The 185577-nt window shown below is 70.5% G+C and carries 151 protein-coding genes, 3 tRNA genes and 7 pseudogenes (1 of these 161 cut by a window edge); 67 read left to right on the top strand and 94 right to left on the bottom strand.

Going from position 1 to position 185577, the window contains the following annotated elements:
• Positions 1 to 279 precede the first annotated feature (279 nt).
• Entirely contained in the window at positions 280 to 888 is a 609-nt protein-coding gene (locus tag ACFYX0_RS06490) for an alpha/beta hydrolase (protein WP_388967001.1), read from the top strand.
• Here the strand turns inward: ACFYX0_RS06490 and ACFYX0_RS06485 are convergent.
• The 3 genes from ACFYX0_RS06485 to ACFYX0_RS06475 all read right to left on the bottom strand — a co-directional run bounded on the left by ACFYX0_RS06485 (position 869) and on the right by ACFYX0_RS06475 (position 4263).
• Positions 869 to 2140: an MFS transporter gene (locus ACFYX0_RS06485; RefSeq protein ID WP_388966998.1), complete on the bottom strand. Its 1272-nt coding sequence runs from the start codon at positions 2138 to 2140 to the stop codon at positions 869 to 871. The two genes, ACFYX0_RS06490 and ACFYX0_RS06485, sit on opposite strands and share 20 nt — an antisense overlap.
• 198 nt (positions 2141 to 2338) lie before the next feature.
• Positions 2339 to 3139 (bottom strand): sugar phosphate isomerase/epimerase family protein, encoded by an 801-nt coding sequence (locus ACFYX0_RS06480; protein ID WP_388967026.1) that lies wholly within the window; start codon positions 3137 to 3139, stop codon positions 2339 to 2341.
• An 83-nt stretch (positions 3140 to 3222) separates the two neighbouring features.
• Complete coding sequence (locus ACFYX0_RS06475; protein WP_388966995.1) at positions 3223 to 4263, bottom strand: LacI family DNA-binding transcriptional regulator; 1041 nt, start codon at positions 4261 to 4263, stop codon at positions 3223 to 3225.
• A 323-nt stretch (positions 4264 to 4586) separates the two neighbouring features.
• Here ACFYX0_RS06475 and ACFYX0_RS06470 point away from each other — a divergent pair, with 323 nt between their 5' ends.
• Genes ACFYX0_RS06470 through ACFYX0_RS06460 form a run of 3 tightly spaced genes read left to right on the top strand, consistent with a single transcriptional unit; the run spans position 4587 to position 7755 of the window.
• On the top strand, positions 4587 to 5738 hold the full coding sequence (locus ACFYX0_RS06470; protein ID WP_388966992.1) for a Gfo/Idh/MocA family protein: 1152 nt from the start codon (positions 4587 to 4589) through the stop codon (positions 5736 to 5738).
• Positions 5735 to 6904 (top strand): dihydrodipicolinate synthase family protein, encoded by a 1170-nt coding sequence (locus ACFYX0_RS06465; RefSeq protein ID WP_388966990.1) that lies wholly within the window; start codon positions 5735 to 5737, stop codon positions 6902 to 6904. The genes ACFYX0_RS06470 and ACFYX0_RS06465 overlap by 4 nt, the downstream gene beginning before the upstream one ends.
• Positions 6901 to 7755, top strand: a complete 855-nt coding sequence (locus tag ACFYX0_RS06460) for a sugar phosphate isomerase/epimerase family protein (protein ID WP_388966988.1) — start codon at positions 6901 to 6903, stop codon at positions 7753 to 7755. Before ACFYX0_RS06465 ends, ACFYX0_RS06460 begins: the two co-directional genes overlap by 4 nt.
• A 27-nt stretch (positions 7756 to 7782) precedes the next feature.
• Here the strand turns inward: ACFYX0_RS06460 and ACFYX0_RS06455 are convergent, their stop codons facing one another.
• From ACFYX0_RS06455 to ACFYX0_RS06385, 15 genes are all read right to left on the bottom strand, one after another.
• Complete coding sequence (locus ACFYX0_RS06455; RefSeq protein ID WP_388966986.1) at positions 7783 to 8187, bottom strand: gas vesicle protein K; 405 nt, start codon at positions 8185 to 8187, stop codon at positions 7783 to 7785.
• Positions 8171 to 8488 (bottom strand): gas vesicle protein, encoded by a 318-nt coding sequence (locus ACFYX0_RS06450; RefSeq protein ID WP_388966984.1) that lies wholly within the window; start codon positions 8486 to 8488, stop codon positions 8171 to 8173. The genes ACFYX0_RS06455 and ACFYX0_RS06450 overlap by 17 nt, the downstream gene beginning before the upstream one ends.
• The gene (locus tag ACFYX0_RS06445) at positions 8485 to 9303 is read right to left on the bottom strand and encodes a GvpL/GvpF family gas vesicle protein (protein WP_388966982.1); all 819 of its coding nucleotides are present in this window, start codon (positions 9301 to 9303) and stop codon (positions 8485 to 8487) included. Before ACFYX0_RS06445 ends, ACFYX0_RS06450 begins: the two co-directional genes overlap by 4 nt.
• Positions 9304 to 9308: 5 nt before the next feature.
• Positions 9309 to 9854: a gas vesicle protein GvpJ gene (gene gvpJ, locus ACFYX0_RS06440; RefSeq protein WP_388966980.1), complete on the bottom strand. Its 546-nt coding sequence runs from the start codon at positions 9852 to 9854 to the stop codon at positions 9309 to 9311.
• 81 nt (positions 9855 to 9935) lie between these two features.
• A complete protein-coding gene (locus ACFYX0_RS06435; protein ID WP_388966978.1) occupies positions 9936 to 11069 on the bottom strand; it encodes an SRPBCC family protein in 1134 nt (377 codons plus the stop codon).
• A complete protein-coding gene (locus tag ACFYX0_RS06430) occupies positions 11062 to 11601 on the bottom strand; it encodes a hypothetical protein (protein WP_388966976.1) in 540 nt (179 codons plus the stop codon). The genes ACFYX0_RS06435 and ACFYX0_RS06430 overlap by 8 nt, the downstream gene beginning before the upstream one ends.
• 83 nt (positions 11602 to 11684) lie before the next feature.
• The gene (locus tag ACFYX0_RS06425; protein ID WP_388966973.1) at positions 11685 to 11948 is read right to left on the bottom strand and encodes a gas vesicle protein GvpG; all 264 of its coding nucleotides are present in this window, start codon (positions 11946 to 11948) and stop codon (positions 11685 to 11687) included.
• Between the two features lie 41 nt (positions 11949 to 11989).
• Entirely contained in the window at positions 11990 to 12715 is a 726-nt protein-coding gene (locus ACFYX0_RS06420) for a GvpL/GvpF family gas vesicle protein (protein WP_388966970.1), read from the bottom strand.
• Complete coding sequence (locus tag ACFYX0_RS06415; protein ID WP_388966968.1) at positions 12712 to 13155, bottom strand: gas vesicle structural protein GvpA; 444 nt, start codon at positions 13153 to 13155, stop codon at positions 12712 to 12714. Before ACFYX0_RS06415 ends, ACFYX0_RS06420 begins: the two co-directional genes overlap by 4 nt.
• 48 nt (positions 13156 to 13203) lie before the next feature.
• Positions 13204 to 13590, bottom strand: a complete 387-nt coding sequence (locus ACFYX0_RS06410) for a gas vesicle protein (RefSeq protein ID WP_355917780.1) — start codon at positions 13588 to 13590, stop codon at positions 13204 to 13206.
• Positions 13591 to 13860: 270 nt separating this feature from the next.
• Positions 13861 to 14250, bottom strand: a complete 390-nt coding sequence (gene rbsD / locus ACFYX0_RS06405; RefSeq protein WP_355917783.1) for a D-ribose pyranase — start codon at positions 14248 to 14250, stop codon at positions 13861 to 13863.
• Positions 14247 to 15146, bottom strand: coding sequence for a ribokinase (locus ACFYX0_RS06400; RefSeq protein ID WP_388966966.1), 900 nt, complete (start codon positions 15144 to 15146; stop codon positions 14247 to 14249). Before ACFYX0_RS06400 ends, rbsD begins: the two co-directional genes overlap by 4 nt.
• A gap of 116 nt (positions 15147 to 15262) precedes the next feature.
• Positions 15263 to 17212 (bottom strand): substrate-binding domain-containing protein, encoded by a 1950-nt coding sequence (locus ACFYX0_RS06395; RefSeq protein ID WP_355917789.1) that lies wholly within the window; start codon positions 17210 to 17212, stop codon positions 15263 to 15265.
• Complete coding sequence (locus ACFYX0_RS06390) at positions 17202 to 18731, bottom strand: sugar ABC transporter ATP-binding protein (protein ID WP_388966963.1); 1530 nt, start codon at positions 18729 to 18731, stop codon at positions 17202 to 17204. The genes ACFYX0_RS06395 and ACFYX0_RS06390 overlap by 11 nt, the downstream gene beginning before the upstream one ends.
• Positions 18728 to 19774 (bottom strand): LacI family DNA-binding transcriptional regulator, encoded by a 1047-nt coding sequence (locus ACFYX0_RS06385; protein ID WP_355917795.1) that lies wholly within the window; start codon positions 19772 to 19774, stop codon positions 18728 to 18730. The genes ACFYX0_RS06390 and ACFYX0_RS06385 overlap by 4 nt, the downstream gene beginning before the upstream one ends.
• 390 nt (positions 19775 to 20164) lie before the next feature.
• Between ACFYX0_RS06385 and ACFYX0_RS06380 the strand changes: the two genes are divergently transcribed.
• Together ACFYX0_RS06380 and ACFYX0_RS06375 are read left to right on the top strand one after the other, a co-directional pair.
• Positions 20165 to 22441, top strand: coding sequence for an ATP-dependent RecD-like DNA helicase (locus tag ACFYX0_RS06380; protein WP_388966960.1), 2277 nt, complete (start codon positions 20165 to 20167; stop codon positions 22439 to 22441).
• A 232-nt stretch (positions 22442 to 22673) separates the two neighbouring features.
• Complete coding sequence (locus ACFYX0_RS06375) at positions 22674 to 23963, top strand: citrate synthase (protein ID WP_355917801.1); 1290 nt, start codon at positions 22674 to 22676, stop codon at positions 23961 to 23963.
• A 575-nt stretch (positions 23964 to 24538) separates the two neighbouring features.
• On the opposite strand, the gene ACFYX0_RS06370 is transcribed toward ACFYX0_RS06375, so the two are convergent.
• The gene (locus ACFYX0_RS06370) at positions 24539 to 26797 is read right to left on the bottom strand and encodes a heavy metal translocating P-type ATPase (RefSeq protein ID WP_388966958.1); all 2259 of its coding nucleotides are present in this window, start codon (positions 26795 to 26797) and stop codon (positions 24539 to 24541) included.
• Between the two features lie 87 nt (positions 26798 to 26884).
• Positions 26885 to 27124: a heavy-metal-associated domain-containing protein gene (locus tag ACFYX0_RS06365; protein WP_388966955.1), complete on the bottom strand. Its 240-nt coding sequence runs from the start codon at positions 27122 to 27124 to the stop codon at positions 26885 to 26887.
• Between the two features lie 317 nt (positions 27125 to 27441).
• Between ACFYX0_RS06365 and ACFYX0_RS06360 the strand changes: the two genes are divergently transcribed.
• A complete protein-coding gene (locus tag ACFYX0_RS06360; protein WP_388966952.1) occupies positions 27442 to 28485 on the top strand; it encodes a zinc-dependent alcohol dehydrogenase family protein in 1044 nt (347 codons plus the stop codon).
• Positions 28486 to 28538: 53 nt separating this feature from the next.
• Here the strand turns inward: ACFYX0_RS06360 and ACFYX0_RS06355 are convergent, their stop codons facing one another.
• The 8 genes from ACFYX0_RS06355 to ACFYX0_RS06320 all read right to left on the bottom strand — a co-directional run bounded on the left by ACFYX0_RS06355 (position 28539) and on the right by ACFYX0_RS06320 (position 38569).
• Complete coding sequence (locus ACFYX0_RS06355; protein ID WP_311692677.1) at positions 28539 to 28739, bottom strand: MerR family transcriptional regulator; 201 nt, start codon at positions 28737 to 28739, stop codon at positions 28539 to 28541.
• Positions 28740 to 29074: 335 nt separating this feature from the next.
• A complete protein-coding gene (locus ACFYX0_RS06350; protein ID WP_388966949.1) occupies positions 29075 to 30151 on the bottom strand; it encodes a chaplin in 1077 nt (358 codons plus the stop codon).
• A 136-nt stretch (positions 30152 to 30287) separates the two neighbouring features.
• Complete coding sequence (locus ACFYX0_RS06345; RefSeq protein WP_355917887.1) at positions 30288 to 30479, bottom strand: chaplin; 192 nt, start codon at positions 30477 to 30479, stop codon at positions 30288 to 30290.
• Positions 30480 to 30726: 247 nt separating this feature from the next.
• Positions 30727 to 31044, bottom strand: coding sequence for a rodlin (locus tag ACFYX0_RS06340; protein WP_388966946.1), 318 nt, complete (start codon positions 31042 to 31044; stop codon positions 30727 to 30729).
• A 155-nt stretch (positions 31045 to 31199) separates the two neighbouring features.
• Complete coding sequence (locus tag ACFYX0_RS06335) at positions 31200 to 33119, bottom strand: AMP-dependent synthetase/ligase (protein ID WP_388967023.1); 1920 nt, start codon at positions 33117 to 33119, stop codon at positions 31200 to 31202.
• Positions 33120 to 33253: 134 nt separating this feature from the next.
• Positions 33254 to 34765 (bottom strand): von Willebrand factor type A domain-containing protein, encoded by a 1512-nt coding sequence (locus tag ACFYX0_RS06330; RefSeq protein WP_388966943.1) that lies wholly within the window; start codon positions 34763 to 34765, stop codon positions 33254 to 33256.
• A 157-nt stretch (positions 34766 to 34922) separates the two neighbouring features.
• Entirely contained in the window at positions 34923 to 35786 is an 864-nt protein-coding gene (locus ACFYX0_RS06325) for an ABC transporter permease (protein ID WP_388966940.1), read from the bottom strand.
• Entirely contained in the window at positions 35783 to 38569 is a 2787-nt protein-coding gene (locus ACFYX0_RS06320) for an alpha/beta fold hydrolase (protein ID WP_388966937.1), read from the bottom strand. Before ACFYX0_RS06320 ends, ACFYX0_RS06325 begins: the two co-directional genes overlap by 4 nt.
• 270 nt (positions 38570 to 38839) lie before the next feature.
• On the opposite strand from ACFYX0_RS06320, the gene ACFYX0_RS06315 reads away from it, so the two are divergent.
• Positions 38840 to 39673, top strand: a complete 834-nt coding sequence (locus ACFYX0_RS06315; RefSeq protein ID WP_388966934.1) for an aminoglycoside N(3)-acetyltransferase — start codon at positions 38840 to 38842, stop codon at positions 39671 to 39673.
• Positions 39674 to 39919: 246 nt separating this feature from the next.
• On the opposite strand, the gene ACFYX0_RS06310 is transcribed toward ACFYX0_RS06315, so the two are convergent.
• From ACFYX0_RS06310 to iolC, 6 genes are all read right to left on the bottom strand, one after another.
• Positions 39920 to 41320, bottom strand: a complete 1401-nt coding sequence (locus ACFYX0_RS06310) for an APC family permease (protein WP_388966931.1) — start codon at positions 41318 to 41320, stop codon at positions 39920 to 39922.
• A gap of 374 nt (positions 41321 to 41694) precedes the next feature.
• Positions 41695 to 43197: a CoA-acylating methylmalonate-semialdehyde dehydrogenase gene (gene mmsA / locus ACFYX0_RS06305; protein WP_388966928.1), complete on the bottom strand. Its 1503-nt coding sequence runs from the start codon at positions 43195 to 43197 to the stop codon at positions 41695 to 41697.
• Positions 43198 to 43211: 14 nt separating this feature from the next.
• Positions 43212 to 45095: a 3D-(3,5/4)-trihydroxycyclohexane-1,2-dione acylhydrolase (decyclizing) gene (gene iolD / locus ACFYX0_RS06300; RefSeq protein WP_388966925.1), complete on the bottom strand. Its 1884-nt coding sequence runs from the start codon at positions 45093 to 45095 to the stop codon at positions 43212 to 43214.
• Entirely contained in the window at positions 45092 to 45904 is an 813-nt protein-coding gene (gene iolB, locus ACFYX0_RS06295; RefSeq protein ID WP_355917845.1) for a 5-deoxy-glucuronate isomerase, read from the bottom strand. Before iolB ends, iolD begins: the two co-directional genes overlap by 4 nt.
• Before the next feature lie 7 nt (positions 45905 to 45911).
• Complete coding sequence (locus ACFYX0_RS06290; RefSeq protein ID WP_355917848.1) at positions 45912 to 46886, bottom strand: deoxyribose-phosphate aldolase; 975 nt, start codon at positions 46884 to 46886, stop codon at positions 45912 to 45914.
• Positions 46883 to 47872 (bottom strand): 5-dehydro-2-deoxygluconokinase, encoded by a 990-nt coding sequence (gene iolC / locus ACFYX0_RS06285; RefSeq protein WP_388966922.1) that lies wholly within the window; start codon positions 47870 to 47872, stop codon positions 46883 to 46885. Before iolC ends, ACFYX0_RS06290 begins: the two co-directional genes overlap by 4 nt.
• Positions 47873 to 48169: 297 nt before the next feature.
• Here iolC and ACFYX0_RS06280 point away from each other — a divergent pair, with 297 nt between their 5' ends.
• Together ACFYX0_RS06280 and ACFYX0_RS06275 are read left to right on the top strand one after the other, a co-directional pair.
• On the top strand, positions 48170 to 48409 hold the full coding sequence (locus ACFYX0_RS06280) for a chaplin (protein ID WP_388966919.1): 240 nt from the start codon (positions 48170 to 48172) through the stop codon (positions 48407 to 48409).
• Between the two features lie 249 nt (positions 48410 to 48658).
• Positions 48659 to 49270, top strand: coding sequence for a hypothetical protein (locus tag ACFYX0_RS06275; RefSeq protein ID WP_388966916.1), 612 nt, complete (start codon positions 48659 to 48661; stop codon positions 49268 to 49270).
• Between the two features lie 121 nt (positions 49271 to 49391).
• On the opposite strand, the gene ACFYX0_RS06270 is transcribed toward ACFYX0_RS06275, so the two are convergent.
• From ACFYX0_RS06270 to ACFYX0_RS06245, 6 genes are all read right to left on the bottom strand, one after another.
• Positions 49392 to 50351 carry a D-2-hydroxyacid dehydrogenase family protein gene (locus ACFYX0_RS06270; protein ID WP_388966913.1) on the bottom strand — a complete coding sequence of 320 codons (960 nt, stop codon included), beginning with the start codon at positions 50349 to 50351 and terminating at the stop codon, positions 49392 to 49394.
• A gap of 49 nt (positions 50352 to 50400) precedes the next feature.
• The gene (locus ACFYX0_RS06265; RefSeq protein ID WP_388966910.1) at positions 50401 to 51132 is read right to left on the bottom strand and encodes a L,D-transpeptidase; all 732 of its coding nucleotides are present in this window, start codon (positions 51130 to 51132) and stop codon (positions 50401 to 50403) included.
• 232 nt (positions 51133 to 51364) lie between these two features.
• Positions 51365 to 52711, bottom strand: a complete 1347-nt coding sequence (locus ACFYX0_RS06260; protein WP_388966907.1) for a DUF11 domain-containing protein — start codon at positions 52709 to 52711, stop codon at positions 51365 to 51367.
• A 514-nt stretch (positions 52712 to 53225) separates the two neighbouring features.
• Positions 53226 to 53816, bottom strand: coding sequence for a histidine phosphatase family protein (locus ACFYX0_RS06255; protein ID WP_388966904.1), 591 nt, complete (start codon positions 53814 to 53816; stop codon positions 53226 to 53228).
• Between the two features lie 111 nt (positions 53817 to 53927).
• Positions 53928 to 54629, bottom strand: coding sequence for a hypothetical protein (locus ACFYX0_RS06250; protein ID WP_388966902.1), 702 nt, complete (start codon positions 54627 to 54629; stop codon positions 53928 to 53930).
• 125 nt (positions 54630 to 54754) lie between these two features.
• Positions 54755 to 55372: an RNA polymerase sigma factor gene (locus tag ACFYX0_RS06245; RefSeq protein WP_388966899.1), complete on the bottom strand. Its 618-nt coding sequence runs from the start codon at positions 55370 to 55372 to the stop codon at positions 54755 to 54757.
• Positions 55373 to 55703: 331 nt separating this feature from the next.
• Between ACFYX0_RS06245 and ACFYX0_RS06240 the strand changes: the two genes are divergently transcribed.
• Entirely contained in the window at positions 55704 to 58016 is a 2313-nt protein-coding gene (locus ACFYX0_RS06240; protein ID WP_388967020.1) for a peptidoglycan recognition protein, read from the top strand.
• A 152-nt stretch (positions 58017 to 58168) separates the two neighbouring features.
• Here ACFYX0_RS06240 and ACFYX0_RS06235 read toward each other — a convergent pair whose 3' ends face one another.
• On the bottom strand, positions 58169 to 58654 hold the full coding sequence (locus ACFYX0_RS06235; RefSeq protein ID WP_388966896.1) for a lamin tail domain-containing protein: 486 nt from the start codon (positions 58652 to 58654) through the stop codon (positions 58169 to 58171).
• Positions 58655 to 59668: 1014 nt separating this feature from the next.
• Here ACFYX0_RS06235 and ACFYX0_RS06230 point away from each other — a divergent pair.
• The 7 genes from ACFYX0_RS06230 (at position 59669) to ACFYX0_RS06200 (ending at position 69099) form a co-directional block, all read left to right on the top strand.
• Positions 59669 to 59965: a GYD domain-containing protein gene (locus ACFYX0_RS06230; protein WP_355923274.1), complete on the top strand. Its 297-nt coding sequence runs from the start codon at positions 59669 to 59671 to the stop codon at positions 59963 to 59965.
• A 1461-nt stretch (positions 59966 to 61426) separates the two neighbouring features.
• Complete coding sequence (locus ACFYX0_RS06225; RefSeq protein ID WP_388966893.1) at positions 61427 to 61618, top strand: KOW motif-containing protein; 192 nt, start codon at positions 61427 to 61429, stop codon at positions 61616 to 61618.
• 826 nt (positions 61619 to 62444) lie between these two features.
• A complete protein-coding gene (locus ACFYX0_RS06220; RefSeq protein ID WP_388966890.1) occupies positions 62445 to 63704 on the top strand; it encodes a nucleotide sugar dehydrogenase in 1260 nt (419 codons plus the stop codon).
• 282 nt (positions 63705 to 63986) lie between these two features.
• The gene (locus ACFYX0_RS06215) at positions 63987 to 64160 is read left to right on the top strand and encodes a hypothetical protein (RefSeq protein WP_388966887.1); all 174 of its coding nucleotides are present in this window, start codon (positions 63987 to 63989) and stop codon (positions 64158 to 64160) included.
• A 29-nt stretch (positions 64161 to 64189) separates the two neighbouring features.
• Positions 64190 to 65476, top strand: a complete 1287-nt coding sequence (locus ACFYX0_RS06210; protein WP_388966884.1) for a glycosyltransferase — start codon at positions 64190 to 64192, stop codon at positions 65474 to 65476.
• A gap of 666 nt (positions 65477 to 66142) precedes the next feature.
• On the top strand, positions 66143 to 67414 hold the full coding sequence (locus ACFYX0_RS06205; protein ID WP_388966881.1) for a nucleotide sugar dehydrogenase: 1272 nt from the start codon (positions 66143 to 66145) through the stop codon (positions 67412 to 67414).
• On the top strand, positions 67411 to 69099 hold the full coding sequence (locus ACFYX0_RS06200) for a glycosyltransferase (protein ID WP_388966878.1): 1689 nt from the start codon (positions 67411 to 67413) through the stop codon (positions 69097 to 69099). Before ACFYX0_RS06205 ends, ACFYX0_RS06200 begins: the two co-directional genes overlap by 4 nt.
• 304 nt (positions 69100 to 69403) lie before the next feature.
• Here the strand turns inward: ACFYX0_RS06200 and ACFYX0_RS06195 are convergent.
• From ACFYX0_RS06195 to ACFYX0_RS06185, 3 genes and pseudogenes are all read right to left on the bottom strand, one after another.
• A pseudogene (locus tag ACFYX0_RS06195) lies at positions 69404 to 69484 on the bottom strand (GntR family transcriptional regulator); the annotation flags it as partial.
• A gap of 242 nt (positions 69485 to 69726) precedes the next feature.
• Complete coding sequence (locus ACFYX0_RS06190; RefSeq protein ID WP_388966875.1) at positions 69727 to 70905, bottom strand: flotillin family protein; 1179 nt, start codon at positions 70903 to 70905, stop codon at positions 69727 to 69729.
• A 10-nt stretch (positions 70906 to 70915) separates the two neighbouring features.
• Entirely contained in the window at positions 70916 to 71167 is a 252-nt protein-coding gene (locus ACFYX0_RS06185) for a hypothetical protein (RefSeq protein ID WP_311700470.1), read from the bottom strand.
• Between the two features lie 135 nt (positions 71168 to 71302).
• Here ACFYX0_RS06185 and ACFYX0_RS06180 point away from each other — a divergent pair, with 135 nt between their 5' ends.
• Together ACFYX0_RS06180 and ACFYX0_RS06175 are read left to right on the top strand one after the other, a co-directional pair.
• Positions 71303 to 72733, top strand: coding sequence for a GMC family oxidoreductase (locus ACFYX0_RS06180; RefSeq protein WP_388966872.1), 1431 nt, complete (start codon positions 71303 to 71305; stop codon positions 72731 to 72733).
• Between the two features lie 682 nt (positions 72734 to 73415).
• A pseudogene (locus ACFYX0_RS06175) lies at positions 73416 to 73565 on the top strand (transposase family protein); the annotation flags it as partial.
• Here ACFYX0_RS06175 and ACFYX0_RS06170 read toward each other — a convergent pair.
• Positions 73556 to 73672, bottom strand: a pseudogene (locus tag ACFYX0_RS06170) (NUDIX hydrolase); the annotation flags it as partial. The pseudogenes ACFYX0_RS06175 and ACFYX0_RS06170 overlap by 10 nt on opposite strands.
• A 24-nt stretch (positions 73673 to 73696) precedes the next feature.
• Here ACFYX0_RS06170 and ACFYX0_RS06165 point away from each other — a divergent pair.
• Both ACFYX0_RS06165 and ACFYX0_RS06160 read left to right on the top strand, forming a co-directional pair.
• Entirely contained in the window at positions 73697 to 73867 is a 171-nt protein-coding gene (locus ACFYX0_RS06165) for a hypothetical protein (protein ID WP_388967035.1), read from the top strand.
• Positions 73868 to 73933: 66 nt separating this feature from the next.
• Positions 73934 to 74173 (top strand): hypothetical protein, encoded by a 240-nt coding sequence (locus ACFYX0_RS06160; protein WP_388966869.1) that lies wholly within the window; start codon positions 73934 to 73936, stop codon positions 74171 to 74173.
• Between the two features lie 173 nt (positions 74174 to 74346).
• On the opposite strand, the gene ACFYX0_RS06155 is transcribed toward ACFYX0_RS06160, so the two are convergent.
• A tRNA-Arg gene (locus ACFYX0_RS06155) sits at positions 74347 to 74422 on the bottom strand.
• Between the two features lie 307 nt (positions 74423 to 74729).
• On the opposite strand from ACFYX0_RS06155, the gene ACFYX0_RS06150 reads away from it, so the two are divergent.
• The 4 genes from ACFYX0_RS06150 to ACFYX0_RS06135 all read left to right on the top strand — a co-directional run bounded on the left by ACFYX0_RS06150 (position 74730) and on the right by ACFYX0_RS06135 (position 80808).
• Positions 74730 to 76337, top strand: coding sequence for a dynamin family protein (locus tag ACFYX0_RS06150; RefSeq protein ID WP_388966866.1), 1608 nt, complete (start codon positions 74730 to 74732; stop codon positions 76335 to 76337).
• 5 nt (positions 76338 to 76342) lie between these two features.
• Entirely contained in the window at positions 76343 to 78385 is a 2043-nt protein-coding gene (locus ACFYX0_RS06145) for a GTPase (RefSeq protein WP_388966863.1), read from the top strand.
• Positions 78386 to 78639: 254 nt separating this feature from the next.
• A complete protein-coding gene (locus ACFYX0_RS06140; RefSeq protein WP_388966860.1) occupies positions 78640 to 79128 on the top strand; it encodes a single-stranded DNA-binding protein in 489 nt (162 codons plus the stop codon).
• Between the two features lie 300 nt (positions 79129 to 79428).
• Positions 79429 to 80808, top strand: coding sequence for a Cys-Gln thioester bond-forming surface protein (locus ACFYX0_RS06135; protein WP_388966858.1), 1380 nt, complete (start codon positions 79429 to 79431; stop codon positions 80806 to 80808).
• Positions 80809 to 80987: 179 nt separating this feature from the next.
• On the opposite strand, the gene ACFYX0_RS06130 is transcribed toward ACFYX0_RS06135, so the two are convergent.
• The 3 genes and pseudogenes from ACFYX0_RS06130 to ACFYX0_RS06120 form a co-directional block, all read right to left on the bottom strand.
• Positions 80988 to 82643 (bottom strand): FAD-binding oxidoreductase, encoded by a 1656-nt coding sequence (locus ACFYX0_RS06130; RefSeq protein ID WP_388966855.1) that lies wholly within the window; start codon positions 82641 to 82643, stop codon positions 80988 to 80990.
• A gap of 395 nt (positions 82644 to 83038) precedes the next feature.
• Positions 83039 to 84149: pseudogene (locus ACFYX0_RS06125) on the bottom strand (PP2C family protein-serine/threonine phosphatase).
• Positions 84150 to 84277: 128 nt separating this feature from the next.
• Positions 84278 to 84796 (bottom strand): HAD domain-containing protein, encoded by a 519-nt coding sequence (locus ACFYX0_RS06120; protein WP_388966853.1) that lies wholly within the window; start codon positions 84794 to 84796, stop codon positions 84278 to 84280.
• A 241-nt stretch (positions 84797 to 85037) separates the two neighbouring features.
• Here ACFYX0_RS06120 and ettA point away from each other — a divergent pair, with 241 nt between their 5' ends.
• Genes ettA through ACFYX0_RS06105 form a run of 3 tightly spaced genes read left to right on the top strand, consistent with a single transcriptional unit; the run spans position 85038 to position 87802 of the window.
• A complete protein-coding gene (ettA, locus tag ACFYX0_RS06115; protein WP_355912245.1) occupies positions 85038 to 86702 on the top strand; it encodes an energy-dependent translational throttle protein EttA in 1665 nt (554 codons plus the stop codon).
• A gap of 6 nt (positions 86703 to 86708) precedes the next feature.
• Complete coding sequence (locus ACFYX0_RS06110) at positions 86709 to 87119, top strand: thioesterase family protein (RefSeq protein ID WP_311697023.1); 411 nt, start codon at positions 86709 to 86711, stop codon at positions 87117 to 87119.
• Positions 87116 to 87802 (top strand): hypothetical protein, encoded by a 687-nt coding sequence (locus ACFYX0_RS06105; protein ID WP_388966850.1) that lies wholly within the window; start codon positions 87116 to 87118, stop codon positions 87800 to 87802. Before ACFYX0_RS06110 ends, ACFYX0_RS06105 begins: the two co-directional genes overlap by 4 nt.
• Before the next feature lie 59 nt (positions 87803 to 87861).
• On the opposite strand, the gene ACFYX0_RS06100 is transcribed toward ACFYX0_RS06105, so the two are convergent.
• Complete coding sequence (locus ACFYX0_RS06100; protein WP_388967017.1) at positions 87862 to 88275, bottom strand: globin; 414 nt, start codon at positions 88273 to 88275, stop codon at positions 87862 to 87864.
• A 120-nt stretch (positions 88276 to 88395) separates the two neighbouring features.
• Here ACFYX0_RS06100 and ACFYX0_RS06095 point away from each other — a divergent pair, with 120 nt between their 5' ends.
• The gene (locus ACFYX0_RS06095; protein WP_388966847.1) at positions 88396 to 89376 is read left to right on the top strand and encodes a methyltransferase domain-containing protein; all 981 of its coding nucleotides are present in this window, start codon (positions 88396 to 88398) and stop codon (positions 89374 to 89376) included.
• 132 nt (positions 89377 to 89508) lie between these two features.
• On the opposite strand, the gene ACFYX0_RS06090 is transcribed toward ACFYX0_RS06095, so the two are convergent.
• From ACFYX0_RS06090 to ACFYX0_RS06025, 14 genes are all read right to left on the bottom strand, one after another.
• Positions 89509 to 90915 (bottom strand): FHA domain-containing protein, encoded by a 1407-nt coding sequence (locus ACFYX0_RS06090; protein WP_388966844.1) that lies wholly within the window; start codon positions 90913 to 90915, stop codon positions 89509 to 89511.
• A gap of 88 nt (positions 90916 to 91003) precedes the next feature.
• Positions 91004 to 92353 (bottom strand): VWA domain-containing protein, encoded by a 1350-nt coding sequence (locus tag ACFYX0_RS06085; RefSeq protein ID WP_388966841.1) that lies wholly within the window; start codon positions 92351 to 92353, stop codon positions 91004 to 91006.
• 129 nt (positions 92354 to 92482) lie between these two features.
• Positions 92483 to 93829, bottom strand: a complete 1347-nt coding sequence (locus tag ACFYX0_RS06080) for a protein phosphatase 2C domain-containing protein (RefSeq protein WP_388966839.1) — start codon at positions 93827 to 93829, stop codon at positions 92483 to 92485.
• A 3-nt stretch (positions 93830 to 93832) separates the two neighbouring features.
• A complete protein-coding gene (locus tag ACFYX0_RS06075) occupies positions 93833 to 96475 on the bottom strand; it encodes a tetratricopeptide repeat protein (protein WP_388966836.1) in 2643 nt (880 codons plus the stop codon).
• A complete protein-coding gene (locus tag ACFYX0_RS06070) occupies positions 96472 to 97794 on the bottom strand; it encodes a hypothetical protein (protein WP_311697015.1) in 1323 nt (440 codons plus the stop codon). The genes ACFYX0_RS06075 and ACFYX0_RS06070 overlap by 4 nt, the downstream gene beginning before the upstream one ends.
• Before the next feature lie 87 nt (positions 97795 to 97881).
• Positions 97882 to 98886, bottom strand: a complete 1005-nt coding sequence (locus ACFYX0_RS06065; RefSeq protein WP_388966833.1) for a glutamate ABC transporter substrate-binding protein — start codon at positions 98884 to 98886, stop codon at positions 97882 to 97884.
• Positions 98887 to 98900: 14 nt separating this feature from the next.
• The gene (locus tag ACFYX0_RS06060; RefSeq protein ID WP_388966830.1) at positions 98901 to 100310 is read right to left on the bottom strand and encodes a hypothetical protein; all 1410 of its coding nucleotides are present in this window, start codon (positions 100308 to 100310) and stop codon (positions 98901 to 98903) included.
• A gap of 227 nt (positions 100311 to 100537) precedes the next feature.
• Positions 100538 to 101566 (bottom strand): N-acetylglucosamine kinase, encoded by a 1029-nt coding sequence (locus ACFYX0_RS06055; protein WP_388966828.1) that lies wholly within the window; start codon positions 101564 to 101566, stop codon positions 100538 to 100540.
• Positions 101557 to 102822 (bottom strand): 6-phospho-beta-glucosidase, encoded by a 1266-nt coding sequence (locus ACFYX0_RS06050; protein ID WP_388966825.1) that lies wholly within the window; start codon positions 102820 to 102822, stop codon positions 101557 to 101559. The genes ACFYX0_RS06055 and ACFYX0_RS06050 overlap by 10 nt, the downstream gene beginning before the upstream one ends.
• 4 nt (positions 102823 to 102826) lie before the next feature.
• Entirely contained in the window at positions 102827 to 103720 is an 894-nt protein-coding gene (locus tag ACFYX0_RS06045; RefSeq protein WP_388966822.1) for a carbohydrate ABC transporter permease, read from the bottom strand.
• A gap of 2 nt (positions 103721 to 103722) precedes the next feature.
• Positions 103723 to 104664 (bottom strand): carbohydrate ABC transporter permease, encoded by a 942-nt coding sequence (locus tag ACFYX0_RS06040; RefSeq protein WP_388966819.1) that lies wholly within the window; start codon positions 104662 to 104664, stop codon positions 103723 to 103725.
• Between the two features lie 2 nt (positions 104665 to 104666).
• Complete coding sequence (locus ACFYX0_RS06035) at positions 104667 to 105998, bottom strand: ABC transporter substrate-binding protein (RefSeq protein ID WP_388966816.1); 1332 nt, start codon at positions 105996 to 105998, stop codon at positions 104667 to 104669.
• 87 nt (positions 105999 to 106085) lie between these two features.
• Positions 106086 to 107297, bottom strand: a complete 1212-nt coding sequence (locus tag ACFYX0_RS06030; RefSeq protein ID WP_388966813.1) for an ROK family protein — start codon at positions 107295 to 107297, stop codon at positions 106086 to 106088.
• 266 nt (positions 107298 to 107563) lie between these two features.
• Complete coding sequence (locus ACFYX0_RS06025) at positions 107564 to 108625, bottom strand: mechanosensitive ion channel family protein (RefSeq protein WP_388966810.1); 1062 nt, start codon at positions 108623 to 108625, stop codon at positions 107564 to 107566.
• A gap of 341 nt (positions 108626 to 108966) precedes the next feature.
• On the opposite strand from ACFYX0_RS06025, the gene ACFYX0_RS06020 reads away from it, so the two are divergent.
• Positions 108967 to 109503 (top strand): HNH endonuclease, encoded by a 537-nt coding sequence (locus ACFYX0_RS06020; protein WP_234515622.1) that lies wholly within the window; start codon positions 108967 to 108969, stop codon positions 109501 to 109503.
• 601 nt (positions 109504 to 110104) lie between these two features.
• On the opposite strand, the pseudogene ACFYX0_RS06015 reads toward ACFYX0_RS06020, so the two are convergent.
• Both ACFYX0_RS06015 and ACFYX0_RS06010 read right to left on the bottom strand, forming a co-directional pair.
• Positions 110105 to 110590: pseudogene (locus ACFYX0_RS06015) on the bottom strand (ATP-binding cassette domain-containing protein); the annotation flags it as partial.
• Entirely contained in the window at positions 110587 to 111120 is a 534-nt protein-coding gene (locus tag ACFYX0_RS06010; protein ID WP_388966808.1) for a PadR family transcriptional regulator, read from the bottom strand. The pseudogene ACFYX0_RS06015 and the gene ACFYX0_RS06010, both read right to left, overlap by 4 nt.
• Before the next feature lie 202 nt (positions 111121 to 111322).
• Here ACFYX0_RS06010 and ACFYX0_RS06005 point away from each other — a divergent pair, with 202 nt between their 5' ends.
• From ACFYX0_RS06005 to ACFYX0_RS05990, 4 genes are all read left to right on the top strand, one after another.
• On the top strand, positions 111323 to 111559 hold the full coding sequence (locus tag ACFYX0_RS06005) for a hypothetical protein (RefSeq protein ID WP_311697031.1): 237 nt from the start codon (positions 111323 to 111325) through the stop codon (positions 111557 to 111559).
• Entirely contained in the window at positions 111560 to 113662 is a 2103-nt protein-coding gene (malQ, locus tag ACFYX0_RS06000; RefSeq protein WP_388966805.1) for a 4-alpha-glucanotransferase, read from the top strand. It begins immediately after the preceding gene.
• Between the two features lie 95 nt (positions 113663 to 113757).
• Positions 113758 to 113997 (top strand): hypothetical protein, encoded by a 240-nt coding sequence (locus ACFYX0_RS05995; RefSeq protein WP_388966802.1) that lies wholly within the window; start codon positions 113758 to 113760, stop codon positions 113995 to 113997.
• A gap of 215 nt (positions 113998 to 114212) precedes the next feature.
• Positions 114213 to 115691 (top strand): FAD-dependent monooxygenase, encoded by a 1479-nt coding sequence (locus tag ACFYX0_RS05990; protein ID WP_388966799.1) that lies wholly within the window; start codon positions 114213 to 114215, stop codon positions 115689 to 115691.
• Here the strand turns inward: ACFYX0_RS05990 and ACFYX0_RS05985 are convergent.
• Entirely contained in the window at positions 115663 to 116178 is a 516-nt protein-coding gene (locus tag ACFYX0_RS05985) for a MarR family winged helix-turn-helix transcriptional regulator (RefSeq protein ID WP_388966796.1), read from the bottom strand. The two genes, ACFYX0_RS05990 and ACFYX0_RS05985, sit on opposite strands and share 29 nt — an antisense overlap.
• Positions 116179 to 116342: 164 nt before the next feature.
• Here ACFYX0_RS05985 and ACFYX0_RS05980 point away from each other — a divergent pair, with 164 nt between their 5' ends.
• Positions 116343 to 117278, top strand: coding sequence for an EamA family transporter (locus ACFYX0_RS05980; protein WP_355912177.1), 936 nt, complete (start codon positions 116343 to 116345; stop codon positions 117276 to 117278).
• Positions 117279 to 117367: 89 nt separating this feature from the next.
• Here the strand turns inward: ACFYX0_RS05980 and pepN (ACFYX0_RS05975) are convergent, their stop codons facing one another.
• From pepN (ACFYX0_RS05975) to ACFYX0_RS05965, 3 genes are all read right to left on the bottom strand, one after another.
• Positions 117368 to 119953 (bottom strand): aminopeptidase N, encoded by a 2586-nt coding sequence (gene pepN / locus ACFYX0_RS05975; RefSeq protein ID WP_388966793.1) that lies wholly within the window; start codon positions 119951 to 119953, stop codon positions 117368 to 117370.
• A gap of 145 nt (positions 119954 to 120098) precedes the next feature.
• Positions 120099 to 121115 carry an aspartate-semialdehyde dehydrogenase gene (locus tag ACFYX0_RS05970; protein ID WP_355912171.1) on the bottom strand — a complete coding sequence of 339 codons (1017 nt, stop codon included), beginning with the start codon at positions 121113 to 121115 and terminating at the stop codon, positions 120099 to 120101.
• Positions 121116 to 121480: 365 nt separating this feature from the next.
• Positions 121481 to 124786: a S8 family serine peptidase gene (locus ACFYX0_RS05965; RefSeq protein ID WP_388967014.1), complete on the bottom strand. Its 3306-nt coding sequence runs from the start codon at positions 124784 to 124786 to the stop codon at positions 121481 to 121483.
• Positions 124787 to 125148: 362 nt separating this feature from the next.
• Here ACFYX0_RS05965 and ACFYX0_RS05960 point away from each other — a divergent pair, with 362 nt between their 5' ends.
• Both ACFYX0_RS05960 and ACFYX0_RS05955 read left to right on the top strand, forming a co-directional pair.
• Entirely contained in the window at positions 125149 to 125613 is a 465-nt protein-coding gene (locus tag ACFYX0_RS05960; RefSeq protein WP_388966790.1) for an NUDIX hydrolase, read from the top strand.
• A 247-nt stretch (positions 125614 to 125860) separates the two neighbouring features.
• A complete protein-coding gene (locus tag ACFYX0_RS05955; RefSeq protein WP_388966787.1) occupies positions 125861 to 127627 on the top strand; it encodes a TIGR03767 family metallophosphoesterase in 1767 nt (588 codons plus the stop codon).
• 49 nt (positions 127628 to 127676) lie between these two features.
• On the opposite strand, the gene ACFYX0_RS05950 is transcribed toward ACFYX0_RS05955, so the two are convergent.
• On the bottom strand, positions 127677 to 128246 hold the full coding sequence (locus tag ACFYX0_RS05950) for a GNAT family N-acetyltransferase (RefSeq protein ID WP_388966784.1): 570 nt from the start codon (positions 128244 to 128246) through the stop codon (positions 127677 to 127679).
• A 251-nt stretch (positions 128247 to 128497) separates the two neighbouring features.
• On the opposite strand from ACFYX0_RS05950, the gene ACFYX0_RS05945 reads away from it, so the two are divergent.
• Entirely contained in the window at positions 128498 to 129706 is a 1209-nt protein-coding gene (locus ACFYX0_RS05945; RefSeq protein WP_388967012.1) for a glycosyltransferase, read from the top strand.
• A gap of 74 nt (positions 129707 to 129780) precedes the next feature.
• Here ACFYX0_RS05945 and ACFYX0_RS05940 read toward each other — a convergent pair whose 3' ends face one another.
• Both ACFYX0_RS05940 and pepN (ACFYX0_RS05935) read right to left on the bottom strand, forming a co-directional pair.
• Positions 129781 to 130845, bottom strand: a complete 1065-nt coding sequence (locus ACFYX0_RS05940; protein WP_388966781.1) for a hypothetical protein — start codon at positions 130843 to 130845, stop codon at positions 129781 to 129783.
• Positions 130846 to 131044: 199 nt separating this feature from the next.
• Positions 131045 to 133630 (bottom strand): aminopeptidase N, encoded by a 2586-nt coding sequence (gene pepN, locus ACFYX0_RS05935; protein WP_388966779.1) that lies wholly within the window; start codon positions 133628 to 133630, stop codon positions 131045 to 131047.
• Positions 133631 to 133788: 158 nt separating this feature from the next.
• Here pepN (ACFYX0_RS05935) and ACFYX0_RS05930 point away from each other — a divergent pair, with 158 nt between their 5' ends.
• Entirely contained in the window at positions 133789 to 134451 is a 663-nt protein-coding gene (locus ACFYX0_RS05930) for a DsbA family protein (protein WP_388966776.1), read from the top strand.
• A 54-nt stretch (positions 134452 to 134505) separates the two neighbouring features.
• On the opposite strand, the gene ACFYX0_RS05925 is transcribed toward ACFYX0_RS05930, so the two are convergent.
• From ACFYX0_RS05925 to ACFYX0_RS05885, 9 genes are all read right to left on the bottom strand, one after another.
• Positions 134506 to 134730: a hypothetical protein gene (locus tag ACFYX0_RS05925; protein WP_355912150.1), complete on the bottom strand. Its 225-nt coding sequence runs from the start codon at positions 134728 to 134730 to the stop codon at positions 134506 to 134508.
• Between the two features lie 132 nt (positions 134731 to 134862).
• Positions 134863 to 135504 carry a superoxide dismutase gene (locus ACFYX0_RS05920; protein WP_388966774.1) on the bottom strand — a complete coding sequence of 214 codons (642 nt, stop codon included), beginning with the start codon at positions 135502 to 135504 and terminating at the stop codon, positions 134863 to 134865.
• 144 nt (positions 135505 to 135648) lie between these two features.
• Positions 135649 to 137025, bottom strand: coding sequence for an amino acid permease (locus ACFYX0_RS05915; protein WP_388966772.1), 1377 nt, complete (start codon positions 137023 to 137025; stop codon positions 135649 to 135651).
• Between the two features lie 120 nt (positions 137026 to 137145).
• Positions 137146 to 138039 carry a TauD/TfdA dioxygenase family protein gene (locus ACFYX0_RS05910; protein WP_388966770.1) on the bottom strand — a complete coding sequence of 298 codons (894 nt, stop codon included), beginning with the start codon at positions 138037 to 138039 and terminating at the stop codon, positions 137146 to 137148.
• 31 nt (positions 138040 to 138070) lie between these two features.
• On the bottom strand, positions 138071 to 139420 hold the full coding sequence (locus tag ACFYX0_RS05905) for an LLM class flavin-dependent oxidoreductase (protein WP_355912141.1): 1350 nt from the start codon (positions 139418 to 139420) through the stop codon (positions 138071 to 138073).
• Positions 139417 to 140151, bottom strand: a complete 735-nt coding sequence (locus ACFYX0_RS05900; protein WP_388966767.1) for an ABC transporter ATP-binding protein — start codon at positions 140149 to 140151, stop codon at positions 139417 to 139419. Before ACFYX0_RS05900 ends, ACFYX0_RS05905 begins: the two co-directional genes overlap by 4 nt.
• Positions 140127 to 140981, bottom strand: coding sequence for an ABC transporter permease (locus ACFYX0_RS05895; RefSeq protein WP_388966764.1), 855 nt, complete (start codon positions 140979 to 140981; stop codon positions 140127 to 140129). The genes ACFYX0_RS05900 and ACFYX0_RS05895 overlap by 25 nt, the downstream gene beginning before the upstream one ends.
• Complete coding sequence (locus tag ACFYX0_RS05890) at positions 140978 to 142051, bottom strand: ABC transporter substrate-binding protein (RefSeq protein ID WP_388966761.1); 1074 nt, start codon at positions 142049 to 142051, stop codon at positions 140978 to 140980. The genes ACFYX0_RS05895 and ACFYX0_RS05890 overlap by 4 nt, the downstream gene beginning before the upstream one ends.
• A gap of 277 nt (positions 142052 to 142328) precedes the next feature.
• Positions 142329 to 143519 carry an ROK family protein gene (locus tag ACFYX0_RS05885; RefSeq protein ID WP_388966758.1) on the bottom strand — a complete coding sequence of 397 codons (1191 nt, stop codon included), beginning with the start codon at positions 143517 to 143519 and terminating at the stop codon, positions 142329 to 142331.
• Positions 143520 to 143989: 470 nt separating this feature from the next.
• Here ACFYX0_RS05885 and ACFYX0_RS05880 point away from each other — a divergent pair, with 470 nt between their 5' ends.
• Positions 143990 to 144571, top strand: a complete 582-nt coding sequence (locus tag ACFYX0_RS05880; RefSeq protein ID WP_388966755.1) for a biotin transporter BioY — start codon at positions 143990 to 143992, stop codon at positions 144569 to 144571.
• A gap of 21 nt (positions 144572 to 144592) precedes the next feature.
• A complete protein-coding gene (locus tag ACFYX0_RS05875; RefSeq protein WP_388967009.1) occupies positions 144593 to 144898 on the top strand; it encodes a response regulator transcription factor in 306 nt (101 codons plus the stop codon).
• 54 nt (positions 144899 to 144952) lie between these two features.
• Here the strand turns inward: ACFYX0_RS05875 and ACFYX0_RS05870 are convergent, their stop codons facing one another.
• Positions 144953 to 146428 carry an amino acid permease gene (locus tag ACFYX0_RS05870; protein ID WP_355912123.1) on the bottom strand — a complete coding sequence of 492 codons (1476 nt, stop codon included), beginning with the start codon at positions 146426 to 146428 and terminating at the stop codon, positions 144953 to 144955.
• A gap of 273 nt (positions 146429 to 146701) precedes the next feature.
• Between ACFYX0_RS05870 and ACFYX0_RS05865 the strand changes: the two genes are divergently transcribed.
• Entirely contained in the window at positions 146702 to 147187 is a 486-nt protein-coding gene (locus tag ACFYX0_RS05865) for a ribose-5-phosphate isomerase (RefSeq protein WP_311696978.1), read from the top strand.
• 109 nt (positions 147188 to 147296) lie between these two features.
• On the top strand, positions 147297 to 148106 hold the full coding sequence (locus tag ACFYX0_RS05860) for an Fpg/Nei family DNA glycosylase (RefSeq protein ID WP_388966752.1): 810 nt from the start codon (positions 147297 to 147299) through the stop codon (positions 148104 to 148106).
• Positions 148107 to 148167: 61 nt separating this feature from the next.
• Here ACFYX0_RS05860 and ACFYX0_RS05855 read toward each other — a convergent pair whose 3' ends face one another.
• The gene (locus tag ACFYX0_RS05855) at positions 148168 to 149397 is read right to left on the bottom strand and encodes a GNAT family N-acetyltransferase (RefSeq protein WP_388966749.1); all 1230 of its coding nucleotides are present in this window, start codon (positions 149395 to 149397) and stop codon (positions 148168 to 148170) included.
• A gap of 150 nt (positions 149398 to 149547) precedes the next feature.
• Here ACFYX0_RS05855 and ACFYX0_RS05850 point away from each other — a divergent pair, with 150 nt between their 5' ends.
• Complete coding sequence (locus ACFYX0_RS05850; protein ID WP_355912113.1) at positions 149548 to 150729, top strand: PP2C family protein-serine/threonine phosphatase; 1182 nt, start codon at positions 149548 to 149550, stop codon at positions 150727 to 150729.
• Positions 150730 to 150901: 172 nt separating this feature from the next.
• Here ACFYX0_RS05850 and ACFYX0_RS05845 read toward each other — a convergent pair whose 3' ends face one another.
• Entirely contained in the window at positions 150902 to 152071 is a 1170-nt protein-coding gene (locus tag ACFYX0_RS05845) for an acyltransferase family protein (protein WP_388966746.1), read from the bottom strand.
• Positions 152072 to 152625: 554 nt separating this feature from the next.
• On the opposite strand from ACFYX0_RS05845, the gene ACFYX0_RS05840 reads away from it, so the two are divergent.
• Positions 152626 to 152820: a hypothetical protein gene (locus tag ACFYX0_RS05840; RefSeq protein WP_026178055.1), complete on the top strand. Its 195-nt coding sequence runs from the start codon at positions 152626 to 152628 to the stop codon at positions 152818 to 152820.
• 223 nt (positions 152821 to 153043) lie between these two features.
• Here ACFYX0_RS05840 and ACFYX0_RS05835 read toward each other — a convergent pair whose 3' ends face one another.
• The 5 genes and pseudogenes from ACFYX0_RS05835 to ACFYX0_RS05815 form a co-directional block, all read right to left on the bottom strand.
• Positions 153044 to 153373 carry a SpoIIE family protein phosphatase gene (locus ACFYX0_RS05835; protein ID WP_388966743.1) on the bottom strand — a complete coding sequence of 110 codons (330 nt, stop codon included), beginning with the start codon at positions 153371 to 153373 and terminating at the stop codon, positions 153044 to 153046.
• Between the two features lie 71 nt (positions 153374 to 153444).
• Positions 153445 to 154290 (bottom strand): annotated as a pseudogene (locus tag ACFYX0_RS05830) (PP2C family protein-serine/threonine phosphatase); the annotation flags it as partial.
• Positions 154291 to 154527: 237 nt separating this feature from the next.
• A complete protein-coding gene (locus ACFYX0_RS05825; protein WP_388967032.1) occupies positions 154528 to 154716 on the bottom strand; it encodes a hypothetical protein in 189 nt (62 codons plus the stop codon).
• Entirely contained in the window at positions 154653 to 155165 is a 513-nt protein-coding gene (locus ACFYX0_RS05820) for a PAS domain-containing protein (protein ID WP_388967006.1), read from the bottom strand. The genes ACFYX0_RS05825 and ACFYX0_RS05820 overlap by 64 nt, the downstream gene beginning before the upstream one ends.
• A gap of 108 nt (positions 155166 to 155273) precedes the next feature.
• Positions 155274 to 155344 (bottom strand) — tRNA-Gly (locus ACFYX0_RS05815).
• A gap of 151 nt (positions 155345 to 155495) precedes the next feature.
• On the opposite strand from ACFYX0_RS05815, the gene ACFYX0_RS05810 reads away from it, so the two are divergent.
• The 5 genes from ACFYX0_RS05810 (at position 155496) to clpX (ending at position 160482) form a co-directional block, all read left to right on the top strand.
• Positions 155496 to 155572: transfer RNA gene (locus ACFYX0_RS05810), tRNA-Pro, on the top strand.
• A gap of 202 nt (positions 155573 to 155774) precedes the next feature.
• On the top strand, positions 155775 to 157166 hold the full coding sequence (tig, locus tag ACFYX0_RS05805; protein ID WP_388966740.1) for a trigger factor: 1392 nt from the start codon (positions 155775 to 155777) through the stop codon (positions 157164 to 157166).
• A gap of 400 nt (positions 157167 to 157566) precedes the next feature.
• Positions 157567 to 158178 carry an ATP-dependent Clp protease proteolytic subunit gene (locus ACFYX0_RS05800; protein WP_311697028.1) on the top strand — a complete coding sequence of 204 codons (612 nt, stop codon included), beginning with the start codon at positions 157567 to 157569 and terminating at the stop codon, positions 158176 to 158178.
• A gap of 154 nt (positions 158179 to 158332) precedes the next feature.
• Complete coding sequence (locus tag ACFYX0_RS05795; protein ID WP_311696969.1) at positions 158333 to 159013, top strand: ATP-dependent Clp protease proteolytic subunit; 681 nt, start codon at positions 158333 to 158335, stop codon at positions 159011 to 159013.
• A 182-nt stretch (positions 159014 to 159195) separates the two neighbouring features.
• A complete protein-coding gene (gene clpX / locus ACFYX0_RS05790; protein ID WP_150478206.1) occupies positions 159196 to 160482 on the top strand; it encodes an ATP-dependent Clp protease ATP-binding subunit ClpX in 1287 nt (428 codons plus the stop codon).
• A gap of 94 nt (positions 160483 to 160576) precedes the next feature.
• Here the strand turns inward: clpX and ACFYX0_RS05785 are convergent, their stop codons facing one another.
• Positions 160577 to 161518, bottom strand: a complete 942-nt coding sequence (locus tag ACFYX0_RS05785; protein ID WP_388966737.1) for a hypothetical protein — start codon at positions 161516 to 161518, stop codon at positions 160577 to 160579.
• A gap of 138 nt (positions 161519 to 161656) precedes the next feature.
• On the opposite strand from ACFYX0_RS05785, the gene ACFYX0_RS05780 reads away from it, so the two are divergent.
• From ACFYX0_RS05780 to ACFYX0_RS05725, 12 genes and pseudogenes are all read left to right on the top strand, one after another.
• Positions 161657 to 164281, top strand: coding sequence for a valine--tRNA ligase (locus ACFYX0_RS05780; RefSeq protein ID WP_355912054.1), 2625 nt, complete (start codon positions 161657 to 161659; stop codon positions 164279 to 164281).
• 101 nt (positions 164282 to 164382) lie between these two features.
• Complete coding sequence (locus tag ACFYX0_RS05775; protein ID WP_388966734.1) at positions 164383 to 165891, top strand: bifunctional folylpolyglutamate synthase/dihydrofolate synthase; 1509 nt, start codon at positions 164383 to 164385, stop codon at positions 165889 to 165891.
• A 7-nt stretch (positions 165892 to 165898) separates the two neighbouring features.
• The gene (locus tag ACFYX0_RS05770) at positions 165899 to 166258 is read left to right on the top strand and encodes a DUF4233 domain-containing protein (RefSeq protein ID WP_355912049.1); all 360 of its coding nucleotides are present in this window, start codon (positions 165899 to 165901) and stop codon (positions 166256 to 166258) included.
• Between the two features lie 98 nt (positions 166259 to 166356).
• Positions 166357 to 166770, top strand: coding sequence for a nucleoside-diphosphate kinase (ndk, locus tag ACFYX0_RS05765; RefSeq protein ID WP_311696963.1), 414 nt, complete (start codon positions 166357 to 166359; stop codon positions 166768 to 166770).
• 364 nt (positions 166771 to 167134) lie between these two features.
• Complete coding sequence (locus tag ACFYX0_RS05760; RefSeq protein ID WP_234515679.1) at positions 167135 to 168154, top strand: rod shape-determining protein; 1020 nt, start codon at positions 167135 to 167137, stop codon at positions 168152 to 168154.
• 133 nt (positions 168155 to 168287) lie between these two features.
• Positions 168288 to 169247, top strand: coding sequence for a rod shape-determining protein MreC (gene mreC / locus ACFYX0_RS05755; protein ID WP_388966731.1), 960 nt, complete (start codon positions 168288 to 168290; stop codon positions 169245 to 169247).
• 24 nt (positions 169248 to 169271) lie between these two features.
• Complete coding sequence (mreD, locus tag ACFYX0_RS05750) at positions 169272 to 169940, top strand: rod shape-determining protein MreD (RefSeq protein ID WP_355912043.1); 669 nt, start codon at positions 169272 to 169274, stop codon at positions 169938 to 169940.
• Between the two features lie 139 nt (positions 169941 to 170079).
• Positions 170080 to 172335: a penicillin-binding protein 2 gene (gene mrdA, locus ACFYX0_RS05745; RefSeq protein WP_388966728.1), complete on the top strand. Its 2256-nt coding sequence runs from the start codon at positions 170080 to 170082 to the stop codon at positions 172333 to 172335.
• Positions 172332 to 173531: a rod shape-determining protein RodA gene (gene rodA, locus ACFYX0_RS05740; RefSeq protein WP_355912037.1), complete on the top strand. Its 1200-nt coding sequence runs from the start codon at positions 172332 to 172334 to the stop codon at positions 173529 to 173531. The genes mrdA and rodA overlap by 4 nt, the downstream gene beginning before the upstream one ends.
• A gap of 218 nt (positions 173532 to 173749) precedes the next feature.
• The gene (locus ACFYX0_RS05735; RefSeq protein WP_388966726.1) at positions 173750 to 175288 is read left to right on the top strand and encodes a CHAD domain-containing protein; all 1539 of its coding nucleotides are present in this window, start codon (positions 173750 to 173752) and stop codon (positions 175286 to 175288) included.
• Between the two features lie 129 nt (positions 175289 to 175417).
• Positions 175418 to 177379 carry a TIGR03960 family B12-binding radical SAM protein gene (locus ACFYX0_RS05730; RefSeq protein WP_388966723.1) on the top strand — a complete coding sequence of 654 codons (1962 nt, stop codon included), beginning with the start codon at positions 175418 to 175420 and terminating at the stop codon, positions 177377 to 177379.
• Positions 177380 to 177911: 532 nt separating this feature from the next.
• A pseudogene (locus ACFYX0_RS05725) lies at positions 177912 to 178297 on the top strand (VOC family protein).
• A 454-nt stretch (positions 178298 to 178751) separates the two neighbouring features.
• On the opposite strand, the gene ACFYX0_RS05720 reads toward ACFYX0_RS05725, so the two are convergent.
• Positions 178752 to 179663 carry a LysR family transcriptional regulator gene (locus tag ACFYX0_RS05720; RefSeq protein WP_388966720.1) on the bottom strand — a complete coding sequence of 304 codons (912 nt, stop codon included), beginning with the start codon at positions 179661 to 179663 and terminating at the stop codon, positions 178752 to 178754.
• Between the two features lie 356 nt (positions 179664 to 180019).
• On the opposite strand from ACFYX0_RS05720, the gene ACFYX0_RS05715 reads away from it, so the two are divergent.
• A complete protein-coding gene (locus ACFYX0_RS05715; protein ID WP_388966716.1) occupies positions 180020 to 180808 on the top strand; it encodes an SDR family NAD(P)-dependent oxidoreductase in 789 nt (262 codons plus the stop codon).
• A gap of 83 nt (positions 180809 to 180891) precedes the next feature.
• On the top strand, positions 180892 to 181239 hold the full coding sequence (locus ACFYX0_RS05710; protein ID WP_388966714.1) for a carboxymuconolactone decarboxylase family protein: 348 nt from the start codon (positions 180892 to 180894) through the stop codon (positions 181237 to 181239).
• Positions 181240 to 182074: 835 nt separating this feature from the next.
• Here ACFYX0_RS05710 and ACFYX0_RS05705 read toward each other — a convergent pair.
• Positions 182075 to 182341 (bottom strand): hypothetical protein, encoded by a 267-nt coding sequence (locus ACFYX0_RS05705; RefSeq protein ID WP_388966711.1) that lies wholly within the window; start codon positions 182339 to 182341, stop codon positions 182075 to 182077.
• On the opposite strand from ACFYX0_RS05705, the gene ACFYX0_RS05700 reads away from it, so the two are divergent.
• Together ACFYX0_RS05700 and ACFYX0_RS05695 are read left to right on the top strand one after the other, a co-directional pair.
• Positions 182302 to 182727: a hypothetical protein gene (locus tag ACFYX0_RS05700; protein WP_388967029.1), complete on the top strand. Its 426-nt coding sequence runs from the start codon at positions 182302 to 182304 to the stop codon at positions 182725 to 182727. The genes ACFYX0_RS05705 and ACFYX0_RS05700 overlap by 40 nt on opposite strands.
• A 451-nt stretch (positions 182728 to 183178) precedes the next feature.
• On the top strand, positions 183179 to 185233 hold the full coding sequence (locus ACFYX0_RS05695) for a restriction endonuclease (RefSeq protein ID WP_388966709.1): 2055 nt from the start codon (positions 183179 to 183181) through the stop codon (positions 185231 to 185233).
• Between the two features lie 133 nt (positions 185234 to 185366).
• On the opposite strand, the gene ACFYX0_RS05690 is transcribed toward ACFYX0_RS05695, so the two are convergent.
• Positions 185367 to 185577 carry the 3' portion of a hypothetical protein gene (locus ACFYX0_RS05690; protein ID WP_388966706.1) on the bottom strand. The gene runs 53 nt beyond the window's last position, so the window shows 211 of its 264 coding nt (coding positions 54-264); its start codon lies beyond the right edge, outside the window; the stop codon is at positions 185367 to 185369.

Raw genomic sequence — 185577 nt, 5'->3', positions numbered from 1 at the left:
GCAGCACCAGAGCGATGCTGCGGGGCATCGGACCGCCCAGGCCGGACCAGGCACACGAGGGCGTGAGGGAACCCGCCCACCCGTCACGGAACGTGCACACGATGCACGCAGCTGGACGGGGACACAGCGAACGCGGGATACCAGCGCATCCAACACCGTTCGGGATGCGCGCAGTTCCGGGAGCTGGCAGCAAATGCCACTCCTGGACACTGTTTAGGAACGGTTTGAGACCACGGCACTAGGTGGACCTTCGCCCGATGATCGGAAACCATGCGGGCCATGACCACGAACGATCACCCGGAAGCCCCGCGTGCCTACCTGATCCTCCACGGCTGGCAGAACCACCGTCCGAAGGACCACTGGGAGCACTGGCTCGCCGACCGGCTCACCGAGCTCGGTCACCATGTGACGTATCCCCAACTGCCCGACCCCGACGACCCGGACCTGGAGGTGTGGCTCGCGGAGCTGGTCCGCCACCTCGACGGACTGCCGCGCGGCGCGGAGCGGGTCGTCGTGGCCCACAGTCTGTCCACCGTGCTGTGGCTGCACGCAGTCGCGCGCGGGATGGAGGGCCTCGCCGTGGACCGGGTGCTGCTCGTGGCCCCGCCGTCCGGCTCCGTCCTCCTACGGCACCCGGAGGTGGCGGAGTTCGCCCCGCCGCCCCTGGACGGTCTCGCCCTGCCCGCGCCGACCCGTCTGGTCGCGGGCGACGACGACCCGTACTGCCCGGAGGGCGCGCGGACCGTCTTCGGCGACCCCCTCGGCATCCCGACCGAGATCCTTCCCGGCGCTGCCCACCTCGACCTGGACGCCGGCTACGGCTCCTGGCCCGCCGTACTGGACTGGTGCCTGAACGCCTCCGTACGGCTCACGGCACGTCCGGCGTAGCCTCGAGGGCGGGACCGCCGGGGGACCTGGCCCCCTGACGCAGTTCCGGCGTGCTCGTGCCCACGAACACCACCGCGAGCAGACACAGCAGACCCCCGCTGACCAGCGCGGCCGCGCCGGAGGTCCAGCCGGCGACCAGACCCCCGCGCAGGTTGCCGAGGTTGGGGCCCGCCTGGCCGACGATCTGCTCGGCGGCCGTGACCCGGCCGAGGAGGGCGTCCGGGGTGTGCGTCTGCACGATCGTGCTGCGCGAGATCACCGAGGCGGTGTCGGCGGCCCCGGCCACGAGCAGCAGCCCGAACCCCGCCCAGGGGTCGGTGAGCAGCCCGAACAGGGCGAGCGCAGCGCCCCAGGTGCCCGCGCCGTACAGCATCACCAGCCCCGGGCGGCGCAGCCGGGTGACTGGTCCGGACAGGGCGGAGGCGGTGATCCCGCCGACGGCGACGGCCGACTGGAACAGCCCGAGCGTGCGCGGATCGCCGCCGAAACGCTCGGCGTTGACGAGCGGGAACAGACTCATCGGCATCGACAGCACGGTGGCGGCCAGGTCGGTGACCAGCGCGCCGCGCACCACCCGGTGCCCGGTCAGGAAACGCAGCCCGTCCGCCACTCCGCGCAGCCCGGTCCGGGAGTGCTCGCCCTCGGGCGGCAGCGGGGGCAGTCCGTAGGCGCCGTAGAAGGCGACGCCGAAGCTCAGCGCGTCGAGCAGATAGCAGACGCCGATCCCGGCCCAGCCGAGGACCAGACCGCCGAGCGCGGGGCCGAGCAGCATCATCGCCTGGGAGGAGACCTGGTTGAGGGCCAGCCCGGCCGCCACCTGCTCCTTGGGCAGCAGCCGGGGCACGAACACCCCCGCCGCCGGTCCGCCGATCGCGCCGAAACAGGAGTGCACCGCCAGCAGCGCGAGCACTCCGGTCACCGGTACGTGCCCGAGGAAGCCCTGCACCGCGAGCAGCAGGGAGCAGACCCCCTGGCCGACGGTGGCGAAGAGGAAGATGCGCCGCCGGTCGCCCCGGTCGGCCCGCGCACCGGCGAACAGCCCGAACAGCACCGTCGGCAGCGCCTGCGCCAGACCGACCGCCCCGCTCCAGGCCGTGCTGTGCGTCATGTCCCAGACCTGGTACATGACGGTGACCATGGCCATGAAGCCGCCGAGCACGGACACGGTCCGCCCGATCAGCAGCCGCCGGAAGGCCGGGGACGTCCGCAGCGGTTCGACGTCGATGAACGGGCGTCGAAGGCCGAGGCTCACGAGGAGAGGGCGGGGTGGGTGTGGAGTGTCACGGCGTGGAGGCTAATCGAGTGTCGGCGCCGCCGGCGAGCGAATAGCAAAGGGCTGTCGCTCTCAGACGTGCAGGGGGACGCGCATGCTTCAGTCCGCCTTCGGTCCACGGGCGGTCCGAAGAGGGCGAGTCCGCTCATCCCGCGCTCTCGGTCCGATCGCACCGCGCTACGCCGACTCGCTGAGCAGTCGTGCCAGGTGGTTCCGGCCGGCGTCGAGCAGTTCCGGGAGGGGCGCCGCCGCCTCGTGCCACCGCTTCTCGTACTCCCAGCACAGCCAGCCGTCCCAGCCGTGGCGGGAGAGGACCTCCACGCACTCGGTGATCGGCAGGACGCCGGCGCCCAGCGGCAGCGGGGTTCTGTCGTCGGCGGAGGCGATGTCCTTGACCTGGACGTAGCCGAGGTAGGTGCACAGGGCCGCGTACGTCTCCTGCGGCTGCTCGCCACCCAGCCAGGTGTGCATCACATCCCACAGCGCGCCCACATGGCGGTGGCCGACCGCGCCGAGGACGCGCAGGACGTCCGCCCCGGTGCGATGCGAGTCGTGTGTCTCCAGCAGGATCCGTACGTCGAGGTCGGCGGCGTACTCGGCGGCGGTGCCCAGGCGCCGGGCGGCCGTGGCGTCGGCCTCCTCGGGGCGCTGTTCGGTGCCGCCGCCGGGGAAGACGCGCACGAAAGGGGCGCCCAGGTCGCCCGCGAGCTCCAGGAGCGCGCGGATCTCGGCGAGCACGGGTGCGTCGTCGCCGGGCGCGGCGACGCGCACGTACCCGGCGAGTCCCAGGATCTCGACGCCAAAGGCCCCGAACTCGGCGGCCACGGCGGCCCGTTCGGTGGGTCCGAGGCCCGGATGCACGGGTTCCTCGGGGTGGGTGCGCAGTTCGACACCGTGATAGCCGTGCGCAGCCGCGAGCCGGACGACGTCCGCTACGGGCAGACCGGGGACACCGAGGGTGGAGAACGCCAGCTTCATGGTCACGGAAACTACCCCGCCACCCGCCGGTAACGCCTGTCCTTGCGCCACGGCCGGTGTGGCGCGCCGCACGCCCCCAGGTCTCAGCCGCGGGGCGCCCCCGTGGTCCCCCGCACCATCAGCTCGCCCGGCACCATGGCGATCCCGCCCGGCGGCGGCTCCTCACGGCCCATCGCGATCCGCCCCGCCCGGGCCCCGGCCTCCGCGAGCGGCAGCCGTACCGTCGTCAGGGCCGGCACCGCGTCGATCGCGAAGGGGAGGTCGTCGAAGCCGACCACCGACACGTCCTCGGGGATGCGCAGGCCGAAGGCGCGCAGGGCCGCGCACGCGCCCAGCGCCACCGTGTCGTTCGCCGCCACGACCGCCGTCAGCGACGGCTCCCGGCGCAGCAGTTCGAGCGTCGCCTCGTAGCCCGCGCGGCGGTCGTAGCGCCCGTGCACCGTCAGCCGCCGGTCGTCCTCGATCCCGGCGGCGGCCAGGGCCGCCCGGTGACCCTCCAGACGGTGCCGGGTGGTCGTGCGCTCCTCGGGGCCCGCGACGTAGCCGAGCCGCCGGTGGCCGAGCCCGATCAGATGTTCGGTGAGCCGCTGTGCGCCGCCGCGGTTGTCGAAGGTCAGCGCGATCGCCTCGGGGGCGGGCGGCCGCCCGCACAGCACCACGCGCGTGCCCGCCGCCGCCAGCTTGCTCAGCTTCGCGCCCACCGCCTCCTTGTGCGCGCAGTCCTCCACCGCGCCGCCGGTCAGCACCACGGCGGCCGCCCGCTGCCGCTGGAGCAGCGTCAGATACGTCAGCTCCCGCTCGGGTGAGCCGCCGGTGTTGCAGACCACGGCGAGCCGTTCGCCGCCGGCCCGTCCTCCCGGGCCGCGGATCTCCGACTGGATAGCGCTCGCCATGATCCCGAAGAACGGGTCGGCGATGTCGTTCACCAGGATCCCGACCAGGTCGGAGGTGGCCGCCGCGAGCGCGCTCGCCGGACCGTTGAGGACGTAGTCCAACTCGTCGACCGCGCGCAGTACCCGCTCCCGGGTGGCGGTGGCGACCGGGTAGTTCCCGTTCAGCACACGTGACACGGTCGCGGGCGACACCTGCGCGCGCGCCGCCACGTCTGCCAGGGTCACCGTCATCGTCGTCCTCCGGTCGCGTGCTTTGTCAGGAATCCATCTACAGCTCTCCGGACACCCGTGTACAGGCCCGTGGTTCCCTTTTGTTCGACGGATCGGACAACTCAACGGCTTTCGTGACCGACGCGTCACGCCGGGTGAAGGATTGCGGGAAGATGGCGTCCGGCCGTACGGGGGCGCGCCGTCCGGCGACACCTCGATGCGCCCGTGACGCGCCCTTGTCCGGCCCGCCGGACGGGGGTTAGCGTCTCGCTACGTAGAAAGCGCTTGCCGTCACGCTCACCGGTGAGCGTACGCGGCGCCGGACGCGCACGGAGGGAACCGACGTGACACGCAAGACGGTGCGTATCGCCATGAACGGCGTCACGGGACGCATGGGCCACCACCAGCATCTGGTCCGCTCCATCCTGGCCATCCGCCGGCAGGGCGGCCTCGACCTGGGCGACGGCACCGTGCTGTGGCCCGAACCGGTCCTCGTCGGCCGCCGCGCGCACGCACTCGACGCGCTCGCCCGGCAGTACGACCTCGAACACCGGTCGACGGACCTGGACACGGTGCTCGCCGATCCCGCCGTCGAGATCTACTTCGACGCCCAGGTCACCTCGGCCCGCGAGGAGGCCCTGCGGAAGGCGATCGCGGCGGGCAAGCACGTCTACACCGAGAAGCCCACGGCCACCGGCCTGGCGGGGGCCCTGGAACTGGCCCGTCTCGCCCAGGAGAAGGGCATCCGGCACGGGGTCGTCCAGGACAAGCTCTTCCTGCCGGGCCTGCTCAAGCTGAAGCGGCTCGTCGACGGGGGCTTCTTCGGCCGGATCCTGTCCGTCCGCGGCGAGTTCGGCTACTGGGTCTTCGAGGGCGACTGGCAGCCCGCGCAGCGCCCCTCCTGGAACTACCGTGCCGAGGACGGCGGAGGCATCGTCGTCGACATGTTCCCCCACTGGGAGTACGTGCTGCACGAGCTGTTCGGCCGGGTGCGGTCCGTACAGGCGCTCGCCACCACCCATGTCCCGCAGCGCTGGGACGAGAGGGGCAAGCCCTACGCCGCCACGGCCGACGACGCCGCCTACGGCATCTTCGAGCTGGAGGGCGGTGCGATCGCCCAGATCAACTCCTCCTGGGCCGTGCGTGTGGGCCGCGACGAACTCGTCGAGTTCCAGGTGGACGGCACCGAGGGGTCCGCCGTCGCCGGTCTGCGCGGGTGCCGCGTCCAGCACCGCTCGGCCACCCCCAAACCCGTCTGGAACCCGGACCTGCCCGCCACGGAGGCCTTCCGCGACCAGTGGCAGGAGGTGCCGGACAACACCGAGTTCGACAACGGCTTCAAGGCGCAGTGGGAGCTGTTCCTGAGGCATGCGTACGTCGACGCGCCCTACCACTGGGACCTGCTCGCCGGCGCCCGCGGTGTGCAGCTCGCCGAACTCGGTCTGCGGTCCTCGGCCGAGGGCCGCCGTATCGACGTACCGGAGATCGCACTGTGACCCTCCGACTGCCGGACACCGAAGGCCGGTTGCGGACCTACACACCGCGCCGGACGCCCCTCGCCCTCACCCCGGGCACGCCCTTCACCTCCCGTACGGTCTTCGCGGCGGCCCATGTCGTGGCCGACCCTTACGCGGACGTGTCCCCCGACGCACCCGCCGCCCTCGACTGGGACGCGACCCTCGCCTTCCGGCGCCATCTGTGGGCCCACGGCCTGGCGGTCGCCGAGGCCATGGACACCGCCCAGCGCGGGATGGGCCTGGACTGGGCGGGCGCGGCGGAACTGATCCGCAGGTCCGCCGCCGAGGCCAGGGCGGTCGGCGGCCGGATCGCCTGCGGTGTGGGCACCGACCAGCTGCACCCCACCGAGATCGGGTATCCCTACGGCCTCGACGCGATCCGCGCCGCCTACGAGGAACAGCTGGCCGTGGTGGAGGACTCGGGCGCCCAGGCGATCCTGATGGCCTCCCGCGCGCTGGCCGCGGTCGCCCGGGGCCCCGAGGACTATCTCGACGTCTACGGCCGTCTGCTGCGCCAGGCCGCCGAACCGGTCGTCCTGCACTGGCTCGGCCCGATGTTCGACCCGGCCCTGGAGGGCTACTGGGGCAGCACCGACCTGGACGCGGCCACCCGCACCTTCCTGGACGTCGTCGCCGCGCACCCGGACAAGGTGGACGGCGTCAAGATCTCGCTGCTCGACGCCCGGCGCGAGACCGAACTGCGCCGGCGGCTGCCCGACGGGGTGCGCTGCTACACGGGCGACGACTTCCACTACCCCGAGCTGATCGCGGGTGACGACCACGGCTTCAGCCATGCCCTGCTCGGCGTCTTCGACCCGCTGGGCCCGCTCGCGGCCGAGGCGGTGCGGGTCCTGGACGCGGGCGATGTGAAGGGGTTCCGTGAACTCCTCGACCCCACCGTGCAGTTGTCCCGTCATCTGTTCCGGACGCCCACCCGTTTCTACAAGACGGGGGTGGTCCTGCTGGCCTGGCTCGCGGGCCACCAGGAGCACTTCGCGATGGTGGGCGGCCTTCAGTCGGCCCGTTCGCTGCCGCATCTCGCGACGGCGTACGAACTCGCCGACGGTCTCGGCCTGTTCCCCGACCCGGAGCGGGCGGAGACGCGGATGAGAACCCTGCTGACCCTGTACGGAGTGAGTCCATGAGCGGCACGAGCACGGCACCGGAGCGGCTCTCGCGGCTCTCCGTCAATCAGATGACGGTACGTCAACTCAAGCTGCCCGAACTGGTCGACGCCTGTCTCGCCCTGGGCGTGCGGGGCGTGGGCCTGTGGCGCGAGCCCGTCCGGGCGTACGGCGTGGACGCCACGGCCCGGCTGGTGCGCGGGGCGGGGCTGACGGTGACGACGCTGTGCCGGGGCGGTTTCCTCACGGCGACCGACCCCGGCGAGCGGGCGCGCGCCCTGGACGACAACCGCCGCGCGGTCGACGAGGCCGCCGCACTCGGCACGGACACGCTCGTGCTGGTGTCGGGCGGCCTGCCGGCCGGCTCCAAGGATCTGCGCGGCGCGCGCGAGCGGATCGCGGACGCGCTCGGGGAACTGGGCCCCTACGCGGCCGGGCGCGGGGTGCGGCTGGCCGTCGAACCGCTGCACCCGATGTACGCCGCCGACCGCTGTGTCGTCTCGACCCTGACCCAGGCGCTGGACCTCGCCGAGCGGTTCCCCGCCGGACAGGTCGGTGTCACCGTGGACACGTACCACGTCTGGTGGGACGACACGGCCCCCGAGCAGATCGCCCGCGCGGGCGCCGACGGCCGTCTCCACGCCTTCCAGCTCGCCGACTGGACCACCCCGCTGCCCGAGGGGGTCCTCAACGGCCGGGGCCGGCTCGGCGACGGCTCGGTCGATCTGCGGGAGTGGACGGCCCGGGTGGAGGCCGCGGGCTACACCGGGCCCATCGAGGTCGAGCTGTTCAACGACGAGCTGTGGGCGCGGGACGGCCGGGAGGTCCTCGTGGAGACGGTGGCGCGGTTCGTGGAGCATCTGGTGCGGTGAGCCTCGGGGGTGAGCCTCGGGGCCCTGTCAGGGCGGGAGCAGTGTGCCGAGCGGGCCCAGATCGAGGTTGAGATCGGCGAGGGTGAGGCCGTACTGATCGCACAGTTCGGCCATCCGGTCGTGCAGCAGCATCAGGGTCAGCCCGAGCCGCTCCTCCTGCTCCTCCGTCAGACCGCCCTCGTCCACGCGGCGCAGGGCCTGCCGCTCCATCAGCTGACGCAGCAGCTCCACCAGGGTCAGGACCAGTTTGACCAGGTCCCGTTCGACCGTGTCCGGGTCGGTGTGCAGACGGCGCGCGGCGACCCGGCCGCCGCCGGAGGGCGCCGGGGCCATCTCGTCGGGCCTGGCCGGCAGCACGGAGAACGCCCGGGTGGCGGCCTCGGCCACCTCCCGCAGACGGTCGGCGCCCGGGCCCTCAGTCGGGTTCGTCACCGGGTGCGCCCCCTCCCGCGAGCGCCCGCCCCGAGGGGAGCAGGCCCGCCCACCCCTCGCCCAATTCCTCGCGGACGGCGACCAGGACGGCACGCAGCGAGATCCGCACCAGATCGATGTCGGCGATGGACAGCACCAGATCGCCGGTGATCACCACGCCGCCGCTCAGCAGCCGGTCCAGCAGATCGATCAGCGCGACCTGGGGCTGGCTGACCGGGCGGTCCTCGTACGGGTCGTGGCGGTCGTCGTACGTGCCGCCGTACCGGTCGCCGTAGGAGTGCCGCGTGCCGTACTCGCTCACCGCTGCCCGGCCCCCTCCTGCGCGTCGGGTGCCAGGGGCGCGGTGAAGGAGTACGGCGCCCAGGGCCCGGTGACGTCCACGCGCACCCCGGGCAGGTCGTCCGCCGCGTGCAGCATCCGATTGCGGAACTCCTCGGAGAGCCGGTGCGGGACCAGATAGGCGTCGTTGGCGACGTTCTCACCCGGCACCCCCTGGGCCAGACCGCCCTGCTGCGGGCGGTGCCGGGTCCGCTCCACCGCCAGACCCCTGGCCTGCAACTCCGTCCGCCGTACGGCCTCCTCGGCCGTCCGCCACGCGTCCTCGCGCTCCTGCCGCTGATGCCGGCGGCGCCGCAGATACGCGCGTCCGGCGTCCGCCTCGCTCGCGGCGCCGGTGTCGGCGGCCGGAGGCGGGGCGGACGGCGCGGCCGGGGGCGGCACCTCGGCGTAGACCTTCACACCCCACTCCACCTGGTCCGCGAGCCGGTCCAGCAGTGCCGCGAGGTCCGCCTCGCGTTCGCCGAGCATCTGCCGGACGCTCGCCTCGTCGAGATACACGGTGGCCAGCCGCAGCGGGAGGACCGTGGTGCGCGCGGCGAGGGCCTCGATGACGGAGTGATGCGCGCGGGCCGTCGCCTCCAGCCACTCCAGATTCTCCAGGCCCGCCTTCAGGGCCGTCTCCGAGAACCCCTCCCGGGGCACCGCGCTGACCGCGGCGGCCACCGGGCCCGAGCGGACCAGGGTGACGGGGGCGCCCGCCACGCCCTGGACACCGGTGAGTTCCACGGCGGCGGACGACCCCACCACGGCGTATGCGTAGCACAGTTGCTCGTCCACCGGCCTCAGCTCCGGTCCTCGTCCCTACGCGCTCCACGGGTGCCCTCGGCCGACCGGGCCCTGCGGGGGCCCTCGGCCGCGCGGGCGTCGTCCTCGGCCTTCCGTCGCTTGCGCCGGGGTTCCGCGGGCGGCTCCCGCTCGGTGCCAGTGGCCTCGCGCGAGGGGCGGCGGGCCTCCGTGCCGTTCCCGGGCAACTCCGCCGGGGACTCGGCGATCTGCCGGCGCAGTGCCTCCACCTCGGCACGCAGCCGCTCGTTCTGCTCCTCCAGGCTGCGCCGGCCGTCGGCGCGGGAGGCGCGGGAGGACAGGGCGGGATCGTGCTCCCACCAGTCGATGCCGATCTCCCGGGCCTTGTCGACGGAGGCCACCAGCAGCCGGAGCTTGATGGTGAGCAACTCGATGTCGAGCAGGTTGATCTTGATGTCGCCGACGATGACGATGCCCTTGTCGAGCACGCGTTCAAGGATGTCGGCCAGGTTCGTGCTGGAGGACCCCTGACCGTACGGGTAAAGGCCCCGGGACGGCGTGGGGACCGGCTCGGACTGGGTCACGGCACACTCGACCTCGTTTCGCTGGGGCCCCGGCGTCGGCGACGCGGAAACCGGCGGGTTCGCGCACCTCAGCGCCCGGAACTAACCGCGACGCCGGCGCCCTTGGGTGCCTTCTTCCTCCGTCTCGTCGTAGCGGTCCTCGTCCTCGTCCTCCTCCCGCTCGCCTTCCTCGGATTCGTCGGAGGCGTAGTCGTCGTCCCCCTCTTCCTCCTCGTCCGCCTCTTCCTCCTCCTCGTCCGCGTAGCCCTCCTCGGGCTCCTCGCCCTCTTCTTCCTCTTCTTCCTCTTCCTCGGGGTAGCCCTCTTCCTCCTCGGGGTAGCCCTCTTCCTCTTCCTCTTCCTCGTCGCGGGCCGCCTCGCGTTCCTCGGCCTCCTCGGCCTCCTCGTGCGTGCGGACCACTTCGCCGTCGCGGATCTCGCCGCGCCAGGCGCCGCTGGCCTCGCCCCGGCTCATGATGAAGGCGCGGTAGAGCTTCAGATCGAGCCGCACCCGGCGGCCCTGGGCGCGCCACAGGCCGCCGGTCTTCTCGATAAGGCCATGGGGGTAGTACTGCATGACCAGCAGCACCTTGGTGAGGTTGTCCCCGAGCGGATGGAAGGTGACGACGCCCTTGTGGGTGCCCTTGGGGCCCTCGGTAGTCCAGGCGATCCGCTCGTCGGGCACCTCCTCGGTGACGGTGCCCCGCCAGTGCCGGCGCGACTTGGCGATCTTCACCTGCCAGTGGCTGGAGATCTCGTCGTCCTGCCGGACCTCCTCGACGCCCTTGGCGAACCGGTTGAAGTCCGTGAACTGCGTCCACTGGTTGTAGGCCTCGCGCACGGGCACGCCCACATCGACTTCCTCGATGATGGTCAGCGCCTTGCCCCGGCCGTCGGGTTTGTTCTTGCGGCCGCCGGCCCCCACCGCCTCCTTGGCCTTGTCCAGCACCATGTCCTTGGCGTGGGACAGCAGCCCGCCGCCTCCGTCCGCTCCGCCGCCGAGCACCCCGCCGCCGAGGAGCTTCTTGCCGCCCTTGAGGACGAGGCCGGTCAGCATGCCGGGATCGACGCGTGTCTCGGCCAGCCGGCGCGCCCCCTCGCCCAGCCGCTCGCCCACGTTCCCGATCGTCACCTCGAGCCGGGTCTGCAGATACTCCTCCAGCTCCTGTATCAGCCGGTCCGTGGCGGGGTTCTGCTTCGCCTGCTCACGAACCTTCGAGAGGGCGCCGTCAGCCATCGTCCGGCCTCCTCGATCGTGCGGAGCCGCTCTTCGCGCGGCCCTGGGCGGACGACGCCTTCTTGGCCGGCGCCTTCTTGCTGCGCGCCTCGCCGCCCTGGCCCGGTGCGCGGGTCTGCGTCTTCTTCTGACGTGCCGCGCTCCGGCTCGTCTGGCTCTTGCGGGCCCCGGTGCGACGCCCCTCGGTCCGGCTCTCCGCGCGCTCGCCCTCGTCCTCCTCGCGCTCCTCGTCCTCGCCGTACGCCCGCTCCTTCAGCCCGGTGGTGCGTTCGTGCAGCGCGTCGGCCAGGCTCTCGGCCTTCGCCGTCAGCAGGGTGGTCGCCGCCGTCTTGCCCGCGTCCGCCAGTTCGGTACGGACCTGCTCGCTGACGTTCCCGACCAGCGGGGAGTCCTGGAGGAGCTTGCCGAGCTGGTCGGGCTTCACCTTGGACCCGGCCAGCATCGCGCCGAGACTCAGGGCGAGCTTGGCCTTCCTGGTCCGGCCCAGCAGATATCCAGCGAGAACAGCCGCCGCGATCTTGGGATTGATCATGATTCGTCTTCTCTCCTTGCCGAGGCTTCACGGCCCGTGTGTCCACGGCCGGGGCACCACGCGCCGCGCGTCACGGCATGCGTTCACAGTCCGCTCTGTCCGCCGCGCCGCAGTTGGTAGGCCCTGATCTCCTCGAGGTGGTGCAGCAGTTCCTCCTCACGCCGGGCGAACTCCTCCTCGCCGATGCGGCCTTCGTTCCTCGCCCGCTCCAGCTTGACGAGCCCCTCCTGGACGCGCGCGGGGTCGTAGTACTCCTCCTCGGCGGTCCGCACGACCTTGTCGATCACCCAGCCGATGCCCCGCACGGGGGCGAACGGCAGCGTCAGAATCCCGGTGACCAGTCCCATTCCGCCTCCTCGGGCCATACGGACAGCGCCCGTCGCAACGGTCAGGTGAAGCTGTACGGCGGCAACGGCCCCCGTATCCGCAGCTCGACGCCCTCGCCCAGGCGCTCGGCCAGTTCCTCGCCGGTCCGGGTGAACTCCTCGCCGCGCTCGTCCTCCACCAGGAAGGAAGCGTTCACGAAGTACTGCTGGGACGGCGGGGCGACCTTCTCCGTCAGGGTGAGCGGCCGCAGCGCGGCGAGCACCTCGGCGGCCAGCGCCTCCTCATGGCTCTGCACCCCCTCGGCCACCAACTGGCCGAGCGCGAGCCGGTCCTGCTGTGTGCCGCCGCCCGCCCGGGTCGCCTCGTTCAGCGCGCGGACCTCCGGGGACTCCTCCAGGACGGAACGCAGCACCGCGTCCTCCTCCTGAAGGCCCTTGACATTGAACTCGGCCCGCCCGGCCAGCTCTTCGAGGCGCTGGGTGAACTGCTCGGCCCGCTCCTCGAGCACCGCACGCACCGTTTCCTCGTCCTGCGCGACGAATCCGAAGCTCAGCGGCAGGACGGTCCCCTCGGCCCACAGCCGTTCCTGGGCCTCGTGGTGCGCCTCCAGATCCCGGCGCGCGACCGACAGGTCCTCCGGCGCCTCACTGACGACGGCGCACAGGGAATCGCCCCGTACGGTGTGCAGCTCGGCGGGCGACGCGCCCACGCCCTTGATGCCGTCCAGGTCCAGGGGGTGCGAGTCGTCGGTGATCGCGTACACGTACAGCGCCATCGGTGCGCTCACTCCTCCCGGTCCTTGGCGGAGCGGCGGTGCGAGCCGCGTTCGGCGCGCTCGGGCTCCTTCTCGCGCTTGTCGCCACCGCGGCCCTGCAGCGATTCGGTGAACGCCTCGACCGCGCCGGTCAGCGCCCCCTTGCTCTTGCCGCGGGCGCCGCCCTCGGTGACGCCCTCCATGAGTTCGGGCAGTTGCATGGGTGCCTTGCGGCCCGACTCCAGATCCAGCCGGTTGCAGGCGTCCGCGAAGCGCAGATAGGTGTCGACGCTGGCCACGACCACGCGGGCGTCGACCTTCAGGATCTCGATGCCCACCAGGGACACCCGTGCGAACACATCGATGACCAGACCGCGGTCGAGAACGAGTTCCAGCACGTCGTACAGGGTTCCGGAGCCCCTGCCCCCGCCTCCGGCGAGGGCGCCACCGCCGCCTCCTGGCACCACAGTCACGATTTCTTCCCCTCGTAGACCTCCACGCGGAGGGGGAGCCGCCTTGCCCTAGCGGCCCTCACTGTCGACCTGTGCGCGGGTGTATCGGCGTGCACGCTCGTACGCCATCAGCTGACCCGCGGGATCCAGAACGACCTTGTAGCTGGCCATCACACTGCTCGTGTCCGGGATGCGCTCCAGCTCGACGACCTCCACCAAGGCCTCCCAGCCGTCGGCCGTCGGCTTCAGCGCGGAGACGGACTGAGGGGCGCGTCCCAGCAGTTCGGACAGCTGCTGAGCGGCGTTCCGCATGGCCTGGGGAGCGGGCACGCGCCCGGGACCGGAGGCCTCCGGCTCCTGGGATGACTGCTCCGGCTTGGAGGTCTTCCGCTCAGGAGAGGACGGCCTCCGCGACGCGGAACGCGCCTTCTTGTGCTCAGGGTCGCTCGTGATCATTCACCTTCTTGCTTCTCTGTCCATGATTGACCCTCTTCGTAGCGTATGCCAGTCGTATGCGCATTTATTCGGGATCGCTAAGACGCGAAAAAATTTTCCGCTCCGGCCGTGCAACCCTCCCCGCACCCCGCATGTCGTAGTGGACGTCGGAACTTCTGGAGGGGGATCTGGGGGGATCGCGGGGGTTCTGACGCGGAGGGGGAAGCCGAGGGGCCCGGCCTGTGGACCGGGCCCCTCGAAGTCTGTACGGCATGGGTCAGAACGTATGGATCAGAAGAAGACCCCGCAGCGCAGCAGCACGTTCGCGTACGGCCGGGCCTCGCCCGTGCGGACGACCAGACGGGCCTCGCGCGTCATCCGCTTCAGCTCCTCGTGCGGGACCAGCGCCAGCCCGGGGAAGCGCGCGTCCAGCAGCGCCGACGCCTGCGGGTTCGCGTCCCTGATCTCCCGCGCCGCCGTCGCGCCCTCCACCACCAGCTCGTCCAGCAGACCGGCCAGGACCTCCGCGAAGGACGGGACTCCGGCGCGGAACGCCAGGTCGACCACGCGCGGGCCGTCCGGTATCGGCATGCCTGCGTCACACACCAGGACCCCGTCCCCGTGGCCCAGCTCGGCCAGCGCCCCGGAGAGGTGTCGGTTCAGGATTCCGGCCTTCTTCACAGCGCCTCGACCTCCTCCGCGGTGGGGTACGACTCCTGCGCGCCGGGGCGGGTGACCGCCGCCGCGCCCACCCGTGCCGCGTAGGCCGCCGCGTCCGGCAGCGACGCACCCGTGCCCAGCCGCCAGGCCAGCGCCGCCGTGAACGCGTCGCCCGCACCGGTGGTGTCCACCGCCTCCACCTTCACCGAGGGGACCCGGGTCATGGACTCGGCGGTCGCCACCAGTGCGCCCCGCGCGCCGAGGGTCACCACGACGGACCGCGGGCCGAGCGCCAGCAGCGCGGCAGCCCAGTCCTCGGGCGAACCGTTCAGCTCCGCGCCTGTGATGACCCGTGCCTCGTGCTCGTTCACGATCAGCGGGTCACAGGCCGCCAGCACCTCGGCGGGCAGCGGCCGGGGCGGCGACGGGTTCAGTACGAACCGGGTGCCGGACGGCAGATTCCGTACGACCTCCACGACCGTCTCCAGCGGGACCTCCAGCTGCGTCGAGACCACGCGGGAGGCGGACAGCAGCTTCCCGGCGGCCTGTACGTCCTCGGGCGCGAGCCTGCCGTTGGCTCCGGGGGAGACCACGATGCTGTTGTCCCCGAACGGGTCCACCGTGATGAGCGCGACGCCGGTGGGCGCCCCGCCGACCAGAACCCCCTCGGTGTCGACGCCGGCCGCGCGCTGCGCGTCGAGCAGCAGCCGGCCGTGCGCGTCGTCGCCGACCCGGGCCAGCAGCGCCGTACGGGCGCCGAGACGGGCGGCGGCGACCGCCTGGTTCGCGCCCTTGCCGCCCGGGTGGACGACCAGGTCGGAACCGAGCACCGTCTCCCCGGCCGCGGGCCGCCGCTCCACCCCGATCACCAGATCGGCGTTGGCCGACCCGACGACCAGGAGGTCGTAGTCGTACATGAACTGTCTCCCAACGGATCCCCGTGGATCCACTACAGCGGTGACACCGGTGCCACGGCCGGGGGGCCGCGCGGTGTGCGCGGACCCGCCGCCGTGGCGACCGGCTGGGGCGGGGGTCAGCCCGTGAACCCCGCCACGTTGTCCTTCGTGACCACCTTCACCGGAACCTTGACCGTTTCCTCGACCTTCTTGCCCTGGATGGCCCGCAGCGCGTTGTCGATCGCGATCCGGCCCAGCTGCGAGGGCTGCTGTGCCACCGACGCGTACAGCGAGCCCGCCTTGACCGCGGCCAGACCGTCCGGTTCGCCGTCGAAGCCGACGACCTGGACGGACGTGCCGGCCTTGGCGCCGAGCGCCTTGATCGCACCGAGCGCCATCTCGTCGTTCTCGGCGAAGACGCCCTGGACGTCGGGGTGGGCCTGGAGCAGGTTCGTCATCACGTCGAGCCCCTTGGTGCGGTCGAAGTCCGCGGGCTGCTCGGCGACGACCTGGATCCCGGGGTAGGCCTTCAGGCCCTCCTCGAAGCCCGCGCCGCGCTCACGGCTCGCGGACGTACCGGCCAGACCCTGGAGGATCACGATCTTGCCCTTGCCGCCCAGCTTCTCGGCCAGCGCCTGGGCGCCCAGCTTGCCGCCCTCGATGTTGTCGGAGGCGACCAGCGCGGCCGTCTTCGCCTTGTTGACGCCTCGGTCGACGCCCACCACGGGGACGCCCGCCTTGTTCGCGGCACGCACCGCCGGGCCCGCGGCATCCGAGTCGACCGGGTTGACGACGATCGCGCCGAGACCCGAACTGGTGAAGTTCTGCAACTGGTTGGCCTGCTGCGAGGCGTCGTTCTGCGCGTCCGTGACGGTCAGGTCGACGCCCTGCTTCTTCGCCTCCGCCTGCGCGCCCTGCTTGATCTGAACGAAGAAGGGGTTGTTGAGGGTGGACAGCGACAGGCCCACCTTCGGCGTCTTGGAGGACGAGCCGCCGTGCAGGAACGACAGGGAGCCCACCACGGCCACCGCGACCGCGGCCGCGAGCACATAGGTCAACGCCTGCTTGCCCTTGCCGGCGCCGCCAGGGGTCCCGGCGGCCACCGGGGTGGCCCCGGCCTTGCGCCGCACGGTGTCGAGCAGCACCGCCAGGGCGATCACGACACCGATGACGACCTGCTGCCAGAAGGCGGACACCGACAGGAGGTTGAGGCCGTTGCGCAGCACCGCCAGGATCAGCGCGCCGATCAGGGTGCCGGAGGCCTTGCCGGTACCGCCGGCGAGGGAGGCGCCGCCGATGACGACCGCGGCGATCGCGTCCAGCTCGTAGCCGTTGGCGGCCTGCGGCTGCGCCGAGGACAGCCGTGAGGCGAGCACGATGCCCGCGGCAGCGGCGAACAGGCCCGACAGCGCGTAGATCGCGATCTTCTGCTTCTTCACCCGCAGACCCGACAGCCGGGCCGCTTCCTCGTTGCCGCCGATCGCGTACATGGAGCGGCCGATGTACGTACGGCCGAGGACGAACGCGGTGATCAGGCCCATGATCACCATCACCAGCACCGGCACGGGCAGCCAGCCGCCGAGCGTGTCACCGAGGTGCGAGACCGAGGAGGGGAACGCGATCGGGGAGCCCTGCGAGATGACCAGCGACAGACCGCGGCCCACCGACAGCATGGCGAGCGTCGCGATGAACGGCGGGAGCTTGCCGTACGAGATCAGGACGCCGTTGACGAGACCGGCGGCGAGGCCGGTCGCGATCGCGAGGAGGACCGCTATCGCGACGGGGACGCCCGCCGACGTGGCGCTCCAGGCGAGGACGGTGGCCGACAGCGCGGCGACCGAACCGACCGACAGGTCGATGCCCGCCGAGACGATCACGAAGGTCACGCCGAAGGCGAGGATCGCGGTGACGGCCGCCTGGACGCCGATGTTGAGAAGGTTGTCGGTCGTCAGGAAGTCGCCGGACAGCGCCGACATCACGATGACGAGGCCGATGAGCGCCGTGAGCGCGCCGTTGTCGAGCAGGAGGCGGCGGATACCGCCGGCGCCACCGGCGCCCGCCCGGGTCTTGAGCGTGTCAGTGGCCACGGGAGGCCTCCGTTTCGTTCTCGGTCGTGGTGGGGGAGGAGACGGCGAGTGCCATGACGGAGTCCTGGGTCGCATCGTCGGCGGAGAGTTCGCCCGCGATCCGGCCCTGGGCCATCACCAGGACCCGGTCGCTCATGCCGAGCACCTCGGGCAGATCGCTGGAGATCATCAGGACCGCGGCGCCCGCGGCCGTGAGTTCGTTGATCAGCTGGTAGATCTCGACCTTGGCGCCGACGTCGATGCCGCGCGTCGGCTCGTCGAGGATGAGCACCTTGGTGTTCGCCAGCAGCCACTTGCCGATGACGACCTTCTGCTGGTTGCCGCCGGAGAGGGTGCGCACCTGCTGGCCGAGTCCGGCCATCCGCACCCGGAGCTGGTCGGCGACCTTGGCCGCGGCGGTGTGCTGCCCCTTGCGGTCGACGATGCCGCCGTGGGTCGCCGCGCGCATGGTCACCAGCCCGAGGTTCTCCTCGATGGACGCGTCCAGGACGAGTCCCTGGCCCTTGCGGTCCTCGGGCACGAGCCCGATCCCGGCCGCCATCGCGGCGTTCACGTCGGCGCGGCGCACGGGCGCGCCGGCGACGTGCACGGCTCCGCTGTCGTACGGGTCGGCGCCGAACACGGCCCGGACGACCTCCGTACGGCCGGCTCCCACGAGCCCCGCGATGCCGACGACCTCACCGGCCCGCACCTCGAAGGACACATCGTGGAAGACGCCGTCCCGGGTGAGCCCCTCGACGGTGAGCAACGCGGCCCCGGCGTCCGGCCGTTCTCGCGGGTACTGCTGCTCGATCGACCGCCCCACCATGAGGCGCACGAGTTCGTTCTCGGGCGTGGAGGCGGGCACCTGCCCGACGCTCCTGCCGTCACGGATCACGGTGACCCGGTCCCCGAGCGCGGCGATCTCCTCCAGATGGTGGGTGATGAAGACGATGGCGACGCCGTCCTCGCGCAGCTTGCGCACGATGGCGAAGAGCTTGTCGACCTCTTCGGAGGTGAGCACGGCCGTCGGCTCGTCCATGATGAGCACGCGCGCGTTCAGGCTGAGGGCCTTGGCGATCTCGACCATCTGGAGCCGGGCGATGCCGAGTTCCCGCACGCGTGTCCTGGGCGACACCTGGACGCCGACGCGTTCGAGGAGCTCGGCCGCGTCCGCATCCATCTTCTTGCGGTCGATCATGCCGAGGCGGCGCGGCTGCCGCCCGAGGAAGATGTTCTCGGCGACGGTCAGATCGGGAACCAGGTTGAACTCCTGGTAGATGGTGGCGATCCCGAGGCGCTCGGAGTCCTGCGCTCCATGGATGCGCACCTCTTCGCCGCCGACCAGGATCCGGCCGCCGTCGGGGCGGTAGGCGCCGGAGAGCATCTTGATGAGGGTGCTCTTGCCCGCGCCGTTCTCACCGAGCAGCACATGCACCTCGCCCCGGCGCAGGTCGAAGTCGACGCCGTCGAGCGCGACCACGCCAGGGAAGGTCTTGCGTATGCCTTCGATGCGCAGCAACTCGTCCGGGTTGCTCACGGCATGCTCCTTTGCATGGGGGAGGGCTGCGCAGCGGGGGCCTGCGCAGAAGCCGGCTCGCCGCACGAGCGGCGTACGACGAGACGGGCGGGGAGGGTGACGGACTCGGGGGGCCGCCCCTCGATGCGGTCGACCAGCGCCCGCACGGCGGCACGTCCCAGCTCGCGGGTGGGCTGGGCGATCGCCGTGACCGGCGGATCGGTGTGCACGAACCACGGGATGTCGTCGAACGCGGCGAGCGCGATGTCGTCGGGGACCCGCAGCCCGCGGTCCCGGACGGCGTCCAGCGCGCCGAGCGCCATCAGGTTGTCGGCCGCGAACACGACCTCGGGCGGCTCGGCAAGGTCGAGGAACCGCTCGGTGGCCCGGCGCCCGCTGTCGGCCTGGAAGTCGCCCTGGCCTATGTAGGCGTCGGGCAGGGGGAGGCCGTACTCGCCCAGGGCCTCGCGGAAGGCCTCGACACGCTCGCTGCCGGTCGTGGTCGCCGCCGGTCCCGCGATGATCGCGAGCCGCCGGTGCCCGAGCGCGTGCAGATGGGCCACCAGGGCGTGCACGGCGGCACGTCCGTCGGCGCGTACGACGGGGACGTCGACGCCCGCGATCCACCGGTCCACGAAGACCATCGGGGTGCCGGCCTTCGCTGCGTCCAGCATGAGCGGGGAGCCGCCGCAGGTCGGGGAGACGAGCAGCCCGTCGATCCGCCGGTCCAGCAGGGTCCGCACATGGTGGTCCTGGAGCTCGGGGCGCTCGTCGGCGTTGCCGATGATCACGCTGTAGCCCAGGGCGCGGGCCTCCTCCTCGACGGAGCGCGCCAGATGCGTGAAGTAGGGGTTCAGCACGTCGCTGATGACCAGGCCGAGGGTGCGGGTCTGGTCGGTGCGCAGGGACCGGGCGACGGCGTTCGGGCGGTAGCCCAGCGCCTCGACGGCGGCCAGCACACGGCTGCGGGCGTCGGCGCTGACCGACGGGTGATCGTTCAGGACGCGGGACACCGTGGCGACGGATACGCCCGCCGCCGCGGCGACGTCCTTGATGCTCGACATTGCCGGGACCACCTCCTTGTGAGTCCGTAAAGGCGTTTGCGCCGGTTGCAGCCGTTTTGCGATCTGGTGGAATCGTTTACAACGACCGGCACGGAGGATTGGAATCGATTACACGAGGGTTAATCAAGGGTCAGAGGGACCCCGAGACCGGATTGTGACCCTGGGGTGGTCGCGGGGACGGGAGGCGGACTCGGGCCCGGAGGCGCGGTCCCGTGGCCGTCCCGCGCCTGCCCGCAGCGGGTTGACGATCCGTCAGCCGTCAGCCGTCAGCCGTCAGCCGTCAGCCGTCAGCCGTCAGCCGCCGCCGGACGCGGGCGCCGAGGCCGCCGGCCCCGGGTGACCTGTGGCCGGCCGTCCCCGGTTGTCACACCCGGGCGGTAGCGTCGGATCATGACCACGGAGGCGAGTCGGGCAGGGCAGGCGGGCGACGGGGAGCGGCGCCTGGCCACGCTGGAGGGCGTGCTCGAGCGGATCACCTACGCCAACGAGGAGAACGGATACACGGTCGCCCGCGTGGACACCGGCCGCGGCGCCGGTGATCTGCTCACCGTCGTCGGCGCGCTCCTCGGCGCCCAGGTCGGGGAGTCGCTCAGGATGGAGGGCCGCTGGGGATCACATCCCCAGTACGGACGGCAGTTCACGGTGGAGAACTACACCACCGTCCTGCCGGCCACCGTCCAGGGCATCCGCCGCTATCTCGGCTCCGGCCTCGTCAAGGGCATCGGCCCCGTCTTCGCCGACCGCATCACCCAGCACTTCGGCATCGACACCCTGAGGGTCATCGAGGAGGAGCCCAAGCGGCTCATCGAGGTCCCCGGTCTCGGGCCGAAGCGGACGAAGAAGATCGCCGACGCCTGGGAGGAGCAGAAGGCGATCAAGGAGGTCATGCTCTTCCTGCAGACCGTCCAGGTGTCCACGTCCATCGCCGTGCGGATCTACAAGAAGTACGGCGACGCCTCGATCTCCGTCGTCAAGAACCAGCCCTACCGCCTGGCCGCCGACGTCTGGGGCATCGGCTTCCTCACCGCCGACCGCATCGCCCAGTCCGTCGGCATCCCGCACGACAGCCCGGAGCGCGTCAAGGCCGGCCTTCAGTACGCGCTGTCGCAGTCCGCCGACCAGGGCAACTGCTATCTCCCCGAGGAGCGGCTCATCGCGGACGCGGTCAAGCTGCTCCAGGTCGACACGGGGCTCGTCATCGAGTGCCTGGCCGAGCTGGCGGCACCCCCCGAGGACGACTCCGACCCCGGTGTCGTCCGGGAGAAGGTGCCCGGACCCGAGGGGGAGGGGCCCGTCACCGCCGTCTATCTGGTCCCCTTCCACCGGGCCGAACTCGCCCTCTCCGCCCAGCTGTTGCGCCTGCTGCGGACCGACGAGGACCGGATGCCCGCCTTCCGGGACGTGGCGTGGGACAAGGCGCTGGGCTGGCTCAAGGAGCGCACGGGAGCCGATCTCGCCCCGGAGCAGGAGGCGGCCGTACGGCTGGCGCTGACCCGGAAGGTCGCCGTCCTCACCGGCGGCCCCGGCTGCGGCAAGTCCTTCACGGTGCGGTCCATCGTGGAGCTCGCCCGGGCCAAGCGGGCCAAGGTCCTGCTCGCGGCGCCCACCGGGCGGGCGGCCAAACGCCTGTCCGAGCTGACCGGCGCCGAGGCCTCCACGGTCCACCGGCTGCTGGAGCTGAAGCCCGGCGGCGACGCGGCGTACGACAGGGACCGCCCGCTCGACGCCGACCTGGTCGTCGTCGACGAGGCGTCCATGCTGGATCTGCTGCTCGCCAACAAGCTGGTCAAGGCCGTGCCGCCGGGCGCCCATCTGCTCTTCGTCGGCGACGTCGACCAGTTGCCGAGCGTCGGCGCCGGAGAGGTGCTGAGGGACCTCCTCGCCGACGGCAGCCCCCTGCCCGCGGTCCGGCTGACCCGGGTCTTCCGCCAGGCCCAGCAGTCCGGCGTCGTCACCAACGCGCACCGCATCAACGCCGGGCAGCATCCGCTGACCGACGGCCTGAAGGACTTCTTCCTGTTCGTCGAGGACGACACCGAGGAGGCCGGCCGGCTCACCGTGGACGTGGCGGCACGGCGCATCCCGGCCCGGTTCGGCCTCGATCCGCGCAGGGACGTGCAGGTGCTCGCCCCGATGCACCGGGGCCCGGCCGGCGCGGGCGCCCTCAACGGGCTGCTCCAGCAGGTCATCACCCCGGGCCGCCCCGATCTGCCCGAGAAGCGGTTCGGCGGCCGGGTCTTCCGTGTCGGGGACAAGGTCACCCAGATCCGTAACAATTACGAAAAAGGCAAGAACGGGGTCTTCAACGGCACCGTGGGCGTGGTCACCTCGCTCGACCCGGTCGACCAGCGCCTGACGGTGCTGACGGACGAGGACGAGGAGGTCCCCTACGAGTTCGACGAACTGGACGAGCTGGCCCACGCGTACGCGGTGACCATCCACCGCTCCCAGGGCAGCGAGTATCCGGCGGTGGTGGTCCCGGTCACCACCGGAGCCTGGATGATGCTCCAGCGGAATCTGCTCTACACGGCGGTCACCCGCGCCAAGAAGCTGGTCGTCCTCGTCGGTTCCCGCAAGGCGATCGGGCAGGCGGTGCGCACGGTCTCGGCGGGCCGGCGGTGCACGGCTCTGGACTTCCGACTGTCCCCGGGGCCCCTCGACGGCTGATCTCCGCCCGTCCGGCACGCCCTCGAAAAAAATGATCGATCAAACGAGTCGCGAAGGTCACAGAGCACTTCCGGAACCGGTTCCAGGCGGGCAGGATGAGCAGGTTGACGGCACTCAGTGCCGCCGATGAGCCCAATGGTCGACCCCGAGTGCACTCTCCTGCGCCAAATGGGGGATGGTAGAGACAGTCAGGGCACCTCGAAGATGAGGCACTACGTCGGTGAGGGAAGACGTGAGCGACAACTCTGTAGTACTGCGGTACGACGGCGGCGAGTACACCTACCCGGTGGTCGACAGCACCGTCGGCGACAAGGGCTTCGACATCGGGAAGCTCCGCGCCCAGACCGGTCTGGTCACTCTGGACAGCGGTTACGGCAACACCGCCGCATATAAATCCGCCATCACTTATCTGGACGGCGAGCAGGGCATCCTGCGGTACCGCGGCTACCCGATCGAGCAGCTGGCAGAGCGCTCCACCTTCCTGGAGGTCGCCTACCTGCTGATCAACGGCGAGCTGCCGTCCGTCGACGAGCTCTCCACCTTCAAGAACGACGTCACGCAGCACACCCTGCTGCACGAGGATGTCAAGAACTTCTACACGGGCTTCCCGCGCGACGCGCACCCGATGGCGATGCTGTCCTCGGTGGTCTCCGCGCTGTCCACCTTCTACCAGGACAGCCACAACCCCTTCGACGAGAAGCAGCGCAACCTCTCCACGATCCGTCTGCTCGCCAAGCTTCCGACGATCGCCGCGTACGCCTACAAGAAGTCGATCGGCCACCCGTTCGTCTACCCGCGCAACGACCTGGGCTACGTCGAGAACTTCCTCCGTATGACGTTCTCCGTGCCGGCGCAGGAGTACGACCTGGACCCGGTCGTCGTCTCCGCCCTGGACAAGTTGCTGATTCTGCACGCGGACCACGAGCAGAACTGCTCGACCTCGACCGTGCGCCTGGTGGGCTCGTCGCAGGCCAACATGTTCGCCTCGATCTCGGCCGGCATCAACGCGCTGTGGGGCCCGCTGCACGGTGGCGCCAACCAGTCCGTCCTGGAGATGCTCGAGGGCATCCGCGACGCGGGCGGCGACGTCGACTCCTTCATCCGCAAGGTGAAGAACAAGGAGGACGGCGTCCGTCTGATGGGCTTCGGCCACCGGGTCTACAAGAACTTCGACCCCCGCGCGAAGATCATCAAGGCGGCGGCGCACGACGTCCTCTCGGCCCTCGGCAAGTCCGACGAGCTGCTGGACATCGCGCTGAAGCTGGAGGAGCACGCGCTCTCCGACGACTACTTCGTCTCGCGCAGCCTCTACCCGAACGTCGACTTCTACACCGGTCTGATCTACCGCGCGATGGGCTTCCCGACCGAGATGTTCACGGTCCTGTTCGCCCTCGGCCGGCTGCCGGGCTGGATCGCCCAGTGGACCGAGATGATCAAGGAGCCGGGCTCCCGCATCGGCCGCCCGCGTCAGATCTACACCGGCGTGGTGGAGCGCGACTTCACCTCGGTCGAGGAGCGCTGAGCACGCCTGACGGCAGCCTGCTCGACCGGTAGGTGAGCCGAAGGGGCGCTCAGGCGCCCCGGAGGCGAACCCGCCACGAAAAAGCAGAAGGCGCCCCGGCGACGGTCCCCCCACGGGCCGACGCACGGGGCGCCTTCCCATGTCCCGGTGCGGATTCCCCCCACGGGATCCGGCCGGGCGCCTGCGGGACAGCGCCTGAATCGCTGCGAGCAAAACGAGCAGAACTCGGCGTACCACTGCGATGCGGTCTGCCGGGACGCGTACCGACGGGAGGGCCGCTCAAAGCTCCCCGGTGTACGTGCCCCGGCAACGCAGTTTCCCGGGAACGTCCCCCAAGACCTCCCCGGATGTCAGTCGCGCCCCCCAAGACGCTTCTGACATCGCCAACTTAGACCCACGAACCCTTCAGTTGGTTACGTTCACATCACTGTGATCTGCATCTCTTGCATATGTCCTGAAAATACGCAAGAGGCCCGATACGGCGATCGAGTCCCCAGCGTAAGGATGATGCGCGAGCCTTGTGAAGAGCTTATGTGAGGCATGCGTCGGACTCTAGAGGCACTCTCGCCCTTGCGTCATGAGAATGTCCGGAGCCGCAGGCTGTTCGTGACCACGAAGACCGACGAGAAGGCCATCGCCGCGCCCGCGATCATGGGATTGAGCAGGCCTGCGGCGGCCAGCGGCAGCGCTGCCACGTTGTAGCCGAAGGCCCACACCAGGTTGCCCTTGATCGTGCCGAGGGTCCGCCGGGACAGCCGGATCGCGTCCGCGGCCACCCGCAGGTCCCCGCGCACCAGCGTCAGGTCGCTCGCCTCGATCGCCGCGTCCGTGCCGGTGCCCATGGCGAGCCCCAGATCGGCGGTGGCGAGCGCGGCCGCGTCGTTGACGCCGTCGCCGACCATGGCGACGGTCCGCCCCTCACCCTGCAGCCGCCGGACGACGTCGACCTTGTCCTGTGGCAGCACCTCGGCGATCACATCGCCGGAGTCGATGCCGACGGCGCGCGCCACGGCCTCGGCCACCGCCCGGTTGTCCCCGGTCAGCAGGACCGGCCGCAGCCCCAGGGCGCGCAGCTCCCGTACCGCCTCGGCGCTGGTCTCCTTGATGGTGTCGGCGACGGTGAGAACACCGAGGGCCGCTCCGTCCCGGGCGACCACGACGGCCGTGCGTCCCTCCGCCTCGGCCGCGTCCTTCGCGCGGGCCACCGCCTCCGGGAGAGCGTCCGCGAACCGGCCCACCGTGACCTCGTGGCCCTCGACCCGGCCGCGCACCCCGAGCCCGGGCACGTTCTCGAAGTGCTCCGGCGCCGGGAGGGCACCGGTGCGCTCCCGGGCGCCCGCCGCGACGGCCCGGGCGATCGGATGCTCGGAGGCGTGTTCCAGGGCTCCTGCGAGCCGTAGAACCTCCTTCTCGTCGGCCTCCTCGGCGACGTACACGTCCTGGAGGGCCATCCGGCCGGTGGTGACCGTTCCGGTCTTGTCCAGGACCACGGTGTCGACGCGGCGCGTGGACTCCAGCACCTCGGGACCCTTGATGAGGATGCCGAGTTGGGCGCCGCGGCCCGTGCCCACCATCAGCGCCGTCGGGGTGGCGAGGCCCAGGGCGCAGGGGCAGGCGATGATCAGCACCGCGACGGCCGCGGTGAAGGCGGCGACCGTGTCGCCCGTGACGCCGAGCCACACCCCGAAGGTGCCGAGCGCGATCAGCAGCACGACGGGCACGAAGATCCCCGAGACGCGGTCGGCGAGGCGCTGTACCTCGGCCTTTCCGTTCTGCGCGTCCTCGACGAGGCGTGCCATCCGGGCGAGCTGGGTGTCGGCGCCCACCCGGGTCGCCTCCACCACCAGCCGGCCCCCGGCGTTCACGGTCGCGCCGGTCACGGCGTCCCCGACGGCCACGTCGACCGGCACCGACTCACCGGTCAGCATCGACGCGTCGACCGCGGAGGTGCCCTCGACGACGGTCCCGTCCGTGGCGATCTTCTCCCCGGGCCGTACGACGAACCGGTCCCCGACGGCCAGCCGCGCCACCGGGACGCGTACCTCCCGGCCGTTCCGCAGCACCGCCACGTCCTTCGCACCGAGTTCCAGCAGCGCCTTCAGTGCCGCACCCGCGCGCCGCTTGGAGCGGGCCTCCAGATACCGGCCGAGCAGGATGAACGCGACGACCCCCGCGGCCACCTCCAGATAGACGGCCTTCGATCCGTCCGTACGGGAGACGGTGAGGTCGAAGCCGTGGCGCATGCCCGGCATCCCGGCGTCCCCCCAGAACAGCGCCCACAGCGACCAGCCGAAGGCGGCCAGCGTGCCGACCGAGACAAGGGTGTCCATGGTGGCCGCGCCGTGCCGGGCGTTGGTGAAGGCCGCCCGGTGGAAGGGCAGTCCGCCCCAGACCACGACGGGAGCGGCGAGGGTCAGCGAGAGCCACTGCCAGTTGTCGAACTGCAGGGCCGGGACCATCGACATGAGGACCACGGGCAGGGCGAGGACGGCGGAGACGGTCAGCCGTGTGCGCAGCGCCGCCGTCTCGGGGTCCTCCTCGGTGGCACCGGACTCCCGCGGTTCGGGTTCCTCGGGCCGCGGTGGCGGGGGTGCCTCGGCCGTGTAGCCGGTCTTCACCACGGTGGCGATCAGATCGGCGACCTCGATGCCGTCGGCGTAGGAGACCTTCGCCTTCTCGGTCGCGTAGTTCACCGTGGCGGTGACGCCGTCGAGGCGGTTGAGCTTCTTCTCCACGCGGGCCGCGCACGAGGCGCAGGTCATACCGCCGATCGTCAGTTCGACCTCGGAGTGCGTGGCAGGGTCTATCGGGGCTGGTGCTGCGGTGGTGGTCATGTCCGGACTCCAGAAGGGAGACCGGGACGTACGGAGCCGGTATCAGCCGGTCGGCACGGCCCGGTGCGGAGATCGGGGAGGGGTGGATCAGGCCTTGCCGACGAGCTCGAAGCCCGCCTCGTCGACCGCGGCACGCACGGCCTCGTCGTCGAGGGGCGCGGCGGAGACCACCGTGACCTCGCCGGTGGACGCGACGGCCGTGACCGAGCTGACCCCGGCGATGCCGGAGATCTCGCCGGAGACGGAACCCTCGCAGTGTCCACAGCTCATCCCGCTCACCCGGTAGACGGTCGTCACGGGGCCGGAGATGTCGGTCTGCGCGGTCATGTCGTTACTCCTTGGGAGACGTGGGGGGCCTACGTGTCTCAGATTATACCCCTAGGGGGTATCACCCAAGAGGTTCCTCACGCGGGCCGGGCGGTGGGCGCGTCGGGGGACATGATCGGGCCGGGATCCGCCACCGGGAGCGCGGACCGCACGGTGGCGGCGGCCGGTGCGCCCGTCCGGCGGAACGTCCGGCGGAGCGGCGCCCGATGACCGTGCCAGTCCCCCGGCCCGCGTTCCCCCTCCTCGGCTAGCGTTCCGCCGGAGAGGCGCCCCGGGGCCGCCGGGGAGCGCGGGACGAGGGCGGAGGGTGCGGTCGTATGCGTGCGGTGGTGTTCGAGCGGTACGGGGAGCCGGCCGAGGTGCGCGAGGTGCCGGATCCGGAGCCTTCGGAGCACGGGGTGGTGGTGCGGGTCGAGGCGACGGGCCTGTGCCGCAGCGACTGGCACGGCTGGATGGGGTACGACCCGGACATCGCACTCCCGCATGTGCCCGGCCACGAACTCGCCGGCGTCGTCGAGGCGGCGGGCCCCCGGGTGACCCGCTGGCACCCCGGCGACCGGGTCACGGTCCCGTTCATCTGTGCCTGCGGCAGCTGCCCGTCCTGTGCGGCGGGCGACCAGCAGGTGTGCGAGCGCCAGACCCAGCCGGGGTTCACCCACTGGGGATCCTTCGCCCAGTACGTGGCGCTGGAGCACGCGGACGTGAATCTGGTGGCGGTGCCGGAGGAACTGTCGTTCCGGACGGCCGCGGCACTCGGGTGCCGGTTCGCCACGGCGTTCCGCGCGGTCGTCGGGCAGGGCCGGACGGCGGCGGGGGAGTGGGTCGCCGTGCACGGCTGCGGGGGCGTCGGCCTGTCCGCGGTGATGATCGCGGCGGCCGCGGGGGCGAGGGTCGTGGCCGTCGACGTGTCACCCCGGGCCCTGGAGCTGGCACGGCAGTTCGGGGCGGTGGAGTGCGTGGACGCGACGCGCACCGAGGACACGGCGGAAGCGGTCCGGGAACTGACGGGCGGCGGCGCCCATGTCTCCCTCGACGCGCTCGGCTCCCCGGCCACCTGCGCGGCATCGGTGAACGGACTGCGCCGCCGCGGCCGCCATGTCCAGGTCGGCCTGCTGCCGTCGCCCGGCGGCACGACCCCGGTGCCCATGGCCCGGGCGATCGCCCTGGAACTGGAACTGCTCGGCAGCCACGGCATGGCCGCCCACGCCTATCCGCCCCTGCTGGAGCTGGTCCGCTCGGGCGCCCTGCGCCCCGACCTCCTGGTCACCTCGGCGATCCCGCTGGCGGCGTCCCCGGCGGCCCTGGCCGCCATGGGAACGGCCCCGGGCAGCGGAGTGACCGTCATCGAACCGTGGGCCTGACGCCCACCGGAGCGGCCCCTCCCCGGCCGGGGGACGGGCCGCTCCGGTGGGCGTCACGGCTCCGCGCGGCCGCGGTTGCCGGGCCGGGCGGCGACCCAGGCCCGGACCGTGTCGGCGTACCAGTAGGGTTTTCCGCCCTCCACATGGTCGGGCGGGGGAAGCAGCCCGTGTTTGCGGTACGACCGCACGGTGTCCGGCTGCACCCGGATGTGCGCGGCGATCTCCTTGTACGACCAGAGGTGGCGGTCGGACATCAATAGAACCTCCCCGCGCGCGCCGCGGTGGCGACCCGGGGAGGCCGACGGGGGAGCCGGGCGCTGCGCTGGTGATCACGAACCTGTGCTCCGTCAACGACGGGGGGTCCGAGCCGGGCAGGGCCTGTGAACGGGGTGTGACAGAACAGCGGTCCGCGCGGGACATGTGTGACACGGCGGAGTTCTTTGTGACACGGCTGACGAACGGTGCGGGTGTGCCGTGTCCCGGGAACGACGACGACCAGGGGCGCACCCTTTTACGGGTGCCGCCCCTGGGCCGTGGAACTGACGGAGTACGGCGCGGGTGCCGGACGCGGACGCCCGGCACCGTCGCACTAGAAGCGGGACGCCACGCGGCCGCGCCGGTACAGGACGAGCCCGCCGGCCAGCATCGCGACGCTGACGGCCGAGGCCGCGATCACGCCTTCGCTACCGGTCCGCGCCAGGGCAGGCGCCGGGTGTGCGGCGGTGACGGGCGTGCCGGCCGGAGTGACACCCCGAGGCGGGGTCTGCGGAGGCGTCTGGGGCGGCGTCTGTGGGGTCTGGGGCGGCGTCTGTGGGGTCTGCGGAGGCGTCTGCGGGTTCTGCGGAGGCGTCTGCGGAGGCGTCTGCGGATTGTGCGGAGGCGTCTGCGGAGGCGTCTGCGGGTTGTGCGGAGGCGTCTGCGGAGGCGTCTGGGGCGGCGTCTGCGGGTTGTGCGGAGGCGTCTGCGGAGGCGTCTGCGGGTTGTGCGGAGGCGTCTGCGGAGGCGTCTGCGGGTGGTGGCCGCCCGTGGTGCCCGGGCCGCCGTTCGAGGTCTGGCCCGAGCCGGTGGCGGGGCCGCACGAGTTGCCGGTGACCTCGTTCAACAGGCCGCCCACGTTGACGCCGTTGCCGCAGGCGTTGACCGGGACGTGCACCGGGACCTGGACGTTGTTGCCCGAGCCGATACCGGGCGAGTCGCTCGTGGCGCCGGTGGCGTGCGCACCCGTGGAGGAGGCTCCGCTGCCGGAGGCCTCGCCGCAGGAGTTGTCGGACGCCTGGTTCAACAGGGCGGCCACGTTGACGCCGTTGCCGCAGGCGTTGACCGGGACGTGCACCGGGACCTGGACGTTGTTGCCCGAGCCGATACCGGGCGAGTCGCTCGTGGCGCCGGTGGCGTGCGCACCCGTGGAGGAGGCTCCGCTGCCGGAGGCGTGGCCGCAGGCGTTGCCGAACGCGGGGTTCAACGCGGCGATCACGTTGACCGTGTTACCGCAGATGTTGACCGGCACGTGCACCGGGACCTGGACGTTGTTGCCGGAGGCGACGCCGGGCGATCCGTTCGCAGTGCCCTCGGCGTGCGAGTCCGCGTACACCGGGTTGCCGCACAGGGACAGAATGCCCGTCGCGGCGGCTGCCGCGACCATTCCCCTGCTCAGGGTCTGTCGCAATCTCGTTGTCTTCCTGCTGGTAGAAGTGGGTGAAGTGGGAAGGCCGGCCCTGGAACCGGGAAGAGGAGTCCAAGGCCGGCCGAGACACAGCCGGGCAGCTGATGCATGACGACGTCAGCCGACGGCGGCCATGACGTCAGGTGGTCGCGCAGGCGTTGCCGGCGGCCGGGTTGAGCAGCCCGATGACGCTGACGGTGAGGCCGCAGGCGTTCACCGGAACGTCGATGGGGGCCTGGACGAGGTTGCCGGAGAGGATGCCCGGGGAGCCGGTCGAGGTACCCTCGGCGCCCGAGTCGGCCATGGCCGGAGCGGCCATGCCGAGCGCCATGATGGCGCCGGCGACGACAGCCGCACTCTTCTTGTGCTTCACGTATTTTCCCTTCTTTGCGGTCGTGCCCCTGTGACGGCCGAAACCGAGCGAGCACAGCTTGAACGGCTCGCCGCACGACCTGCAGTCTGTGAAACGAGGAATAGTCGACGGAAGCAACTCCCGATCGGAGGGCGCCGGGCAATTCACCCGAATGCCATCGTCGAATTCACACCCGAGGCGAATACCGGGTATTGACGCGGGGTACTCAGCCGGCGCTCGCGTGACCGCCCGTCAGAAGCGGCGCGTCCTGGGTGGTGACCGGTACGGTACCGACCACCGAACCGGCGTCGGTCCTCGTCGGCAGACCGGCTCCGAGCTGGTCCAAAGAGCCCTGTACCAGGGAGGACCGCGGACTCGTGCCGTCCCCGGTCACCTGGTCGCCGAGCGCGCTCCGGGCGGCTGCCGCGCCGGCGGGCGTGGTGCGCCCGTCGTCGCCGAGGGCAAGCGCCCGGGGAGCGGCCAACGCCGTGGCACCGACGACGGAAGCCACGACCGCTGCCACGGCCATTGCCTGCTTGAGCATTTTCTCGCGTTCCTTTCCTGGCAGAGACACGTGTTCTGCTCTGCCACCAACCAGGTGTGTCGGCAATGGTTTCGGCGATTCACCCGGTCGGCCGTTCACGGAACGGCAATTGCGCTCACGGCGGCCCGGGCGGTTGCCCGGGGCGGCCCGGCCGCTCAGTTCTCGTACAGTTTCTCGATCTCCCGTGCGAACGCCGTCGCCACCGCCTGCCGCCTGATCTTCAGGGAGGGCGTGAGCAGCCCGTTCTCCTCGCTGAACTCGCCCTCGACCAGCGCGAACCTGCGGATGGACTCGGCCCGGGAGACCGCCTGGTTCGCGTGGTCGACGGCCTTCTGCACGTCCGCGAGGATCCGGGGGTCGGCGACGACGTCCGACAGCGGGGTGTCCACGGGCAGCCCCCGCACGGCGAGCCAGTGGGCGACCGCCTCGGGGTCCAGCGTGATCAGGGCGGCGATGTACGGGCGGTTGTCGCCTACGACGATGCACTGGCCGACGGGCGAACGGCTGCGCAGCCGGTCCTCCAGCACGGACGGGGAGACGTTCTTGCCGCCCGTGGTGATGAGGATGTCCTTCTTGCGGCCGGTGATGGTGAGATAGCCGTCCTGGTCGAGGGCGCCGAGATCACCGGTCGCGAACCACTCCCCGGTGAGCACGGCGTCCGTGGCGGCCGGGTTGTTCCAGTACCCGCCGAAGACCGGTCCTCCCCTGATCAGGACCTCCCCGTCGGCGGCGATGCGGACCGCCGAGCCCGGGACCGGGAGGCCGACCGTGCCGGGGCGGGGCCCGAGGGGCGGGACGAGGGTGGCGGCCGCGGTCGTCTCGGTGAGTCCGTAGCCCTCGTAGACGACGATCCCGGCCGTGTAGAAGAACAGGTTGAGGTCTCGGTCGAGCGGGGAGCCGCCGCTGATGGCGTAGCGCGTCCGGCCGCCCAGCTCCTTGCGGATGCGCCGGTACACCAGCAGGTCGTACAGCGCCCACGCCGCGTACAGCCCCGGACCCGGTCCCTTGCCGGTGCCCAGGAACCTGTTCAGATGCGCCTCGCCGAAGCGGACCGCGACCCGGTCGGCGCGGTCGAAGGACGCCCCACGGCCGATCTTCTCGGCGGTGGCCCGCCCGGTGTCGTGGATCTTTTCGAAGAGATACGGCACGCCGACCAGGAACGTGGGCCGGAACGACCGCAGCGCCGGCCGGAGTTCGTCGGGCCTCACGCTCGGGAAGTGGCCCACCTCGATACGGGCCAGCAGACAGGCGATCTGCAGGGTGCGGCCCAGGATGTGGGCGAGGGGCAGGAACAGCAGGGTCGAGGCGTCCTGGCCGGTGACCTCCTTGAAGACCGGGTGCAGCAGTTCGACCGTGTTGGCGGCCTCCGCGTGGAGGTTGGCGTGGGTGAGGACGCAGCCCTTGGGTGCTCCGGTGGTCCCGGAGGTGTAGCAGATCGTCGCGGGCGTGTCCGGGGTGAGGGCGCCACGGCGCCTGGTGACCTCCTCGCCGGGGACGTCCCGGCCCTGCTCGGGGAGCCCGCCGAGGGTGTCCGCCTCCAGGCACCACACCCGCGGGGGCTCGGGGTGGCCGGCCGTCGCCGCAGCGACCGTGGCCGCGTTCCGGGCGGTCTCCACGACCACGAGACGGACGCCGGCGTCCCGCACGATCCACTCGACCTGCTCGGCGGACGAGGTGGGGTAGACCGGGACCGTCTGGCCGCCCGCCGCCCAGATCGCGAAGTCGAGGACCGCCCACTCGTAGCGGGTACGGGACATCACCGCGACCCGGCCGCCGGGCTCCAGGCCCGCCGCGATCAGCCCCTGGGCGGCGGCGGTGACATCGGCGGCGAAGGCGGTGGCCGTCACCGGCCGCCAGTCGGAGCCGTCCTGACGGCGCATCACCACCGCGTCGGGTGCCTCGGCCGCGTTGGTGAAGGGCAGATCGGCGGTGCTGCCCGTGCCGGCGGGCGGCACCAGCGGTGCGGTGCGCACCTCGCGGACCGTGCCGTCCGCGTCCCTGACCAGCTCGACCGTGGTGCGGTCCGCCAGATCGCGGCGCTGCTGTGCCCGTTTCAGATCCCTGCGTACGCCCATGACGGCTCCGGTCGCGGCTCGGGTGCGGAGATGCGTACTCACTCGTACTTACTCCGGAGTCAACTTACCCGTGAGTCAGGTGAATTCAATGGTGCGCACCGAGGTTCTTCGGCGGTCCCTGCGCGGCAGCCGGGTCAGCCGGCGTCCCGCAGCCGGGACGCCCGCCGGATCGCCGAGGCCAGCGCGCGTACGTCGGCGTCCCGGGTGCGCGACGCCAGCGCCTCGGTGCGCTCGGCGAGCGCGGGGAGACCGGGGTCGCCGGGGAGCGCGGCCGACCCCGACGCGGACCGGCGCAGGTCGTCCGCGAAGTACGCGGCGGCCGCCGCGACCTGCAGCCCGTACGGTGCCTGCCCCAGGTCGGCGCCGAGGGCGCCGGTCTCGAGCCGGCCGGACTCCTCGTGCGGGGCGTGGGTGGCCGGGTCCAGCCAGCGGACGCTCGCCGTGGCGAGATGACCCTCGGCGCCGGGCCGGGTGCGCACCGCGTAGAGCGCGGTGACCGTGTGGCCGGGGCCCACCTCGCCGCCGTCCACGCGGTCGTTGCGGAAGTCCCGGTCGGCGACGCGCCGGTCGTCGTAGCCGATGAGGCGGAACTCCCTTACGGTCCGCGGGTCGAAGGCGACCTGGGCCTTGGCGTCCCGGGCCGTCAGCTCGACGTTCTGCGGCAGTTGGTCGCTGAAGACCCGCCGTGCGTCCTCGGGGGTCGAGACATAGACGGTGTGGCCGTCGCCCCGGTCGGCGAGGCGTTCCATCAGCGCGTCGCCGTACTCGCTGCCCACGCCGACCCCGAAGAGGGTGATGCCGTGCTCCCGGCGGGCGTTCGCGATGCGCTCCAGGATGGTGCCGGGGTCGGTGTCACCGGTGTTGGCGAGCCCGTCGGACAGCAGCACGACCCGGTTGGTGGCGCCCGGCCGCAGGCCCTGGACGGCGGTGGCGTATCCGGTGCGGACGCCCGCGCCGAGGTTGGTCGAGTCCGTCGGCCGCAGCTCCTCGACCGCGTCGTGGACCCGGGCGCGACGGCCGCCGAGCCGGGTCATCGGCAGCACGGTCCGCGCCTCGTCGCTGAAGGTGACGAGCGCGACCGAGTCGTCGTCGCGGAGCCGGTCCGTCAGCACCCCGAGCGAGTCCCTGACCAGGTCGAGCCGGCCGGGCTCGGCCATCGATCCGGAGACGTCGACGACGAACGTCAGCGCGGCGGGCGGGCGTTGCGCCTCCGGCTGCGCGGCGCGCGTGGCGAGTCCGACCCGCAGCAGGGACCAGCCGTCGGTGCCGGTGCGGGCGCCGTCGACGGTGACCGTGAAGCCGTTGCCCGCCGGGCGCTCGTAGTGCTGGTCGAAGCTGTTGACGAACTCCTCCGGGCGGACCGCGGACGGCGCCGGCAGCCGGCCCTCCGCGAGGGTGCGGCGCGCATAGCCGTACGAGGCGGTGTCGACGTCCAGCGCGAAGGTGGACAGCCGGCCGGAACCCTCCTCGCGGCCGTTTGGCGTTGAACCGGCGGCCGGCGCGGGAAACGGGAGCGCGCCGTTCGACGTGCTCGACTTGCCCGACTCGTTCGTCCCGTCCCCCGAGCAGCCGCTGAGCAGCAGTCCGCCCGTGAGTGTGAGCGCGAGCAGTGTGCCGCGAAGCCGTCGTGTCCGGTACTCGCCCATCGGTGCCCCCTGTGTCCGTCGACGTCGACGTCTGCAGTCGATGTCTGTGACTGTGACGGGGCAAGGGGCGCCGACGGGCGGTACGGGGCGTTGCGGATGGATCTCGAACCGGCCACGGCGGACGGCCGCCGACACCGGTAGGAGATCCTCCGTTGACCTAGGACACGACGTCCTTGCGCGCGAAACCGCGGAAGGCCAGCGCGAACAGCACCAGCGCGTACGTTATGGAAATCGCCGTGCCCTGGATCATGCCGGACCACTCGGGGCGGGGCTGGACGGCGTCCGCCCAGGCGAACTGCCAGTGCGCGGGCAGGAAGTCGCGCCAGTGGCCGAGCGCGGTGACCGCGTCCAGCACGTTCCCCACGATCGTGAGGCCCACCGCGCCGCCCACCGCGCCCAGCGGCGCGTCCGTCCGGGTCGACAGCCAGAACGCGAGCCCGGCGGTGACCAGTTGGGAGACGAAGATGTACGCCACCACGACCACGAGCCGCTGGGCCGCCGTGCCCGCGGACAGGGATCCGCCGGTCGGCAGCTGAAGCGGTCCCCAGCCGTAGGCCGCCGTGCCCACCGCGAGCGCGACGACCGGCAGCAGCACCATCGCCGCGAGGCTCAGGCCCAGCCCGACTGCGAGCTTGGACCACAGCAGACGGGCACGCGGGACCGGGGCCGCGAGCAGATAGCGCAGCGAGGACCAGCTCGCCTCGGAGGCGATCGTGTCCCCGCAGAACAGCGCGACCGGGATCACCAGCAGGAACCCGGCGGAGACGAAGAGGCTCACCGCGGCGAAGTTGGCGCCCGACGCGGTCGCCGTGTCCATGAGCGTGACCTGCCCGTTGCGCGAGGCCGGGTCGCCGCCGATGGCGAAGGCGATGACCAGCACGAACGGCAGCACGGCCAGGATCGCGCCCATGACGAGCGTACGGCGCCGCTTCAACTGCCGGACCAGCTCGACCCGGAGCGGGAGCGTGCGCCGCGCCCGGTACCCGTCGGCCGTCTCGGCCCGCTCGGCGAGCGCACTCATGCGGAACCTCCGATCAGGGTGAGGAAGGCGTCCTCGAGCCGGCGGTGGGGCCCCAGCGAGGACACGGGCACATCGAGCCGGACGAGCTCGACGAGCAGCCGGGCCGCGGCCGTGGAACCGGAGACGACCGGCTCGGCGGACCCGTCCGGCAGGACACCGGGGGCCGCGGAGACGCCCGGCTCACCAGGACCCACGGCCGCCACCGCGGAGGCGACCGGCTCCGGCGAGTCCACCGGGGAGCCGCCCGCTTCCGTGACCGGGGCGAGCCGCACCAGCAGTCCGCCCTCCGTCCGTGTCGCCGACGAGACGCCGGGCAGCACGGCCACCTTCGCCACCAGCGGGTCGGCGATCTCGGCCGCCAGCCCCACGAGCAGGGTGTCGCCGGAGCCCACGATCTCGCTCACCGGCCCCGCCTGCACCAGTCGGCCACGGTCCATGACCACCAGGTGGGTGCAGGACTGTTCGACCTCCGCCAGCAGATGGCTGGAGACGATGACCGTGCGGCCCCCCGCCGCGTACCGGATCATGACCTCGCGCATCTCGCGGATCTGCGGCGGGTCCAGACCGTTGGTCGGTTCGTCGAGGATCAGCAGATCCGGCAGTCCGAGCATCGCCTGCGCGAGGGCGAGCCGCTGGCGCATGCCCTGGGAGTAGGTGCGGACCGCGCGGGACAGCGCGTCGCCGAGCGCCGCGATCTCCAGTGCCTCGTCCAGGTGCGCGTCCTCGGGCGGGCGGCCGGTCGCCTGCCAGTACAGCTCCAGGTTCTCCCGGCCCGACAGATGCGGCAGGAAGCCCGCGCCCTCCACGAAGGCGCCGACCCGCGACAGCACCGGTACGCCCGGGCGGATCGCATGGCCGAAGACCCGGATCTCGCCGCCGTCCGGCTTGATGAGACCCATCAGCATGCGCAAGGTCGTCGTCTTGCCCGCACCATTCGGCCCGAGCAGTCCCAGCACCTGGCCCTTCTCCACCCGGAAGGACACGTCCCGCACCGCGTACCGGTCGGCGGACTTCGCGTAGCGCTTGCTCAGGCCCGTGATCTGCAACGGGACATCGGCGAGTGCGGGGTCGGGAGCCGGTGCCGTCGTACGGCGACGGCCCGTCAGGAGCAGGGCCGCCGCGGCCACCGCTCCGGCGAGCGGCAGCCACCACACCCAGGAGGGCAGCGGGGCCGCCGCGGTGGTCACACCCGGTGCCGTCGGCACCGTGAGGGCGCTCTTCAGGGAGACCCGGTAGGTGGCCGCCGCGGCCGGGGACGCATAGCCGAGGTCCGTGGAGGCGAGCACCAGCCGCAGCCGGTGGCCCCTCTGCACCTCGTGGTCGACGGCGGGCAGGGTGAGCGTGACGTCCTTGCCGTTCCGGGCGCCGGTCACCCGGAAGGGGGCGACCAGTTGCGAGGGCAGCACCGCCCGGCTCTCGCCGGGTCCGACGTCGTAAACCTTTCCGAAGAGCACGGCGTCGTCGCTCGTCGACGTCACATGGACGGTCACCGTCGGCGACCCGGTGATCCACAGGCCGTCGCGGACCGGGGCCGAGTCGAAGTGCGCGTACTGCCCGGGGAAGTCGAGCGACACCCCGATGCCCAGCGACGACAGCTGGGACAGGCCGCCGGAGCCGCCGAGGCCGGGGAGCGCGGAGATCGCGGGCGGGCTCGCGCCGGCCGGGTTCGCGAAGCTCTGCTCGCGACCGGTCAGCGGGACCGTCCGCCGTCCGCTCTCCAGACCGGTGTAGGCGTCCGCGCTCGCGCCGCGCAACAGGACCGCGCCGTCCGTGGAGTCGACGCCTCCGGTCCGGGTGATCCGGAAAGCGGGGCCGGTGTCGACGTTCCGCTCGTCCTTCAGATACCTGTCGAACCACGCCGTCACGCGCGCCTGCACCCGGTCGGTCTCCAGGTCGCCGCCGTCGTGCCCGCCCGCGATCCAGTCGACGTCCACGGGCGCGCCGTTCGTCTGGATGGCTCGGGCCGCCGCGTCCGCCTGGCCGAGCGGGAACAGCGAGTCGGTCTGGCCCTGCACGAGCAGTGTGGGCACCCTGATGTCCTTGCCGACAGCGGACGGGGAGCGCTCCTGGAGCAGGGCGCGCGCCTGCGCGTCGGGCGTGCCGGACTCCGCCACCCGGTCGTACATCCGGCACAGCTCGACGGTGAACTTGGCGCAGCCGCCGCCCGAGTTCAGGAAGACGCCCGCCCACAGCTTCTTGAACACGTCGTTCGGGAACAGGGCGTCCGCCAGGTTCCAGTACGTGATCGCCGGTGCGATGGCGTCCACCCGGCGGTCATGACCGGCCGCCAGCAGCGAGATCGCCCCGCCGTACGACGCGCCCGCCATGCCCACGCGCGGGTCGCCGGGCTTGTCCAACTCGACCTCGGGCCGCTTAGCCAGCCAGTCGATCAGCTTCGAGACGTCGGCGACCTCGCCCCGCGGGTCGTTCAGCCCGATTCTCCCCGTGGACTTTCCGAAGCCGCGTGCCGACCAGGTCAGTACGGCATACCCGTCCCGGGCGAGCTTCTCCGCCTGGCCTCTGACGTCGTCCTTGCTGCCGCCGAAACCGTGGGCGAGCAGGACGGCCGGGCGGCGGCCGGCGGACCCCGCGGTGAAGTACGAGGAGTCGATCCGCACACCACCGCCCATGTCCATGATCTGGTCGGAGCGGTGCACCGCGGGCGCGTCGTCCGAGGCGACGGCAGACCAAGTGCCGACGCAGGCCAGCACGAGGACGACCGCGGCGACTGCGGCCACGGCCCCTCGGCGCAGCCCCCGGACCGCGGGCAGTCGAAGATCCATGCGTCAACGGTAAGGGCCGCCACCGACAACCGCGGCAGCCGCCGGACGGAACTGCGGCCCCTCCCACAGGCGTACGGACCCGACGCCGTCTACCGCAGCCGTCGTACGGCGGCGCGGCGACCGTCCCGGCCCCAGGGGCCGCCACCCGTCCCACCGAACTCCCCTTTTCGCCCCGGCCGCAGAAACACCGGGCACAAGGTGTCCGGAAATGCACCTGGGAACTCCCGGACGCCTGAAGCGACCGGGAACGCCGACCCGGAAAGGTCATCCATGCACAAGCTCGACGGACGCCCCCACCGGCCGGCCATCGGCGAGGAGGTCCTGACCGACGAGTTGCGCGCGCTCGGCATCCGCCCCGGCGGGGTGCTGGTGGCCCATGCCTCGCTGCGCAGCCTCGGCCCGGTGCACGGCACGAGCCGCGCGGTGGTACGGGCCCTGCGTGCCGCCCTCGGCCCGCAGGGCACTTTGGTGGTGCCCACCTTCACCCCGGAGAACTCCGACACGTCCCTCTTCTACCGCAGGCGCATCCAGGGCCTGACCGAGCGGCAGGTGGCGGAGTTGCGCAGCACGATGCCCCCGTACGACCGCCGGCGCACCCCGGCCTTGTCGACGGGGCGGCTCGCGGAGGAGGTGCGGACGCATCCCGAGGCGCTGCGCAGCGATCATCCGCAGACGTCCTTCGCGGCCGTCGGCCCCCTGTCGCACCGGATCGTCTCCGGCCATTCCCGCGGCTGCCATCTCGGGGAGTGCTCCCCGCTGGCCCGGCTGTACGAGGAAGGGGCCCAGGTGCTGCTGCTCGGTGTGGGGTTCGCCTCCTGCACCGCGTTCCACCTGGCCGAATACCGTATGCCGGAGCAGCCGATGCAGGGGTACCACTGCGTCATCCGGGTCCGGGGGGAGCGGACCTGGTGGAGCTACACGGACGTGGCTCTCGACGACAGCGATTTCGCGGTGCTGGGCGCGTCGTTCGAGCGGAGCGGGGCACCTGTCGCGACGGACCGGGCCGGAAGCGCCGACGCCCGGGTCTTCGGTGTCAGGGACGCCGTGGACCACGCGGTGACGTGGATGGCGTCCCATCGCCGCCCGGGGCGCCGGCAGGGTTAGTACTGCAACCGCACCTGTCGCGTCACCGCAGGTCAGGCGCAGCGCGGCGGTTTTTGGGCGGTGGCGATCCGACGGCGCACGGTGATAGTCGCCGCGCCGGGCCGATCGCGAACTGGCAGGTCAACGGCTCTCTATATCTGATAGCCCGTCAGCTTCGAAGTGTCCAGACGCCTAAACTGACCTGCGCTGATTCCATGAGTGCGGTTGCAGTATTAGGGCGCAACACGCCGTAACCCGCTTCCGGGCTCAGGCCTGTGCGTCCTCGGGGATCGACACCAGCCAGCGGGTCTCGCGTCGGGGGCGGAGGTAGAGCGCCCAGTACAGGGTGGCCACCGCGGTGATGCCGCCCGTCCACAGCAGATAGCCGACCTCCTGCTGGCTGAGGATGTACGCGAGGACCGCGATCAGCAGGATCGGCATCGCGGGCCACAGCGGCATCCGCCATGCGGGCGTGTGCCGGTGCCCGCCGCGCCGGGCGAGCAGGGCGGCGACCGCCACCAGCAGGTACATGCCGGTCACCGAGACGCCCGTGACACCGTAGAGGGTGTCGAGGTTGACGAAGCAGAGCAGCGCGCCCGGGACACCGACGACCAGGGTGGCGACCCACGGGGAGCCGAACCGGCCGAGCTTGGCGAGGCCGTTGTTGACCGGCTCGGGCCAGGCCTTGTCGCGGGCGGAGGCGAACAGCACGCGGGAGTTCTGGATGACCATGACGATGCCCGCGTTGATGATGGCGAGCGCCACGCACAGGCTCACGAAGGTGCCGACGGCCGAGTTGGACCAGGCGGTCACCATGCTGCTGAGGTCGCCGCTCGTCAGGGCCCTCAGGTCGGAGGCGCCCATGGTGATGGCCACGACCGGCACCAGGATGACGACGGTGGAGATGGCGAGGGTGGCGAGGACCGTGCGGGCGACGTTGCGGCGCGGGTTCTCCAGCTCCTCGGAGAGGTAGACGGCGGTCGAGAAGCCCTGGGTGACGAAGAGGGCGATGGCGAGCCCGGAGACCACCAGCATGGCCGTCACGGTGTCCGTGTGGCCGTGTTCACCGGCCACCTGCATCGAGACCAGGCTGCCGAGGCCCCGCTGGCTGTGGGTGAAGCCCAGGACCGCGACGACCCCCGCGGCCACCACTTCCAGGACCAGGAAGATGCCGGTGATCCAGGCGTTGGCGCGCAGGTCCAGCAGTCCGGCGAGGGTGGCGAGCAGCATGACGCTCGCGCCCGTCATCGCCGGGTCGAGATGGACGACCGGTGCGAGGTAGTCCGCGGTGCCCATGGCGATCACCGGCGGGACGATCACGACGACCAGCAGGGACAGTACGAAGACCAGCCAGCCCGCGAGCCGTCCGGCGAGCGTCGACACCATGGCGTACTCGCCGCCGGCGCTGGGGATCAGGGTGCCCAGCTCCGAGTAGCAGAACGCCACGGCGATACAGAGGAGGGAGCCGATGGCGATCGTGAGGGCGGTGGCGGTGCCGAGCGAGCCGAACAGGTCGGGGACGACCACGAAGAGCGTGGAGGCGGGCGTCACGCACGAGAGCGTGAGCAGCGTGCCGCCGACGACGCCGATGGAACGCTTGAGTGTCTGGGGACTGCTCTCCGGTGCCTGGGCGACGGAGTTCTCGACAGGGCGGAGCGTGTCGGTCATGCGGCGGTTCCGATCGACTCGTGCGGCAGTGGTCCGGGCGGGAGCGCTATCGCCTCCGAGGCTGGGTCGTCCTTGCTTGTCGTCTCCCGGTGCGCTGCATTGGATCCCGACGAAAATCAGCACGTCAATGGCCGTTAACCTTCGGATTCCGCACTTGTAAAGCGAACCGGGTTGCCCTGCTTTCCCAGGGCGCGACGCCAGTCTGGCTAATTAGTCAAGACCTTGCGCGCTTCGACCTTGCTTTCGAAGGTGAAAACCGGGTTGAGCCTGCGTCACCCGTTTGATGTCGCCCGCACGGGAACCGCAGCGAACTCGTTAAAAAAATGTCAGGCCGTCCGGAATCCGGACGGCCTGACGGGGGCTTACGGTGACGCTCAGTGGTTGCGCGGGAACCCGAGGTCGACGCCCGCCGGGGCCTCGGACGGGTCGGGCCAGCGGGTGGTGACGACCTTGCCGCGGGTGTAGAAGTGCGTGCCGTCGTTGCCGTAGATGTGGTGGTCGCCGAAGAGGGAGTCCTTCCAGCCACCGAAGGAGTGGTAGCCCACCGGCACCGGGATCGGCACGTTCACGCCGACCATGCCCGCCTCGATCTCCAGCTGGAAGCGGCGGGCCGCGCCGCCGTCCCGGGTGAAGATCGCAGTGCCGTTGCCGAACGGCGAGGCGTTGATGAGGGCGACGCCCTCCTCGTACGTCTCGGCCCGCAGCACACACAGCACCGGGCCGAAGATCTCGTCCTGGTACGCCTTGGCCGTGGTCGGGACCTTGTCCAGCAGCGAGATGCCGATCCAGTGGCCGTCCTCGTAGCCGTCGACGGTGAGGCCGGTGCCGTCCAGGACGACCTCGGAGCCCTCCGCCGCCGCGCCCGCCACATACGACGCCACCTTGTCGCGGTGCGCCTTGGTGATCAGCGGGCCCATTTCGGAGGCCGGGTCGTCGCCCGGACCGATCTTGATCTTCTCGGCGCGCTCGCGGATCTTCTCCACCAGCTCGTCGCCGATGGCGCCGACCGCCACCACGGCGGAGATCGCCATGCAGCGTTCGCCCGCCGAGCCGTACGCCGCCGAGACGGCCGCGTCCGCCGCCGCGTCCAGGTCGGCGTCCGGCAGCACCAGCATGTGGTTCTTGGCGCCGCCCAGGGCCTGCACCCGCTTGCCGTTCGCGGAGGCGGTGGTGTGGATGTAGCGGGCGATCGGGGTCGAGCCGACGAAGGACACCGCCTTGACGTCCGGGTGCTCCAGGAGCCGGTCCACGGCCACCTTGTCGCCGTGGACGACGTTGAAGACACCGTCCGGCAGGCCCGCTTCCGCCAGCAGCTCGGCGAGGCGGACGGACGCCGACGGGTCCTTCTCGGACGGCTTCAGCACGAAGGTGTTGCCGCACGCGATCGCGATCGGGAACATCCACATCGGGACCATCGCCGGGAAGTTGAACGGCGTGATGCCCGCGACGACGCCCAGCGGCTGCCGGATCGCGGCCACGTCCACCCGGCTGGCCACCTGCGTGGACAGCTCGCCCTTCAGCTGTACGTTGATGCCGCAGGCCAGGTCGACGATCTCCAGGCCGCGCGCCACCTCGCCGAGCGCGTCGCTGTGCACCTTGCCGTGCTCGGCGGTGATCAGCTCGGCGATCTCGTCGCGGTGCGCGTCCAGCAGCGCCCGGAACCTGAAGAGGATGGTCGTGCGCTGCGCGAGGGAGGACTGCCCCCACGTCACGAACGCCTCCCTGGCCGCAGCCACGGCCGCGTCCACCTCGTCCACGGTCGCGAAGGCGACCTGGGTGGTGACCGCGCCGGTCGCCGGGTCCGTCACGGGCCCGTACGTGCCCGACGCGCCTTCGACGGTCTTCCCGCCGATCCAGTGGTTGACGATCTTCGTCATGCCCAAGAACTCCTTCACAGATGGCGGCGTCGGGTCGAGACGTGCCGGTCGTACTCCTCGCGCGCCTTGACCGCCGACGGTCGTGTCGCGGTCTCGGCCACAGGTACATCCCACCAGGCCTGCGCCGGAGGTGCGCCCGACACAGTGTCTGCGGTTTCGGTCTCCACGTAGACACATGTGGGAGTGTCCGCCGCGCGGGCCTCGGCGAGCGCGGCGCGCAGGTCGCTCACGGTCCCCGCCCGCAGTACCCGCATACCCAGGCTGGCCGCGTTGGCTGCCAGATCCACGGGCAGCGGCGCCCCCGTGTAGGTGCCGTCGGCCGCCCGGAAGCGGTAGGCGGTGGCGAACCGCTCCCCGCCCACGGACTCCGACAGACCGCCGATGGACGCGTAGCCGTGGTTCTGCACGAGCAGGACCTTGATCGCGATCCCCTCCTGCACGGCAGTGACGATCTCCGTCGGCATCATCAGATAGGTGCCGTCGCCGACCAGCGCCCACACCGGCCGGCCGGGTGCCGCCATCTTCACGCCGATCGCGGCCGGGATCTCGTAGCCCATGCACGAGTAGCCGTACTCCAGGTGGTACTGGTCCGGCGAACGGGTGCGCCACAGCTTGTGCAGATCACCGGGGAGCGAGCCGGCCGCGTTGACGATGATGTCGGACTCGTCCACCACGGCGTCCAGCGCGCCGATGACCTGCGGCTGCGTCGGCCGCACGTCCGGCTCGTCGGTCTCGAAGCACGCGTCCACACGGTGCTCCCAGCGCTGCTTGTCCTCCGCGTACTCCGTGACGTACCGGGGATCGACGCGGTACTCGTGCAGTTGCAGCGCCTCGGTCAGTTCCTCCAGCCCGCTGCGCGCGTCGGCGACCAGCGGCAGCCCGGAGAGCTTGTGGCCGTCGAACGGGGAGATGTTGAGATTGAGGAAGCGCACGCCCTCCCCGGCGAAGAGGGTGCCGGAGGCCGTGGTGAAGTCGGTGTACCGGGTGCCGACCCCGATCACCAGATCGGCGGTGCGGGCCAGTTCGTCGGCGGCCGCCGTGCCGGTGTGCCCGATACCGCCCATGTCCTGCGGGTGGTCCCAGCGCAGCGATCCCTTGCCGGCCTGGGTGGCGGCGACCGGGATGCCGGTGGCCTCGGCGAACTCCGCGAGCGCCTCCTCGGCGCGGCTGTGGTGGACCCCGCCGCCGGCCACCACGAGCGGGCGACGGGCCGCCCGGACCGCCTGGACGGCCTGGGCGAGCTCGGCCGGGTCGGCGCCCGGGCGGCGCACCGTCCAGGTCCGCTCGGCGAAGAGGTCCGGCGGCCAGTCGAAGGCCTCCGCCTGTACGTCCTGCGGGAGCGCGAGCGTGACCGCGCCCGTGTCGGCCGGGTCGGTGAGCACCCGCATCGCCTGGAGGACGGCCGGGATCAGCGCCTCCGGGCGGGTGATCCGGTCGAAGTACCTCGACACCGGCCGCAGGCAGTCGTTGACGGACACATCACCGGCATGGGGGATCTCGAGCTGCTGGAGCACGGGGTCCGCCGGACGGGTGGCGAAGACGTCGCCGGGCAGCAGCAGGACCGGGAGGTGGTTGACCGTGGCGAGGGCGGCGCCCGTGACCAGGTTGGTGGCCCCGGGGCCGATGGACGTCGTCACCGCGTGCGTGGACAGCCGGTTCGCCTGCCGCGCGTAGCCGACCGCCGCGTGCACCATCGACTGCTCGTTGCGGCCCTGGTGGAAGGGCATCGCATCGCCGTACTCGACCAGCGCCTGCCCGAGGCCCGCGACGTTGCCGTGCCCGAAGATGCCCCAGGTCGCCTCGATGAGCCGACGGCGCACCCCGTCGCGCTCGGTGTACTGGGCGGCCAGGAAGCGTACGAGCGCCTGAGCGACCGTGAGCCTCGTCGTCGAGGTCATCGGTATCCCTCCGTGTGGTCCGGGTGGAAGCAGATCCGCCACCGGCGCTCCTCACCCGGCCCGGCCATGACGTTCAGGTAGTACATGGTGTGCCCGGGCTGGGCGATCGAGGGGCCGTGCCAGCCGTCGGGGACGAGGACGGCGTCGCCGGTGCGGACCTCGGCGAGGACGTCGGACCCGCCCTCACGGGAGGGGAACACGCGCTGGTACCCGAATCCGTGCGGCCCCTCGATCTCGAAGTAGTAGATCTCCTCCAGCTCGGTCTCCTCGCCCGGCCGTGTCTCGTCGTGCTTGTGCGGCGGGTACGAGGACCAGTTGCCGCCGGGCGTGATCACCTCGACGGCGATGAGCTTGTCGCACGCGAAGGCGTCGGCCGAGGCGAAGTTGCGCACCTGGCGTGCGCAGCCGCCGCTGCCGCGGTCTTCGACGGGTACCTCCGGCGCGGGGCCGTAGCGGGCGGGGAGTCGGCGCTCGCACTTCGCTCCTGCCAGGGCGAAGCGGCCTCCCGCGCCGGAGGCGATCTGTACCTGGGCGTCCCGGGGCGCGTACGCGAAGTCCGATACACCCGCGAAGACGTCGTCCCTGCCCAGGAGTTGAAATGTGCTGCCCTCGATCTGCACGGTACAGGTGCCCTGGAGGGGAAGGACGATCCATTCGCTGTCACCGGTGGTGAACAGGTGCGTGTCACCCGGCCGCAGCTCCACGATCCGCAGGCTGCTGTGACTCCAGCCGGCCCGTTCGGGGTCGATGTCGAGGGAGTACTGCGCGTTCGCGGTCGCGCCCCTGGGAACGTACAGCTCTTTGCTCATGCGGCCCTCACAGAAGTCCTACGGCGGTGTCCACGGCCGTGGCGACGTCGCCGTCCGCGGGGTACAGCAGCGAACGGCCGACCACCAGGCCCTTGACGGTGGGCAGTTGGAGCGCTCCGCGCCACTTCTCGTACGCGCCCTCCTGGTCCCCGCCGACGTCGCCGCCGAGCAGGACGGCCGGCAGGGTGGAGGTCTCCATGACCCGGGCCATGTCGTCCGGGTTCTCGGTGACGGGGACCTTGAGCCAGGTGTACGCCGAACTGCCGCCCAGTCCACTGGCTATGGCGATGGACCTGGTCACGGCCTCGGCACCGAGGTCGTTGCGGAGCCGGCCCTCGGGGGTGCGGCGGCTGATGAACGGCTCGACGAACACCGGGAGCCGGCGCTCGGCCATCTCGTCGATGACCCGGGCGGTGGACTCCAGGGTGTTGAGCGATCCCGGGTCGTCGTAGTCGATCCGCAGCAGCAGCTTGCCCGCGTCGAAGCCGAGCCGCTCGATGTCCTGCGGCCGGTGGCCGGTGAACCGGTCGTCCAGCTCGAAGGACGCCCCCTGGAGGCCGCCGCGGTTCATCGAGCCCATGACGACCTTGTGTTCGAGGGCGCCGAGCAGCAGCAGGTCGTCGAGGATGTCGGCGGTGGCGAGCACCCCGTCGACACCGGGCCGCGACAGCGCGAGACACAGCCGCTCCAGCAGATCGGCGCGGCTCGCCATGGCCAGCGCGCGGTCGCCGACGCCGAGGGCGCCGCGGGCGGGGTGGTCGGCGGCGACGATCATCAGCCGGCCGGTGTCCCCGAGGAGCGGCCGGCGGGCCCGCCGGGCGGCGGCCTCGGCGACGGCCTCGGGGTGGCGGGTGCGGATGCGGACGAGCTCGGAGACGTCCACGCGCGCGGTGGTGCTCTTTTCGCCGGGCACGCGCGTGTGCGGGCTGCCGGCGTCGCCTCCGCCCTCGTGCCGCGCGCCCCCGACGTGTCCCGCCCTCATCGCACCGCTCCCGCCGCGAGCGCGTCCTCGACCTCGGCGGGCGTGGGCATCGCGGACGAGCACTCCAGCCGGGAGGCCACGATCGCGCCCGCGGCGTTCGCGTACCGCATGATCCGCTCCAGTTCCCAGCCGGCGAGCAGCCCGTGGCACAGCGAGCCGCCGAACGCGTCGCCCGCGCCGAGGCCGTTGAGCACCGTGACCGGGAGCGGGGGCACCTCCGCCGACTCGCCCGTGGCGCTGACCGCGAGCACGCCCTTGGGCCCCTGCTTGACCACCGCGAGGGCGACACCGGCGTCGAGCAGGGCACGGGCGGCCGCATGCGGGTCGCGCTCCCCGGTGGCGATCTCCACCTCGTCGATGTTGCCGACGGCGACCGTGGCGTGCCGCAGGGCCTCGGCGTAGAACGGGCGCGCGGAGCCGGCGTCGCGCCAGAACATGGGGCGCCAGTCGAGGTCGAAGACCGTCGTACCGGACGTGGCGCGATGGGCGAGGGCGGCGAGCGTCGCGGTGCGGCTCGGCTCCTCGCTCAGGCCCGTGCCGGTCATCCAGAAGACGCGCGCGGCGCGGATCGCGTCCAGGTCCAGCTGGTGTGCGTCGATCTCCAGGTCCGGCGCCCTGGGCAGCCGGTAGAAGTACAACGGGAAGTCGTCCGGCGGGAAGACCTCGCAGAACGTGACCGGGGTGGGCAGCCCCGCGACGGGGGTCACCCAGCGGTCGTCCACGCCGAAGCCGCGCAGCGCCTCGTGGAGATAGGTGCCGAAGGGGTCGTCGCCCGTACGCGTGATCACCGCCGTACGGCGTCCGAGGCGGGCAGCGGCGACCGCGACGTTCGTCGCCGACCCGCCCAGGAACTTCCCGAAGGACGTCACCTGGGGCAGGGGCACGCCCGTCTGCAGCGGATAGAGATCCACGCCGATCCGGCCCATGGTGATCAGGTCGTACGGGGCACCGGCGCCGTGCGGGCCCCACTCCTCGGACTCCTCCATCGAGATCCCTTCACCTCGGCTGACCCCAGGTCTAGCCGCGCGGGGGGAGCGCTGTCAATAGTTTGTCCAGACATTCGGACGACAGCTTGACATGCTTCATCGGCAGCCTCGGAGCAGGTGGCCCGCCGGAGCCGGGGCCGACATGACTGACGGACTGTCAAGTGTGTCGAAGTCGTGAACTCCGGCAATCTGGGAGATCACCCCATCGGGGGCGCAACCAGGACGGGTGCCACGTAGTTGACTCAACATCGGGCATTCCGCCCGGTTGTTGTGACAACTTCCAAGGAGCATCTCTCCATGTCGCGTATCGCGAAGGGCCTGGCCCTCACCACCGTTGCCGCTGCGGCCGTGGCGGGCGCCGCCGGTATCGCCGCCGCCGACAGTGGTGCCAGTGGCGCCGCCGACTCTTCCCCGGGCATCGTCTCGGGCAACGCTGTGCAGGCCCCGGTCCACGTCCCGGTCAACGCCTGCGGCGTCACGGCCACCGTCATCGGCCTGCTGAACCCGACGGCGGCGAACACCTGCGCCACCCACTGACGTCCGAGAGGACCCTCTGGCCGGCCGTTCTCCCTCGGGAGGCGGCCGGTCGGCGTATGCCCGGGCGCCCCGCCGTTCCGCCGATCGGGTGGTGTGCGTTTCGATCTCTCGACAGGCCGTCCCACCAGGCACGACGCGGGTGACGACGTCACCCTGTCCAGCTACGTCACGCGGCCGAACGGTTGCAGTCCGCTATGTCCCCTTTCACGGTGAATCTCAGGCACCAAGCCTCACGACGAAGGGAACATCATGCGTGTTCTGCCCGCGCGGCGCTTTGCCTCCTCAGCTCTCTGCGCCATGCTGCTCATCGGAATCACCGGACCGACCGCTCTGGCGGCCGACCACGCATCGGCGCGTGGCCGCGTCCCCGCGGAGACGGCACCCCTCCCGCCGAGCGCCGATGTCCTGGTGCGCCCGGTCACCGATCTGCTGAACGCCGTACTCAAGGCGAACCACGGCCGGATCCCGGCCGACCAGGCGGTCCGGCTCGGCAAGGCGGTGGACGACGCCATCGCCAAGGTGAGCATGGCCTCGCCGTCCGTCAACGCCCCGGACGCCGGCGAGGACGACGCCATCGCCGATCTGCGGCAGTCGACCGACAAGCTGCTCGCGGCCGCCACCTCCGACGACACGAGCCAGGTCGCGCCGATGGCTACGACGGTGCTGAACGACCTGGTCAAGGTCCTCGGCGCGGGCTTCGTCAGCGGCGAGCTGCTGCCTCTGCCCAACCCCTCCGACCTGTCGGCTCCGCCCAGCCTTCCGGCGGTGCCCGCGCCGAAGCCGTCCGCGTCGACCATGCTGACGCCCATGCCGTCGCAGTCGGCCATGGTGGCGCCCATGCCGTCGCACTCGACGAGCTGAACGCTCCGCGGTCCGCGGCGGCGCGAGCCGCTGCGACGCACACTCCGCACAGCCGCCGGCCGGCCGTCAGGCCGCCGACGGCTGTCGGCGTGCCCGGGCGCTCCGGGGCGGCCGGCCACGGTCAGCCGAGGCGGCGCACCGGCTCCCCGGCCAGGTACGCCTGGATGTCCTCGACGGCCTCGCCGTAGTACGTCGCGTAGTTGGCGTGGGAGACGTATCCGAGGTGCGGTGTGGCGAGCAGCCGCGGTGCGGTGCGCATCGGATGGCCGGCCGGGAGCGGCTCCACGTCGAAGACGTCGACGCCCGCGCCCGCGATACGGCCCTCGTGCAGCGCGGTGAGCAGGGCGTCCTGGTCCACGATGGCGGCGCGCGAGGTGTTGACCAGATATGCGGTCGGCTTCAGCAGCGCGAGTTCACGAGCGCCGACCAGTCCGCGGGTACGGTCGCCGAGTGCGAGGTGGACCGAGACGAAGTCGCTGCTCGTGAGCAACTCCTCCAGGGAGGCGGCGCGTTCGACGCCCACCTCGTCGGCGCGCTCCTCGGTGAGGTTCCGGCTCCAGGCGGTGACCTCCATGCCGAAGGCGAGCCCCACCCGGGCCACCCGGCCGCCGACCTTCCCGAGTCCGAGCAGCCCGAGCCGCCGCCCGTGCAGATCCGCGCCCACCGTGCTCTGCCAGGGGCCGCCGTCCCGCAGGGCGTTGCTCTCGGTCACGATCCCGCGTGCGAGCCCGAGCAGCAGCGCCCAGGTCAGCTCGACGGGCGGGGTGGAGGAGCTGGTGGTGCCGCAGACGGTCACGCCGTGCGCCTCGGCGGCCGCGTAGTCGATGACGGAGTTCCGCATCCCGGAGGCGATGAGGAGCTTCAGCCGGGGCAGCCGGGCCAGCAGGGAGCCGGGGAAGGGCACGCGTTCGCGCAGGGTGACGACGATGTCGAACCCGGCGAGCGCCTCGGCCAGGGCGTCCTCGTCACTGAAGCGCTCGGCGAAGGACACCACCTCCACCCGGTCAGCCACGGGCGACCAGTCCGCGACGGAGGTCGCGATCCGCTGGAAGTCGTCGAGCACGGCACACCGGAGCCGCATATCAACCCCCTTGATCAACGGGGGAACCCTATCGAACCGGCGTGCGGGGTCAGTCGTTGCCGCGGGTGCCCCAGACGCTGACGCGGTCGCCGGTGCGCAGCAGCGACCACAGGGCCTTGGCGTCCTCGTAGCGGAGGTTCACACAGCCGTGGGAGCCCGGTTCCTCGAAGATCGGGCGGTAGCTGGCGTGCAAGGCCTGGCCGCGGTCGAAGAACTGGCTGAACGGCATGGCGGCGTCGTACAGGCCGGACCAGAACTTCTCCACCCGCCGGTAGATCTTGTGCGACCCGTTGCGGGTGCGATGGCCGGCCATCCCGGTGCGGGCGGGGACGGGGCCGAAGACGATTTTCTTGTTCTGCTGCACCCACAGCAACTGGTGTGTCTGGTCCACACAGACCAGGCGCTTCGACCGCCCGGAACAACCGGTGAGCGACGCCTTGTGCCGGGCGGCCCAGTCCACCGTCGCCGCCCGACGGCTCACGAGGCCGGCATAGCCGTCCGCCGGGCTGATGCCGTACGCGTTCTGGAGCTTGCGGATCGCCGCGCAGTCCTGCTCCGACTGCTTTCCGTCCTGCGGCAGACCCAGGTCCTTCTCCACCTGGCGCTGATAGGGCCCGGCGGTGAGGTGGCACGCCGGGGTGTCGCCGTCTCCCCGGGGACGCGCCCCCCGTGCCTCCGTGGCCGACGCCCCCGGCACGCCGGCCACCACCAGGGAACCCACCATGACGGCCAGGGCGACGAGGCGAGGGTGTCCGCAGCGGACGCATGACGTGTGTGTCATCGGTTCCTCCTGGTGCCCGTGGCCTGCTCTCGTGCCAGGCCCTCCGATATGTCCCACGGAACCGTTGACGTTCTTTCTTCATATAAAACGAAGTCGCCAGGCCTCTCACCCCAATGCGGACCCTGACAACCATATGTGACGAAACGTTACTGCAGTGAGATGTGCTCGTGGGCTCCGGACATGACGGTGCCCCGGGCCTGGTGCACGGCCCGGGGCAGGTGTCGTCCGTTCGTCACCGTCGAGCGGCGCGCGGCCTGTCCGCCGCGACGGTGTGGTGCACCGTGGCCCGGTGGGTGTCCTTGTCCCGGACGTGGACGAGGCCGAGCGTCCTGCATTCCCTGCTGGCGTCGGCCGTCGGGCAGTTGCTGCCCGGGTCGGTGTCGACCACTCCGTTCTCCAGGCGCAGATCACCGAAGTCCCGGCGGTCGACGGTGATCGAGTACCGGATGACCGCGGTGTCACCGGGGTGGAGCGGGCCCGTCCAGCCGACGCGCGGCTGGGAGTAGCTGATCACGCCGACGCTGGCGGTCCCGTCGTTGTTGTACCGGGCGTCGTCCAGCACCCCGGACAGGTCGTCCGTGAAGTGCGCCTGATTGGCGCCCACGAGGTCCATGTCCCCGGTGTTGCGGACCCTGACGGTGTACCGGACGGTGTCCCCCTGCCTGATCGTCCTGGGTGCCTCCATGCTCTTGGTGATCCTGAGGCCGGCTCGGCCGCCCCGGTTTGTGGCCGTGTTGTTGCCCAGGCTGGGGTCGAAGTCGTTGCCCTTGACCGTCGCCGTGTTTCGGATGCCGTTGAAGTTCGGGCCGGCGAAGCCGGTCACGGTGACCGTGGCGGAGGCGCCCGCAGCCAGCGGGCCTCCGGTGCAGGTCAGCAGGTTGGAGCCGCTGACGTTGCAGCCCGCCGACGTGGTGAACGGGCCGTGCAGAGCCGACGGAAGCTGGTCGGTGATGAGCCAGCCGCTCGAGGCGTCCGGGCCGTTGTTCGTCACCCTGAGGGTGTAGGTCACCTGGCCGTTCTCTGGTGCCGACCTCGGGCCGGACTTGGACAGCGCGAGGTCCACACGCCGCTGCGCGATTCCGGTGCGCACGGCGTCGGCGTTGTTGCTGTAGTCCGGGTCCGGTTCGACGCCCTCCACGGTGACGATGTTGTGGAGGTTGGTGTAGCCCTGGCCGGCCGTGCCGTTCAGGGTGATCGTGTCGCTGGCGTTGCCCGCCAGCGGACCGTGGGTGCAGGTCAGCCGACCTGGGACGGGGATGGTGCAACCGGCCGGAGGCACGACGCCGCGGATACCCGTCGGCAGGTAGTCGGTGACGGTGTAGCCACTGGAGGGGCTGGAGCTGTGGTTCGTCACCGTGATGACGTAGGTGACAGAGTCGCCCTCGTTCGCGGAGGCCGGGCCCGTTTTCGTCACCCCGAGGTCGATGCCGATCTGCCGCGTCTGTGCCGGGGAATGCACCTTCTTCACCTTGCTGGCGGAGTGGCTGGGGGCGGCAACCGCGGTGGTGGAAGCCATGCCCGCAGTCAGCGCCGTCATGATGCCCACGACGGTGAGCGCCGATACTGCGCCGGCGCGCATGCCGTTACCTTGACTCACGAGGATTGACCCTTCATGCAGGAGGCCGGGTGCAGCCGGAGCCCATGCGTCCGCTGCCGAAAACGGCCTGTCGGAAGATTTCAGTTGAAGAAGAGCACATGGGAGATTTATCAGGCTGTTCTGGCGCGGTATTTCAGGATTTTTTAGTCCCAATGGAGCATTCCGTGGCGCGGTGTGTGGATGTGTGACGCCGTGCGGGATAGGCGATGATTTGCCCGTGGTTAAATTCCGTCTGAATTGGGAATATCTGCGCACGCCCTACGGTGCGGGCGGCCGACCGTGGGTGGTTGTCCCTGATCAGGGGTGGTTGTGATTCCGGAGTGTGTAATTTCACAAGCAGGGATCCAGGCGAAGAGGCGACCCATCGGACCTCTTTGGAATCCTTCGATTTCCATACGCCCGGAAATGTATTACGGGATAAACTCCACATCCGCAAGTGGAGCTTCGCCCGAAGGTCGCCCAAAGGGTGACGCGGGCCTGAACCCGGCGGGCGTTTTCAGGCAGCGCCGACTTCCGTGGGGCGGCCGAGTACCGTCCCCAGAGCCATGTTCCACCGTCCGGCACGGCCGGTGAATTCGGCGGCGGTCAGCGGAGGGACGTCGATCCGCCAGAAGGCCGAGTCCGGTGCCGCGAGCACCCGCACCACGACGGCCCGTACGATCTCCGGCTCCACGACGGCGACCGTGCGTCCCGAGACCTGCGCGGTCTCCTCCAGCCATCCGCCGACCCGCGCGCACAACGCGTGCACCGACTCCCCGCCGTGCGGAGCGGACGAAGGGTCAGTGAGCCACAGGGCCGCGGCGTCCGGTTCGTCGACGCTGACCTCGTCCAGCGTCCGGCCGCGCCATCGGCCCACGTCCAGCCCGGCCGGTGCGGGCCCGGCGGCCGCGTCGAGGCCGAGCGCCGACGCCGTCTCCCGGCAGCGCACGGTGGGGGAGGCCAGCACCCGGCCGACCGCAGGAAGCGAACCCGCCGCGGACCGGGCGCGCGCCGTGCCGGCCGCGTCGAGCGAGCACCCGTCGTCGAAGCGAGCCTGGCGCAGCGCCGCGTTCATGGCGGGCGAGATCAACGTCACACGGCTCGTCATCGGCTCACTCCTGCACTCAACTCCCCTGCCGCGGGCGGGCGTCCGGCGCGGTGGCGCCACTGTAAGCCCGACGGGCGCCGCCGGTGGGAGCCTCCTCCCCTGCGCGGCGGGTCACTTGGACGGCGTCCGCTGTCCCTTGGCCTTTCCGTGCCCGGAGTCCTTGTCGGCGGGCCCGGTGCGCGGCTTCCCGGTCTCCTTGCCTGTGTTGCCCGCGTCGCCTGCGCTGTCTGCGGCGTTCGTCTTGGCCGGCGACAGCCGGTCGGCGCAGAAGGCCGCGACACGGTCCTCGCCCCCGGCGGCGGCGAGGAACCGCTGCCAGGCCGCGGAGTTCAGCGCGTTGCCCCGGCCCTTCACCGACGGGTACGCGCGGCAGTGGGCCTGGATGTCCTTGGGCGTCGGCGGGCGGCTCGGGGAGAGGGCGCCGGCGGGCCGGGAGGGGGCGGTGCCCTCCGGCGCCCGCGTCGCGCTCCCCGGGGCGGTGGGCGAGGGATGCCGTCGTCCGGGGTCGCCGCCCTGTGTGCCGCCGCCGGATCCGGGCGAGCCGATGGCCGCGATCGCCACTCCGCCCAGAGTGAGGCTGCCCACGAACACGCCGATGGCGGTCTTCACCGAGCGCCGGGCCGCTGTGCGCCGCGGCTGCCAGTCGTCCCGCCTCCGCGTCCGCGCCTGTTCCTGGGTGCCTGCCTCGCGAGCCGCGCGGAAGGCGGCCACGGCCTGCTGCTCGGCCGAGGCGTCCAGGGCGTTGGCGCGCAGCGCGCGACCGAGCGCCAGCTCCAGCACGGTGGTCTCGGCCGAATCGTCGGCAGCGGCCATACGGCCGTCTGTGCCGACGCCTCGGCGTGCCGCGCCTCCGCCCTCACTATGTCGGTCGCCCATACCCGTGTCCGTCTCTGTGCGTTTGTTACCCATAGCCTTAACGGACCTGACGCCGTCGCTTCTCATTTCGACTGCCTCAGCGTGCGAGACCGCTCTCCCGTCACACCCGTCACGCCGAGCTGGCGCGCCAGCCCCTTCAGCCCCCGGTGGGCGGCCGTGCGCACCGCACCCGGACGCTTGCCGAGGACCCGCGCGGCGGCGGGCCCGTCGAGGCCGACCACGACGCGCAGCAGCACCGCCTCGGCCTGGTCACGCGGCAGGCTGCGCACCAGTTGGAGGGCGTACTCGGTCGACAGGGTCTCCAGGGCCTGGTCATGGGTGTTGTGCGGGGCCGGCACCTCCGTGAGATCGAGTTCGAAGGCGGCCACCGACGGCCGGGTGCGCCGTCGGCGCAGCAGATCGAGGGCCCGATGGCGGGCGATGGTCGCACTCCAGCCGCGAAAGCCCGCCCCGTCTCCCCGGAACCGGCCCAGGTCCCGAGCGATCTCCAGCCAGGCCTCCGACGCCACGTCCTCGGCGTCCTGGCCGACCAGGCCGCGTAGATAGCCGAGGAGCCCGGGCTGCACGATCCGGTACACGACTGCGAAGGCCGCTTCGTCGCCTTCCTGGGCCCGGGCGACGGCAGCGCCCAACTCCGCGTCGCGCGTCTGTGCGCGATCGGGTCGTTCTCCCTGGCCCAAGACCTGTCCTCGCCGCCGGCGGCCGCTGAGCGCGGTGCGGTGGTCCCGCCTCGCCGTCGGCCGCGCTTTGCTCTTCCTTGATCCTCAGCGGCAGGTCGCACAGTTGTGTCACAGCAATGCCGGTCGTGGGCGTGCCGCGGTCGAGTCGCTGTGATCTACGTCACCACGCCCCTTCCCCTGTGATGTTCAGCGCCCGGATCGCGCTGGGAGGGCGAGTAACCCCCGTGAGCGGGTGTGCCTCAGGTGACTTTCTTCCAAGGCCTTGCGGGCCTTCTGAGGGGTGGATTACGTCGTGAGTCGTCGTACGTCGCATGCGTACAGACCGCTGAGCCTGAAGCGACGGGCCTGGCTGACGCTCGGTGCCGTCGTGCTGGGAGGCGGAGGCCTGGTGACCTATGCGGTCGCCAGCCCCTCGCACGACCCGGGGGCGAACGGCCGGGCCAAGCGGCCGGTGAAGGTCTACGACCTCGGGCTGAAAGGCACCACGGGCGGGAAGCAGGAACTGCCGCGCACGGACACCGGGCAGTTCTCGATGCTCGGCGTCTCCTGGACCGGTGCCGCCAAGCGGCTCGGCGGCACGGCGCAGGTGCGCACCCGCAGCCTGGAGACCGGTGAGTGGAGTGCCTGGCAGGACCTCGAACTGGACGTGGACCCGCCGGAGAAGCCCGGCTCCGGCGTGCGCGGCGCGTCCGAGCCGCTGTGGGTCGGCGCTTCCGACGGCGTCCAGGTACAGGTCGTCCGGAAGAACGGCATCACCGCCGCGCTGCCCAAGGGACTTGAGGTCAATCTGGTCGACCCGGGCGTGGTGACCGCCGCCGAGGCCAGGCAGTCCGGTACCGGAAGCGAGCCGGCCGCGTTCGTCGCCGCCGGAAGTCCCGACGCCCCGAGCGAGGCGCCCACCGACTCCGCCGCACCCGGCGACGGGACCACCGCCCAGCCGACGGACGGCCAGACCATCGCGTCCCCGGATCCGACCGACACCACGCCCTCGGCTCCGACCGACACCACGTCCCCGGCACCGACCGACACCACCCCCACGGTCACCCCCAGCGACTCGGCCTCCGTCTCCCCCTCGACGAGCCCGTCCGCCAGTGCCTCGGCCACCGTGCCGACCGCGCCGCCGTCCACCGTGCCCGAACCGCCGATCGTCTTGCGCGCCGGCTGGGGCGCGGACGAGTCGATCAGCCCCGAGGCGCCGGAGTACAACGCGGACGTGAAGGCCGTGTTCGTCCACCACACCGACGGGGCCAACGACTACTCCTGCGCCGACTCACCGTCGATCGTGCGGAGCATCTACGCGTACCACGTGCAGGTCAGCGGCTGGAAGGACATCGGCTACAACTTCCTCGTCGACAAGTGCGGCACCCTCTTCGAGGGCCGCAAGGGCGGGGTCGACCTGCCGGTGTTCGGCGCCCACACCTACGGCTGGAACCGCGAGTCGGCGGCCGTGGCGGTGCTCGGTGACTACACCACCACCAGCGCCACCAACGCCGCGCTGGCCTCCATCGCCCGTCTGGCGGCCTGGAAGCTCGGCCAGTACGGCGCCGACCCCGCCGGAACCACCCAGCTCACCGCGGGCGCCACACAGAAGAACTACTTCGGTGCCAGCTTCACCGCGGGCAGCACGTACACCTTCCAGCGGATCTCCGGACACCGTGACGGCTACAACACCGAGTGCCCCGGCGGCTCCCTGTACGACCAACTGCCCACCATCCGCGCCTGGGCGGCCGGTCCGGTGCAGAACCTCAAGGTCACCACGCTCGGCGGCGCGAGCCTCTCGGGCTCCACGTACTACACCAAGGGCGCCGTCACCGTGAACTGGACGGCCACCACGCCGTCCTCGCTCATCAAGAGCTTCCAGCTGCTGGTCGACGGCAAGACTGTCGCCACCACCGCGGGCAGCGCCACCTCCGCCGTTGCCACCCTGCCGCTGGGCAGCCACACCGTCGCCGTACGGGCCGTGCACCAGTCCGGCAGGACCGCGACCAGCGCCTCGGTGAACGTCGTGGCGGAGACGACCGCACCGAGCTTCCCCACCACTCCGAAGCTCTCCCTGCGCACCGGCACCGTCAGCACGAGCTCGGTCCCGGTCACGCTCGGCTGGAAGGCCGCGGACGACAAGGCCCTGCGCTATGTGAAGCTGCTGGCCCCGACCACCGGCACCTTCGGCCCGACCGCCACCGCCTTCAACAGCACCGCCAAGTCCGGCACCGCCACCACCTGGTCGATGCGTGCCTACGACTACGCAGGCAACTACCGCACGTACTCCCCGGCGTACACCCCGCTGATCCTTCAGGAGAGCGCCGCCACCAAGTCCGGTAGCTGGAGCACCCGTTCCTCCACCAGCTACCTCGGCGGGAAGTCCTACTCCAGCGGCTCCAAGGGCGCGGCCCTCACCTGGACCTTCACCGGCCGCTCCGCCGCCTGGGCGGTCTCCCGCGCCACAACCTCCGGCCAGGCCTACGTCTACGTCGACGGCACCAAGACCGCCACGGTCGACCTGAAGTCCGCCACCACCCAGTACCGGCAGGCGGTATGGACCAAGACCTGGTCCGGCAGCGCCAAGCACACCGTCAAGATCGTCGTGGTGGGCACCAGCGGCCGTCCCACCGTCACCACCGACGGGCTCGTCTACATCAAGTGACACCGACGTGTGCGCCGCGCACCATGCATCGCATCTCGCATCGCCCGGCGCACACCCGCAAGACGACGCCGGCCTTCGCGATCCCCCAGGTCGCGAAGGCCGGCGTGCGCGGCTTCTCTATTACTCAGGCATCACCTGATGTCGACGGTCGGTCAGTGACGGCCGCCGTGACGGCGGTGCGGGGCACCCCAGGAGACGACGTCGACGAGACGGCTGTGGTCGTTGCGCAGGGTCGCGGTGTCGGAGTAGTTGTCCCACACATAGTTCCGGCGGTCCTGGAACAGGTCCGCGCCCCTGTCCAGGCCGATACCCGTGTGGATCCGGACGGTGGCGCGACCCGCCAGGCGGTAGTGGTGGAAGGTGTAGGTCTGGCCGACCCTGTTCGACAGCGTCCAGTGGTCGAGGTTGACTTCACGGCGGGTGGTGTTGGTGATCTCCACCCACTCCGCGTTCAAGGAACGGTTGGAGCGGTCTTCCGGGCCGGGGGAGTCGTACTGCACGCGGCTGATCTGGACGTCCGGCCGGGGCGCACGGTGGTCGGCGGCGGACGCCGGCACCGTCAGGGCCCCGACCAGGGCACCGGCCGTGAGAGCGGCGGCGGTCAGACGGCGAGCGGTCACGTTGGCGGAAGCGGACACAGGTCCCCCTGTATGTGCGGGCACACCTGGCATACGGAGTCAGCCGTACCCGCAGGTGCGCGGTGTGCTGGTGGCGACCGGTCGGCCGCGCATCCACACCATGTCCCCAAGGCGGACGGGATGTGGGCGAGACGTGCACCGTGTTACGTGTTGGCCATGATTCCGTGACTCTCGGCTGCTATGTCCATTTATGTGAAAGGTGCACCACGTTGACGGCCTGGCGGCACCGGTTTCCTTGCGGGAGTTGAGCCGTGGCGGAAATGCGCCACTACGCGCCACCCCGGCGCGGTCGAGGCTTCACCCGAAAGTGAGTAACGGCCGGACGCCCTGGTTCCGTGCCTGGGCATAGGCGGATATGGGCGGACGTGACAAGTGACCAAGCGTGAGCGGCGTGGGCGGTCGACGGCGTGCGCCGGCGTTTGGCGGACGTCAAGCGGACCCTGACGCCCTCACAGGCGGAGGCCCGCTGGCGCTCGCCGCCAACGACAACACGCTCTCAGCCGTGGAGTCCTGCCCCGGCGCGCCCCGGACAGGAACGTCACGACCGTCAAGCCCGGTGCGGCCGAGTTGCGGTGAGCCGGTGCTGCCGCTGGCCAGGTGTCGGCCGATGGAGTCGATCACGGCGGCCTGGTGGGCGCCGACCACGGCTGTCTCGTCTGCCATGCTGATGACGCTTTCCTTCTGTGCGACGCATGCAGGATGGCGCGCGTCGGTCGGGCGGGAGGACAAGACTGTGATGGGATCTTTGGCCGGGCTATGAGGTCACACACGCCCGCCCGACCGGCCGCGCGCAGGACGGCATCGCTCGAAGCGGCCGACAATTCATCAACAGGACAGCATGCGTCGGTCAGATGCAGAGCCAGGTTCGTCGGACGGCAGTCAGGCATAGATGTCTGCCTGCCTTTGATGTCGTGGCCGCTCGGATAGCTCGTTCGGGTGCGTACCTCGTGCAGGCTCCAGCGCAGATACCCAGGCTTGACCTCACGATATGTCTCCTCGTGAAGGTGAAAGAGCATGCCGACGTACGTCGCCTTGCTGAGTTGGACCGATCAAGGGGTCCGAAACTACAAGGACACCGCGAAGCGCACTGAGACCTTCGGCTCAGCAGTACAGAAGCTCGGGGCGAAGCTCCTGAACATCTACTGGACCGTCGGTCCATACGACCTCGTGGCCATCGTCGAGGCGCTCGACGATGAAACGGCGGCAGCCGCACTCCTGCAGCTCGATGGAGTAGGCAACGTCCGTTCCACGACTCTGCGGGCCTTCGGCCGAGAGGAGATGGAGCGCATCATCTCCAAGGCGGCCGGTTGATGAAGCCCGAAGCGGCTTGGACGAGTGGCGGACATCGGGCTACGTGCCTCTCACCTGATGCGATGACCCGAAGGCGTGCGCGGTTGTCGGTCGTCGCCGCCGAGGGGGGACGTCGGCGGCGCGTGTACGGCAACCGGAACACCCCGGAAATGCCGGGCGCCAGCTGACATCCGGCCGAGAATTTCGACTGCGTATTCGACACGGCCACCGCGAAAACCCTCTGACAGTCAGACAGCCCCGAAGTCCGCTCTTGATCATCAGGGGGCGTTCGGGGCTCACTTGTGTCGACGCCATGGCGTTGACGGCCGCAACTATTCCCGAGCGAACGCGATCGGTAACTCACGGTAATAATTCCGTCACTCCAACGGGCGGTAGCGGATGGCGGCTCCGTTCGCGCCGCTCCTAGTCTGGGCTCATATGTTCGATTCGTTCCGAACGTGTGAGTCACTCAAGGAGGCCAAACCATGAACCGCACCACGCTCCTCGCCCTGGTCGCCGCACCCGCGCCGGCCGTCGGCTTGGCGTCCACTGCACTGGCCGTGACGTGACCGATCCGTCCCCCGTCGTCGCAAGCAGTCCGGTCGAGTTCATCGCGTCCTACCAAACCAAGATCGTCACCGTCACCTGCCCTGTGGGTATCAGGGCCCTCAGCGGTGGCTGAAACGTCTCCTCCGCCAGCATCGACGTGACGGGCAACCGCGCAGTGAGCGCCACCCAGTGGCAGATCCAATTCCAGAACGAGGCGCAGCAGTTCGGTGGTGCGCAGGCGTTCGCGCGTTGCGCCATCTGACGGCGGACACTCGCCGTAGTGGGCCTTCCCGTTCGCCGCACCGCCAGGGACGGGAACGGGAAGGCCGATTAGTTCCGAGATTCGAACTCGCCCCCGTGCAGGCAGCCTTCACCGTCACCGCTTTCTCGGCCATCCGGGCCTGAATCGGCTCGGCTCTCGGCTACCTGCCAGGACCTGACCTTGCGGTCGATTACCAGTCCAAGTTGCTGGTTGAGAGCTCCCGCGCAGGCCACACCTCGGCTGGCACTCGCGAACGGCGCCCCCACCAGAGGTGTGCTCTTGTCCGCGGGCCGTACGAACGCCCGCGCATCAGGTGACCTACGCCGGAAAGTCCAAGGCCCACTGTCATGGGCGCGGGGCGTGGCTGCGTCGGCCGTCACATCCTGGCCAGCAATAAGGCGCTCCCGGAGGGGGTAGCGGTGCCCCCGACAGGACTTGAACCTGCGGCCGAGCGCTCAGAAGGTGCTGCGCAGGTTCAATCCCAACATCCCGTTGACCTGCGTCTATCCGGCCGCTGAACGCCTTGCTAGGCGGACTTCGACACGGATTTGACAGGCACCCGCTTCCGTCCGACGGGGATCTGGCACGGATGCGGCACGATCTGCCAATCCGGGCCCGGCCAGGGGGGAGCTTCAGCGATCCAAGTTCAGCTGATCACCAGGGAGCGCGCTATGCCGACTGCTCCTGAGCTACAAGCGCGGGACACCGTTCTGGTGACAGACGGTCCCTTCGCCGACCTTACGGGTCCGATTCGTTCGATCGATCGTGAGCGACGCCGGGCACGTCTCGTAGTGCAGGTTTTTGGGGACGACACCCTCATTGACGTCCTTCCTTCTGCTGTCGGGGCGGTATCGGGTTCCTGAAGGCGACGCTTGGGAAGCTGCGTTCTCCTGGGGCGGATCCATGAGCCGACCTGGTCGAACGGCCGTTTTGAGGCTGCTGCCGACTCGGACGCCTTCACCGTGATTCCCCGCTGGATCTGGTGCGGTTGTGGTGCCGGCCGATCGGTCGGCAGATGTGGGACGCCATCCACGCAGCGAGCCGACGCGCAGGCGAAACCGGTGTACTGGGGCGCCCGCGGAGCCGCGGACCGTTCCGCAGTGCATCGGCCTCTATGTCGCGACGTAGCAACGAGCCTTCCGCTTGGCAGGAAACCAACAAGGTCTTGACTTAGCACAATCATGGAGAAGCCGTGAAGATCAACTTGTGCAGAGGCGAGTTGGCTGTGCGACGGATCGCCGGGTTTGGGGGTCACTGTGGCGGCATGCGATGCGATGGGCATGGGCCGCTGCATCGTGCTTCTTACCTGTGAGGCAAGGGGTCTGATGGGGCGTCGGCGGAGTGGGTGAGTCTCAGAGGGAACTCATAGGTTTCGAATTGATAACAAAGCTTCCACACGGCAACCATTTTGTTGAAGTCTTGAGGTCCATAAATGAGGGGGAATTGTGAAGATCATTTGGCGTTTGACGCGCGGTCAAGCGGGGGGCTGGACTGCGCGTTGACGCAGCAATGACTTGAGGCGAGCGCTTGCTGTAACCCGACGGGGGGTTGGGCACGCCGCCCCGCACCACAATCCATGCAGTACCCGACGCCGCAGCTGCCTGCTTCAGGAACAGGTAGCCGCACTTCAGGGGCGCCGCTTCCCGGCCTGCGCATGTCCGCAGGTCGACTCAAGGTGAGGAATCCACCATGCACATCTGTGTGCTCGGGCAGGGCTATGTCGGCTTGCCTCTGGCCATGCGAGCCGTCGAGGCCGGACATACCGTGACTGGCTACGAGCCTGACCGGAAGCGCTGCGACCGACTGGCCGTCGGCTCCTCCTACGTCGAGGACATCGACTCCGACCGTCTGCAGAGAGCCCTGCACTCCGGGGCCTATACGCCGACCTGCGACCCGGAAGACGTCAAGGGCTTCGACGTTGCGGTCATCACCGTGCCGACCCCGCTGACCGACCGTGCACCGGACCTCAGCTGCGTGAGAGACGCGGCCCGCGTGCTGGCTGTCCGAATAGAGCCGGGGGCTACTGTGGTGTTGGAGTCGACCACGCACCCCGGTACCACTCGCGACGTGCTCATTCCCTTGCTGGAAAAGGGATCGGGCCTGGTAGCAGGTCGTGACTTCCATGTCGGGTTCAGCCCCGAACGCATCGACCCAGGCAATGCCGAGTGGCGTCTGGAGAACACGCCCAAGATTGTCGCCGGGCTGACCGACGCCTGCCTGCAACGGGTGAAGGGCCTCTACGACTCCGTCACCGAGGTCACCGTGCCGGCCTCTGGCCTGGAAGAGGCTGAGTTGGCCAAGGTGTTTGAGAACACCTACCGGCACGTCAACATCGCTCTGGTCAACGAGCTCTCACGGATGGCCCACACTCTCGGCGTCGACGTGTGGCACACCCTCGAGCTGGCCGCGACTAAGCCGTTCGGGTTTACCAAGTTCCTGCCGGGCCCGGGCGTCGGTGGGCACTGCCTGCCCATCGACCCGGTATACCTCAGCCATCACGTCAAAACCCGGCACGGTCAAACCTTCAGGCTCATTGAGCTGGCCCAGGACATCAACGAAAGCCAGCCCGACTACGTGGTGCGCCGCCTTCAGGACTCTCTCAGCCGCCGCTTTCGCCGGAGCCTGCATGGCGCCCGCATTCTCGCCCTGGGTGCCGCCTACAAGCCTGGCACCGCCGACGCCCGCCAGTCGCCGGCTGTCCAGGTCATCGACCGACTGCGCGGCATGGGCGTGGACGTCACCGTCGTCGACCCCTACCTGCATGACGGCGGCTTTCAATCCATCCCCTTCGCTGCGCAGGAAAGCGGCATCAGCGTGGCTGACTTCGACGCTGTCGTCGTGCTCACACCGCACGGCGAATTCGACTTGACTCAACTTGCCGCTGAGGCCGTATACGTCCTCGATACCCGAGGCGTCATGCCGACCGCGGAGCACGTCGAGCGGCTCTAGAGCACCTCGGATCGTTGGGAAAGTGCCCCGCCCCTTAGGCGTTGGAGTCACCGGAAACCGTGAGGCGCTGTGGACGTCGCGGCTGGGGCCCCACGTGGACGACAGGGGTAGCCAATCCTGACAGCCGGTGGCGGGGTAGGACGTCGTGGCCTTGCGGACGTCTCTCGACACATTCGACCTCACGAAGGTCGCCGATGAGGCGGCCTATGTGCTGGACACGCGCGGCGTCATGCCGACCCGCGACGACGTCGAGCGTCGCTGACGCTCGGGAAGGAAGGAAACATGTACGGGCACAATGGAGTGGGTACCGCGATCGGTACCGCCACTGGGGGAGCCGTTCTGGCCGCCACGGGCGGCACGGCCCTGGGGTGGATCGTGCTGGGGGCCATGCTCCTCGTGATCAGCGGCGTCGCGGTTTTCCGCCTGGCGACCCGCGGTAAGCGAGCGACCGCTTGAGCACTGCTTCACGGGCGAGATTCACCGTGGTGACTGCCGTGGTGGTGGCGGCTCTGGCCGCTGCCACCGTGGTGGTCCACCTCCAATCGAAAAGCCCGATCCTGACTTTCTACTGGTGGCTGGGCATGATGGTGATCGTGCTCTGCCTGGCATCGTTTCTGAAGGGCCGGTCCTTCACTCACTTGCCTGTGGCTCCTGGCCGGACGGTGGCCATCGTCCCTGCTTTCGAAGAGCCCACAGAGAACCTGCACCGCACGGTGAGGTCGCTACTGGCCCAGACGCATCCGATCGACGAGATCCACGTGATTGACGATGGCTCGCAGCAACATCCGGTGGAGCCCTTCGACCACCCTCGGGTCTTCTGGCACCGGCAAGAGAACAAGGGCAAGCGCGGGGCCCAGGTCACGGTGCTCCGACACCTTCAGGCGGAGGGCAAGCACTTCGACTTCGTTCTCACCATCGATTCGGACGGTGAGCCTTTCCCGGATGCGCTGGAGCAGCAGCTCCGGGCCATGAGCAACCCGAAGATCCAGGCCACCACTGGCATGATCTACATTCGAAACTTCGAGGAGACCTGGGTCTCCCGGGCTGCGGATATCGACATCGGCACCTCGTGCGTGATGATGCGGTCCTCGCGCTCCATGCTTGGAGCGTTGGAGACCACGTCGGGCGCACTGGCCCTCTACCGGGCCGAGTTGCTCTACGACCACCTGGACGCCTACGAGGTGGAGTGTGGGACTGGGGACGACCGGTGGCTTGCGCTGCGGGCCCTCATGCGCGGTGAGGTCGTGGCCGTCAACGAGGCGGGCGTGGTCACGGACATGCCGACCACGCTGAAGAAGACGTACCGGCAGCGCCTGCGCTGGGCCCGGTCGTGGTGGTGGATGCTGCCGTTCGTCTACTCGCGGCTGTCCCTCAAGCAGCTCATCTCGCCGACTTTCGGTCTCCTCCAACTCGTCATCACCCCTGTGATGCTGGCCTGGACTCTCGTGATGACGGTGATGACCCTGGGCGGCCGATACCACAACCCGGGCGCGGCCTTGGTGTACCTCGGGGTGTACCTCGTGGTCCGGTACGGCCAGTCAGGTCTGTACGTGCTCATGCGACCCGACATGACCACACGCCAGCGGTGGCGCTCGTGGCTTGTCGGAACCCCGGCATCCGTGTTCATGAACATCGTGCTGCTATGCCCCACCCGCTACTGGGCGCTGTTCAAGCTCCGTGACAACGCGTGGCAGTCGCGAGGGCTGACAGCCAAGACGGTTCTGCCGAAGGCGCGCCACCGCGCCGAGTCGAATGAACTGATGAACGCTTGAGCGTCAACGGAGCGGGGGCGAGCTGACGGAGGGGATCAGTTGCGGCCGAGTGAGCGCCTGGTCAAGCATCCGACCTTGGCTGTGCGACCGTACCTGCGGTCCGCTTGGTTCATCGTGATCGATCCGGTTGGGGTTCGAGCGCGACCCGCTCGAGTCCATTCGGCCACCGGTCCGCCGGTCCGCATGCCAGGAGGCCGCTGAGTGACCCGTGCGTCCGGCCGTTGCCATCCCAAAGACGGCCGACGACAGCACGGGCTCCGCGGTAGTGGTCATGAGGGAACGCCCGCTTACGCACCTGGCCATGCGCCAGTGGTCTGACTAGCGTCCGACGCCGTCAAGGCTCCTTCCCGCGCTCGATGCGCCGACGAATCCCATCGATTCTTGCCCTAACAGGCGAATTGCTACGGAGTCACGCCCTTCTAGCGCCAACTCCGCAACGACGCATTCGTCCTGCCAGGGGTCAAAGCGGGCTCATCGAGACGGGCGAGACAGGCGGAAGGTTGTGCGTACTCGAAAGTGACAAGGGGCACCTTAAAGAAGCCTTAAACAAGTATGGTTGAAATGTGAAGGTCTTGTTAGCCTCTTGAATCTTGTTCAATTTCTCGGGGGACCGAGTTAGCGCCTGCCGGCGGCTGTGGCCGCCGGCCCAGGGGTTGGGATGATGTCGTGAGCAGAGCCACCACGGTGGATCTCGTCGTTGTCGGGCTCGGATATGTGGGGCTGCCGCTGGCCCGCTCCGCTGCGGCGGCAGGGCTGAAAGTGGTCGGCCTCGACCGCAGCCCTCGGGTCATCGACGGCTTGCGGTCCGGCCGTTCGCACGTGGACGACGTCGCCGACGTCGAGGTTCGCACGATGCTGGAGCAAGGCTTCGAGGCGATCGACAGGGCCGAGATCGTCGCGGACGCCGCCGCGGTCGTGGTATGCGTCCCGACTCCGCTCACCGACCACGGCTCCCCGGATCTGGGCGCCGTTCATGCCGCAGTCGACGACATCGCGGCCCACCTGGCTCCGGGCACGCTCGTAGTGCTGGAGTCGACAACCTACCCAGGCACCACCGACGAGGTCGTACGTCCCCGGCTGGAGGCCGGCGGTTTGCGAGTCGGCAAGGACTTCCATCTGGCTTTCTCCCCGGAGCGCATCGACCCGGGCAACTCCAGCTTCGGTCTGGAGAACACGCCCAAGGTGGTCGGCGGCGTCACCCCGGACTGCACCAAGGCCGCACGCGCCCTCTACGAGCGCTTCGTGGGGAGCGTCGTGGAGGCGAAGGGGACCCGCGAGGCAGAAATGGCCAAGCTCCTGGAGAACACCTACCGCCACGTCAACATCGCGCTCGTCAACGAGATGTCGATGTTCTGCCGCGAGATAGGTGTGGACCTGTGGGACGCGATCCGCTGTGCCTCCACCAAACCGTTCGGGTTCGCGCCCTTCTACCCCGGCCCGGGAGTCGGCGGGCACTGCATTCCCATCGACCCCAACTACCTGTCCTACAAGGTGCGGTCGCTCGGCATCCCGTTCCGTTTTGTGGAGCTCGCACAAGAGATCAACCAGCGGATGCCCGTGCAGGTGGTGAACCGTGCGGCCGACCTGCTCAACGACCAGGGCAAGGCGGTCCGAGGCTCGCGCATCCTGCTGCTCGGTGTGACTTACAAGCCCGATATCTCCGATCAGCGGGAGAGCCCCGCGCTCGCCGTGGCCGAGAACCTCCGCGCACGAGGCGCCGAACTCGCCTACTTCGACCCCCGCGTGACCGACTGGACCGTCGGTGGAATGCCGATCGAGCGAATCGACGACTACTTGGCTGCGGCCGAGGCGGCGGACCTCACCGTTCTGCTCCAGGCTCACCGGGAGATCGACCTGGACCTGCTGGCCGACCGTGCCCGAGTGCTGTTCGACACGCGAGGCCGTTCCGCCGATCACCCTCGGGTGGTCAAGCTGTGACTACCGAGGACACCTACATACCCGGGGCTGCTGAGTCCGGCAGCCGGCAGAAACACCGCAGACGCAGACACCTGAAGGTGTCGTACCTCTTCTTCCTGGGCCTCGCCGCACTGATCTTCACACGGCTCGACGCCGGCTCCCTGCACCTGTACACGATCGGTGCCATGGGCCTGCTGGCCATCAAGATGTTCATGGCGCTCTTCTACCGTCCAGCCAAGGCGGGACGAGAAGAACTGGAATACCTCGATCAGTCGTGGGTCACCGCAGTCATCCCCATCTACAACGAGGACCCGGTGATGTTCGAGCAGGGCCTGCGCAGCCTCCTCGCGCAGAGCCGACTTCCCAACGAGATCCACATCATCGACGACTGCAGCGCGGACCCCGGTGGCATCCGCGTCGCCAAGAAGATGCGCCGTGAGTTCGAAGCCCATGGCGTCAAGTACTCCGTCAGCGTGCAGCCGGAGAACAAGGGCAAGCGCGAGGCGCTGGCCCTGGGCTTCGAGGCAGCGCCGTACTCGGACATCTTCCTGTGCGTGGACTCGGACACGGTGCTCGCCCGGGACACCTTCCGCGAACTCCTGGTCCCGATGGCCGACGAGCGCGTCATGGCCTCCACCGGCATGGTCCTGGCCCTCAACCACGACAGCAACATCTTCACTCGTCTGCAGGACCTCAGATACGGCAACTCCTTCCTCTTCGAGCGGGCCGCGTACTCGCGCCTAAAGTCCGTGCTGTGCTGCTGCGGCGCGCTCTCCGCCTATCGAGGCACGCTGGTGCGCAAGTACCTCCCGGACTTCCTCAACCAGCAGTTTCTGGGCAAACCGGCCGTCTTTGGCGACGACCGCCGGATGACCAACTACTGCCTCATGGAGGGCCGGGTGGTCTTCCAAGAGACCGCCGTCGGCTACACGGCGGTGCCGGAAAAGCTTCCGCACTTCCTGCGCCAGCAGGTCCGCTGGAACAAGTCGTTCTTCCGCGAGTCCCTGTGGGCCTTCCGACACCAGAAGAAGCACCGGCCCGCCTTCTGGCTGACCTGCATGGAACTGGGGCTGTGGCTGGTGTTCGGCACGGCGATGCTCTACTCGCTACTCGTCCTGCCGATCCTTCACCCAACCTCGTTCTTCCGCCACGTCGGCGACTACGTCGTCTTCATGATTCTTATGGGGTACCTGCGCAACGTGCGGTACCTCGACTTCCCGCGCCGCGGGATGGGCTTCGTCAAGCGGTTCGGTATGTTCTTGCTGGCCCCGCTGTACGGGCTGATCCAGCTGTTCCTGCTGACCCCGCTGCGCTTCTACGCCCTGTTGACCTTGGGCAAGGGCAGTTGGGGCACCCGGCAGGGTGGCGTCGAGGTGTCCGTGGCCGGCGACGAGGCGGAGGTGACGGAGATTTTCGAGGAGGAGGATCCGTACTCTGACAAGAAGGTCACCGAGACGCTCCAGCTGATGCGCCTCGAGGGCGTCGCCCTCGCCCGCACGGTCGCCCCGCGCCGACAGGTCGTCGGCCAGGAGCAGCCGCTGCCCGTCGGGCATCTCCAGGAGCAGGGCGGGAGCTTTCCCCAGCAGCGCGTGACGTGGGGGACGTCAACCCCCGCCGAGCAGCCGCAGTGGCAGGTCCCTCAGCAACCCGGCTCATCCCAGGGCGAGTACATGGATCCCTCCTGGCAGCACGAAGAGGGCTGGTAGCAGGGTCCGGGAGTCAGGCTGCACGGACGATTTGCGCGCGGCCTGTCGCTCACCCAGGGTGTGCTGCGGACGCGAACCGCATCCGATCTTGAGAACCGTCGTGGCGCGAGCCGTCATGGGTTCAAATCCCATACTTACCGGGCAGGTTGACGGCCCCTGATCAGGCGTGACGGTCGGGGGCCGTTCTGCTGGGCGCCGCCCCCTCGTCCCCGTGCCTCTCGGCCGATCGGGCATGCAAGGGGCACGCGCGGGGCACAGCCTGAACGCGGCCTGAGGAGATCCACGGGACGGCGGACACCGCCGGTTATCGGTTGATCGGAATCTCGTAGCCGATCTCGCAGTGAGCGGCGGGCACCACGTTGTCCGCCGTATCCACGGGCCGCCCCTGGAGAGAGCAGCAGGCCGAGCAGGCGGGTCCGCCGGTCGTCGTCCTCGCGTCGGCACAGAACAAAGGCGCCGGCCCTCATGACGCCGTCGGCAGGAACCCGGCGGCCGCCAGTCTCGGACGGCGGGTGGACGGCGGCGCGAGCAGCCACGCAGCCCGGCACTTCCACAAGGCAGTCCTCCGACCGCGTGGCGCGGCGAGCACCGCGCGGTCGTCGAGCGTCGAGAGGGACCTGAAGCCGACTACCTCTCCTCGCCGGTGTCCTTCCCCGGCGTACGCGAGCCCTGCAGTTCGAGCCGGCCGTTGCCCTCCTCGGGGCGGCCGCCGGTGTTCTGGCCGCTCTGGCCGTTGAGGTTCTGCCGGACCGAGTCCAGGATCGTCAGTCCCTGGGCGACCAGACCGGCCGCGATCTCGCCGAGACCGTCCGCGCCGTTCAGGACGTTGACATTGGCACCGGAGAGGCCGCCCGCGGCCTCCTTCACGATCTGCGGGAGCTGGTCGATCAGCATCCGGTCGAGGGCGACCCGGTCGTGCGAGGCCGCGGCCTCCGCCTGTATCTTCATGCGCTCCGCCTCGGCGATGGCGAGGATCCTGACCCGCTCCGCCTCGGCCTCCGCGGGCTTCACGACCTCGGCGACCAACTGCTGCTGCCGCAGCTTGGCCTGGCGCTGCGCCAGCTCGGTCTGGGCGGCGAGCACCTCCTGCTGGGCGTGCGCCTGGGCGAGCGGTCCGGCCTGGGAGGAGTGCGCCTGGGCACGGTCCACCTCGGCGGAGTACTCGGCCTTCACCACCGCCGTCTGCCGGGCGTACTCGGCCTGCTTGCGCGCCGCGTCCTGCTCCGCCTCTGCCGCGGCCTGGTTGGCCTGGGCCTGGGCTATCTGGGCCTGCCGCTGGATGGCCGCCTTGTGCGGCGCGGACATCGCGTCGATGTAGCCGGTGTCGCCGTCGTCGATCGACTGGATCTGCAGCGAGTCCACGATCAGGCCGATCTTCGCCATCTCGGTCTTGGAGGTGTCCAGCACCTCGGCCGCGAGTTTCTGCCGCTCCGTGACGATCTCCTCGACCGTCATCGAGCCGATGATGGCGCGCAGATGGCCGGCGAAGATCCGGCCGGTCAGGACCGACATCTGGTCCTGGTCGGAGAGGAACCGCTGTCCGGCGTTGATGATGCTCTCGTTGTCGTTGCCGACCTTGAACGCGATCACGGCACGGACGTTCAGCGCGATGCCCTGCCTGGTCACGCAGGTCTCGGTGACCTCGGCCTCGCACATCGACAGCGTAAGAAAGCGGACCTTGCGGACGACGGGGAGCACGAACTTGCCGTGCCCCGTCACCACCCTGAACGGCGCGCCCCCCAGTCCCCGCCGTCCTCCCGAGATCAGCATCGCCTCGTCGGGGGCGGGAACGCGGTAACCGAACATCCTCTTCTCCTTAACCGACGTCGGCGGCATCGCCGCGCAACGTGTCCAATGGATCGCCCCACTCGATGACGTCGACCTCACGACACCCTCGGGACTCGACCACAAGCACCGTCGTCCCGATCGGCAGGGGCTCCTGCGACCAGGCGAGGAAGGTTTCGGAGCCGCCTCTGACCCGTACCAGGATCTCGCCGGGACCGGCGGATCCACGCGTGCCGATGAGCAGTTCCCCCGTGCAGCCGATCACGGCCTCGTCCTGCGCCATTGCCGACTGCCTCCCATCGTTCTGGCCCTGATATTTCGACCTTAGACCCACCCGTGACAGGCGCCTACACTGCGGTGCCGCCCTGCCGCAGGTTGTGTCCTCGCCGCGCGGCTGTCGGAAGATCCGCAGAACCGGGTGCTCCTGCTGGAAGCCGGCCCGGCCGACGGACCGGACACCATGGCGGTACCGCCGGCGTGGCTGACACTGATCGGCAGCGAGGTCGACTGGGGCGACACCACCGTCCCGCAACCCGCAGCCGATGGTGTCGCCCGCCCGTACCCACGCGGCAAGGTCCTGGGCGGCACCAGCAACATCAACGCGATGGCCTTCATCCGCGGTCACCGCACCAACTACGACGAGTGGGCGGCGGCCGGCGCCGACGGCTGGAGCTACCAGGACCTGCTTCCGTTCTTCAAGCGCACCGAGACGACCAAGGGGCGCGACCCGGCGTACCGGGGAACCGACGGCCCTATGCGGGCCGCCCCGGTCAGCGATGCCAGCCCCCTCGCACACGCCTACCTCCAAGCTGCCGAACGGCTCGGATACCACCACAGCGACGACCTCAACGGCGCCGACCAGGACGGCACCTGCTGGTGGGATCTCACCATCGTCGACGGCACCCGCCAGTCCGCCGCCGACGGCTACCTGCGCCCCGCCCTCAACCGGCCGAACCTCACCGTGCTGACCGACGCGTTGGTGCATCGGCTGATCGGGGCCGACGACCGTTGCGCCGGAGTCGAATACTCCGTCGGCGACGAGGTACGGCAGGTCCACCCGCAGCGGGAGACGATCCTCAGCGCCGGTTCGATCGGATCCGCCCAACTGCTGCTGCTGTCGGGCATCGGGCCGGCCGACCACCTGCACGCCGTCGGTGTCGATGTGGTGGCCGACCTGCCCGGCGTCGGCGCGAACCTGCAGGATCACCCCTGGGCCGGGGTCACCTATGCCGCGGCACGGCCCGTTCCACCCGCCCGGAACAACCACGCCGACCTGATCGCAGCCGTGCGCAGCAACCCGGACCTTGCCGCTCCGGACATCCAGCTGATCTTCAGCGACGTGCCGTATCACCCGCCGACCATGCCAGGACCGGCAAACGGATACACGATCCTCTTCGCGGCACTACGCCCCCACAGCCGGGGCTCGGTACGACTGGCCGGCCCGGATCCCACGACCGCGCCGCTGATCGACCCGAACTTGCTCGACGACGACCGCGACCTGGTCACCATGCTGACCGCGCTCGCCATGGCCCGCGAGCTCGGCGACTCACTGGCCCTCGCCGAGTGGCGCGACGAGGAGGCACTGCCCGGACCCGATGTCCACGACGAGCGCGAGCTACGTGAATACCTGCGCCATGCCACCGGTCCGTACTGGCATTCGGTGGGCACCTGTCGCATCGGCACCGACCCGGCGGCGGTCGTCGACCTCCAGCTACGGGTACACGGCATCGACGGCCTACGGGTCGTGGACGCCTCCGTGATGCCCTCCATCCCCGGCGCCAACACCAACGCCACCGTGCTGGCCATCGCCGAACGAGCCACCGCCTCCCTCAAGTCAGCCGCTTCCTGACCGGTCCGCGAGCTCCGCGTCCGCACCCACTCCCTCTGCGCACGTGCCGAGGCCGCGCCCAGTTCAGTAATAGCGGGAGACGTTCCGGGCTGACGCCACGTCGTCTCTCCTTCTACGGCCCTGGGCACGCGGTGTTGTGCACGCTCCTCAGCCTTCTTGCGTCTGCGCCTGTGCAGGCCGGGCGCGAGCTCATTTGCCAGTATCCGACAGGTTGATGCCAGCTCAGCATCGTGTTCCTCGGTCGCGCCGGGCGAGCGCGACGAGACCGGAGCGCCATCAGTGAGAGCCAGACGTAGCTTGTTGACTGCACGCGAGAACGGGCTGCGAGCATTGGCTACAGCGCGCGTGCCCTCGGCAGCGCCTCTGGCTTCGGCTTTGGCCTGCCGGAGTTCTGCTGCGGCCTGGGCCGCCTTGAGGCAGAGCTCAGGCACATGCCGCTGGTTGGCGGGCAGCCGACCAAGCTCTGAGAGCAGGAGCGTGCGCAGGAGGTGCGCCCCTTGTCGGTGAGGCGTTCGCTCACCAGGGTGGCTGCTTCGACATCCGCCGCCGTTGATGTCAGGGCACTGGTCCCCCCGCAGGGGCGCCCGGGCCACGGCTGGCTGTCTCAAGGCGGGAGGGCCGGCCTGGCCGGGCATCATGGATACTCCCGTTCACCGGGTTGGCTCCCCGTGAATTCCGCACGATGATCGCCGCGCTGCACTGCGTCGCGGGGGCGCCCGGTAAAGTACGTTCGGGACGACCCTGGAGCCTGTCCCTTGAGGACCGGGTTCTGCTGGTCGCCGCATACTGGCGGACGAGCCTGACGCTGCGACAGCTCGCGCCTCTCAGCGGAAGACCAACGATGCCGAAGGTCATGTTCTTGTACACGCCGGTGAGTTCGTCCACCCCGACGCGGATACCCGTCTCCTCCAAGGCCTCGCGTGCGACGCCGGTCGACGGGTTGCGTGACGTTGAGTTCAGTCGGTGGCAGAGATCCGATACTCGAACGACACGGGGGAGATCCACGAACGACGCGACCTGAAAGGCCGTGCGGAGGGTGAAACACGCACGGTGCCGGGGCATCCCGCCCTGACACGCGTCCTGCGGCAGCACATCGCGGACGAACAGCTCCGGCCGGGTGATCTGCTCTTCTGAGGTGAGAACGGTGGCATCCTCGCCGGTTCCGTCATCCGTCGGGCGTGGCGCAGCGCGCGTAGGGCCGTGCTGCCCCCGCACGTCTTCGGGTCGCCGACCGGGCGGCGCGTGTACGACCACCGGAACACGCGCCTGACGAAGTGCCTTAATGACGGCATCCCGCCCGTCAAGGTGGCGGAGTGGGCCGGGAGCGGTGTCGCCGTGCTCCTGGCCGGTTATGCACGTTGCATCGACGGGCAGCTGCCGGACCTGAAACGGCGGCTCGAAGCCGCGGGCGGCCTCCCGGGGGTGCCGGGCGCCGGCTGATCTCCGGGCGGGAACTTCGACATGTATTCGACACGGCCACCCGCGAAAACCAGGTGACAGCCGGACAGCCCCGGAGCCCGCCCTTGATCACCAAGGGGGCGGCCGGGGCTGACCTGTGCGGGTGTCAACGGCCCTGAGCAGCAAAAAGGCCCTCCCGGAGGGAGGGCTCTCAGTGGCGCCCCCGGCAGGACTCGAACCTGCGGCCAAGCGCTTAGAAGGCGCCTGCTCTATCCACTGAGCTACGGGGGCCGGTGTGGTGGCCTGTCGTGGTGCCCGGGTGCGGGCCGATCCGTGACCTTGCCGGGGACAAGGATAGGACTCCCGGGCCCTTGTCCCTGGCGCTTCCCCTCCGTGGCTCGATGTGGAGGTTCAGTGAAGCGGTCCCGATAATCGCAGGCAGGTGCGAATCGTGCATCGCTTTTGACGTCTCACGCCCCGGGTGTTGTGCACTCGTTATGCCTGCGTCCCAGTCGCCCCTTCCGCCCCATGTGTCCTGTCGGCGCGCAGACATGCCCATATGCTTCAGAAAGCCTCCAAAATTGGGCATTCTTCGCATGTGCTGACCTTGGACGTACGGCCTCAGCTGCTTGATGCACTCTCCGCCCTGCGCGACCGTGTCGCCGCCGCACGCTTTCCGTTGCCCCTGGCGGGGGCTCCGCGGGCGCGTGCCAACCGCGACGAGCTTCTCGCACAGCTCGACGACTATGTGGTGCCCCGGCTGAGAGAGCCCGAAGCACCGCTTCTGGCCGTCGTCGGAGGATCGACCGGCGCCGGAAAGTCGACCCTCGTCAACTCCCTCGTCGGCCGCAGGGTCAGCGAGGCAGGCGTGCTGCGGCCCACCACCCGTACGCCCGTACTCGTCTGCCACCCAGAGGACCACCACTGGTTCAGCGGAATGCGCGTCCTGCCCGACCTCACGCGTGTGTGGGTGCCACACCAGGAGGGCCCCGACGATCTCGACCCCGTCGTGGGGCGCGAGGAGCGGGTGCTGCGCATCGAGACCGCCGACACCCTGCCGCGCGGACTCGCCCTCCTCGACGCGCCCGACATCGACTCCCTGGTCGCCGACAACCGCGTCCTCGCCGCCGAGCTGATCTGTGCCGCCGACATCTGGATCCTGGTCACCACCGCGGCCCGCTACGCCGACGCCGTGCCCTGGCACCTGCTGCGGACCGCCAAGGAGCACCGGGCGACCCTGGTGACGGTGCTGGACCGGGTGCCCCATCAGGTCGTTTCCGAGGTGTCACGGCAGTACGGAGCCCTGCTCACCAAGGCCGGGCTCGGCCACGTCCCCCGTTTCACCGTGCCCGAGCTGCCCGAGTCCGCGTGGGGCGGGGGGCTGCTGCCCGCCACGGCCGTCGCACCGCTGCTCGCCTGGCTCACGTACCAGGTGCAGGATCCAGCCGCCCGAGAGACGGCCATGGCGCGTACGGCCTACGGCGTTCTCGACTCGCTGAGGTCCCGTATGCCTCAGCTGGCGGGGGCGGCAGCCGCCCAGTACGCCGCCGCGCTGCGGCTGACGGCCGCCGTCGACACCGCGTACGACAGCGAGTACGCGCGCGTGCGGAACAGGCTGGAGGCCGGGGCCGTCCTCGCCGGCGACGCGCTGACGCGATGGCGCGGCTACCCCCGGGACTGCACCTCGGAGGAACTGCTGGACGCCCTCGTGGACAGCCTCGGCGCCCTGCTGCTGTGTGCCGTCACGGCCGCCGACGAACGCATCGACGAGGCCTGGCGGAGCGAGCCTGCGGCGGAGGCCCCCGGGCTGGCCAACCGGGATCCGACCCTGGACAGCGCCGAGCACCGCATCGGGATGACCGTACGGCGCTGGCGGCGCGAGCTCGAGGAGTACGCCGAGGAGGCGGTGCGCGACCTCGACCGGAGCGCGGCGGTGGACGCGGAGGCGGTGGCCGCGCTCGTCGCCACGGAGCTGCTCGGCGGTCCCCGGGCCAAGGGAGCGGGGGAGGGGCTCGCCGAGCGGATCGGGGCCCGGACGGCCCTTGGGTTGCGTGAGCGTGCCGCAGGACTGCTCTCTGAGTACCTGGACCGGGCGCTGCGCGCGGAACGCGAGCGCCGTGTCGCCCCACTGGACTCGCTCGACATCCAGATCGACCCCCAGGCCGAACTCATCGCCGCGCTGTCCGTACTGCAGAAGGAGAGGTGACCGCGGTGGCTGCTGTCACTGACCGCACGGATCACGCCGAGCACCCGGAGGAGCGGGGAAAGTCGGGGGAGGCGGGGAACCCTGGGCGGCTTGTGCGGCCCGAGGGTGCTGACCGCCCCGAGCGGCGGCAGGAGAGCGCTGAGGGGCGACTCCCGGAAGCCGGGGACGACGCGGCCGGGGGCGTGGACGAGAACGAGGGAGCGGGTGCAGGGGCCCAGGGCGGGAACCCGGCTGCCCGAGCCCAGGAGAAGGTCCCCCACGCGCGTGTGGAGGACGACGTCCGCCACGCGCGCGTGCGAGATGAGGACCCCGTGGACCGCTCCGAGTCCGAGGCCGCCTGGGACGACGGGCTGATCGCCAGGCGCGTGCCCGAGGCGGGGGCGGGAGGTCTTCCGCAGACCGCCACCGTCGTGGAGCCGCGCGGCACGTCCGAACGGCAGCCCGCGCCGCTCGCGTACGACGGAGCCCTGCGCTCGCGGCTGGACGCGCTGCGTGAGCTGGTGGCCCTGTCACGGACCCGGCTGGACGGCGACACGCTCGCCGAGGCGGGCCGCGTCCTCGACGAGTCGTCCGCGCGTCGCAGGCTCTCCGGGGAGCACACCGTGGTCGCCGTCGCGGGCGCCACCGGCAGCGGCAAGTCGACGCTCTTCAACGCGCTCGCCGGGGTGAACCTGTCGGAGACCGGGGTGCGCCGGCCCACCACGGCCGCGCCGCTCGTGTGCATGTGGAGCGACGGCGCGTCCGCCCTCGTCGACCGGCTCGGCATCCCCGGACGGCTGCGCCGACGTCCTCCGCAGAGCCCCGACGGCGACTCGCAGCTGAGCGGACTCGTCCTGATCGACCTGCCCGACCATGACTCCGCGGCCGTGGCGCACCGGGAGCAGGTCGACCGCGTCCTGGCGCTCGTCGACGCGGTCATCTGGGTGGTCGACCCCGAGAAGTACGCCGACGCGGTCCTCCACGAGCGCTATCTGCGGCCCCTCGCGGGGCACGCCGAGGTCATGTTCGTGGTTCTCAACCAGGTCGACCGACTGCCCGGAGAGGCCGCCGAGCAGGTCCTCGACGATCTACGACGGCTGCTCGACGGGGACGGGATCGCGCTCGGCGAGTACGACGAACCGGGTGCGAGCGTGCTCGCGGTCTCCGCGCTCACCGGGGAGGGCGTGGGGGAACTGCGGGAGGTCCTCGGACAGTTCGTCGCCGAGCGGGGGGCCGCCGCGCGCCGTGTCTCCGCGGACGTGGACGCGGCCGCGGCCCGGCTGCGGACCGTCTACGGGACGGGCCGGGGCACCGGGCTCAGCGAGGAGGCGCGCGAGGAGTTCGCCGGGCGGCTCGCGGACGCGGTGGGCGCGACCGCCGCGGGTGAGGCCGCCGAGCGTGCGTGGCTGCGGAACGCCAACCGAGCCTGCGGCGCACCGTGGTTGCGGCTGTGGCGGTGGTCCCGGGAGCGGCGGCAGTCCGCCACGGGCGGGCCGACGCTGCCCGCGTCGACGGACGAGGAGGCGACCGCGCGGCAGAACGTCGAGCAGGCGGTACGGACGGTGGCCGACCAGGCGGCGGCCGGGCTCCCCGCCCCGTGGGCCCAGTCGGTCCGCGAGGCCGCGGTGCGTGGCGCGCACGGGCTGCCCGAGACACTGGACCAACTCGCCCTGAGCGACGCCGAGCCGCCCGGACGCCCGCCCCGGCCCGGCTGGTGGCCGGCCGCCGTGATGGCCCAGGTGATGATGACGCTTCTTCAACTGCTCGCGGTGCTGTGGCTGCTGGGACAGGTCGTGGGGTTCATGTCGGTCCACGTCGGCGTGCCCGTGCTGCTGCTGGGAGCGGGCGTCGTGGGCGGTCCCGTCGTCGAGTGGGGCTGCCGGGTGGCGGCGCGCGGACCGGCCCGCAGATTCGGACTGGAGGCGGAACGACGGCTGCGGGAGGCGGCGGCGGGGTGCGGGCGGGCCCAGGTGCTGGATCCCCTGGCGGCGGAGCTGCTGCGGTACCGGGAGGTGCGGGAGCAGTACGTGAAGGTCGTGGGGGACGGGGCGGTGCCGCGTTTGGGCTGAGTTCCCAGGGCCCACCGGGCGGAAGCGCTCGTTCGAGTGGCGGGGTTGTCCACAGCCGGTGGACGGTCCACAGCGCGCGGCGAGTTCGGGCCGACGGAGGCAGTCTGATCTCGCGGCGATCGCGACGGACGCGGTCACCGCACCGGCGGCGGCACGCCACAGGGCATGACCGCCGCATCAGACGCAGCCGTGCGGGACAGACCCGTACGCGCACCGTCCCGGCGCGACAGGCCGGGACGGGGGAGGGGGATCTCATGAACGAGACGTTGGTGTGCGTGGTCGGCAACGTGGCCACGCAGCCGGTGTACCGGGAGTCGCCGGCGGGGCCTACGGCCCGCTTCCGGCTGGCGGTGACGGCGCGGTATCTGGACCGCGAGAAGAACGCCTGGACGGACGGGCACACGAACTTCTTCACGGTGTGGGCCCGGCGCTCACTGGCCACGAACGTCGCCGCGTCCGTGGCGGTGGGTGATCCGCTCGTCGTCCAGGGGCGGCTCAAGGTGCGCAACGAGCAGCGGGACGGACAGAGCTGGCTGTCGGCGGACCTGGACGCGGTGGCCATCGGGCATGACCTGTCGCGCGGCACATCGGCCTTCCGACGGGCCTCGAAGCCCGAGCCGCAGCCCGAGCCGACGGCACAGCCTGAGCCCACCTGGGAGACGGGACCACCGAATCGGCCCGAGGAGGCGGAACAGTCCGGACCGGTTTCCCAACACCGCCCCGAGCCAGTAGGAGTGACATAACGTCAGTTTCCATTGGTCCCGCCGTGACCGGAGTGCCGTCCTTCGCCGGACAAGTCGTCCGATGACCGAACAGTCCTGGTGGATTTGTCGATACGCACTGCTCATCGATGGTGTGAGCGATAACGATTCCGAGTCGGATCGGTTGTCGGGCGCCATCACTGGGGAGAGGGGTGCGCCGCGTCCTTAGGATTCCGGGCATAGCTCCAGGGCTTCCGATTCTGCTGGTGGGACCCGCCCCCCCACGTCAATGGGTCCCGCTCGAAGGGGAATTCTGTGTTTTCTTCGCTCTCTGCGTCGTCCGTGCGCAGGCGAGGGGGCGTCCGCCTCGCCGCCGCGACGCTGGTGTCCGGAATCGTCTCGGGTGGCCTGCTGGCCACCGCGGGGGCGGCGGCTGCTGACGGGACGCCGCAGAGCGAAGGAGGCGCGACCGCGACCCTGGGCGCCCTCAAGACGTTCGGGACAGCGGTCGTCCACGACGACGGCAAGGACGAGCAGGTGGCCGCGGGACTGTTCGAGATGTCCGTCGACAACGGCGGCACCCTGCAGACCTACTGCATCGACATCCACAACCCGGCGCAGAAGGATGCCAGGTACCACGAGACGTCCTGGAGCGGCACGTCCCTGAACGGCAACAGGAACGCCGGCAAGATCCGCTGGATCGTCGGCAACTCCTACCCACAGGTCAACGACCTGGCCGCGCTGGCGGCCGAGGCCGGCGCCAAGGGGCTCACCGAACAGGACGCCGCGGCGGGCACGCAGGTGGCGATCTGGCGCTACTCGGACGGGGCCCACGTGGACGCAGTCGACCCGCAGGCGGAGAAGCTCGCGGACTACCTGGAGAAGCACGCGCGGAACCTCCCGGAGCCCGCCGCATCCCTGACCCTCGACCCGCCCGCCGTGTCCGGCCGCCCCGGTGAGCCGCTCGGCCCGGTGACGGTGCACACGAACGCCGACAGCGTGTCCGTGACCCCGCCGTCGGCCGCCGCGGCCGCCGGAGTGAAGGTCGTCGACAAGGACGGCAAGGCGGTCACCTCCGCGACCGAGGGCAGCCGGCTCTACTTCCAGGTGCCGAAGAAGGCGCAGGACGGTGCGGCCGACCTGACCGTGCAGGCGTCGACCACCGTGCCGGTGGGCCGGGCCTTCGCCTCCGACACCCGCAGCCAGACCCAGATACTCGCCGGTTCCAGCGAGTCGACCGTCTCGGCGACGGCCACGGGGACCTGGGCGGCCAAGGGCGCGATACCGGCGCTGTCGGCCGAGAGGAACTGCGCCAAGAGCGGCCTGGACATCACCGCGGTGAACAAGGGCGACGAGCCGTTCACGTTCGAGCTGATGGGGACGGAGCACAGTATCCCGGCGGGACAGACCCGGACGGTGACGGTCCTGTTGCAGGAGGACCAGGCCTACGACTTCACGATCACGGGCCCGGGCGGCGAACAGAAGTGGTTCAAGGGCGTCCTCGACTGCAAGACGGAGAGCAGCACGGGCGGCCTGCGGACGCAGACGCTCAGTGACCCCAGTCCCGCGACGGTGGGCGGTAAGGGGGCCACGGACACGAACCTCGCCGAGACGGGCGGCACCAGCGCGACTCCGTTCATCGCGGGCACGGCCATAGCCCTGGTCGTCATCGGCGGCGCGGCCCTGGTCCTGATCCGCAATAAGACCCCCACCCAGGACTGACGGGGCCCGGGGCGCCCGGCATCGGCTGATCCCGGTCGACGGTGACGTCGGCCCCACAACCCGGTGCCACGTGCCGTGAGCGGGCATGAAAAGGCCCCTCAGCGGCAGGATTCCCACCGATGAGGGGCACTCTCAGGGACTTGGCGGCTTCCCGACATGCGCTTCCGGGCAGACGCAGGTCACCGGCGTTCGCGCGAGCTCGTCGCGGGCGGGATGCTCTGCTCGTACTGGAAGACGTTGTGGGGGTCGTACTTCGTCTTGATCTCGCGCAGCCGCTCGAAGTGGCGTCTCCCCCAGTAGGCGGTCTCCCACTCCTGCATCCCGATGTTCGGCACGTTGACGTAGGCGCCGTCCACGAAGCTGCGCATCGCCTGGCTGAATTCGGCGGTCCAGGCCTGGCACGTCGAGGTGAGCGGGTCGCAGACGCCTGGTGTCGTTGAAGGAGTCCCCCAGGCTGCGCCGATCTCGCCGTAGAAGATCGCGTCGCGGTGCACGAACGCGGTGCCGCCGCGAGGCTCCTTCTTGATCGCCCCGCCGAAGGCATCGACGAAGTAGTTGCTGTCCTCCGTGGGAGCGTTTCGCATGTAGTAGCCGATGACGTCGATCGCCTTCTTCGGGAACAGCTCCTTGGCGAACTGTGAGAAGAACTTCACGTTGGCGGGCTCCTGCGAGCGCGGGACCTGGGCTCCGGCAAAGATGGGGCCCCAGTTACCGACCTGCACCTTCACATCGGGCGTGCCGATCGACAGGATCGGGGCCAGCATCTTTCTGGCCTCTGCCGCCGTGCCCTCCGCGAGCCACGCGAACAGCAGGATCTGGGACTTGTGGATCTCGACTTCGGATCCGAGGCGGTTGTCGGCGAACGGTACCGTACGCTGCCATGCATCGAAGATCCCATGCAGGTCCGTAAGACCGTCCCAGGTCGCCTGCACATAGGCGATGCGCTTGAGCGGGTGCACCTTGTAGGTGAGTTGCGTGACGATTCCGAAGTTGCCGTTTCCCGCCCCACGGAGCGCCCAGAGCAGGTCTGAGTGGTCCTTCAGGTCGGCATGGATCACCTCGGCGCAGTCGCGACCTGACGGGACGACGACCTCGGTCCCGATCAGGCTGTCACAGGCCATGCCGAGCCAGCGGTTGAGGGGGCCAAGGCCGCCGCCGACCGTCGCACCGACCAAGCCGACGCTGCCCTCGCTTCCGGTCGTGACCGCGAGGTCCTGCTTGGCGAGCGTCGTCACCGCTTCCAACTGGGTCAGGCCGGCGCCGACCGTCGCGATACGAGCGTCGGTGTCGATGTGGACCGACTTGAGCTGGCTGACGTCGATCACGATGCCGTTGTCGATGTTCGACCAGCCCTCCAGGGCGTGGCGGCCGCTGCGTACCCGCAGTGCGACGTTGTGCTGCCGCGCCCAGGTGAGGGCGTTCACCACGTCCTGGGTCTCCTGGGCGAAGACGATGACCAGCGGGTAGTGAGAGAACAGCTGGTCGTAGTCGATGCGATCATCCGTGTACGAGGCGTCACCGGGGCGGACGACGCGACCGGTCAGTTGCGCCGGTGCGCATTTGGAGCCCCCGTGTCCATTGCCCGCGGCGCTCGCCAGCGGGGCCTCCACGGCCGTAATGCCCGGGACGGCGACCGCGCCGGCGCCGGCGGCCGCTGTCGCCTTGAGTAGGCCGCGACGCGAAAAGTCCTGCATGGTCCGTATCCTCTCGACCGGAATACGCCAGTATTCGGCTACGGCAAATCTTGTCTGCCGGCCGGCGCGTTCAATCCACTGTGGATGATTCCTGCGGCCCGCACAGTAACAGGGGCGGCTCGTCGCAGTGTTGCCCAACACGCATATCCGGGTGATGGTGGCGCGTTGATGAAGGCTATCTGTGGGTGCTTATTAATCAGTCCGGCCGCGTGAAGTCGGTGGCCTTTATATTCGTGTTGTCGGCACGGCCGTAATTCCTTCGCAGCCAAAGTATTTTTATCTTCCTGATCTGAATTCGCCGCCGTTCTGCCGCCCCTTGGCTGCGCGAGACCGGCCGAGGGCACCCCGACGGTGACCACCCGAGGTGTCGGCGGAGTGGGAGATGCCGTCGGAGTTCGCCACTCGGACACCTCACGGTGAGTAGCGGATTCCTAGCTGAATGTTACGTTCCGCAATCGCCTGTGGGCGAGTCGATCACCCTCAGGCGGCTTGCCCGACGGAGAAAGACGCCGACAAGGCAGAAGTGGAGGCGGGGTTCACAGGCGCACGATGACCAGGGCGGTGTCGTCGGTGGCGTCTCCGGGTGGGAGCAGGTCGTTGAGCACGGCGTCGGCGAGGGTTTCGGGGTCGTCTGCCTGGGGGCGGGCCAGGGAGTCGGCGAGCCGGGCGAGGCCGGTGTCGATGTCTCCTCCGCGGCGTTCGCCCAGGCCGTCGGTGTAGAGCGCGAGGACGGCGTCCTCGCGGAAGGCCGCGACAGCCTGGGGCCGAGGGGCGTGTTCAGGACGGGCGGCCAGTGGGGGGTCGGTGGCCTGGTCCAGGAACTCGACGGTCCCGTCCCTCCGCAGGAGCGCGGGTGGGGGGTGGCCGGCGCTGCTGTAGGTGATGGTGCGGGTGTCCCAGTCGATGAATGCCGTGGCCACGGTGGTGTTCTCGGCGCCGTCGACGGTGCGGGCGTACAGCCCGACGGTTTCCAGGGCGCGGGCGGGGCCTTGGGCGACGAGGGAGGCGGCGCTGAGGGCGCTGCGCAGTTGTCCCATGACGCCGGCCGCGGGCAGGCCGTGGCCGACGACGTCGCCGACGGCGACGGCGATGCGGTCGCCGGGCAGGTCGATCAGGTCGTACCAGTCGCCGGCCACATTCAGCGCTTCGGCGGCGGGCCGGTAGCGTACGGCCGCCGGGTGCCGACCGACCGGGCGGGGAGCGGGCAGCATGTCTTCCTGCAAGGTCAGGGCGCCTTCACGGGCGCGGATGAGTTCGGTGATTTCGGTGACTTCCTCAACCCGGCGCAGCAACAGCGCCAACCGCCCATCCGGGCCGAAGACGGGAACGTTGGTCAGGGTCCAATACCGCTCGTGCCACACCCCGGGCCGATCGGGGTCCGGCACATCGTGGCGCTCCAGCGCCAGTGTGTCGCGCTCACCGGTATCGGCCACCCGCCCTAGTGACGCCAAATCTTGAGCAGGAAAGACCGGTCGTGGGCGGGGCGGTCCTCGGGCAGGTAGCGACCGACGAGTTGCTCGTGGGTGAGGCCCCGGATCCGCAAGAACTCCGTGTTGGCGTCCACGAAGATCAGCTCCGGGTCAGCAACGCCACCGCCCCGGGGAGGGCCTGGAACACCGCCGCGTAGTCGACCTCCGGTTCCGACATGACGTTCCTGCCTTGCCGCCGCCGCTGTCTGTCTTTCCACGATAAGAGCGGAGTGTCACAGCTGGCGCGCCGGCGGGCGGGCATCAGCGGCTCGCCGTCCCCCGTTGCCCGAACTCCTGAAGCGGTGCTCATCTCCGCGTAGCGGCACGGAGCCAACCGGCGAGCGCGGAGAAGTCGGCGTCCTGGAGGCCTTTGGTCTGGTCGACGTGATGAAGCAGTGACGGCGCAGGACGGCTCGCAGCGACCCACTGACGATCCATGGCGCCGATCTCGTCGTCGACCCAGATGAACGGCCGACCGTCGGCCCACTCGACGAGGTGGCGGGTCTTCCAGTGCAGGCCGCGCGGACCGGCGTCGGCGCAGGCGTCCGGCCACTCCACGACGGGCAGCCTCGGCAGTCCGATGCGCGGGGCGACGGCCTCGTTCGCCTCTTGCATCCATGTCGAGGCCCACACGAGATGGCAGTCCAGGGCCATGAGGCGCGGCCCAATGCCGGGGTCAAGCCGCTCAAGCAGCGGATTCCCCTGATCGAGGGACGACGAGGAGTCGGAAGCAGCAGCCTGGCGGTGACCGGACGACGTTCCGAACGGGATGAGTGGACCGTCGACGTCGAGGAAGAGGATGGGGCGCTCCGCTGCGCTTGTCACAGCGGCACGACAGCCCGGCCGCGGCGGGGATGACGCTCTCGCCCCTGGGCCGTCCCCGGGCCGCGCGAGGGCGCCCGAAGGCGCTCGGCGGCGACCGGCAGTGACGGGCCAGCCACCGTCGGCAGCAGCGGAATCCCAGGTCAGCGCCCCCGGGTCCAACGGGTTTCCGCTCAGGGGTGGCGGTCAGGCAAGATGGGGTGTATCTGCCCACTGCCAGATTCAAGCTGCCGGACGGTTTCTCTTGGCTGAGTTCATTTACACCATGCGCAAGGCGCGCAAAGCGCACGGCGACAAGGTGATCCTCGACGACGTCACCCTGAGCTTCCTGCCGGGTGCCAAGATCGGCGTCGTCGGCCCGAACGGCGCCGGCAAGTCGACTGTCCTCAAGATCATGGCCGGTCTTGAGCAGCCGTCCAACGGTGACGCGTTCCTCACGCCCGGCTACACCGTCGGCATCCTCCTCCAGGAGCCTCCGCTCAACGAGGAGAAGACCGTCCTGGAGAACGTCCAGGAGGGTGTCGCCGAGATCAAGGGCAAGCTCGACCGGTTCAACGAGATCGCCGAGCAGATGGCGGTCGAGTACACCGACGAGCTGATGGAGGAGATGGGCAGGCTCCAGGAGGACCTCGACCACGCCAACGCGTGGGACCTGGACTCCCAGCTGGAGCAGGCCATGGACGCCCTGGGCTGCCCGCCCGGCGACTGGCCCGTCACCAACCTCTCCGGTGGTGAGAAGCGCCGCGTCGCGCTGTGCAAGCTCCTGCTGGAGCAGCCCGACCTGCTGCTGCTCGACGAGCCCACCAACCACCTCGACGCCGAGTCCGTGAACTGGCTGGAGCAGCACCTGGCCAAGTACGAGGGCACCGTCGTGGCGGTCACCCACGACCGCTACTTCCTGGACAACGTCGCCGGGTGGATCTGCGAGGTGGACCGGGGCCGCCTGCACGGCTACGAGGGCAACTACTCCAAGTACCTCGAGACCAAGGCCACCCGCCTCAAGGTCGAGGGCCAGAAGGACGCCAAGCGGCAGAAGCGCCTGAAGGAAGAGCTGGAGTGGGTCCGCTCCAACGCCAAGGGGCGGCAGGCCAAGTCCAAGGCGCGACTGGCCCGCTACGAGGAGATGGCCGCCGAGGCCGACAAGATGCGGAAGCTGGACTTCGAGGAGATCCAGATCCCGCCGGGCCCGCGTCTGGGCAACGTCGTGGTCGAGGTCGACAAGCTGAACAAGGCGTTCGGCGAGAAGGTCCTCGTCGACGGCCTCAGCTTCACCCTGCCGCGCAACGGCATCGTCGGTGTCATCGGTCCGAACGGCGCGGGCAAGACCACGCTGTTCAAGATGATCCAGGGTCTGGAGACCCCGGACTCCGGTGACATCAAGGTCGGCGAGACCGTCAAGATCTCGTACGTCGACCAGAGCCGCGAGAACATCGATCCGAAGAAGACGCTGTGGGAGGTCGTGTCCGACGGGCTCGACTACATCAACGTCGGCCAGGTCGAGATGCCGTCGCGCGCGTATGTGTCCGCGTTCGGCTTCAAGGGCCCGGACCAGCAGAAGCCGGCCGGTGTGCTCTCCGGCGGTGAGCGCAACCGCCTCAACCTCGCGCTCACCCTGAAGCAGGGCGGCAACCTGCTGCTCCTCGACGAGCCGACCAACGACCTGGACGTGGAGACGCTCTCCTCGCTGGAGAACGCGCTGCTGGAGTTCCCCGGCTGTGCCGTCGTCGTCTCCCACGACCGGTGGTTCCTGGACCGCGTGGCCACGCACATCCTCGCCTACGAGGGCGAGTCCCGGTGGTTCTGGTTCGAGGGCAACTTCGAGTCGTACGAGAAGAACAAGATCGAGCGGCTCGGCGCGGACGCGGCCCGTCCGCACCGTGCCACCTACAAGAAGCTGACCCGGGGCTGATCGAACTTGCGGTACCTCTACCGCTGCCCGCTGCGCTGGGCGGACATGGACGCATACGGTCACGTCAACAACGCCGTGTTCCTCCGCTACCTGGAGGAGGCCCGTATCGACTTCCTGCGCCGCCCGGACAAGCAGTTCCAGCAGGGGTCCGTGGTGGCGCGCCACGAGATCGACTACAAGCGGCAGCTGGTCCACCGGCATGAGCCGGTGGACATCGAGCTGTGGGTCACGGAGGTCAAGGCCGCGTCCTTCACCATCGCCTACGAGGTGAAGGACCCGGACCAGATCTATGTCCGGGCCTCCACGGTGGTCGTGCCGTTCGACTTCGAACGGCAGCGGCCGCGCCGGATCACCGAGGAGGAGCGCGAGTTCCTCCGGGAGTACCAGGACGACGAGGAGGAGGCCGTCGCCGCATGACGGTCCTCCACCTCGTCGACGACGGGGAGGCGGCGGATCTCGCCGCCTTCCTGGCCAGGCTGATCCACTACGACCGCGGCGCCGCGGTGCGTCTGCAGGCGGCCGGGACGACGCTGGCCGTGTTCGGGCGGCCGCCGTCGTTCGAGGTGCTCGCGGTCCGTGCGGTGCGGCTCGCCAAACCGTACGAGAACGGGCTGGACGACGGGCTCGACACGACCGTCTCGGCCGGGGAACTCCTGGAGTCCGTGGACGAGTCGACGGCCACGCTCGCCGTGCCCGCCGCCGTCACCGGACCGCCGTGGGCCGGGGTCCTGCCCCCGCGCGGCGGCTGGCAGCCGGTGTCCGGACTGCCGGCGCCCGACGCGCTGCGGGGGACCGTGGCCGCGGCGGTGGCCGAGTTCCGCTCCCGTGCCGAGGAGTTGGCCCCCGAGCAGCGCACACGCGCCGCGCTCGACCGGGTCGGCCGGGAGATCTGGTCCCGCACGGTGGGGGACACGGGGCTTCCGGTGCGGGCCGTGCACGCGGCCCAGTCACTCGGCTTTCTGCGGCCCGTGCCGCAGGCACCGCGCGACGAGCCGTCGGTCCTGTTCTCGTCGGGGGCGTGGCTCAGACTGCGCACGCCGTACGGGTCGGTCGCCGTGCGCCGGGCGGGACTGGGCGCCCTGGACGTCAGCGTCCGCTGACCGAGCGGGACGGGGCGCCCGCAGCGCCCCCGGACCGGGGAGCGAAGACCCCCGGAGCGTCACTCCGGGGTGTTCACCATCGACGCCGCCGCGTATGTCAGGTAGTTCCACAGCGTGGTCGTGTGCTCCTCGGACAGACCGAGTTCGTCGATGGCCACACGCATACGCCTCAGCCAGGCGTCGTGGGCGGCCTGGTCCACGGTGAACGGGGCGTGCCGCATCCGCAGACGGGGGTGGCCGCGCTTCTCGCTGTACGTGCTCGGGCCGCCCCAGTACTGGATCAGGAAGAGGGTCATGCGCTCCTCGGCCGGGCCGAGGTCCTCCTCCGGGTACATGGGCCGCAGGATCGGGTCCTCGGCCACCCCCTCGTAGAAACGGTGCACGAGACGGCGGAAGGTCTCCTCCCCGCCGACCTGCTCGTAGAAGGTCTGCTCCTGAAGCGTGCCGCGCCGAATCTCTTTCACACGCTCCATGGTCTCAGACGCGGCGACCGAGGTCTCCAGGCCTAGGACCAGCCGCCGGCCGGGCTCCCGCCGGGCGGTCGCCGGGGAGGAGGTTCGCCTCCGGGCCGCCTTCCGCAGCACAGTGGAGACATGGCCGCGCACGCCCTCGATCACGCTCTTCAGGACCTCGCCGCCTCGGCGCGGGCGGAACTCGTACGGGAGATCGACGCGAGCGGAGCCTGGGCCGCCGACCCCGTCTGGCGGGAGGCGTTCGAGGCGGTGCCGCGTCATCTCTTCGTGCCGTACTACTACATCGGTGTCACAGGCGGCTACGAGCGCAGACGGTGCGACGAGTCCGACCCGGAGCGCCGGGAGCAGTGGCTGCGCGGCGCCTACGAGGACGCCCCGCTGGCCACCCGGGTGCACGAGGGGGAACTGCTCTCCTCCAGCAGCCAGCCCTCCCTGATGGCGCAGATGCTGGCCGAGCTGGAGGTCGAGGACGGGAACGCCGTCCTGGAGATCGGCACCGGCACCGGGTACAACGCGGCGCTGCTCTGCCACCGCCTCGGTGACGGGCTGGTCACCACCGTCGACCTCGACCCGGAGATCACCGACGCCGCCAGGCGGCAGCTGGCGGACGCGGGGTACCGGCCGACGGTGGTCACGGGCGACGGCGCGCGCGGCGTGCCGGAGCGCGCCCCCTTCGACCGGATCATCGCCACCTGTGCGCTGCACACGATCCCGGACGCCTGGCTCGCACAGTGCCGCCCGGGTGCGCGGATCCTCGCGCCCCTGGCGACCGGGCTGATCGTGATGCGGGTGCGGGACGCCGGGCATGCCGAGGGGCGTTTTCTGCAGACGCCCGCCTACTTCGTGCCGCTGCGCGACGGCACCCCCTCCGAGCCGGAGCTCCAGGACCTGGGCGGACTGCCGCGCCGGGCCCGCGGCGACGAGCTGTTCCGGTTCCTGCTGGCCCTTACGCGGCACGCTCTCACCGCGTACGAGGCGTACACGCTGTGGGAGCAGGAGCGGCATCCCGAACGGGACCGGTTCGGCGTCACTGTCAGCGGCGACCGCTCCTGGTCCTGGCTGGACGATCCGGAAGGGCCGTACGCCTGGCCGTTGTCCTGAGGACCGACAGGGCAGACGGGGCCGACAGGACCGATGGGGCGGGGCCGCGTACGCGTACGAGGACTTCTCACGTCCCCGTACGCGTACGGGGTTCTGACCCGCCCCGCACGCGTACGGCGACCGTGGTGTCGCTCAGCCCCGGCGGACCGTGATCGTCGTCCACGCGCCCACGTGCACCCGGTCCCCGTCCTGGAGGGGTATGGGCACGAAGGGCTGGATAGGCTCCTCGCCGCCGTTGACCGTGGTGCCGTTCGTCGAGTTCTGGTCGACGACCGCCCAGGAGCCGTCCGGCTGCTGGACCAGCATCGCGTGCTGGTGCGAGACGCCCGGGTCCTCCGGCGGAACCGACAGGTCGATGTCGGGGGTGTCGCCGGTGGAGTGGCGGCGACGGCCGATGGTGACCTGGTTGCCGGTGAGGGTGCGCCGCTGCTCCGGGGAGTACGCCGGCAGGTTCAGGCCCGCGGCCTCGGGGCCGGAGCGCTGCATCATCGCCATGAAGTACTCGCGGTCCGGACCGATGGTCGCGGTCCAGGTCACCGGCTGCTGCTCGTAGGGACCGGGCGGCGGCGGGGCCTGGGCGGAACCGGGCTGCGGATAGCCGTAGCCACCGCCCTGGTTGCCGACGGGGCCGGGGCCGCCGGGCGCCTGGGAGGACGCGGGCGGGGAGATCACCCAGTCGTCGTCACCGCCGCCGAAGGACGGGCCGCCGGACTGCGGCGGGGCGGGCGGCGGGAAACCGCCCTGCGTCGGCGGCGGGGCCTGCCGGCCGGGCCGCTGGAACGCGGTGGGCGCGCCGCTCTGCTGGTACGCTCCGGGGCCACTCTGACTGCCGGGGCCGCCCTGACCACCGAAACCGCCGGGAGCACCCGGACCACCCTGGCCACCGGGCCCGCTGGGGCCAGGGAGACCACCGGGGCCCCGGGAACCACCGGACGTGGGCGCGGGCGGCGGCGGAACCGGACGCGACGGATCCGTACCGAACGGGGACGGCCGCGAGGCGTCGTTCCCGAAGCCGGACGGGCGAGACGAATCGTTTCCGAAGCCGGATGGGCGCGACGGGCCCTGGCCGAAGCCCGTCGGGCCGGACGGCTCGCTGCCGAACGGCGGGCCCGGCGGTATCGGCTCAGCGGGCCGGTTCACCTGGGACGGCCGGGAGCGCTCGTAGTCGAACGGGTCGGCCCCGGGGCCGGTCTGGCCGCCCTGCTGGTAGCGCAGCCCCGGGTTCGGCGCCGGCGGGCGCGGTGCGGCGGGGGTGTACGAGGTCGCCGTGTTGGTCAGGAAGTTCCACCGGCACTCCTCGCAGAAGGGCGCGCCGCCCTCGCGGGGCGTACGGCACTGCGGGCAGAGTTCCGGCTCGGCGGACAGCGGGCGTCCTCCGGGCCGGCCGCCCGCGCCCTGGGGCGGCGAGGCCGGCGGCGGATAGCCGTAACCGGTGGGTGGCGGTGGAGGCGGCGGGGGTACGGCACCGGCCATACGGTGACCGCAGACCTCGCACCAGTCGTCGGAACCCGACTGGTGTCCGTTCGGGCAGGTCGGCATGTCGGCGCTTCCCCCTCTCCTTCCCCGGTCCCCAGGACCGGTGTGGTTCTCCGGCCCCCGGGGGCCGGGCTCGCTGTTGTCGGACGTACTACTTCTTTACACGAACAGTCTTTGTGGACCGGGTCTCGAGTGTCATCTCGTCGGCCTCCGTGACCTTTGTCTTCAGTCGCACAGTACCTGTCGCGGCGTCGACCACGTCCACCACCTTCGCAAGCAGTTTCGCAGTATCCGCGTTTCCCGAGGCGCTGGCGAGTTGAACCGCCCTGCCCAACTTGGCCGTTGCCCCATCGAAATCGCCCGCTTTGCGCAGGTCTATTCCCTGTTGGATGACTTGCGCCAGTTCGGCCTGTCCTGTGTAGTGGGCGACTTGGGCGTTGATGGACGTGGAGGCCGTCATGTCGTCGGTCCACACGGCCCGTACGAGTCCCTGGGCGCCGAGGCTCTCCGCGGTGCCGTCGCTGCGCGGGATCACCAGGGACACCCGGGCGGCCAGCATCTCCTGGCCGATGTTCGCGGCCGGAACCTGGACGCACACGTGGTAGTCGCGGGACTCGTCGCCCCAGGACCCCGTGGGGTAGTCGCCGGCGCGCGGTCCCGCCTCCGTCCGCCGGTCCGTCAGGTCCTCGACGGTGGGAGCCACCTGCTTGACGAACTTGATCTCCGTGCCGACCGGCGTCCACAGCCGCAGCGAGACATCCGCCACCTCCTTGCCCATGGCCGTCTCCATCATCCCCGTGAAGTCGGCGGCCAGGCCGGCCGGATCGGCGACGATGTCGGCGGTGCCGAGCAGCGCGGAGGCGATCCCGGTGACCTCCTTGACCTCCCAGTCGGTGCCCACGCCGCGTGCGTCACAGGTGAAACGGCCGGCGCAGGCGTCCAGCGCGGCCCTCAGGTCCTCGGGCGACTCGTGCTCGTTGCGGCCGTCGGTGAGCAGGATGCCGTGACGTATGGAGACGTCCGCCGAGGACAGCAGCCGGTCGGCCAGCCGCAGCCAGGTGCCGATCGCGGTGCCGCCGCCCGCGCCGAGCTTGCGCAGCGCCTGCTTGGCCTGGTCGCGGGTGGTCGCGCCGGCGACGGCGAGCCGCCCGCCGCCCGGATAGACCTCCTTGGCCACATGGGTGCCGCCGATCACCGCGAAGTGCACGCCGTCGCGCAGGGTGTCGATGGCCGCGGCCGTCGCGTCGCGCGCGTTGCGCATCTTGGTCGGCGGGTAGTCCATGGACCCCGAGCAGTCGACCATGATCGCCACGGCCGCGCTCGGTCCCTGCCCCGCCGCCGTGTGCGGATGGGGCGCCCCGACCGTGCCCGCGGCCGTGCCGCCGCCGGTCGCCGAGACCGTCACGATGGCGTTGACCTCGCGGCCGCCCTCCGGCAGGTACTCGTTCTGGTACACGTCCACCGAGAACTGCGGCACGTTCGACTTCGAGAAATTGGCCATGCCTACTCTGATCCCCCTCGAGGACCCCACCGGTGTGGGGCGATGACTGGTTGCGGACCGGTCCCCTCCGGTCCTGCGCGGCCGGTCCGGCCGGCCGTACGTACGGGCGCCCGGGACACGGGACACCCGTCAGGCGGATCCTGCCCTCTGCGACAGGGCCGGGAACGGGAGGACCGCCACTGTTACGTTGTCGTGGCCCCCGCCGTCCAGGGCGTGGCCCAGCAGCACCCGGGCGGCGTGCAGCGGCCGGTGCTCCGCGTCGGACGGCACCACCTCGGCCATCTCCTCGGCGGACTCCGCGTAGTTCCACAGACCGTCCGTGCACACGACCACCACACCCGGCCGGTCCGGCTTGAACGCGGCGGTGTGCGGCTCCAGTTCGTACGCGTCCGCGCCGAGCCAGCCGGTGATCGCGTGGGCGCGCTCGTCGGCGTAGGCCTCGGCCTCGCTCATCAGACCCGCGGCGACCATCTGGGCGGCCCAGGAGTCGTCCTCGGTGAGGCGGGCCGGGGGAGCGCCGGGGTCCACCGGGACCCAGTAGGCGCGACTGTCCCCGACCCAGCCGACGACGAGCAGGCTCGCGGTGACCACGACGCTGACGAGGGTGCAGGCGGGGGCGTTCTGGTGCGGGGTGTGCTCCTCGGCCGTCTCCGGCTCCGTGGCCAGCGCGTTGACGGCGTGCGAGGCGGCGACGATCGCGTCGTGCATAGCCTGCTGAGGGTGCGTGCCGAGGGGCAGGGCCGCGAGGAGCGACTCGTTCGCGGTCCGGGCGGCGGCGAGGGAGGCGTCGTCGGGGCGGGTCGCCGAGGACACCCCGTCGCAGACGACCGCGACGAGCGCGGGCGAGCCGTCGGGCAGCGCGGACCGGGAGAGCGCGAAGGCGTCCTCGTTGCGGTGGTGGCGCAGACCTCGGTCGCTGATCGCGGCGACCGGGCCCGACTCCTCCTCCATGTGGTCCCGTTCGCGCGGCTGGGCGTGACCGCAGTGCTCGCAGTAGCCGTCGCCGTCCACCCTGCCGGTGCGGCAGGCCACACAGAACTTCGGCTCGGCGGCGGGGGCCGCGGGCGCCGCCGGGGGCGCCGTGCGCGGGTCGACCGGCTGGGGCGCCGCGAGCGGGTAGTCGTCCGGCTCAGAGGGGCGATCGAACCGTACGCCCCGGGAGGCGCCCTGGGCCGGGGCCGCCGCGGGCAGATGCGAGTCGGCGGAGTCGGTGCCCGCGAGGTCTGTCGGCAGGTGCACCGGGGCGGACGTCTCCGGGCCGCCCGCCGGCGGCGCGCTGGGCCAGTCGACCGGGGCGGCCGGGGAGGCCGGGCGCGGCACCGTGCCGTTCATCGTCAGGGTCGGGGCGTCCGACGGCGGGGCGGGCACCACCGACAGGTCGTACCCGCAGGCGCCGCAGTAGCGGTCGCCCGACTCGAGGGGCTCCTCACAACTGGGGCACCGTGAAAGGGCCTTCGGCTGGGGCATCTGGGTCATCGATCACACCCACGTCCGGGGGCGGTAACAGTTGGCACGTTCCACCAGGTCGATCCTCTCCTCGCCGCCCTGGGCGAGCCTGGCCAGCGTCCGGTACGAGCGCTCCAGGCCGAAGCGGAGGCCGCGCTCGTCGAGATCACTGCCGAGCAGCGCCCGGCCGCCCGCCGCGGACGGTGCGGAACCCTGGCTACCGGAGAGTACCCAGTCCAGGGCGCAGCCGAGGACCTCTGTGGACAACTCCTCGCGGCGTACGGCGTCCAGGCCGTACGCCTCCAGCGCCTGGACCTGCCCCGCAGCGGCCACGAGGTCGTCCAGGAAGGCCGGGTCGGGCCCGTGGTTCGTGCGCTGCCGCAGCCGCGCCCGTACGGCGGCGACCCGGGCCGCGGTGTAGTGGATGGACGCCTCCGGCACGGACTCCAGGGTGCGTACCGCCTCGTGGCGGTCACCGGAGGCGAGCTGGACGCGGGCCAGACCGAACGCCGAACTCACATAGCTGGGGTCGGTGGTCCACACGAGCCCGTAGTACTCGGCCGCGTTGTCGAGCTGGCCGAGGACCTCCGCGCACAGACCGAGCGCCAGCTTCGGGGAGGGCTCGCCGGGGAAGGCGTCGTAGACCGCCTCGAAGGAGAGCGCGGCGGCCTCGTGGTCGCCGGTCACGAGCGCGGTGACCCCGCGGTACCAGACCACCCGCCAGTCGTCGGGGTGGTCCGCCTCCAGGGCCGTGAGCGCCTGCCCGGCGCTGTCCGTCTCGCCCATCTCCAGCCGGGCGCGCAGCTCGCGCAGCAGCAGCTCCGGGGAGGGCACGGGCGCGGCGTTCAGCGCCGTGATCAGCTCCGCGGGAGCGGAGGCCATGAGACCCGCCAGGAAACCGGCGTTGGGGTCGCTCGGGTCGACCAGGGGCACCGGCAGGGCGAGCGCCGTGGCGGCGGTGTCGACGGTCTTGACGGCGACCGAGGATCCGGGATTCCGGGTGCCCGGCCTGCCCGCGCCTGCGTCCCCTCTCGGAGAACCGGCGGCAGGGACAGCGGCCGCGGAGACGACGGCCGCGGAGACCACGGCGGCGGCCGGCGTCCCGGCGGTCCCCGCGACCGCGCCCTGAGCTCCGCTCCCCGGGTGCGCCACCGCGGTCCGCGCGGTGCCGCGGCGCCGCGCGGGCACCACCCGCGCCCCGAGCCGAGAGACGTCCCCGTCCAGTCGTGGGAACAACTCCGTGTCCGTGACCTTCAGTTCGGGCCCGAACAGCGTCGACAGGGCGGGCCGGGGGCGGCCCGTCTGGAGGGCGACGACCTCGCGCAGCACTCCGGTCAGCTGTTCCGACATCTCCTGCGCGGAGGCGAACCGCCGAGCGGGGTCGGGGTCGGTGGCGCGGACCAGCAGCCGGTAGAAGGACTCGTAGCGGCGGAAGACCTCCACGGTCGCGGGGTCGGGCAGCGAGTCCACATGGACGGTGGTGTAGCCCGGGAAGTCGAAGGTGAGCACCGCGAGGGTGCGCGCGACCGTGTAGAGGTCGCTCGCCACCGAGGGGCCGACCTCCGCGACCTCGGGCGCCTGGTAGCCCACGGTGCCGTAGATGGCCGACTCGTCGTCGTCCATCCGGCGCACCGCGCCCATGTCGATCAGCTTGAGCTGGTCCTCGGTCTGGATCGCGTTGTCGACCTTGAAGTCGCAGTACAGCAGGTTGCGGCTGTGCAGATGGCCGAGCGCCTCCAGGGCCTCGATGCCGTAGGCGCACGCCTGCTCCACCGGCAGCGGATCGCGTCGTCCGTCGGAGGCGCGGCGCTCGTTGGCGATCTCCTTCAGCGACTTGCCGCCGACGTACTCCATGACGATGTAGCCGTCGAGCGAGCCGGTGCGCTGGTCGAGATGCTCCACGAAGTTGTAGATGCGCACGATGTTGGAGTGCTCGATCTCCGCCAGGAACCGCCGCTCGGAGATCGCGGCGGCCATCGCGTCCTGGTCGCCGGTGTCCAGCAGGCCCTTGAGGACGACCCACCGGTCGGAGACCGCGCGGTCCACCGCCAGATAGATCCAGCCGAGCCCGCCGTGCGCGAGACAGCCCACGACCTCGTACTGGCCGTGCACGATGTCCCCGGCGTGCAGCTTCGGCACGAACGAGTATGGGTGGCCGCACTTCGTGCAGAACCCTTCCGTGCGTCCCGCGCGGTCGCCGCGGGAGCGCCCCACCGGCACCCCGCAGTCGGAGCGCGAGCAGAAGCGCTTGCGCTCGGGCACCTCGGGGTTCTCCAGCACCATCGCCCGGGGGTCGGGCCGCGGCACGTCCGGGACCTGCACCAGACCGAGACCGAGGCGGCTGCGCCCCGAACTCCCGCTCGTGGAACCGGAGCTGCGCACGGACACCGAGCGGCCGGTGGACCTGCCCGTGAGCCGCCCCGACACCGAGCGCCGGGACTGCGACGAGCGGGACGACCGCGACGACGTACGGGAACTGGGCCGCGAGCCCTCGCCGCCGGGACCGCCGGAGTCCCGGCCGCCCGCGGAGGCACCCGTGGCCACCGAGCCGAGCGCGCCCTTCGCCGAGACGACCGGCGCCAGACCGCACGTGTCGCAGTACAGCTCGCCGCCGCCCATGTCCTCGTACGAGCCCTCGCAGCCGGGCCGCTGGCACGTCTGTCCTGCCTGACTCATGCTTCCCCCCTCCGGTCCACCGGCTCGCCCTGCCGGGGCACACGCTGGCCCAGCTGTTCGGCGGCGGCCTGCTGATAGCGCAGCACCGCCTGCTCGGCGACCCGGAGGTCGCAGGGCGCGCTCCACAGCATGCGGCGGGCCGAGTCGTACCGTTCGATCAGCAGCGGGTCCTCCGCGAGGCCGTGCCGGGCGATCTTCGCCTTGTACGCGTCCAGCCGGCCGCGCAGCTCGGCGCGGACCGCGAGCGGCGCGGTGACCGCGGTCAACGACTCGCGGGCGCGCAGCAGTTCGTCCTCGGCCCGCTGCTCGAGGGACTCCAGGAGCGGTGAGAGACGGTGCCACTGAGCGTGTCTGCGGTACTCGGCGGCGGTCGCCAGCTGTTCCTGCAGCGCGGTCGGCGGGCCGCTGACCACGGGCACCTCCGACGCGGCGATCTTCGCCAGCACCTCACCCCGCGCACTGCGCGCCTCGGCGAGCGTGCGGTCCGCGCGGCTGAGCACGTCGCGCAGTTTGACCAGCCGCGCCTCGGCGTCCTGACGGACCGTCAGTACGGCGTCGATCTCCCGGCGCACGTCCTCCAGGGCGCGTGCCTCACGGTCGTAGACCGCGGTGTCCGGCCGGCCGCCGCCGGGGGCCGAACTGCCCTGCGCGGGGGTCCAGTAGGCCAGCGGGTCGGAGACCACCTGCTCGCGCAGGCGCGTCAGGGTGCGGGTGATCCGCTCCAGGTCGTCGCCCGCCGGGTGCTCGCCGGGGCGTACCCCGACGGAGTGCGCGAGCCGGCGGGTGCGTTGCAGCTCCGCGGCCAGTAAATCGATCCGGGCGGGCAGCGCCGACCACACCGCGTCGGCGGCGACGACCATGTCCAGCGAGGAGGCGTACAGCTCGTTCATCCGTTCCACGAGCTGGACCAGGGTGAACTGCTCGCTCAGCCTGCCGGTGCCGGCCACTGTCGGCGCGTGCGCCGCCGCCGTGGCGCTGCCCGCCACGGTGACGCTCGACCCGCGCAGCAGCTCGGTCAGTTCGGCCAGGTCCTCGCGGCTGGACCAGCGGCGGCGGGCGCGGATGTCGCGCGCGCTGCGCAGGGCGTCCGTGTAGGCGTCGAAGTACGCCCAGAGCAGGGTGATCGACGCCTCCGTCGACGTCCAGCGCTCCTTGGTGACGCCGGTCAGTTCGGCGCCTTCGAGGAGTCTGCGGCCCGCGTGGTCCTGCAGGGCGAGGAGCGAGGTCTCTATGGCCTCGTGCTCCGCGCCGAGCCGCGCCAGCGCACGGTCCACCTCGTCCCGGTCCATCACCGGCCCGGTGGGTCCCGTGACGCCCATCGATCACCTCTCGCTCTCGTCGTGCCCGCGCGATGTCCGGTGCGCCGGGTCAACTCTCCAGTGGTACCAGGTCGGTTGGGTCGCCGGTCAGGAGGATGGTGGCCGGGAGGCAGCCGCGTCGGGACCCAGCGTCGCGGACAGCCACTTGGTGTACGAGGCCCCCCAGCCGTTCGCGAGGTAGCCCACGAGCACCTGGTTGACCCGCTGCACCAGGTCCTTGGCCTCCTTGTTCATCGCCACTCCGTAGTACTCGGTCGTGAAGGGCTTCCCCTTGAGTTCCACGGTCGGGTCCTGGGCGGCCTGGCTCGCGGCCAGCGCGCCGTCGGTGACGACCGCGTCGACCTCGCCCAGTTGGAGTTTGACCAGGCAGTCGAGCTGGTTGGGGACCGTGGTGGAGATGTCGGTGGACGCGGGCAGCCGGCCGGACTTCTTGTCCTCGGTCAGCCTGGTGCCGGCCGTGGAGCCCGAGGCGGAGCAGATCCGCTTGCCCGCGAGGGACTTGTCGTAGCCGGTGATGCCGGAGGTCTTCGGCGCCAGGACCTGCTGGCCGGTGACGAAGTACGGGTCGGAGAAGCGGACTTCGTCCAGCCGGTCGCAGGTGATCGTCATGGTGCGCACCACCATGTCCACCTGCTTGCTCTGGATGGCGGGGATGCGCTGGTTGGTGGGAATGGCGTGGAAGCGGACGGCGTCCGGGCTGCCGAGGATCTGGCGTGCGATCTCGTGGGCGAGATCGATGTCGAAGCCCTCCAGGTCGCTGCCGCGGGTGTTGGGGTCGCGGTAGCCCCAGCGGTAGCTGTTCTGGTCGACGCCCACGGACAGATAGCCGCGCCGCTTGATGTCCTGGACCGTGGGGCCCGTGTCGGCGCCGGACGGCGGAAGGCTCATCCGCTCGGGGTGTCCGCCGCAGTCGTCCGCCTTGGCCTGGGTGGCCTCGGCGAGGCCCGGGCCGCCGGTGCCCGTGGAGCCGTCCCGGCTCGCGCGGGCGAGCGGCAGCGACAGCGCGAACGCCAGAGCGAGGACGCAGGCGACGACCATCGCGCCCACCCCGCCCCAGCCCCTCAGGCTCGCCCTCAGGCGGCGTACGGCCATCGCCGCTCCCCCTCTCACCGGTACTCCGAAAGCCTGCGCGCGATGCCCAGCACCGCGCCCGCCGCGCCCAGCACGGCGAGGACCCCGGCGCCCAGCGGGAGTCCGGTCATCGCGCCCCGTCCGTCGCCCGCCGCCCGCTCGAACTCGCTCTTCTCATGATCCAGCGCCTTCGCCAGGTTCGCGTCCACGCTGTCGAAGCACTCGCCCGTCGGCTGGTCCGCCTTCGAGCCGATGATCTTGTTCAGGGCCGCCTGGTAGTTGCCGTCGTCGTCGGCGGACCGCGCCTGCGCGTGCCGCTGCTGCCAGACCTTCATGTTGCCGGTGGCGGCCGTCACGGGCGCCTTGCCCGCCTGGTCGTCGGCGAGGGACCCGGCCTCGGTGAGCGTGGCGGACAGCGTCCTCATGTCCTGCTGGAAGGCGTAGTCGTAGGCGTCCTCGACCTTGCCGTCCGGCAGTTGCTTGGTCTCGGCGCCACGGCTGACCAGCGTCAGGTTCTCGTTGCCGCGCGCGTTCAGGGAGGCGATCCGCGCGTCGTGCAGCACGGTCAGCGAGCGGACGCCGTGGTCGTAGGAGGAGTCGAGCCGGGCGCGGGCGACGCTGTGGCCGGCCACCAGCCACAGCAGCACGATCGCGGCGGCGGCGGTGGAGGCGACCAGGCCCTGGTTCAGCACCCGGTTCGTGCGCAGGAAGTGGCGGCGCTGGGCCCAGCCGAGGGCGGCCAGCGCGAGCGCACCGAGGACGATCGCGAACCAGGGGTAGGGGGTCGCGTCCGCGTAGTCGGCGCGCAGCCGCTGGTTCTCCTTGGTGTACAGGTCCTGTGCGGTCGGCAGCATCTGCTGCTGCATCACGTCGTTGGCGGCCCGCAGATAGGCGCCGCCCACCGGGAAGCCCTGCCGGTTGTTGGCGCGGGCCCGCTCGATGAGCCCCTTGTACTGCGGGAGCAGCTTGTTGAGCTTGGCGATGGTGTCCGCGGCGGGGGAGCCGGGCTCGGTGCCGGCGGCCGCCGTGACGAGCCCGGCGGCGGCGGTCTCGATGTCCTTCTCGTACCGCCTGGTGGTCGCGACCGGCTCCTGGCCGCCCGACAGGAAGCCGCTGGAGGCCGTGGTGTTGGCGTCCGCGAGGGAGCGGTAGATGTCGGCGGCGGAGGCACTGAGCGGCTGGCTGCTGTGCAGCACGTCGTCTGCGGCGTTCGAACGGTCCGTCATCTGCCAGGCGGTGACGGCCCCGAAGGTGACGACGAGCACGGCCAGCACGGCGCCGATGACCCGCAGCCGGCCGGGCTCGGTGGTGGCGACGGCCCGCAGCCGGTCCACGCCCTCGGCGATGGCCGCGCGGCGCGGTGCGGGCACCGGCGCCGCGGCCGGTGTGACGGATGGCGTCGCGGGCCTCACCGGTGGCGCGCCGACCTGCTGCGGATGTGTCACTTGACCTCCCCCATGGTCATCCGTCGGTCACCTCCGCCCGGGGCGCGAGTACCGGGCGCGGGTGCACGGCGGCAAGTATCGCCGCCGGAACCCGCATCCGAACAGGTCTTTATACGATCTTGTTTCCGGATCGCAGTGTTTGTACGGAACGCCGGGCTCGCCGGGGCCGGCCGGACCACCCCCTCCCAGGAACACGCGATACGCGGGCGTTCGGTTCCCCGGGCCGCTCAGGCGCCCGCCCCGTGCTCGTCGTACGCCCCCTGTGCCCCCTCTGTCCCTTCTGCCCTCTTTTCGTAGTACGCCCGCACGCGCGCATGCGTCTCGGGCGGCGCCCCCACGTGGTCCAGGCCGAGCAGCGCGGCGCCCAGCACCGGTCGGGCCGTGACCACCCGGGGGTCCGCCTTGGGTGCCCGGGCGGCCAGCAGTTCTCCGATCCGGTCGTCCAGCTGGGGATGGCGGGCGGCCAGGATGCTGCCGCCGAGCAGCACCGGGGCCTCCTCGTCGAGCAGGTCCAGCCGGGTCAGCGCGACCGTGGCCATCGCGACCACCTCCTCCGCGAGCCGGTCGACGATCGCGCGGGCCACCGGATCGCCCTCCCCGGCCGTGGCGAACAGCACCGGCGTCAGCTCATGGCGCCGTTCGTGCGTGATGTGCTCCAGATGGAGCGCCTCGATGAGCGCGTACATGGAGCCGAGCCCGAAGTGCGCGGGCAGGGTGCGGGCCAGGGCCGTGGGTCCGCCGCGCCCGTCCTCCGCGCGCGCCGCCCACCACAGGGCCTCCTCCGCCAGGCCCCAGCCGCCGCCCCAGTCGCCGGATATACGGCCGAGCGCGGGGAAGCGGGCGGTGCGCCCGTCGGGACGCATGCCGGCGCAGTTGATGCCCGCGCCGCACACGACCGCCACCCCCCGGGGCTCGGCGACGCCGGCCCGCAGGACGGCGAAGGTGTCGTTGCGCACCTCGACCGTTCTGCCCCACCCCCGCGCTTGCAGCGCCGCCGCCAACTGCTCCTCCTCCACCGGGAGGTCGGCGTTGGCGAGACAGGCCGAGACATGGTCGGCCGAGTCGGCCCGGGCCGCGGCGAGGGCCCGTGCCACGGCGTCGGCCAGGGCGCCCACGGCCGTCTCCACGCCCACGGCCGGCGGCCGGAACCCCCCGCCCCGCGCGGTGCCGAGCACCCGGCCGTCGGCGGCCACGACGGCCACGTCGGTCTTGCTGTTGCCCGCGTCGATGGCGAGGACGCTTGCGGTCAGGCCCACGCGAGGTGCTCCCGGTTGTGCGTGATCAGCTGGTCGGTGAGGGCGTCGGCGTAGGCGTACTGGCCGATGAGGGGGTGGGCGAGCAGCGCCCGGAAGACACGGTCGCGCCCGCCGCGCAGGGCGGCCTCCAGGGCCAGTTCCTCGTACGCGGTCACGTTCGCCATCAGCCCCGCGTACAGCGGGTCCACCCCGGGCACCGGCAGGGGGGCCGGTCCGTGCGCTCCGACGGCGGCCTGCACCTCGATCACCGCGTCGTCCGGCAGGAAGGGCAGTGTGCCGTTGTTGTACGTGTTCACCACCTGGTACGGCGAACCCCCGCCGGCCAGCAGGGACGCGGCGAGGTCCACGGCGGCCTCCGAGTAGTAGGCGCCGCCCCGCTTGGCCAGCAGCGCCGGCTTCTCGTCGAGCGCGGGGTCCGCGTACATCCCCAGCAGCTCCCGCTCCATGGCGGCGACCTCCGCGGCCCGGGACGGCTTGCCGCGCAGCTCCTGTACGACCTCGTCGTGCGCGTAGTAGTAGCGCAGGTAGTACGAGGGGACCACGCCCAGGCGGTCGACGAGGGAGCGCGGCAGGCGCAGATCGTCGGCGACCGAGTCCCCGTGCTCGGCGAGCAGCTTGGGCAGCACGTTGTCGCCCTCGGGGCCGCCGAGGCGCACACCTGTCTCCCAGGTGAGGTGGTTGAGCCCCACATGGTCGAGATGGACATCGGCGGGCGTGACACCGAGCAGCGCGGCGAACCTCCGCTGGAAGCCGATCGCCACGTTGCACAGCCCGACCGCCCGGTGGCCCTCCTGGAGGAGGGCACGGGTGACGATGCCCACCGGGTTGGTGAAGTCGATGATCCAGGCACCGGGGTTGGCGCGGCGGACGCGGTCGGCGATGTCGAGGACCACCGGCACCGTGCGCAGCGCCTTGGCGAGGCCGCCCGCGCCGGTCGTCTCCTGGCCGACGCAGCCGCACTCCAGCGGCCAGGTCTCGTCCTGCTCCCGCGCGGCCTGGCCGCCGACGCGCAGCTGGAGCAGCACGGCGTCGGCGCCCTCGACCGCCCGGTCCAGGTCGTCGGTCGTGACGACGCGCCCCGGATGCCCCTGCCGGGCGAAGATGCGCCGGGCCAGCCCGCCCACCAGCTCCACGCGGTCGGTGGCCGGGTCGACGAGGACCAGCTCCTCCACGGGGAGGGTGTCCCTCAGCCGTGCGAATCCGTCGACGAGTTCGGGTGTGTAGGTCGAGCCTCCGCCGACCACGGTGAGCTTCAATGTTCTAGCCCTTCACTCCGGTGAGCGTGACACCCTCGACGAACGCCTTCTGGGCGAAGAAGAACACGAGGATCACGGGGGCCATGACCAGCACGGTGGCGGCCATGGTGAGGTTCCAGTCGGTGTGGTGCGCGCCCTTGAACGACTCCAGGCCGTAACTGAGCGTCCACGCGGCCGGGTTCTCCGAGGCGTAGATCTGCGGCCCGAAGTAGTCGTTCCAGGCGTAGAAGAACTGGAAGAGCGCGACGGCGGCGATGCCCGGCCGTGCCATGGGCAGGACGACCCTGAGCAGGGTCCGCAGGTCGCCGCAGCCGTCGACCTTCGCCGCGTCCAGGTACTCGTTCGGGACGGTCATCAGGAACTGGCGCAGCAGGAAGATGGAGAACGCGTCGCCGAACGCCATCGGGATGATCAGCGGCCACAGCGTGCCGGACAGGTCCAGCTGCTTGGCCCAGAACAGATACATCGGGATGATGATCACCTGCGGCGGCAGCATCATCATCGAGATCACCAGCATCAGGGACAGATTGCGGCCCCGGAAACGGAACTTGGCGAGGGCGTAGGCGACCGGGATCGACGACACGACGGTCAGGACGGTGCCCAGGCCCGCATAGATGAGGGTGTTCTTCCACCAGGTCAGGAAGCCGGGCGTGTCGAAGACCTTCCTGTAGTTGCCCCACTCCCAGGTGTGCGGGATCAGATCGCGGCTGAGCGCCTGGCTGTCGCTCATCAGCGAGGTCAGGAACACGAACACGAAGGGCAGGGTGAAGAAGAGCGCGGTGGCCACGCCGAGGGAGTGGACCGCGATCCACTCCAGCAGCGCCTTGCGGCGGGCGGTGCGTGCGGCGGGCGAGGCGGCCTCTCTCAACTCCGCGGGCCGGTCGAGTACTTGGGTCATGGTCAGTCACCTGCCAGGTTGAGGCCGCCCCGGCGCCGCATCAGGAACGCGGTGAACACCATCGACAGGGCGAAGAGCACGAGCGCGACCACACAGGCGGAGCCGTAGTCGAAGCGCTGGAAGCCGAGGTTGTAGACGAGCTGGGGCAGGGTGAGCGTGGACTTGTCGGGGTAGCCCGGCTCGAACTGGGTGCCGGCGCCCTGGATGACGCCCGAGGCGACCTTCCCCGCGATCAGCGGCTGCGTGTAGTACTGCATGGTCTGGATCACGCCGGTGACCACGGCGAACATCACGATGGGGGAGATGTTCGGCAGGGTGACGTAGCGGAAACGCTGCCATGCCGACGCACCGTCCAGCTCGGCCGCCTCGTACTGCTCCTTCGGCACGTCCAGCAGCGCGGCCATGAAGATGACCATCAGGTCGCCGACTCCCCACAGGGCGAGCAGGGTGAGAGCGGGCTTGGACCAGGCGGGGTCGTTGAACCAGCCCGGCGCCGGGATGCCGATCTTGTCGAGGATCGAGTTGACCGGTCCGGTACCGGGGTTCAGCAGGAAGGCGAAGGCCATGGTGGCGGCCACGGGCGGGGCGAGGTAGGGCAGGTAGAAGAGGGTGCGGAAGACACCCGTAGCCGTCTTGATCTTGGTGATGAGCAGGCCCACGCCGAGTCCGAAGACGACCCGCAGACTGACCGCGACGACCACGAGCCACAGGGTGTTGCGCAGCGCCGGCCAGAACAGGGGGTAGTCCCGGAAGACGTACGCCCAGTTCTTCGTCCCGCTCCAGGTCGGCGGCCGGAAGCCGTCGTAGTGCATGAAGGAGAAGTAGACCGTCGAGACCAGCGGATACGCGAAGAAGACCGCGAAGCCGATCAGCCAGGGCGACATGAAGGCGGCCGTGCGCAGGGCCGCCCGGCGGCGTTTGGACGCGAGGGTGAGGGCGGTCATCGTCACTTCGCCTGCGCGATGTCCGTGTCGATCTGCCGGGCCGTGCTCGCCAGGCCCGCCTTGAGGTCCTTGGCCTTGCCGCTCTCGTAGTCGTAGCCGAGCTGCTGGATGGTCACGAGGTACTGGCCGCCGTTGATGGAGGCGGGCGTCGTCGTGGAGTCGGGGTTGGCCGCGATGTCCAGGAACGTCTTGAAGCGCGGGTCGTACTTCAGCTTGGGGGACTTCAGCGCGGCCAGGGTGGAGGGCACGTTGTGGATGTCGTTGGCGAAGCCGACCACCGCGTCCGTGTCCGTGGTCATGTACTTCACCAGTTCCCAGGCCGCGTTCTGCTTCTTGCTGGTGGCGGCGATGCCGGCGATCGTCCCGGTGATGTAGCCCTTGCCGTACTGGGACGCCTGGTCGTCGGGCACGGGCAGCGGGGCCACCCCTATGTCGAACTTCGCCCCCGCGTCCAGGGCCATGCCCAGGCGCCACTCGCCGTCGAGCTGCATGGCGACCTGACCGGTGTGGAAGGGGTGTTTCGGGCCCCACTCGTCACCGAGCTTCGAGCGGTACTTCTCCAGCTTCTGGAAGCCGCCCAGTTCGTCCACGAGCTTCTTCTGCAGGGTGAAGCCCTGGGTGAACGCCGGGTCCTTGGCGAGGTTCGACTTGCCCTGCGCGTCGAAGTACGTCGGGGAGAACTGCGCGAAGTAGTGCTCGGTGGTGGTCTCCCAGCCGTGGTAGTCCGGCATGAACCCGACCTGCTCGTAGCCGTCGCCCTCGGGGATCGTGAGCTTCTTCGCGTCGGTCTCGAACTCGGACCAGGTCTTGGGCGGGCCGGCGATGCCCGCCTTCTTGAAGGCGGTCTTGTTGTAGTAGAGCCCGTAGGCGTCGCCCAGCAGCGGCACCGTGCAGCGGTTGCCGTCGAACTGGGTGTACTCGTTCATCGGCTTCGGGAAGGTCGTGGCCGGGTCGATGCCCGACTTCTTGAAGAACGGGTTCAGATCGACCAGGGCCCCGGACGAGCAGAACTTGCCCACGTTGTTCGTGGTGAAGGAGGAGATGACGTCGGGCGCCTTGTCGCCGCCGGAGCGCAGCGCCTGGTTGATCTTGTCGTCGGTCATGTTGGCGACGACGTTGACATGGATGTTGGGATGCGCCTTCTCGAACCCCGAGATCAGCGCGTTCACGGCCTTGGTCTCGGAGGGCGCGCTCCAGGCGTGCCAGAAGTTGATGGTGGTCTCCTTGGACGCGTCGTCGTTCGCGCCGGAGGAGGACTGGCCGGTGCAGGCGGTGGTGAGCAGGGCGACGGATGCAGTCAGGGCAAAAGCCGCTTTTCGGATCACTTCGGGCATGACAGGATCTCCCTGGGGCGGGCGGATGTGAGGCGACCGGGGCGGGTGTCGGGGCCGGGTGTCGGGGCCGGGTGAGGTGCGGGTTGCTCAGCGCGAGGTGTCGAAGACCTCGTCGCGGGTGGTCGCGAGCGCGCTCTCCAGCGCGCCGCGCAGCACGGGGTGTTGGCGTACGTCGCCGACGACGAGGCGCGGCCGGGACGCGGCCAGCTCCTCCAGTTCGGCCTGGAGCAGGGCCCGCAGCGGCTCGCCGCCCGCGGTGAGCGAGGTGCCGCTGAGGACCACGAGTTCGGGGTCGAGCACGGAGACGAGCGCGGCGAGACCCGTGGCGAGCCGGGTCGCGTACGTCTGGAGCAGGCGCCGGTGAGCGCCCGAGGCATGGTCGGCGCCCAGGGTGACGAGGGTGGCCGCGACCTCGGTGTGCGGGCCGGTGGGCACGTCCTCGATGCCGAGTTCGCGGGCCAGTCCGGGCAGCGCCTGGGAGCCGGCCAGTTCCTGGTAGCCGCCGCTGTTGGCCCGGGTCACCTGGCGGACCAGGGGTGCGCCGGGCACCGGCAGGAAGCCGACCTCGCCGGCGCCGCCGGTCCAGCCTCGGTGCAGCCGTCCGCCGAGCACGAGGGCGGCGCCGAGGCCGCCCTCGTTCCACAGCAGGACGAAGTCGCCGTGGCCCCGGGCCGCGCCCAGCCGCTGCTCGGCGAGCGCGACGAGGTTGACGTCGTTCTCGTACTCGACGGGCATCGGCAGGGCGGCGGCGAGTTCGTCGAGCAGCGAGGGGGAGTGCCAGCCGGGCAGGTGGGAGGCGTAGCGGAGGCGGCCGGTGGTGGGATCGAAGGCGCCGGGGGTGCCGATGACGACCCGGTGGACGTCGGCGACGGCGAGCCCGGCGGCCTTCACGGCGCCGCCGAGGGCGTCGGTGACCTGCTGGACGACGGGCTGCGCCGGGCGGCGGCCGGGGGTGGGCAGTTCGAACTCGCCGACCGTTCTGCCGGTGACGTCGGCGACGGCGGCGAGGATGCGCTCGGGGGTGACATCGAGGCCGGCGACATGGGCGGCGGCCGGGTTCACCACGTACAGCTGGGCGTTGGGGCCGGGGCGGCCCTCGCTGGTGCCGGTCATCAGGACCAGCCCGGCGGCTTCGAGGCGGGCGAGGAGCTGGGAGGCGGTGGGCTTCGACAGGCCGGTGAGCTTGCCGATCCGGGTGCGGCTGAGCGGGCCGTGCTCCAGGAGCAGGTCGAGGGCGGCGCGGTCGTTCATGGCGCGCAGCACACGCGGGGTGCCCGGCGTACCGGCGGATCCTGCCATGTGTGTCGCCACCTGCCTTTCAATGCACCAGCTTCTCAGCGGGGCCGTCGGGAAGTCCACCGGGTGATCGTCGCCGGGGCCCGTCCCTGGCCGGGAGGTCCTTCGTAGATCACTGTTAGGAAAGTTTCCAATTGGTGAGAGGAAAGTAGGCCCGGTGTCGTGGGGGCGTCAATACCGCCACGGGCGGCAATCAAGTCGTTACCTGAACGCGCCAGGAGGCGGCTCCCGGATGCTTCGGGAACCGCCTCCTGGCGTACGTACGACCGCTACTTCGCCGGCGGCCGGACCGGCGGGATCGGGGTCGCCGCCTCCGACTGGGGCGAGGCGGTGTTCGCATACACCGACGGGGCCGCCGTCGTGGCCGTCGGGTCGGGCGTCACCACCTCTTCCACCGGGGCCGTGGCGCCGCCCACGATGCGGATGTCCGCCTCGTCGAAGGCCCGCTTGACGCGCCAGCGCAGCTCGCGCTCCACCGTCAGCGCCTTGCCCGGCATCGTCTTCGCGCTGAGCCGGATCACCATCGAGTCCAGCAGCACGCTGTCCAGGCCGAGCACCTCGATCGGGCCCCACAGCAGCTCGTTCCAGGGCTCGTCCTTGCTCATCCGCTCGGCCACCTGGTCGAGGGCCGCCTTCACCCGGTCCAGGTTCTCGCTCGCGCGGACGGTCACGTCCACCCCGGCCGTCGCCCAGCCCTGGGAGAGGTTGCCGATGCGCTTGACCTCGCCGTTGCGGACGTACCAGATCTCGCCGCTGTCGCCGCGCAGCTTCGTCACCCGCAGGCCGACCTCGATCACCTCTCCGGAGGCCACACCCGCGTCGATGACGTCGCCTACGCCGTACTGGTCCTCCAGGATCATGAACACGCCGGACAGAAAGTCCGTCACCAGGTTGCGCGCGCCGAAACCGATCGCCACACCCGCGACACCGGCGGAGGCGAGCAGCGGCGCCAGATTGATCTGGAAGGACGCCAGCACCATCAGCGCCGCCGTGCCCATGATGAGGAACGACGCCACCGAGCGCAGCACCGAGCCGATCGCCTGCGAGCGCTGCCTGCGGCGCTCCGCGTTCACCAGCAGACCGCCCAGCGCCGTGCCGTCCACCGCCTGGGCGGTCCGGCTCATGCGGTCGATCAGCTTGGTTATCGCGCGCCGCACCATCACTCTCAGCACCGCCGCGATCACCAGGATCAGTACGACCCTGAGACCGATCGCGAGCCACGTGGACCAGTTCTGCTCGACCCAGCTCGCGGCGTTCGTCGCGCTCTGCTGGGCGTCCTGGAACGTGGGTACCGCCGGCGTCGTCGTCTGCGAGGGTGACGGGGACGGCATGGCGCCGGCAGTCGATAGGGCGGGCAAGGACACGAGTGGGACCTCCAGGTGCAATACAGCGTCCGCCTCCGGTCTCCGTGGCCGAGGTCACGGAAAGGTCACCGGAGGGCAGGGGCACCACACTAACGGTGCATCGTGTGGGGATTCGGCCGATGTGCCGAGGAGAGACCGTGCTCACTGGGGAAGTAAGGGGGCGCACAACGGGGGATGCTTCCGGTGTGGTCGAAAACACTCCCAGCCCGTTACCGGGACATGGTGGCGCTTCCACCAGGCATGAGGGGAGACTGACTGCAGATCGTCCCGGCGCGAGCCACGCGCCGCCGGCGTACAAGGAGGCATCCGTGCCGCACGTCCTGGTCCTCAACGCGTCGTACGAGCCACTCGGCGTCGTACCGCTCCGCCGCGCGCTCGTCCTCGTCCTCGAGAACAAGGCCGTATGCCTCGAGGAGTCCGGCGCCTACATGCACAGCGCAACCGTCACTGTCCCCGCACCCAGCGTGGTCCGGCTCAAGCGATTCGTTCGGGTTCCCTACCGGGGGCCCGTTCCTCTTACCCGTCGGGCGCTCTTCGCGCGCGACGGCGGCCGGTGCATGTACTGCGGTGGCGTCGCAACCAGCGTCGACCACGTCATTCCGCGCAGCCGCGGTGGTCAGCACGTCTGGGACAACGTGGTGGCGTCCTGTCGCCGCTGCAACCATGTCAAGGCCGACCGGCATCTCTTCGAGATCGGCTGGCGGCTTCGTCACAAACCAGCACCACCGACCGGCCTGGCCTGGCGCATCATCGGCACCGGGCATAGGGACCCGCGCTGGCTGCCCTATCTGCAGCCGTACGGCGCGGACGACGCCTTGGCCCGGATCGACGGCATTTCCGCCTGACGGTCCGGGCTTCTGCGTTCCCCGGGGCGAGTGCCCCGGCAGGCAACGTTTGCCGACGGGGTGAACGTTGCCTGTCGGGGCACTCGCTGCTCGGCCGGCCGCCCCGGAACCACGGGCGGCCGCATGGGTGCGGGCGGCGGTCCAGGGCTCGTCCCGCAGCCGTTCGGCCGCGATCAGCACCGCCGGGTCGCCGGTGCGTTCCGCGAGCCGCCGGCCGATGCGCCGGGAGGTGACCCCGCTGAGCCAGACGGCACACATCCCGGTACCGATCACCACGGACAGCACCAGCGCCGGGGCCGTGTCGAAGCCGCCGTAGGAGGACGGTGCCACGAGGATCCCGGCGACCACCCGACGCCACGAGCGGCAGCAGCGGTCCGGGGCCCCGGCCGGCGCGCGGGCGCATCCGGCGCACCCGGCCCAGCGGCTCCGCGACCACCCGCCGCAGTGCCACCACGCTCACCAGCGCGCCCAGCACCGGCACGGCCGCGGTGAGCAGGGCGCTCACCACCCACAGCAGGGCCGGTGCGGCCGGCCACAGCCGCAGCAGGAGCGGCACGGCGACGACCGTGGCGAGGACCGAGCCCCCCAGACAGGCGAGGCCGGCCTCCAGCGCGGCGATCCGCCGCACCTGGCCGGGCGCGGCACCGGCCAGCCGCAGCCGGGCCAGCCGCCGGTCACGGTGCACGGCGCCGATCCGGGCGCACTGCGCGAGGAAGCCCAGCACGGGCACGAGCAGCAGGAGCAGGGTGGACGACCGCGCTCGCGCACACGGCCCGCGCATGTCGACGGCGGTCAGCTCGGGGATCAGCTGCCCGAACTGGAAGACCACCCCGAACTCCGTGCGCCGCAGCTCGCTCAGCCGGGTCTCCGGAAGCTCGTCCAGGCGTTCGCCCGCGTACTCGACCGTGCCCGAGTCCGGGCGGACGATCCCCGCGAGACAGTGCAGCAGCGTGGACTTGCCGCTGCCGCTGGTCCCGGTCACCGCGAGGATCTCGCCCGCGTGCAGTTCGGCGGAGGCGCCGCGCAGCGCCGGGGTGGAGCCGTGCGCCTTGCGCAGATGACGGCCGGTCAGAAGGGGTGGCGTCATACGGTGTCGACCTCCGCGGTCAGGGTGGTGAGCCGGGCCGCCGTGGTGGTCATCCAGCGGAGGTCGGCGTCGAGGTGGTTGAGGGCGTAGTCCGCCGAGAGCACGGTCGCGAGATCGGCGCTCGGCGCGGTCTTCACCGCGGTCAGCTCCCGCATCCGCGCCTTGTGCGCGTCGCGCTGCGCCGCGAGGTAGGCGGCCGGGTCCGCCGACGCGAGGATCGCGACGACGACCTTGGCGAAGATCTCGTTCGTGACGAAGGGCGCGGGAGGGGTGATCTCCCCGGCCCAGCGGGCCAGTTCGTGCGCGCCGGCCTTCGTGGAGCGGTACAGCGTGCGTTCCGGGCCGCCGTCGGAATCGGTCCCCTCGACCTCGGCCAGGCCGTCGCGGACCAGGCGCTGCAACGTCGTGTAGACCTGCCCGTACGCCAGCGGCCGCGCCTGCGGGAACCGCTCGTCGTGCCGCCGCTTGAGGTCGTAGCCATGACTCGGCCCCGCGGCGAGCAGCCCGAGCAGGATGTGACGGGTGCTCATGAAGATCAGTATGTACTCACTATATGTACTGAGTGAATAGTGAGCGGCGAAATTTCCGGGCGAAGGAGCGTGCGCCGACCCCGGACAAGCGGGTACGGTCTGTGACGAAACGCACGATGACCGTCCTCGTACGTCTGCGGACGCGCCCGCTGGGTAGGCCACTTCTCACCCGCATCCGTCGTACGACGACAAGGAGGCCCCCGTGGCCGTACCGGTACACCCCCCGCTTCCGGCTCTGTCCAAACGCGTCTTCGAACGCGAGGACTCCGACGCCCTGTTGTGCGTCCTGAGCGCGGAGGTCGCCTGCGCAGAGGCGCCGCTCACCAGTGAACCGCCGCTGCCCGACGCCGAACCGCTCACCAGCGAACCCCCGCTCGCCGACACCACGCCGCTGACCAGCGAGCCCCTGGCCGCCGGTCCGGATCCCACGGGGTTCTAGATGGCGCCGGCCGACCCCGGGCGCGACGGGACGCCACTGGCCCGGCTCGCCGCGCTGCACGGCGTCGCCACCTCCTACCAGCCCGCTCCGGACCGTACGGCCCAGGCGTCGGACACCGCGGTCACCGCCGCCCTCGCGGCGCTCGGCGTCGACGCGAGCACTCCCGACGCCGTACGGGACGCCCTGGCCGCCCGCGAGAGCGAACTGCGTGGGCGCCTGCTGCCGCCCACCGTGGTCGGCTGGGGCGGACACCCGCCGGCCGCCTTGGCCTCCCTCCCCGAGGGCACCCGGCTGAGGGTCGAGACCGAGCAGGGGGAGGCACGCGACTCGGCCGCACAACTCCCGCCCGGGGTCCATGCCCTGCACGTGACCGCGCCCGACGGACGGACCGCCGAGGCCCATCTCGTCGCCGCGCCCGACCGGTTGCCCGAGCCGCCCGGGCGCTCCTTCGGACTGCTCGTCCAGCTCTACTCCCTGCTCTCCCGCCGCTCCTGGGGCATGGGCGACCTCGGTGACCTCACCGAGCTGACCGCATGGGCGGGCCGGACGCTCGGCGCCGGATTCGTCCAGCTCAACCCGTTGCACGCGGCCGTCCCCGGCCCGCCCGCGGATCCCTCCCCCTACCGCCCCTCCTCGCGCCGCTACCCGGACCCCGTGCATCTGCGCGTCGAGGACGTCCCCGAGTTCCCGTACGCCGAGGACCAGGCCCGGTTGCGGGCGCTGCTGGAGCGGGCCGCGCGGCTGCGGGAGTCCGTCCTCGACAAGGGCGCGCTGATCGACCGCGACGCCGTGTGGGACCTCAAGCGCGAGGCGCTCGAACTCGTGCACGCCGTGCCCCTCGGGCCCGGTCGGCGGGCCGCGTACGCCGACTTCCTCGCCGAGGAGGGCGAGGCGCTGGAGGACTACGCCACCTGGTGCGCGCTCGCCGAGGTGTACGGCTCCGACCGGCACGCCTGGCCCGCCCGGCTGCGCGATCCGCGCTCGCCCGAGACCGCCCGCGCCCGTGCCGAGCTGATGGACCGCGTCGACTTCCACACCTGGCTCGCCTGGCTGACCGACGCCCAGCTCGCCACCGCCCAGCGCACCGCGCGCGACGCCGGGATGGCGGTGGGGCTGATCCACGACCTCGCCGTCGGTGTGCATCCGGGCGGTGCCGACGCCTGGGCACAGCAGGACCACCTCGCGGCCGGTATCTCGGTGGGCGCCCCGCCGGACGCCTTCAACCCGCGCGGCCAGGACTGGGGCCTGCCGCCCTGGCGCCCCGACCGTCTCGCCGCCTCCGGGTACGCCCCCTACCGCCGGCTGCTGCGCGCCCTGTTCCGGCACGCGGGCGCCCTGCGCATCGACCATGTCATGGGCCTGTTCCGGCTGTGGTGGGTGCCGCAGGGGCAGCCGCCCACGGAGGGGACCTACGTCCGCTACGACGCCGAGGCCGTGCTCGCCGTGCTGGTCCTGGAGGCCGCCCACGCGGGGGCGCTGGTCATCGGGGAGGACCTCGGGACGGTGGAGCCGGGCGTACGGGAGACGCTGCACCAACGCGGGGTGCTCGGCACCTCCGTCCTGTGGTTCGAACGGGACTGGGAGGGCACCGGGCAGCCGCTGCCGCCCGAACGCTGGCGGGCGGACTGCCTGGCCACCGCCACCACCCACGACCTGCCGCCGACCGCCGCCCGGCTCGCCGGCGAGCACGTGGAACTGCGCGACCGGCTCGGTCTGCTGACCCGCCCCCTGGACCAGGAGCGCGCCGCGGCGGCCGCCGACGCCCGCGAGTGGCTCGCCCTGCTGACCCGGCTCGGCCTGCTGACGGGGACCAGCGGCGGGGATCCCACGGCCGCGGAGGAGCTGGAGGTCCATGCCGTCCACCGGTTCCTGCTGCGCACACCCGCCCGGCTGATCGGGGTCTGGCTCCCGGACGCGGTGGGCGACCGCCGTCCGCAGAACCTGCCGGGCACCTGGGACGAGTACCCCAACTGGCGGCTGCCGATGGCGGACGCCGAGGGGCGCCCGATCACCCTGGAGGAACTGGCGGCCGCCCCGCGGCTGCACGCGCTGATGGACGTGGTGCGGGAGGGGGACACCGTCCAGGACGGGAATCCGGGGTGACCGGGTGAGGCCGTGACAGGTGATGACGACGGCCCCCGGGGCACTAGCGGACCCCCGGGCGCGCGGCCTGTCCGGGCGTTCGCTACTTTTGCACCGTGGACAAGAAGAACGCCCTGCGCGCCGGCGCCCTGGCCGCCGGTACGACGCTGATGATGCTGCTCATGTCGTCCCCCGCGCTCGCGCTGACGCGCGACGACGGCGATGACCCCGGCAAGGGCCTGAGTGTGGCCGAGACGCTGGGGCTGTTCGTCGCGGCGCCGATCGTGCTGTTCGCGGTCATCGCGGGCCTCGTCATGGTCACCGACAAGACCCGCAAGCAGGCCAAGCAGGGCTGAGCCCCTGCGGGCAGCCGCGGTCCCGTCCCGGGCCCGTAGGCCGTCCCGCCCTTCCGCACGTCCCGTCGAGGGAGTCCACGCACCGGTGCGTGGACTCCCTCCACGTGTTACAAGTGGGCAAGCGGCATCGACCGAACGGTACGGACACGCCCTCGTCAACCCGCGGACGCCGTAAGCGTCCGTCGGCCGACGACCCTTGGCACCAGGAGGTCGCCATGGCAGGCAAGACCCGCACCCCCGCTTCCGGCGACGGCACCGCCACCGGTGTCATCGTCGTCGGCGCCGGTCCCACCGGCCTCCTCCTCTCGGGTGACCTCGCCACCGCCGGCGTCCCGGTCACCCTGGTCGAGAAGCGACCCCACCGGATCAGCAACCTCTCCCGCGCCTTCGGCGTGCACGCCCGCACCCTGGAGCAGCTCGACGCCCGCGGCCTCGCCGACGAACTTCAGGCGCGGGGACAGGCACTCTCCGAGTTCCGGCTCTTCAACCGGCTGTCCATCCGGCTCAGCCGCATCCCCTCCCGCTTCAACCACATCCTCGTCGTCCCGCAGTACGAGGTGGAGAGAGTGCTGGAGCGACGGGCGGCGGAGGCCGGGGTGCGGTTCGTGTACGACACCGAGGTCACCGGACTGGCTCAGGACGCCGACGGCGTGACCGTCCAGGTGCGCGGGGCCGGGGGCGAGCCCGGGCAGCTGCGCGCGGCGTACGCCGTCGGCGCCGACGGCCTGCACAGTGCCGTCCGCCGGGCGATCGGCCTACCCTTCCCCGGCCGGTCCGTGATCCGTTCCCTGGTCCTCGCCGACGTCCTGCTCGACGAGAAGCCCGAGGAGGTGCTCACCGCCAACGCCGTCGGTGACGCCTTCGCCTTCCTCGCGCCCTTCGGCGACGGCTACTACCGGGTCATCGGCTGGCGCCGGGGCCGCGATCTGCCCGACACCGCGCCGATCGATCTCGACGAGGTCCGGGAGACCGTCCGCCTCGCGCTCGGCCGGGACTACGGCATGCGCGACGCCCGCTGGATGTCCCGCTTCCACAGCGACGAACGCCAGGCGCCCGTCTACCGCGTCGGCCGGGTCCTGCTCGCCGGGGACGCCGCGCACGTCCACAGCCCGGCCGGCGGCCAGGGCCTGAACACCGGCCTCCAGGACGCCGCGAACCTCTCCTGGAAGCTGGCCGCCGTCCTGGGCGGCCACGCCGGCCCCGAGCTGCTCGACACCTACGAGTCCGAGCGCCACCCGGTGGGCAGGGCCGTGCTGCGCAGCAGCGGCGGACTCATCCGGATGGCGATGGCCCGGCGCCCCTGGACCCTCGCCCTGCGTGCCGTGCTGGTCGCCCTCCTCAACCATGTCGGCCCGGTGCAGCGGCGTGCGATCGGCCAGATCACCGGCCTCGGATACCGCTACGCCGCCCCGCGCGGCGCCCACCCGCTGACCGGCCGGCGCGCCCCGGACATCGCGCTGACCACCGGACGTCTCTACGAGGCCTTGCGCGGCGGCAGGTTCGTGCTGATCGCCCCGGACGGCGTCCAGACGCACGGCCGCAAGGACCGGCTCGCGGTGGAGCACTGGGCGAGCGGACGCCGTACGGCCGTACTCGTGCGGCCCGACGGATACGTCGCCTGGGCGGCCGAGGCACCCGACGCGGACCGGATCGAGGAGGCGCTGGTCAGCTGGACGGGCCCGAGCCGGCCGTGACGGTCAGCAACTGGCGCAGCAGTTCGGCCAGTTGGCTGGTCTGCCGTTCGTTCAGGGCGGTCAGGGCCTCCGCCTGGACGGCCAGGCCCGCGCCGACCGCCTCGTCGATCAGCCGGAGCCCCTCCTCGGTGAGTGTCACCCGCAGACCCCGCCGGTCATGCGGGTCGGGGGAGCGGCGCAGCAGTCCGGCCGCCTCCAGCTTGTCCAGACGGCCGGTCATGCCGCCCGTGGTGAGCATCAGGGTGGCCGACAGCCGACGCGGCGAGAGCGTGTAGGGCTCACCGGAGCGGCGCAGGGTCGCCAGGACGTCGAACTCCCCGCGGGAGATCCCGTAGTCGGCGTACGCCTTCTCCATCCGGTCGCCCATCGCCCGCGACAGCCGGAAGATCCGCCCGAAGACCTCCATCGCGGCGGTGTCGAGGTCCGGCCGCACGGCGGCCCACTGCCCGATGATCGCGTCGACGGGGTCCCCGGGGGTCTGGTCCATGCGGAGAGTATCCGTCCGTCTCCAGGTCGCTTGCAAGCAAGTGGGTCGGTGCTGAGTAACTCGCTGCCAAATGACTTGACGCTGATTAGCTTGGTACTAAGTTAATTAGTGTTGAGCCAATGAGGGCTGAGCCGACCCACCGGGCCGAACCACAAGGGGGTCTCATGAAGCGGTACGCCACGGTCCTGCTCACCGGCCTCGCGCCCGTCTCCTGGGGCACGACCTACGCCGTCACCACCGAGTTCCTGCCGGACGGGCGGCCGCTGTTCACCGGCCTGATGCGCGCGCTGCCCGCCGGACTGCTGCTGCTCGCGCTCGGCCGGGTGCTGCCGCGCGGCGCCTGGTGGTGGAAGGCGGCGGTGCTGGGCGCGCTCAACATCGGCGCCTTCTTCCCGCTGCTGTTCCTGTCCGCGTACCGGCTGCCCGGCGGTATGGCGGCCGTCGTCGGATCGGTCGGGCCGCTTTTCGTGGCCGGACTCTCGGCGCTGCTGCTCGCGGAGCGGCCGACCGTCCGCACGCTGCTGACGGGCGCCGCCGCGGCACTCGGGGTCAGCCTGGTCGTCCTGAAGGCGGCCGGCGCGCTCGACCCGGTCGGGGTGCTCGCCGCGCTCGCCGCCGCGGCCTCCATGTCCACCGGCACCGTGCTCGCCAAGCGCTGGGGCCGCCCGGACGGCGTCGGCCCCCTCGCCCTCACCGGCTGGCAGCTGACCGCGGGCGGGCTGCTGATCGCACCGATCGCGCTGCTTGTCGAGGGGACACCGCCCGCGCTCGACGGGCGGGCCCTCGGCGGCTATCTCTACCTCGCGCTCGCGAACACCGCGGTCGCGTACTGGCTGTGGTTCCGGGGCATCGGACGGCTCACCGCCACCCAGGTCACCTTCCTCGGCCCGCTGTCCCCGCTGACCGCCGCCGTCCTGGGCTGGGCGGCGCTCGGCCAGACGCTCACCCCCGTCCAGCTCGCCGGGATGGCCCTGGCGTTCGGGGCCACGGTCCTCGGCCAGCGCCCGACCCCCGCACCGGCAGCCGCCGCAGCGACCACCGCACCGGCCGGCGTCACCCGGAGGAGCGGCGTACCACGGGCGGCAGCCCCCGCCGACTGAGCACGTACGAGAGCGACCCAGGACGCGCACGGCAGAGGGCGCCCGGCAGATGCCGGACGCCCTCGTCGCTCAGGTCGGGGCGGCAGCCGCTACGCCCGGGCGGCGGCCGCGTCCGCGGCCTGTGCCCGGAGCGCGCGCTCGACGCCCGCGCGCGACTCCATGATCAGTCGGCGCAGCGCCGGGGGCGGCTCCGCGGCGGCCAGCCACGCGTCGGTCTTCGCCAGCGTCTCCTCGGACACCTGGACCGCCGGGTAGTGGCCGATCACGATCTGCTGGGCCATCTCGTGGGAACGGGAGTCCCAGATGTCCCTGACCACCTCGAAGTACCGGTCGGTGTACGGGGCGAGCAGCTCGCGCTGGTCGGTCTGCACGAAGCCCCCGATCACCGCCTCCTGCACGGCGTTGGGCAGCTTGTCGGACTCGATGACCGACGCCCACGCCTCCGCCTTGGCCTCGGCGGTCGGACGGGCGGCGCGGGCGGTGGCCGCGTGCCGCTCACCGGCCGCCGTCTTGTCCCGCGTCAGCTCGCCCGCGATCTCCGGTTCGTCGAAGCGGCCCACGGCCGCGAGCCGCTCAACGAACGCCCAGCGCAGCTCGGTGTCGACGACCAGGCCCTCGATCGTCTGCGAACCCTCCAGCAGCGCCTCCAGCAGGTCCAGCTGCTCCGGCGTACGGGCGGTCGCCGCGAAGGCGCGCGCCCAGGCCAGCTGGTGGTCGCTGCCCGGCTCGGCGGCCCGCAGATGGGCCAGCGTCGCCTCGGTCCACCGGGTCAGCAGCGCCTCGCGCGCGGACGGGTCGGCGTACAGGTCGATCGCCAGCTTCACCTGGCGGTGCAGCGACTGCACGACACCGATGTCCGACTCCTTGGCGATGCCGGACAGCACCAGGGAGAGGTAGTCGCGGGCCGCGAGCTCGGCGTCCCGCGTCATGTCCCAGGCCGAGGCCCAGCACAGGGCGCGCGGCAGCGAGGAGTCGAAGTCGCCCAGGTGCTCGGTGACGAAGGCGAGCGACTGCTCGTCCAGCCGGACCTTGGCGTACGACAGGTCGTCGTCGTTGAGCAGGATCACGTCCGGACGGCGCCGGCCCGCCAGCTGCGGCACGGCGGTCAGTTCGCCGTCCACGTCCAGCTCGATCCGGCCGTCCTCGGCGCGCAGCAGCTTGCCGCTGGCGGCGTCGAGGTCGTACAGGCCGACGGCGATACGGTGCGGACGCAGCGTCGGCTCACCCTTGGCGCCGGCCGGCAGCGCCGGGGCCTCCTGGCGGATGGCGAAGGAGGTGATGACCCCGTCCGCGTCCGTCTCCACCTCGGGACGCAGGACGTTGATGCCCGCCGTCTCCAGCCACTTGCTCGACCAGGTCTTCAGATCCCGGCCGGAGGTCTTCTCCAGGGCGCCCAGCAGGTCGGACAGGCGTGTGTTGCCGAACGCGTGCTGCTTGAAGTACGCCTGCACGCCCGTGAAGAACGCGTCCATGCCGACGTAGGCGACGAGTTGCTTGAGGACCGAGGCACCCTTGGCGTACGTGATGCCGTCGAAGTTGACGAGGACGTCGTCCAGGTCGTTGATCTCGGCCATGATCGGGTGCGTGGACGGCAGCTGGTCCTGCCGGTACGCCCAGGTCTTCATGGAGTTCGCGAACGTCGTCCAGGAGTGCGGCCAGCGGCTCTCGGGGTGGTACGCCATACAGGCGGCCTCGGCGTAGGTGGCGAACGACTCGTTCAGCCACAGGTCGTTCCACCACTCCATGGTGACCAGGTCGCCGAACCACATGTGGGCCAGCTCGTGCAGGATCGTGGCGGCCCGGGACTCGTACGCCGCGTCCGTCACCTTCGAGCGGAAGACGTACTGGTCGCGGAAGGTGACCGCGCCCGCGTTCTCCATCGCGCCCGCGTTGAACTCCGGCACGAACAGCTGATCGTACTTCTTGAACGGGTACGCGTAGTCGAACTTCTCCTGGAACCAGTCGAAGCCCTGACGGGTCACCTCGAAGATCGCGTCGGCGTCCAGGAACTCCGCGAGCGACGGCCGGCAGTAGATGCCGAGCGGGACGGTGCGCCCGTCCTTCTCGTAGACGCTGTGCACGGAGTGGTACGGGCCGACGATCAGCGCGGTGATGTACGTCGAGATCCGCGGCGTCGGCTCGAAGACCCAGACGTCGTCCTCGGGCTCCGGAGCCGGCGAGTTGGAGATGACGGTCCAGCCGGTGGGCGCCTTCACGGTGAACTGGAAGGTGGCCTTCAGGTCGGGCTGCTCGAACGAGGCGAACACGCGCCGCGCGTCGGGCACCTCGAACTGGGTGTAGAGGTACGCCTGCTCGTCGACGGGGTCGACGAAACGGTGCAGGCCCTCGCCGGTGTTGGTGTAGGCGCAGTCGGCGACCACGCGCAGGACGTTGCGGCCCTGAAGGAGGCCGGGGAGGGCGATCCGCGAGTCCTTGAAGACCTCGGCCGGGTCCAGGGCGTCGCCGTTGAGCGTCACCTCGTGGACCGTCGGGGCGACCAGGTCGATGAACGACTCCGCGCCGTTCTCCTGGGAGTCGAAGCGCACCGTGGTCACGGACCGGTAGGTGCCGCCCTCCTGCGCGCCGGAGAGGTCGAGATCGATCTCGTACGAGTCAACGGTGAGCAGCTTCGCCCGCTGCTGCGCCTCTGCGCGAGTCAGGTTTGTGCCAGGCACGCGGTCATCTCCTCGTTATGTGTGGGTTGCGCCATCCTTCCATGTCGCCACGGTGTTGGGCGATGACCGAGGGGTCCACCACGGGGCCGGGAAAGGCAAGGGGCGCGCACCCGGCGGTGCGCGCCCCTTATGGCGTGGGAGCCGGTTACTCGGACAGCTCCGCCGCCACCAGCTCGGCGATCTGCACGGCGTTCAGCGCCGCGCCCTTGCGGAGGTTGTCGCTGGAGACGAACAGCGCCAGCCCGTTGTCCACCGTCTCGTCGCGGCGGATGCGGCCCACGTACGACGGGTCCTGGCCGGCCGCCTGCAACGGGGTCGGGATGTCGGAGAGCGCCACGCCCGGCGCGCCGGCCAGCAGCTCGGTGGCGCGCTCCACCGACAGCGGACGGGCGAAGCGGGCGTTGATCTGAAGGGAGTGGCCGGAGAAGACCGGGACACGCACACAGGTGCCGGAGACCTTCAGCCCGGGGATCTCCAGGATCTTGCGGGACTCGTTGCGGAGCTTCTGCTCCTCGTCCGTCTCGTTCAGGCCGTCGTCGACGAGGTTGCCGGCGAAGGGCACCACGTTGAAGGCGATCGGGCGCTTGTAGACCTGGGGCTCGGGGAAGTCGACCGCCCGGCCGTCATGGGTGAGCTTGTCGGCGTCGGCGACCACCTTCTGGGCCTGGCCGTGCAGCTCCGCGACGCCCGCGAGGCCCGAGCCCGACACCGCCTGGTAGGTGGTGGCGACGAGCGCCTCCAGGCCCGCCTCCTCGTGCAGCGGCTTCAGCACCGGCATCGCGGCCATCGTCGTGCAGTTCGGGTTGGCGATGATGCCCTTCGGGCGGTTCACCACCGCGTGCGGGTTGACCTCGGAGACGACCAGCGGCACGTCCGGGTCCTTGCGCCAGGCGGAGGAGTTGTCGATCACGACGGCGCCCTGCGCGGCGACCTTCTCGGCCAGCGCCTTCGAGGTCGCGCCGCCCGCGGAGAACAGCACGATGTCCAGTCCGGTGTAGTCGGCCGTGGCCGCGTCCTCCACCGTCACGCCGTCCAGGACCGTCCCCGCGGAGCGGGCCGAGGCGAACAGGCGCAGCTGCGTCACCGGGAAGTCGCGCTCCGTGAGGATTCTGCGCATGACCGTGCCGACCTGACCGGTGGCTCCGACGATTCCGACCCTCACGGCGACTCCCTCTGCGTATGTGCTGCGTGCGTAGTGCCTGGCCGAGGCCTTTCCATCATGCGGCCGACCCCGGCCCGGCTGTCCAATTCTTTGCGCGGTCCGCCCGAGGAATGGGACGCGCTCGGTCGGACCGCGGTTGCGGATGTTCTGCTTCCACCCCCGCTGACCTGGAGAAAATCGCCAGATGAGGGCTCCGCGCCGCAAGCTGTGCTGCCGCGCCCACTGCCCCCACCCGATCGGCTTACACGACGGTGTGACATACGCCTCTGCCTCGCATCGCGCACCTCGCCGGTACCACGGCGAAGGGCGGGCGCCCGTCGCGGTGCGACAGACGCCCGCCCCCGTCGCGGGCAGGGACCGCAGGGTTACGGCGTGACCTTCTCGATCTTCACGCTGCCCACGCCCGCGACCGTGCCGCGCGCGTCGACCAGCTGGACCTGGCCGAAGAACTCCCGGCCCTCGGGGGCCGCCGCGGCCGCGGTGACCGACCCGGAGACCGTCGCGGAGTCACCCGTGCCGAGCTTCACCGGCGCCGAGCCGTCGACCGTGACCTGGCCGAGGGCGGGGGAGAAGAACACGTCTCGGTAGTCGTAGGCCGTCGAGCCGGACGGGACCGAGTAGCCCACGACCTGGACGGTGTAGGTGCCGGCGGCGGGCGAGGCGATGTGCACCGACTCCTCGGAGTCGCCGTCCGCCGACTGCGCGACCTGCTTGCCGCTCGCGTCGTACACCGTGAGGTCCAGGTCCGCGGCCGTGTCGGACACATTGCCGATGGCCACGTCCAGCGAGGTGGCGCCCGCGGGCACCTCGACCGTGCTGGTCTGGGTCTCGCCGCCCTTGATGGACGGACGGGCCGTCTTCGAGGAGCCGAGCGGGCCGCCGACCAGCTTGCCGTCCAGCGCCGCGTAGCCGTTGGTCACCTTCCAGGAGGCGGTGGCCGGGGTGCCGACCTTGGCCTCGGGGACGGTCACGGTCTGCGGGTCGAAGGCCGCGCCGAGGACGGTGACGTCCAGCTTGTAGGGGTTGTCGAGCATCGGCGAGGTACGGCGCGCCTCGACCTCGATCTCCCAGACACCGGCCTGCGGGTCGGCGTACGAGCGCACGTCGGGCTTGCAGCCGTTGCCGTCGAAGTAGTTGTTGTAGCAGTTGGGCGTCGAGGTGTTGTCGACCGGAACGCCGTACGGGTGGATCGAGATGAACCGGGTCTGGCTCTTGTCCTTCAGCCCGCTCATCGCGACCTCCAGCGACTTCGCGCCCGCGGGCACGGTCAGGAAGTACGACCGGGTGCTGTTGCGCTGCACCGAACTCGACGCGGAGTAGGTGTACTTGACCGGCGTGGAGACCACGACCGTGGTGAGGATCTGCTTGTCGAGGCCCTCGGTCCTCGGGTCGTCGACCTCCAGGATCGCGCTCTTGACGCCCGCGGAGCTCGGAGCCGCCTGGACCTTCACGGTCACCGGCTGGTTCAGCGGCAGCTTCACCTCGTCCGAGCCGAGGATCCGGAAGGTGCCGCCGTAGTTGTTCTCGAAGTGCAGCTCGTGGCGGACCGCCTGGTCCGGGCCGGACGTACGGGTGATCGTGATGTCGTACGTCTTCTTCTCACCGGCCTTCAGCCCGCCCTCGCGGTCGTACAGGCCCGTGCCGAAGCCCGGGGTCTTCAGCGCGTAGTCGATCGCGGTGTCGACCGGGGCCTTCACGGTGTAGTCGTGGGCGGTCGCGTCGTGGCGGATCGCGTCCCAGGCGTCGACGATGTTGATGCTGCCCGCGCCCTCCTCGTACGCCTGCGCACCCTTGATGTGGTCCGCGGTCGAGGTCAGAGCCGTGCGCAGCGTCGCGGGCGACAGGTCGATGTTCTTCTGCTTGGCCGCCGACAGCAGCAGCGCCGAGGCGCCCGCGGCCTGCGGGGACGCCATCGAGGTGCCCTGGAGCATCGAGTAGCCGGCCGGCAGCGAGTAGCCCGCCTCGGCGACCGGGGAGCCCGGCAGCCAGGTCTGGGTGGTGTTGATGGCGGCGCCGGGCGCGACGAGGGTCGGCGTGAAGCCGCCGTCCTCGCGGGGGCCGCGCGAGGAGAACGGCATCAGCTGGTACTTCGTGTCCACCTGCGAGCCGTAGTTGGCGGCCCAGGTCTCCTTGGAGATGCCCGCCCCGACCGAGATCACCTTGTCCGCGAGGCCCGGGTCGCCGATGGTGTTGGCGCCGGGGCCGGAGTTGCCCGCGGAGATGACCAGCTGGACGCCGTAGGTGTCGATGAGGCGCGTGTACAGCTCGGCGCGCGCGTTGTTGCCGTCGTTGAGCGCCGGGAGACCGCCGATGGACATGTTGACGATGTCGACGCCGCGGTTGACGACGAGGTCGATCATGCCCTCGGTGAGCGCGACGTTGGTGCAGCCGCCGGTCCAGGTGCAGGCGCGCGACGAGACGATCTTCGCGCCGGGGGCGGCGCCGTTCATCTTGCCGCCGAACAGGCCGTTGGCGGAGGTGATGCCCGCGACGTGGGTGCCGTGCTCGGACTGGATGACGCCGATGTTGACGAAGTCGGCCTTCTTGCCGACCCAGGACCCGCCGTAGGGGTCCATCGGCACGTCCTTGCGGATCTGCACGACGAACGGCACACGCTCGACGACGTCCGTCTTCGGGTCGTCGGTGCCGAAGTAGCCGACCTGGTAGCCGTCCTTGTACGGCTTCATCGGCGTGTCGTCGCTGAAGTCGTGGTTGTTGTTCAGGTCGACGGTGACCGTGCCGGCCGCCGGGTCGTACAGCACGCCCCAGCTGTCGGTGGTGTCGCCGTCGCGGTTGAGGTCGCCCTTCTCGTCGCCGCCGACGGTGGCGGACTCCTTGAAGGTGCTGATCTCGTACGAGCCCGTCGGCGCCGTCCAGGTCTGGCCGCCGTAGGAGAAGGTGGGCCCGGAGACCGCGGTGACCATCGGGCGCCAGGTCGCGTCGCTGTCGACGATCGGGTCCGTCGAGGTCACCCAGTCGACGATCTTGCGCTCGCCGGTGGTGGTCTTCTGCAGCGCCGGGTGGCCGAGGTCCACGCCCGAGTCGAGGATGCCGATGGTGACGCCCCGGCCGTCCGCCTTCGGGTGCTCCTTGACGAAGTCGACGGCGCCCGTCTCGAAGGAGGGGTTGTACGGGTTCTCGGCGGGGGTGTTCCTGTTCGGGCCGGTGTAGCCGGTCGTCGCCCTGCCCGACGTGTTCTTGGCGGTGTCCGCGCTGGGCGTCGGGTCGTCGAGGGGGATCTCCTGCCGCAGGTCGATGGCGTGCACCGAGGAGAGCTTCGCGGCGGCCGCGATGGCCGAGTCGGCCTTGGCGGTCGGGACGGTGGCGCGGACGTAGCCGAGCTTGTCGTAGCTGCGGCCGACGGAGCCGCCGCGCACCGCGTCCAGCTCCCTGGTGACCTGCTCGGTCTGCCCGGGCGCCGTCGCGATCATCATGGTGACGTTCTTGGCGCCGTCCGCCTTGGCCTCCGCGAGGAGGTCGGCGTCGTCCGAACCGAGCTTGGCGCTCGCGGACTTGACGGTCGGGTCGGTCCCCGCGGGGGTGTGGTCCGCGGCGAGGGCCAGGGGTATCGGCCCGGCGGCGGAGAGCGCGGCCACGAGACCCGCGGCGAACGCTGTGCGGGCCACGCGTCTAACGCCCGGTATCGGGGCGCGGTGAGGGTCGGGGGTCATCGGCATCCCTTGTTGGTAAAGGACCGTGGGTGACGCGGCCGGAAACCGGAGATGTACCGGTTCTGACCGCGGTCGTCCGGATGTCGGGTCCGGGAGACCGCTCAGCTTTACCCAAGGGACATATGTTTGGGGAGAGTTGACCGAGACGGGATTGAGTCATGGCACAATCCCGCCATGCGCCATCGGGGACTTAGTGGAGCACGTCGGACATTTCTGTGAGCCGGCTGTGCGTTCTGCGCGCGTAGTGGACGCTCTCGGCGTTCATGCGTGAGCACTCGGTGACGCCATCCTTTCCGCACCCACCCGCACCCACTTGCGTCCGTTCCCGTGCCGCCCCCGCCGTGTGCGGGTAACGTCCCCGTGTGCGCAAGAAGTTGAGGGTGGCGGCCTACGCCATCTGTGTTCGCGACGGCAAGCTTCTGCTCGCGCGAGGGTGGGACGGCGACGGTACGCCCGAGTGGACCCTGCCCGGCGGCGGTATGGAGCACGGCGAGGACCCCTACGACACCGTCCTGCGGGAGGTGGAGGAGGAGACCGGCTATCTCATCGAACCCATCGGTCTGCTCGGTGTGCACTCCTTCCGCCACGACCTTCTCGACCGCTTCGGCCGGGCCGTCGACCACCATGGCCTGCGAATCGTCTACGAGGGGCGAATCACCGGCGGTGAGCTCCGCAACGAGGTCGGCGGTTCCACCGACCTCGCGGCCTGGCACGAGCTGACCGCCGTGCCGGAGCTCAGGCGGGTCGGGCTCGTCGACACAGGGCTCGCGCTGTGGCGGGAGCGCCCGGCCGCCGGCCGGTCACCGCTCGCCGGTGGACAGTACTGACGCCTCCCGAACCTGCCTCGATACCCCGGAACATGAACGCGGAGTGACCGCCCCCCGGCCGTTCGGCGAGCGGTCGCGAACGCGCAAGGTAGTCCGAGATCGACGTACGGTGATCGGCGCTGCGCGTTGCCGTCGCGTTCACGCGCAGGCCATCCCCGGTGCCAACGATCCAGAGCGAGCGGGGTGTTCGCTTCAGCGATCGTCCCGCGACCACTGCTGACGCGTTCGGACTCGGGGAGATCGCGCCATGTCGCGCATACGCTCTGTCGCCACGGCGGCTGCCATGAATCGTCGCGCTCTGCTCGCCGCCGCCGGGGCCATGTCCCTGACCGCGGGGGTCGGCTTCGCGCTGCGGCCCGAGGAGAGCCGGGCCGCCGACCACGCCACCGGGCCCGCCGCGCAGGGAGAGGCGCCCGTCGCCGCGTCCCGGCAGGTCCCGGCCGCCGCCCCCCTCGCCCCCTACACCAAGGGCACGACCCTCGCCACGGTCGCCGCCCCGCGGAACAGCTCCGGATACCGCCGGCTCGGCGACGGCCCCGGCTGGCAGCGCGTGGTGCGCAGCGAGCTGGCCACGCCCAAGTCCGGCCGCGCCGGACGCCGGACGACGCTCGCCGCCTTCGTGCAGTTCACCGACATGCACCTGATGGACAGCCAGCACCCGCTGCGGCTGGAGTTCCTGCGCTCCACCGACCGGCACGCCTGGCGGCCCCACGAGGCGCTGACCGTGCCCGGCGCGATCTCACTGGTCGAGCGGGTCAACTCGCTGCGGGGCGCCCCCGTCACCGGCTCCCCCCTCCACTTCGTCATGACCACCGGCGACAACACGGACAACAACGCCAAGTCCGAGCTGGAATGGTTCATGAAGATCATGAGCGGCGGTCGCATCACCCCCAACTCCGGCGACCCGCGGCACTACGAGGGCGTCCAGAACAGCGGTCTGAAGCTCTACTGGCAGCCCGACTCCGCCGTCCGCGACGCCGACAAGCAGCTCGGCTTCCCGCACCTCCACGGCTTCCTGGCCGCCGCGATCCGCGAGGTGCGCAGCCCGGGCCTCAACCTCCCCTGGTACTCCACGGTCGGCAACCACGACGCCCTCCCGCTCGGCTGCTACGGACACGGCGACCCGTACCTCGCCGAGTTCGCGATCGGCGGCAAGAAGCTGATGGAGCTGTCCGCGACCGAGGCGAAGAAGCTCCAGGACTCGATCAAGTACGCCAAGGACCCCAAGGGCGTCCAGTTCCGCGACCTGCTCAAGGCCCACGCCCGCGCCATGCGCCCAGTCACCTCCGACGAGAAGCGCGCCCCCTACACCCCGGCGGACTACCTCAAGGCCCACCTCGACCCGGCGTACGCGGGCCGGGGCCCCGTCGGCCACGGCTACTCCTCGGCGAACGTGGACGCCGGCACCCAGTACTACTCCTTCCGCATCGCCGACGACGTCATCGGCATCAGCCTCGACACCACCGACCCGGGCGGGCACTACAACGGCTCCATCGGCACGGCCCAGCTGTCGTGGCTGGACAAGACGCTGCGCGACAACAAGGACTCGTACGCCGTCGTCTTCAGCCACCACACCAGCACGACGATGTCCAACACCCTTCCCGACCCCGCCCGTCCCGGCGAGCGGCGGCACAACGGCAAGGAGGTCATCTCGCTGCTGAGCGGCCACCCCAATGTGCTGGCGTGGGTGAACGGGCACATCCACAAGAACCGCATCACCCCGCACGCCGCCCCGGGAGGCCGCGCCTTCTGGGAGATCTCCACCGCCTCGCACGTCGACTACCCCCAGCTCGCCAACGTCATCGAACTGGTGGACAACAAGGACGGCACGCTGTCGGTCTTCACCACGCTCATCGAGTCCGCGGCCCCGCACCGTACGGATGTCGCCGACCTGAGCCAGACGGGCCTGGCCGCCCTCTACCGCGAGCTGTCCTTCAACGCCCCCGGCGCCGACAAGACGCTCGCGGGCAACCCGTCCGACCGCAACACGGAACTGGTCCTGAAGAAGGCCTGACCGCGGCCGGCCCGCGCCCGGGGCCCGGTCTGTCGGTCCGTCAGGGGGCTCACTCCCGCCGGACCGGCGCCAGTTCCGCCCGCTCGACGGCCGGTTCCCGGGGGCCTGCCGAACGGTTGGCGACGGCCTGACCCCGCGGAGGCGGCCCGGTGAAGCGGAACGAGAGCGAGGCGAGGAAGCGGCGGCCCCGGGGCCAGTCCACCGGGACCGTCGCCGTCACCCGGGTGATGCCGGACGCGGCCGCGCGGTCCAGGAGGGCCCCGGCCACGGCCCGGCCCGTCCCCGTGCCCCACAGCGACGGATGCAGCAGGAACAGCCCCACCGCGCAGGCGTCCGGTGCCGGGTGGTGCCGTACCGCGTCGACGATCCCGACCACCGGGCCGTCGTCCTCGGTGACGACCAGGACCAGCTTGTCGGCCCCGTCCGCGCCCGGCGGCAGGCTGTAGTACAGGCTCTGCAGATCGCCGGGGCCCGAGGGCAGGCCGGTGGCCGCCTCGACATACGCGCCGCCGGACTCGAAGAGCGCCAGGACGCCCGGTTCGTCGGCGGGCTGGGCCTCCCGCAGGGTGTAACGTCGTCCGTCGCCAGTCGTGATCTCGATGGTGGTCGGCTCTGCCATCCGGTCATCGTCACACCGGGGCCAAGCCCCGGACCAGCGAATTCCGGTCCGCGCCCACTCCCTGCGACACACCCCGCACGCTCCGGGATCACCGAATTACGGTGTAAACCGAGCTGACCCGGACATGAGACGCGCCGTTCATCTGGATGAAACATCTGTGCCGCCTCATATCGGACAACCCGCAGTTCACGGGGATGGTTCGAGATGTGTGCAAGGCGGGTGGTCGCGTGCGACTGAGGCACCAACTGCGCGTGCTGTCGGTGTACGACGGTTTCTTCTCCGGGGGCGCCCGGATCCTTCACAGCGATGTCGTCCTGGGGCTCCAGGAGGGCGGTCAGCACCACCGGGTGCTGAGCGTCCATGCAGAGGTGCTTCGTGAGGCAACACGGCAGGCGATGGAGGACGACGCCTGCTATCGCTCACTGACCGCGTCCGGGGTGGAGGTCAGCTCCCTGGGCCGCGTCTCCGGGCTGCCCGGGGGCCTGGACACCGACCCGACGCTGTTCACCGGTCCGGAGCTGGCGACGACCGCCCGGGCCATGGCGGGCGCCGACGTGATCCTGTCGCTCAAGGAGCAGCCGCTCGCCCTGCTCAACCAGGCGGGCCTGCCGCGCCGCCCGGTGATCGTCTCCCTGCACCGCTCGGACCCGGAGAACCAGGGCGGGGCGCTGGACGAGCTGAAGGCCGCCATCGCCGACGGCACGGTCGTCGCCTGCGTCTGCTGCGCCGAGTCGACCCGGGCCGCCTACGAGGCCGCCGGGATCCCGGCCGAGGTGCTGCACGTCATCCCGAACGGGGTCGATCTGCTGCGCTTCCGCCCCGACCCGGCGCGACGGCTCCGGCTGCGCGACACGCTCGGCATCCCGGACTCCGCACCGGTCGTCGTCTTCGCGGCCCGCTACGACGCCATGAAGAACGTCCCGCTCTTCCTGCGCGCCGCCCGGGCCTGGCTGCGGCAGGAGCCCGACGGGCACGTGCTGATGTGCGGCGCGGGCATGGCGGCCGGCCAGCCCGGGCTGCACGCCGACATCGACGCGGCGTTCGAGGGCGACCTCGCGCTCACGGACCGGCTGCACCTGCTGGGTGTCCGGGGCGACATGGAGACCGTGTACGCGGCCTCCGACGTGGTGGCGCTGACCTCGGCCTGGGGCGAGGCGGCTCCGCTGTGCCTGATCGAGGGCATGATGTGCGGCGCCGTCCCGGTCGCCACCGACGTCGGCGACAGCGCCGCGATCGTCGCCGGGCACGGTTTCCTCACCTCACCGGACCCCGACGCGATCGCGTCGGCCTGGGCGGACGCCGCCGCCGCCCGTGCCGATCTCGCCCCGGTCCTCGAGCGCAGCCGCGAGCGCTTCAGCCGCACCCGCATGATCGCCTCGTATGCCACGCTGATCGACCAGGTCCACACGGAGTCGTTCCGGCCGCCCCTGCCGGAGCCTCCGCTGCCCGAGCCGCTCTGACGGACCCGGCGCACGAGGAGGGGCCGCCCACGGGCGGCCCCTCCCCTCCCCTCCTGACGTCCGGTCCCCGCCCCCTACCGGGGCAGCACAATGACGTACGCGGACGGGTCGCGGTCCGCCGACGCCATCAGGGCGGTGCGGACCACCGTCGCCTGCTGCTCGGGGGCGTCCCGCAGCTTCTTCGGCGTGACGTGGACGACCGTGATCCCGAGCCGCTCCAGGTGCTCACGCTTGCGGGCGTACTCCGACCACAGCGCGTCGTCGTCCGGCCGGTCGCCCTGCCGCGGGGCGCGGGTGTCCAGCTCCACCGCCACGGCCTGCTCGGGCCAGTACGCGTCCAGACCGCCGAGGTGGGGGCCGCCCGGGAGCCGGAGATCCACGTTCCACACCGGGTCCGGAAGGCCGTGGTCGCGCACCATCCGGTACAGGCGTTCCTCGGCGATCGCCCGGCCCTCCGCCAGCAGCGAGTCCACCGCCTCCACCACGTGCGGCCGGCTCAGCAGCCGCGCCTGGTTCAGCTCGCGCACCACCGCGGCCGGTTCGCAGTGGCCGCCGCGCACCGCCTCGGTCAGCAGCCGGCGCACCGTCTCCGCGTCCGGCAGCTGGGCCACGGCGTCGGCCAGTGCGCGCGGGACCGGCGCGACGGACAGACCGGCCACCACCCGGGGGGCGGGCAGCAGCGGGGTGCGGATCACCCGCGCGCAGCCGATGCTGCGCAGCCGCCGCGACCGTGGGACGAGGACGTCGATCCGCTTCAGGGTGGGCAGCGCGGGCGGGCAGGAGAAGCCGTGCAGGCCCAGTGCGGCCACGCCCGTGATCATCGCGTCGGGGTAGCGCACCGGGGCGTGCGGGCCGTTGGGGCCCGGCTGCGACGGGACACCGGCGGCCGGGGTGCCGAGCGGGGAGCGGCTCGCGTAGAGCAGGACCGCGTGCAGTTGTTCCTCGACGGTCGGTGGTCCCTGGTGCAGGAGGAACACCCCTGGCAGGAACTGCTGCCAGGGGCCTCCGGGCCGGGCGTGCTCGACGGTCTCGGCGGCCGTGACACCGTGGGCGCGCAGCTGAGCGGTGGTCAGCACCCGGCGCTGGACCTCCGACAGGTGGCGGAGGGGGCGGGGGGAGAGCGGGGTGTTGTGGTTCATGAACCGGGAGTTCCCGCGCCCGATCCGTCCGATAACCGCTGTTACATGCTCGTCGACAAATCCGGACAATATACAGCTAAAGTACGGACGTTCGACTGCCGAAAGGGGCAGGTCCGGGCCGGGGGAACGACGGGTTACGGGTTCCGATACTCGTATTTCGTAACTGCCGTTCCCCGGGACTTCCCCGCGCTCCCGATCTTTAGCGGCCCGCCTCCGCGTCGCACACCTGACCGCGCAGGGCGCGCGCCAGGTCGTCACGTGCCTCCAGGACCAGCCTGCGCAGCGCCGGCGGCGCGTCCTCGTGCGCCGAGAGCCATGCGTCCGTCGCGGCGAGCGTCTCCGGCGAGTCCTGGAACACCGGGAACAGGCCCCGGACCACGTCCATCCCGATCTGGATGGACCGCTCGGCCCACACCCGCTCGATCGCCTCGAAGTACTTCGCCGTGTACGGCGCGAGCAGCTCCCGCTGCGAGGGCTGGACGAAGCCCGCGATGGTCGCCTCCACGAGCGCGTTCGACAGCGTCTCCGACTCGACGACCTGCGCCCACGCCTGGGCCTTGACCGCCGCCGAGGGACGCGCGGCCAGGCAGCGCACCTGGTGCCGCTTCCCGGAGGCCGTGTCGTCGCGGGCCAGCTCCGCCGCGAGCACCGACTCGTCCGCCGCCCCGTGCGCGGCCAGCGGCCCGAGGAACGCCCAGCGCAGCTCCTGGTCCACGTCCAGGCCGTCGATCTGTGCCGTGCCGTCCAGCAGCGCCCGCAGCAGTTGCAGTTCGCTCTCGTCGCCGGCCACCGTCGCGAAGAACCGCGCCCAGGTCAGCTGGTGCTGACCGCCCGGCTCCGCCTGCCGCAGCTCGCGCAGCGCGCCCTGGGCCAGCAGCCGCTCGCCCGTCGTACGCCACTCGGGGGCCGCGTAGTGCGTCAGCGCCGACTGCGCCCAGTTGTGCAGCATCTGGAGCACACCGATGTCGGACTCCCGGCCGGCGAACCGCAGCACCAGGTCGACGAAGTCCCGGGCCGGCAGCAGCGCGTCCCGGGTCAGGTTCCACAGCGCCGACCAGCACAGCGCCCGCGCGAGGGGGTCGGTCAGGGAGCCGAGCCGGTCCTTCAGGGTCGCGAGCGAGGTGTCGTCGAGGCGGATCTTGCAGTACGTGAGGTCGTCGTCGTTGACGAGGACCAGTTCCGGGGCCTCGGCGCCCGCCAGTTCGCCGACCACCGTCCGCGGGCCCTGGACGTCCACCTCGGCGCGCGCGTACCGCACGAGCGCGTCCCCCTCGGTGCGGTACAGGCCCACCGCGACCCGGTGCGGCCGCAGTTCGGGGTGGGACTCGGCCGCCTCCTGGAGCACGGTCAGCTCGGCGATCCGGCCGTCCGTGCTCAGCAGCACCTGCGGGGTCAGCGAGTTGACGCCCGCCGTCTGGAGCCAGGAGCGCGACCAGGCCGTCATGTCCCGGCCGCTCGTCTCCTCCAGGACCGACAGCAGATCGCCGAGGCGCGTGTTGCCGTAGGCGTTCCGCTTGAAGTAGCGCCGCGCGCCCTCCAGGAAGGCGTCCCGGCCCACGTACGCCACCAGCTGCTTCAGTACCGAGGCGCCCTTGGCGTAGGTGATGCCGTCGAAGTTGAGCTTGGCATCCTCCAGGTCGCGGATGTCCGCGGTGATCGGATGCGTGGACGGCAGCTGGTCGGCGCGGTACGCCCAGGCCTTGCGGTTGTTGGCGAAGGTGATCCAGCCGTCGGTGAAGCGGGTCGCCTCCACCAGCGAGAAGGAGCCCATGAAGTCCGCGAAGGACTCCTTCAGCCACAGGTCGTCCCACCAGACCATGGTCACCAGGTCGCCGAACCACATGTGGGCCATCTCGTGCAGGATCACATTGGCCCGGCGCTCGTACGACGCCTGGGTGACCTTGCCGCGGAAGATGTACTCCTCGCGGAAGGTGACCATGCCCGGGTTCTCCATCGCGCCGAGGTTGTACTCGGGCACGAACGCCTGGTCGTACTTCCCGAAGGGGTACGGGTAGTCGAAGTGGTCGTGGAAGAAGTCCAGGCCCTGCTTGGTGACGAGGAAGACGTCGTCCGCGTCGAAGTGCTTGGCCAGGCCCTTGCGGCACATCGCGCCGAGGGGGATCTCCAGCGTCGTGCCGTCCTCGAAGGTGCGGGTGTAGGTGTCCGTGACGTAGTGGTACGGACCCGCCACGACACAGGTGATGTACGTGGAGATCGGCTTGGTCTCCGCGAACCGCCACACCCCGTCGTGCTGCTCGCCGGCGCCGTTGCCCCACACCGTCCAGCCCTCGGGGGCGCGCACCTCGAAACGGAAGGGCGCCTTGAGGTCGGGCTGTTCGAAGTTGGCGAAGACGCGGCGCGAGTCGGCGGGCTCGTACTGCGTGTACAGGTAGACCTCGCCGTCCTCCGGGTCGACGAAGCGGTGCATGCCCTCACCGGTGCGGGAGTAGGCGCACTGGGCGTCCACCACCAGCTCGTTCTCCGCGGCCAGGTCCTCCAGGAGGACGCGGGTGCCGTCGAAGACCTCGCCGGGGTCGAGGTCCTTGCCGTTGAGCGAGACGGCGGTGACGCTCGGGGCGATCAGGTCCGCGAAGCTCGTGGCGCCCGGCTCGGCGCAGCGGAAGCGGATCGTGGTGACCGAACGGAACGTACGGGGCTCGCCGTCCGCGCCGCCGGGTGCCTCGCCCACGGCGGAGCGCAGGTCGAGCGATACGTCGTACCCGTCGACGGAGAGCAGGGCGGCCCGCTCCCGGGCCTCGTCGCGGGACAGGTTCTCACCGGGCACGGGGGGCACTCCCTGGGTCGGCTGGATCGGCGGACAAGGACCGATCCTGCCATGTGCCCCGGACACCTGACATCGGGGCGCACCTCATGAGCGTTTCCGGGAATGGGCGGGGCGGTCTGTGATGTTGCCCGGTAAACGACCGCGTTCCTAGGAGAGTCATGTCCGAGACCGTGACCGCATCCGGCAAGACCCCCGTCGACTTCTGGTTCGACCCGCTGTGCCCCTGGGCCTGGATGACCTCCCGCTGGGTCCTGGAAGTGGAGAAGGTCCGGGACATCGAGGTCCGCTGGCACATCATGAGCCTCGCCGTGCTCAACGAGGACAAGCTGGACCAGCTGCCCGAGGAGTACCGGGACATGCTGGCCACCAAGGCGTGGCAGCCGGTGCGCGTGGTGACCGCCGCCTGGCAGAAGCACGGCGACGACATCCTCGGCCCGCTGTACACGGCCCTCGGCACCCGCTTCCACAACCAGGGCGAGGGCCCGACCCTGGAGGCCATCGCCGCGGCGCTCGACGAGGTCGGCCTGCCCGCGGACCTGATCGACTACGCCGAGCAGGAGGCCTTCGAGTTCGACGCCGAGCTGCGGGCCTCGCACAAGGAGGGCATCGAGAAGGTCGGTCAGGAGGTGGGCACCCCGGTGATCGCGGTCCCGGGCGCCGACGGCGAGCAGATCGCCTTCTTCGGCCCGGTGGTCACCCCGGCCCCCAAGGGCGAGGACGCCGCGAAGCTGTGGGACGGCACCCTGGCGGTCGCCTCCGTCCCGGGCTTCTACGAGATCAAGCGCACCCGGACGCAGGGCCCGGACTTCAGCAACCTGTAGGACACCCGGTGCGGGCCCCGGGGCGTACGGCTCCGGCGGCCCGCACCGCCGTGTTCACTCCAGGACGGGCACCCGGATGGGCCGGGCGAAGGGCTTCTTGTTCCCGCCGGTGCGCAGGTTGCGGCACTGTTTGCCGCTCTCGGTGTCCAGTACGGCCTCGCACATCCGGAACTCGCGCACGGCCGCGCGGCCGAGGCGCTCCTCCAGCCAGGACTGCTCGGCACGGTCGAGCTCGCGATGGGGCTGATCGGTGTCGCAGGTGAAGCAGTACATCAGCATCCGGCCACCATGCCCCGGAGCCCCCGCTACCGGAAGCCCCCCGCGAGTCGTGTCCTCGCGGGGGGTTCCTTTCATCCGCCTGCCGGTGAAACGGTGAGAAGACGATCACGGGCAGGACGCCTCACCCCGCCCTCAGGGCGCGAGCAGCAGCACATCGGCCCGGGACCTGGCCGCCGCGTACCGCCGGGCCACGTCCTGCCAGTTCACCACCTGCCACATGGCCTCGATGAAGTCCACCTTCTGGTTGCGGTACTGCAGATAGAAGGCGTGCTCCCAGGCGTCGAAGACCAGGATCGGGGTGGCCGCCTGGCCGACGTTGCCCTGGTGGTCGTAGACCTGCTCGACGATCAGCCGGCCGCTGAGCGGCTCATGGGCCAGGACGCCCCAGCCCGAGCCCTGCGTGGTGGCGGCGGCCTTGGACGGCTGCGCCTTGAACTGCCGGTACGAGTCGAACGACTCGGTGATGGCGTCGGCCAGTTCGCCCACGCCGTCCTGCTCCAGGGGCTCGCCGCCGCCGTCACCGCTCATGTTCTGCCAGTAGATCGAGTGCAGGATGTGGCCGGAGAGATGGAAGGCCAGGTTCTTCTCCAGGCCGTTGATCGAGGCCCACGCCTCCTCGTCCCGCGCCTCGGCGAGCTGCTCCAGGGTGTCGTTGGCGCCCTTCACATACGCCGCGTGGTGCTTGTCGTGGTGCAGCTCGATGATCTCGGGGCTGATCACGGGGGCGAGCGCGGAGTAGTCGTACGGCAGCACGGGCAGCGTGTAGACCGGCATGGGGGGTCCTCTCCGTACCTCTTATTGCCAAGAAGTTGCAAGTGCACGCTAGCAACAAGAAGAACCGGGCGGGGCCGGGGCGGGCGACAAGGAGGCCCCCACGTGTCGACGTGGGGGCCTGCTCGGTCGGCGGAGGGGACGGCGTCAGCCTCGGGCGTGTGTCCGCTGCCGGGCGTAGCCCAGGACGGCCAGGAACAGCGTCATGCCGCCCGTCGAGTACAGCTGCACCCGGGTGTCCGACTGCCGGGCCATCAGCGCGAAGATCGCCGTCATGCCCGCCAGCGCGACCCAGGTCAGCACCGGGAACGCCCACATCCGCACGGCGAGCCGCTCGGGCGTCTCCCGCTCCAGACGGCGGCGCATGCGCAGCTGCGAGACCGCGATGAAGAACCAGACGACCAGGATCACCGCGCCGATCATGTTCAGCAGCCAGGGGAAGACGTCGTTCGGCCGCCAGTAGCTGAGGACGACACAGCCGAAGCCGAACAGCGACGAGGTCAGCACGGCGGCCCGGGGCACCCCGCCGGAGACCCGGCCCAGCGCCTTCGGGCCCTGACCGCGCTGCACCAGCGAGTACGCGATACGCGAGGAGCCGTAGATGTTGGCGTTCATCGCGGACAGCAGCGCGACCAGCACCACCACGCTCATCAGCCGCCCGGCGCCCGGGATGCCCAGGTGGTCGAGGGCCGCCACGTACGGGCCCTTGCCGACGACCTCCTTGTCGTGCCACGGGACGAGGGTGACGATGACCGCCATGGAGCCGATGTAGAAGAGCGCGATGCGCCACATCGCCGTACGGACCGCGCTCGCCACGCCCCTGACCGGGTCCGGGGACTCCGCCGCGGCGATGGTGACGGTCTCCAGACCGCCGTACGCGAACACCGACGCGAGCAGTCCGATGACGAAGCCCTGGCTGCCGTGGGGCAGGAAGTCGCTGAGGTTAGAGGCGCCCGGGGAGTCGGTGCCGGGCAGCACCCCGGCGATCGCCAGCCCGCCGAGCACCAGGAACAGGCTGATCGCGCCGACCTTGAGCGCCGCGAACCAGAACTCGAACTCGCCGAAGTTCTTCACCGCGGCCAGGTTCGCACCGCAGAAGACCACCATGAACAGCGCCACCCACGCCCACTCGGGCGTCCCCGGCAGCCAGCCGGTCACGATCTTCGCGGCACCGATGCCCTCCAGGCCGACGGCCGTGCACAGCAGCACCCAGAACGACCAGCCCGCGGTGAAGCCCGCCCAGGGGCCGATCGCCCGCTCGGCGTGCGCGGAGAAGGAGCCCGAGGAGGGGTAGGCGGCCGACATCTCGCCGAGCATCCGCATCACCAGCATGACGAGCAGACCGGAGACGGCGTACGCGATCACGATCGACGGGCCGGCGGCGGCGATACCCGCGCCGGAACCCACGAACAGGCCGGCGCCGATCACACCGCCGAGGGCGATCATCGACAGATGGCGCTGCTTCAGTCCGTGGGACAGGGAGACGCCGGTCTCCGGTGGTGTCTCGACTGTGGTGTGGGGCATGGGCGCCTCGTCCAATTGCAAGAGTCGGGCAAAAACCCCCACAGTCTGGGCAGCCTCTCCGCTCCGGCGAAGAGGCTGCCCACTATCCGGACGCCGACTGTACGGAAGGTGAAGCGTCCGTTACGCGGCGATTGTCGTGTAGTGCGAGGCATCCCCCTCGATGACATAGCTCTGCTTGCCCTCGACGCCGACCGGGATGTCACCGGCGACGGTCACCCGGTTCAGCCGGCGCGGCAGGTCGTCGTAGTTGTCGATGGCGTAGTGCTGGGTGATGCGGTTGTCGAACAGCACGAGCTGGTTCTCCGACCAGCGCCAGCGCAGGATGTTCTCCGGCCGGGTGACATACGCCTGGAGCAGGTCCAGGATCCTGCGGGACTCGGGCACCGACAGGCCGACGATCCGCTGGGCGAACCCGCCGATGAACAGCCCCCGCTCGCCGGTCAGGGGGTGGACGCGCACCACCGGGTGGGCGGTGCGGTATCTGATCGACGTGAACTGGGCGCGCTGGGCGGCCTTCTCCTCGTCGATCGCCTCGTCCGCCACCGCGTAGTCGTAGTCGTTGGTGTGCTCCGCCCACAGGGTGTCGGCGAGGCGGCGCAGGGGTTCCGGCAGGTCGCGATAGGCGGCCGCGGCGTCGGCGATCAGGGTCTCGCCGCCGTACGGCGGGACCGTGACCGAGCGCAGGGTGCTGGCCTGCGGCGGATTGAGGACGAAGGTCACATCGGTGTGCCAGTGGTTGGCGCGGCCTCGCTCGCTGTCCACGGGCAGCACGTTCGGGGCGCCCTCGACGGCGGGCACCGTCGGGTGGGCGGAGGTGAGCTCCCCGAAGTGGCGGGCGAACGCCTGCTGGCCCTCGTCGTCGAGGTTCACCTCGTCGAAGACGAGCGCCTTGTGGATGTTGAGGGCCTCCCGGACGGCGGCGGCCGTCTCCTCGTCGAGTGGCTTGGAGATGTCGACGCCGACGATCCGTGCGCCGATGTTCGCGGTGACCTTGTGGATCTCGATGGCCGGCATGGCGGGTCCTTTCAGACGGTGGCGAGTGCGGTCAGGCGGTGGCGAGGGCGGAGGTGCGGTCGGTGACGTACCGGTTGGCGGGCCGCGGGAGGCCGTAGCACTCCCGCAGGGTCCGGCGGGGGCCGTACTCGGAGCGGAGCAGGCCGCGGGCGCGCAGGAGCGGGACGACGTGCTCGACGAAGGCCTCCAGACCGGAGGGCAGCAGCGCGGGCATGATGTTGAAGCCGTCGGCCGCGCCCCGGGTGAACCATGTCTCGATGGCGTCCGCGACCTGCTCGGGCGTACCCGCGAAGGTGAGGTGCCCGCGCCCGCCGCCGAGCCGTCCGATCAGCTGCCGCACGGTCAGTCGCTCGCGCCGGGCCAGCTCCACCACGAGCGTGTAGCGGCTCTTGGCGCCCTCGATCTCGCTCTCGGGCGGGAGGCCGGAGGGAAGTTCGGCGTCCAGGTCGAGGGTGCCGGGCTCCAGGCGCAGCAGGTTCTCCAGCCGGTCGCGGCCGTGCTCGTGGACGATGTGCTCCTCGAGCACCCGCTCGTTCGCTCGCGCCTCGGCCTCCGTGGAGCCGAGCACCGGGACGATGCCGGGCAGCACCTTGATGTGGTCCGGGTTCCGGCCGGCCGCCCGGGTGAGGGACTTGAGGCCGGCGTAGAAGGCCTGCGCGCCGGCGAGCGTCTGCTGGGCGGTGAACACCGCCTCCGCGTACCGGGCGGCGAACCGCTTGCCGTCCTCGGAGGAGCCCGCCTGCACCAGCAGGGGGTAACCCTGGGGTGAGCGCGGCAGGTTGAGGGCGCCCTCGACACTGAAGTACGGCCCCCGGTGCCGCGGCGGATGGAGCTTGGCGTCGTCGCCCCACACGCCCGCCGCCTTGTCGGCGACGATCAGGTCGTCCTCCCAGCTGTCCCACAGCTTCAGCGCCACGTCGAGGAACTCGGCGGCGCGGGCGTAGCGGTCGGCGTGCGCGGGCTCGTGCTCGACACCGAAATTGCGGGCGGCCTCGGCACCGGCGGTGGTCACGATGTTCCAGCCCGCCCTGCCGCCGCTGAGGATGTCCAGCGAGGCGAGCCTGCGGGCCAGGTTGTAGGGCGCGTTGTACGAGGTGGACGCCGTGGCGATCAGCCCGATGTGCTCGGTGGCCGTCGCGAGGGCGGTGAGCAGGGTGAGGGGCTCCAGGGCGCCGGAGGGGCGCTGGGCCACACCGCCCCACAGCTGGGGGCTGTCCGCGAGGAACAGCGAGTCGAAGGTGCCGCGCTCGGCGATCCGGGCGAGACCCACGTAGTGGGCCAGATCCACATGCGCGTACGGGTCGCTCTCCGGGAGCCGCCACGACGCCTCGTGGTGGCCGGTGTTCATCAGGAACGCGTTGAGATGCAGCTGACGGGTCATGCGGGATCCTCCGTGACGCCCAGCGCGGCGAGCAGCCGTTCCCGGTACGCGCCGAGGAGCGGATCCCGGTACGTGCGCGGGTGCGGGCGGTCGATGGTCAGGTCGAGGCCGATCCGGCCCCGGTCGAGGACGAGGACACGGTCGGCGAGCACGATCGCCTCGTCCACGTCGTGGGTGACGAGCAGCACGGACGGCCGGTGGCGCTGCCACAGCTGCCGCAGCAGGCCGTGCATGCGGAGCCGGGTGAGGGCGTCCAGCGCGCCGAACGGTTCGTCGGCGAGCAGCAGTTCGGGCTCCCGGACCAGCGAGCGGGCGAGGGCCGCGCGCTGGGCCTCGCCGCCGGACAGCTCGCCCGGCCAGGCCCGCTCCCGGCCGCCCAGGCCCACTTCGGCGAGGGCGGCCCGGCCGCGCTCGGCGGCCTCCTTGCCGTCCGTGCCCAGCAGGACGTTGTCCAGCACCCGCCGCCAGGGCAGCAGCCGTGCGTCCTGGAAGACCACGGAGACCCGCTCCGGCGCGGTCAGCCCGCCGCTGCCGTCGACCTTGTGGTCGAGTCCGGCGATCGCCCGCAGCAGGGTGCTCTTGCCCGAGCCGCTGTGCCCGAGCAGGGCGGTGAACTGGCCGGCGGGCAGCTCGAGATCGACGGCGTCGAGGACCGTGCGGCCGTCGTACGACCGGGTCAGGCCCCGTATTCGGACGGCCGGCCGGGTCAGCTGCTCAGTGTGCGTCGCCATGACAGCACCCTCCGTTCGACGACGCGGACCGCGCTGTCGGAGGCCAGGCCGAAGATGCCGTAGATCGCCAGGCCGACGAGGATGACGTCCGTCTGACCGTAGTTCTGGGCCTGGAACATCAGATAGCCGAGGCCGCTGGTGGCGTTGATCTGCTCCAGAACCACCAGGCCCAGCCAGGAGCCGGTCACGCCGAGCCGCAGCCCGACGAAGAAGCCGGGCAGCGCGCCGGGGATCACGATCTGGCGGATGAACCGGTACCGCGTCAGGCCCTGCGCCTCGGCGAGTTCGACGAAGCGGCTGTCGATGCCGGACAGCGCGGCATGCGTGTTCAGATAGACCGGGACGTAGACGACGATGGCGATGATCGCGATCTTGAAGGTCTCGCCGATGCCCGGCCAGAGGATGAACAGCGGGATCAGACCGAGGGTCGGGATCGCCCGGTTGAGCTGCACGGTCCCGTCGATCAGCGCCTCACCGGTCCGGCTCAGCCCGGAGGCGAGCGCGAGCAGCACTCCGGCGGTCAGCCCGAGCGCGAAGCCGTAGGCGGCCCGCCGCAGCGAGGTCAGCACATCCGTGGACAGCGTGCCGTCGGTCCACAGACGGACCCCGGTCCTCAGCACTGTCCACGGGGCGGGGATCGCGGCCGGGTCCAGCTGCCCGGCGGCGGAGGCGGCGGCCCACAGGGCGAGCAGGAGCAACGGGCCGACGAGACGTGCGGCGGGCAGCGGCCTGCCGGGGGCGAGACCGCGGCGCCTGCGCCGCGCGGGCGGAGCGGAGGGCGGCGCGGGTGCCGCGGCCGTGGTCGTGGTCGTCGTGGTCACGGCGCTCACCTCCGGTACTCCGCGGACACGGCCTTCGCCGCGAGGCCCTCGAAGCGCCGGTCGAAGAGCGAGCGCACGTCGAACTTCTTCACGAAGCCGCCCTCGGCCAGCAGATCGGCGGTCTCCTGCTCCCAGGCGATCGCCTCGTCCCAGCTCGGCGGGAACAGCGGCTTGTTGGCGAGCCCGGCGACGGACTCGGCCTGGGCCAGGGTCAGGTTCTGCGTCCCGACGTAGAACTCCCGGTTCCAGACGTCCGGGTGTTCCCACTGCCACACCTGGCCCTTCGCCCACTGCGGGACGTACGCGGCGATCGCGGCGGCCTTCGCGGGGTCGTTCAGCACCGAGGCGGGCGCCCACAGCAGATTGAGCAGGTCGACCACGTCGGTGGGGACGGTCCGGGCGCCCTTGGACGCGTAGAGCGCCAGATACGCCGGTGCCTGGCTGTTGGCGAGCGGGGCGATGTCCACCTGGCCGGACCGCAGCGCGGTGAGGAACTGGTTGCTGGTGAGCGGCACCAGCTGGACGTCGTCGTATTTCAGCCCTGCCCGCTTCAGAGCGCGCAGCAGCACGACTCCCTGCGCCTGCCCCGGGGAGAAGGCGAGCTTCCTTCCCCTGAAATCCGCGACCGTGCGGATGTCGCTGCCGGGCTTCGTGGCGAAGAGATAGTTGGGTTTGCGGGTGATGTCGATCGCGACGATTTTCGCGTCGAAACCCTGATAGTGCGCCTGGATCGGCGGGATTCCCGCGTTGTTGGCGAGGTCCAGCGACCTGGCGCGGAAGGCGTTGATCACGTCCGGTCCCGCCCCTATGTTCACCCAGCTCGACACGGTGAACGGCAACGCGGGCAGGTGCGCCAGTTTGAACTGCAATTGCTGGACGTTCTGGTACGAGGCGATCTTCAGGCTCGTACCGGCCGGGACCCGGTCCGCGAGCGGGGCGGAGGAGGCCCCGGCCGCCGAGGTCCCGGCCGCGGCGCTGCTTCCCGCGCAGCCGGTCAGCCCGGCGGCACCGGCGGCGAGACCGAGCACAGAGGTGAGGAAGAGACGCCGGTCGACACCGGGCGCGGGCGGAGAAGGCATGGGAGGACTCCCTGGTTCACAGGACAGGCGTGACGTGGCAGAGGAATTCCGAGCACGGTAAAGCCAGGTAAGGGAAATCGCGGGGCGCGAAGAGAAGGTGAAGCGAAGCGGGGAAAGCAAAGGGGGATGAAGGCGCCGCAAGCATCGCCTGACGAGACGTCAGGGTGTCAATGTGTCAGCAACAGAGGGTGCGACAGATCATGCGCGGGCTCATGAACACGATGCTCCCGGCCCCGCAGAGGCCTGTCAACATTCCGAGTTTCTGAATTAATTCCGCTCAGGTGGAAGCGCCCAGCGGATCCCGGTAGAGCACGTCCAGGGCGACCGAGCCGCCCGCCACGGCCAGCACGGAATCCGGGAAGCTGGTCGGCAGGACGGCCGCGGCCCGGTCCGTCCCGACCGCCTCCCGCAGCGCCGAGAGACAGTCCTCCCGGTGCATCACGCCGACCTCGGTGACCACGACCGTCTCCGGATTGAGCACGTCGAGCAGCAGCCCCGCCGCCCGCCCGGTCGCCCGCGCCCGGTCCACCAGCAGCCGTACCGCTGCCCGGTCACCGGCCGCCGCCGCGGCGACCACGTGCATCGGGTTCGCCCCGTCGATGACACCCGCCTCCCGGGCCCGCCGGCACAGCGTCCGCTCGCTCAGCTCGACCTGGAGGCAGCTGACGCGCCCGCAGTCGCACGGCTCCGTCCCGCCCGGTACCGGCAGATGGGAGATCGCCCCGGCCTGGGAGCGCGGCCCGTAGTGCACCTGGCCGTGGGTGGCGAAGGCCGCGTCGACCACGTTGCCCACGAACAGATGCAGCACGCTGCGGCTGCCGCGCGCCCGCCCGAACAGCCGCTCCCCGTTGACCAGCGCCCGCGCATGCCCGTCGATGTGCACCGGCAGCCCGGTGGCGGCGCCGAGCACCTCCCGCACGGGCACCTCCCGCCAGCCCAGCAGCGCGTGTTCGACGATGGTCCCCGAATCCCGGTCCACCCAGCCGCCGGCCGCCAGCCCCACCCCCAGGGGCGTGCCCGCCCCGCTCTCGGCGAGCAGCGCCCGCAGTCCGTCGGCGGCCCGCGTCAGCACCCGGTCAGGGTCGGCGTGCTCGTGCGCGATCCGCCGCTCGATCAGCACCCGCCCGCGCAGATCCAGCAGGGCCACGGTGGTGTAGGGCACCGCCACATGTACCCCGCCCACCACGAACCGGGAGTCGTCCAGGTCGACCGGCACATGCGGACGGCCGACCCCGCCCGAGCGCCGGGGCGCCGCCGCCTCACGGAGCAGCCCGATGTCGGTGAACCGGGCGCAGTAGTCCGTCACCGACGCCGGCGAGAGCCCGGTGAGCCGGGCGATGGTGCTGCGCGCCACCGGGCCGTGTTCCAGCACCGACCGCAGGACGACGCTCGCGTTCGTCCGGCGCCGGTCGCGGTCGGCGGCACGGGGCACGGGGGAGGGGGCGGGGAGGCTTGCGGTTCGGGGCATGGAGGCTTCCTCAGGGAACGGGTCCGACACTGCGCCGATCTCGAACGCTGGAGGCGCGCCGGAGCCGCTCCGCCCGCCTCACAGCAGGGGGCGACAGGTGGCCGTGCCCTGGCGTCGCAGGTCGACATAGCGACGCGACGTGAGATTCCGGGCCTGGGCAACCATGGGCTCGAAGCTAGCAAAACGGTTCACCACTGCCCAGACGGCGACCGACGGGCGAGACGGATGCCCTGAGGAGGCGCCATGCGGTTGGTGAATCCCTACAGTTGCCCTCGGTCTGGCCTCACCGGAGTCACCGCCGTCACCTCAGTGACCGGAATCACGTCGCATCGCGTGTAAGCCCCAGCTTTTGTCAAGAGCCCACCAACTCCCGGATCCGGCCTTTGTCGAGCGCTGACGGTGATCGGTTCACGGGCCCTGGGATAGCGTCGCGGTGTCCCGAACCGTCCCCGTCGTCGGAGTGAGTTCTCATGAGCACCGCCACCGCCACAGTTGCCCGCCCCGGCGAGGTCCTCGCCGACCTGCTGCCTGCCTCTCGGGTGCGTGACGTCGCCCTCGTGGTCGGCGGTGCCGCGCTCACCGGGCTCGCCGCGCAGCTCTCGGTGCCCGTGCCGGGCTCCCCGGTGCCGGTGACCGGACAGACCTTCGCCGCGCTGCTCGTGGGCACGGCGCTCGGCGCCCGCCGCGGCTTCCTGTCGCTCGCCCTGTACGCGCTGGCCGGTGTCGCCGGCGTGCCGTGGTTCGCCGGCGGCGGATCCGGTGCCGCCGCCCCGTCCTTCGGCTATGTCCTCGGCATGCTGCTCGCCTCCACCGTCGTGGGCGCCCTGGCCCGCCGCGGCGCCGACCGCTCGGTGCTGCGCACGGCCGGTGCGATGCTGCTGGGCGAGGCGATCATCTACGCGATCGGCGTCCCGTACCTGGCGCTGGCCACCGGCATGTCCGCGACCACCGCGATCGCGGCCGGGCTCACCCCGTTCCTGATCGGCGACGCCCTGAAGGCGGCCCTGGCGATGGGCCTGCTGCCCACCGCCTGGCAGCTCGTCAGGAAGTGACGCGGAGCCGCACCAGCTGAGATCCCGCGGTACGGGGGCCGGGCAGCACGCCCGGCCCCCGCGCTTTTCCCGGCCCTGTCCGCCGCGGCGCGGGATCTGCTCACCCCGCAGGAGCCGCAGATCGCGCAGCCGGCCGCGTCCGGGCTCTCCAACCGCGAGATCGGCCGGCAGCTCTACCTCTCCCACCGCACCATCGGCGCTCACCTGTACCGGATCTATCCGAAGCTGGGGATCACCTCCCGTGGTCCAGTTGCGGGAGAAGCTCCAGCTGGACGGCTGAGAAGCGGATGCCGACCCCTCGGACCAGGCACCCGGAGACACGAATAGGGCCCCGCGGCCTTGCGCCGCGGGGCCCTTCCCTTCGCTCAGCTCATCTGCCGGTCAGGCGCCGACCTCGGCCCGCGCCTGCTCCGTGTCCACCGCGGTCTCGGCGGCCCGGCCGCCGCGCAGCTTCTCCTTCACCACGGCGACCACGAGCACGACCGCCGCCACGAGCAGCGACAGCAGCACCGTCTCGCGTCCGTCGTGCTCGGTGTCGGTCAGCATGTAGCCGAGGACGAACACGATCAGTGCGGCAGCGGCCCAGGTCAGGTAGGGGTACAGCCACATCTTCACGACGAGCTTCTCCGGCGCCTCACGCTGGATGATCTTCCGCATCCGCAGCTGCGAGAAGCAGATCACCAGCCAGACGAACAGGGCGACCGCACCGCTGGAGTTCACCAGGAAGAGGAAGACGGAGTCCGGGAACTTGTAGTTGAAGAACACCGCCAGGAAGCCGAAGAGGACGGAGACGACGATCGCCGCCATCGGCACGCCACGGCGGGTGGTCCGGGCGAAGGCCTTCGGCGCGTCGCCGCGCTGGCCCAGTGAGAAGGCCATGCGGGAGGCCGTGTAGAGCCCGGAGTTCAGGCAGGACAGCACCGACGTCAGCACGATGAAGTTCATGATCTCGCCGGCGTGCGCGATCCCGAGGGAGTCCAGGGCGGCGACGTACGAGCCCTTGTCCTTGATCGACGGGTCGTTCCACGGCAGCAGGGAGACGACCACGAGGATCGAGCCCAGGTAGAAGACGCCGATACGCCAGATGATGCTGTTGGTCGACTTGGTCACCGCACGCTGCGGGTCCTCGGACTCGCCGGCCGCCAGCGTGGCGATCTCGCTGCCCATGAAGGAGAAGACGACGAGCAGGACACCGGTGAGGATCGCGCCGGGACCGTGCGGCAGGAAGCCGCCGTGGGAGGTCAGGTTGCCGAAGCTCGCCTTGTCGCTGTGCACGCCCGGCAGCACACCGAAGATGGCGAGGGCACCGACCACGATGAAGGCACCGATCGCCACGACCTTGATGCCGGCGAACCAGAACTCGAACTCACCGTAGGAGCCGACGGAGACCAGGTTGGTCGCGGTCAGCACCATCATCACGATGAGAGCCCAGCCCCACTGGGGCACGGCGGGGATCCAGCTCTGGAGGATCTTGGCGCCCGCGGTGGCCTCCACGGCCAGCACGACCACCCAGAAGAACCAGTACAGCCAGCCGATCGAGAAACCGGCCCAGCGGCCGAGGGCGCGGTCCGCGTGCGCGGAGAAGGAGCCGGAGGTGGGGTTCGCGGCGGACATCTCGCCCAGCATGCGCATCACCAGCACCACGAGCGTGCCGACGAGGGCGTAGGAGAGCAGGATGCCGGGGCCGGCGGTGGCGATTCCGCTACTGGATCCGACAAACAGGCCGGCGCCGATGACGCCGCCGATGGCGATCATCGACAGATGACGGTTCTTGAGTCCGGCCTGGAGGCCGCCGCCGGGTTCTCCGGTGGCGCCGGGGGGATTTCCGGCCTTTGTGGGGGTCGGCTGCGAGGTCATGAAGGAAATTTCCTTTGAGCCGGGTGTACGGGGATGTGGGGGACACACACCCGTACGAATACGGGCCCCGTACGGGGCGGGGGGCGCCGAGAGTACGGGGGCTCATACGAGCGGTGTATGAGCCGGTCCAGTGAATCGGAGGCGAAGGAATTCGGAAACCTTTGAATCCGTATTGTTACTTGAGGTTTTCTTGAGCTTCAATGGTGTAGCTCACATGTATTTCGCCCGGAACCCCGCGAAGCCGACCGACGGCGGGCGTGACACACTCGGACCATGCGCGTGTATCTCGGCTCCGACCATGCCGGCTTCGAACTGAAGAACCACCTCGTCGAGTGGCTCAAGTCCGCCGGCCACGAGCCCGTCGACTGCGGGCCCCACATCTACGACGCCCAGGACGACTACCCGCCGTTCTGCCTCCGCGCGGCGGAGCGCACCGCGGCCGACCCCGGTTCCCTCGGCATCGTGATCGGCGGCTCGGGCAACGGCGAGCAGATCGCCGCGAACAAGGTGAAGGGCGTCCGTGCGGCCCTCGCGTGGAGCGAGGAGACGGCGTCCCTCGGCCGCCAGCACAACGACGCGAACGTCGTCGCGGTGGGTGCACGGATGCACACGCAGGACGAGGCGACGAAGTTCGTCGAGACGTTCCTGGCCACGCCGTTCTCGGGTGACCAGCGCCATGTGCGGCGCATCGACATGCTCTCGGACTACGAGACCACGGGCGACCTGCCGCCGATCCCCGCCCACCACCCGCAGGACTGACCGTCCGCCCGCCCGGCGTCCGGGGTGCCTGAACCGGGGCCGGGGTGCCCCCGTGGCGCCCCGGCGTCCGGTGTGCCGGCGTACCGATGATCTGAAAGGTGGGGCAAGCGTGCCGGAGGGGCACACGATTCACCGGCTGGCCGAGGACTACGCGGCACGGTTCGCGGGCGGCCCCGTCGCCGTCTCCAGCCCCCAGGGCAAGTTCGCCGACGCCGCGGCCCTGCTCGACGGGGCCGCGCTGCACACCGCCGACGCCCACGGCAAGCATCTCTTCCTCGGCTTCCGCGGCGGCGACTGGGTGCACATCCACCTGGGCCTGTTCGGCAAGGTCGCCTTCGGCGACGCCCCCGCGCCCCCGCCCACCGACACGGTCCGCCTCCGCCTCGCGAACCCCGGCTCGTACGTCGACCTGCGCGGCCCCACCACCTGTGCGCTGATCACGGACGAGGAGAAGGACGCGCTGCACACCCGCCTCGGCCCCGATCCGCTCCGCGCCGACGCCGACCCCGCGGCCGCCTACCGCCGCGTCTCCCGCAGCCGTACGACCATCGCCGCCCTGCTCATGGACCAGAAGGTCATCGCCGGAGTCGGCAACGTCTACCGTGCCGAGGTCCTCTTCCGGCACGGCATCGACCCCTACCGCCCCGGCAAGGACATCTCCCCGGCCGAGTGGGACACGATCTGGGCCGACCTCGTCGGCCTGATGCGCGAAGGCGTCCGCAACAACCGCATCGACACCGTCCGCCCCGAACACACGCCTGAGGCCATGGGCCGCCCGCCGCGTGTGGACGACCACGGCGGCGAGGTGTACGTGTACCGCAGGGCGAACCTGCGCTGCCATGTCTGTGGGGGCGAGATCCGCACCGCCGGTCTCGCCGCCCGCAATCTCTTCTGGTGCCCGCGCTGCCAGAAGGGATAGCCGCCCGGCCGGGGCCCGAACCGCCGCCGCGCGCGCCGCGTGCGGCAGGTCGCGGCTCCGGTCAGAAGCCGTGCGGCAGCCAGGGCGCCACCGTCGAGCCGAACGCGAGCGACGCCTCCGCCAGCGCCCCCTGCCGCAGCTCCCGCACCCGTCCGGCCGCCGCCAGTGCCGTGAGCGACACCCCGCCCAGATACGCCGACCCCAGCTCCCGCACCGACAGGGCGAGATCGGCCCCGTCCGTCGTGCGCGCACAGGACGCGCCCTTCGCGTCCCCCATCAGCCGCCAACGCCCCTCGTTCCACGGGCAGAAGGCGTCCGTCACCTCGAACACCACGTCCACCGGCGCCTGATACGTCCGCGCCTGAAGCGCCGCGCCGACGTCGACGAGCCGCACATAGAGCGCGTCCCGCAACTGCGGCGCGCACCGCCGGATGTCGGACACCAGATGCTGCCAGGCCTCGTCCACCGGCCGGCCGCGCACGGTCAGCGTCGTCATCAGATCGATGCCGAACAGGAAACGCCACAGCGCCGCGTCCGTCGCCGGATCGAGCGCGGCCAGTTCGGACAGCGCCACCGTGCCGTTGTGCCCGGTCACCCCCCAGCCGAGCCGGGTGCGGAAGCGCGCGTATCCCGTGATCCCGCCGTCCCGCTCGGCGACCACACACTGTAGCGCCGACGCGCCGTCCCGCTCGCCCGGCGGGTCGAGCAGCGCCACCCGCTCCCAGCCGGGCTGCCGCGCCAGCATGCCGGGGCGGCCGGGCACCAGCCGTGCGTACACCGCCTCGCACGCGTCGAGGGCGTCGGCGGGCGCCGCGTACCGCAGTCGTACGTCATCCGTACCGGGCGGAACAGACAGTTGCACCCGACTCGTGTCGATCTCCGCGCGGAGCTGCAAGGTCCCGACGCCGTACCCGAACCTGCCGTAGATCGCCGGCTCCGACGCGGTCAGCACCGCGAGCGGCTCGCCCCAGTCGCGGATGTCGTCCAGCTGCCGGCGCATCATCGACGTCAGCACCCCGCGCCGGCGGTGCGTCGCCGCGACGCTCACCATCGTGATGCCCGCCGTCGGGACCGAGGCGCCGCCGGGGACCGTGAGGCGGAATCGGTACGCCCCCGCCGTGCCCACGCACATCTCCTCGTCCCATGCGCCCAAGAAACGTCCGAAATCGGTGAGTTCTTTTGAAAGTGCCCGCTCTTCGGCTGATTCCTCCGCCTCGGCGAAGGCCCGGATGAGATTGCCGTACCAGTCGTCCCACTCGTTCTGCCGCAACACCCGTACGTCCGTCGTCATACACCATGCCTACCAGGGCAATGCGGGGCGAGCCAGTGGATTTCGCCCCGGTCACGGGGGCCCGGTTCCTGTGAAGTTGAGCGCTCGGACGGGGGACAAGTGGGACCTCCCGTGCCAAGCACCTGGTCCGATGGATAGGGTCCCGAATCAATGGCAGCAGGACGAGAGCGGCGCGGAGAGGCCGAGACGTTCACGGCCCGGTTGAAGAAGCAGTGGCACCGGGCCCGCACCGGCGTGCGCAGATCCGCCGTGGACTACTTCCGCGGGGACGGCTCGGACTGGGTGGCGCTGGCCGGTCTGCTGCTGATGGTTCCCCTCATCGCGGCCACCACCCTGGTCGATCCCGTGTGGTGCTCCCCGGCCGTCCTCGTCCTGCCGATCGTGGCCGGCGGTCTGCTGCTGCGCCCCTCCAGCCTGCTCGGTCTGTACGCCGCGGCGGCCACCGCGCTGATCGTCGAGTCGGTCAAGCTCGGCCCGTACACCGAGGGCCCGTCCCGGGTCACCCCCGGGATCGTGCTCGTGGTCGCGGCCTGCGGGTTCTTCGGGCTGCTGATCGCGCAGTTCCGCAGCCGGGTCGGCGTGCCCTGGCGGCGCGGCGGCACCATGCTCTTCGACCTGCGCGAACGCATCCGGGTCCAGAGCAAGCTGCCGAAGCTGCCGCTCGGCTGGCACCGCGAGATGGCCCTGCGGCCCGCGGGCGGGCAGTCGTTCTCGGGTGACTTCGTGGTCGCGGCCCGTACCAACGGGGGCCGCACCCTGGAGGTCGTCCTGACCGATGTCTCGGGCAAGGGCATGGACGCCGGCTCGCGCGCCCTGCTGCTGTCCGGGGCCTTCGGCGGACTGCTGGGCTCGCTCCCGCCGCACGCCTTCCTGCCCGCCGCCAACGGCTATCTCCTCCGCCAGGACTGGGACGAGGGCTTCGCGACCTCCATCCATCTGGTCCTGGAACTGGAGTCGGGCGACTATGAGCTGTACTCGGCCGGCCATCCGCCGGGCCTCCAGCTCAGCGCGGGCAGCGGCCGCTGGGAGGAGAAGGCGGCGGACGGCCCGCTCCTCGGGGTCTACGACGGCGCCCAGTTCGACTCCGTGAAGGGCACCCTGCGCCCCGGCGATGTGCTGATGCTGTTCACGGACGGCCTGGTGGAGACGGCCGACCGCGACATCGTCGAGGGCATGGACCGCCTCATGGGCGAGGCCGACCGCTATGTGGCGAACGGCTTCCGCGGGGCCGCCTGGCATCTGATCGAGGCGGTGGCGAAGGACGTCAACGACGACCGGGCGCTGCTGCTGATCTGCCGGGAGGGTCCGACGACCCAGGCAGTGATCCGCTGAATCCTGTGCCCCGTTGGACCCGCTGACCCGCGGAACCCGCTGAACGCGGCGACACATGAAGACCGCCTCCGCGCCCGTGTCCCTGGCGCGGAGGCGGTCCCGTTCTCGGTCCGGCAGCCGCCGGAGGCGGTGCGGGGGTGCTGCGTACGATGCCGGGCGGCGGGCCCTGCGCTCAGGCCCTTGCCCGTTCGCGGGCCAGCGCCGCCGCGTCCCTCCTGAACGCCCAGTCCATCCGCGGCTCCATCGCGAACCGGAACACCCGGCGCACCGGGGACGTGCACAGCAGCGTCACCACCGTGCCCGCGAGCAGCGTCACGGCCACCTCGCCCAGGGGCCCGTGCAGCCAGGCGGCGTCGTACCACCCCTCGTAATCGGCGCCCTTCACGAAGAAGCCGTGCAGCAGATAGCCGTACAGCGTGCCCGCGCCCAGCGTCGTGAACCACATCGCCCGGCGCGGCACCCAGGCGAAGAAGCAGGCGGTGAGGAGCAGCGAGCAGCCCAGCAGCGCGAGCACCATCAACGGGCCGCACCACCAGGGCGCACCCAACTCCTGTGCGCTGTCGCGGTGGTAGAACCAGCCCGGGTTCATCCGCGGCACCGCCCACCACGCCACGGCGAGCGCACCGGCGAACGCCGGCACCGCCAGGATCCGTACGCTGCGGCGCCGTACCAGCTGGAAGTGCTCCTGCTTCATGGACAGGCCGATGACGAAGAACGGCAGGAACTGCAGCACCCGCTGGAGGTCGAGGTCGTCGCCGATGTCGGGGGAGACGGACGCCAGCATGGCGATCACGACGGCCAGCGGGACCGGGTGGCGGACCAGCTTCCACAGCGGGGTGGTCATCCGCCAGATGAAGAGCGCGGCCAGGAACCAGGTCAGATACCAGGGGTCGAGCAGGCTGATCGGCAGGCTGGGGTCCCCGCCGACGGTGCGCTTGAAGAGGACGTACGCCGTCTCGAACAGGACGTACGGCACCAGGACCCCCGTCACCAGCCGTTTCAGCCGGTCGGGGCGCATGTCGAAACTGCGGGAGAAGTAGCCGGAGATGACGATGAAGGCCGGCATGTGGAAGGCGTACACGCACATGTACGCCGCCTGCAGGACCCGGCTGTCGCCCTTCAGCGGCTCCCAGGAGTGGCCCATGGCCACCAGCACGATCGCCAGGTACTTGGCGTTGTCGAAGAAGGCGTCACGCTGCTTCGCGGGCGGCCCCGAGGGTTCGGCGGAGCGTGGACTCGGGACTCCGTCCGCGGGTGACTGCACCGAGGGGAGGGCCTCGCGTGCGGGCGGTGCCGACGATGGGCCTGTTGCTCTTGAGGAGGACGAGGCGGCGTGGAACATCTGAGGCACCCTAGCGTTGTCTGTGGGTTCTCGTAAAACCCTTGATGTGAATAGTGGTTATCCCCTGCGGGTACCCGGGATTTGGGGGAGTCGCCATTGCGGAGGCGTGTTCTGTCACACATCGCCGATCACTCGGGAAACGCTCGGAGTTCCGCCGATTTACCTTCCGTCAACGGGCGTTGTGTCCGCATTCATCCCGACTAGAGAGGGCATATCGCTCGCGGGTGACTCTGGTGGAATGTCTGAAGGTGAGGGCCGTGAGCGGGGCATGAGGATGACATGAGAGGGGTATTCGAATTACCTGCGAACGCGATGTGTGAGTATGGAAACGACCGGAGGCAATTTCTGTCGGTCATCCCTCGAATTACTGTGCGAGAGCCCCGAGTTAACGATCGGCCGGCGATGCGCCCGCGCGGCCCGCGCGGCTGAGGGGGCCGACGATGCCTCACGGGCCGCATAGGGCGGGCCTGTTGGTGGCACGATGGTTCTGGCGGGGGTGCGAGGGTTGGCGCCCCCGGGCCGGGAGAGCGGACCGACCGAGGGTGTGATCAGTTGTGGCCATTTCACTGTCAGTGGTGCTGCTGTTGGCGATCATCCTGGTGGTGTTGATCCGAGGGGGCTCGATCAAGGCCGGTCCGGCGATCGTGGCGATCCTGTTCGGCTTCTTCCTCGCCTCGACGGGCATGGCCCCGTCCATAAACCGCTTCCTGAACTCGATAGCGGAGACCATCAACTCGATCAGCTTCTGATCGGCCGCTGATCGGCTTCTGACCGGACACGGCGGGTGCGGCTCCTACCGGGCCGTCGGCTCGCGGGTCGCGGTCGGCTCTCGTGCTGCCGTCGCGCGTGCCCCCCGGTGGCGCCGGGTCCGGGCTTGTCACGTGGCGTCGTCACGGGAGCGCCGAGGCCGGCCCGGCCCGCCCGATCGGGCACGTGAGGGGCGCGTCGGAGGAGCGTGGTGATCACGGAAGTTCACCGTGTGCGCCGGACGACCAGCACGGCGAGGTCGTCGGAGTGGTTCATCGCGACTGCGGCGTCGAGGACTCGGTCGGCCGTCTCCGCGGCGTCCAGCCCGTTGTGGAGGGCTTGGGCGGCCAGTGTTCCGGTTTGCTCCAGTCCGGTGTCCAGGGAGAGGTCCGGCGCTTCCACCACGCCGTCGGTGACCATGACCAGCGCGGTGTCCTTGTCCTTGTCCAGCGTGAAGGTCTCCTCCGGGTAGTCGGTGTCGGGCAGGATTCCCAGGACCGGACCGCCCGGCAGCCGGCGGATGCCGTGGCTGCCGTCCTCGTGTGCGAACAGCATGGGCACGTGACGGCGCTGGTGCCGGTGACCTGTCCGGTGCGTGGATCGATGTGCAGCATGGTGCAGCTGGCGAACCGTGGCGCGTCCATCGTGACGAGCAGCTCGTTGGTGCGCGTCAGCAGGGTTCCGGGGTCCGGCTCGTGGGCGGCGATCGCACGCATGGCGCCGCGGATCTGTCCCATGAAGGCAGCCGCATCCACGTCGTGACCTTGGACGTCGCCGATCTCCAGAGCCACCGCACCGTCGGGCATGACGAAGGCGTCGTACCAGTCTCCGCCGATGTCGAGCCCGGCGCCGCAGGGCCGGTAGCCGGCGGCGATGTCCAGGCCCGGCAGACGTTCGGGCAACGTCGGGAGCATGTCGCGCTGGACCGCCGTGGCCAGCTCGACGCGGGCCTGCTGCGATCTGATGCGCCCCAGCGCCTGGCCCGCGAGCTCGGCAAGCGTGGTCATGAAGGTCCGCTCGTTCGCGGACGGGTGGTGCTCGCTGTCGTGGGTCACCACCCACACCCCGAGGGGCTCGTCGCCGGCGGGGCTGAGGAGAGTGATCGACATGGCGAGGTCGGGCCCGGGCCACGGCAAGGGCGCCGCGTCCCCGTGCGGCCAGCGGCGGAGAAACTCCTCCTGATCGGCGATGAACAGCGGCTTGCCGGTGCGCATCGCATGGGTCATCGGGAGCCGCTCGTCCACCGACACGCAACGGGCGTCGGCCCGCCACGTGAACCCGGCGTCCGAGGAGACGAAGAGGCGCCCGTCGTCGACGAGCACGAGCGCCGCGCCGATTCCGCCGAAGGCCGCGGCGAGCCGGGTCAGCGCGACCTGCCGCAGTTCCTGCTCCGTGGCCGCGGTGATCAGGGCGGAGGAGAATTCGGTGATCGCGTAGGCACGGCGCCGCGCGGCCCCGAGCGCGGCCAGCATCTCCTCGTGGTGGGTCTCGTGCCCGGTGTCGTCGCGGATCATCCCGAAGACCTGCTCAGGGCCGTCGCACCCCAGTTGGATCCGACGGGTCCGGCAGGCCAGGTGGTACCAGTCCCCCTGGTCGGTTCGGAACCGCAAGCGGGTCCAGGGGCTCTGGGGGGTGGCGTCCGCGTTCAGGAGCCGTCGCAGGGAACCCCGGTCATCGGGGTGGACGTGCCGGAACACCCAGAGCAGAGACTACGAGGCCTCCGGGAACAGCGCGGCGACGGTGGAGGCGCCTCCCAGCCACTCGAGCTGCTGCACCTGAGGGTGGTACATGCACAGGCCGAGGCCGGCGGACCTTGCCGACAGCCGGAACGGGATCAGCAGGCTCTTGAGGTCGTTGTGCACGTCCAGCGAGTGCACCCACACCAGCTGTTCGCCCACGACGGGAGTGATCGGCCGCGCCTCGACGAGGGTGACCAGAGACGCCCTGCCCGGCCGGGGAAGTCCAGCACCCGCATGGCCAACCGCTGCTTGCTCGCGTGGGCCACGATGCACTCGACCACGGTCCGCTGGCTTTCGGGCACCAGATCCCACATGTATCGGCCCACACACTGTTCCGCCGGTCTGCCGAGCGCCGTGGCCATCGCCGCGTTCAGGGAGCAGATGTTGCCGTCCGGGTACAGCAGAGCCGACGGTTCAGCCTTTCGAAGGAGTTCGTCCGAGGCGTCCACCTGTCGCCCCCTCGCGATCGTCGTGCGATCACCCGCATAGCTCCAATCATGGCATTCAGGCCATTCCGGGCGCTCGTGCTCAATGGTGGGGTTCCCGGGCCTGCGCCGGGGAGAGCTGATCGGCTGGCACCGGCGGGGATCAAGGGCCTGCACTTCCATGATCTTCGGCACACAGGCGGCACCCGCACCGCGTCCACCGGCGCGACCCCGGAAACGATCAGGGCCAGGCAGAGGATCAATCCTCTGACCTGGCCCTGAGCCGTACAGAGCGGGCGACGGGAATCGAACCCGCGTAGCTAGTTTGGAAGACTAGGGCTCTACCATTGAGCTACGCCCGCAACGGACGCGCCGCAGGTCAGTGACCGCGGCACAGGAGGCATCGTAGCGGGTCGGCCGCCCCGTAGGCCAACGCGTCGGTCCGTGCCGCCGCCGGTCGGCAAAGCGGCCGACGTGGCCTGTTCGGGCATGTAGCCTACGTGTCGCACCAGACGGGGTGTGGCGCAGCTTGGTAGCGCGTCCGCTTTGGGAGCGGAAGGCCGTGGGTTCAAATCCCGCCACCCCGACCATCCGGCAGGCGCCGTCCGGCCCCGCCTCGCATGATCGCCTTTTGGGGTGTCCCGTGGCTGCGGTTACTATGCAAGCTGCGCGCCCGTGTGTCTGCACTGCCACGTCTCTCAGGCAGCGGCCCGCTGATCCGCCGAAGTCGCGCCCGTCAGGGTGCAGCGTCTCGGCAGAATCCCAAGAAGTCAGCCACAAGGAGACCGAACCGTGAAGAGCGCCGTGGAGACCCTGAACCCGACCCGGGTTCGGCTCACTGTTGAGGTGCCCTTCGAGGAGCTCAAGGACAGCCTCGACGCGGCGTACAAGAAGATCAACCAGCAGGTCACGGTGAAGGGCTTCCGCAAGGGCAAGATCCCGGCCCGGGTCATCGACCAGCGGTTCGGCCGTGGCGCCGTCCTCGAGGAGGCCGTCAACGACGCGCTCCCGAAGTTCTACACCGAGGCGGTCAACGAGGCCGAGCTGAACCCGCTGGGCCAGCCCGAGGTCGACATCAAGGAGCTGAAGGACAACGAGGTGCTGTCCTTCACCGCCGAGGTCGACGTCCGCCCGGCCCTCGAGGTCCCGGACTACTCCGGCATCGAGGTCGAGGTCGACGCGGTCGAGGTGACCGACGAGGACATCGAGAAGTCGGTCGAGCAGCTGCGTGAGCGCTTCGCGTCGACGACCCCGGTCGAGCGCGCCGCCGAGGACGGCGACGTCGTCACCATCGACCTGGAGGCCAAGGTCGACGGCGAGGTCCTCGAGGACGGCGTCGCCAGCGACGTCTCCTACACCATCGGCTCCGGTGAGCTGCTGGACGGTATCGACGACGCCGTGAAGGGCCTCTCGGCCGGCGAGTCGGGCACCTTCGCCTCGGAGCTGAAGGGCGGCTCGGCGGCCGGCAAGGAGGCCGAGGTGACGGTCAAGGTCACCCAGGTCGCCGCCCGCGAACTGCCGGAGCTGGACGACGAGTTCGCGCAGCTCGCCTCCGAGTTCGACACGCTGGAGGAGCTGAAGGCGGACAGCCGCAAGCGCCTCGCGAACATGAAGCAGTACGACCAGGCCACCCAGGCCCAGGAGCGTGTCCTGGACAAGCTGCTGGAGCTGGTCGAGGTCCCGATCCCCGAGAAGCTCCTCGAGGACGAGATCAACACCCGTAAGCACAACCTCGAGCACCACCAGCTCGCCCAGATGGGTCTGACCCTCGACCGCTACCTGGAGATCCAGGGCAAGACGGCCGAGGAGTTCGAGACCGAGACGCGCGAGGCCGCGATCAAGGGCATCAAGACGCAGTTCGTGCTCGACGAGCTCGTCAACAAGGAGAAGCTCAACGTCAACCAGGAGGAGCTCACCGAGCACCTCATGCGGCGTGCGGCCTCCTCCGGCATGTCCCCCGACCAGTTCGCCCAGGCGGTCGTCGAGGGCGGCCAGGTTCCGATGCTGGTCGGCGAGGTCGCCCGCGGCAAGGCCCTGGCGGTCGTCGTCGAGGCGGCCACGGTGAAGGACAGCAACGGCGAGGTCGTCGACCTGGACGACGAGGACGAGGACGAGGACGAGGCGGAGGGCTCCACGGAGGCCGCTGAGACCGAGGCCGCCGCCGAGGAGAAGCCGGAGGCGTAATCCTCCTGGACCACCGGACCCACTCCTTGGGACCATCGGCCGCCGACGGGCCTCGGGACGCACCACGCGTTCCGGGGCCCGTCGCCGTAGGCCGCCGTGGCCCGCCATGAGGCGGCCCAAGGCCGTCGGGGCTACCGTGATCTCACAGGGGTCCGGGGCACGGTTGGTGACGGCCGTCGGCCACCGGTCACCGCACCGCCAACCTCCATGCGCTGACAGCGAACACCCGTGGAAGCGGGATGGCACCCGACTGCCTGCGCGTTAGGGTCCATGAATACGAGGGCAGGGGAGTCCCCGAAGCCGCCCCGCAGAGGGACGCGCGGGGTCCCACGCCCCAGCAGAACACGTGAGACGGCTCCGCGCCGTCGTAAGACGAGCAGGTGGATACGTGACGAATCTGATGCCCTCCGCCGCCGGCGAGCCTTCCATCGGTGGTGGCCTCGGTGACCAGGTCTACAGCCGGCTGCTCAACGAGCGGATCATCTTCCTCGGCCAGCCGGTCGACGACGACATCGCCAACCGGATCACGGCGCAGCTGCTGCTCCTCGCCGCCGACCCGGAGAAGGACATTTACCTGTACATCAACAGCCCTGGTGGTTCCATCACGGCGGGCATGGCGATCTACGACACCATGCAGTACATCAAGAACGACGTGGTGACGATCGCCATGGGCATGGCGGCCTCCATGGGCCAGTTCCTGCTCAGCGCGGGCACCCCGGGCAAGCGCTTCGCCCTGCCCAACGCCGAGATCCTGATCCACCAGCCCTCGGCCGGCCTCGCCGGCTCCGCGTCGGACATCAAGATCCACGCCGAGCGGCTGCTGCACACCAAGAAGCGCATGGCCGAGCTGACCTCCTTCCACACCGGCCAGTCGGTCGAGCAGATCACCCGCGACTCGGACCGCGACCGCTGGTTCGACGCGGAGGAGGCCAAGGAGTACGGCCTGATCGACGAGGTCATCACCACCGCTGCCGGCATGCCGGGCGGCGGAGGCACCGGGGCGGGCTCGTAAGGGCTCACCGGGCCTCGTAGGGCCGGCAGAGACGCCGTGGCGCAGCCCGGGTCCCCCTGCCGCCCGGTAGGCCCGTGACGGCCCTACCGGGCCCCGTACGGCCCCAGCGCCCCTCAGCCCCCAGCCACCGCCTCAGCCCTTCTCAGGAGACATCGTGAACGACTTCCCCGGCAGCGGCCTCTACGACCGCGTGCGCGCCGAGTACACCGCCCCCGTGGCCGAGTCCCGCTACGTCATCCCGCGCTTCGTGGAGCGCACCTCGCAGGGCATCCGCGAGTACGACCCGTACGCGAAGCTCTTCGAAGAGCGCGTGATCTTCCTGGGCGTCCAGATCGACGACGCCTCGGCCAACGACGTCATGGCCCAGCTGCTGTGCCTGGAGTCGATGGACCCCGACCGGGACATCTCGGTCTACATCAACAGCCCCGGCGGTTCCTTCACCGCGCTCACGGCCATCTACGACACGATGCAGTTCGTGAAGCCGGACATCCAGACGGTCTGCATGGGCCAGGCCGCCTCCGCCGCCGCGGTGCTGCTGGCCGCGGGCACCCCGGGCAAGCGCATGGCGCTCCCGAACGCCCGTGTGCTGATCCACCAGCCCTACAGCGAGACCGGCCGCGGCCAGGTCTCCGACCTGGAGATCGCCGCCAACGAGATCCTCCGGATGCGCTCGCAGCTGGAGGAGATGCTGGCGAAGCACTCGAACACGCCGATCGAGAAGATCCGCGAGGACATCGAGCGCGACAAGATCCTCACGGCCGAGGACGCCCTGTCGTACGGCCTGATCGACCAGATCATCTCCACCCGGAAGATGAACAACACCTCGGTCCGCTGAGGCGTATCGCCACCGGGCCCGTATCTTCTGCAGCCCCTTGGCACGGTTTGAAACGGTGCACGTCAAAGTGAACCGTGCCAAGGGGGGCCCGAACGGGGGGCCCGGCAAGGTACCGTCGGACATAAGGCAGCACCAGGAGCCGCTGGACCCAAGGCGTCTCCCAGGCGAAGGGGAAGCACACCGTGGCACGCATCGGTGACGGCGGCGATCTGCTCAAGTGCTCGTTCTGCGGCAAGAGCCAGAAGCAGGTCAAGAAGCTCATCGCAGGCCCCGGTGTGTACATCTGCGACGAGTGCATCGATCTCTGCAACGAGATCATCGAGGAAGAGCTCGCCGAGACGAGCGAGGTGCGCTGGGAGGAACTCCCCAAGCCCCGCGAGATCTACGAGTTCCTCGAGGGGTACGTGGTCGGCCAGGAGGCGGCCAAGAAGGCCCTGTCCGTCGCGGTGTACAACCACTACAAGCGGGTTCAGGCCGGTGAGAACGGCGGGGCCCAAGGCCGCGACGACGCCATCGAGTTGGCGAAGTCGAACATCCTGCTGCTGGGTCCCACGGGCTCCGGCAAGACGCTGCTCGCCCAGACCCTGGCCCGCATGCTGAACGTGCCGTTCGCCATCGCCGACGCGACGGCGCTGACGGAGGCGGGCTATGTCGGCGAGGACGTCGAGAACATCCTCCTGAAGCTCATCCAGGCCGCCGACTACGACGTCAAGAAGGCCGAGACGGGCATCATCTACATCGACGAGATCGACAAGGTGGCTCGCAAGAGTGAGAACCCCTCGATCACGCGCGACGTCTCCGGCGAGGGCGTCCAGCAGGCCCTGTTGAAGATCCTGGAGGGCACGACGGCCTCGGTGCCCCCGCAGGGCGGCCGCAAGCACCCGCACCAGGAGTTCATCCAGATCGACACGACGAACGTGCTGTTCATCGTGGGTGGCGCGTTCGCGGGCCTGGAGAAGATCATCGAGTCCCGGGCCGGCGCGAAGGGCATCGGCTTCGGTGCCACGATCCGCTCCAAGCGCGAGCTGGAGTCCAAGGACCAGTTCGAGGACGTCATGCCCGAGGACCTGGTGAAGTTCGGGATGATCCCGGAGTTCATCGGCCGTCTCCCGGTCATCACGAGCGTCCACAACCTCGACCGCAAGGCCCTCCTGCAGATCCTGGTGGAGCCGCGCAACGCCCTGGTCAAGCAGTACCAGCGGCTGTTCGAACTCGACGGTGTGGAGCTGGACTTCGAGCGGGAGGCCCTGGAGGCCATCGCGGACCAGGCCATCCTCCGCCAGACGGGCGCCCGCGGTCTGCGCGCCATCATGGAGGAGGTCCTCCAGGCGGTGATGTACGAGGTGCCGTCCCGCAAGGATGTGGCCCGCGTGGTCATCACCGCTGACGTGGTCCTGTCGAACGTGAACCCGACCCTGATCCCGCGGGACGCCCGCGGCCGGGGGCCGGGGGAGCAGAAGACGGCGTAGGCACCGTCCGGATCGCCGGACAGGGAAGGGGCCCCGGCCGATCGGCCGGGGCCCCTTCGCGTCGCGCTCGCCGCCTCGCGTCCTCGGCGACGCGTCAGGCCTTCACACGCACGTCGTCGCGGAGCTTGGCGGCGAGGCCCGCCGTCTCGTCGACGCTGCCCCCGTCGCCGGCGGCCAGGGAGGCGAAGCTGAACGCCGTGACGTCGACCACGGTGCTGTGGTCGCCCCAGATGCAGATAGGCATGGTGAAGCTCTTCGCGGTGCCGGTGCCCGACGCCCCGTCGTTCTCGAACTGGGCCACCTGGCACTTCATGACGGCGCCGGAGAACCCGGACGGGTGCACCGCCTCGGGGCTGCCGAGCAGTTTGCCCTTGCTCTTCTTGTCCTTCTGGGCCTCTGTCTTGATCTTGGTGAACATGGCGTCCACGACGGCCTCGGGGTCGTCGATGGTGCCGTAGACGCCGCCGAAGGTGAGGTTCTTGACCGAGAGGCCCGTGCCCTTCTCGTATCCGGCGCTGACGTCCTTGGGGTTCTTCACCCCCCACTTCTCGAACTCCGCGAGGTCGTTGTCGCTCATGGTGTCCGGGGCGTCGCTGCTGTCCGCCTTCTTGTACGTGCCGCCGATGACCGCCGCCGGGGCCGTCAGCTTGTGCGGGCCGTCGTCGGCCACCGCAGCGCCGCCACCGCCGCCGCTGCCGAGCACCAGAGACGCGCCCACCGCGATCGCGGCCACGACCGCCACCGCCGCGACGATCAGCACCGTCCTCTTCTTGCCCCCGCCCGGCGCCGGCGGCTGCGGTACGCCGTAGGGAGGCTGCTGGCCGTAGGGCTGGGCCGGGGGCTGGCCGTAGGGCTGGGGCGCGGGCGGCTGCTGGGCGTACGGGTTCTGCTGGGGCGGGACACCCGCCGGGGCCTGCTGGGGATAGCCGTAGCCGGGCTGGGGCGCCTGGGGCGGCTGGCCGTAGGGGCCCGGCTGACCGTACGGTCCGGGCTGCTGGGGCGGTCCGCCGTACGGGCCCGGCTGGTTGCTGCTCATCGTCTGGGTTCCCCTCCAGATGCTTATGCGTATCCGACATCCTGACGCAAGCAGAGGGGAGCCCACGGGGCTGGGGGGCTCACCGTTACCGAAGAATCGCGTTTCGGGACGGGGCCGTGACACCTCTAAACTGACCGCGTGACCGACAACGCTCAGCAGCAGCCCTCAGCGCCCGCCACCGAACTGCCGACCCAGTACGCGCCGGCCGATGTAGAGGGGCCGCTGTACGAACGCTGGGTAGAGCGCGGTTACTTCGAGGCGGACGAGAAGAGCGACAAGCCGCCGTACACCATCGTCATCCCGCCGCCGAACGTCACCGGCAGCCTGCACCTCGGGCACGCGTTCGAGCACACCCTCATCGACGCCCTCACCCGCCGCAAGCGCATGCAGGGCTACGAGACGCTGTGGCAGCCCGGCATGGACCACGCCGGGATCGCCACGCAGAACGTCGTGGAGCGGGAGCTCGGCAAGGAGGGCAAGTCGCGCGACGACCTCGGCCGCGAGGCCTTCGTCGAGCGTGTCTGGCAGTGGAAGGCCGAGTCCGGTGGGCAGATCTCCGGGCAGATGCGGCGCCTCGGCGACGGCGTCGCCTGGTCCCGTGAGCGCTTCACCATGGACGAGGGGCTCTCCCAGGCCGTCCAGACCATCTTCAAGCGGCTCTACGACGACGAGCTGATCTACCGCGCCGAGCGCATCATCAACTGGTGCCCGCGCTGTCTGACCGCGATCTCGGACATCGAGGTCGAGTACCAGGACGACGACGGCGAGCTGGTCTCCATGAAGTACGGCGAGGGGGACGACACCATCGTCGTCGCCACGACCCGTGCCGAGACCATGCTCGGAGACACCGCCGTCGCGGTCCACCCCGAGGACGAGCGCTACAAGCACCTGGTCGGCAAGCTCATCAAGCTGCCGCTGACCGACCGCTCCATCCCCGTCGTCGCGGACGAGCACGTCGACCCCGAGTTCGGCACCGGCGCGGTCAAGGTGACCCCGGCCCACGACCCGAACGACTTCGAGATCGGCCAGCGCCACGGCCTGCCCGCCGTCACCGTGATGGACGAGCACGCCGTCATCACCGTCCACGGCCCCTTCCAGGGCCTGGACCGCTTCGAGGCCCGTTCCGCCATCGTCGCCGCCCTGCGCGCCGAGGGCCGGATCGTCGCCGAGAAGCGGCCCTACGTCCACTCCGTCGGCCACTGCTCGCGCTGCAAGACCACGATCGAGCCGCGCCTGTCCATGCAGTGGTGGGTCAAGGTCGGCCCGCTCGCCAAGGCCGCCGGTGACGCGGTCCGCGAGGGCAAGGTCAAGATCCACCCCCAGGAGATGGAGAAGCGGTACTTCGACTGGGTCGACAACCTCCACGACTGGTGCATCTCGCGGCAGTTGTGGTGGGGCCACCGCATCCCCGTCTGGTACGGGCCGAACGGCGAGGTCGTCTGCGTCGGACCGAACGAGGAGCCGCCGAGCGGCGAGGGCTGGCACCAGGAGACCGACGTCCTCGACACCTGGTTCTCCTCCGGCCTGTGGCCGTTCTCCACGCTGGGCTGGCCCGAGCAGACCGAGAGCCTCGCGAAGTTCTACCCGAACTCCGTCCTGGTCACCGGCTACGACATCCTCTTCTTCTGGGTCGCCCGGATGATGATGTTCGGCCTGTACGCGATGGACGGCACCCCGCCGTTCCACACCATCGCCCTGCACGGCATGGTCCGCGACCAGTTCGGCAAGAAGATGTCGAAGTCCTTCGGCAACGCGGTCAACCCGCTGGACTGGATGGACAAGTACGGCTCCGACGCGCTGCGCTTCACGCTGGCCCGCGGCGCCAACCCGGGTGTCGACGTCCCGATCGGCGAGGACTGGGTCCAGGGCTCCCGCAACTTCGCCAACAAGATCTGGAACGCCACGCGGTTCGCCCTGATGAACGGCGCGACGGTCCAGGGCCCGCTGCCGGACGCCGCGAGCATGTCGGCCACGGACCGCTGGATCCTGTCCCGGCTGAACTCCGTGGTCGCCGAGGTCGACGCGCTCTACGACGACTTCCAGTTCGCCAAGCTGTCCGACGCCCTCTTCCACTTCGCGTGGGACGAGGTCTTCGACTGGTACGTCGAGCTGTCCAAGACGACGTTCCAGGCGGGCGGCGAGCCGGCCGAGGTCAGCAAGCGCGTCCTCGGCGAGGTCCTCGACGTCACCCTGAAGCTGCTGCACCCGGTCGTCCCGTTCGTCACCGAGACGCTGTGGACCACCCTCACCGGTGGCGAGTCGGTCGTCATCGCCGAGTGGCCCCAGGACAGCGGCTTCCGGGACGCGAACGCCGAGCGGGAGATCGAGACCCTCCAGTCGGTCATCACCGAGGTCCGCCGCTTCCGCGCCGACCAGGGCCTGCAGCCCGGCCAGCGCGTCCCGGCCCGGCTGACCCTCGACGGCACGGCGCTCGCCCCGCACGAGGCCGCCATCCGCCAGCTGCTGCGGCTGCAGCCGGAGGGCGAGGACTTCACGGCCACGGCGACCCTGCCGGTCGCGGGCGCCACGGTCGCGCTGGACCTGTCCGGCACGATCGACGTGGCGGCCGAGCGCAAGCGGCTCGCGAAGGACCTGGCCGCGGCGGAGAAGGAGCGGCAGCAGGCCGAGGCAAAGCTCGGCAACGAGGCCTTCCTCGCCAAGGCGCCGGACCAGGTGGTCGACAAGATCCGCACCCGACTCGCCAAGGCGCAGGAGGACATCACGCGGATCCAGGCCCAGCTGGACCGGCTTCCCGCGGCCTGAGCGGCCCTGACCGCCGCCCGACGATGAATCCAAGGCCTCCGGCACCTTACGGTCCGGGGGCCTTGGCCGTGTCTGTCACCAGCGCTCCGTAGACTGGCCTCGTGAGTGACCTGCCGCCGCGCGACCCCAACGAGAGCGATCCCTTCGAGGAGATCGTCGAGGCCGAGACCACCCGTGACCCCGACCTCGCGGTGATCGAGGCCGGCAGCCGCACCCTGCGCACCCAGGGCGGCCAGCCGCAGGCCGACGTGCCCGGGCGTCCGGCCGACCCCGAGGTCGACCGGGCCCTGCGCGAGGTCGAGGCCGAGCTGGCCACCCGCTGGGGCGAGACCAAGCTGGAGCCGTCCGTCAGCCGTATCGCGGCCCTGATGGACGTCCTCGGGGAGCCGCAGCGCTCGTACCCGTCGATCCACATCACGGGCACCAACGGCAAGACCTCCACCGCCCGCATGATCGAGGCCCTTCTCGGCGCCTTCGAGCTGCGCACCGGCCGGTACACCAGCCCGCACGTCCAGTCGATCACCGAACGGATCAGCCTCGACGGCGCCCCCGTCTCCGCCGAGCGGTTCATCGAGACCTACCAGGACATCAAGGCGTACCTGGAGATGGTCGACGCCTCGCAGGAGTACCGGCTGTCCTTCTTCGAGGTCCTCACCGGCATGGCCTACGCCGCGTTCGCGGACGCGCCCGTCGATGTCGCGGTCGTCGAGGTGGGCATGGGCGGCAGCTGGGACGCCACCAACGTGATCGACGGCGACGTCGCCGTCGTCACCCCCATCGACCTGGACCACACCGACCGGCTCGGCGCCACTCCCGGTGAGATCGCCGAGGAGAAGGCCGGGATCATCAAGCAGGACGCCACCGTCATCCTGGCCCAGCAGCCGGTCGACGCGGCCCAGGTGCTGCTGAAGAAGGCCGTGGAGGTCGACGCGACCGTGGCCCGCGAGGGCCTGGAGTTCGGGGTCGTCGCCCGGCAGATCGCGGTCGGCGGCCAGCTGCTCACCCTGCGCGGCCTCGGCGGCGAGTACGACAACGTCTACCTGCCGTTGCACGGCCCCTACCAGGCCCACAACGCCGCCGTGGCGCTCGCCGCCGTCGAGGCGTTCTTCGGCGTGGGCTCCCAGCGCCCCGAGCCGCTGGACATCGACACCGTCCGCAAGGCGTTCGCGGCGGTGTCCTCGCCGGGCCGCCTGGAGGTCGTACGCCGATCGCCGACCGTCGTCCTGGACGCCGCGCACAACCCGGCGGGGGCCCGCGCCACCGCCGAGGCCGTCAGCGAGGCGTTCGACTTCAGCCGGCTGATCGGGGTCGTCGGCGCGAGCGCCGACAAGAACGTTCGGGGTCTCCTGGAGGCGTTCGAGCCGGTCTTCGCCGAGGTCGTGGTCACCCAGAACTCCAGCCACCGGGCGATGGACGCCGACGAGCTGGCCGCGATCGCCGTCGAGGTATTCGGCGAGGAGCGCGTCCAGGTCGAGCCGCGGCTGCCAGACGCCCTGGAGGCCGCGATCACGCTCGCCGAGGAGGAGGGGGAGTACGCGGGCGCCGGCGTGCTCGTCACCGGCTCGGTCATCACCGTCGGCGAGGCCCGACTGCTCCTGGGGAAGGGCTGACTCTCTCGTGCGTACGCTCTGTGCTTCGACCCTGATCGGCGAGTTCTTCGTCATCGGCTTCGCGGGTCTGGTCGCCATGAAGGACCCGAACCTGTCCACGACCACGGTCTGGACCGTCAGCGGCATCGCGATGGCGCTGAGCGTCCTGCTGTGCGGCCTGATCACCCGCCCGGGCGGGGTCCAGCTCGGCTGGGCCCTGCAGATCGCGCTGATCGCCTCCGGGTTCTTCGTGCCGGCGATGTTCTTCATGGGCGCCGTCTTCGCGGCCCTGTGGTGGGCTTCGGTGCACTTCGGGAAGAAGATCGACGAGGCCAAGGCCCGTTTCGCGGCCATGCAGGACCACGAGAGCAGCCCGGCGGCCCCGTAGCGTTGCAGGGCCGGGGCCGACCTGACGCTGTGTGACGGTCACCCGAAAGCGCGCTGTACCCTCTACGCACCGCACCACCTTGATGAAGGAGCCCTCTCGTGACCTCGCGCACCCTCGTCCTCCTCAAGCCCGACGCCGTCCGTCGCGGGCTGATCGGCGAGATCATCAGCCGCATCGAGCGCAAGGCCGGCTGGACCATCAGCGCGCTGGAGATGCGCAGCCTGGACCAGGACACGCTTGAGCAGCACTACGGCGAGCACAAGGGCAAGCCCTTCTACGAGCCGCTGGTCGAGTTCATGGCCTCCGGCCCGGTCGTCGCGCTCGTCGTGGAGGGTGAGCGGGTCATCGAGGGCCTGCGCGCGCTCGCCGGGCCGACCGACCCGATCGCCGCCGCGCCCGGTTCCATCCGCGGCGACTACGGTGTGATCGTCCGCGAGAACCTGGTGCACGCCTCCGACTCGGAGGAGTCCGCCGAGCGGGAACTGAAGATCTTTTTCCCGGGCCGGTTCTGAGGAGTCCCGGACGCTTCTCCGGCGTCCGGATGATGAACTTTCGATCCCGCAATGTGAACAATTCCTGAGGGCTTTTCACGTCACTCGGACGCATGACCAAGGGCGGCCGCGGAAGCCGGTCGAACAAACCCGGTCTCTCCCTGGCATATGCGTGCCGTTCGGGGGAACGGCTACCCCCGAACGCCCGTCTCCAGAAGCGAGGCGACGCGTCATCTGCTGACAATGGCGAAGACCCTCGCGCAGTGTTTCGTGCGGGCGAGACTACGATGTAAGCCTTCACGTCACAGCACCCACTTCGCCGCCCCAACAAAAGCCGTCACACGCTCAACTTGGGAAGGCCACACGAATCCTGATGGGGAACTCAATGTCGTTCATCGGCCGTGACATGGCTGTGGACCTCGGGACCGCCAACACGCTGGTGTACGTCAGGGGTCGCGGGATCGTGCTCAACGAGCCGTCGGTCGTCGCGATCAACACCAACACCGGAGGCATCCTCGCCGTCGGTGCGGAAGCCAAGAAGATGATCGGCCGGACCCCGGGCAACATCGTCGCCGTGCGTCCGCTGAAGGACGGCGTCATCGCCGACTTCGAGATCACCGAGCGGATGCTCCGCTACTTCATCCTGAAGATCCACAAGCGGCGCTACCTGGCGCGCCCGCGGGTCGTGGTCTGTGTGCCCTCCGGTATCACGGGCGTTGAGCGCCGCGCGGTCATCGAGGCGTCCTCCCAGGCCGGCGCGCGCCAGGTGCACATCATCGAGGAGCCCATGGCGGCCGCCATCGGTTCGGGCCTGCCGGTCCACGAGGCCACGGGCAACATGGTGGTGGACATCGGCGGCGGCACCACGGAGGTCGCGGTCATCTCACTCGGCGGCATCGTCACCGCCCAGTCCATCCGCGTCGCGGGCGACGAACTGGACAACGCGATCATCCAGTACGTCAAGAAGGAGTACTCCCTCCTTCTCGGCGAGCGGACGGCCGAGCAGATCAAGATCACGATCGGTTCCGCGTACGACCTCGACGCCGACGAGCACACCGAGATCCGCGGCCGGGACCTGGTCTCCGGACTGCCCAAGACCGTGGTCATCTCCGCGGCCGAGGTCCGCAAGGCCATCGAGGAACCGGTCAACGCCATCGTGGACGCGGTCAAGACGACCCTCGACAAGTGCCCGCCGGAGCTGTCCGGTGACGTCATGGACCGCGGCATCGTCCTCACCGGCGGCGGAGCCCTGCTGCGCGGCCTCGACGAGCGGCTGCGCCGGGAGACCGGTATGCCCATCCACATCGCCGAGGACCCGCTCGACAGCGTGGCGCTCGGTTCGGGCAAGTGTGTCGAGGAGTTCGAGGCGCTCCAGCAGGTGCTGGACGCCCAGCCCCGCAGATGAGGCGACGCGCCGACTCCGCCGTACGAGACGATCGCTTCTCGTGCGGCGGATCGTTGATATAGAGGCATAAGCTCCCCCATACATCCCCGGGTTCCCCTACACATTCCGACAGAGGAAGGCACGGCCGCCGCACGTGAGGGACACACGAGAGAGCCGGCTGCTCCTGGTGCTGCTGATCGCCATCGCGTTCGCGTTGATCACGGTGGACATCCGCGGCGGCCAGGACTCACCGGTCGAAGGTGCCCGCCAGGCCGCCGCCACGGCGTTCGGCCCGATCGAGAACGGGGTGGCGTCCGCCGTCGATCCCGTCGGCAACGCGGTAGCGGCCGTGCGCGACTCCGCCAGGCGGCACGACCGCATCGCGCAACTCGAGCGTTCCAACGCCGCGTTGAAGGCGAAGCTCGGCAGCGACGACCGCAACCGCAGCCGCCTCAACCAGCTCGACAAGATGATCCGGGTGGCGGGCGAGGGACAGTACGGGATCAAGGGCGCCGAGGTCATCGCCATAGGAGCGGCCCAGGGCTTCTCCTGGACGGTCACCATCGACGTGGGCGCCAAGGACGGCATCAAGCGCGACATGACCGTCCTGAACGGCGACGGACTGGTCGGCCGCGTCACCACCGTCGGCCCCGACACCTCCACCGTGCTGCTGGCCAACGACCCCGACTTCACCGTGGGCACCCGTATGGAAGGCAGCGACGAACTCGGGTTCGCCGCCGGGCAGGGCGACCGCCCGCTGCGCGTCCAGCTCCTCAACGGCAAGGCCGACGTGAAGAAGGGCGACCGCCTCGTCACCTTCGGCTCCGAGGCCGACAAGCCGTTCGTGCCCGGTGTCCCGGTCGGCGTGGTCTCCCGGATCGACCCCTCCGGGGGCGGTCTGACCCGCACGATCTATGTGAAGCCGTTCGTGTCCTTCAGCAGCCTCGATGTCGTCGGCGTCGTCGTCCAGGCACCGAAGAAGGACCCTCGCGACACCGTGCTGCCCCCGAAGCCCCAGCCGACACCCATCCCGACCGTGACCGTCACCGTCACGCCCTCGGCGTCCGCCGACAACCAGGCGTCCGGCGACGATCAGTCGTCCGACGTCGAGTAGCGGACGCCCAAGGAGCCGAACCAGATGCGCCTCAACCGGATGCTGCTCTCCACCGCCCTGGTGATCGTCGCCCTGGTGATCCAGGTGAGCGTCCTCGCTCGCCTGCATCTGCCCGGCGCCGTTCCGGACCTGGTGCTCCTGACGGTCGTCGCCCTCGCCCTGGTCTACGGCCACGTCGGCGGGTGCCTCATCGGCTTCGGCGCCGGCCTGCTCTCCGACCTGGCCCCGCCCGCAGACCACGCCGCCGGCCGCTACGCCCTCGTGCTGTGCGTCATCGGCTACCTCGCCGGACTCGCCCGGCCCGAGAACGGCCGGCTGAAGTCCGCCAGCGGCCCGATGTTCGTGGTGGTCGCCGCCGCGATCGGTTCCACCCTGCTGTACGCGGGTGTGGGCGCCCTCGTCGGCGACACCGCCGCCCGCCATGTCGGCCTGACCAGCCTGCTGGCCACGGCCGCCGTGTACGACCTGTTGCTCGCGCCCTTCGTGGTCCCGGGGATCATGGCGCTGGCCCGCCGGATCGACAACGACCCGCTCGCCGAGACCGGCTCCGCCAAGGCCGCAGACGTCTCCTCCGGCTGGCTCTCCTCGGGCACCGGGCTGCGCATCGGCAGCCAGCGCGGGGTCCTGCGGGTCAAGGCCGCCAAGGCCCGGGTGGCCCGGGCCGGACGCATCAAGGGGGTCAAACGGCTGTGACCCCGCCGGAGCCGGCCGCCTGGTCACACAGGTCCACCGTGTACACCTATGACGCGTACGTGCACGGAGCGGGTGCGTAGGCAGTGACCGTCACCCGCCCGTCCTCCGCAACCACCCTCGACCTCAGTGGGCTTCGCCGATGACTAACATCCCCGAGACCGGACGGACGCCCCGCGTCCAGATCCGGCTGGTCGTCATCCAGATCCTCGTCCTCTCTCTCCTCGGCACCCTCGGCGGCCGCCTCTGGTACCTCCAGATCCGCAACGGCGCCGAGTACGCCAAGGAGGCCTCCGGCAACCATGTCCAGCAGGTCGTCCAGCCCGCCGTACGCGGCGACATCCTGGACGCGCGGGGCGTGCCCATCGCCGACAACGAGACCCGGCTGGTGGTCTCCGCCTCCCGCACCGACCTGCTGAAGATGAAGGACGACGGCAAGGCGGTCCTCACCAAGCTGGCCGGCATCCTCGGGATGAAGCCGCAGGACGTCGAGGGCAAGGTCCGCCTGTGCGACGCGAAGACGCCGCAGCCCTGCTGGAACGGCTCCCCGTACCAGCCGATCCCCATCACCGACAAGGCCACACCCCGTCAGGCCCTGCAGATCCGCGAGCGCTCCGAGGACTTCCCCGGCATCACCGCCGAACCCGAGGCCGTGCGCCGCTACCCGGGCCCCGGTGACTCCAACACCTCCCAGGTCCTCGGCTACCTCTCGCCCGTCACCGACGACGAGATCCAGCAGGCCAAGGACACCGACTCGCCCTATCTGCGCTCCGACATGGTCGGCCGCTCCGGCCTGGAGCGCCAGTACGACAAGGTGCTGCGCGGCAAGGCAGGCGTCACCCGCTACGAGGTCGACAACCTCGGCCGCGTCATCGGCAAGGCGAAGAGCGACGCCGCCGAGCCCGGCTCGAACCTGGTCACCAGCATCGACGCCCGGGTCCAGCGGGTCGCCGAGTACGAGCTGGACAACGCGATGAAGATCGCCCGTACCCAGTTCGACAAGATCACCGGCGAGAACTACAAGGCCGACTCCGGTGCCGTCGTCGTGATGGAGGCCAAGACCGGCCGGATCGTCGCCATGGCGTCCGCCCCGACCTACGACCCGAACGTCTGGGTCGGCGGCATCTCCGCCAAGGACTACCAGCAGCTCACCGGCAAGGACTCCGACTACCCGCTGCTCAACCGGGCCATCCAGGGGCAGTCGGCACCCGGCTCCACCTTCAAGGTGGTCTCCACCGCCGCCGCGATCCAGGCCGGCTACCCCTTCGACGGCAACTACCCCTGCACCAGCTCGTACTCCGTCGGTGGCCAGGTCTTCAAGAACTTCGAGGGGGAGAACTTCGGCCCGATCTCGCTCGGCCGCGCCCTGGAGGTCTCCTGCGACACCGTCTTCTACGGCCTCGGGGACAACGAGTGGAAGAAGGACGGCGGCATCAACCCCAAGAAGGGGCAGCCCAAGGACTGGTTCTTCAAGACCGCTCACCAGTTCGGCCTCGGTAAGCCCACCGGCATCGACCTGCCCAACGAGGTCTCCGGCCGCGTCCCCGACCGCCAGTGGAAGCAGAAGTACTGGGAGGCCAACAAGGACGTCTGGTGCAAGACCGGCAAGAAGGACGGCGACTACGTCGAGAAGATCGCGTACGAGAACTGCCTCGAGGGCAACAAGATGCGCGAGGGTGACGAGATCAACTACTCCATCGGCCAGGGCGACACGCTCCTGACACCGATTCAGGAGGCCGACATCTACTCGGCGATCTCCAACGGCGGCACCTTGTGGAACCCGACCATCGGCAAGGCGATCGTCAGCCCCGACGGCAAGCACGTCACCGAGATCAAGCCCAAGTCGCACGGCAAGCTGCCGATCAGCCAGGAGACGCGGGATGTCATGGAGGAGGCCCTCGCGGGCGTCGTCACCCGCGGTACCGCCGCCTGGAAGTTCGGCGGCTGGCCGCAGGACAAGATCCCGCTGCACGCCAAGACCGGTACCGCCGAGGTCTACGGCAAGCAGACGACGTCGTGGCTGGCCACGTTCTCCAACGACTACGCGGTCGTCATGACCATCGCCCAGGCCGGTACGGGTTCGGGCGCCTCCGGTGAGGCCGTGCACAACATCTACAACGCCCTGTACGGCGTCCAGAAGGACGGCTCGATCGACAAGAGCAAGGCGCTGCTGCCCACCCCGCAGCAGGGCCTGCCCAAGATCAACCCCGACGGCTCGATCGAGGCCCAGAAGGTCCAGAAGTACGACCCGAGCGCCGACCAGGCGAGCGAGCAGGACCAGCAGGGGAACACCGACACCGGCAGCCCGGCGGCCACCGTGCCCTCACCCACCGCGAGCAACCGCCGCACCGCCCGGCGCTCGGCCCGCCCGAAGAAGAGGCGGAGGATCCTCGCATGACCGGAGCGAACAACTTCTCCGTCTCCGGGTACGGCCCCGACCGGGCGAGCTGGACCCGGATCTTCGCCCGCGACGGACTGGCCCGCCGGCTCGACTGGCCGATACTGCTGTCGGCCACGGCCCTGTCTTTGATCGGCGCCGCCCTCGTCTACTCGGCGACCCGCAACCGCACCGAGATCAACCAGGGCGACCCGTACTACTTCCTGATCCGGCATCTGATGAACATGGGCATCGGATTCGCCCTGATGATCGGCACGATCTGGCTCGGCCACCGCACCCTGCGCACGGCCGTGCCGATCCTGTACGGGTTCTCGATCCTGCTGATCCTGCTGGTGCTCACCCCGCTCGGTGCCACCATCAACGGCAACCGCAACTGGATCGTCTTCGGCGGCGGCTTCTCCCTGCAGCCCTCCGAGTTCGTGAAGATCACGATCATCCTGGGCATGGCCATGCTGCTCTCGGCCCGGGTCGACGCGGGCGACAAGCCCCACCCCGACCACCGGACCGTGGCGCAGGCCCTGGGCCTGGCCGCCGTCCCGATGATGATCGTCATGCTGATGCCCGACCTCGGCTCGACGATGGTCATGGCCGTCACCGTGCTGGGCGTGCTGCTCGCCTCCGGCGCCTCCAACCGCTGGGTCTTCGGCCTGCTCGGCGCGGGCACCCTGGGCGCGGTCGCCGTATGGCAGCTACACATCCTGGACGAGTACCAGATCAACCGCTTCGCCGCGTTCGCCAACCCCAGCCTCGACCCGGCGGGCGTCGGCTACAACACCAACCAGGCGCGCATCGCGATCGGTTCCGGCGGACTCACGGGCGCGGGCCTCTTCCACGGCTCGCAGACCACCGGCCAGTTCGTGCCCGAGCAGCAGACCGACTTCGTCTTCACGGTCGCGGGGGAGGAACTGGGCTTCGTCGGCGCGGGTCTGATCATCGTGCTGCTCGGGGTCGTCCTGTGGCGGGCCTGCCGGATCGCCCGGGAGACGACCGAGCTCTACGGCACGATCGTCGCCGCCGGCATCATCGCCTGGTTCATCTTCCAGGCCTTCGAGAACATCGGCATGACCCTCGGCATCATGCCGGTCGCGGGCCTGCCCCTGCCGTTCGTGTCGTACGGCGGCTCCTCGATGTTCGCCGTCTGGATAGCGGTGGGGCTGTTGCAGTCGATCCGGGTGCAACGGCCGATGTCGGCGTGAGCTGGGTGGGCGGCCGGGGCGGTCGTGCCGGTCGCGTCGGCCGTGATGGCGTAGGGGAGGACCGCCCCTCGTAGGAGGCATGTGGGGCGGGCCGGGCGGCCGCCCGGCCGCCCGGCCGCCCGGCCGGACCGCGTGCCGTCGTCCGGCCGGAGGGACGCGTTCCGGACGAACACCGATGAACCCTGCCCTCTCGGCCCGATTGCCACTAGATTCGGTCCATGGCGGACACGAAACGCGAAATCGAGCGCAAGTACGAGGCCGCGGTCGGGGACGACCTGCCCGACCTGACCGTCGTCGGCGGCGTCTCGGCCGTCGTCGACCAGGGCATCGCCGAACTCGACGCCACCTATTACGACACGGCCGACGCCAGGCTGGCCGGCGCCTCCCTCACCCTGCGTCGCCGCACCGGCGGCGACGACGCCGGCTGGCACCTCAAACTGCCGGTCGCCGAGGGCGTACGCGACGAGGTGCGCGCCCCGCTCTCCGACACCGTCCCCCCGCACCTCCACGACCTCGTCCGCTCCCGTGTCCGGGACGCCGAACTCGTCCCCGTGGTCCGGCTGCGCTCCTCACGCGACATCCGCCACCTCGTCGACGCCGACGGCACCCTGCTCGCCGAGGTCTGCCTAGACCGGGTGCACGCCGAGCGGCTCAGCGGCGGCACCGGCACCGCCGACTGGACCGAGATCGAGGTGGAGCTCGCGGACGACGGCGACCCCGCCTTCCTCGACAAGGTCGACAAGAAGCTCCGCAAGGCGGGCGTGAACCGCTCCGCCGCCGCCTCCAAGCTGGCGAGGGCGCTGGAGGAGACCGTCGGCCGCCCCGCCCCCGCCGAGACCGGCGAGCGGCAGCCGCCCCCCGCCCCGGCCCGTACGCCGCAGCCCCCCGTCACCGCGGGCGACCACGTCCTCGCCTACGTCCGCGCCCAGCGCGACGCCGTCGTCGGACTCGACCCCGCGGTGCGCCGGGACGTCTTCGACTCGGTGCACTCCATGCGCGTCGCCACCCGGCGGCTGCGCAGCACGTTCCGCTCGTTCGGCAAGATCCTGGACCGCGGGGTCACCGACCCGATCGCCGACGAGCTGAAGTGGCTGGCCGGCGAGCTGGGCCTCGACCGCGACCTGGAGGTCCTCACCGAGCATCTGACGACCGCCGTGTCCGAACTGCCCTCGGCCCTGGTCTCCGGCCCCGTCCGAAACCGCCTGCGCTCCTGGTCCGAGGCCCGGCGCGGCGGCTCCCGGCGCCGGCTGATCGACGTCCTGGACGGCGAGCGCTATCTGGACCTGCTGAACACGCTCGACGCCCTGATCGCCGACCCGCCCCTGCTGAAGGCAGCCGCCAAGGCCCCGGAGAAGGCGCTCGCCAAGGCCGTGCGCAAGGACTTCCGCAAGGTCGCCGGCCTGGTCGGCGAGGCCCTCGACCTGCCCCCGGGCCACGACCGGGACGTCGCGGTGCACGAGGCGCGCAAGAAGACCAAGCGCACCCGGTACGCGGCCGAGGCCGCCGCGCCCGCGCTGGGCAAGCCCGCCGAGACCCTGGTGAAGTCGATGAAGTCGCTCCAGACCCTGCTGGGCGACCACCAGGACAGCGTGATGGTCCGCGACGCCCTGCTGGACCTGTCGGCCCAGGCGAACGCGACGATGGAGAGCACCTTCACATACGGCGTCCTGTACGGGCGGGAGGAGCAGCGGGCGGCGGCCACGGAGGCGGCCCTCCCCGAGACATGGCGGAAGGTCCGTGCCGCGATGGACGTCTGAGCCGCTGGGGCTGGCTGTCGGACCGGTCTCCGGGTCGCCCGGCCGGCCGACCGTCCGGGGAGGAGCCCCGAGCGCGTTAGGCTTGATGGTCACTCCCATCAGTTCCCTCCAGCCCACGAAAGTCGCGAGATGTCTGCCGAAGCCGCTGTATCGGTGTTCCCGCAGCTCGAAGCTCTGCTCCCGCATGTGCAGAAGCCGATCCAGTACGTCGGCGGTGAGCTGAACTCCACCGTCAAGCCGTGGGAATCCTGTGACGTCCGCTGGGCGCTCATGTACCCGGACGCGTACGAGGTCGGTCTGCCCAACCAGGGCGTCATGATCCTCTACGAGGTACTGAACGAGCAGGAGGGCGTCCTCGCCGAGCGCACCTACAGCGTGTGGCCGGACCTGGAGGCCCTGATGCGGGAGCACGGCGTCCCGCAGTTCACGGTGGACAGCCACCGCCCGGTGAAGGCCTTCGACGTGTTCGGCCTGTCCTTCTCCACGGAGCTGGGCTACACGAACATGCTGACGGCGCTGGACCTGGCGGGCATCCCGCTGGAGGCCAAGGACCGCACCGTCGACGACCCGATCGTGATGGCCGGCGGACACGCCGCCTTCAACCCCGAGCCGATCGCCGACTTCATCGACTGCGCGGTGATCGGCGACGGCGAGCAGGCCGTCCTGGAGGTCACGAAGATCGTCCGCGCCTGGAAGCAGGAGGGCCGCCCCGGCGGCCGCGAGGAACTCCTCTTCCGCCTGGCGAAGACCGGCGGGGTCTACGTCCCCGGCTTCTACGACGTCGAGTACCTCCCCGACGGCCGTATCGGCCGCGTCGTCCCCAACAAGTCGGGCGTCCCGTGGCGCGTGTCCAAGCACACGGTCATGGACCTCGACGAGTGGCCGTACCCGAAGCAGCCCCTCGTCCCCCTCGCCGAGACGGTGCACGAACGCATGTCCGTCGAGATCTTCCGCGGCTGCACGCGTGGCTGCCGCTTCTGCCAGGCGGGCATGATCACCCGCCCGGTGCGCGAGCGCTCCATCACGGGCATCGGCGACATGGTCGACAAGGGTCTGAAGGCGACCGGCTTCGAGGAAGTCGGCCTCCTCTCCCTGTCCTCCGCGGACCACTCCGAGATCGGCGACATCGCCAAGGGCCTCGCGGACCGGTACACGGAGGACAAGATCGGCCTGTCCCTCCCCTCCACCCGCGTGGACGCCTTCAACATCGACCTCGCGAACGAGCTGACCCGCAACGGCCGCCGCTCGGGCCTCACCTTCGCCCCCGAGGGCGGCTCCGAGCGCATCCGCAAGGTCATCAACAAGATGGTCTCGGAAGAGGACCTGATCAGGACGGTCGCCACGGCGTACGGCAACGGCTGGCGCCAGGTGAAGCTGTACTTCATGTGCGGCCTTCCGACGGAGACCGACGAGGACGTCCTGCAGATCGCCGACATGGCGACGCACGTCATCCAGAAGGGCCGCGAGGTCTCCGGCTCGGGCGACATCCGCTGCACGGTCTCGATCGGCGGCTTCGTCCCCAAGCCCCACACCCCCTTCCAGTGGGCCCCGCAGCTCTCCGCCGAGGAGACGGACGCCCGCCTGGAGAAGCTCCGCGACAAGATCCGCGGCGACAAGAAGTACGGCCGCTCGATCGGCTTCCGCTACCACGACGGCAAGCCGGGCATCGTCGAGGGCCTCCTCTCGCGCGGCGACCGCCGCATCGGCGCGGTGATCCGCGCGGTCTACGACGACGGCGGCCGCTTCGACGGCTGGCGCGAGCACTTCTCGTACGACCGCTGGATGGCCTGCGCGGACAAGGCGCTGGCGCCCTTCGGCGTGGACGTCGACTGGTACACCACCCGCGAGCGCACCTACGAGGAGGTCCTCCCCTGGGACCACCTCGACTCGGGCCTCGACAAGGACTGGCTCTGGGAGGACTGGCAGGACGCCCTCGACGAGACAGAGGTCGAGGACTGCCGCTGGACCCCGTGCTTCGACTGCGGGGTGTGCCCGCAGATGGATACGGCCATACAAATCGGTCCGACCGGTAAGAAGCTGCTGCCTCTGACGGTCAAGAAGGACGCCCCGACCAGCGGACACTCTCACTGACGTGACTGAGGCGTTGCGGCGGATAGTGGAAGCCTTGGAGGGCGGCAGCGAGGAAGAGCGGTTGCCGTCCTGAACGTCCTCGGCGCTCAGGGCAAGCGGCAGAGGCCCGCGCGCGATGCGCCGAGAACGCCGCTGCCGCCCCCTGGAGGCTCTCCGAGGATCCATTCTGAGGTGGAGAAAACCCGGGTGCGTGCCGCGGGTTGGGTGGGACTGGTGTCTCCTGCCACACTGGGGTCGCCTCTGTGGAAGGCTGATCACGGTCGAGAGAGCGTGTGCGGGCAGAGCCTTCTTCTCATGAAGGCAAAGGCCAGTGTTGTCATGCCTGCAAGTCGCAGACTCGGGGTGCGGTCCATTCGTTGCAGGCGTGCCCGCCGCTCCTGGCCCCCAGGCTGCGTCGTGGTGCCTGAACCGCTGGAGTGCCTTGCCGGATGTACCACGAGCCGCCGGACAGAGGCCCAGCCGCTCGGCCTGCCGGTCCAATAATTTACTTATCACATTCTCTCGGAATTTTATCCTGTGAGGGTGAAGAAAGATGGACCTCAAGCTCGAAGTTATTGTGCTCCCTGTCTCCGACGTCGATCGCGCCAAGAGTTTCTATGAGACAGTGGGGTTCCGTATGGACGTTGACAATACGTTCAGTGACGACTACCGACTGGTACACCTCACGCCCCCTGGTTCGGCATGCTCGATCATCTTCGGCAAGGGCCTGATTGACGCTGCACCCGGCTCGGCTCAGCCGGAGGGCTCCTTCACCACGGCCACGAGGCCGGGGATGCCGTGCATCACGGCGCCGGGCAAGAACGCATCGCGGGCCCGAGCCCTGACCGGACGTCCTACGCCTCCTTCGCCACCTTTAGCGACCCAGACGGAAACGGCTGGGTGCTTCAGGAGATCACTCAGCGGCAGCCCGGCCGGTGACTTCCGGCGTCGCCGACGCGTCGCAACAACCGGCGCGCCGGCGATCGGAATCGTCTACGTTTGACCCTGCCGCAGATACCGGCTCCGCATCGCACGCATGCGGCTGCAGCTATGGACGGGCTTACCGGCTACGGTCGAGGCGCGACTTTCAAGAAAGCAGTCATAACAAGTGCATGGTGACTGGCCTCTCTAAGTTGAAGCTCGCTACCATAATAGACTTGCTCCGTCTAATGCGCATCAGCAGGTCGATCTCCAGCAATTTGGAAACTATGCGGCTGCTGGCACCTCTCTTGGAAATTCGTTGGCTTCCGGCTGAGGGGTCCGCCGCCGGCAACTCCTGCGGCTGTCAAAAGGGCGGAAGGATTACAGGGGTTGCAAGAGTGATACCCAGGACTCGGTCGATGGGAAGAGGACCCTTTCAGGCCGACGAGAGCGGGGGCTGCGGCGGCACCGGTTATCGCTGGTCTTCTGTTCGTCGCGGTGGTGGGTCCGGCTCGACCAGTCCGGTGAGCGCGTCGACAAGCTCGTCCAGGTCGGCTCCCAGAGGGGTGTCGCAGTTCCAGACAGCCTCGTAGGCAAGTTCAACCGGCGTTCCGGCCTGCAGGAGGGGTCGGCAATTCGCGTGCTCATAGGTGATCTTGGAGCGGGGCAAGAGGGCCGCGCCCAGACCTATGGCCGCCCACTCGTCCACGGCCCGGAAGCTGGCGGCCTCGCCAGGGTAGGGCCGCAAGGTCAGGTTGTTGTCGTGGAAGAGGTTCGTGGTGAAGGTGGTCAGTCCGCAGGTGCGCGGACCGAGGATGTAGGCCGCGTCTGCCACCTCCTTCAGTTCCACCGCGCCGTCCTCCGCCGTGGATGCGGTGTCGACGACAACCACCGGTTCACGGGCGATCACGCGGTGCCGGAACCTGGGCAGACCAGGCACGGCGGGGACAAGGATGATGTCCAGGCGGCCCGCCTCAAGGTCGTTGGCCAGGGGCTCGTGGTCCGCCTCTCGCAAGATCAGGTCGCTCGGACGGTTGAGGCTACGCGCCGCCTGGTACGCCCGCCCCACCAAGTCGGCGCCGATCAGGGGCGACACACCCATGCGGATGGGCTCGGTGACCGGTTGGGCCAGTCGCTGAGTTTCGGCAAGGAGGGTGTCCAGGGCATCGAGGACACGGTCGATCAGCGGCAGAATCTGCGCTCCGTGTCGTGTGGGCTTGACTCCTCGTGGCGAGCGGTCGAAGAGTTTGACTCCGAACTCCTCCTCCAGTCGGGCCACGCCGTTGGACAGAGAAGGCTGCGTAACCCCGTAGGCCCGCGCGGCGGCACTGAAGGAATTCGTGCGGGATACGGCCTGGGCATAGCGCAATGTCTCGATGTTCACGACTGCGGCTCTCTCCTCAAGGCATAGGCATCCGCTATATCCGCATTCGCTCTGATCCTCTACCCCCTCCACTGGGAGCGCCCTACAGTCGAGGCATCCTCCGAAGCAGAGGGACGGTCCGGCGCCGCGAGGTCCCGGGCCACGGCGCCGAGGCGGCACCTTCCGTAAGGGTCAGCAGCTCGACAATCCTGAGCACGTACTTGCGTTTCGCAAACAAGTGAGTTTATCGCCCGCGTCGGGGACGGGCGCCCGCCAGTCCCCGCGCGTAGGCCACACCTACACAGTCCCTTTTATCCGCATGCCTAGCAATTCGCGATCCCCACCAGATTCGCGATGCACCTGAGGAGCGCCCCAGCATGTCCACCAACACTCTCGACTTCACCGGACGCAAGGTCGTCGTCATCGGCGGCACCAGCGGTATGGGGCTGGCTTCCGCCCGCCGCGTGCTCGAAGGCGGCGGCACCGCCGTCGTCACCGGCCGGAGCCAGAACAGCGCTGACAAGGCCGTCGCCGAGCTGGCCGACTACGGCAAGGCCGTCGGTCTGGCATCCGACCTGTTCGACCGCGCTGCCGTGGATCGCCTGCGTGATGAGCTGACGGAGCAGCATCCTGACGCGACGCTGCTCGTCAACGCCGCCGGTGTCTTCCAGCCCAAGTCATTCCTGGAGCACAGCCAGGAGGACTACGACCGCTATCAGGCCATCACCCGCGCCTTCTACTTCGTCACCCAGACCATCACGGGCAACATGATCGCCCGCGGCAACAAGGGTGCCGTAGTCAACATCGGCGGCATGCTGGCGCACCAGGCCATGGCCGCGACTCCGGCCTCGGCGTACTCGGTAGCCAAGGCGGGACTGCACTCCCTCACTCAGCACCTCGCCATGGAGCTGGCTCCGCACGGAATCCGGGTCAACACGGTGGCTCCCGCGGTGGTTCGCACACCCATCTACGAGGCCTTCATCCCGAAGGACGAGATCGACTCCACGCTCGACGGGTTCAACAGCTTCCACCCCCTCGGCCGGGTCGGAACCCCCGACGACGTCGCTCCCACGGTGGCCTTTCTTCTGTCCGACCAGGCCGACTGGATCACCGGCGCCACCTGGGACGTCGACGGCGGCGTCCGGGCCGGCCGCAACATCTACTGACACGGCGGTCATCCGCCGACTACCCCCACACACACCGGTTAGGGACGCACACGCCCCCGACCGGCCGATACAGCAGGAGCATCGTGTCCTACCACGAGCACACCGACCACCAGTACGCCAAGCACATCCGCGCCGGCGCCCCTGACGCGTTCAAGGCATTCGTAGCCTGGGACAATCAGGTCCTACGCGGCAGCAACAACGTCATCCCGCCCAAATACACCGAGCTCATGGCCGTGGCAGTTGCGCTGACCACTCAGTGCGCGTACTGCATCGAAGCGCACACCAAGGCGGCGCGCTCCGCCGGTGCTACCCAGCAGGAACTCGCGGAGACGATCATGACGGCCGCGGCTCTGCGCGCCGGCGGCAGCTACGCCCACGGGTTCATGGCCATGAAGTTCTTCGAACAAGACGGTGCCACCACCACTCCGTGACCTGCTCCGAGAGCTTAGAGAGCCGACCACTGCATCGGCCAACGGTGAGAGCGCCGCGCCGGGACGTACGCCCCGCATCCCAGCCGCAGGCACGACGGCCGGCGCCCGTCTGTGACCGCATCCCCTACTCAGAGAAAGGTGACACCGAACTTGCTGCTTCCCCTCGCTAACCCCTTCTGAGGAACGTGTGTCATGAGCGACTCCACTCCGCGCCCCTCCGTTCTGTTCGTCTGTGTCCGCAGATGGACACCCACATCCAGATCGGCCCGACGGGCAAGAAGCTCCTGCCCTTGACGGTCAAGAACGCGGCCCCGACACCTGCTGCGAGCGGGCACGCGCACTGAGGTGGGCAGGGCACTCGATCGGGTGGTTGAGGCGCTGGCGGGGTGAGCGAGGAGGAGGTGGTCGCGGTGCTGACTGCGGTCGGCGCTTCGCGACCTCGCCCGCCGACGGCGACGGCGTCCTCTCGGACGCCGCTGCCGGCCCCTGGAAGCGCCGCGCACATCGTCTCCGAGTCGGAGTGGGTCTGAGGGTCGTCCCGGTTTGTGGGCGACTGCATGGCTTCGCGCCCCCTTCCTGACTGGGAGTGGGCTCACTGATGTGCGGTGGGTGTCTGCTCGCCTGGCGCTGGGAGCCCCCGACGCAGCCGAGTTACAACGTGCTCCACGTCATCAAGCCCCGGCTGCGCTCCACTCCGCCGTGCACGCTCCCGGCTCCGCTGCGGGCTCCGCTCTTGCCTTCGGCCCGCAGCCACTTCGGCGCGAGCCTCGAAGATCACGGCCGCGACGTCGTGCTCTACCGGGCAGGTCCACAGACCGCCCGACGCGCCGGAAGCTCACGCGAAGTGCCGCCAGCGCGGGTACCGGGTGTACAGCTCGGCGAGGGTAGGGGTGGGGTGGGAGATCTGCCAGAGGTAGGCGGTCTGTCCCAGTGCGACTGTGGTGAGGTCGCGGACCGCGTCTGCGGACATCGTGCCCGGGGCGGTCAGGGCGTCAATGATGGCGTCGCGTGCGGCGGAGGCGTTCGTCTTGTACCGGTACGCCCGGTCGATGCCGACGTGCCGTGGGCGGCTTCTCGGAAGTCCTGGCGACCGAGGTCGCACCCCTCGGCATCAAGGTGACCGTCCTCGAACCCGGCGGCATGCGCACCGACTGGGCCGGATCATCGATGTACAACGCCCCGGTCAGCAAGCCCTACGAGCCCACCGTCGGCGCGGCCGTCGAAGCGATGCGAGACTTCACCGAAACCGCCCACGGCGATCCCGAGAAGGTCGCGCAGGTCGTACTGGAGATCGCGCACCTCGACGATCCGCCCCTGCGCCTGCTCCTGGGCAAGGACGCCTACTCCTACGGACGTGCCGCATGGAACAGGCGCCTGACGGAAGACGAGAACTGGCGGCACCTGAGCCTCTCCACCGACTTCGACGACGTCGATGGCGAAGGCGAGCGCTGGCTCGAAAACCAGGTGGGCGTCCCGCGGCGCTGGTAGCCCGACCTTGTCCTCCCCCGGACAGCCCGGGGGCGTCTCTGGGCCGTCCGGGGACGCTCAAGGGCGACCACGAGTGACAGATGACGACCAGTCAGCCGCAGCCGAATCGCACTCGCTGAGGTGCCACTCGCCAGCCCACCGGACCCCAGCGGCCGACCAGCCGGCAGTTCGGGACGAAAGGCTCCGACGCAGGCGTGACTCCGGCCCTGGGCAGATCGGCCGCCATGGCCTCTGTACCGCCTTCGTCCCGTCGCTGACGCGAGAGCGCGACCCCGGCACCCGCTGCGGCGCCCGGACTGTCGTGACCTGCTGGAACGACCGATTCTGGTGGCTTTGGCAAGTTGATGTCCGGGGCGACAATTGCTGGATACAGTCGCCTTGTCACTACTGGTTGTGGGGGTAACCAGAGCTTGGTCGGCGGTGCCGACGTCCTGGGGAGGGCCTGTAGCGGATGAGTCGTCGCTCTGCTGGTTTTGTCGGTGGCTGGGCCGAGATGCAGCGTCAGCATCAGCGGCAGGTGGAAGCCGAGGCGAGACGGCTCCGGGAGGAAGAGCGACAGGCGCGGGCCCACCAGCGGCTCGCCGCTCAGAGTCACCGAGAGTACCGGCAGGCGGAGGCCAGGCGGCGTACGGAGGAACTGGAAGCCCAGGTGGCGACCTTGCAAGGCCTGCTTGCCACGGGCTGCCGGGTGCCGGCCTTCAGGGCGTCGTCCCTGATGCGCCCGGAAGAGAGCCCGCCGTTCGATCCGGGGCAGTTGGCGTGGCCTGTGCGGATGCCCGACCAGAGCCAGTACCAGGCGCAGGGAGGCTGGACCGCCAACCGGAGGGCGCAGGCGCAGGCCGAGGCCCGGGCTCGGTTCGAGCGTGACTGGCATGCGGCGCAGGCTGCCGAAACGCAGAGGCAGCAGCAGTTGGCCGGGTTGCGGCGCGATCACGAGCGGAGGGCGGAGGCTCAGCGCGCCGAGATGCGCCGGCACAATGCCGGGGTCGTCGAGGTGACCGAGGGCGTCCGGCGTGGCGACGCCGACTCCGTGGTCGAGTACTGTTCCGCCGCTCTCTACTCGTCGACGGCGTGGCCGGAGGGATTTCCGCGGCAGGCTGCCGCGGCCTACGACGCGGCGGGGCGGCAACTGGTTCTGAACTGGGAGCTTCCCGGGTACGACGTGGTTCCCGAAGCCAAGTCGGTGAGGTACGTACCCGCCCAGGACCAGGACAAGGAAACGGCACGTCCTGTGACCCAGCGCCGTGCGCTGTACCGGGAGGTGTTGGCGCAGAGCATGCTGCTCGTGCTGCACCAACTCTTCGCGGCGGACGAGTACGGCGCGCTCGATTCGGTGGCCGTGAACGGGTACGTGGATGCGCACGATCCGGCGACGGGCAGGCGAGGGCAGATATTCCTGGCGACCGTCATGGCTCCCCGAGCGGTGTTCACCGATCTGCATCTGGAACAGGCGGACCCGGTCAGCTGCCTGACGGACGCGCTGAGAGGCCAACTCGCCACCCGGCCCGACCATCTCACGTCGGTACGGCCGAGCCGGCAACCGGAGGATGTCGGGAGTCATGGCGCCACCCATGGCGGTGATGAGGAGCCGGACCTGTATGACATGGACCCGATTGCCTTCGAATCCCTGGTGGCCGACCTGTTCCGTGCCATGGGTATGCAGGCCGTGACGACTCAGCGCTCGAACGACGGTGGCGTGGATGTGGACGCGCTGGATCCGACTCCTATCCGAGGGGGGAAGATCGTCGTGCAGGTGAAGCGCTACCGCAACACGGTGCCACCCACGGCTGTGCGCGACCTCTACGGCACGGTCCAGGACGTGGGTGCGAACAAGGGCGTCCTCGTGACCACCTCGGGCTTCGGACCCGGGTCACGCACCTTCGCGCGCGGCAAGCCCCTGGAACTCATCTCGGGCAACGAACTGGTCGACCTGCTGCGCAGACACGGGCTGCACGGGCGCCTGGGAGAGGCAGGACCAGCCACACCGGCCCGGCATGCACCCGGTCCGGCGACCCCGCCCGGGGACCACAACGTGCTGGGCATGATGTGGACCGGCGACGTCGCGCTGGACGTGTGCGCACTTGTCTGCCAGGGCAACCGGGTGCTCAGCGATGACCACTTCGTCTTCTTCAACAACCCGCAGACCCCGGACGGATCGGTACGTGCGGTGCCTCCCGCCGCGCCGGACAGGGCAGCGATCCGTGTGGCCTTCGACGCGCTGCCGGACACGGCTGACCGTTTCGTGCTGGTGGCGGCTGTCGATCCGGAGGCGAACCCGGAGGCGGACCTCTCCGGGTTCACCGATGCGAGCATTCGACTGCTTGACCCGGCGATGAAGGAACTCGGGCGGCTGGAGGTCTCTGACGGCCGCCCACGAGAGACGGCGTTGGTGCTTGGATCATTTCGCCGCAGGTCTGGCGGAGATTGGGACTTCGTACTCGGGGGGAAGGGTTATACGGGCGGCCTGGAGCAACTCGTCCGGGACTACGGCATCGAAGTGGAATGACACACCGTTCAATCCCACGTCATGGTTCGAGTGACAGGAGACAGGAGACAGGAGACAGGAGACAGGAGACCGGAGATGTAGCGGCGGGGACTGGAAACGGAGCGTCAGCTACCGTGCCAGTCCCCGCCCCTACTCAGGTTGGCTCCCCGTTCAAGGTGACGTCGACATCGCCGTCGAAATCGCGTCCAACCGAAATATTGTTGGTCTGATAGATGATCAGGCTCTCATCATCATCGCCGAATTGGCAGGCGACCTGCGAGGATCCGTCGTCATCGCACAGGCTGGCCCAGTCGGGGTCGCCCTCGTCGTATGAGCATGCGCTGGCCGTTGTGGCACCGCCGAGC

The organism is Streptomyces sp. NPDC002573, from assembly GCF_042889625.1.
In the GTDB taxonomy this organism is placed as follows: Bacteria; Actinomycetota; Actinomycetes; order Streptomycetales; family Streptomycetaceae; genus Streptomyces; species Streptomyces gibsoniae.
The sequence above is the reverse complement of the archived record's forward strand: the minus strand, read 5'-3'. Positions and strand labels throughout refer to the sequence as shown.

Bases quoted from the DNA above. Each gene is read 5' to 3' on its own strand.
- ACFYX0_RS05985 (WP_388966796.1), bottom strand. From the start codon at position 116,178: ATGGACCAGACCCCCGGGGACCCCGTCGACGCGATCATCGGGCAGTGG.
- ACFYX0_RS06080 (WP_388966839.1), bottom strand. From the start codon at position 93,829: ATGACCCAGATGCCCCAGCCGAAGGCCCTTTCACGGTGCCCCAGTTGT.
- ACFYX0_RS06215 (WP_388966887.1), top strand. From the start codon at position 63,987: ATGTACGGGCACAATGGAGTGGGTACCGCGATCGGTACCGCCACTGGG.
- ACFYX0_RS05735 (WP_388966726.1), top strand. From the start codon at position 173,750: ATGGCGGACACGAAACGCGAAATCGAGCGCAAGTACGAGGCCGCGGTC.
- ACFYX0_RS05980 (WP_355912177.1), top strand. From the start codon at position 116,343: ATGAAGCGGTACGCCACGGTCCTGCTCACCGGCCTCGCGCCCGTCTCC.
- ACFYX0_RS05730 (WP_388966723.1), top strand. From the start codon at position 175,418: ATGTCTGCCGAAGCCGCTGTATCGGTGTTCCCGCAGCTCGAAGCTCTG.
- iolD (WP_388966925.1), bottom strand. From the start codon at position 45,095: ATGACCTCGACGACGAGGCTCACGGTCGCTCAGGCGCTCGTACGCTTC.
- ACFYX0_RS06430 (WP_388966976.1), bottom strand. From the start codon at position 11,601: ATGATCAATCCCAAGATCGCGGCGGCTGTTCTCGCTGGATATCTGCTG.
- ACFYX0_RS05925 (WP_355912150.1), bottom strand. From the start codon at position 134,730: ATGCTGATGTACTGCTTCACCTGCGACACCGATCAGCCCCATCGCGAG.
- ACFYX0_RS06275 (WP_388966916.1), top strand. From the start codon at position 48,659: ATGCGTGTTCTGCCCGCGCGGCGCTTTGCCTCCTCAGCTCTCTGCGCC.
- ACFYX0_RS06370 (WP_388966958.1), bottom strand. From the start codon at position 26,797: ATGACCACCACCGCAGCACCAGCCCCGATAGACCCTGCCACGCACTCC.
- ACFYX0_RS05930 (WP_388966776.1), top strand. From the start codon at position 133,789: ATGTCCGAGACCGTGACCGCATCCGGCAAGACCCCCGTCGACTTCTGG.
- ACFYX0_RS06360 (WP_388966952.1), top strand. From the start codon at position 27,442: ATGCGTGCGGTGGTGTTCGAGCGGTACGGGGAGCCGGCCGAGGTGCGC.
- ACFYX0_RS05920 (WP_388966774.1), bottom strand. From the start codon at position 135,504: ATGCCGGTCTACACGCTGCCCGTGCTGCCGTACGACTACTCCGCGCTC.
- ACFYX0_RS05850 (WP_355912113.1), top strand. From the start codon at position 149,548: ATGGCAGCAGGACGAGAGCGGCGCGGAGAGGCCGAGACGTTCACGGCC.
- ACFYX0_RS05940 (WP_388966781.1), bottom strand. From the start codon at position 130,845: ATGAACCACAACACCCCGCTCTCCCCCCGCCCCCTCCGCCACCTGTCG.
- ACFYX0_RS06095 (WP_388966847.1), top strand. From the start codon at position 88,396: ATGGCCGCGCACGCCCTCGATCACGCTCTTCAGGACCTCGCCGCCTCG.
- ACFYX0_RS06100 (WP_388967017.1), bottom strand. From the start codon at position 88,275: ATGGAGCGTGTGAAAGAGATTCGGCGCGGCACGCTTCAGGAGCAGACC.
- ACFYX0_RS06140 (WP_388966860.1), top strand. From the start codon at position 78,640: ATGAACGAGACGTTGGTGTGCGTGGTCGGCAACGTGGCCACGCAGCCG.
- ACFYX0_RS05870 (WP_355912123.1), bottom strand. From the start codon at position 146,428: ATGACCTCGCAGCCGACCCCCACAAAGGCCGGAAATCCCCCCGGCGCC.
- ACFYX0_RS06310 (WP_388966931.1), bottom strand. From the start codon at position 41,320: ATGACCGACACGCTCCGCCCTGTCGAGAACTCCGTCGCCCAGGCACCG.
- ACFYX0_RS05905 (WP_355912141.1), bottom strand. From the start codon at position 139,420: ATGACCCGTCAGCTGCATCTCAACGCGTTCCTGATGAACACCGGCCAC.
- ACFYX0_RS05955 (WP_388966787.1), top strand. From the start codon at position 125,861: ATGTCGCGCATACGCTCTGTCGCCACGGCGGCTGCCATGAATCGTCGC.
- ACFYX0_RS05785 (WP_388966737.1), bottom strand. From the start codon at position 161,518: ATGAGCAGCAACCAGCCGGGCCCGTACGGCGGACCGCCCCAGCAGCCC.
- mrdA (WP_388966728.1), top strand. From the start codon at position 170,080: ATGACTAACATCCCCGAGACCGGACGGACGCCCCGCGTCCAGATCCGG.
- ACFYX0_RS05915 (WP_388966772.1), bottom strand. From the start codon at position 137,025: ATGCCCCACACCACAGTCGAGACACCACCGGAGACCGGCGTCTCCCTG.
- ACFYX0_RS05880 (WP_388966755.1), top strand. From the start codon at position 143,990: ATGAGCACCGCCACCGCCACAGTTGCCCGCCCCGGCGAGGTCCTCGCC.
- ACFYX0_RS06400 (WP_388966966.1), bottom strand. From the start codon at position 15,146: ATGTACGACTACGACCTCCTGGTCGTCGGGTCGGCCAACGCCGATCTG.
- ACFYX0_RS06040 (WP_388966819.1), bottom strand. From the start codon at position 104,664: ATGACCGCCCTCACCCTCGCGTCCAAACGCCGCCGGGCGGCCCTGCGC.
- ACFYX0_RS06225 (WP_388966893.1), top strand. From the start codon at position 61,427: ATGCCGACTGCTCCTGAGCTACAAGCGCGGGACACCGTTCTGGTGACA.
- ACFYX0_RS06085 (WP_388966841.1), bottom strand. From the start codon at position 92,353: ATGGCCAATTTCTCGAAGTCGAACGTGCCGCAGTTCTCGGTGGACGTG.
- ACFYX0_RS05820 (WP_388967006.1), bottom strand. From the start codon at position 155,165: ATGGAAGTGCAGGCCCTTGATCCCCGCCGGTGCCAGCCGATCAGCTCT.
- ACFYX0_RS06475 (WP_388966995.1), bottom strand. From the start codon at position 4,263: ATGACGGTGACCCTGGCAGACGTGGCGGCGCGCGCGCAGGTGTCGCCC.
- ACFYX0_RS06070 (WP_311697015.1), bottom strand. From the start codon at position 97,794: ATGGGCGTCACGGGACCCACCGGGCCGGTGATGGACCGGGACGAGGTG.
- ACFYX0_RS06185 (WP_311700470.1), bottom strand. From the start codon at position 71,167: ATGGCGCAGGACGAGGCCGTGATCGGCTGCACGGGGGAACTGCTCATC.
- ACFYX0_RS06105 (WP_388966850.1), top strand. From the start codon at position 87,116: ATGACGGTCCTCCACCTCGTCGACGACGGGGAGGCGGCGGATCTCGCC.
- ACFYX0_RS06335 (WP_388967023.1), bottom strand. From the start codon at position 33,119: ATGGGCGTACGCAGGGATCTGAAACGGGCACAGCAGCGCCGCGATCTG.
- ACFYX0_RS06270 (WP_388966913.1), bottom strand. From the start codon at position 50,351: ATGCGGCTCCGGTGTGCCGTGCTCGACGACTTCCAGCGGATCGCGACC.
- ACFYX0_RS05715 (WP_388966716.1), top strand. From the start codon at position 180,020: ATGTCCACCAACACTCTCGACTTCACCGGACGCAAGGTCGTCGTCATC.
- ACFYX0_RS06460 (WP_388966988.1), top strand. From the start codon at position 6,901: ATGAGCGGCACGAGCACGGCACCGGAGCGGCTCTCGCGGCTCTCCGTC.
- ACFYX0_RS05990 (WP_388966799.1), top strand. From the start codon at position 114,213: ATGGCAGGCAAGACCCGCACCCCCGCTTCCGGCGACGGCACCGCCACC.
- ACFYX0_RS06355 (WP_311692677.1), bottom strand. From the start codon at position 28,739: ATGTCCGACCGCCACCTCTGGTCGTACAAGGAGATCGCCGCGCACATC.
- ACFYX0_RS05760 (WP_234515679.1), top strand. From the start codon at position 167,135: ATGTCGTTCATCGGCCGTGACATGGCTGTGGACCTCGGGACCGCCAAC.
- ACFYX0_RS06280 (WP_388966919.1), top strand. From the start codon at position 48,170: ATGTCGCGTATCGCGAAGGGCCTGGCCCTCACCACCGTTGCCGCTGCG.
- ACFYX0_RS06410 (WP_355917780.1), bottom strand. From the start codon at position 13,590: ATGATCACGAGCGACCCTGAGCACAAGAAGGCGCGTTCCGCGTCGCGG.
- ACFYX0_RS05800 (WP_311697028.1), top strand. From the start codon at position 157,567: ATGCCCTCCGCCGCCGGCGAGCCTTCCATCGGTGGTGGCCTCGGTGAC.
- iolC (WP_388966922.1), bottom strand. From the start codon at position 47,872: ATGGAGGAGTCCGAGGAGTGGGGCCCGCACGGCGCCGGTGCCCCGTAC.
- ACFYX0_RS05900 (WP_388966767.1), bottom strand. From the start codon at position 140,151: ATGGCGACGCACACTGAGCAGCTGACCCGGCCGGCCGTCCGAATACGG.
- ACFYX0_RS05965 (WP_388967014.1), bottom strand. From the start codon at position 124,786: ATGACCCCCGACCCTCACCGCGCCCCGATACCGGGCGTTAGACGCGTG.
- ACFYX0_RS06190 (WP_388966875.1), bottom strand. From the start codon at position 70,905: ATGTTCGGTTACCGCGTTCCCGCCCCCGACGAGGCGATGCTGATCTCG.
- mmsA (WP_388966928.1), bottom strand. From the start codon at position 43,197: ATGACGAAGATCGTCAACCACTGGATCGGCGGGAAGACCGTCGAAGGC.
- ACFYX0_RS05855 (WP_388966749.1), bottom strand. From the start codon at position 149,397: ATGACGACGGACGTACGGGTGTTGCGGCAGAACGAGTGGGACGACTGG.
- ACFYX0_RS06090 (WP_388966844.1), bottom strand. From the start codon at position 90,915: ATGCCGACCTGCCCGAACGGACACCAGTCGGGTTCCGACGACTGGTGC.
- ACFYX0_RS06045 (WP_388966822.1), bottom strand. From the start codon at position 103,720: ATGACCCAAGTACTCGACCGGCCCGCGGAGTTGAGAGAGGCCGCCTCG.
- mreD (WP_355912043.1), top strand. From the start codon at position 169,272: ATGCGCCTCAACCGGATGCTGCTCTCCACCGCCCTGGTGATCGTCGCC.
- ACFYX0_RS05845 (WP_388966746.1), bottom strand. From the start codon at position 152,071: ATGTTCCACGCCGCCTCGTCCTCCTCAAGAGCAACAGGCCCATCGTCG.
- ACFYX0_RS05835 (WP_388966743.1), bottom strand. From the start codon at position 153,373: ATGCTGTTCGCACACGAGGACGGCAGCCACGGCATCCGCCGGCTGCCG.
- ACFYX0_RS06365 (WP_388966955.1), bottom strand. From the start codon at position 27,124: ATGACCGCGCAGACCGACATCTCCGGCCCCGTGACGACCGTCTACCGG.
- ACFYX0_RS06340 (WP_388966946.1), bottom strand. From the start codon at position 31,044: ATGCTCAAGCAGGCAATGGCCGTGGCAGCGGTCGTGGCTTCCGTCGTC.
- ACFYX0_RS06075 (WP_388966836.1), bottom strand. From the start codon at position 96,475: ATGAGTCAGGCAGGACAGACGTGCCAGCGGCCCGGCTGCGAGGGCTCG.
- ACFYX0_RS06385 (WP_355917795.1), bottom strand. From the start codon at position 19,774: ATGTCGAGCATCAAGGACGTCGCCGCGGCGGCGGGCGTATCCGTCGCC.
- ACFYX0_RS06345 (WP_355917887.1), bottom strand. From the start codon at position 30,479: ATGGCGCTCGGCATGGCCGCTCCGGCCATGGCCGACTCGGGCGCCGAG.
- ACFYX0_RS06380 (WP_388966960.1), top strand. From the start codon at position 20,165: ATGACCACGGAGGCGAGTCGGGCAGGGCAGGCGGGCGACGGGGAGCGG.
- ACFYX0_RS06330 (WP_388966943.1), bottom strand. From the start codon at position 34,765: ATGGGCGAGTACCGGACACGACGGCTTCGCGGCACACTGCTCGCGCTC.
- ACFYX0_RS06325 (WP_388966940.1), bottom strand. From the start codon at position 35,786: ATGAGTGCGCTCGCCGAGCGGGCCGAGACGGCCGACGGGTACCGGGCG.
- ACFYX0_RS05950 (WP_388966784.1), bottom strand. From the start codon at position 128,246: ATGGCAGAGCCGACCACCATCGAGATCACGACTGGCGACGGACGACGT.
- ACFYX0_RS06260 (WP_388966907.1), bottom strand. From the start codon at position 52,711: ATGCGCGCCGGCGCAGTATCGGCGCTCACCGTCGTGGGCATCATGACG.
- ACFYX0_RS06035 (WP_388966816.1), bottom strand. From the start codon at position 105,998: ATGCCCGAAGTGATCCGAAAAGCGGCTTTTGCCCTGACTGCATCCGTC.
- malQ (WP_388966805.1), top strand. From the start codon at position 111,560: ATGGCGCCGGCCGACCCCGGGCGCGACGGGACGCCACTGGCCCGGCTC.
- ACFYX0_RS06315 (WP_388966934.1), top strand. From the start codon at position 38,840: ATGCACAAGCTCGACGGACGCCCCCACCGGCCGGCCATCGGCGAGGAG.
- ACFYX0_RS05885 (WP_388966758.1), bottom strand. From the start codon at position 143,519: ATGCCCCGAACCGCAAGCCTCCCCGCCCCCTCCCCCGTGCCCCGTGCC.
- rodA (WP_355912037.1), top strand. From the start codon at position 172,332: ATGACCGGAGCGAACAACTTCTCCGTCTCCGGGTACGGCCCCGACCGG.
- ACFYX0_RS06290 (WP_355917848.1), bottom strand. From the start codon at position 46,886: ATGAGGGCGGGACACGTCGGGGGCGCGCGGCACGAGGGCGGAGGCGAC.
- ACFYX0_RS06030 (WP_388966813.1), bottom strand. From the start codon at position 107,297: ATGGCAGGATCCGCCGGTACGCCGGGCACCCCGCGTGTGCTGCGCGCC.
- ACFYX0_RS06490 (WP_388967001.1), top strand. From the start codon at position 280: ATGACCACGAACGATCACCCGGAAGCCCCGCGTGCCTACCTGATCCTC.
- ACFYX0_RS06220 (WP_388966890.1), top strand. From the start codon at position 62,445: ATGCACATCTGTGTGCTCGGGCAGGGCTATGTCGGCTTGCCTCTGGCC.
- ACFYX0_RS06065 (WP_388966833.1), bottom strand. From the start codon at position 98,886: ATGGCCGTACGCCGCCTGAGGGCGAGCCTGAGGGGCTGGGGCGGGGTG.
- ACFYX0_RS06425 (WP_388966973.1), bottom strand. From the start codon at position 11,948: ATGGGACTGGTCACCGGGATTCTGACGCTGCCGTTCGCCCCCGTGCGG.
- ACFYX0_RS06025 (WP_388966810.1), bottom strand. From the start codon at position 108,625: ATGCCGTCCCCGTCACCCTCGCAGACGACGACGCCGGCGGTACCCACG.
- ACFYX0_RS06255 (WP_388966904.1), bottom strand. From the start codon at position 53,816: ATGACGAGCCGTGTGACGTTGATCTCGCCCGCCATGAACGCGGCGCTG.
- ACFYX0_RS05865 (WP_311696978.1), top strand. From the start codon at position 146,702: ATGCGCGTGTATCTCGGCTCCGACCATGCCGGCTTCGAACTGAAGAAC.
- ACFYX0_RS06265 (WP_388966910.1), bottom strand. From the start codon at position 51,132: ATGACACACACGTCATGCGTCCGCTGCGGACACCCTCGCCTCGTCGCC.
- ACFYX0_RS05910 (WP_388966770.1), bottom strand. From the start codon at position 138,039: ATGCCGGCCATCGAGATCCACAAGGTCACCGCGAACATCGGCGCACGG.
- ACFYX0_RS06320 (WP_388966937.1), bottom strand. From the start codon at position 38,569: ATGGATCTTCGACTGCCCGCGGTCCGGGGGCTGCGCCGAGGGGCCGTG.
- iolB (WP_355917845.1), bottom strand. From the start codon at position 45,904: ATGAGCAAAGAGCTGTACGTTCCCAGGGGCGCGACCGCGAACGCGCAG.
- ACFYX0_RS05890 (WP_388966761.1), bottom strand. From the start codon at position 142,051: ATGCCTTCTCCGCCCGCGCCCGGTGTCGACCGGCGTCTCTTCCTCACC.
- ACFYX0_RS06480 (WP_388967026.1), bottom strand. From the start codon at position 3,139: ATGAAGCTGGCGTTCTCCACCCTCGGTGTCCCCGGTCTGCCCGTAGCG.
- ACFYX0_RS05695 (WP_388966709.1), top strand. From the start codon at position 183,179: ATGAGTCGTCGCTCTGCTGGTTTTGTCGGTGGCTGGGCCGAGATGCAG.
- ACFYX0_RS06250 (WP_388966902.1), bottom strand. From the start codon at position 54,629: ATGGCCGCTGCCGACGATTCGGCCGAGACCACCGTGCTGGAGCTGGCG.
- ACFYX0_RS06230 (WP_355923274.1), top strand. From the start codon at position 59,669: ATGCCGACGTACGTCGCCTTGCTGAGTTGGACCGATCAAGGGGTCCGA.
- ACFYX0_RS06435 (WP_388966978.1), bottom strand. From the start codon at position 11,069: ATGGCTGACGGCGCCCTCTCGAAGGTTCGTGAGCAGGCGAAGCAGAAC.
- ACFYX0_RS06010 (WP_388966808.1), bottom strand. From the start codon at position 111,120: ATGAGCACCCGTCACATCCTGCTCGGGCTGCTCGCCGCGGGGCCGAGT.